133 protein-coding genes and 3 tRNA genes are annotated in these 179,079 nt (G+C 39.0%); 49 read left to right on the top strand and 87 right to left on the bottom strand.

Annotation, left to right across the window (positions count from 1 at the left end):
* Positions 1-147 precede the first annotated feature (147 nt).
* Entirely contained in the window at positions 148-963 is an 816-nt protein-coding gene (locus ACFSR8_RS10390; protein ID WP_380291735.1) for a mechanosensitive ion channel family protein, read from the top strand.
* A 91-nt stretch (positions 964-1,054) separates the two neighbouring features.
* Here the strand turns inward: ACFSR8_RS10390 and tsaB are convergent, their stop codons facing one another.
* The 30 genes from tsaB to ACFSR8_RS10240 all read right to left on the bottom strand — a co-directional run bounded on the left by tsaB (position 1,055) and on the right by ACFSR8_RS10240 (position 39,936).
* Positions 1,055-1,732, bottom strand: coding sequence for a tRNA (adenosine(37)-N6)-threonylcarbamoyltransferase complex dimerization subunit type 1 TsaB (gene tsaB / locus ACFSR8_RS10385; RefSeq protein WP_380291733.1), 678 nt, complete (start codon positions 1,730-1,732; stop codon positions 1,055-1,057).
* 4 nt (positions 1,733-1,736) lie between these two features.
* Positions 1,737-3,185 carry a TolC family protein gene (locus ACFSR8_RS10380; RefSeq protein ID WP_380291731.1) on the bottom strand — a complete coding sequence of 483 codons (1,449 nt, stop codon included), beginning with the start codon at positions 3,183-3,185 and terminating at the stop codon, positions 1,737-1,739.
* A complete protein-coding gene (locus ACFSR8_RS10375; protein ID WP_380291729.1) occupies positions 3,185-4,330 on the bottom strand; it encodes an efflux RND transporter periplasmic adaptor subunit in 1,146 nt (381 codons plus the stop codon). Before ACFSR8_RS10375 ends, ACFSR8_RS10380 begins: the two co-directional genes overlap by 1 nt.
* Positions 4,331-4,342: 12 nt before the next feature.
* The gene (locus ACFSR8_RS10370; protein ID WP_380291727.1) at positions 4,343-5,584 is read right to left on the bottom strand and encodes an ABC transporter permease; all 1,242 of its coding nucleotides are present in this window, start codon (positions 5,582-5,584) and stop codon (positions 4,343-4,345) included.
* Between the two features lie 4 nt (positions 5,585-5,588).
* Positions 5,589-6,818 (bottom strand): ABC transporter permease, encoded by a 1,230-nt coding sequence (locus ACFSR8_RS10365; protein ID WP_380291725.1) that lies wholly within the window; start codon positions 6,816-6,818, stop codon positions 5,589-5,591.
* Positions 6,811-7,512, bottom strand: a complete 702-nt coding sequence (locus ACFSR8_RS10360) for an ABC transporter ATP-binding protein (RefSeq protein ID WP_186557920.1) — start codon at positions 7,510-7,512, stop codon at positions 6,811-6,813. Before ACFSR8_RS10360 ends, ACFSR8_RS10365 begins: the two co-directional genes overlap by 8 nt.
* Before the next feature lie 132 nt (positions 7,513-7,644).
* Positions 7,645-7,863 carry a hypothetical protein gene (locus tag ACFSR8_RS10355; protein WP_380291723.1) on the bottom strand — a complete coding sequence of 73 codons (219 nt, stop codon included), beginning with the start codon at positions 7,861-7,863 and terminating at the stop codon, positions 7,645-7,647.
* Between the two features lie 88 nt (positions 7,864-7,951).
* Positions 7,952-8,485 carry a DUF420 domain-containing protein gene (locus ACFSR8_RS10350; protein WP_380291721.1) on the bottom strand — a complete coding sequence of 178 codons (534 nt, stop codon included), beginning with the start codon at positions 8,483-8,485 and terminating at the stop codon, positions 7,952-7,954.
* The gene (locus ACFSR8_RS10345; RefSeq protein WP_380291719.1) at positions 8,478-9,221 is read right to left on the bottom strand and encodes an SCO family protein; all 744 of its coding nucleotides are present in this window, start codon (positions 9,219-9,221) and stop codon (positions 8,478-8,480) included. The genes ACFSR8_RS10350 and ACFSR8_RS10345 overlap by 8 nt, the downstream gene beginning before the upstream one ends.
* On the bottom strand, positions 9,208-9,849 hold the full coding sequence (locus tag ACFSR8_RS10340) for a hypothetical protein (RefSeq protein WP_380291717.1): 642 nt from the start codon (positions 9,847-9,849) through the stop codon (positions 9,208-9,210). The genes ACFSR8_RS10345 and ACFSR8_RS10340 overlap by 14 nt, the downstream gene beginning before the upstream one ends.
* Before the next feature lie 147 nt (positions 9,850-9,996).
* On the bottom strand, positions 9,997-10,377 hold the full coding sequence (locus ACFSR8_RS10335) for a cytochrome C oxidase subunit IV family protein (RefSeq protein ID WP_380291715.1): 381 nt from the start codon (positions 10,375-10,377) through the stop codon (positions 9,997-9,999).
* Between the two features lie 51 nt (positions 10,378-10,428).
* Positions 10,429-11,409: a cytochrome c oxidase subunit 3 gene (locus ACFSR8_RS10330; protein ID WP_380291713.1), complete on the bottom strand. Its 981-nt coding sequence runs from the start codon at positions 11,407-11,409 to the stop codon at positions 10,429-10,431.
* A gap of 184 nt (positions 11,410-11,593) precedes the next feature.
* Entirely contained in the window at positions 11,594-12,175 is a 582-nt protein-coding gene (locus ACFSR8_RS10325) for a cytochrome c oxidase subunit 3 (protein ID WP_380291711.1), read from the bottom strand.
* Between the two features lie 144 nt (positions 12,176-12,319).
* Entirely contained in the window at positions 12,320-13,216 is an 897-nt protein-coding gene (cyoE, locus tag ACFSR8_RS10320) for a heme o synthase (RefSeq protein ID WP_380291709.1), read from the bottom strand.
* A gap of 149 nt (positions 13,217-13,365) precedes the next feature.
* The gene (locus ACFSR8_RS10315; RefSeq protein WP_380291707.1) at positions 13,366-14,496 is read right to left on the bottom strand and encodes a T9SS type A sorting domain-containing protein; all 1,131 of its coding nucleotides are present in this window, start codon (positions 14,494-14,496) and stop codon (positions 13,366-13,368) included.
* Complete coding sequence (locus tag ACFSR8_RS10310; RefSeq protein ID WP_380291705.1) at positions 14,447-16,516, bottom strand: hypothetical protein; 2,070 nt, start codon at positions 16,514-16,516, stop codon at positions 14,447-14,449. Before ACFSR8_RS10310 ends, ACFSR8_RS10315 begins: the two co-directional genes overlap by 50 nt.
* Positions 16,517-16,800: 284 nt before the next feature.
* Positions 16,801-17,046 carry a hypothetical protein gene (locus ACFSR8_RS10305; protein WP_380291703.1) on the bottom strand — a complete coding sequence of 82 codons (246 nt, stop codon included), beginning with the start codon at positions 17,044-17,046 and terminating at the stop codon, positions 16,801-16,803.
* A 381-nt stretch (positions 17,047-17,427) separates the two neighbouring features.
* On the bottom strand, positions 17,428-19,524 hold the full coding sequence (locus ACFSR8_RS10300; protein ID WP_380291701.1) for a gliding motility protein RemB: 2,097 nt from the start codon (positions 19,522-19,524) through the stop codon (positions 17,428-17,430).
* Between the two features lie 299 nt (positions 19,525-19,823).
* Positions 19,824-20,618, bottom strand: a complete 795-nt coding sequence (locus ACFSR8_RS10295; RefSeq protein WP_380291699.1) for an energy transducer TonB — start codon at positions 20,616-20,618, stop codon at positions 19,824-19,826.
* A 183-nt stretch (positions 20,619-20,801) separates the two neighbouring features.
* Positions 20,802-21,521 (bottom strand): energy transducer TonB, encoded by a 720-nt coding sequence (locus ACFSR8_RS10290; protein ID WP_380291697.1) that lies wholly within the window; start codon positions 21,519-21,521, stop codon positions 20,802-20,804.
* Positions 21,522-21,579: 58 nt separating this feature from the next.
* Positions 21,580-21,957 carry a VanZ family protein gene (locus tag ACFSR8_RS10285; RefSeq protein ID WP_380291695.1) on the bottom strand — a complete coding sequence of 126 codons (378 nt, stop codon included), beginning with the start codon at positions 21,955-21,957 and terminating at the stop codon, positions 21,580-21,582.
* Positions 21,950-22,330, bottom strand: a complete 381-nt coding sequence (gene gcvH, locus ACFSR8_RS10280) for a glycine cleavage system protein GcvH (protein ID WP_380291693.1) — start codon at positions 22,328-22,330, stop codon at positions 21,950-21,952. The genes ACFSR8_RS10285 and gcvH overlap by 8 nt, the downstream gene beginning before the upstream one ends.
* Positions 22,331-22,507: 177 nt before the next feature.
* Positions 22,508-29,869: a T9SS outer membrane translocon Sov/SprA gene (sov, locus tag ACFSR8_RS10275; protein ID WP_380291691.1), complete on the bottom strand. Its 7,362-nt coding sequence runs from the start codon at positions 29,867-29,869 to the stop codon at positions 22,508-22,510.
* 6 nt (positions 29,870-29,875) lie between these two features.
* On the bottom strand, positions 29,876-30,457 hold the full coding sequence (gene ruvA / locus ACFSR8_RS10270; protein ID WP_380291689.1) for a Holliday junction branch migration protein RuvA: 582 nt from the start codon (positions 30,455-30,457) through the stop codon (positions 29,876-29,878).
* Between the two features lie 55 nt (positions 30,458-30,512).
* On the bottom strand, positions 30,513-32,807 hold the full coding sequence (locus tag ACFSR8_RS10265; RefSeq protein WP_380291687.1) for an NADP-dependent malic enzyme: 2,295 nt from the start codon (positions 32,805-32,807) through the stop codon (positions 30,513-30,515).
* 154 nt (positions 32,808-32,961) lie between these two features.
* Positions 32,962-34,524: an alpha-amylase family glycosyl hydrolase gene (locus ACFSR8_RS10260; protein WP_380291685.1), complete on the bottom strand. Its 1,563-nt coding sequence runs from the start codon at positions 34,522-34,524 to the stop codon at positions 32,962-32,964.
* A gap of 9 nt (positions 34,525-34,533) precedes the next feature.
* Positions 34,534-35,472: a carbohydrate kinase family protein gene (locus tag ACFSR8_RS10255; RefSeq protein ID WP_380291683.1), complete on the bottom strand. Its 939-nt coding sequence runs from the start codon at positions 35,470-35,472 to the stop codon at positions 34,534-34,536.
* Between the two features lie 18 nt (positions 35,473-35,490).
* Positions 35,491-36,840 carry an MFS transporter gene (locus ACFSR8_RS10250; RefSeq protein WP_380291681.1) on the bottom strand — a complete coding sequence of 450 codons (1,350 nt, stop codon included), beginning with the start codon at positions 36,838-36,840 and terminating at the stop codon, positions 35,491-35,493.
* A gap of 1 nt (position 36,841) precedes the next feature.
* Entirely contained in the window at positions 36,842-37,213 is a 372-nt protein-coding gene (locus tag ACFSR8_RS10245; RefSeq protein WP_380291679.1) for a glutaredoxin family protein, read from the bottom strand.
* A 95-nt stretch (positions 37,214-37,308) separates the two neighbouring features.
* Positions 37,309-39,936 carry a TonB-dependent receptor gene (locus tag ACFSR8_RS10240; protein ID WP_380291677.1) on the bottom strand — a complete coding sequence of 876 codons (2,628 nt, stop codon included), beginning with the start codon at positions 39,934-39,936 and terminating at the stop codon, positions 37,309-37,311.
* Positions 39,937-40,105: 169 nt separating this feature from the next.
* Between ACFSR8_RS10240 and ACFSR8_RS10235 the strand changes: the two genes are divergently transcribed.
* Positions 40,106-41,143: a LacI family DNA-binding transcriptional regulator gene (locus ACFSR8_RS10235; protein ID WP_380291675.1), complete on the top strand. Its 1,038-nt coding sequence runs from the start codon at positions 40,106-40,108 to the stop codon at positions 41,141-41,143.
* Here ACFSR8_RS10235 and queG read toward each other — a convergent pair.
* From queG to ACFSR8_RS10160, 15 genes are all read right to left on the bottom strand, one after another.
* Entirely contained in the window at positions 41,140-42,036 is an 897-nt protein-coding gene (gene queG / locus ACFSR8_RS10230) for a tRNA epoxyqueuosine(34) reductase QueG (RefSeq protein ID WP_380291741.1), read from the bottom strand. The genes ACFSR8_RS10235 and queG overlap by 4 nt on opposite strands.
* A 76-nt stretch (positions 42,037-42,112) precedes the next feature.
* Positions 42,113-43,453 carry a cytochrome-c peroxidase gene (locus ACFSR8_RS10225; RefSeq protein WP_380291673.1) on the bottom strand — a complete coding sequence of 447 codons (1,341 nt, stop codon included), beginning with the start codon at positions 43,451-43,453 and terminating at the stop codon, positions 42,113-42,115.
* 130 nt (positions 43,454-43,583) lie between these two features.
* A complete protein-coding gene (locus ACFSR8_RS10220; RefSeq protein ID WP_380291671.1) occupies positions 43,584-44,933 on the bottom strand; it encodes a cytochrome P450 in 1,350 nt (449 codons plus the stop codon).
* 70 nt (positions 44,934-45,003) lie between these two features.
* Positions 45,004-46,026 (bottom strand): Holliday junction branch migration DNA helicase RuvB, encoded by a 1,023-nt coding sequence (gene ruvB, locus ACFSR8_RS10215; protein WP_380291669.1) that lies wholly within the window; start codon positions 46,024-46,026, stop codon positions 45,004-45,006.
* Between the two features lie 205 nt (positions 46,027-46,231).
* Positions 46,232-48,121 carry an OmpA family protein gene (locus ACFSR8_RS10210; RefSeq protein ID WP_380291667.1) on the bottom strand — a complete coding sequence of 630 codons (1,890 nt, stop codon included), beginning with the start codon at positions 48,119-48,121 and terminating at the stop codon, positions 46,232-46,234.
* 18 nt (positions 48,122-48,139) lie between these two features.
* On the bottom strand, positions 48,140-49,096 hold the full coding sequence (locus ACFSR8_RS10205; protein WP_380291665.1) for a PorP/SprF family type IX secretion system membrane protein: 957 nt from the start codon (positions 49,094-49,096) through the stop codon (positions 48,140-48,142).
* 29 nt (positions 49,097-49,125) lie between these two features.
* A complete protein-coding gene (locus ACFSR8_RS10200; RefSeq protein WP_380291663.1) occupies positions 49,126-54,342 on the bottom strand; it encodes an Ig-like domain-containing protein in 5,217 nt (1,738 codons plus the stop codon).
* Positions 54,343-54,571: 229 nt separating this feature from the next.
* Entirely contained in the window at positions 54,572-56,362 is a 1,791-nt protein-coding gene (locus ACFSR8_RS10195) for a cytochrome c oxidase subunit I (protein WP_380291661.1), read from the bottom strand.
* A 26-nt stretch (positions 56,363-56,388) separates the two neighbouring features.
* Positions 56,389-57,462, bottom strand: coding sequence for a cytochrome c oxidase subunit II (locus ACFSR8_RS10190; protein WP_380291659.1), 1,074 nt, complete (start codon positions 57,460-57,462; stop codon positions 56,389-56,391).
* Between the two features lie 30 nt (positions 57,463-57,492).
* Positions 57,493-58,866, bottom strand: a complete 1,374-nt coding sequence (locus tag ACFSR8_RS10185) for a quinol:cytochrome C oxidoreductase (protein ID WP_380291657.1) — start codon at positions 58,864-58,866, stop codon at positions 57,493-57,495.
* A gap of 7 nt (positions 58,867-58,873) precedes the next feature.
* A complete protein-coding gene (locus tag ACFSR8_RS10180; protein WP_380291655.1) occupies positions 58,874-59,428 on the bottom strand; it encodes a c-type cytochrome in 555 nt (184 codons plus the stop codon).
* 10 nt (positions 59,429-59,438) lie between these two features.
* Positions 59,439-59,972 carry a DUF3341 domain-containing protein gene (locus ACFSR8_RS10175; RefSeq protein WP_380291653.1) on the bottom strand — a complete coding sequence of 178 codons (534 nt, stop codon included), beginning with the start codon at positions 59,970-59,972 and terminating at the stop codon, positions 59,439-59,441.
* A gap of 9 nt (positions 59,973-59,981) precedes the next feature.
* Positions 59,982-61,727, bottom strand: a complete 1,746-nt coding sequence (gene nrfD, locus ACFSR8_RS10170) for an NrfD/PsrC family molybdoenzyme membrane anchor subunit (RefSeq protein ID WP_380291651.1) — start codon at positions 61,725-61,727, stop codon at positions 59,982-59,984.
* Positions 61,728-61,813: 86 nt separating this feature from the next.
* The gene (locus ACFSR8_RS10165; protein ID WP_380291649.1) at positions 61,814-65,071 is read right to left on the bottom strand and encodes a TAT-variant-translocated molybdopterin oxidoreductase; all 3,258 of its coding nucleotides are present in this window, start codon (positions 65,069-65,071) and stop codon (positions 61,814-61,816) included.
* 101 nt (positions 65,072-65,172) lie between these two features.
* Positions 65,173-66,465, bottom strand: a complete 1,293-nt coding sequence (locus ACFSR8_RS10160) for a cytochrome c3 family protein (RefSeq protein WP_380291739.1) — start codon at positions 66,463-66,465, stop codon at positions 65,173-65,175.
* Between the two features lie 213 nt (positions 66,466-66,678).
* On the opposite strand from ACFSR8_RS10160, the gene ACFSR8_RS10155 reads away from it, so the two are divergent.
* Positions 66,679-67,074: an SPOR domain-containing protein gene (locus tag ACFSR8_RS10155; RefSeq protein ID WP_380291647.1), complete on the top strand. Its 396-nt coding sequence runs from the start codon at positions 66,679-66,681 to the stop codon at positions 67,072-67,074.
* Between the two features lie 58 nt (positions 67,075-67,132).
* On the opposite strand, the gene infB is transcribed toward ACFSR8_RS10155, so the two are convergent.
* From infB to rimP, 3 genes are all read right to left on the bottom strand, one after another.
* Complete coding sequence (gene infB / locus ACFSR8_RS10150; protein ID WP_380291645.1) at positions 67,133-69,796, bottom strand: translation initiation factor IF-2; 2,664 nt, start codon at positions 69,794-69,796, stop codon at positions 67,133-67,135.
* A gap of 61 nt (positions 69,797-69,857) precedes the next feature.
* Positions 69,858-71,090, bottom strand: a complete 1,233-nt coding sequence (gene nusA, locus ACFSR8_RS10145; RefSeq protein WP_380291643.1) for a transcription termination factor NusA — start codon at positions 71,088-71,090, stop codon at positions 69,858-69,860.
* A 13-nt stretch (positions 71,091-71,103) separates the two neighbouring features.
* Positions 71,104-71,565: a ribosome assembly cofactor RimP gene (rimP, locus tag ACFSR8_RS10140; RefSeq protein ID WP_380291641.1), complete on the bottom strand. Its 462-nt coding sequence runs from the start codon at positions 71,563-71,565 to the stop codon at positions 71,104-71,106.
* A 181-nt stretch (positions 71,566-71,746) separates the two neighbouring features.
* On the opposite strand from rimP, the gene ACFSR8_RS10135 reads away from it, so the two are divergent.
* Positions 71,747-72,571 carry a universal stress protein gene (locus tag ACFSR8_RS10135; protein WP_380291639.1) on the top strand — a complete coding sequence of 275 codons (825 nt, stop codon included), beginning with the start codon at positions 71,747-71,749 and terminating at the stop codon, positions 72,569-72,571.
* A gap of 209 nt (positions 72,572-72,780) precedes the next feature.
* Here ACFSR8_RS10135 and ACFSR8_RS10130 read toward each other — a convergent pair.
* Positions 72,781-72,853 (bottom strand) — tRNA-Gln (locus ACFSR8_RS10130).
* 275 nt (positions 72,854-73,128) lie between these two features.
* Between ACFSR8_RS10130 and ACFSR8_RS10125 the strand changes: the two genes are divergently transcribed.
* On the top strand, positions 73,129-76,434 hold the full coding sequence (locus ACFSR8_RS10125) for a protein O-mannosyl-transferase family (RefSeq protein ID WP_380291637.1): 3,306 nt from the start codon (positions 73,129-73,131) through the stop codon (positions 76,432-76,434).
* 9 nt (positions 76,435-76,443) lie between these two features.
* On the top strand, positions 76,444-77,130 hold the full coding sequence (locus ACFSR8_RS10120) for a polysaccharide deacetylase family protein (protein ID WP_380291635.1): 687 nt from the start codon (positions 76,444-76,446) through the stop codon (positions 77,128-77,130).
* Positions 77,131-77,202: 72 nt separating this feature from the next.
* Here ACFSR8_RS10120 and ACFSR8_RS10115 read toward each other — a convergent pair whose 3' ends face one another.
* Both ACFSR8_RS10115 and ACFSR8_RS10110 read right to left on the bottom strand, forming a co-directional pair.
* Positions 77,203-77,499: a thioredoxin family protein gene (locus tag ACFSR8_RS10115; protein WP_380291633.1), complete on the bottom strand. Its 297-nt coding sequence runs from the start codon at positions 77,497-77,499 to the stop codon at positions 77,203-77,205.
* A 98-nt stretch (positions 77,500-77,597) separates the two neighbouring features.
* Positions 77,598-78,827 (bottom strand): metallophosphoesterase, encoded by a 1,230-nt coding sequence (locus ACFSR8_RS10110; RefSeq protein WP_380291631.1) that lies wholly within the window; start codon positions 78,825-78,827, stop codon positions 77,598-77,600.
* Between the two features lie 164 nt (positions 78,828-78,991).
* Here ACFSR8_RS10110 and ACFSR8_RS10105 point away from each other — a divergent pair, with 164 nt between their 5' ends.
* The 5 genes from ACFSR8_RS10105 to polA all read left to right on the top strand — a co-directional run bounded on the left by ACFSR8_RS10105 (position 78,992) and on the right by polA (position 90,525).
* A complete protein-coding gene (locus tag ACFSR8_RS10105; RefSeq protein WP_380291629.1) occupies positions 78,992-79,411 on the top strand; it encodes a hypothetical protein in 420 nt (139 codons plus the stop codon).
* 63 nt (positions 79,412-79,474) lie between these two features.
* Positions 79,475-83,494 carry a hybrid sensor histidine kinase/response regulator transcription factor gene (locus tag ACFSR8_RS10100; protein WP_380291627.1) on the top strand — a complete coding sequence of 1,340 codons (4,020 nt, stop codon included), beginning with the start codon at positions 79,475-79,477 and terminating at the stop codon, positions 83,492-83,494.
* Positions 83,495-84,054: 560 nt separating this feature from the next.
* Positions 84,055-86,208, top strand: a complete 2,154-nt coding sequence (locus ACFSR8_RS10095; RefSeq protein ID WP_380291625.1) for a T9SS type A sorting domain-containing protein — start codon at positions 84,055-84,057, stop codon at positions 86,206-86,208.
* A 39-nt stretch (positions 86,209-86,247) separates the two neighbouring features.
* On the top strand, positions 86,248-87,579 hold the full coding sequence (locus tag ACFSR8_RS10090; RefSeq protein WP_380291623.1) for a hypothetical protein: 1,332 nt from the start codon (positions 86,248-86,250) through the stop codon (positions 87,577-87,579).
* Positions 87,580-87,672: 93 nt separating this feature from the next.
* Positions 87,673-90,525 carry a DNA polymerase I gene (gene polA, locus ACFSR8_RS10085; protein ID WP_380291621.1) on the top strand — a complete coding sequence of 951 codons (2,853 nt, stop codon included), beginning with the start codon at positions 87,673-87,675 and terminating at the stop codon, positions 90,523-90,525.
* A 166-nt stretch (positions 90,526-90,691) separates the two neighbouring features.
* On the opposite strand, the gene ACFSR8_RS10080 is transcribed toward polA, so the two are convergent.
* From ACFSR8_RS10080 to ACFSR8_RS10070, 3 genes are all read right to left on the bottom strand, one after another.
* Positions 90,692-92,638, bottom strand: a complete 1,947-nt coding sequence (locus ACFSR8_RS10080) for a YgiQ family radical SAM protein (RefSeq protein WP_380291619.1) — start codon at positions 92,636-92,638, stop codon at positions 90,692-90,694.
* 73 nt (positions 92,639-92,711) lie between these two features.
* Positions 92,712-93,122, bottom strand: a complete 411-nt coding sequence (locus tag ACFSR8_RS10075; RefSeq protein ID WP_380291617.1) for a hypothetical protein — start codon at positions 93,120-93,122, stop codon at positions 92,712-92,714.
* Positions 93,123-93,134: 12 nt separating this feature from the next.
* Positions 93,135-93,701 carry a hypothetical protein gene (locus tag ACFSR8_RS10070; RefSeq protein WP_380291615.1) on the bottom strand — a complete coding sequence of 189 codons (567 nt, stop codon included), beginning with the start codon at positions 93,699-93,701 and terminating at the stop codon, positions 93,135-93,137.
* Positions 93,702-93,819: 118 nt separating this feature from the next.
* Between ACFSR8_RS10070 and ACFSR8_RS10065 the strand changes: the two genes are divergently transcribed.
* The 6 genes from ACFSR8_RS10065 to ACFSR8_RS10040 all read left to right on the top strand — a co-directional run bounded on the left by ACFSR8_RS10065 (position 93,820) and on the right by ACFSR8_RS10040 (position 100,864).
* On the top strand, positions 93,820-94,653 hold the full coding sequence (locus ACFSR8_RS10065) for a hypothetical protein (protein ID WP_380291613.1): 834 nt from the start codon (positions 93,820-93,822) through the stop codon (positions 94,651-94,653).
* Positions 94,654-94,693: 40 nt separating this feature from the next.
* Positions 94,694-96,619, top strand: coding sequence for a tetratricopeptide repeat-containing sensor histidine kinase (locus ACFSR8_RS10060; protein WP_380291611.1), 1,926 nt, complete (start codon positions 94,694-94,696; stop codon positions 96,617-96,619).
* The gene (locus ACFSR8_RS10055; RefSeq protein WP_380291609.1) at positions 96,616-97,248 is read left to right on the top strand and encodes a response regulator; all 633 of its coding nucleotides are present in this window, start codon (positions 96,616-96,618) and stop codon (positions 97,246-97,248) included. The genes ACFSR8_RS10060 and ACFSR8_RS10055 overlap by 4 nt, the downstream gene beginning before the upstream one ends.
* A gap of 469 nt (positions 97,249-97,717) precedes the next feature.
* Positions 97,718-98,704 (top strand): L-threonylcarbamoyladenylate synthase, encoded by a 987-nt coding sequence (locus ACFSR8_RS10050; protein WP_380291607.1) that lies wholly within the window; start codon positions 97,718-97,720, stop codon positions 98,702-98,704.
* Positions 98,705-98,918: 214 nt separating this feature from the next.
* The gene (locus ACFSR8_RS10045; RefSeq protein WP_380291605.1) at positions 98,919-99,782 is read left to right on the top strand and encodes a hypothetical protein; all 864 of its coding nucleotides are present in this window, start codon (positions 98,919-98,921) and stop codon (positions 99,780-99,782) included.
* Positions 99,783-99,793: 11 nt separating this feature from the next.
* Complete coding sequence (locus tag ACFSR8_RS10040; protein WP_380291603.1) at positions 99,794-100,864, top strand: DUF3179 domain-containing protein; 1,071 nt, start codon at positions 99,794-99,796, stop codon at positions 100,862-100,864.
* A gap of 240 nt (positions 100,865-101,104) precedes the next feature.
* On the opposite strand, the gene dinB is transcribed toward ACFSR8_RS10040, so the two are convergent.
* Positions 101,105-102,229 (bottom strand): DNA polymerase IV, encoded by a 1,125-nt coding sequence (gene dinB, locus ACFSR8_RS10035; protein WP_380291601.1) that lies wholly within the window; start codon positions 102,227-102,229, stop codon positions 101,105-101,107.
* An 80-nt stretch (positions 102,230-102,309) separates the two neighbouring features.
* Between dinB and ACFSR8_RS10030 the strand changes: the two genes are divergently transcribed.
* The 3 genes from ACFSR8_RS10030 (at position 102,310) to ACFSR8_RS10020 (ending at position 105,795) form a co-directional block, all read left to right on the top strand.
* A complete protein-coding gene (locus ACFSR8_RS10030; RefSeq protein WP_380291737.1) occupies positions 102,310-102,783 on the top strand; it encodes a CYTH domain-containing protein in 474 nt (157 codons plus the stop codon).
* Positions 102,780-103,337, top strand: a complete 558-nt coding sequence (locus ACFSR8_RS10025) for a YciI family protein (protein ID WP_380291599.1) — start codon at positions 102,780-102,782, stop codon at positions 103,335-103,337. Before ACFSR8_RS10030 ends, ACFSR8_RS10025 begins: the two co-directional genes overlap by 4 nt.
* 139 nt (positions 103,338-103,476) lie before the next feature.
* The gene (locus tag ACFSR8_RS10020) at positions 103,477-105,795 is read left to right on the top strand and encodes a T9SS type B sorting domain-containing protein (protein ID WP_380291597.1); all 2,319 of its coding nucleotides are present in this window, start codon (positions 103,477-103,479) and stop codon (positions 105,793-105,795) included.
* Here the strand turns inward: ACFSR8_RS10020 and pbpC are convergent.
* Positions 105,792-108,143 (bottom strand): penicillin-binding protein 1C, encoded by a 2,352-nt coding sequence (gene pbpC, locus ACFSR8_RS10015; protein ID WP_380291595.1) that lies wholly within the window; start codon positions 108,141-108,143, stop codon positions 105,792-105,794. The two genes, ACFSR8_RS10020 and pbpC, sit on opposite strands and share 4 nt — an antisense overlap.
* Before the next feature lie 355 nt (positions 108,144-108,498).
* Between pbpC and ACFSR8_RS10010 the strand changes: the two genes are divergently transcribed.
* From ACFSR8_RS10010 to ACFSR8_RS10000, 3 genes are all read left to right on the top strand, one after another.
* Positions 108,499-111,276 (top strand): T9SS type B sorting domain-containing protein, encoded by a 2,778-nt coding sequence (locus tag ACFSR8_RS10010; protein WP_380291593.1) that lies wholly within the window; start codon positions 108,499-108,501, stop codon positions 111,274-111,276.
* A 163-nt stretch (positions 111,277-111,439) separates the two neighbouring features.
* Entirely contained in the window at positions 111,440-114,805 is a 3,366-nt protein-coding gene (gene mfd / locus ACFSR8_RS10005) for a transcription-repair coupling factor (protein ID WP_380291591.1), read from the top strand.
* Positions 114,806-114,839: 34 nt separating this feature from the next.
* Positions 114,840-116,177: a TlpA family protein disulfide reductase gene (locus ACFSR8_RS10000; protein ID WP_380291589.1), complete on the top strand. Its 1,338-nt coding sequence runs from the start codon at positions 114,840-114,842 to the stop codon at positions 116,175-116,177.
* 126 nt (positions 116,178-116,303) lie between these two features.
* Here the strand turns inward: ACFSR8_RS10000 and ACFSR8_RS09995 are convergent, their stop codons facing one another.
* The 12 genes from ACFSR8_RS09995 to ACFSR8_RS09940 form a co-directional block, all read right to left on the bottom strand.
* On the bottom strand, positions 116,304-118,199 hold the full coding sequence (locus ACFSR8_RS09995) for a serine hydrolase (RefSeq protein ID WP_380291587.1): 1,896 nt from the start codon (positions 118,197-118,199) through the stop codon (positions 116,304-116,306).
* A gap of 150 nt (positions 118,200-118,349) precedes the next feature.
* On the bottom strand, positions 118,350-118,709 hold the full coding sequence (locus tag ACFSR8_RS09990) for a YraN family protein (protein WP_380291585.1): 360 nt from the start codon (positions 118,707-118,709) through the stop codon (positions 118,350-118,352).
* Positions 118,710-118,714: 5 nt separating this feature from the next.
* A complete protein-coding gene (locus ACFSR8_RS09985) occupies positions 118,715-120,679 on the bottom strand; it encodes a DUF3857 domain-containing protein (RefSeq protein ID WP_380291583.1) in 1,965 nt (654 codons plus the stop codon).
* Between the two features lie 11 nt (positions 120,680-120,690).
* The gene (locus ACFSR8_RS09980) at positions 120,691-122,607 is read right to left on the bottom strand and encodes a DUF3857 domain-containing protein (protein WP_380291581.1); all 1,917 of its coding nucleotides are present in this window, start codon (positions 122,605-122,607) and stop codon (positions 120,691-120,693) included.
* Between the two features lies 1 nt (position 122,608).
* Positions 122,609-125,905, bottom strand: a complete 3,297-nt coding sequence (locus tag ACFSR8_RS09975) for a tetratricopeptide repeat protein (protein ID WP_380291579.1) — start codon at positions 125,903-125,905, stop codon at positions 122,609-122,611.
* 34 nt (positions 125,906-125,939) lie between these two features.
* Positions 125,940-127,151 carry a hypothetical protein gene (locus ACFSR8_RS09970; RefSeq protein WP_380291577.1) on the bottom strand — a complete coding sequence of 404 codons (1,212 nt, stop codon included), beginning with the start codon at positions 127,149-127,151 and terminating at the stop codon, positions 125,940-125,942.
* Positions 127,152-127,195: 44 nt separating this feature from the next.
* Positions 127,196-128,356, bottom strand: coding sequence for a metal ABC transporter permease (locus ACFSR8_RS09965; RefSeq protein WP_380291575.1), 1,161 nt, complete (start codon positions 128,354-128,356; stop codon positions 127,196-127,198).
* Positions 128,349-129,476, bottom strand: a complete 1,128-nt coding sequence (locus ACFSR8_RS09960) for a metal ABC transporter permease (RefSeq protein ID WP_380291573.1) — start codon at positions 129,474-129,476, stop codon at positions 128,349-128,351. The genes ACFSR8_RS09965 and ACFSR8_RS09960 overlap by 8 nt, the downstream gene beginning before the upstream one ends.
* A 162-nt stretch (positions 129,477-129,638) precedes the next feature.
* The gene (locus ACFSR8_RS09955; RefSeq protein WP_380291571.1) at positions 129,639-130,373 is read right to left on the bottom strand and encodes a metal ABC transporter ATP-binding protein; all 735 of its coding nucleotides are present in this window, start codon (positions 130,371-130,373) and stop codon (positions 129,639-129,641) included.
* A gap of 87 nt (positions 130,374-130,460) precedes the next feature.
* The gene (locus ACFSR8_RS09950) at positions 130,461-130,652 is read right to left on the bottom strand and encodes a hypothetical protein (protein WP_380291569.1); all 192 of its coding nucleotides are present in this window, start codon (positions 130,650-130,652) and stop codon (positions 130,461-130,463) included.
* Positions 130,653-130,830: 178 nt separating this feature from the next.
* Positions 130,831-131,736 carry a metal ABC transporter solute-binding protein, Zn/Mn family gene (locus ACFSR8_RS09945; protein ID WP_380291567.1) on the bottom strand — a complete coding sequence of 302 codons (906 nt, stop codon included), beginning with the start codon at positions 131,734-131,736 and terminating at the stop codon, positions 130,831-130,833.
* A 26-nt stretch (positions 131,737-131,762) separates the two neighbouring features.
* Positions 131,763-134,009, bottom strand: a complete 2,247-nt coding sequence (locus tag ACFSR8_RS09940) for a TonB-dependent receptor (protein WP_380291565.1) — start codon at positions 134,007-134,009, stop codon at positions 131,763-131,765.
* Positions 134,010-134,107: 98 nt separating this feature from the next.
* On the opposite strand from ACFSR8_RS09940, the gene ACFSR8_RS09935 reads away from it, so the two are divergent.
* Positions 134,108-134,764 (top strand): metal-dependent transcriptional regulator, encoded by a 657-nt coding sequence (locus ACFSR8_RS09935; protein ID WP_380291563.1) that lies wholly within the window; start codon positions 134,108-134,110, stop codon positions 134,762-134,764.
* On the opposite strand, the gene ACFSR8_RS09930 is transcribed toward ACFSR8_RS09935, so the two are convergent.
* From ACFSR8_RS09930 to ACFSR8_RS09915, 4 genes are all read right to left on the bottom strand, one after another.
* Positions 134,765-135,652 (bottom strand): 3-keto-disaccharide hydrolase, encoded by an 888-nt coding sequence (locus ACFSR8_RS09930; RefSeq protein WP_380291561.1) that lies wholly within the window; start codon positions 135,650-135,652, stop codon positions 134,765-134,767. It lies immediately after the preceding gene.
* Between the two features lie 273 nt (positions 135,653-135,925).
* A complete protein-coding gene (gene feoB / locus ACFSR8_RS09925; RefSeq protein WP_380291559.1) occupies positions 135,926-138,025 on the bottom strand; it encodes a ferrous iron transport protein B in 2,100 nt (699 codons plus the stop codon).
* A complete protein-coding gene (locus tag ACFSR8_RS09920; protein ID WP_380291557.1) occupies positions 138,018-138,254 on the bottom strand; it encodes a FeoA family protein in 237 nt (78 codons plus the stop codon). Before ACFSR8_RS09920 ends, feoB begins: the two co-directional genes overlap by 8 nt.
* A gap of 438 nt (positions 138,255-138,692) precedes the next feature.
* Positions 138,693-139,358 (bottom strand): SCO family protein, encoded by a 666-nt coding sequence (locus tag ACFSR8_RS09915; RefSeq protein WP_380291555.1) that lies wholly within the window; start codon positions 139,356-139,358, stop codon positions 138,693-138,695.
* Positions 139,359-139,518: 160 nt separating this feature from the next.
* Here ACFSR8_RS09915 and rseP point away from each other — a divergent pair, with 160 nt between their 5' ends.
* The 3 genes from rseP to ACFSR8_RS09900 all read left to right on the top strand — a co-directional run bounded on the left by rseP (position 139,519) and on the right by ACFSR8_RS09900 (position 141,172).
* Complete coding sequence (gene rseP / locus ACFSR8_RS09910) at positions 139,519-140,838, top strand: RIP metalloprotease RseP (RefSeq protein WP_380291553.1); 1,320 nt, start codon at positions 139,519-139,521, stop codon at positions 140,836-140,838.
* 101 nt (positions 140,839-140,939) lie between these two features.
* Positions 140,940-141,013 (top strand) — tRNA-Asn (locus ACFSR8_RS09905).
* 87 nt (positions 141,014-141,100) lie between these two features.
* Positions 141,101-141,172: transfer RNA gene (locus ACFSR8_RS09900), tRNA-Arg, on the top strand.
* A gap of 69 nt (positions 141,173-141,241) precedes the next feature.
* On the opposite strand, the gene ACFSR8_RS09895 is transcribed toward ACFSR8_RS09900, so the two are convergent.
* Positions 141,242-141,592, bottom strand: a complete 351-nt coding sequence (locus tag ACFSR8_RS09895; protein ID WP_380291551.1) for an arsenate reductase family protein — start codon at positions 141,590-141,592, stop codon at positions 141,242-141,244.
* A 218-nt stretch (positions 141,593-141,810) separates the two neighbouring features.
* Between ACFSR8_RS09895 and ACFSR8_RS09890 the strand changes: the two genes are divergently transcribed.
* Entirely contained in the window at positions 141,811-142,275 is a 465-nt protein-coding gene (locus tag ACFSR8_RS09890) for a DinB family protein (RefSeq protein ID WP_380291549.1), read from the top strand.
* Here ACFSR8_RS09890 and ACFSR8_RS09885 read toward each other — a convergent pair.
* On the bottom strand, positions 142,255-142,977 hold the full coding sequence (locus ACFSR8_RS09885) for a DUF3298 and DUF4163 domain-containing protein (protein WP_380291547.1): 723 nt from the start codon (positions 142,975-142,977) through the stop codon (positions 142,255-142,257). The genes ACFSR8_RS09890 and ACFSR8_RS09885 overlap by 21 nt on opposite strands.
* Positions 142,978-143,000: 23 nt before the next feature.
* Positions 143,001-143,804: a THC0290_0291 family protein gene (locus tag ACFSR8_RS09880; RefSeq protein ID WP_380291545.1), complete on the bottom strand. Its 804-nt coding sequence runs from the start codon at positions 143,802-143,804 to the stop codon at positions 143,001-143,003.
* A gap of 198 nt (positions 143,805-144,002) precedes the next feature.
* On the opposite strand from ACFSR8_RS09880, the gene gdhA reads away from it, so the two are divergent.
* The 4 genes from gdhA to ACFSR8_RS09860 all read left to right on the top strand — a co-directional run bounded on the left by gdhA (position 144,003) and on the right by ACFSR8_RS09860 (position 150,950).
* A complete protein-coding gene (gdhA, locus tag ACFSR8_RS09875) occupies positions 144,003-145,346 on the top strand; it encodes an NADP-specific glutamate dehydrogenase (protein WP_380291543.1) in 1,344 nt (447 codons plus the stop codon).
* A gap of 115 nt (positions 145,347-145,461) precedes the next feature.
* A complete protein-coding gene (gene porZ, locus ACFSR8_RS09870) occupies positions 145,462-147,816 on the top strand; it encodes a type IX secretion system anionic LPS delivery protein PorZ (protein ID WP_380291541.1) in 2,355 nt (784 codons plus the stop codon).
* Positions 147,816-148,535, top strand: coding sequence for a DNA repair protein RecO (gene recO, locus ACFSR8_RS09865; protein ID WP_380291539.1), 720 nt, complete (start codon positions 147,816-147,818; stop codon positions 148,533-148,535). The genes porZ and recO overlap by 1 nt, the downstream gene beginning before the upstream one ends.
* Positions 148,536-148,538: 3 nt before the next feature.
* Positions 148,539-150,950, top strand: coding sequence for a TonB-dependent receptor (locus ACFSR8_RS09860; protein WP_380291537.1), 2,412 nt, complete (start codon positions 148,539-148,541; stop codon positions 150,948-150,950).
* Position 150,951: 1 nt separating this feature from the next.
* Here ACFSR8_RS09860 and ACFSR8_RS09855 read toward each other — a convergent pair whose 3' ends face one another.
* Positions 150,952-153,324 carry a hypothetical protein gene (locus tag ACFSR8_RS09855; protein WP_380291535.1) on the bottom strand — a complete coding sequence of 791 codons (2,373 nt, stop codon included), beginning with the start codon at positions 153,322-153,324 and terminating at the stop codon, positions 150,952-150,954.
* 71 nt (positions 153,325-153,395) lie between these two features.
* Here ACFSR8_RS09855 and ACFSR8_RS09850 point away from each other — a divergent pair, with 71 nt between their 5' ends.
* Positions 153,396-153,875 (top strand): regulatory protein RecX, encoded by a 480-nt coding sequence (locus ACFSR8_RS09850; protein ID WP_380291533.1) that lies wholly within the window; start codon positions 153,396-153,398, stop codon positions 153,873-153,875.
* Positions 153,876-153,936: 61 nt separating this feature from the next.
* Here the strand turns inward: ACFSR8_RS09850 and ACFSR8_RS09845 are convergent, their stop codons facing one another.
* From ACFSR8_RS09845 to bioB, 3 genes are all read right to left on the bottom strand, one after another.
* On the bottom strand, positions 153,937-154,452 hold the full coding sequence (locus ACFSR8_RS09845) for a DUF6646 family protein (RefSeq protein ID WP_380291531.1): 516 nt from the start codon (positions 154,450-154,452) through the stop codon (positions 153,937-153,939).
* Between the two features lie 62 nt (positions 154,453-154,514).
* Positions 154,515-155,369 (bottom strand): cupin-like domain-containing protein, encoded by an 855-nt coding sequence (locus tag ACFSR8_RS09840; protein ID WP_380291529.1) that lies wholly within the window; start codon positions 155,367-155,369, stop codon positions 154,515-154,517.
* A gap of 126 nt (positions 155,370-155,495) precedes the next feature.
* On the bottom strand, positions 155,496-156,590 hold the full coding sequence (bioB, locus tag ACFSR8_RS09835; protein WP_380291527.1) for a biotin synthase BioB: 1,095 nt from the start codon (positions 156,588-156,590) through the stop codon (positions 155,496-155,498).
* An 89-nt stretch (positions 156,591-156,679) separates the two neighbouring features.
* On the opposite strand from bioB, the gene ACFSR8_RS09830 reads away from it, so the two are divergent.
* Entirely contained in the window at positions 156,680-157,711 is a 1,032-nt protein-coding gene (locus tag ACFSR8_RS09830; protein ID WP_380291525.1) for a sugar-transfer associated ATP-grasp domain-containing protein, read from the top strand.
* 33 nt (positions 157,712-157,744) lie between these two features.
* Here ACFSR8_RS09830 and ACFSR8_RS09825 read toward each other — a convergent pair whose 3' ends face one another.
* From ACFSR8_RS09825 to ACFSR8_RS09810, 4 genes are all read right to left on the bottom strand, one after another.
* A complete protein-coding gene (locus ACFSR8_RS09825) occupies positions 157,745-158,899 on the bottom strand; it encodes a beta-ketoacyl synthase N-terminal-like domain-containing protein (protein WP_380291523.1) in 1,155 nt (384 codons plus the stop codon).
* A gap of 102 nt (positions 158,900-159,001) precedes the next feature.
* Positions 159,002-160,267, bottom strand: a complete 1,266-nt coding sequence (bioA, locus tag ACFSR8_RS09820; protein ID WP_380291521.1) for an adenosylmethionine--8-amino-7-oxononanoate transaminase — start codon at positions 160,265-160,267, stop codon at positions 159,002-159,004.
* Entirely contained in the window at positions 160,264-160,872 is a 609-nt protein-coding gene (gene bioD / locus ACFSR8_RS09815; protein ID WP_380291520.1) for a dethiobiotin synthase, read from the bottom strand. The genes bioA and bioD overlap by 4 nt, the downstream gene beginning before the upstream one ends.
* Complete coding sequence (locus ACFSR8_RS09810; protein ID WP_380291518.1) at positions 160,869-162,005, bottom strand: aminotransferase class I/II-fold pyridoxal phosphate-dependent enzyme; 1,137 nt, start codon at positions 162,003-162,005, stop codon at positions 160,869-160,871. Before ACFSR8_RS09810 ends, bioD begins: the two co-directional genes overlap by 4 nt.
* Before the next feature lie 119 nt (positions 162,006-162,124).
* Here ACFSR8_RS09810 and ACFSR8_RS09805 point away from each other — a divergent pair, with 119 nt between their 5' ends.
* The 4 genes from ACFSR8_RS09805 to ACFSR8_RS09790 all read left to right on the top strand — a co-directional run bounded on the left by ACFSR8_RS09805 (position 162,125) and on the right by ACFSR8_RS09790 (position 164,162).
* The gene (locus tag ACFSR8_RS09805) at positions 162,125-162,628 is read left to right on the top strand and encodes a DUF2975 domain-containing protein (protein WP_380291516.1); all 504 of its coding nucleotides are present in this window, start codon (positions 162,125-162,127) and stop codon (positions 162,626-162,628) included.
* A 3-nt stretch (positions 162,629-162,631) separates the two neighbouring features.
* Complete coding sequence (locus ACFSR8_RS09800; protein WP_380291514.1) at positions 162,632-162,862, top strand: helix-turn-helix domain-containing protein; 231 nt, start codon at positions 162,632-162,634, stop codon at positions 162,860-162,862.
* 39 nt (positions 162,863-162,901) lie between these two features.
* Positions 162,902-163,354: a DUF3157 family protein gene (locus ACFSR8_RS09795; protein WP_380291512.1), complete on the top strand. Its 453-nt coding sequence runs from the start codon at positions 162,902-162,904 to the stop codon at positions 163,352-163,354.
* A 112-nt stretch (positions 163,355-163,466) separates the two neighbouring features.
* The gene (locus ACFSR8_RS09790) at positions 163,467-164,162 is read left to right on the top strand and encodes a porin family protein (protein ID WP_380291510.1); all 696 of its coding nucleotides are present in this window, start codon (positions 163,467-163,469) and stop codon (positions 164,160-164,162) included.
* On the opposite strand, the gene ACFSR8_RS09785 is transcribed toward ACFSR8_RS09790, so the two are convergent.
* Both ACFSR8_RS09785 and rpoN read right to left on the bottom strand, forming a co-directional pair.
* Positions 164,159-164,770: a hypothetical protein gene (locus tag ACFSR8_RS09785; RefSeq protein ID WP_380291508.1), complete on the bottom strand. Its 612-nt coding sequence runs from the start codon at positions 164,768-164,770 to the stop codon at positions 164,159-164,161. The two genes, ACFSR8_RS09790 and ACFSR8_RS09785, sit on opposite strands and share 4 nt — an antisense overlap.
* Positions 164,767-166,227, bottom strand: a complete 1,461-nt coding sequence (gene rpoN, locus ACFSR8_RS09780) for an RNA polymerase factor sigma-54 (RefSeq protein ID WP_380291506.1) — start codon at positions 166,225-166,227, stop codon at positions 164,767-164,769. The genes ACFSR8_RS09785 and rpoN overlap by 4 nt, the downstream gene beginning before the upstream one ends.
* Before the next feature lie 188 nt (positions 166,228-166,415).
* Between rpoN and ACFSR8_RS09775 the strand changes: the two genes are divergently transcribed.
* Complete coding sequence (locus ACFSR8_RS09775) at positions 166,416-166,973, top strand: cupin domain-containing protein (protein WP_380291504.1); 558 nt, start codon at positions 166,416-166,418, stop codon at positions 166,971-166,973.
* A gap of 29 nt (positions 166,974-167,002) precedes the next feature.
* Here ACFSR8_RS09775 and ACFSR8_RS09770 read toward each other — a convergent pair whose 3' ends face one another.
* On the bottom strand, positions 167,003-167,437 hold the full coding sequence (locus ACFSR8_RS09770; protein ID WP_380291502.1) for a cupin domain-containing protein: 435 nt from the start codon (positions 167,435-167,437) through the stop codon (positions 167,003-167,005).
* 72 nt (positions 167,438-167,509) lie between these two features.
* Between ACFSR8_RS09770 and ACFSR8_RS09765 the strand changes: the two genes are divergently transcribed.
* The 5 genes from ACFSR8_RS09765 (at position 167,510) to tsf (ending at position 171,181) form a co-directional block, all read left to right on the top strand.
* A complete protein-coding gene (locus tag ACFSR8_RS09765; RefSeq protein ID WP_380291500.1) occupies positions 167,510-168,097 on the top strand; it encodes a TetR/AcrR family transcriptional regulator in 588 nt (195 codons plus the stop codon).
* Positions 168,098-168,281: 184 nt separating this feature from the next.
* Positions 168,282-168,737, top strand: coding sequence for a 50S ribosomal protein L13 (gene rplM / locus ACFSR8_RS09760; protein WP_380291498.1), 456 nt, complete (start codon positions 168,282-168,284; stop codon positions 168,735-168,737).
* Positions 168,737-169,123, top strand: coding sequence for a 30S ribosomal protein S9 (rpsI, locus tag ACFSR8_RS09755; protein ID WP_380291496.1), 387 nt, complete (start codon positions 168,737-168,739; stop codon positions 169,121-169,123). The genes rplM and rpsI overlap by 1 nt, the downstream gene beginning before the upstream one ends.
* Before the next feature lie 228 nt (positions 169,124-169,351).
* Positions 169,352-170,125 (top strand): 30S ribosomal protein S2, encoded by a 774-nt coding sequence (rpsB, locus tag ACFSR8_RS09750; RefSeq protein WP_186557802.1) that lies wholly within the window; start codon positions 169,352-169,354, stop codon positions 170,123-170,125.
* Between the two features lie 81 nt (positions 170,126-170,206).
* Positions 170,207-171,181, top strand: a complete 975-nt coding sequence (tsf, locus tag ACFSR8_RS09745; protein WP_380291494.1) for a translation elongation factor Ts — start codon at positions 170,207-170,209, stop codon at positions 171,179-171,181.
* Between the two features lie 113 nt (positions 171,182-171,294).
* Here the strand turns inward: tsf and ACFSR8_RS09740 are convergent, their stop codons facing one another.
* Positions 171,295-171,600 carry a GIY-YIG nuclease family protein gene (locus tag ACFSR8_RS09740; RefSeq protein WP_380291492.1) on the bottom strand — a complete coding sequence of 102 codons (306 nt, stop codon included), beginning with the start codon at positions 171,598-171,600 and terminating at the stop codon, positions 171,295-171,297.
* A 117-nt stretch (positions 171,601-171,717) separates the two neighbouring features.
* Between ACFSR8_RS09740 and pyrH the strand changes: the two genes are divergently transcribed.
* From pyrH to asnS, 5 genes are all read left to right on the top strand, one after another.
* On the top strand, positions 171,718-172,425 hold the full coding sequence (gene pyrH / locus ACFSR8_RS09735) for a UMP kinase (RefSeq protein ID WP_186557800.1): 708 nt from the start codon (positions 171,718-171,720) through the stop codon (positions 172,423-172,425).
* Between the two features lie 148 nt (positions 172,426-172,573).
* The gene (gene frr / locus ACFSR8_RS09730; RefSeq protein ID WP_380291489.1) at positions 172,574-173,131 is read left to right on the top strand and encodes a ribosome recycling factor; all 558 of its coding nucleotides are present in this window, start codon (positions 172,574-172,576) and stop codon (positions 173,129-173,131) included.
* Between the two features lie 56 nt (positions 173,132-173,187).
* Positions 173,188-174,459, top strand: coding sequence for a hypothetical protein (locus tag ACFSR8_RS09725; RefSeq protein WP_380291487.1), 1,272 nt, complete (start codon positions 173,188-173,190; stop codon positions 174,457-174,459).
* Positions 174,460-174,519: 60 nt separating this feature from the next.
* Positions 174,520-176,931: an efflux RND transporter permease subunit gene (locus tag ACFSR8_RS09720; RefSeq protein WP_380291485.1), complete on the top strand. Its 2,412-nt coding sequence runs from the start codon at positions 174,520-174,522 to the stop codon at positions 176,929-176,931.
* A gap of 116 nt (positions 176,932-177,047) precedes the next feature.
* Positions 177,048-178,481, top strand: a complete 1,434-nt coding sequence (gene asnS / locus ACFSR8_RS09715; protein ID WP_380291483.1) for an asparagine--tRNA ligase — start codon at positions 177,048-177,050, stop codon at positions 178,479-178,481.
* Positions 178,482-179,079: the final 598 nt, after the last annotated feature.

Genomic DNA, 179,079 nt, shown 5'->3' with positions numbered 1-179,079 from the left:
GGTTTGTCTTTGATAGAAATATCAACAATATTAAAACTAGCATTATTTAAAATGCACAACGGGTTTAATTAATCATTTTTTATCATTTAATCACCTAAAAAATAAAGCATTGTTTTTAATTTTGCTTTGACTGAAAAACTACACATTATGGATTTAGAAAACATTGACACAGAAAAGTGGCTGGAATTAATTACCGACTATGGCTTGAAGATCATCGGAGCCATTCTTATTTGGATTATTGGTTCGTGGATTATCAAAAAAATCATCAAGGGCACAAAAAAAGTAATGTCTAAAAGGGATTACGACGAGAGCCTTCAAAAGTTCCTGATGAATCTCTTGGGTTGGATTTTAAAGATTATCTTAATTATCACCATTTTAGGCACTCTAGGAGTTGAAACTACGTCTTTTGCAGCTATTTTGGCCGCAGCAGGTTTGGCCATTGGTATGGCACTACAAGGTTCGCTTGGGAATTTTGCTGGTGGTGTATTAATAATGATTTTTAAACCGTTTAAAATCGGAGATCTAATCGAAGCACAAGGTGAACTTGGTGTTGTCAAGGAAATCGAAATTTTTACTACCAAATTAACCGGGCTGTCCAATAGGGAAATTATTATTCCAAATGGATCTCTCTCCAATGGAAACATCATCAATTATACCACCGAAGGCACACGCCGTGTGGATTTAGTGTATGGCGTAAGCTATGATGCAGATATTAAGCAAACCAAGGAAGTCATCATGGAAGTTTTGACTTCGCATCCAAAGGTTTTAAAAGACCCTGCTCCGGCGGTTACGGTTTTGGAATTAGCAGATAGCTCGGTGAATTTTGCCGTAAGACCTTGGTGTCATACAGACCATTATTGGGACGTCTATTTTGATGTAACGGAAAACGTGAAATTGGCTCTTGATAAGGCTGGTATTGAAATACCTTACCCACATCAAGTTGAAATTCAGAAGAAAGGGTAATTCCTTCTTTTTTATAAAGCAGACTGGGCCTCACAGGTTTTTCCTCCTTCGCCAAGGCTACGGCGGACAAGGAAAACATGTGAGGTCTTTTTTATGTCCGAGGTTTGGGTTTGATAGCCACAAAATCTTTGAGATAATAGGGCTCAAAATAAGCGACATCCTCAAAATCACCAGAATGATATTTCCTATCAGCTAGTAACCCCATTTCATTTGCTGAGGGCAATTTGTTTTCAACAAAAACCGCATTAGGGTGAGATATAATTTCTTTTGTTTTTGCCACACCGTTCCCAATAAAGTAGACTTTCCCTTTTTCCAAATAGTCCGAAAAAGACTTTTCATCCAAAATCTGGGCTTGTGTTTCGCGAAGTGGATTGTAATTCCAATCGAAAATTGCGGAATACACTTCCATCCGTCGCGCATCCAACATGGGAACAATTACCCCCGATTCAGCTTCAACTTTTAGCGCCAAAGCTTCTAATGTTAGTACTGAAATCAATGGCTTATCCAAAGCAAAGGATAATCCTTTGGCTGTTGAAACCCCGATGCGTAATCCAGTATAAGACCCTGGGCCTTTGCTAATTGCGATGGCGTCCAATTCAGTTTTATCTACTTTGCCAATCTTTAATGCTTCGTCAATAAATACATGCAGTTTCTCGGCGTGAGAATACCCGTTTCGGCTATCTTCTTTTAATGCGGTAGTTTTGCCATCCTTTGAAACCGCAACTGAACAGTTTGTCGTAGCCGTTTCAACGTTAAGTAGTAGCGCCAATTTGTTAATTTATATTCGCTATTGGAATTCCGAAGTAAAACTCCAATACCTTTAGTTTAAAAATATAATCGTACTTGGTCCGCACCGCATCGCTTTGCGCCTGCTCAAACCGCGCTTGGGATTGACTAAAATCAAAGGAGTTCATCAGCCCTACATTATAGCGTTCTTTTGAATAATTAAACGCCTCCTCCCGAGCATCCAATGTTTTTAAAGCAGCCTCGTAAGCTTTTGACGCACCTTTGGCATCATTAAGTGCCTGATAAACTTCGGTTTCCAAATCCAATTTCGACTGTTCGAACTGGTTTTTGGAACGCTCCAAATTTACACTATTTCTTTTGATGTTGTTTCGCGCAGACAAGCCGTTAAAAATCGGAACCCTTAACTGCACTCCAAAAGAATGCCCGTCGTTTAAGCTAAATTGGTCGAAGAGTGCATCCGGTCCTCCGATAATTCGAGTAGTGTTGAAGTTTGGAGCAACAACTGTTTCACCAGTGCTTTCCACAAATCCTATGGGCATCGTTGTACCATCCGGTGTACTATCAAAGCCCAATACCCTGTCACTGTCGGAAGCCCTTGTATTATAATTATAAAACGCCGACAGCGTAGGTTGTAAATTGCCTTTGGCCAGCTTTAAATCATATTCTGCCAATTCAATATTGGCCTCGGCAATTTTCAAATCATATCTATTTTCTTTTGCCTTATCTAGAATGCTTTGTGGCGATTCGTCCAGTACAGTGGTTAATGGCACATTATAATCCGAATCCACTATATCAAAATTTTGATAGTCATCAATTAATAGTACCTGAGCCAAACTAATCTTCGAGAGTAAAATGGCATTTTCTGTATTTACAATCTGCTGTTCTTGAGAAGCCACGGTGGCTTTGAGTTCCAATACATCCCCCTTTGGCAAAACACCAGCATCTACCAATTCGACACCACGGTCCAACTCTTGTTTTGACACCTCGTATTGTGCTTGTTGAACTTTTAATTGTTCCTTGTTAAATAGAATCTGCAAAAACGAATTGGCTACGAAAAGCGAGATGTCATCTTTCATATCCGCCAATCGATATTGACTGGCCAAAATCGCCAAATTAGAGCGATGCAATTGATTGATATTCTGAAGCCCACTATAAAGCGTAACGTTTGAGGCTAACCCGAAAGATGTAAACTGTGTTGTTTGGTTTTCCAATAATCCAGTGGTTATGTTCTGGTTCAAACCGATATTCCATGAATGCGAGGCAGATGCATTGAACGACGGCAAAAAATTGCCTTTGGCATCCAGTTTGTTGATTTCGCCCTGCTGCAAATCTAGTGCACTTTGCTTAATGGAAATATTATTTTCCAACGCGTGATTAACGCATTCCAAAAGCGTCCATTGCTTAGGCTGTGCGGTTGCCAGAAATCCTAAAAGCAGAAAACCAGCGAGTACCTTAAATTTTTGTTTTACTTTCATTATTTCGCCTTTCTTTCCCGTTTTTTATCATCGTCTACTTCTTCTTCCTCTTCTTCTGATGCTTTATTCCATACTTTGATTTTATCGCCTTCTTCTACGCCCTCAATGATTTCAACATTTATCCCATCGGAAACGCCAAGTTTAACATTTTTACGTTTGAAATTTCCATCCTCATCCTGTATCTCTACAAATGGTTTATCGCTTTGTCTTCGATATTGTAACAATGCTTCCTTGATAGCCAAAACACTATCTTTACCTTCAATGTCAATTTCGGCATTCGCACTGTAACCTGCACGAACATTGGTAATGGTGTCCAACATCACATTGGCCTTAACTGTAAACTGAACAGCTCCATTTTCTTCCTTTCCTTTTGGGGCAACGAAAGTTAATTTCGCCGGAAACTCTTTGTCATTAATTGCTCCGAGAATGACCGTGATATCTCTACCTTCTTCCAGTTTACCAACTTCGGCCTCATCTACTTTTCCCTCAAAAATCATATTGCTCATATCCGCAAGGGTGGCTATAGTTGTACCAGCGTTAAAGTTGTTACTCTGAATAACCTGGTCACCCTCGCGCACCGGGATTTCCAGAATAGTACCTGAAATCTGGGCAATAATATTGGTGTTGGCTGTACTTCCACCAGAAAGCGATCCTCTTTTGATAATTTGATAGTCGTTCTGCGCTTGGACCAATGATTCCCTCGCCTGATTATAACTCAGTTCACTATTCTCGAAGGTTTGAATGGAGATTACGCCTTTTTCAAATATTTTCTTATCCCTTTGGTATTGCGTTTTTGCATTTTCAAAAGCCAGTTTTGCCGTTGCAATTCTACTTTGGGCGTTGGCCAAACTCTGCTCGTTCGGCACCACCCTAATTTTTGCGACTAAATCGCCCTTTTTAACCCTATCACCTTCCTCTACAACAATTTCATCCACAATTCCAGATATTTGGGGCTTCAGCTCAATTTCCTCCTCAGGGTTAAGCTTTCCAGTGGCCACGGCTTTCGAATTTATCGAAGTGTAAAATGGTTCGGCCACCGAAAATTCCTCGATGTCTTTGGAATTTGCATCCATAAAATATTTCAACACAAACATCAGCAGTATCACCACTACCAATATTAAAATAATCTTTAACGTTTTATTCATTTTTTTGATTGTTTATTCTTCTCTTAATGCATCTATAGGTTTCACACTTGTGGCTTTAAAGGCAGGAATCATTCCTATAAAGGTGCCCAAAACAACAAGTATAATTAGTGCCAAAAACACTACGCCAAGGGATACTGAGGGGTTCACTAAAGTAGCATCCTCGCCTTGCCCATAAAATTGATTGATGAACATCAGCACATAGCCCCCAAAAATAATCCCGATAAGGCTGGCGATAAGGCACAGCACTATCGCTTCCAATATTATTTGGCTTTTTATTTCGAAAGGCGTCGCCCCAATGGCGCGTCGCAAACCGATTTCTTTGGTGCGCTCCCTAACCGTAATCAACAATATATTTCCAATAGCGAACACGCCAGCTATCAAGGTAGCAATGCCCACAAACCAAGTTAAAAACTGCATTCCGGTTAAAAAGCCTGTTACCTTTCCAAATTCCTTCCCGGCATTAGCGCTACCATATGCCCTTCGGTCGTCCGGGTGGATATGGTGTACATTCTTCAGCAATAGTTTGCTATCCTGTTCAATTTGAACAATATCATATTCGGGCTTGGCAGTTACTACCATCCATCCGATGTTTCGCCCTTGGTTGTATATCTGTTGAAAGGTGGTAAACGGGATGTGCATATTAATCGGAGGGCCCATATTGATATTGGACACCTTGAATACACCGATGACCATAAAATTGATATTGTTTATCACCACATACTTCCCAATGGCTTTTTCATCCTTTTCGAAAAGTTGCTTGTAAACATCTTCAGAAATGACGGTTACTTTTTTCTTGTTTTCAATGTCATTGGAATTGATAAAGCGTCCGTTAATGAGTTTCTTTTTTTCTACCTCATCCAACATCGGATAATCCCCCGCCAATGAAAAGTTGCCAGATAAAAAATTCCTTGTGACCTGCGCCATCCTTTGATTTCTGGGAACCACAAATTCAACACCCTCAACGTTTTTTTCAATCCTTTCGGTGTCTTCCAAATATATCGGGACACGCCTTCCTTCTTGAAATCCTTTGAATGGCTTGTTGGTTCGTTGCCCCCAAATAAATACGGTGTTGGTAGCAAAATCACTGAACAATCGGTTAAAACTATTCTCCATTCCTCTGGCAGACCCCAAAAGCACCACCAATAAAAAGATCCCAAAGCCCACTCCAAAAATAGTCACGAGTGTGCGCAACTTATTTTTACGAATACTATCGTACAATTCCTGCCATGTATCTCTGTCGAATAAAAATCGCATCGCGTTAGTCGTCTCTTAGTGCTATAATTGGTTTAATTTTTGAGGCCTTATGCGCTGGCAAATATCCGGCAATCACACCAGAAAATATCAACGTAAACGTGGCTCCAATCACTATATAAATATCAATACTGGGGTTCGTTATAAAATATTGTTTTAAACTGGGTCCGACCCATTCCAACACCCCAACGCCAATCAATAATCCGAAATACCCAGCGAATGATGTGATGAGCACAGATTCTAATAAAATGATGGACACAATGGATTTTGGCGATGCGCCTAATGCCTTTCTGATGCCTATTTCCTTCGAACGCTCCTTTACTATAAATACCATGATATTGCTAATCCCCATAATGCCCGCAATTAAGGTGCCTAGACCAATGAAAAACACGATAAAGGTCAATACCCCTGTCATTTGGTTGACGGCTTTTGTCCCCTCGGCCATGTTAAATACACGAATGGCCCTTTGGTCGTCCCGAGCAACGTTAAACTTGTTCTTTAGTTTGCTGGTCAACGCATTTCCAAAATCCAAGGCCTGATTATACCCCAATTTTCTGTTGTAGGTTAAGTGCATCATGTCGATATAATCGTTATTACCATACACTCTTTGCTGAGTGGTGATAGGCACGTAAACTACACTCTCTTCGTTATCGCCCTCGTCGTCACCAAAAATCCCAACTACTTTAAACGGAATCCCATTTAAACTGATGTACTGCCCAATGGCGTCCACGCCAGCGAATAAATCCTCATCGATTACCCGACCAATGACGGCCACTTTTGTTCTTTCCGTTAAATCATTTTGATTAATATAACGTCCTTGGAGTACCTCGTTATTTTCGATGTGCATATATTCCGGATGAATTGCGCGCACCTCATACGTATTTTTTTCTCCCCTGAAAGAAGCCGATGCATTTCGATTTATTTTTGAGGTGATGAATTCCACTTTGTTACCAAATTCATCAAGAATATATTGATGGTCCTCATTTTTGAACTGGATTCGTCTGCCCGCTTGAAGTCCATTGTGCGCAATAGTGGTTCGTCCTGGATAAATAACTATAGAATTTGAAGCGTCCGTTCCGAAAGCCTCAGCAAAGGTGTTTTGGAGTCCGTTGGCGATACCAAAAAGAATGGTGAATAGCAAAATAGCAAAGGCAATAGTAAATCCCGAAAGCAGACTCCGAGTCCTATTCTTATTGATACTTTGAAATATTTCCCGCCAAAGGTCTAAATCAAACATGCTGACCTGCTCTTACTTGGGTTACTTTTTTATCTTCCATAATGACGCCGTCTCGCAAACGCACGATGCGCTTACACATGTTGGCAATATCCTCTTCGTGTGTTACCATCAAAATTGTTTTGCCTTCGTCATTTAATTGTTGAATGAACTCCATAATTTCATATGAAGTTGTAGTATCCAGTGCACCCGTAGGCTCATCGGCCAACAGCAATTTGGGATTGGCTGCCAAGGCCCGGGCTATGGCTACCCTCTGTTTTTGTCCACCTGAAAGCTCTTTTGGTAAGTGATGCGCCCAATCGGTCAAACCCACTTTTTCAAGGTGGAACATGCCCAACTCTTGACGCTTCTTTCGTTTTAAACCTTGGTAATACAATGGCAATGCCACGTTCTCCAAAGCATTTTTGTAATTGATTAAGTTGAAGGATTGAAAAATAAACCCTAAAAATTTATTGCGATAAACGGCCGCTTTTTTTTCTGTGAGATCCTTGATGGGCAGTCCATCCAAAATATATTCGCCCGAATCTGCAACATCCAACATCCCAATGATATTCAGCAAGGTCGATTTACCTGAGCCTGAAGAGCCCATTATGGCCACCATTTCGCCTTCCTCAACCGATAAATCAATACCTTTTAATACATGTAAACTGGAATCTCCAATGGTATAGGATTTGTGTAATCCGCTAATTTTTAGCATCTCTTTATGGATTAGGTGAACGCGCTTTGCAATAAGACTAACAATGCAAAGAAATGTTACAAATAATGTGTAAAAAAACTTTTATTACTTTTTTAACTTAGAAACGGTACCGACATTTTCCAGTCTAAGGATTCAAGAAGATTTCCTGTAGAATTTTCGGTAAATGAAATACCCAATGCCTGCGACAAGTATATAGGGAATCGCCATCAAGTACACAATGCCATTATTGATACCTTCAGCGGTAGTTTGCCCTTGCTCGCTTTCTAAAACCGCACGACACATGGCGCACTGGGCTTCGATGTCTAGAACAAGGAAAAAAGTACAGAGAACAAAGATGATAAAACGTTTCATTTTTAATTTTAAGCTTTAGCAACCCTTCCGACTTTCAATTCTTTTGGAATTGAAAGCCACCTTCCCTTCAAAAGGGAAGGAGTAGATTTTAATTATAATACGGCGAAATCATAATATAAACCACAACACCTGAAATGGCCACATACAACCATAACGGAAAGGTGATTTTTGCTATTTTTTTATGTTTTTCAATATTGTTTGTAATAGCCCTAACGTACGTTATTAATACAAATGGAATCACGGCAATGGACAACAAAATATGCGTAAGCAATACAAAATAATACAAATATTTGATAACGCCCTCCCCCCCAAATTTTGTGGAATCACTTGTCATATGGTAAGCCACATACATTACTAGGAATAGCACTGACAGTACTATGGCGAACTTCATCAAGCGCTCGTGCAACTTGATTTTTTTGTTTTGAATGGCTATAAAAGCGAGTACTAGTACCAACGCTGTAACTGCATTTATTGATGCATAAATCGGTGGCAGAAACACGGGCAACTCCGCTTCAATCTTAACCCCGAAAAGCAAGGCTACTACTAACGGAATCGCAATAGACAAAATAACGATTAGCGTGTTGTACTTTTTTTCGTTTATCGGTTGATTGGAATTACTCATTAAGCAATAGTTTTATATCCTTTTTTAACGCACTGATTTGCTCCTTTTCACCATTATCATCTTCCCCCTCTTCTTCCGAAGCTATGCCTCTGTAATAAATGATTGGGTTGCCAAACTCGTCCTTTCTAGAGCGAATAAAGCCGTTTTTATCAATAAGGGCAAAATTACCCGAATGCTCAAAACCGCCTTCCACATCCTTATTTTCGGCTGCATAAATGTAAAATCCTTCATTAGCCAATTTATAAATGGCATCTTTTTCTCCAGTCATTAAATGCCAATTGGGGTTGGAAATACCGTAACTTTCAGCATACCCCTTTAGCACCTCAGGGGTATCGTGGTCTGGATTTATAGAAAAGGAGGCCACCCCAAAGTTTTCAAATTCCTCAAATGTATTTTGAATCTTCACCAAGTTACGATTCATTCTAGGACAAATGGTAGGGCAGGTGGTAAAAAAGAATTCAATGACATACACTTTGCCTTCGTAATCCTTATTTGTGATTTGTTCCCCATTTTGATTGGTAAAACTAAAATCTGGCACACGTCGTTTCGCCCCATTGTTTTCAATAAAGGCTAAAGTTGCAGTTTTGCTTTTTACTTCCTTTTTTAAATCGCTTCGGCTTTCTTTCCGGGAGATATCATCATTGGTAATTCTATCCACAATTTTCGGAACAAAAAGAATTCCAAAAACCAGAATAATAAATGCAATGCCTATGTATGAATAGTTAGTTTTTTTCATCTTTGCTCTTTAAATCATCCGCCCGTCTAGTATCCGAATTAAACTGGCCTTTTCGCTTTTGTCGGTATTCGGTAAATAATACCCTTAAATCTTCCGATGCCAATTTATTCTTCAATTCTGCGACCTCAACACAATCGTAATAGTTCATTTCATAAATGGCTTTGTTTTTAGCCTTTTCATCGTCCTCCCTTGCATCATTTCGTCCTCTTTGGCTTAAATCCGTATCTACAATAAACACTTTTGAAGTTGCTAAATTTTGGTCCAGACTGAAATCATTTTTCAAACTATTAAAAGTGTTAAGAATAGCCCTTTCTTCCAAAGGCACAAAATGCCAAAACCTCAAATCTTCGTATGAGGCTATTTCCTGAAACAGTTCATCGGCCTCAACCCGAGCATCTTCGGTTACTAAGGCTACGATTTGAAACTTTTTAAACCCTTTGAATTTATCATAAATAATTTCCTTGAGGTTTAAAGCTTCCGTGGATTTTTCTTTTGGATGCCTTCCAAAAAAGGCTAACACCGTTAAATGGTCTTTCAGTTTGATACTATCTTCCTTAACCATCAAGAAATCCTTAACATCTGTTTTTACAATATCCAAAGTCTCGTAGTTTTCTGTTGAAATAGACATGATAAAAACGAAAACCACAGGCAAAAAAAACAGAATACCAAGTACAAAATTCTTCTTTATTTGCTTCTTCTTTTCCACGGTGCAAAAATAAAAAAGGTGGTTCTTAAAACCACCTTATTCCTATATATTTAACACAATCTTGTGTGCTTAAAAATCTCTTTTGATATACCCGTCATCATAAACATCAAATACATAGCCGCCTTCCTGTAACAAGATGAAGATTAAATAAAGAATCAAGAATATAGCAGTCCAAACCACAGCGCGTCTCAAACCAGCGGTTTCATCACGCATGTGCATAAAGTCCCAAGTAATATAATAAGCTTTTACGATGGTAAGGATGATGAATATCCAGTTTAACAATTTCATGCCCAAAAACTTGGCCATTAAGGATTCTGGTTTGTAAATACCTAATACTACTTCAACCGCTGTTACGATGGAAAGTAAGATTAAAACACCCCAAATCTTTTGGGTATTGGATTTAAATTTAATTAAACCTCTAAGTATTGCTAAATTATGTGCGTGTGCCATTTATAACATGCTTTTGGCCTTTAGCTATTAGCTATTGGCGAATATTATTAATTAAACTAGGTAGAAGAATGTAAATACAAATACCCAAACTAAATCTACAAAGTGCCAGTACAATCCAACTTTCTCCACCATTTCGTAACTTTTGCGTCTTTCGTAAGTTCCTAAAATTACATTGAAGAAAATGATAATATTAATGACAACTCCGGAAAATACGTGGAATCCGTGGAAACCAGTAATGAAGAAGAAAAAGTCAGCAAACAATGGCGACCCATATTCGTTCACATGAAGATTAGCACCTTCCACTACCAACTTTCCGTTTTCTTTTATTTGTCTTAGCGACTCTGCTCGGGACAATACGGTTTTTTCACCTGCTTCTGTTAGCGTTTGTGTTCTTACCAAAACGTTATCATGAGCCTCCAAGCCTTTCACCACTTCATTAACGGTGTAGGTTGGCAGAGTACCTTCAGATACAAACCATAGTCCGTTATCACGGCCATGCGATGTTCTATCTTTATGCTCGGCTACCACAAAATCGCGCAAAGCTACACGATCACCATCCGTATCCACAAATTGTAAAATATTACCACCTTTTGTTTGAACAGCACCAAAATCACCTTTAATAAACGTGGCCCACTCCCATGCCTGAGATCCAACAAAAATCAAACCTCCGATAATCGTTAAAAACATGTAAAGCGTCACTTTTGCCTTATTCAAATGATGTCCCGCATCTACGGCAAGTACCATGGTTACGGAAGACATAATCAAGACAAAAGTCATGAATGCCACGTAAATCATCGGCAATTCCTGTCCATGAAGAAACGGCACGTGGGTAAACACCTCATCCGCAATAGGCCAAGCATCAATAAATTTAAATCTAGAAAATCCGTAGGCCGCTAAAAATCCTGAAAAGGTCAAAGCATCTGAAACGATGAAAAACCACATCATCATTTTGCCATAACTTGCCTTAAGAGGTTGGTTCCCTCCGCCCCAAGTTTTGCCTTCTGTCTCAGCGTTTACAACTGTAGCACTCATAAATTCTGGTTGTTGTTAAAAGTTGCACAAAAATAATCAATTTATTCATCTAACGAAATATCACACTTAAAAAATAAGATAACGGCCCCTCCTAACCTCCCCAAAGGGGAGGAACTCCAAAGATTACGCACCACTCCGTTCCATTTGCCTTCCCTTTGGGGAGGTGTCAGGTGGGGCATTTCTTCTACCTCACAAAATACAGAAACAAAAAGAGATAAATCCAAAGAATATCAATAAAATGCCAAAACGTAGCCGCCAGCTCAAAGCCAAGCATATTTTCAGAATTATACTTTTGTTTAAAATGATTATAAATTACAACCATTAGACAAATTAACCCAACCACAACATGCGCAATATGGACCACAGCGATTAAATAAATATAGGACATCGTCACATTACTAGTTGGCCCTGTAAAATTATAGCCCATATCAATAATCTGCTGAAAACCAGAAAATTGATTCATTATAAATACCACACCTAAAATCAAAGTTACAAATAGCCACAATGAAGTAGCTTTGTAATTGCCCTGTTTTAAGGTGCGCTTGGCCAAAATAAAGGACACACTACTGATAATAATGACCACCGTACTGATGATAAATGCATCCGGCAATTGAAAATCCTTCAGCCAGTCCGGTCTCGAACTACTTACTACAAAAGCGCTGGTCCATCCAGCGAAAGACATAATCAAGGAAATAATGCCAAACCATAGCATCATTTTCTTAGCGCGTTCATTCTTTTCCTTTGGGGTACCTTGGGTTAAATCCATTTAACTTAAAATTATATTTTTTATACTGCCCATAATTTTAGTTGTCAGCCTGAGCGCAGTCGAAGGCCTTAATAAATCCTCTGTTAAAAAGCATTTCGTCCCGATAACTATCGGGAGCGCTCAATATGACATTTATATTTCTTGTCAACTGCTCAAAAATTTATCAATAACGTAAACTATTTGCACCAATGAAATATAGGACACACTAACGATCATCAACCGCCGTGCCGCCTTTTCTGTCATCTCCTTAAATAGCCGAATTGCGTAATACAAAAACCAAATGCCCAAAAGAAATACCACTATTGCGGCCACAATGGACAATTGCAATGTTCCGGTAAATCCAAAAACAGGAATTATGGAAACCGCTAAAGTCCAAATGGTGTACATTATCGTTTGCACTGCTGTACCCTTATCCTGTTTCCCAGTGGGCAACATATAAAATCCAGCCTTTTCATAATCCTTGAACAAAAACCATCCAATAGCCCAAAAATGAGGGAACTGCCAAAAGAATTGCAAAGCGAACAGCGTACCGGGCTCAATCCCAAAGTCATCCGTAGCCGCTACCCATCCCAGCATAAAAGGGATAGCTCCAGGAATAGCACCTACAAATACAGCCAACGGTGTTTTAGTTTTAAGGGGCGTATAAGCGCAAGTGTATAAAAAGATCGAAATCGCACCAAACATGGCGGTCTGCTTATTAATCGTATATAAAATAATAATGCCGAGTAAGGTAAAAATAGACGCAATAATAAAAGCCGTAGTTACCGACATACGTCCTGCGGGAATTGGGCGGTTTTTGGTACGCTCCATCAAGGCATCCAAGTCCTTTTCAATGATTTGATTGTATGCGTTTGATGCACCTACCATAAAATAGCCTCCAAGCGCTAATAAAATCAAGGTTTTGAAATCCATGGATTCCACGCCCAAAAGGTAGCCAGCCAAGGAAGAAAACACCACACTTAATGCCAAGCGCATCTTTGTGATTTCCTTAAAATCAGAGATGATAGAAGGTGATGCTGTTACCGATTTTGCTCTGCCCAAAGTTTCTGTGCTTTACCGCTTTGAAATGCGAGTGCAAAGATACTTTATAAAACTTGTTTGAGCAATGTATAACAATGTTTTAATGAAAGTGCATAGGTTTTTATTAAAATTAAGTAGAGAGCAGGTTAAAACCTGCTCTCTGTTTTGCTCTAATTTATTGCAATCAAATGACTTTCAATGGCCTCGCCAAGGTTTATCTTAAGAACATAAATCCCTTCGGGCAAACCCTTAACACTAATTGTAGTTTCAACACCATTTATAGTAAAACGCTTTTTTTTCTCGCCTTTCATATCAAGGAGTACCGCTGTCACTCTAGACTTTTTGGTCATCAAATCGGAATGCTCTTCCGTCCATAAAACAGTTAGATAATCATTAGTCGGATTAGGATAAATAGTATATTTATCTTCGTTACCTGCCGCCCTCATCAAATTACAATTAATTCCAATACCGCATTCACAATCGGTGGGGTTATAAAGCTTTATCGTCGGCACCAAAGAATGGGAGCCACAAGCATTCACAGGCCTTACCTTAACATCATATGTTAGGCCTTTTATCATGCCAAGATCTTGAGCCGTTAAGGTTGCCTCGCCGTTGATTACATTTTTTGTAACCACCGGTCCTCCAAGAATATTAAACTCAAATTGTGTGGTTTGGTCCGAAGCATTCCATGTTTCAAATTTCCAATAGGTATTGCCATCAGCACAACCCGCAGGGAGATTGAATTCATCCAGAGGCACCCCAGAACTCGTTATCAACTTTGGAAAAGAGGGCTTACCGCTCCATATCGATTTTTCGATTGTTATGAAATCATTACAATCCGTATTAATTGTTGCTTCTAGGGTTGCCACACCTAAACTGGTGGTGATCGGGACAACGGTAACACTTGTCCCCGACGCACTCAAGCTAAACTTGCTAGCTGGTGAAATACTCCAAGTTACAGAAGCACTTTGGGAAATATTGCTTATAGTATATATTTTTGATGCTGGAGGGCAAATCGTACTGGATCCACTAATTTCGAATTCTAAAACCTCCGAACAGCTAGATGCACAAGAAAAAAAGCCCTTGTCATCATCACTATCCAGTTCTTCGATAAGCCAATTTCCATTTTCCAATGTGAACTGGATATGTTGCTGGCTGGTTATATCATTGGTAAAAAAATTATCAAACGGCGTATTTTTTGGTGCCTTAGGTGGAGAAAGCGGAGAGTACACCTTTGCTAAATCCCCCACATCAATAGTTTCCTGACCCGCACTGATACAAACTACTATAGGTAGGGACAAAGTTAAATTCACGTTCCAAAACATATGCATCCATTTCTGGAGGCAAGACAACAAATGTATCTATATTGTATATCCCACCACCAGCATTATCCAAAGGCAACATATTTGATGAAGAATTAAGTGTTTCCTCATCAATTAAAGGTTCTTGCACAGTGATTAAAAACAATATTGTTTTCTCTATAAAAATTTTCCCTTTGTATATTTGTTTGGATTGCTGATTAGGCAATGCCTTTAAATTAAACTGTGCTTTAATATCGGTATCCGTAGATAACGCAGAACTTATTGTTTTAAGTGGGTTTACAGACAAACTATTTATGTTTTCCAAAAGAAAATTAGTTACAAAAAAAGGCAAGTCGACGTTTATATTCATATCCACCAAGGTATCATATGCATCAAACCCCAAGGGCGTACCGCATTCTGAGCCATTGGCTATGGCGATGTTGCGAATCCCGCCCTGTGAAGGATACCCCATATTCGATAATTCTGTTGAAAAACCGTTAAATAAAGTGTTGTTATTTACGGAAACACCATTACCTGTACCTTGTAGCTGATACACCAACATTTGTTGCGCCGCTGGCGTCTGTAACAATGCCATCCCATCTTCTAATTCTGGAATAAAATCCGATATATCTTCTATGTTGACATCAAATAAGCTAAGAAACACCGGCAGACTTATTTCCTCTCCCACCAAATGCCTTACCATAGCTTGATAAGCCAAAGGCACATTAGCTCCTTGATGCGGGGCATCATGGCTGATGTACAGTTTGGTATCGTGGTTGGTATTTGGGTCTCCATCTATCTCCATATGGCGCAGGGCGTAACGGGCTATTAAACCGCCCATACTCATGCCCAATACCACATTTTGCTCCGTACTGCTTCCCTTTAAACCGTTAATCCAATCAATAACTGCTTCTACTACATAGGCATTACGTTGTATATAATCGGTACCGTTTACAAAATCTACAAATACTAAATCGTAATCTTCATCTTCGATGGCATCATTAAGTGTATAAACAGTTGCTGTTGGATCAATATCGATATTCAATGTTCCTGGATCGCCAGTGAAACTATTTACTAAATCAAAATAATCAAAACCACCATCAGGGTCAAAACCTTCTACTACGATTAAGGGCTTAGTGACCTGGGTATGTCCTGGAGCCAATTCAACCGTAACCAAAGCCGTACCTGCTATACCTTGCCATGTATTACCTGTTATAGGCTGTCTATTAAAAATAACATCAGTACCAGTACCATTAAAACGTGCAAAAAGCCCACCCTGAGGGGCTATATAATCCACCCAAATTTTAGAATGACTGTATAAGGTTGGTCCACCGCTATATACAAACTTTACCTTAAGTTCTTTTTCGCCTCCAGAGGTGAAGCTTATAGTCTTAGCCGTATTCAAGGCGACGGTTTGGTAACCTTGTCCGTTATCAAAATCTATTTGCACTTGGCTTAAGGTCAATCCAGAATTGGTGTATACCAAACTACTCGGCAGTTTAAAGCTAAACGTATCTCCCTGCAATTGGTTTTTTAGGGGAGCTACACCAAAAATGGTCTTGATATCGTAAGGGTTTCTCCCAGACACATCATAAATACGATCGTTGCTTACCGTAACATCCCCATTGCTTACCGCATTGGCTTTGTACTGTTGGTAATTATAATATTGTGCCGCCAGCAACACATCTTCGGTACTATTGGTTTGTTGGGTTTTTAGGTTATCAAACACCACATCTGGTGCGGTCATATTTTGAGCTACCGTACCTATGCGCATGGTGTAAAGCGAACTGTACAGGGATTGCCACTGGCTTTTATCCACTAGATTATTGGAACTTATGACGCCATTATAGGCTTCTGTCTCATTAAAACGAATGCCAAATTCCTTTAAATAGCCGGTGGACACCTTGGTTTTATCAATATTACCAAAGATGTGCTGCATACGGTTGTAGTAGCTGTTGTTTTGTGTATTGCCGTAAAAAAAGGCAATACAGAGCAGTGTAAAAACGAGTCGTTTTTTCATGATAAAAATGAATTAATATGTTAATAGTTTATGTTAAGGGATGTATTTCATATCGAAACGGCCATTGGTGATCTCTATGGTTTCGCAATTATCGGTGACTGTTGAAAATTCAAAAGTGCCAGAAATAATATAGTTTACTCTATCTATTTTAGAAAACACTAGGATGCCTGCTAATGTGTCTTCAAATTGATAACTGCAACCTAATTGCGGATTGGGGTCTACTTGGTATCTTGCCCTATCAATTAATTCATATTGAGTATTAATTTCAAGTGGATCAACAATATTTATATTAACGCCCCCCCTCCAAACTGAAGTTGACCTTGCTGATAGATAGCTACTTGCTCTCTAGTATTTGTAATTGAAATGGGTGTTCCATTCACTAAGTAGCCAAAGGTATTCTCGCCGGTCTGTGTAGCCGGTGGCAGTTGGTCTATGGGGTCGGTTGAGTTGTCATCATCCTTGTTGCAACATGTGGTGGTCAGTACAAATGCGCTTAAAAGTAGGGCGGTCATTAGGGTTATTTTTTTCATAGTTTTATTTTTTTGTTTCAACTTAAAAATACTGCTTTATTTGAGAGAAGTTATAGGTTTAAATGCGCTATGGAGAGGGTTGTATAGCGGTTAAACTTTAAAGAAGGAATTTATTCCTAAATAACGTAGTAAATATACGTCAGAAAAGACATGTGTTTTTATGATAAATATCAGGTTTTTGGTAGTTTTTAAAATTTAACAGATTATTTTTGGCAATGCAACGTTGTGGCCCTCTACTCAGCTCAGTGTGACAGTTCAGCACGAATTTGCGTTATTCCAAAATGAGATCCCGATAGTCATCGGGATTCCTGCTTGCCAGCAGGCAAGAATTCAACTTACAATTTTGAGTTCGCCTAAAAGGCTTCCCAAAATTGAGTTACATTAAAAATCAAAGTACCAATTAAACAAGTCCGTTCTTATCCCGAAGTTCAACCAGAAGGTGTTGTTTTCAAATGTTGTAGCCGTGGTAGCATCGGGGTTAAAATTTCTAACCGTGATATCGGTAAAAATCTTCATATTGGATGCGGGATTAATGAGATAGCCTGCCTGTAAATTAGCGTAAAAGGTTTTCGTGTTGATGCCCTGACCAATTTCAACACCTGTATCAAAAGGCCTATCGTTGTAGTCCCTATAGATATCTTCCCCATAGCTAAAATTGTCCATGCCTTCGTTGTAATCAAAGCCTCGGGTTCCAAAAATAAATTTTGCATCCCCAAACCATCGTTTCCATCGGTAACGACCGATCAAAATGGTTTCACTAAAATTGGCACCCCATAAATGGGCCAAAGGTTGGTTGTTGTGGCCATAGTTCAGCACAATAGTATTATGCGAATACGTATAAGGGCGCACACGGTTGTATTCCAGTTGCAACATCAAATTCTTCACCTTAAAGGCATCATAATATTTGACCCCTAGCTGATAGCCGTACTTGTTTTTCCAGCTTCTTTCACCTCCCCTGATATCTCCTAGTGAAAATTCATCCAAAATAAACTGACCGTACGCATTGACATTATCGCAAAACTTGTATTTAGCCGAAGCTCCCAACAGCGCATTACCAGCACCTTGGCCCGTTTCAAACTCAATAGCGCGATAAAAAATAATAGGATTCAAATAATTAATATCGAAGCCCCTATCGTTGCTATTGGTCCACAACACAGACTCAAACAAACCTATATTTAAGCGTTTTGAAACATTCCAGCTTAAATAGTGATTGGCAACATATTTGGTTAAAAAAGCTTTATCCTGAACCACAGCATCCCGCACATCCTTCATCCACATAAAGGTATTGGTATATTTTATTTTCCAGAATTTGGTGTTGATTTTGAGGAATGGGTGCGGACTCGTCACGTCGCTCAATAACAGTGACCGATACCCATCACCAATAAAATTCTTCCCGTGCCCAAATTGTACATTCAAAAATTTTGCAGGCGAATAAGATAAATAAGCCTCTGCTACCGGGTAATCATACGAATCACTTTTAAAACGCTTTGCAATACCCCGTCCCGGAATAATGGCAGGGTCTGGTCCAAAAGCCTTTAGACTTTCTGAATAACGATTCACGTAATCCGCAAACCGCCCTTGACTTTCAAAAATGGTGGAATAAAAATTAAATTTTTTGCCCAAACCTCCTTGCACTAAAACCCCACGGGTATTATTATAAGTACTGCCCACTACAGATTCACTCCCAGACTGAAGGTCAAAAATAGGGTCAATAGTAAACCAATAGTCTTTGCCTTCCACACGCACCAAATGTTCATTCCACCACTTTCTCCCAGCAAATGTGTTGGTTTCGCGTTCCAAGGCCTCCTGTTCGGCATTAAAATCATGATATCTGGCTACGTCAGCATACAGCAATGGTTTTGAAGCCGTGTGGCTGTTGGTGCCAACAAGATTTATTGCCCTATCGAAACGGGCATAGTCGCTATGATTAAATTGAATATTTAATTGACTGGAAAGCCTTTTATTGGAAAAAGGCCTTAAGCCTTTATTGACGCTGTCAAACTCCCGTTTGGCCTCGGCTTCAATTTTTGCAATTTCGTTTTCCTCTGCCAAATCACTAGATTTTGCCAGTTTGAAATCCTCCAATGGAATTCGGATCGGCATAGCATATTGCTTGAAGGTTTTCCTGCCGCTATAAGTTGCTGGTTTTACTTTGGGAAAGGATGTAAATACACGCCGAGCTTCCTGTTTTAGTTCATCATACATGGCATCAACATAAATCACCCTAAATTGCCCAGTAGTATCAACCTCAAAAAGAACAACAACTTCTCCCTTATATTTATCCTTTGCTACATCATCGGGAACTTGAAAGTTCTTTTTGATTCGCTGAAATACGTTTATATCGAAACAGTTTTGCAAGGAATCCAAAGTTACATCTGAACATTCCGGAAAAACAGGTGGCTTTTCGTAGGTGCCATCATCCTGCGCAAATGCGAAACAATTAAGTAAGATGAGAAATAGGGCTACAAGTTGCTTCATACTACAAATATGATGAGGAAGCGAATTCAACGCTTTCTTTTGTTTAAAAAATGTTGCAAATTCACTCACTTTTCGTTCCTTTTCTCGACCGTAGCTTAGGCTATGGCTATTCAAAAAGAGCCTCAATTGAGCAAATTTTCATTCATTTTCAACTGAAAACAAAACGTTCAAACCGCTTCTCCAATTTGGGCTGAAAGATAGTACATTTTGTTAAGATTTGCTTTAGTTCAAACTGTTCCGAACAAAAAAGCCATTATCCTTTTAGGGATAACGGCTTAAAGCATGATAAATTATAATTGCTATTCAGCAATAAAAATTATGGGTAAGGTATAGCGAACGCCAACAGGTTTATCGCGTTGCTTACCAGGTTGCATATTTGGAATAACGTTAATAACTCTAAGCGCTTCTTTTTGTAGTTTGGGATACGGACTTCCAACTTGAATATCTGTTACTTTCCCGAACTTATCAATTGTAAACTGTGTATTTATCCTCTGTTTACCGCTTAAGCCTAATTCACCTGCCAATCCCGTTCTGAACTTTCTTTGAACTAATTTGGAAATCTTTTCAGACATACACTTTTTCCTATCCAAGTTTGTCTTCTTTTTTTCACACCCGGGATAAATTGGAACCTGTTCAATCCAGATGAACGGAACCGGTGCGTCTTCAGGCTTATCCAAAACGGTCACAGCTCCTGGGTCTATTGGTGGGTCAGAAGAAACATTTTGTTCTGAAGTCTCAACATTCATTGCCTTTTTTAGAATATGATCATCGTCCACTATTTTTACTTTATCCGTCAACAATACTTTTTTTTGTAATACCTCGGGTTTAACTTCGGGCTTTGGTTCCTCATAAACCCTAAAGTTTTCAATAGCGATCTCTGAGATATCTTCTGAGGGCAAGACATTATCAGTATAGTTTGGGATAGTCGTCTGAAACCGCATTTCCAACAGACCGAAGGCGGCCAGTAAACAAACGATAAGCCCTACTTGGAAATAGAGGGTAGAGTTTTTTTGTAAATTTGCATCATGCTTTTGTGGTTTTTTCACGAGGCCGTTTTGCCGAACGGAATCGTGAGTGTTCTTTGAACTGTTCATAATTATTATAGTTAAAATGTTAATATTATGATAAAAACACAATAAGCATACCAAAAAAGAAATCCCGTTACAGTTTTTGTAACGGGATTTTAATTGATTGTTCCAATGAAATTTAGTACCTAAAAAACAAGGTCCCGACGATATCGTCGGGACCTTGTTTCTATTATAAAATTATAAAACGTATTAGTCTTGTACCTGGAAAATAATCGGTAAAGAATATGGTACCGTTACAGGCTTACCACGTTGTTTACCCGGTTTCATTTTAGGCAACAAGCTAATTACGCGCTTGGCCTCTTTTTCCAATCCTGGATGTGGTGCTCTGGCACGAACTCCTGTAATACTTCCAGTTTTGTCAATCTTGAAGATCACGTTGATACGCTGTCTTCCCGACAAGCCCAATTCTGAGGCTAATTCGGTATTAAACTTTCTATTTACAAACTTTGCAATCTTTTCAGACATACAAGCTTTTTTCTTGGCATTATTTCCTTTTTCGCAACCAGGGAACACAGGCACATTTTCAATTACCGCAAATGGCACCTCGATATCCTCTTCTACTTCTTCTACTTCAATTTCTTCAACCTCAACAATTTCAGTTTCCTGATCTACCTCCGTAGATTCAATTACTGTTTCTTCTACTTCTTCTTCGTCCTCAACTATTTCAATAACCTCAGGCGCCGCAGGTGGTGGTGGTGGCGGCGGCGGTGTTTGGATCTGCTCGGTAATCGGAATTTCCTCTTCCAGTTCCTCTTCTAAATTAAGCTGACCAATATCAATTGCTGATTTTTCGTAGGTTTTATAATTAATTGAAAAATTTGCTAAAAATAGCATCAATAATAAACCAATAGCGAAGTAAAGAGAACTGTTTCTACTTACGTTGGCTTTCGGATTTTTTTTAGGTTCCATAGTGTTGTGGTTTTTCCAGATTTTAAAATAACTACTTATTTAGCAAAAATGCAAATGTTTAACCATTTTTAAGGCCTAATTTTCCTTTTAAGAGAATTATTGCGCTTGTAGTTAATGCACCTAACGAATTTGCTATTGCATCGTACGCATCCAAAGATCGCTCTTTAGTAAGGGTTCCTTGTAATACCTCAATAATTATACCAAACAAAATTGCAAAACCTGCGCCAAACAAAACTGCTTTTTTCAAAGGTTTTTGAAGGGTAAAATGAAATACCAAAACCCATAAAAAACATAAAATGGCATAGGCCAGGAAATGGAAAATTTTATCGGCATAATCTACGCCTGTATCAGGCATGTTTTTCAGGCTCATTAAACTGCCCACCATTAGGGCAATGGTATAGGGTACGGCCAAAAAAAGCGAGTAGGTTTTAAGCACCGATGATATCTTTGTAGCCCTCGGCCGACAATAAATTATCTATTTCCGATGCGTCCGAGTACTTAATTTTTATCATCCAACCCTCACCATACGGATCGGAATTTACACTTTCCGGACTATCCTCCAACCCTTCATTGAACTCCACGATTTCACCGGACAGTGGCAAAAACAAATCAGAAACGGTCTTTACAGCTTCAACAGTTCCAAATACCTCATCAGCATCTAAGGTTTCATCAAGTGTTTCAACCTCAACATAAACAATATCGCCCAATTCACTTTGCGCAAAATCGGTAATGCCTACTACCGCAATATCGCCTTCAATTTTTACCCATTCGTGGTCCTTTGTATATTTTAATTCTGATGGAATATTCATGCTGTCCGTATTAAAATTTGTTCCGCAAATGTATTCATTCAAAACTAGATTTCAAATAGGTTTGTGTTAATTGAATGTGTTATGCTACATTTTCTTGTGCTGAACTTGTTTCAGTATTTCAGCATCCCGAAAACTATGATGAGACCCTGAAACAAGTTCAGGGTGACAGACCAACGTTTAATTCCCAAAATTATACCTCAGCGTAAATCCAGAACGGATAGTTGTTTGGGGAAAAGCGGTTGAAATAGCATATTCGGCGAAAGAATAATCAAAATAGAAAATGGCCGTAAGATTTCTGCTAAAGGCATAATCCGCGGTATATTTTATACCCCAAATGGTTTGTCCAGAGGTGACCTGATTGTTTTCCAAATCCAAATATCGAATAATGGTTTTATTGTCCCTGACAGATACATCGGCCTTCATATTCAAATCGCTTACGATACGTTGACGCGGTCCAGCCAATTTAGACTTGATTCGCACATCCTTGATACGATAACCAAGCCCCAGCACATATTCGTTGCCCTGAATTTCAGTCAACAAATTATTATCAAAACTTAAAGATAGTAATCTGTCCTTCTTGATTTCAGCCAAAATCTTCATGGAATTTTTCATTTCCATATCGATTCGAATCAACGGACTGAACATTTCCGTTAGGTTAATATTGCTGAACAGAGTACCATTCTTGTAATTGCCCGACTGATCCTTTGTATCGGGATTTTGACTATCATAATCTAAACTAAAATCAGGAGCAACATAATCCAAGTTAGTTTGAAACTGGTTAATAGTATAATTGGAACGGTAGCCATGCGTCACCGAAAAACGCCTGAAACGCTTTTTAAACCAATTGAATTTCATAAACCCGGTATATTTTAAGTCCCAGTTGGGAATCGGTAAATCCCTAAATGCCCCCAGTTTTACCTTACCAGCATCCTGCCCCGTGTAGGCCGCTAAAAACGCTGGCAATAATACAGCTTGACTTGTTTTTCCAAAGCCTCTGGGATAGCCTTCGGCATCCACATCATTAACGTCGGCTCCACTTTCAGCAGCCAATCTTCGCGCCACGGTCAATCGATTATCCCTAAAGGTATTAAAGGCATCAGAAGTAGCTTCATCGCTTTTACTGAATGCTGTTTTAATCATCACCGTAGAAATATTGAAGTTGCCGAAGGTGTTTGGGGTCAAAGGATTGTATATGCCAGTATTTCGATCTACATTAAAGTTTTCAGAAAAATTCTCTAAATAGGTCCTATTCCCCACCACGTCAATCTTTAAGTCCCGCACAGGTTCCAAATTTGCAGAAATATCCAACTGCTTGGTGGTCGTTTCGGTATATTGCTGATTGAATTCCGGGAAATAGGTGAGCCATCCATTTCTGGCCGCTAAAAACCGTACATCCCTTTGGCTACCAAATGTAAATCCGAATGTTGGCTTTAATGTCCCAATAAAGCCAGGTGTTCTTGTATAACCAGGTAGAAATATCCCGTTGTTTTCGGAGTAATTAATCTGTGCGCGTTTTACACTGGTCAAAATATCTATCCCAGCGTTGAGCCATTTGGTGCCAGGTTTATTGCCGCTTTTTGGCTTTTCGGCTTTCTTTGGTTTTGCTCCCGGAGGGCCGGCTGTTCTGGTACGAGTCCTTACCGTTCGTATAGGTTTTTTAACCAAACCGATGTATTTATACAAGCGGTTCATGTCCAAACTGGTATTGATATTGTGCGTATTAGAGTTTTGAACTGTATGCCCTAAGTCGTAGGTATTGCCGTCTTCAGCAACAAAATCCCCAAACAAATCAGAGCCCTTTTGCCATTGGAAATCGCCATTATATTGATAGGTGGCATCAATAAAACTAAAAGTCGGGATTTTGTTTAATGGCAATTGATAAGTGATACCCAAACTTTGTGTTTGTCGGTTGGGGTCACCAACATCGAGGAAGCCGTCCCACACATCCAAATCAGGATCCTGTTCTCCCCTGATAAAATTGTCATCAATAAAATAATTCCGAACAATATTATTATTTGCCGCCGTAAAATTCAACTGCAGGGCATCGGTGATATTATAGTTGATGGTATATTGAAAATCAAACGTATAGTTTCGTCTAAATAATTGTTGAATGCCTATATTTTGACCAGTCAATTCTGCCTCCCTAAATTTTTGACTATTGAATTGCCTGTTGATGTCGGAGTTCACTGCAATACTTGTCGGCAACACATTAAAATTTAAATCCTTCAAAAACTTCCAGTATTTCCCTCGGAAAAGTGAATCGTTCTTTTTGAACGGCTCTACTTTCACAGGATTAAAATTGAAGGCGTAATTGGCACCAGCCCTAACAGTTTGGTCTAAGGAATTCTCAATTTCAAAATCGCGGTGTTCTACCTTATTGTAAGAGTAATTCAAAGTGAAATTTTCCACATCATAAAAACGTGGTTTCTTATCGGTAGTTCTATTTTTTCTAACACCAATAAAGTTGATGCTTTGGCGCTTGGTATAATCTTCGGAACGTTGTCTGATATCTTCTCTTTCATCTTCTGAATTGGCCGCTTCCAAACGAGAATCCAGTTCTAAATCCTTATAAAACTGATCGTATTTTGGAGTAATCAATTCTTCACTTTGTCCATAATTGAAAGGAATTTGAACACCCCACTTTTTTGGTAATAACTGCCCGACATTGATATTGGTCACCACGTCATATTGCTTAACATCCTCCAAAGCACGCTGGCTAGGACCTTGCTCTATGGTCCCAAAACCTGAGGTGCTTTGCCTTCCTGTTGCACTCACATTGGCAAAGTCGGCAATGTTGGCATCCATGCTTACTACGGCCGCCCAACCGCCTTCGTTATCCAAATCGGAAAGGCGTAATTCGTTAAACCATACTTGGGCACAAACATCACTGTTATTGGCATTTTTAACACCTACCATTAAGGTCCTCACATCCCCAAAATTGGGATTACCTTTTATCCCTATCCTTTGTTGCCCGGTAATATATCCGGTTAACGGATTGATCACGGGATCATCACCTATAGCATCATTTACAACATCATAAAAGGTTGGGTCGTCATTCGTTAATGTCCCGTCCGAAATACCTCTTGCCTTAATTTGCCCTAACAATTCAATTGGCAGATTGATTTCATTTTCTGACGGCCAAGCCGTTTCCCTATCCCTTGAACCTTTGGGCGATTTTACCAATGGCACTTCAATCTGATAATAGTTATCGTTCAGATCGTTACCCAATCTGATAAATCCAACCAAGCGTTCAGCCTCATCGTCCTCATAGCCATTTCCTTCTTCGTGGGCATGCAAAAACATTCGCAGGCGCTTGTACTGGCGCATATCGATATTAATATTTTTAAACACTGCCCGAGAATCCTCAGATTCCAAATCGCAAACGTTAAGCAACAATGCCTGTTCATTCTGCCGAATCACTGTATTGTTATTGAACAATTGCTCAGGTTCAATACCCGGTGGTCTTACATAAGTATCTTCATTTTCAATGGTACCCACAATCCCAACGGAAAATTCGGTACCGTCGTCATCCGGATCATCTTCATTAGGTTGCAAGGTTTGGGTGTAGCGTCGCCAATCACTTCGCACTAAATCTAAGGAACCAAAGCGAAGCACGGTTTGTTCTGAAAAATCCGTCAAATACATCCTCACAAATCGAATCGATCGGAAGTCCTCTATATTATTCACACGTCTTTTGTAAACCGGCGAGGCTAAAGGATCATCAAAGGTTTCATTAGGCACGTTCACTGGTATCCTTATTTGATACCAACGCACACTTGCATTCTGCCCATTGGCTAAAACACGGTTTTCAACTTTTACATCGGTAATAAACTCGTCCAATGCACTGGTACTTGTGATATCTGTGATATTGTTAACCTCAGGTAAATTGGTCCTATTAAGTTCTATTTCGTATTCATAATAACTATCGATGGTATTCATCGTGTTATCCCTGTTGATGTCCTCCACATCGGGTTGTGGGTTTGCTGCCCTTTGATTATCGTTAAACACATCTGGCGTGTTCCCTTCAACACCATTAAATTTTTTGTAGCGCTCAAAAATGCCCCCTTCGGCATCCAAGAAATAGGAGTAGTTATCTTTTGCTGGGTCTTCTCCAAAATTTGCCCCAAAAATGGTCGCCTCCTCTGTATCATCGTACCCGTCGTACCCAACATCCTGATTAACCCTCTCCTCACCAGTAGTATCAAAGGCATAAATTAAAGATTGATTGAGGGGCACTACTGTTCCCCAATCTGTGGTTGGCAATAAACTCACATTTCCATCTTCTGGCAATCCGTTTTCGTAAAGCTTTCTACCGTCCTTTATGATGTCTTCCGAAATATTTCCTAAGTTGAATACCAATTTACCTCCAGGGTTTGAAGATGAACCCTGTCCGTCTGTATTTTGAAAGGGATCTTGCAACCAGAATTCAATATATTCCACGTTGGCTTGTTCTAAGTCCGTAGTAGTCAACTGTCTTGTAATACCTGCCCAACCTTGATTTGGCGCAATGGTGCCATCAGCCGAAGATGGGTCAAAGTTATATGGCCCCCTCTCGGTGGGATAATACACCAAATCCAAAGTATTCAGTACCGAGTTTTGCCCTTGTACCAAGTCCTGTTGCGGAAACAGTTCATTAATAAATACTCTACTGGTAAATAAACTGGACAGGTCTCCATCGGAAATGCCATCCGGCCTTCTGGAACTATAAAAAATAGGGTCAATACTGTACCAGTTTAAAAATGCCCTTCCGTAGCCATTTGCAATACCTGCTCGGTCTTCAATTTCATTATCATTTCCATTTCCATCTATATCCACAGGTCTACTAGATAAAAACCACGACTGTTGCGCCCTTAAATCGATAGCATTTTGGGTGCCTTCAAAATCGTCGATATAGGATGTTGCTTCTCCATTCAGATTGGTGCCCTTTGGGGCTCCGGGTAACAGATACGCAAATTCACCTCTTAAGGAAATATTGGAGGGCACATCCGTATCTATATTAGGCAATTTGTTAACCATCCTAGTTAAAAATGGCACTTCCGTAGAATAGTTACCATTGAATCCGAAAATGGTATTATTTATTGGCTCGGAACCAAAATTGGCTTTCTGAGTTATCGGCCGTTCATTTAGATTTAAAAGTGTACCCGCAATCACAAAATTGTCATTGAATTTGTGTTCCACATTTAACCCAGTAAATCGACGGGTCTGTTGCCCAAACACGGCATTATTTTCTGTGGAAACCTGAATGGGTGTGTTTGAAGCTTTTAAGGCTTCGTCTAAAATCTGCACACGACCCAATTGATAATTCACCGTATAATCTACCCCTTCTACCAAAACACGTCCACCGGCAGTTACTCTTACGGAACCGCGAGGAACATTAAATGCCCCAATAGGAATCCCATCACCGGCCGAACCTTTATAACGTCCTTTTATTCGGAATTTGTTTTTATCTGCATCTTCCAAGGCGGCCGTTTTGGTTTGCTTATATAAAATATCGTAAACGTACTTTTCCTGATTGGCATCGGTATAAACATCTGCCTGGTAATCCACGTCATTATTGTTCGAGTTACCATCGCTGTCCAAAAGATCAAATAAATACCGTCCGAATGGCTCCACTTTTGTAAATATGATCTTACCGGTTTGGGGTTGGACCGTAATGCCCGGTACAAAATCAAAGAATCCATCCCCGTTGCCTTGGGGGTCGTTATTGAAATTCAGCTTGTCCAAATTGAAAATTCGTAAAAGTGGCGTTTCTACAATTTCCCTATCATCATTGGGATCGCCCGGCGTATGGTTATCAAAAATCGGGAAAGGCGAGCCTTCAACAGGCTTAATGAAATTCAAAGGAGACGCTTCATTGTAAAAAATATTCAACCTAAAATCTTCCTGACTCAAATTAAAGGCCCCTGTATCATAAATGTTCTTCATCATGAGGTCCCAAATCGGCTGTCTTACATTGGTAACGCTACTTTTCAGCATCTTTAGGACCAAGGCCTTATTGGTAACATTCGTGACCTGCCCCTGATTGTTCTGCTCAACTTCATTTGGGTTGATACCATCGTTTGCAAACTCCCCTACTTGATACACTTGTCCATTAACTGTATATTGGAAGGCCACCGCCAATACCTCATCGGCGTTTAGGCGTTGATTCAAAGAAATATAACCCAACTCCGGGCTAAAGGTATATTCCTGACCGTTGATTAACTTTCTTGCATTTTCGATTTTTCCATAATCCGAGCCCTCGTTAACATCGTTGGACAAAACGCCAAATCCATTTTGAGCGGTGGCAATATCACGAATGGCCTCGGTTAATATCGAAGTCGTTCCAATGGCGGTCGGGTCAAAATCGTTATTGCCGTTATCCGGAAAGGCATTCACATTATTGGAAAAATTGTCTGGCGTATTGATGAAATTTGCTGGAATTGGATCCAAAAATATGTTATCGGTATCAGGATTTCCTGGGTTGTAAAACGATTCACCCAAATCCTGAATCGCCACTACATTTCTCACATTATCCGTCCTGTTGCTTCTATTGGTAATATAAACTTCAAGTCTCGTAATCTGTAAACCTCGGTTATCCAAAAATGGATATTGTCTTAAAGCAATATCGTATTGGTCCCTAAAATAATGCGCCAGGAAAAAGTGTCTATTTTCGTCATAATCCCTAATGAAAAAATCGAATTCTTCTAGCGTACCACCTCCTTGAGCTACTACCGTATTGGCCTGAGAGCGTTGTTCTGAAAACACCCCAGTAAATGTAGTTCGTCCAAATTGTAACTGAGCCTTCACCCCAAATAAACTTTGTGCTCCTGTGATCAATGAACTGTTTAAAGGCATGTTAACGTTACCTATTTCAATTTTTTGGATGATATCATCTTCCGTGGGCGTATATTCCAGTTTTACCAAATTCTGAAAATCGAACGTGGACTGCGTATCATAGTTTGCCGTTACTTGCAAACGCGTCCCTACTTTTCCTAATAAGCTAAGGCTAATCCTTTGGTCAAAATCAAAAGTGAAATTACTTCGGTTTCGAGGTGAAAAAGTTGGGTTGTCCTGTCTAGAAAACAGAATTCCTAAATCCATTTCCACAGAACCCTGGGGCACCACCTCAATGGTGTTTCCTCCGAAAAGTGTCTCGAAAAACCCAGAGTTCACATAGAATTCTGGTAAAAGGTTTTTACGCTTCTCGTCCGAACCTTCTTTTTTACCATCAAAGGCATCAATTTTATCCTTGTAATAATTCCGAAGATTCTCTTTGGCCACTAAATCCTGATACTCCTTCGGGGTCAGGATAATTGGATAATTGATATTGAAATCGCCAATTTTTTCAGTATAGATGTAGCGGTCGGTAACTGGATCGTAGGTGTATTTAGACTCGATACTATTTGGCCGCGCGGTTTTTATTTCGCCTAAGCTAAACCCGGTTTTCGTGGAATCCTGAACAGGTTGTTGCGCCCATGCAGGCACCGACAACAGCAGTAGGGCAAAGAGGGCAACAATTTTTAGGACGGGTTGGTTATAGCTTTGGGTAGTTATAGTCAAAATCGTTTATAAATTTTTTAAGGCTTGTTTTATAATGGTTTCTACATTGGCATCCGGTTGCGAAACGATTATTTTATCCACAACACGTTCTGCCTGCTTTTTTGCAAAACCAAGAACTTCTAAAGCAGATAACGCTTCATTCTTGTTGGTATTGTCCTTTGAAACCGAAACTTCGTCTATATCATAAATCTTTAAAATCTTATCTTTTAAGTCGATAATCACGCGTTGCGCCGTTTTGGCTCCGATGCCCTTTATGGATTGGATTAAAGCTACATCACCAGAGGCAATACCTTCCCGCACCTGCTTAGGGGTCAGGGAAGACAGCATTGTACGAGCCGTACTTGCTCCAATACCGCTTACGGAAATCAACAATCTAAAAATTTCACGTTCCGCCAGAGACGAAAACCCGAATAACGTATGGGAGTCTTCTTTTATCTGAAGATGGGTGTACAATTTTAGAAATTCCTTATCGGGAATTTGAGAAAAAGTATGCACAGAAATATTTAACAGATAGCCTACGCCATTGCAGTCTATCACTACATCTGTTGGATTCTTTTCAATAAGTTTCCCTTGTATGTGCGTAATCATTTAGAAAATCCCTCTTAAACTGCCAAATGTAATGAAATTATTTACGTTTCAAAGCTTATGAAATATCTTTTTCCAACTCCCATAACTCCTTGTTTTGTGCATCGATGACGGCAATGGCGGTCATGTTTACAATTTCATCCACACTGGCGTCCAATTGAAGAATATGTACGGGTTTGCGCATGCCCATCATAATTGGCCCAATGGAATCGGCCTCATTCAATTCCTTAAGCAATTTATAGGTGATGTTTGCAGCGTCCAGATTTGGAAAAATAAGTCCGTTTACTTTTCGTCCTACTAATTTTGAAAAAGGGAATTGGTCGCGAAGCATTTCATCATTTAATGCGAAATCCGTTTGTAATTCACCATCCACAACCATATCCGGATAATGGCGGTGCAACATACTTACGGCCTCTCTTACTTTGGAAGCCTTTTCGTTACCTGATGATCCAAAATTAGAATAGGAGGTCATTGCCATTACAGGCTCAAACCCAAAATTCTCGATTACTTTTGAAGTCATAATGGCAATTTTAGCCAAATCCTTTGCATCCGGATCAATATTGATAGAGGTATCGCTTAAAAACAGTGGCCCCCTTCGTGTCATCATCACATTGGTGGTAGCCACCTTCGTAGCTCCTTTTGCCATCCCAATCAACTCCAACATAGGTTTTAAAACTACCGGGTAACTTCTAGAATACCCAGAAATCAGAGCGTCGGCATCCCCTTCGTTTACCATCATAGCGGCAAAGTAGTTCCGCTCCCGCATTAAGCGCTTCGCTGAATACAGGGTGACACCTCTTCGTTTTCTTTGTTCCCAATATATTCGACCATAGCGATCCTTGCGCTCGTTTTCCTCTTCAGTTTTCGGGTCGATAATCGTGATATCGCCTTCAAACTCAATCTCATCCATGAGTGCCCGAATGGTTTCCTTTCGACCCAATAAAATGGGGATAGCAATGCCTTCTTCGTAAGCTATTTGAGCCGCCTTTAAGACCGCTAGCTGATCGGCCTCTGCAAAAACTACACGTTTTGGGTTTAGCTTGGCACGACTTAAAAGCAGCCTCACCAATTTATTATCTGACCCTAAACGCTCCCTGAGGCTATCTTTGTACTTCTCCCAATTCTCTATTCTGCCCTGTGCTACGCCACTTTCTATGGCGGCTTTCGCCACGGCCGGTGGTACTTCGGCAATCAATCTTGGGTCAAACGGCTTTGGAATGATATAATTACGGCCAAAGGCCAAACGGGTTTGCCCATAAGCTACGTTTACCTGTTCTGGCACGGGTTCTTTGGCCAGTTTTGCCAAAGCTTTTACTGCAGCCATTTTCATTTCTTCATTGATGGCCGTAGCGCGAACATCTAATGCACCACGAAATATGAATGGAAATCCTAGTACATTATTTACTTGGTTGGGGTGATCACTTCTGCCTGTAGCCATAATAATATCATCCCTGGTATCTATAGCCAATTCATACTTTATTTCAGGGTCTGGATTTGCCATTGCGAATACAATGGGGTCCTTTGCCATCACTTTCAGCATATCTGGAGTCACAATATCCGCCATGGACAGGCCAATAAACACATCGGCATCTTTCATGGCCTCTTCCAACGTATCAATTTTTCTGTGTGTGGCAAATTCAGCTTTTTGCGAGGATAGATTTTCGCGATCGTTGCGAATGACGCCTTTACTATCCAGCATCACCATATTTTCCCGTTTGGCACCGCAGGACTGGTACAATCGAGAACAAGAAATTGCCGCAGCACCGGCACCGCTAATCACTATTTTTACGTCTTGGATTTTTTTCTTCGCAAGTTCGAGGGCATTGATTAATGCCGCTGCTGAAATAATCGCCGTACCGTGCTGGTCGTCGTGCATTACGGGAATATCCAGTTCCTCCTTTAAACGTCTTTCTATTTCAAAAGCCTCTGGTGCCTTGATATCCTCTAAGTTGATACCTCCAAAAGTGGGCGCTATGTTTTTGACTGTTTCAATGAACGAGTCAACATTTTCAGTATCTACTTCAATATCAAATACATCGATATCCGCGAAGATTTTAAACAGTAACCCTTTACCTTCCATTACAGGTTTGGAAGCCTCGGGGCCAATATTGCCCAGACCCAAAACTGCGGTTCCATTAGAGATTACGGCTACCAGATTACCTTTTGCCGTATAGCGGTAGGCGTTGTTTTTATCTTTTTCAATTTCCAAACAAGGCTCCGCTACACCCGGTGAATAGGCTAGGGACAAATCCCTTTGGCTCGAATACTTTTTTGTCGGAACAACTTTGATTTTACCGGGAACCGGCTTTGCGTGATATATCAGGGCCTCTCTACGTTTGCTCTCTTCGCTCATAATGGACTATTTTAAGAAGCCCAAAGATAACAATCCTTAGAGGTAAACGCCTAATCTTTTCGGAAATTGATACGGCCTAAAACAATTATAAGAGGTCAGCAAAAATTTTATAGTCAATTTTAGAATTCAGTAAGTAATTGTAAAAAAGCCACAATCAAAAAGTCAATATTTTTAGAACGTCGGATTCATTATAGTTTATAGTGAAACTATTAGCTTCAAGATCTGCCGTTAAATGCACAAAGTCTTGGCCATTTTTCCAAAGGATATCAATTTCTTTGATTGAAGTCGCATTAACTTTTACCTTTCCCAAGAATGCATTATGCGTATTCCTTAATCGCATCAATTCAAGTTGATTTAAAACAATGTCTGTTTTCATACCTTCGCTGATATCAGTTAAGGACAAGGTGGTCCTATTAATTTCCTTATGCCCACCATTGCCAGCTTTGTCTGCAGCTTCGTAATTGTTTTTTCCTGCAAAAATATCCAGATACCAAACCTGAGGTATGCCCGGCATAAACATTTGAATAGCCCGTGCCAACAACAATTTTTTCTCGTCCTCTCCCAAGGCACTAAAAAAAGTTGCATTAACTTGGTAGTACGATATTTTCTTACCGTCAGGCCCGTAAAGGTTCTTAACCCTACCACCTCGCTCTATAATAATGTCCATGATATCCTCAATATCACTATCGGCAAGCAATCCCTTTTGATACACTCCATCCACGTCCTTTCCTTTTAAGTCCAAAACAGGAATCCCATCATGACAGCCCAGCATATTTACCGTTTTATAACCCTTGGCAATAATTTCATTTGCCCATTTTACTAATGCGGTACTATCCTTTTTCTCAATGGTATGGATCATTAACCCAGGTAGGAAGAAGTCATATATCCTGTATCCTTTTTGAGCCACCTCGTCATGCAGAAACGAACCATATTCTGCGTGAATCTCCGGCAAAAGCGTTAAACCGTTTTTATCTGCAATTTTTTTAATGCGCTCTAAATATTGCCACGTTCCCGGTTTATTAAAGAAGTTTGATTCCCCGATGGCCTTGTGCAAATAAGCAAAAGCATCCAAGCGTAATATTTTGCACCCGTAGCTACTGACTTTTTGTAAGGTTTCCTCGTAAAAATCCCAGACCAGCTCAGACTTGGCATTGACATCCATTTGGCCCAAAAAGCTTTTGTCCTCGTTTACTTTTTGATAAAAAGTGTTCCAATAGGGTTTTTCAGTGCCGTCTGGGAAAGGCACCTTTAAAATTGGCAATCCTGCTTTACGCATGAATAATTTATCAAGAAATTCCTTTTTTGGCTTGATAATACCATCGTTCCCCATGGTACCATGGCCTTCCCAAAAGCTATTCCAATTGATAAAAAAGTCCTTGTATTTTGATTGCCCTCCGTGTTCAATCAAATCCTTAAACTGAGGAGATGCAACTGATAAATGATTTAGGACGATATCCAGCTTTAATTGAATATTCAGTGCGTCCAATGCTTTTAGGTCGTCTTTAGAAACCAGATCTTTTTTAAGATTGTAATCTATTATTGAAAACCCCCGGTCCAAATCACTATTAAAAAATGTTGGCAATATGTAAAACAATGAAAATACATCTTTAAACTCAGGCCTCTTAAGAATACTGATGGTATCGCTTAATGTGTTGCCAATACTGTCCGGATATGCATTGAGCATAACACCATTTGTAATATTAGAATTTGTTGACATGATTATTTTCTATAATAGTTCGGACAATATGCTTATGTTATCGGGCAATCTACCCACGTTTTGGAGCTTTAAAGCTGCCAATTGCAAAGCTACTTTCAGGCATTTTTCGATGGGTTTATCCTTGATATAAGCAAATAGGAACCCCGACCAAAATGCATCACCTGCGCCAGTGGTATCAATTACGTTTTCCACCTTAACTGCCGGCATTTCAATGAGTGCCTTGTTTTTTTGAGATAATTTAACCCCTTTACTGCCCAAGGTTAAACAAACAGTTTCAACACCTTCATTGTGAAAGAAATTGAATATTTCATCATGTTGTAGTTCCTTTTCAAATAGGCGCAACATATCATCCTCACTGATTTTTATTAAAGGATTGAATTTGCAATATGCCTTAATGACCTTTAAAGCCTCTTCCTGACTGCCCCAAAGCTTTTTCGAGTAATTTAAATCTACACTTAAAGCACAGCCTTGTTTAAAGGCTTCTTCTGCCTTTTTCAAAATTGCGGATTGTGCAGGGTTTTTACTCAGCGCAAAACACGTGGTGTGAAAAATTTTGGTTTTAGAAAGCATTTCTGTAGAAATTTGACTTTCTGAAATATGCTGGTCTGCCTGACGGAAAGGAATAAAATCCGGTGTGCCTTTAGACCTCGAAACTAGTATCACACTTGTACTTTTGTCTTTAAGCTTATCAATATAATCTGTATTTACACCTACCTCTGAAAGCCTTTTAAAAATGTATCTCCCCAAGCCGTCATCACCTACAGTTGACACCAAAGTCGCGTTTAAGCCCAATCTGGCCGAATTCATCGCCACATTTGTTGGAGACCCACCTAAGTATCTATGATAATCTCGTGTGTCATCTATAAGCACATCCTTTTGATGGCCTATGAAGTCCACGAGAACCTCACCTACGCAAAGTATATCTATGTCTTTATTAAAATTTTTCAAAACTAATTTCTTTTGGAATTAATGTCCAGCACCAAAACCGGAAACCACATCTTCTTCCCCATTGGACTCTGGCTGTTTTAAGCGCAAGGCCAATACACCTGCTATGACAAAAAACACGCCCCCAAACAAAATGGCGTTAACAGCGCTGTTGTCCAACAGATACTTAACAATTGGCCCAAAAGTCAACGTTTGGATACCCATAGGGATTACAATCATCATATTCAAAATTCCCATATAAACGCCTCGCCTTTCCTGCGGGACAATTTTAGACACCATGGAATATGGAATACCCATCATGGCGGCCCAACCTATACCAAATAATACCATTGGCAAAACTACCAGAAGCGGGTCTTGGATATATGGAATGCTCAGCATAGCAATTGCCGTTAAAAATAAGCTAAGCACATACACTTTTTTTCCACCAAATTTTAATGCCAAAGGCACCAGGGCCAATGCAAATACAATGGTTGAAATATTGTAGGTGGTGTTCATTTTTGCCGCCTGGCTTAAGGCCTGCGAACTGTCAAATCCCATACTTTCCTTAAACATGGGGGCAATAAACTGCCAATACACGAATAAAGCGTACCATTGAAATAGGTAAACACCTGAAAGTTTCCACATAAATTTTGGCATATCCTTTACCGCCTCCATTATTTCAATAATTGGTGCTTTTACCCTTTCTGCAAGCCCAAGAGCTCTATGCTTTTTGATGTCTTCCATCTCTTCTTCGGATGGCGGGATTTCAGGTGTTTTTAAAACTGACCAAAGAATGGTTGAAATAGACAGTACTGCCCCTATAAAAAAGGAATAGTACAGCCATTTTGGTATGGACTCCACACTATCGGCAACCTGTTCTGCACCTCCAAACCAATCCTGAAAAAGAAAAATGGATGCATTTGCCAATACGATACCAGCACCAACAAATAGACTTTGCATTTGGTAGCCAAAACTTAATTGACTATTTGGCAATTTATCGCCTACAAAAGCCCTGTAAGGCTCCATTGCCATATTGTTCCCCACATCCAGAATCCACAATAAACCAACTGCAAACCATAACGCCGGGCTGAAGGGGAAAGCAAACAAACACAAACTGCCCAATAAGGCGCCAATTAAGAAGAAAGGCTTACGTCTTCCCCAACGTGGCGACCAGGTTTTATCTGAAATTGCTCCAATAATTGGCTGTATAATCAAACCCGTTACCGGACCCGCTAAGTTCAATAAGGGCAACTGGTCGTGTTCCGCACCTAAAAAAGAGAAAATGGGGTTTACCGCCGTTTGCTGTAATCCAAAACTATATTGAATACCCAGAAAACCAACATTCATATTAAAGATTTGCCAGAAAGATAATTTTGGTTTTGCTATTTTCATCTTATTTAGTTTTTTGGCTTAAACTTTTTAAAAAGCCTTCAAAATTCGCAACATTATTCATTATGATTTCGCCTTCTTTCTCCACCACCGGTAGTGATAAATTATGTAATGGAATATTGTTTTTTCGAAGCTTTTCTAACATCTCGCGCTCTTTCGCCATGTCTTGGTCCACATCAAAATATACAAATGCTATTTTGTGCTTCTTAAGATAAGCTTTTGTGTCAATGCAATAGTGGCAAGTATCGCTCCCATAAACTATTAAAGTAGTGGGCAAACTTTCCGCGCCGTTATTCTCGGGTTTGGCAGTCTTTTGGGCATAACACAAGTTTATTGAGGCGAAAAAAAACAATACCGAAAAAACAAACCATTTCATTGCTCTTCAATTTTTAGAAAGAGAGTTGGAATTTTTATAGAATTCCAACTCTCAAATTAACAGATCAAACTAAACTAAACTAAACTTTCTCTTTATTAAAACTTGAATTGTAATCCCATCGTAATAGATCTTCCTGGTAGAGGTCTAGCTCTTAAGTAATTATCTTGACCTTCAACAATACTGCCCTCTTCAACCTCAGTTACACCGATGCTATCAAAAATATTGTTGGCCGAAATGTTTGCAGAAAGTGCATCGGTAATACCGAAATTCACAAATCCATTTATAAATAAGAATCCTGGCATTACCAATTCGTTGGAATCTTGTGCAAATGCCTTAGACTGCCCAATAAAGCTCAACCCTCCAGAGTGTTGCTTGTTTCCGCCGAAGTTGATTGAAGGGATAAGGTTGTAAATTAAATCCGGTTGTCTTCTTGGTGTATTTCCTTTGTTGTCTCCAGAGTCAATTTCAGCATCTGTCCATGTTACCGCTCCTCTTAAGCTAAAGGTATTATTAAAGTTGTAAAACCCTTCCAATTCAATACCCATGGACTTATAATCGTTTTCAATGATACTGTTGGAAGTTGCTTCAAAACCGCCTTCTTCCCTCGTTTTGGCATAAAATGCAGTGGCATAAAGCGCTCCATTATCAAAACCTCTTTTATAACCAAGTTCTGTTTGATTCATAAAGTCTAGCGCGTTTATCATATCGCCGTCCATATAGTTTAGGCCAGAGAACAAAATACGGTCAGCCTTTGCAGAAGCACCTTTACTTATTCTTGCAAACACAGATTGTCTGTCTTTAAACTTGTAGTTAAAACCTACCGAGTAAGAGAAGTAATCATAATCATAGTCAACCGCAGTAGCGTTGGCATTGTCTATGGCAGATACGCTTTGCTCTGGTGCGGAAATTACCCCGTCGTTATTAACGTCGAACTCCGTTTGTACCGCTCCTGCAAACGTACCATCAACACGACCTCTATCATACCTTATACTAGCATCGATTGTGATAGCCTCAGTAGCTTCAACGGTAACATTGGCGTAAGGCGCAGACACGTTGTACTGTGTATCATAGTTACGTTGACAACAATTACCCCAAAACGGTACGCCATAGGCATATAATCCATTATCGCTTAAAGGGCTACCTGTTCCGTCCAAAACATTGATCAATCTTGCATTGTCATCATTCACTTCTTGTAAATAAGAGTTCCATAACCAAGACATGGATATGTCCTGAATAGATTTAAAATACCCCAAGGTAATATCCACATTGCCAAAGGATTTAGATAATTTTAAATCATTCATAAAATTGTTGAAATTATTCAATTCAACATCAAACATGTGCACACGCGCAACCAAACTGTTTCCTGAAACTGAGGATCCATCCGTAAACTGCAATGAACCCCATCCATTATCGGTAGCAAAATCGCCGCCTAAAATATTAGATGCAGTTGCCACTTCAGCAGGGAAAGGAGACACAAAAGTACCGCTGTTGGAAGAATAACGTCCATTATTGGTAACTTTCCATTCGTTTCCTAAATCAAAAGACGCTTCAACACCAACCGATGCAGATACCGGGTGCATACCATCCTGAACATGGCCTCTTCTTAGCTCACCATCGGCTCCCAGACCTACAGTACGTAATAAATTAGAACTGTGCAAAGACCCTCTAGTAGCATCAAAATTGGCAGCATTGTCCCAATCGGGATCGCTGTTGGTTCCTGAAACCTTCATAGGCATAGGCAAATATGCGGCCGCTCTATCATTTAAATACTTGGCGTACACTCTTACCTTACCTTTCTCAAATTCCTTTAACAAACTAAGTTTTAATTGCCCACCATTGTTGGCTGTAAATCCTGTTTCCCTTATGCCTTCACCTGCTCTATAAAAGCCTCCTGCATGCATGTATAAATCTTCTCCAATTTGAGTTCCGTAATCGAAATCGGTGCGAAAAGTATTGTAGTCCAAACCAAAAGTAGTACCTATAGAACCGCCTTCCGTTTTTCCTGTTTTACTGATGATATTGATGATACCACCCGGTGCATTTGATGTTAAGGTAGAAGCCGAACCTCCCCTGATGGCCTCAATTCTTGCCACATTGTTATCGAATCTTGTAAAGATATCAGCAGTTCCGAATGAAATATCGCCATAGAGCAATACAGGCAAACCATCTTCCTGTAACTGTACATATTTAGAACCTCCCGAAGAAATTGGCACACCCCTTACGGCAATGTTGGCATTACCCTCACCACCAGATGATTCCGAGCGAATACCTGGTATCGTTCTAAAAATCTCTGCGGTTGACCTTGGTGCGGATTGGGAAATAGTTTTTGCACGCATACTGGTTACCGATATACTAGATTCTATCTTAGACCTAGGGTTTACCACACCAGTAACAATTACCTCATCCAAGGATTCCGCATCCTCAGCCATAACAATATTTACGACAATATCCGCGCCTTGCACCGTGACACTTTGCGTAAATTTGGTATATCCCAAATACGTAGCTACAAGTACGTAAGTACCATCCTCTACGTTGTCAATAGAATAAATACCGTCAAAATCTGTAACCGCTCCTTTAGAGGTGCCTTCTAAAATTACATTTACTCCAGGTAAAGGAATACCTGTTTCATCTTTAACGTCTCCTGAAATTGATTGTGCTACAACCGCACTTGCGGATAACAGCATCAAAGCCAATAAACATACATTTCTTCTAATTAAATTCATTTTGCCTGTTTTAGTTATTTAACAAATTATTGAGTTGTTATTGGCAAATCTATATTCAATAGCCCCGAAAATTATGATTTTCTCAACCGAAATCGTTTTCGAAAGTACCGAAAACGTTTTCGATTTGATATTTTTTATATCTTTATTTGCATATACCAAGCTCTTTTTTATGAAAATTGTTACGCTAAGGGATATTGCAGAACAGCTAAATATTTCTGTTACAACGGTATCAAAAGCACTAAAAGATTATCCCGATGTTAGCAAAAAAACCAAATTGCAGGTAAAAGCGCTTGCCGAAACGCTAAACTATAAGCCCAATGCTTTTGCGGTCAACTTACGAACCAAAGAATCTAAAACCATTGGTTTGATTATCCCTGTAATTGTGCACCATTTCTTTTCCAATGTTATTAAAGGCATTGTGTCCCAAGCTGAGAAAAAAGGATATTTGGTAATCATTCTGCAATCGGATGAATCCTATGAACTAGAAAAAAAACAAATTGAACTGCTCCTAAGCCAACGTGTTGACGGTATTATTATATCCCTAGCAAATGGAACGGCCAAGTACGATCATTTGAATACCGTAATGGCTCAGGAAAAACCTCTTGTAATGTTTGACAAAATTGCCAAAATACTACAATGCTCCAAGGTAATAATCGATGACAGAAAGGCGGCTTATACCGCAACACAACATTTAATAGATATTGGATGCAAGCGTATTGCACACTTTAGAGGAGCCTTGTTACCCCAAAACTCCATTGATAGATTTTTAGGTTATAAAAAAGCTTTGTTGGACAACGGCTTACCTTACGATCCGTCGCTAGTGTATATTTGTGAATGTGGCGATATGAGTTTTGAAGAAGGCAAAAAAAACGCAAAACAATTATTGGAAGACCATAATGATGTTGATGGCATTTTTATAAACACCGACTTAGTGGCCATAGGCGCTATGACCACATTCCAGGAAATGGGGGTGAAAATTCCAGAAGACATTAACATCGTAGGGTTTAGTAACTGGTTTATGTCGTCGGTAATATCACCAAGCCTTACAACTATTAACCAACCTGGGTTTGAAATGGGCAAAGTAGCCTTTAAACAACTCTTTAAGGAAATTAAAGCTCGCAAAAAAGACAAACCATTTGAACCCAAAACTGTTGTTTTAGAAACGGATTTAATTATAAGGGCATCAACAAAAACAGTCTGTGTTTAATCTCTTAAAAAATTGATGTTTCTTTTTAGTCCTGAAAATTTAGTGCGCTTTACGGCCGATTTCCTGAAAACCTTTTGAAACGTTTCTTCGGTAATCTCCTCCCAATCTTTTTTGGACATTGATAATAATTCCGGATGTGGATTAAATAATGGCTCATCATGCGCTTTTGAAAATCTGTTCCAAGGACATACGTCTTGACAGACATCACAGCCAAACATCCAATCATCAAATTTGCCTTTTAATTCAGAAGGAATATTGTCCTTCAATTCAATAGTGAAATAGGAAATGCATTTACTACCATCAACTACATAAGGTTCTGTAATGGCTCCTGTTGGGCAGGTATCAATGCAAGCAGTGCAGGTACCACAATGGTCGGTAACAGGTGTGTCATATTCCAATTCCAAATCGATAATGAGTTCGGCCACAAAATAGAATGAACCTACTTGTTGGGTCAATAAATTACTATGCTTCCCAATCCAGCCCAAGCCGGATTTTGCAGCCCAAGCTTTGTCCAAAACGGGGGCCGAGTCCACAAAAGCTCTCCCATGCACTTCTCCGATTTCATCTTGAATAAAATGCAACAGGGATTTGAGTTTATCTTTTATGACGAAATGATAATCCGTTCCAAAGGCGTATTTGGACAACTTGTAACTTTCCGGATTTTGCGTTTCCGAAGGAAAATAATTTAGCAACAGAGACACCACACTTTTTGAGCCTTCCACCAGTTTTGTAGGGTCGAGGCGCTTGTCAAAATGGTTTTCCATATAATGCATTTCACCATGCATATTTTGGGCCAGCCATTTTTCCAATCGGGGTGCTTCCTCTTCCAAAAATTGGGCTTTGCTAATGCCGCAAGACAAAAAACCGAGGCGTTTTGCTTCGGTTTTTATCATTTCGGAATATATTGTTTTGCTCACGTTAGGTTTAAAGCACCTAAATTACAATTTTCATTTGAATGGACTTCTTTTTCTAGATACAACCCATATCCATTGAAGATTGCGTATCCGCATTTGGGAAACAGCTTCCTGTTGGCAAACTTTCAGGTTGATAGCGCTTTAAATTGGCATCGTATAATGCGTTTTCCACAAAATATGTTATCAAGTCAATTTCGTCCTCAGTCAAATTCAATGGTTGAAATTGCGGGGATAATTTATTTGAAGGCACTTCACCGTTTTCAGCAATAGCATTATTTTTATAGCTGATGATCTCTCGGATAGATTTGAAACTACCACCATGACCATAAAACCCAGCGTCCATCAAATTATAAAGTTGAGGGGTTTTAAATTTATAGTCGTCCTCTGGATTTCCTGTGAAACCACCTCTTCCTTTTTTGGTAGCCTCATCCACCTCTGTCATAATATTATCACCTGTTAAATCCTTCATCCCCAAAGCATGAAATTCCATACCGTTAAGCCCCGGCCCTGAGTGGCAAGAGTAGCACTGCCCTTTTCCAAAAAAAAGCATCGCCCCTTCAATTTCATCCTCGCTCATAGCAGAATCATCGCCTTTCAACCAATTTTGAAACGGTGCTTCGTTGGCTAAAACTGTTCTTTCGTAAGCCGCAATGGCTAGAGCTCCATTTAATTTTGTATAGCGTTCATCTTCTGAAACATTTGGGAAAGCGGCATCGAACAACGTTTTATAATCAGAATTAATAATAAAGTCTTTTTCAATCATTAATCGGTGTACATCCAAACCTGCGATAGCCTGGGTTTCCACACCTTCAAAACCAAAAGTATTGGCCTCTTTTGGCGTACCCACAGTCCAGTTAGCTTCTGTCCCTACATTCATGCCCACAGCACCAAACTGCCCATTCCACAACATTACCTTTTGGTAAGCCGAATTAAGAACACTTGGACTCTTAATAGGTTGCACATCCAGATCGGCTTCTACATAGTTGGCCGATTTAATGCGACCTTCTCCATGGTTTCCAAAGCCAATACCACCTTCACCGATGCCCTGCTGTATGCCACTTTGGAATCCGGCCGCCGCATGATGGCAACTAGCACAGGAATAGGTATTCATACCTTCCTCCATATTTGGGTTTTTACCTAATGCCGTTTCGTGGAACAACAACTGACCAAGCACAACTTTAGCATTGGTGATGCTATTGTTTGCATCGTTGGGAATGGCACTAAAGTCATTGGAAGCTGGTAAAATCAATGCTGTTTTTGACCCAGCCGTTGCTTCAATCTGTTGTTCTAAAAGGGTTTTTGTTGGGGTTTCTACATAGTCATCGTTATCGGTAGCACATGAGCTTAAAATAAATGCAGAAGCCAATAAAATACTGAAAGTCTTTGGGGTATTCATAAGTACTAATTTGGGGTTATTTAGTACTACAAAGCTAAATCCACTGGTCAAAAACCTTACAATAATTTGTTGAACCGCCTAAAAATTAGTTGAGTAACTTAAGTTTCGACGAAGTGCTAGTTCTACTCTATCAACTCCCTTCAGATTTTCGCCTTTTTGTAAATTTCAGGTTCACATTGACTGGTTTTAAGGTAATTAGCGGGTTGGTTTCTATCCTATCAGTATCCGTTTCAATATGAAATTTGCTTAAAATGGCATTTAAAGTCAGCATCATTTCGTACATCGCAAAGTTGTTGCCAATACACAATCTTGGGCCCGCTCCAAAAGGCATATAGTACGGCAAAATGCTTTTTCGATTTTCCTCAAAAAAACGTTCAGGCATAAATTGCTCGGGATGGCTCCAGTATTTTTTATTTCGATGCAATTCGTAAATCGATGTGCCAATAATGGTGCCTTTTTTTAACCTATAACTTCCAATGTTGTCATCCTGAATGTTCATTCTATCGGTAATCCACGCCGGTGGATATAGACGTAGGCTCTCCTTTACACAGCATTTCGTATAATTAAGCTTTGACAATAGTAGAGATGATGACACATCGTTTTGGTGTACTGAATGAATTTCATCCGAAACCTGTCGCAGTTCCTTTTGATTTACTGCCAAAAGTTTTAAGGTGAAAGTCAGTGCATTTGCCGTGGTTTCATGACCAGCCACAAATAAAATTAGGATTTCGTCAATCAACTGAGCATTGGTCATTTTGGAACCGTCTTCATATTCAGCATTTAATAGCATGTCCAATAAATCGTCATGGATTGCTTTGGATTGTCTTCTCTGCTCAATAATCTCAAGAATAATGGCCCTGCTCTCCTTTACCAGTTTCATGTGGTAGCGCACTTGACCGCTCAGGATATACCAGACTTTTTGATACGGCAATCTTAACTCTTTAATTATAAACAACTGCAATTTTTCGATAATGAACTGCAATCGTTTTAATGTTTGCTTTTCAGCTGAAAAATTAAATAGCGATTTGGCCACTACCTCAAAGGCCAATTCATTCATAAGTGGATAGAGTTCCACCATTTTTCCAATTGGAATGGACGCCACTTGTTCTTCGATAGTGTCGTTAATAATACCCACTAGGTTATTGATTTTTTCCTTGTGAAAAGCGGGCTGAATTAATCGACGTTGCTTCAGCCAATAGTCCCCGCTTGAGGTCAACAATCCATAACCAACATATTTCGACAGGTACTTGGTTTGAATTTTAGACTTATGGTAAATCTTATGGTTTTTTTGAAGAATATGCTTAGCGATATCCGCATCTCTCGTTAAGATGATATGTCCATAAAAAGGGGATTTTAGGGAAAAGGTATCACCTACTTCATCAAACCATTTGCGATGGTAAGGCAATGGATTTTTGGCAATATGGGTTGATTTTAAAAGAAATTTTAAAAATGAAATCTTATTTGGATAGTAGTATTTCATTATCTATCTGATGAGACACTGAAACAGCACTTCGACTGCGCTCAGTGTGACAATTTGGGATGCCACAATGTCAAAACAACCCACCTTGAATATTCCCTTTAATCTTTCCTAGATGCTTATAAGCTTGCTCGGTAACTTCACGACCACGCGGGGTACGCATGATAAATCCCTGTTGAATTAAAAAGGGTTCGTAAACCTCTTCGATAGTTTCTGGGCTTTCGCTAACAGCCGTAGCGATGGTGGTAATGCCCACAGGACCTCCTTTAAACTTATCGATAATGGTGGATAGAATTTTATTGTCCATTTCGTCCAAGCCGTGGGTATCTACATTTAAAGCCTCTAATGCAAACTTTGCAATTTTGATGTCAATAGTACCATCTCCTTTTATTTGGGCAAAATCCCGTACGCGACGTAACAAAGCGTTAGCAATTCTAGGTGTGCCCCTGCTTCGACCTGCAATTTCGATTGCCGCTTCCATGGAAATGGGAACTTTTAAAATTGAGGCACTGCGCTGGACAATGGTAGTGAGCAAATCGGTTTTGTAATACTGTAACCTACTTTGAATCCCGAAACGAGCGCGCATGGGCGAAGTCAATAACCCCGACCGTGTGGTCGCCCCTACTAAAGTAAAAGGACTTAAATTAATTTGAACCGTACGGGCATTAGGCCCCGTTTCAATCATGATATCGATCTTGTAATCCTCCATGGCAGAGTAGAGATACTCCTCCACAATCGGACTGAGACGGTGTATTTCATCAATAAATAAAACATCTCGTTCTTCAAGATTGGTTAACAGTCCCGCTAAATCCCCAGGTTTATCCAATACTGGACCAGAGGTAACTTTGATGCCCACATCCAATTCATTAGCCAAAATATGAGCCAATGTAGTTTTACCCAGTCCCGGAGGGCCGTGAAATAGGGTATGGTCCAAAGCTTCGCTTCGTAAATTGGCCGCCTTTACAAAAATCTGCAGGTTTTCGAGCACTTGGTCCTGACCTGTGAAATCGTCGAAGGCTAAAGGCCTCAGCTTTCTTTCAACGTCCAGTTCCTCAGGGGAATAGTTATCGTTTGATGGATTTAGGTTTTCGTTCATATTTCAGACCCTTAGTCCCGATAACTATCGGGAGCGCCCAGGGTGACATTTTGGATCTTAAAAATTGATTCCTGCCTTCGCAGGAATGACAAAACTATCTCATGGAACTTCAGTACAAGCAAATATAATCAAAAAGCCTTTCAATCCCGACTCTTGTCGTTCAGAAAGGCTTTCTCAGGTTTCAGGTTGGTTTATCTTTTACAGGCTATTTCAAAATTATAAATTCACAACGTCTGTTGATGTCATATTCTTCGTCGGTACAAATGCCCTCTTTTACGCATTTATTAAGTGGTTGCATTTCGCCATAGCCAATACTTTTCAATCGGTCGCGGGCAATGCCTTGGCTAACTAAATACTCCAAAGTTGAGGCCGCCCTACGTTTGGACAGATCTAAATTGTACTGGTCTGGCCCACGGGCATCTGTATGTGCCGACACCTCCACTTCCATGGTTGGGTATTTCTTCATTAAGTCCACCAGCACGTTCAAGGTGGCTGCCGCATCTTCACGAATGTCGGACTTATCAAAATCAAAATAAATTTTGTCTAACTCTACCTTGACCTCATCGGTCTTATCATCTTTCTTTATTCGATCTTCGGCATCCGCAAAAGATTCTAAATTTAGATAAATATTATGCTGTACCTTCCCCTTACTGTCTGTAGAAAACTCAACATCCTGAGGAATGTAAGCTTTTCGAATTCCTCGTACTTTATATTTTTTATTGGGTTCTATTTTGAAAATATAATACGCATCATCTCCAACAATAGTGTCTTGAATTACGGTATCAGATTCATCAAATAAGGTTACCAAAGATCCTGCTAATAACTCCTTACTATTTAAATCTTGTACTATACCTTCAACTTGATATATGGTTAGGGGATTTATTTCTCTTTTAAAACCAAATAATCTGTCGTATCCGGTTCTATTTGATGACACAAACCCTTTGTTATCTTTTTCTCTTACCACATAGGCAAAATCATCCAAAGGACTATTAATGGTACTGCCCAAGTTGACTGGTTTATCAAATGCGTCGTTCACCAAATTACTCCTAAAGACATCCAATCCGCCATAGCCTAAATGACCGATGGACGAAAAATACAGCACATCGTATTTGCTGATATAAGGGAATTGTTCCCTATGTTTTGTATTGATAGTTCCACCTAAATTTTCAGGTTCGCCATAGGTGCCGTCTTCATTTATGGCCACTTTATAAATATCAAAACTACCAAAGGTTCCGGGCATATCACTGGCGAAATAGAGTGTTTTCTCGTCATAGCTCAAAGCGGGATGCTCGGTACTATAGGAATTTGAGGTAAATGGCAATGCGGTAACATTTGTCCATTCACCATCTATTAATTCGGCTTTATAAATTTTGATGTGGGCGATTCGGTCTGCGTCCGTTTTCTTTCGGGTCGTATTCGTTCTGTTAAAATACATGGTTTTTCCATCCTTGGTGAACACCGCATTACTTTCATGGGATTCGGTATTAATAGATTCTGAAAATGGCACCACATTTTCGAGGATATTTTGACTGTTCAACGTACCGCTGTACAAATCCAAATAGGGTAAATTATTCCACGAATAGGCTGGATTTTCTGAGTTCCTTGCGGATGCAAAAGCTACTTTATCTTCACCATAAAAAGACAGCCCAAAATCACTACTTGAATTTCGGTTTTCAATTTGTTTCAATTTAAAGGTATGCGGTGTGGTTTTATCCGTTTCTTCAATAAAACCCAAAGTATTGATTTTAGCGTTGTAATATCTGCTCAAATGTTTATCGGCTTCTTTGTATTCCTTTACACCTTTTAATGCCTGCGCAAATCTGAAGTGGTAGTCGATATCAATAGAATCGCCATATTCCACAAACAACTCCCGATAGGTTTTTATGGCCTTTTGATGGCTGGAATTGTAATAGTAACAATCGGCCAAATTCTGCAACACTTCCTGTGAGCGTTCTTTGGTTTCGTAAATCTCGGCCGCATCCTTGTAAGCCCTCATTTCGAAAAGCTTATTCACGCGTTTTAGGTTTTTCTTTTGGGCAAATGCCGTTCCGCTAACTAATAAAAGGCTTGCCAATATGTATATAACTTTTTTCATTTTTCCTTGTATTAACTGTTAGAAGAATCGAGGTGAACGGTCGTAACCGCCTTTAAATCCGAAGAGATCGACATCAAACAAAATGAATATCTCGTGCGACCCTGAATTGAAATCACCCAAATTAGTCGTTGTATAATCGTAGGCATAGCCTATTCTGAGTTCAGGAGTAATCCTAAAATTCACCAAAGCACTCACGGCATCGTCCAAACGGTATCCCAAGCCTGCCTCCAGTTTTTCATGAATAAGCACATTGGCTGTTATATCCAGGGCCAACGGTGCACCTTTTACGGCGCGTCCCATAAATGCAGGTTTTAACTTCAGGTTTTCATTGATATCGAATACGTATCCTCCTGTGAAAAAGAAGTGCATACTTTCCACGCCCGTGGCCTTGATGCCGTTTTCATTTTCTAGATGTTTGGTGGACAGCATGTTTGGTGCCGATAATCCCAAATAATAGTTATCCGTGAAAAAGAAGGCTCCGATACCCAAATTCGGGAATGCGCGATTCACATCTTCATTAAAAGCGTTATCGCCACTGGCCGGGCCTGATTGCAGTACCAATCCATCAAAATTGGCATCAAACATTCTAACTCCCGCTTTCACTCCAAAAGAGATTTTACTTTCGAGGCCAACTGGAAGCACATAAGCGACATCGGCAAATATGTTGTTTTCGTTGACAATATTTCCAATATTATCATTGGTAAATGAAATACCGGCTTCAATTCTTTCGTTGATAGGCGTATGGGCGAAAAAGGTTCCCGTTCTCGGTGCACCTTCCACACCTACCCACTGGGTACGGTACAATCCCCCCAAATTTAAAATACCTTCCTCTGCCGTGGCATAGGCCGGATTGATAACGCTCATATTGTACATATACTGCGTAAACTGAGGGTCTTGTTGTGCTGTACTTTGCAAGGATAACAATGCTATACTTAACAAAGCAAGGATGTTTTGATATAGATTAAAATGTTTCATCTTTTCTAAATTTTGCTTTATTAATTATGTTATCTGCTTAAGTATAAGCGTCCTTGTACTGGTTTTTTACTGCCATCATTGTAGCTGAAGATGTAGAAATACACTCCCACAGGCAAATCACCTTTGAGCGCTATGCGACCTTGATTAGATGTACCATCAAATCGGGGTGTATTTGCATTGCCTCGGTACACGATGTTTCCATTTCGATTATAGATTTCCATTTCGAAATTTGGATACAAAATCGCTAGGTTATCGATATCAAAGGTATCGTTCAGACCATCATCATTTGGCGAAAATCCGTCGGGTATCCTTAAATCGCCACAGGCGGTAATGTCCGGTGTCACTTCCAATCGTACCGAACTTTCGCAACCGGTATTTGGATCGACTAAAACGGCATAATATGTAGCAACTCCGAGTGGTGTATCTTCTGAAAGTAGATTACCTCCCGTTGGTGCATCGTACCATCTTAGGTTATCCGCATTTGCATCGTATTCTAAAATATTATCTGAAAGCGTTGTGATGGTCGGGCCGTCATTAACACAATAAGTTTCTGAAGTATCATTCAATGTTGGAGTTGCCGTGTCGTTGATAGTGACGTTCAATTGGACACTACTTGAAGATTCGCAATTGGTGCCATCCGTTTGGGTTCCGAAGTAATCTTCACCATCAACTAAAGTATCCGTAGCATTCAGTGGCATCGTTAAACCAGCATCATCATACCAAGTTATAGTACCTGTGGCTTGAACACTTCCCGCCAAATCCGCAACCGTCGGGTTATCCACCAAACAGAATGTTGGATTGGGATCCAAGACCGTCAACGGTGGACTATCATTTACGGCTACTGTTACCGTGGCTGAATTATCTGGGGAACACGGGGCAATTGCTGTTATCGTGTAGGTATATACACCGGGCGCATCAACAGTTGGATCAAAAACCCCTGTGCCACTGGTCAAAGCTGGCGACCATGTACCACCAGTTTGTGCATTACCCAATTCGGTAAATAAATCAATCGGGGCATCGATCATACACAAACCAACGCTGGTACTAGTGCCGGCATTTGGGGCTTGGGTTACTGTAATAGCTACTTCATTGGTAAACGTGCCACAGCTATTGGTTAAGGTATAAGTATAAGTACCGTCCGGATCAATCAAAGGATCAAAAAGACCAGTGCCACTATCTAAAGCAGGTGACCAAGTTCCACCTGTATCAGCGCCTCCCAATAAAGTGAATAAGTCTACCGCACCATTATTGCTACAAATATCCAACGTAGGGTTTATGGTTGGACCTGCATTTAAAGGTGCTTCGATAGTAATAGTTATGGTTTCGCTATCATCCACACATGGTGCATTCCCGGAAACCAAATAGGTAAATTGATATGTACCAGGAGTTACTCCAGTAGCATCCAACGAGCTTCCACTAAGATTTCCAACACCATCATCGTTTTGCCATGTGCCTCCTGCATCTTCTGTACCGTCCAAACCAGTAAATAAATCAATGGCATTGTTATCATTACAAGCTACAATTGTCGTGCTGTTCGGATCACCTGAACTTGGTGTTTGATAAATATTTACACTAATTGCTGTTCGTACAGAAGATTCGCAGTTAGTGGTCGCATCGGTTTGTGTGGCGTAATAGGTTTGACCATCCACAAGGTCAGTAGCAGGGTCCAAAGGTGTTCCGTCAACTGCAACATCATACCATTGAATGTTATTGCCTGTTGCGGATAAATCGCCAACAGTACCCGAATCACAAAAGGATTGAGGCGTTGATGCGCCGGGAGGTGGCGTATCATTAATAACTATGCTTACCGTTACATCAACGTCATCACAGCTTCCAATGGCATCCACATCATAGGTAAAATTATATGTACCTGCCATCAATCCATCAATGGTGACTTCACTTCCGGATAATGCTCCCGAAGCGTCATCATCATTCCACGAACCCGTTTGATCTTCATCAGATAACAAATCGAATAAGTCATAGGTTTGACCAGCTGTTATTTCCACTAGGCAAAATTCCACTGGGGTATTTGCAGTTCCAGATTCTGGGGCATCTTCAACTGTAATTGTTACGGTTGAACTATTTGTACAGCCATTCACATCGGTAATGGTATAGGTGAAGCTATAATTTCCAATGGTAAGTGTCGTTAAATCTACATCGCTTCCCGTTAATGCCCCGGATGCATCATCATCCGTCCAAGTTCCTCCAGAATCTTCACCGGATAATTGACCAAACAAATCCAAAGGTGAATTTGTCGCCAAATCATTTTCACAAAACGTTGGTGAATCGGGAATACCTGTATTTGGAAGCGGATTTATTACGACCTGCACAGTAACCAATGGGTCATCACAACTTCCTATGGCATCCACATCAAATGTGTAGTCATAGCTACCTGGAATAAGACTTGATAAGTCTTGAGTATTGGTAGTTATTGCGCCCGTATTATCCGTTCCAATGTACCAAGTTCCCGTTTGATCTTCGTTTTCTAATAAATCAAAAAGATTATAACTTGATGGTGCTGAACCCTCACAATATTCTGGAAAAGTCGCTACTGGACTACCTGATTCTGGGGCATCTTCCACAGTAACTGTTACTGTTGAACTGTTTGTACAGCCGTTTGTATCCGTAATGGTATAGGTAAAATTAAAACTTCCAATGTTAAGTGCCGTTAAATCGACATCGCTTCCAGTTAGGGCCCCTGATGCATCATCATCCGTCCAAGTACCTCCATTATCCTCACCGGACAATTGCCCATATAAATCTAAAGGTGAATTTGTTGCCAAATCATTTTCACAAAAAGTTGGTGAATCGGGAATACCTGTATTTGGTAGTGGATTTATTATGACCTGCACAGTAACTAATGGGTCATCACAACTTCCAATGGCATCCACATCAAAGGTGTAGTCATAGGTTCCCGGGACTAGGATTGATAAATCTTGGGTATTGGCAGTTGTTGCTCCTGTATTGTCCGTTCCAATGTACCAGGTTCCCGTTTGATCTTCGTTTTCCAATAAATCAAAAAGATTATAGCTTGATGGTGCTGAGCCTTCACAGTATTCTGGAAAAGTCGCAACAGGAGTACCAGATTCCGGGGCGTCTTCAACTGTAATTGTTACGGTTGAACTGTTTGTACAACCATTCGTATCAGTAATGGTATAAGTAAAATTAAAACTTCCAATTGTAAGTGCCGTTAAATCGACATCACTTCCCGTTAGGGCTCCAGAAGTATTATCATCTGTCCAAGTGCCTCCTGAATCTTCACCTGTCAATTGACCGAACAAATCCAATGGTGAATTTGTTGCCAAATCGTTTTCACAATATGTCGGCGAATCGGATATTCCCGTATTTGGAAGCGGGTTAATCGTGATTTGTACCGTCACCAATACGTCATCACAGCTTCCGATAGCGTCCACATCAAAAGTGTAATCATAGGTTCCGGGGATAAAACTCGATAAATCTTGGGTATTGGTAGTTGTTGCTCCTGTATTGTCCGTTCCAATGTACCATGTTCCCGTTTGATCTTCGTTTTCTAGTAAATCAAAAAGATTATAGTTTGACGGTGCTGAACCTTCACAGTATTCAGGAAAAGATGCGACTGGGTTTCCAGATTCTGGAGCATCTTCAATTGTAATTGAAATTTGCTCTGAATCTGAACAGCTTCCATTATCAATAGTATAGGTGAAAAGATACGGACTTCCAGCAACGGCAAAACTAGTAATATCAATTGAATTTGAAATGTTATTGCTTCCTGAATCGGTCCATGTGCCCGAGTTATTATCCTGTGAACCATCCAAGGCATCAAATAAATCAAAAGGGGAATTTGCACTTAAATCATTTTCACAAAAAGTTTGATTTATGGCATTTCCGGCATGAGGGTCTGGAAGTATCACCACCTGTACAGTAGTAGATTCCTCAGGACATGGGCTGGGCAATAGGTTTTGGGTATAGGTAAAATTATAAGTGTTAGCCGCAAATCCAGTTAAATCAACAGGTGAAGTTACAACGGGATCCGTACTCGAAGTGCCCTGCGTCCATTGTCCGTTAGGGTCTTCATTATCCAATAATGTGAACAAATCCAAGTTGGTTGGCACTGTAGATTCACAATATGTTGCCGGATTGGCTGAAGATGGTATTCCTGAACTTAATGTTTCATATACAGTAATCACCACATTCGCAGTGGCGTCAGGGCATGCGCCATTACCTGATACCGTATAAGTAAATGTGTAGGTACCGGCAGTAGTTAAAGTCGATATATTTACAGTACCTAAATGTCCATTTGAGGTAGTCAAAGGTCCTGACCACGAACCTGTGGCTTCAGGCGTACCACCCAATTCATTAAATAAATCAAAGTCGGAGCCAGGTAAACTATCATTACAGTATTCTAGACTTCCGGAGGACCCTGCATCTGCTGGATCATCAATATTGACAGTAACCGCCACAGGGTTACTCACACAAAAAATATCATCAATTTGGATGTAATAGGTATTGCCATCTACCAAAGGTGTTGATAAAGCTAAGGCAGGAGGAATTGGATTTCCAGAACCATCCAAATTAGCATACCAATTAAAGTTGGTAGCAGTGGTTCCCGGATCTAAATTTCCAACTAATGGGTTTGAATCAGAACAAAATTCTTGAGGCCAAGCGGGAGTTGGATCAGCTGGAGAACTAAAAACGCCTACTTGTGAAAACTCTATTTGGCTTCTACAAGTAGAACCATCAATAAAAATTATATATAGATTTGTCCCTCCAACGGAGAAAATATCTGTTGAATTAGCCTGAGTAGTTAATCCCAAATCATAATAGATCTCAACAGATGTAGCGCCTGGAGGAAAACTTGGTTGCAGTACATCATCTATGTAGTCCTGAACGGTACTATTTTCGTTGCTACAATATATTTCATCTAAATTAACCCCCGTAGCATTCACCTGAAAGTCAACTGTAATTGATGGTCGTGTAGCACAATCACCAGAATCATTGTCTGCATAATAGGTGCCTTCCGCCACGAGTTCGTTTGTGTTAAATGCACTTCCACCAGAAAGCATATCGTACCATACAATACCGTCGCCACCATCCGTAGCAAAAGCGTTTAAATCGTTAAAGGTAAAACCCGCAGCATCGCAAATGGGAGGCGGGTTAGGATTGGTAATTGTGGGGCATTGTGCATACAGAAAAGACGTTGCGCCCCATGAGAGAAAAATTAAAAATGCATAATACCATGCATTTCTTGAGGTAGATTTGGTTGTCATGATTGAAATTTTAAAAAATCACAATTAATAGCTGGAAACAATATAAATTCATGGTTTCAAATTGGCTTCACCCATCATTATATATATTTTCCGACTGCAATTTAACTGATTTTTTTGTATTTCATCGATTTTTTTGAAAAAATTTTACATTTCATCGACAATAAAATGTATTTAAACAGAAAAACCCGCTTAAAAGCGGGCTTCTGTATTGTAAGATTAATTCTAACTACTAGTGCTGTAACTCTTCCTCTCCGTCCTTTAACGGAATGTTTTGAGGCACGAAGTCCTCATCATGTCCTGGCTTACTGTAGTCGTAAGCCCAACGGTGTACATGTGGAATCTCACCTTCCCAGTTACCGTGAATATGCTTGATTGGTGCTGTCCATTCAAGAGTTGTAGATTTCCATGGGTTTTGAACTGTTTTCTTTCCAAAGAAGATACTTGCGAAGAAATTGTACAGATACAAAATTTGAACTGCACCACCTACCAAAGCAAATATGGTGATAATCACATTAACATCAGCTAAATCATCGAATAATGGAAAATTACTATTGGTGTAATAACGACGTGGCAATCCTGCCATTCCGATAAAATGCATTGGGAAGAATACGCCGTAAGCACATACTGCCGTTACCCAAAAATGAATATAACCTAAATTCTTGTTCAACATTGTACCAAACATTTTTGGATACCAGTGGTAAATCCCAGCAAACATGCCGTACAATGCTGAGATACCCATTACCAAGTGGAAGTGTGCCACCACAAAGTAAGTATCATGCACATTGATATCCAATGCTGAATCTCCAAGAATAATACCAGTTAAACCTCCAGTAATAAAAGTTGACACAAAACCAATTGAAAACAGCATTGCGGGATTCATTTGGAGATTACCCTTCCAGAGGGTAGTAATCCAGTTGAAGGCTTTTACAGCAGAAGGTATCGCAATCAATAAAGTGGTAAATGTAAATACAGAACCAAGGAATGGATTCATTCCGGAGATAAACATATGGTGCCCCCATACAATAGTGGAAAGAAATGCAATCGCCAAAATGGAAGCAATCATCGCACGGTAACCAAAAATGGGTTTACGTGAGTTGGATGCCATAATTTCAGAAACCAGACCCATCGCAGGTAATATAACTATATAAACTTCCGGATGTCCTAAGAACCAAAACAAATGTTCAAATAATACTGGAGACCCACCTTGATAGTGCAACACTTCACCTTGAATAAATATATCCGATAAGAAAAACGATGTACCGAAACTTCTATCCATAATCAACAACAAGGCCGCAGATAATAATACTGGGAATGAAATCACACCGATAACCGCTGTAATAAAAAATGCCCAAATAGTCAGTGGCAATCTGGTCATAGACATACCCTTAGTTCTCAAGTTGATTACCGTAACGATATAATTTAACGACCCTAATAACGATGATGCAATAAAGATAGCCATAGAAACCAACCATAAGGTCATACCCATTCCCGAGCCACCTTGCGCCAATTCTAGGGCACTCAATGGAGGGTAAATCGTCCAACCTGCAGCGGCCGGTCCAGCCTGTACAAATAGGGATATTACCATCACCACACTAGACAAAAAGAATAACCAATAGGAAACCATATTAAGAAATCCAGAAGCCATATCTCTTGCTCCAATCTGCAATGGAATTAAGAGGTTACTAAATGTACCACTCAAACCAGCTGTTAATACGAAGAACACCATAATGGTACCATGTATCGTAACCAAAGCCAAATAGATATCTGCATCCATAACGCCATTCGGAGCCCATTTTCCAAGCAATGCCTCAAAAATCACATTTGGCTGTTCAGGCCAGGCAATCTGCATACGAAACATGAGCGACATCATTACCCCAATAACCCCCATAATAGTACCTGTAATAAGGTACTGCTTGGCGATCATCTTATGATCTTGACTAAAAATATATTTAGTAACAAACGTTTCTTTATGATGATGTCCGTGGTCGTCGTGAGCGTGAGTATCTGCGTGTGCTGACATAATCTTATTTCGTTTTTCTTTTTGTATTAGTTAATTAAAGAGTTTTTGAATTCCTTCTGCTCCTTCATCCAAGCGTCATATTCTTCTTGTGTTTCCACCACAATTTTCATTTGCATATTGTAATGCGATTTGCCACATATCTTATTACACAACAACAAATAATCAAATTCATAACGCTCTAAAGCATCCTCGCCTTTAGCTATTAAGGCTTTGCTCTTTTCAGTCCGGATTTCATTGATATGTTGTACCTTATCCTTCATTTGCTGTGTTTCCCGCATTTGCGCCGTGGTTTTTGTAGGCGTAAACCCAAACTGGGTAATCATACCAGGCACGCAGTTCATTTGAGCTCTAAAGTGAGGCATATATGCAGAGTGTAAAACATCCTGTGAACGCATTTTGAACAGTACAGGGCGACCTACTGGTAAGTGCAATTCAGTGGTAATCACATCATCCTGAGCATTAGGATCGGATTCATCCAAACCTAAAATGTTAGCACGATCGATATCGATCAAACGCACATTTGCCTTCCCTAGGGTATTGTCTGCACCGCCGTATCGTGCTTTCCAGTTAAACTGTTGTGCATATAATTCAACTACTAATGGATCGTCACTTTCATCAACACCCATGATATTGATCCAAGTATTCAACCCGTAAATAATTAAACCAGCCAAAACGATTACAGGAATGATCGTCCAAATAAATTCCAACTTATTATTATCAGCAAAGAATAAAGCTTTCTTCCCTTTTTCACCTTTATACTTGTATGCGAAGTAATGCAATAAAAACTGAGTTACCGTCTGTACAAAGAAGATAATCACCATGGAAATAACCATCAAGTTATCTATCGTCGGTCCATGCTCAGATGCCGAATTCGACATCAAAGGTAAATCGCCATATTTTACACAACATACAATGGTAATGACATAAATAAAGGCCAAAAAGCCCATCATTAAGTAACCATTCATGGTGTTGTCCTTATCGGTAGCAACGCCAGCAGTAGTACTTTCTTGTCTAGCCTGTGCTAAATCGAAAATCTTCACCATCTGCCAAATGGCAATTAAAATAAATACTAAAACTATAATTGTTAATAAAGCAGTCATTGTTATCGGTCGTCTTTATTTATATCTTAATTAATAATGAAAATCTTCACTTTCTTTTCTAAATGGATACTGCTTTACCAGTAATGGTGCTTTTGTTAAAGCTGTAAACACCACAAAGATGAACAGACCCGCAAACAGTAATATCGAGCTGATTTCTGGGATACCAATAAACCATCTATCTCCAACAGTTGCAGGCATTATCATATTAAAAACATCAATATAGTGTCCAAATAAGATTACCAAACCAGTCATAACTACGAACCAAGGAATTCGCTTATAGTCCGCATTCATCAACATTAAAATTGGGAACACAAAGTTCAGTACCACCATACCCAAGAATGGTAATTTATAATCGTTGAATCTTGAGATGAAATAGGTAACTTCTTCCGGAATGTTAGAATACCAAATCAGCATGAATTGTGAGAACCACAGATAGGTCCAGAAAATACTCATCGCAAACATAAACTTTGCCACATCGTGTAAATGGTTTTCATTCACAAATTCTAGATATCCTCTAGATTTTAGGTAAATCGAAATCAAAGCAATCACAGTGATACCACTTACAAACATGGAAGCGAATACATACCATCCAAATAATGTTGAAAACCAGTGTGGATCAACACTCATAATCCAATCCCAAGACATCATGGATTCCGTATAGATGAAGAATACCAAGAATGCCGCTGAAATACGGAATGACTTTTTAAAGTTGCTTTTATCTTCAGCTGTATCCTGTGCAATTGAAAATTTACGTGAAAAATGACGATATAAAACCCAACCACTAATAAAGATAATAGCACGGATTATAAAGCCAGTCAAGTTTAACCATCCTGATTTTCCTTGAATCAATTTATCGTGAGCTACTACATCCGGGTCCATCCAAATAAACAAATTATAATGTCCTACTGTTCCAGAAGCTATAGCAATGAGCAATACAATTATTGCTCCAGGCAATAGATATGCAGTTATCCCTTCCATCACCCTAAACAATACAGGAGACCATCCTGCTTGCGATGCAATCTGAATGGCATAAAAGGCCAAACAGCCTAAAGCTATCATCATAAAAAAGAATGCCGCAACGTAAAGGGCCGCCCAAGGTCTATTATGAATTTGGTGCTGTACATGCTCAATATGCTTGGTATGCTCATCCACCTCTCCATGTGCATTATCACCGTGTGAATCAGTAGCATGGGCATCATCAGCATGATTGTCGTGACTTGCTACTGCATGAGCCGCCTCTTCTCCATGTCCGCCACCGTGATGTGATTCCTCAGCTAGTAAATGCTCAACTTCTTCAAAAGACTTATTGGAGGTCATAAATCCATACCCCACTCCTAACAATCCCAATACCATTAGGATGAAAGAAAATGTCCTTAATTTATTTGAAAACTTGTAATCTTGCATATCTCTATTACTTTTCTAAATCTGCTTTTAACTTTAGAACATAAGACACAACCTGCCAACGTTCTTCCTCGTTCAACTGATTTGCATAACTCCCCATAGCGTTTTTACCATAGTAAATCGTATGGTAAATACTGCCTTCGTTGATAGCTCTACCTGCATCATCATAACTTGGAATACCCAAAATCTTTTCGCGCTTTACCAACTTACCTTGGCCATCGCCTTTGTTGCCATGGCAGATGCCACAATAAATATCATACAATTCCTTTCCTCTATCCAAATCTACTTGAGTTGAGTCTAACGGACAAGTGATTGTAGCCTTGGCCAATTCATAACCTGCTGTGGAATTTTCAATATCAAACGGCACAGACCCTCTTGGCACAGTTCCTTCAACCGGGGTTCTTGAAGCCATTTCATTTTCAAACATGTCATTTTCACCATACGTTTCATAACTTACGGGTTCGTACATGTTTGGCATAAACTCATAGTTACGAGCAGTATCCGTCTTACACGACACAGCTACTAAAACAACTGCTACAAATGCTATTCTAATTAAGCTTTTCATATAAATTATATTAATGCGCTTCTTTATCAACTATATTAACTTCAACTGCACCTGTTTCGGCAAGTAAACTTTGTAACTCGCTCTCATTACCATGCACCGCAATTTCCATTAAAAAATGGTCGTCTGTAGTTCTTGGATCTGGATTCTCAGCTTTTTTAAACGGCCACATCCTACTTCTTAAATAGAAAGTGATTACCATTAAATGCGCTGCAAAGAATACCGTCAACTCAAACATAATCGGCACAAAAGCCGGCATATTTTCCAAATAGCTAAAGCTAGGCTTGCCTCCAATATTTTGAGGCCAATCCTCAATCATGATGAAGTTCATCATGGTAATGGCAACCGATAAACCAACCAACCCATACATAAACGATGTAATCGCAATTCTGGTTGGCGCCAAGCCCATTGCTTTGTCTAGCCCGTGTACCGGAAACGGTGTATATATTTCTTCGATATGATGTTTTGCTGCCTTCACCTTTTTAACGGCCGACATTAATACATCATCATCAGTATAGATAGCGTGAATAACTTTTGAAGCTTCCATTGACTATGTTTAGTTTATTAATTTTTTAGCTTGCCCGGCCCAATCGTCACGTTCTGCCCTACCCGGGAAAGAACCTGTGATACTGTCCAACAAATCATATTCTTTTTTGGTCATCTTGCTTACCTGAAGGAAAGTGTAGATACCAATACTGTTTAAAACTTGTTCCATTTTTGGACCAACACCACTGATTTTCTTCAAGTCGTCTGCCGTCTGAGTAGATGCATCAAACGCACCAATACTTGATAAAAGTGAGTCGGTCATTGCAGATTTATCTTCATCTGAAACCTCTGTTTTAGGAGCCTCAGAGGTTGGAGCCACTGTTGCTGATTTTCCTGAAGTACGTTCATCGGCACCTGTACCCACTAAACTATCACCTCTTTCCCTAATCTTTTTGTAACGCTCACCAGAAGATTTCAAGATGGTCTTCACCTCAGCCTGTGCAATTACAGGGAATGTTCTAGAATAAAGTAAGAACAACACAAAGAAGAATCCAATGGTACCGATAAATATCCCAATATCCACAAAGGTTGGCGAGAACATAGTCCATGACGATGGCAAGTAATCCCTATGCAATGAGGTTACGATAATTACAAAACGTTCAAACCACATTCCGATGTTTACCACAATCGATATAAAGAAAGAGAACATGATGCTTGTTCTTAATTTTTTGAACCACATAAATTGTGGCGAAAATACGTTACAGGTCATCATCGCCCAATAGGCCCACCAGTAAGGTCCGGTTGCTCTATTTAAGAAGGCGTATTGCTCATATTCCACACCTGAGTACCAAGCGATAAATAGCTCGGTGATGTATGCCACACCAACGATAGAACCCGTAATCATGATGACGATGTTCATCAATTCGATATGTTGTACTGTGATATAATCTTCTAAATCACACACTTTTCTCATAATAATCAAAAGCGTGTTCACCATCGCAAATCCAGAGAATACCGCTCCCGCAACGAAATACGGTGGGAAGATAGTGGTATGCCAACCTGGAATTACCGAAGTGGCAAAGTCAAAGGATACAATTGTGTGTACAGAAAGTACTAGTGGTGTTGCTAAACCAGCAAGTACCAAAGACACTTCTTCAAAACGTTGCCAGTCCTTTGCACGACCGGACCATCCGAAACTTAATAAGGAATATATTTTCTTTTGAAATGGCTTAACTGCTCTATCGCGAATCATTGCGAAATCTGGCAATAAACCTGTCCACCAGAATACTAAGGATACCGATAGATACGTTGAAATCGCAAATACGTCCCAAAGCAATGGTGAGTTGAAGTTTACCCATAGCGACCCGAATTGGTTTGGAATTGGCAATACCCAATAGCCTAACCAAGGACGCCCCATGTGAATGATCGGGAATAAACCAGCCTGTACTACCGAGAAAATGGTCATCGCTTCCGCGGAACGGTTTACGGCCATTCTCCACTTTTGACGGAAGAGCAACAATACCGCTGAAATCAGCGTTCCCGCGTGACCAATACCTACCCACCAAACGAAGTTGGTAATATCCCAGGCCCAACCTACGGTTTTATTCAAACCCCAAGTACCGATACCCGTTGATATGGTATAAATGATACATCCAATTCCCCAAAGAAAAGCGGCAAGTGAGATACCAAAAACTATCCACCAGTGCTTATTGGCTTTTCCTTCTACAGGTTTGGCCACATCCACGGTAACATCGTGGTATGATTTCTCGCCTGTAACTAAAGGTCTTCTAATAGGTGCTTCGTAATGAGACGCCATATTTAATTGTTTAATTGTTTATGTGTTTAAAAGTTTAAAGTAAAAGCACTTTTAAACTTCTCAACTTTTTACTTTGCTACTTAAAATTATGCTTCGGTTGTATTTCTCACTTTGGTCTGGTAAATCACGTTTGGTTTTGTGCCAACATGCTCTAACAAGTGATACATACGATTATCTTCCTTAAGTTTTGCAACTTTACTTTCCTTATCATTGATATCTCCAAATACCATGGCACCATTGTTACATGCTGCCGAACAAGCCGTTTGGAATTCTCCATCCTTAATCTGGCGTCCGTCACGTTTGGCATCCAAAATGGTTTTCTGTGTCTTCTGAATACACATTGAACATTTTTCCATTACACCACGTGAACGCACCACAACATCTGGATTCAACACCATACGGCCTAAATCGTCATTCATATGGTAATCGAATTCATCATTGCCGTTATATAAGAACCAGTTGAAACGACGCACTTTGTAAGGACAGTTGTTGGCACAGTATCTTGTACCTACACAACGGTTGTACGCCATATGGTTTTGACCTTGACGACCGTGAGAGGTTGCGGCTACAGGACAAACAGTTTCACAAGGCGCATGGTTACAGTGCTGACACATTACTGGCTGGAATGCTACTTCAGGGTTATCTGCTGCATTTTCCATTTCACCAAACTCACTTAATGAGCTTCCTAAACCAGAAATATTATCTTTTTTGGAATTGTCTCCTTCAAAGGACTCTTCCGAAGAATAATATCTATCGATGCGCAACCAGTGCATATCACGACTACGACGTACTTCAGTTTTCCCAACTACAGGTACGTTATTTTCAGAGTGACAAGCAATCACGCAGGCACCACATCCCGTACAGGCATTTAAATCAATAGATAGATTGAAGTGATGTCCGATAGAACGGTCAAACTCATCCCATAAATCCACTTCAGGAGAAGTTACAGGTGTTTCTTCGTGGTTCAAAGATACTTTTGGTACTTTGTTCCAACCGTGCTCGTGGTCTTCCCTATCATAGGTATTGAAGATTTCTAAAGTGGTTTCCTTTACGATATCCCCACGTCCCATCAGGGTATTGTGCAACTGTACGCAGGCAAATTCATGCTCTCCGCCAACAGCTTCAACAGTAACGCTCTGTACGTTGTTGAAATCCTGATATAATGGATAGGCATTTACACCTACTTGCATTTCTTCTTTCATGCCTTGGGTCTTGCCATACCCAAACGCCAATCCAACAGAACCTTTGGCCTGACCTGGTTGAATTATAACAGGCACGGTAACCGAAACACCATTAACAGTAACTTTTGCATAGTTACTATTCAAAGCACCGTTAGCCACGTGGGTATTTTCTAAACCTAATGCATCGGCATCAGCTTTGGAAACGGTTAAATAGTTATCCCAAGCCGTTCTTGTAATCGGATCAGGGAATTCTTGCAACCATGGGTTGTTGGCTTGTTGACCGTCACCCATACCTGTTTTGGCATATAATGTTAATTCTAAACCATCAGATTTTGAAGATTTTGCTAAGGCCCTTGCAGCACTTACTCCACTTACAATGCCTGCACTACCGTTAGCTCCTCCAGCATCTATCGTTTGGGAAGATGTTGTGGTAACAAACTCATTTTTATCCTCGTCTTTGATACCAACACCAACGGCAACATCATGGATAATGCCTCCAACAAAAGTTCTATCTTTTTTATCTTTTAGTTTAGTAGAAGTCGTTTCAACCGTGTGAGATCCACTTACTCCATTTCCAGAAGCACCGCCCGCAACGAAAATACCATCGTGCAAGGCTTGGTTGAAAGAACTACCTCCTAAAATTCCATCATTCCAGGTGGCTTTGATGTAGTCCAAATATGAACTGTCATTTCCAGTCCACTTTAACAAAGCTTCCTGAAATTGTCTTGTATCGAACAAAGGACGAATCGTTGGCTGTGTTAAACCAAAGTGTCCCTTTTTCAATTCCACATCACCCCAAGATTCTAAATAGTGAGGTGCTGCAGCGATATAATCACATGCCGTAGAAGTTTCGTCTTCTTTCAGAGAAAACGCTACGGACAATTTTGTTTTTCCTAGTCCTTCAAGGAAATCAGTCGAATTTGGCAAAGTATAAGCAGGATTCACACCACTCATGATGATAGCCCCAACCTTTCCGGCCTTCATATCAGCAACTAATTTTGCTACCGCTTTATCGTTGCCTTGACGTGTTTTAATCGGCGTGCCTGGATCGAAAGCTTTACTTCCCAAAGCCGCATTTATTTCTAAAGCTACAGTTTGGGCATTCACATCTTGAATTCCAGTCACCAAGACACCTTTGCTTCCGGCTTTCTTTAATGCTGAAGCCGCTTTTGCAACTGCCTCATTAATCGCTTCTGGCAAATCAGTTGAAACAGCTCCACCAACAACCAAACTATACAATTTAGCCAGAGCTTGTTTTTGTTGGCTTGGCGTTAATGGCACACGCTTATCCGCGTTAGCACCAGTTAACGACATATTAGATTCAAACTGAATATGACGAGACATTTTACCATGGTCCGGCACTCTGTTTTTAGAATATCCTGAATCAAAGCCACCGCCTTGCCAATCTCCAAGGAAGTCTGCACCAACTGAAACGATGGTCATCGCCTTTGAAAAATCGTAATTCGCTAGGCCTCTTTCTCCGTATTTTGCTTGGTAAGCATCCAAAGCCGCAGATTCTGAAATCGCATCATATTGAACATGGCTAACGTTACCATATTTCTCAGTAAACTCACCTACCAATTTATCTGTGGACGGACTTGCAAAAGTTTGCGTCAACAATACAATTGATTGATTTGCCGCCGCAATATCCGTTAAAGCTTTAGAAGTTTCAGCATCAAAATCATCCCAAGAAATAGATTCGCCTCCTTTCTTAGACCCCATAACCCTTAGGCTATCATACAATCCTAAAACCGAAGCATTCACTCTGGCATTGGCACCACTACCAGCCATCGTGTTGTTTTCAATCTTAATAGGACGTCCCTCACGGGTTTTTACCAAAACACTTGCAAAATCGTAACCATCTGCAATGGTAGTTGCATAATAGTTAGCAACACCAGGAATAATTTCCGTCGGCTGTACCACGTAAGGAATTGATTTCTTCACTGGCCCTTCACATGCCGCTAATGAAGCGGCCGCAGTGGTAAAACCAACATATTTTAAGAAATCACGACGTGAGGTAGAAGTAGCCTCCAAAGTTTCCTTATCACCCAAAAATTCATCGGTAGGAATCTCTTCTACAAATTCGTTGTGTTTTAGCGTCTCAACAATTGAGCTATCTTTTAGCTCTTCAACACTTTTCCAGTATTTCTTGTTTGATGACATAGTATTTATTTACGATTTTTGATTTCGGATTTACGATTCTAATTTCATGTGATGCTTCACTTCCGTCATTCGTAAATCGTCAATCGTAATTTAATTTTATTTTAATAATGACACTTACCACATTCCAAACCTCCCATTTGCGCTGCCGTTAATTGGTCAACACCATACTTTTTGGAAAGTTCTTCGTGAATCTTTTCGTAATAGCCGTTGTCTTTTACATCCACATTGGTTTCTCTGTGACAGTTGATACACCATCCCATGGTTAGAGGTGAATATTGATATAAAATCTCCATTTCCTCAACTGGACCGTGACAGGTTTGACATTCCACACCAGCAACTGTAACGTGCTGTGAGTGATTGAAGTAGGCAAAATCAGGTAAATTGTGGATACGAACCCATTTTACAGGTTGCGAGTCTCCGGTATATTTTTGCTCAGCATCATCCCATCCTGCCGCTGCGTATAATTTTTTGATTTCGCCATCGTAAAACTCCTTGGAGTATTCCACGGACGTTTCACCATTGTACTCATAAATGGATTTATGACAGTTCATACATACGTTAAGCGAAGGAATACCGGAAGTTTTGCTCACCCTAGCAGAAGAGTGGCAATACTTACAATCGATACCGTTATCGCCTGCATGAATTTTATGTGAAAAATGAATCGGTTGCACGGGCTGATACCCTTGGTCCACACCAATCTGCATAAAGTACCCGTAAGCAAAATATGCACTGGCCAACAAAAAGAAAATAGCCGTAACCAACATTAAAAATTGGTTTTGCACAAAAGCCTTCCACAATGGCGTCCTTGAAGAAGATGCCGGTAATTCGACACCCTGAGCAGTAGCAAAACGACGCAATGTTTTGTTTACCAAATACAATCCAAGTGCTAAAAGAATAAATAGAATAGCCAGAGCACCAAGAATAATTTCATTGGAAATTCCACCAGAATTACCGCCTCCTCCTTCAGGAGTTACAGCAACAGCCGCAGCTACAGGTGCTTTTTTCTCTTCAGCAGTATAAGCCAAAATGTTATTTAAATCCTCGTCTGATAATTGAGGGAAGGCCGTCATCGCAGCACCACCGTACTCATTGTAGATTTTATTGGCATAAGCGTCACCAGATTTGATAACCCCGGCACTATTTCTGATCCAGGCGTAAATCCAATCCCTGTCCAAACCTTGCTCTTCTGACAATCTGGCCTCAACATTACGCAATGCAGGGCCGGTCATCTTCTTGTCCAATTGGTGACAAGCGGCACAATTCGCATTAAATAAAGATTTTCCTTTTGCTGGGTCTCCTTCCTGAGCCGAAATCGATGTAGTAAACGCTAATAATATAATTAAGCTAAAATGAAGAAACGTGTTGCTTAATCTACGGTGAATCACCTGTTTCATATTGTTGGTTATATTAACTTCTAAACTTTGGTACGGTTTTTTCATAAAATTAATGGAAAAAACGCAGTTGTAAAATCTCAGGCAAAAGTAATATTTAAACTCGATACCCAAAATGTTAACGCTTCGTTAACTACTAATTTAGAGAGATTCTAAATAATAAATTTGCAACTAATTCAGTTATTAAGGTTTACATTTGCATAAATATAATTAAAAATGAACGCATTCCATTCAAAAACCGCTTTCATCATAAGTTTTTGCACAATTTTTATGGCAATTCATAGCTATGCGCAAGAGGGTAGTGTGACCATCAATCAGGATGAAAAAATCACAAAGTTGTTGGACATAAAAAAAGAAATGAACCGGGACGAAACGGATTCGAGACGCTATAAAATCCAAATTTATTCTGGGAACCGCTCGGGCGCTCAATCTGCGCAAACCGAATTTTCAAACACTTATAGCCAGTGGCGTCCGGTGATGCATTATGAAACCCCAAATTTTAAAGTTTGGGCCGGTAATTTTAGCACGCGCTTGGAGGCAGATAGAGCTCTTCAAAAAATAAAGCGAACCTTTTCAAGTGCTTTTATTTTTAAACCTAAGAAAAAGAAATAGCCATGACTATTGAGAAATAAAAAAAAGCGAACCCAATGGTTCGCTTTTTTTTTTATAATTACTTCAATTTTTTCTTCACCTCAACTTCATGGAAGGCCTCGACAATGTCGCCTTCTTTAATGTCATTGTAGTTTTTAATCTGCATACCGCAGTCGTAGCCTTTGGCGACTTCTTTTACATCGTCCTTAAATCGTTTTAACGATGCTAACTCACCAGTGAATACAACCACACCATCCCGAATAACGCGTACACCAGAGTTTCTAAAAATCTTACCATTAGTAACCATACATCCAGCAATACTTCCAACTTTGGATACTTTGAAAATGTTTCGGATTTCTGCCGTACCTGTAACCTCCTCCTTCAATTCAGGAGATAACATACCTTCCATGGCATCCTTCAAGTCGTTAATCGCGTCGTAAATGATGGAATAGGTTCTGATATCGATTTCTTCTTTATCGGCAATGTCCCTTGCGTTTCCAACAGGGCGTACATTAAATCCAACGATAATGGCATCCGAAGCAGAAGCCAATAGTACGTCACTTTCTGTAATTGCACCAACACCCTTATGAAGAATATTTACTTGGATTTCTTCTGTAGATAATTTCTGGAATGAATCCGTCAATGCCTCAACAGAGCCGTCCACATCACCTTTAAGGATAATATTCAACTCTTGGAAATCACCCAATGCAATACGACGACCGATTTCATCAAGAGTAATATGACGTTGGGTTCTTACGGATTGCTCACGTTGCAATTGAGAACGTTTGGCTGCGATTTGCTTAGCCTCTCTTTCGTCCTCAAAGACATGGAACTTGTCACCTGCCTGTGGCGCCCCGTCCAAACCTAAAATTGATACAGGAGTAGATGGCCCAGCCTCTTCAACATCTTTCCCTCTTTCATCGTGCATGGCTTTCACCTTACCACTGTGTTGCCCGGCAAGGACATAATCACCCACACGTAACGTTCCTGCCTGAACCAAGATAGTAGATACATAACCACGACCTTTATCCAAATATGCTTCTACTACAGTACCCAAGGCCTGTTTGTCAGGATTTGCTTTTAACTCCAATAATTCAGCTTCAAGCAATACCTTTTCCAATAATTCTTTGACTCCCGTTCCAAACTTTGCAGAGATATCATGGGATTGGATTTTACCTCCCCAATCTTCAACCAATAAATTCATATTGGCCAAACCTTCTTTAATCTTTTCCGGATTGGCATCGGGCTTATCAATTTTGTTAATTGCGAAAACGATAGGCACTCCCGCCGCTTGGGCGTGGGAAATGGCCTCCTTTGTCTGAGGCATGATATCGTCATCTGCAGCGGCAACGATAATGGCAATATCTGTAACCTGAGCACCACGGGCACGCATCGCCGTAAACGCTTCGTGACCCGGTGTATCCAAGAACGCTATTTTTTGTCCACTATCCAAAGTCACACCATAAGCACCGATATGCTGCGTAATCCCTCCGGATTCTCCAGCAATCACATTTTCCTCACGGATATAATCCAGAAGCGAGGTTTTACCATGATCTACATGTCCCATTACGGTTACGATTGGTGCACGGGGTTTTAAATCGTCAGGATTGTCTTCAACTTCTTCGATAGCTTCTTCGATATCGGCCGTAACAAACTCCACTTGATATCCGAATTCCTCCGCAACAATCGAAAGGGTTTCAGCATCCAAACGCTGGTTCATCGTCACCATCATTCCTAAGGACATACATGCCGAGATAATCTCGGTCACCCCAACATCCATCATCGTAGCCACTTCACTTGCTGTCACAAATTCAGTTACCTTAAGGGTTTTGCTTTCTTCCGCCTCAGCTTGAAGCTCTTTTTCGGTTTGATCTCTATGCTGATCCCTTTTTTCCCTACGGTATTTGGCTCCTTTGCCTTTTGTAGACTTTCCTTGAAGTTTTTCAAGTGTTTCACGCACTTGTTTTTTTACATCTTCTTCAGAAGGTTCTTCCTTTAAAATATTTCTTCGGCCTTTGCCTTTGCCTCGATCGTTGCGATTACCGCCTCTTTGACCATTATCATTACTTGGCCCAACTTTACTGATACGTCTGCGTCTCTTTTTACCTCGACCATCAGAATCACCATCGGATTTTTTGTCCTCTTTCTTCTTTTTCGGCTTATTGAATTTTGATAAATCGATCTTATCACCGGCAATCTTAGGCCCCGTTAATTTTTGGTATTGGGTTTTTACCTTTTCGTCCGGAACTGCAACTTCCTTATCAGCTGCCAACTTTTCAGAGGTCTCCTTTTCTTCAACCACGGCCTTGGCCTCAACTTTGGGTGGCTCAGCTTTTACAACTTCTTCAACAGCTGGCTTCTCTTCAACCTTCTTCTTCGGGTTTAAATCAATTTTGCCAACGGTTTTCGGGCCAGAAAGGGACGGGGACGCCTTGATGACCTCTTCCTGTTGCGCTTGCTCTGCAACTTCCTGGGCCTTCTGTTTTGCTTCCAACTCCTGCTCGCGTTTGATACGCAAATCTTCCTTTTCCTTTAGTTTTGCTTCACTGACTTTCTGAGACCTCATTTTCTTATTGGCATCCGTCTCAAATTCATCTGCAAGCACGTTATACGTGTCCTCAGAGATTTTTGTAGTCGGACGCTTTTCAATTTCAATGCCCTTGGAATCCAAGAATTCCACTGCACGGTCTAAAGAAATGTTCAGTTCGCGTAAAACTTTATTTAATCTAATTGTTTCAGCCATAAATTGCCTTTAAAATCCCAAATATATTATTTAATACCTATTTTGCTAATAATAATTGGTATTAGTCTTCGAATTCTTCTTTCAGAATTCTAACAACATCATTTATTGTTTCTTCTTCTAAATCAGTGCGCTTCACCAAATCGTTAACATCCTGCTCCAACACACTTTTTGCGGTATCGAATCCAGCCTTACTGAATTCTTCGATAATCCACTCTTCTATTTCATCAGAGAATTCACTTAACTCAACATCTTCCTCAGCACCTTCTCTAAATACATCAATTTCGTAACCCGTTAATTGACCAGCCAAACGGATATTGTGACCACCTCTACCAATGGCTTTACTTACTTCCTCGGGCTTTAAAATCACCTCGGCACGTTTGTTTTCCTCATCCAGTTTAATCGAAGTTACACGCGCAGGACTTAACGCTCTTGTGATGAACAATTGTAAGTTATTGGTGTAGTTAATCACATCGATATTCTCGTTGCCCAACTCACGAACGATGCCATGAATCCTTGAACCTTTCATACCCACGCAAGCTCCAACTGGGTCAATTCTATCATCGTAGGAATCCACCGCTACTTTTGCTTTTTCACCTGGGATTCTAACTACTTTTTTGATGGTAATCAATCCGTCAAAAACCTCTGGAATTTCTTGTTCAAACAGCTTCTCCAAAAAGACGGGGGAGCTTCTGGACATGATAATCGTCGGTTTTGCGCCTTTAAGCTCAACCGTATCAATAACACCTCTAACGTTATCGCCTTTTCTAAAGAAATCCGAGGGGATTTGTCTGTCTTTTGGCAATACAATTTCGTTGCCCTCGTCATCCAATAAAATAACAGCACGGTGACGGATATGGTGCACCTCTGCCGTATAAATTTCGCCAACTAAATCTTTAAATTGCTTGTAGATAATAGTATTGTCGTGCTCGTGAATTTTTGAAATCAGATTTTGGCGTAAAGCTAAAATAGCCCGTCTTCCCAAATCCACTAATTTTACTTCTTCGGACACATCCTCGCCAACCTCAAAATCTGGCTCAATCTTTCTTGCGTCGCTTAAAGAGATTTCTTGGTTTTCGTCTTCAACTTCACCATCAGCAACCACAATACGGTTTCTCCAAATTTCCAAATCCCCTTTGTCCGGGTTCACAATGATGTCAAAATTGTCATCATCCCCAAACTTTCTTTTTAAGGCGCTTCTAAAAACATCTTCTAAAATCGCCATTAGCGTAACACGGTCGATTAGTTTATCGTCTTTGAATTCCGAAAAAGATTCAATTAACGCAACATTCTCCATAACTCTACTTGAATTAAAATTTAATCATAACTTTTGCTTCTACAATATCCTCGTAAGCCACTTGGGCTTGTTTTTTTACAGTTACCTTTCCCTTGCCAACGGGTTTTGGCTCTCTGGCCTTCCATTCCAAAAGAATGGCTTCGTCCGTGGCTTCGGCCAAAACACCTTCCAGTTTTTCGGTAGCTGTTTTAACTTTTAAGGTTCTGTTTATATGCCTTTTATACTGTCTTTTGTTGACTAATGGAGACGAGGCTCCGGCCGACATCACTTCTAGTGAAAAATCTTGTTCTTCCCTATCCAAATTATGCTCGATGGCACGGCTCACAAACATACAGTCTTCTACCAAAACACCATTGTCGCCATCCAATATCACTTTAATGTGATTTGCAGCATTTACCTCAAAATCAATCAAGAACAAATCCTGGCGTTCTTCCAACGCGTTTCCTAACAACTCCTGTACGCTTTCCTTAAACATTTTAAGTATAAAAAGAGGGGACTTTCCGTCCCCTCATAATTAATTTCGCCTTTTCAACGGCGCAAATATAAGATATTAAATTGATTTTTAAAGAATTTATGCCTAATTTTATAAGAACTCAAAGAACTTTCTCTTTCTACATGAAATGACAAAATCGAGCGAATAGCTAAACCTCCCCATCATGAAAAAAATACTAGTCCCAACCGATTTTTCCGAACAGGCGGAAAAAGCTCTTGAAGTGGCCGCCCAATTGGCCAAACAGCACGACTGTGACATCTTTCTATTGAATGTATTGGATTTGCCACTACATGAAATTGACCCCCTAAAAGGCTATAACGATTTGCCCGAAGCCGTGTTTTTTATGAAAATGGCGCATAAAAAGTTTGAGGAATTAAAAACCAGGGATTATCTGGAAGGCCTTACGGTACATGATACCGTCGAGTTTCACGACACGTTTAAAGCCATCAATCAGGTGTGCAAAAAGTACCAAATTGACTTGGTGATTATGGGCTCGCACGGCACAAGTGGGTTTAAGGAACTGTTGATTGGCTCTAATACCGAAAAAGTGGTGCGCACCTCGGATGTACCAGTTTTGGTGGTAAAAAAACGGCATACCGAATTTAAGGTGGGTCATTTTGTGTTTGCTTCCGATTTTAAGGAAGAATCCAAAGTGCCCTTTTTGAAGGCCTTAAAATTTGCAAAATTGTTTGAAGCCGAAATGCATTTATTGATGGTGGTTACCGCCAATAAATTTGTGACTACCGCCGAGGCTAAACGCCGCATCCAAGGCTTTTTGGATACCGTTACACATGAGTTTTGTACCATTCACATTTATAATGACAAGACCATTGAAGAGGGTGTAATGAATTTTTCGCAATCTATTAATGCGGATTTGATTGGCATGAGCACTCACGGACGGCAGGGCATATCCCATTTTTTTAATGGTAGTATCAGCGAGGATTTGGTTAACCATGCAAGACGGCCTGTGATGACGTTTCGGATTTGATGTTTCTCGCAAAGTCGCTAAGGCGCAAAGTTTACAGGACAGAATGAGGCTTGGATAAACAATTTACTTAGCGGATAGGTGCGTTAGGGATTGAGCGGTATGTTTGAAATCCCCGACGCAGGAGGGATTGAGTAGTGAAAGCCCGACCCCATGCGGGTAACGCCATCAAAAAAGCCCTCTCAAAAAATGAAAGGACTTTTAAACTACAGTTGGCCTACTAGGGCTCGAACCTAGACTCTTCTGGACCAAAACCAGACGTGTTGCCAGTTACACCATAGGCCAATGCGGGTGCAAATTTAGCACAAAGTTTTATTTGAACAAGTATTTTTGGGAAAAAATTGTAGACACGAATTCCACGAATTCTCACCAATTTTAAATAACCCCTTGAGGGTTTTTATTCGGTTTTCTTTAAAAAGTCAATATAAAGCGTACGTTTAAGCATTTGTGCAAATTAGTGGAATTAGTGTCCAAATCACTTATGTTAACGCAAGTATAATATTTACGGCTGTTTCATATTTATTGTTAAATTCGCCACAGCAAACAAATACAGATATTTGATGATGGATTTTAATTTTAAAAAATGGAACACCATTCTGGGCTGGTTCTCTTTTTTAATTGCTTTGATGACCTACAGTTTAACGGTTGAGCCGACGGTAAGTTTTTGGGATGCAGGCGAGTATATTTTAACGGCGGCAAAACTGCAGGTGGGCCATCCACCGGGGGCACCATTATTCCAAATGATGGGGGCTTCTTTCTCCACGTTTACCTTTGGGAATAGCGAACTTGTTGGCCTTATGATGAACATGATGAGTGCTGTGGCCAGTGCCTTTACCATTCTGTTTATGTTTTGGACCATCACTTTATTGTTGAAAAAATTAGTTGTAAACGATAACACCATTGCCAAAGAGCAAGGCATTGCCATTTTAGGTAGTGGTTTGGTTGGAAGCCTGGCCTTTGCCTTTACGGATTCGTTTTGGTTTAATGCCGTGGAAACCGAGGTATACGCCATGGCTACTTTGATTATGTCCTGTTTATTTTATCTGGCATTGCGCTGGGAGCAGGATATGGACAAGCCACGGGGCAACCGTTGGTTGATTTTGATTGCTTTTATTCTCGGGCTGTCTTTTGGGGTGCATTTTATGGGTTTATTGACCATCCCTGTAATTGGTCTTATTTATTTCTTCAAAAATTACAAAACTGTAACTGTTACCAATTTTATTATCGCCAATGTAGTTTCGGTGGCTATTTTGCTGTTTGTATTTAAGCTATTGGCACCGAATATTTTGAAGATTTTCAGTGTTTTCGAAATCTTTTTTGTGAATAGCATTGGCTTGCCATTTAATTCTGGTTCTATCATTGCCGTACTGTTTTTAGTAGCGGTGATTTTTTATGCCTTGCGCTATACCCGACAAAAGAATTATGTGCATTTGAATACCGGTATTCTTTGCCTGACCTTTGTTATTATTGGGTTTTCTACTTGGTTGATGCTACCTATTCGGGCGAATGCGAATGTGGTGGTAAATGAAAATAATCCTTCAAGTGCTAGGGAATTATTGGCATATTATAATCTAGAGCAGTATCCTGAAACCCACTTGTTTTATGGCCCACAGTTTACCGATCAATATGCCTATCTGGATGAAAACAACCCCTACATTGACGATAAGCCAAAGTATGAAAAGGATGAAGAAAAGGGCAAGTATGTGGTAGTAAATAATTATAAGGACGCTAAGCAAAACTATAATTCAGACCACGCCTCTATTTTACCCAGAATGTGGAGTCCTGAGCATGCCGAAAACTACATGATGTTTACTGGGTATTTGAATTTTAGTTTGAAACCTGAATATCAAATGCAAAACGAACTGCGCAAACTAGTTTCTGACTTTCGAGGTGAAGTGATGCAGGGCAATGTAGATTATGAAGATTACAACAGTTTTTTAAAGCGTTATAAAAGTTACATCGATATCGAAAAGCCTGACTTGGCAAGCAATATCAAATACCTTTTTGAATACCAATTGGGCTATATGTACTGGCGCTATTTTATGTGGAACTTTGTGGGGAGACAGGACGACATCCAAGGAAAATATGACAACCACGGGAATTGGATCAGTGGTATTAAACCTATTGATGAATGGCACCTCGGTTTGTCCCAAGACAATTTACCAAGCGACGTAAAAAACAATAAAGCCCGAAATACCTATTATTTCCTCCCTTTGATTTTGGGTTTAATAGGGATGTTCTTCCTATTGAATAGTGACAAAAAACGCTTTTGGGTGATGCTGGTATTTTTCCTGTTTACCGGACTTGCCATTCAGGTGTATACCAACGTACGACCTTTCGAACCTCGTGAGCGGGACTACTCCGTTGTGGGTTCGTTCTATGTATTTGCCCTTTGGGTTGGGTTTGGGGTATATGCTATTTACAATGCCTTAAAAAACACATTGCCAAAAACATTGGCCGCACCTATTGTTTCCATTGCGTGCTTAATTTTAGTACCGGGGATTTTGGTGGCCAACAACTGGGACGACCACGACCGATCTGGCAAATACACCGCACAGGCCATGGCCCGAAAGTATTTGGATTCCTGTGCCGAAAATGCCATTCTCTTCACTATTGGTGATAATGACACTTTCGCGCTATGGTACGCACAGGAAATTGAGGGCTACCGTACCGATGTACGTATCGTGAATACCAGTTTGTTCCAAACGGATTGGTATATCGACCAAATGAAACGGAAGGCTTATGAAAGTGATCCTATCCCCTCTCAATTGACACACGATTTGTATAAATATGGCACTAATGACTATATTATTGTGGAGGAAGTTGTTCCAGACACGCTTTACTTGAAAGAGGTTTTAAATTTTATATCCAGTGATAACCCAAGGACCAAATACAAATATCTCCTACAGCAACAAGGCGTGGATATTTCAGGAATCCGAAGTCAGGATTTGAATGCAAGTTATTTGCCAACTCGCCATTTACGCCTTCCTGTCAACAAAAAAAATGCACTTAAAAGTGATATTGTAAAGCCAAAAGATGCCGATAAAATAGTGCCATATATTGACGTTGAAATTTCAGGCGGAGCACTTTACAAAAACCGATTATTGATGTTGGATGTAGTGGCCAACAATGAATGGAAACGTCCCATTTATTTTACTGGCGGTAGTTTTGGTGACGACGACTATCTGTGGATGAAGGATTATCTGCAACTGGACGGGATGTGCTACAAGTTAGTACCTATTAAAACCGAGATAGACCGTGCAAATCCTTTCGATATGGGACGCGTAGATTCTGACTTAATGTATGAAAAAGTCATTGGTTGGGACTGGGGCAATAGCGGTAGCCCGAACATTTATCACGATACCGAAACCCGAAAGAATTCCATCACATATAGAGGCAATTTAGCAAGGCTTGCTGAACAATTGATTAACGAGGGCAAACTGGACAAGGCTGAAGAAATTGCGGATATAGCCATGGAAAACATGCCTGTTGAATATTTTGGATATTACACTTTGCTCGAACCTTATGTAGGGGTTTATTATGAAGCAGGTGCTAAGGAAAAAGCAAGAACACTGTATCTGGATGTCAGCAAAAAATACCAAGAAAACCTGACGTATTACAGTAGTCTCAAAGTTGAAAACCAAGAGCGCATGTTTGAGGATATTTACACTGATATTCAACGCTACAAGGGATTGTTGGATGTACTGGTAAAATACGACGACGAGTTCGCTCAAAAAGAAGGGGAAGTTTTTAATAATTATTTAAGGTTGTTTAAATATTTCTATGGTGATGAAGACGAGGAAGTAGAGCCACGCGCGGATGCCGATTTACCAGCCGATAGCGGCAGCGTTGAACCTGCTGAATAGCTACTTGCCATGACCATAATTCCGGTTAAGACCCCAGAAGTTGTAAAATCATTATTTCCAAACTATGTTTGGAATATCGAGACTTCTGAAAAGGTCCTTTACCTGACTTTTGACGATGGCCCTACTCCTGAAATCACTGAATGGGTATTGGATGAATTGGAAATGCACAATGCCAAAGCCACATTCTTTTGCATTGGCGCTAATATTGAAAAGTATCCCGAAATTTTTCAAAAGGTTTTAAAGATCGGCCATCGAATTGGCAATCATACGCAACACCATTTAAAGGGATGGAAGTTTAACACTAAGGATTACCTTGAGGATGTTAAAATGGCTGAAGGTTTACTAAACTCCAAATTCCAAAAACTAAATCCTAAAATTCACAATAAGGCAATCGTAAATTGTAAATCTCCAATCGTAAATTTATTTCGTCCGCCTTATGGCAAAATCAAACGTAAGCAAGGGAGAAAGCTAATTGAGATGGGTTACAAGATTATTATGTGGGATGTTTTAGCTTTTGATTGGAAAAAAAGTGTCAGTCCAGAAGAATGTATGGACAATGTACTATCAAAAGCAACTAACGGTAGCATTATTGTATTTCACGATAGTGTAAAGGCTTCAAAAAATATGCAATATGCCTTGCCGAAAGTGCTCGCACATTTTAGCGCAAAAGGGTATAAATTTGAGGCTTTGGAATAGTTGCCCTCAAATCAAAAGTTGTATTATGGCTCCTGAAAAAGATTCCTGCTTCCGCAGGAATGACAGCAACCGCTAAATATATTCCTGAATAATATCAATAAGGGTATTGGCATCCTGCTCGCCACTTTGGCGCCATTTCATTTCGCCATTTTTATAAATAATCAATGTGGGCAGACCTTTAACACGAAGTGCGTCGGCCAATTCTTGATTTTTTTCGACATCAATTTTAATCACTTTGGCCTTATCGCCCAAAGCGGCAGCGACATCCCTAAGTACAGGATGCATGGCTGTAGATTGTTCGTTCCAATCCGTATAAAAGTCCAACAGAACAGGAACTTCAACGTCAATTAATTCCCCAAATTTAGACATATCTTAATCTATTCATTTAAAGCATTAATGGCAGGGGCAGTGCTATACTTAATTATAAAAATAAGCAATTTCATTATAAATATAACATTTCCATACAATTAAACGGTCTTTGCTCCTTTTTTAAGCTCGATAACAGTAATTTCTGGCCAAATCCCAACACGGCCGGGGAACCCAATGTAGCCAAAACCGCGATTCACATTGATGAATTGTCCCAATTCTTCATAAATGCCCGCCCAATATTTATAGCGCCATTTTACGGGGCTCCATTTAAACCATCCTGGGATTTCAATGCCAAATTGCATCCCGTGGGTATGCCCGCTTAAGGTTAAATGATAATGGTAGTCGTCTCCAGTCACCTGTTTTTCCCAATGGGAAGGGTCGTGGCTCAATAGTATTTTAAAGTCTTCTTTTTGAATATTGCTGACGGCCTTCTTTAAATCGCCAGCCTGCTTAAATCCCCCTGCACCCCAGTTTTCCACCCCCACCAAAGCTATTTTTTCGCCGTTTCGTTCAATATATCGGCTTTCGTTTAAAAGTAAATCGAATCCTATTTGCTTTTGAATCTGCTTTAAATCTTCGAGATTTTGTCGCTTCGCCTCATCCGATTCCCATCGGATATAATCGCCATAATCATGATTTCCCAGCACGGAATACAGCCCATCTTTAGCCTTTAGCTTACTAAAGATATCAACATAGGGTCTCATTTCCCTAGCCTCATTGTTCACCATATCGCCAGTAAACAAAATCATATCACTTTGTTGCTCGTTTATCAAATCAATGGCATAGGCCACCTTTTCCTTATTATCAAAACTTCCAGAATGGATATCGCTTATTTGGGTTAGTTTGTAGCCATCAAAAGCATCCGGTAAATCCTCAAAACTCAAAGTGTACTTCAAAACTTTGAAGTTATATTTTCCGTTATAAATCCCGTAGAGAATCGCCCCAAAGGGAATGGCGGCGATACCCAAGGCAATCTTTGATATGAAAGCGCGTCGGGAAGGCATATATTTTACGTTGGCATTTGGCCCTTCGGTAAAATAACGAAAAATGGCCTGAGGTACCCTAAAAATATCTTCGGCAAACATGATGCCCAACACAATTATTTTTGGAACCAAAAAAGCTATAACTAAGGCAAAGGCATAGGCTTGAGGGTTGCCATAATCTGCTCGGCTTAGGCCATAAAAACGATAGATAAAATTACCCAAAACCAACAGGGAAACACCCCAATACAGGGCAGTCATCCAAACCGTTTTGGAAATGGCCCTAAACGCCTGAAAGGCGTAAATATCAATAACTATGAATAGTAATAAAAATATTATCCAACGCATGCTTATTTTTTTTACCAAAGATAGATATTAGATACTCCTTTTGTCTTATGAAATTGTTAAAGCTTTTCGTTCTGAAACCTCAGGACTGGCTTGTTTTAATTAGCTATCGTTGTTTCTCATTTTACTATCTTAGACATTTTAAAAAAATCGATTAATTTTTGACTATGACCAATCAAAACAACAAATCAGCGCTTGCAACACTCGTTACTGTATTCTTCTTTTGGGGATTTATCGGGACTTCAAACGCTGTTTTTGTTCCGTTTTGCAAAACCTACTTTAATATAGGCCAATTTCAATATCAGTTGGTCGATTTTGCCTTTTCTGGGGCTTACTACTTTGGCGGATTATTTTGCTCAATTATGTGGCCTTGCATTTTTACGTTGGGTATAGCTGATTTAGGAAAATACACATCACAGGGGTCGGTATTTTTAATATTGATGATTCTTAGTGGCGCCATAATTCTTCCTTTTCAAGGAAAATTAGCTGATGTTTTTAACATACAATACACCTACTGGATTGCTGTAGCGTGTTTTACCTATTTGTTATTTTTTGCTTCTGGAATAAAAAGGGCTTTAGATAAGTAAAATGTAACTTATTAAAAAGATATGTTGAGATTAACTTTTCGTGGTGTAGATTAACAAATGTCTATGTTAAAACAAGTTTTAATTCCTTTACTCGTAATAATTTTTTATTCAAACCTACACGGTCAAGAAATGAATTTTCACCATTATGGATTAGATGATGGTATATCACAAACAACAATTAAGTGTATTTTAAAAGATTCGAATGGATTTTTATGGATTGGTACACAAGACGGCTTAAATAGATTTGATGGTACTACTTTCAAAATCTACAAAAGCGAAAAAAATAATGCTTCAAGTATTTCTGGTAATTATATAAATGCACTAGTTGAAGATGATTATGGTAATATTTGGATTGGTACTAACAATAATGGTATATCTATTTACAATCCTAATATAAATAGTTTTAAAACTACTTCTATAAATAAGGGTAAATGTAACAGTTTATCTAAAACTGCTAGCGGTATGATTATAGCCACTATCTTGAATGAGGGCATAGTTATTTTCGATAAAAACGGCACAATACACAAATCAGAAAAAATTATTAGACCAAATAAAAAATCACAATATAGTGCCTCCTTCGCCAATGGTAATGATGCGTTTATAGGTACTTTAGATGGCCGCCTATTTACTGCCGAAATAACGTTAAACCATAAACCAACTTTTAAAGAGATAGATTTAGGCAAAGCTTTAGGAAGCATAAATACTTTATTTGTAAAAAACCATACTATTTTTATAGGCACTACAAATGGTTTATTTGTTTTTAATACCATTGAGAACAAACTTTCTAAAATAGTATTAGAAAAAGAAATACAGCTGAATGAAAATCTAAATATCTCATCAATAGACGCATATAACAATACGTTTTACATAGGCACTTTTAATGGGCTTTTTATTGTTAAAGGGTTTAATGAAGAAACTGGCAAATTCAAAGATGTAGTAGTTTACAAAGCCAAACAAAAAAACACGAATTCTATTACTTCAGATCGTGTTCATGATACTTTTACAGATGGAAAAATGCTATGGGTTGGGACCCATAATCTAGATGTAACTACATCAACAGAACCTGTATTTAAAACTATTAATACAACATCAAATACTGCACTTAACAATGCATTCATTTTATCTTTTGCTAAGAGTAAAGATTATACTTTTATAGGAACTCGTAAAGGAATTAATTGTATCGATTCCAATCAAAATACTATTTACATTACAAAAGAAAACACTAATAACGCATTAGCATTTAATGTAATTAGGGGGATGGCCATAGACCATAAAAACTATTTATGGGTTGCAACATTAAAAGGACTTTCTATAATAGACCTTAACAACTTTAACCCTAAACAACCAAAAATAATAAGTTTATTTAATAATATAGAAGATAATACATCCTTGAGCAATGATGCCACAAAAGGCGTATATGTTGACCACAAAGGCAGTATATGGATTATGACATATGGTGGTGGCGTTAATAGATTTACTGGAAACATACAAGCTAAAAGCTTCACTTTTGAACATTATAAAGTTGACGCTAATTCAAACGCGATCAGTTCAAACTTCACTTATAATATGTCTCAAGATAGCGATTTAAATTATTGGATTACTTCTGAAAACGGACTTAATAAGCTACAATTTGAAGACATCAATTACAAAAAACCTAAGTTTACAAATTACTTTAACATAGATAATGATAACACAAGCCTTAGTAATAATACAACATTACATACGTGGCATGATGCAGATAAAACCTTATGGGTGGCTACCCAAGAAGGTCTTAACAAGTTTAACACTACAAGCAAAACCTTTAAACGCTATGAAAAAACACAAGGCTTAACCAATAACGTAGTGTATAACATTGCTGAAGATATAGATAGTAATTTATGGCTCACTACCAATGGTGGTCTTTTTAGGTTTAATAAATTAACCGAAGAATTCACAAACTACGACCAACACGATGGTATACAAGGCACAGAGTTTAACCTTGGTGCATATTTATACGACAAAGAGACCAACAATATTTACGTTGGAGGTGTTAAGGGATTTAATATTTTTAATCCGAAAAGAGTTTCAGAGCTAGACGTTCCAGGAAACCTTACATTTACGTCTCTTAGAATTAAGGACGAAGAGATAAATTCTTTAAGTCATCCAGAAATAACAAAGGAGAGTATTACAAAAACTAAAGAAATTGTATTAAATCATGATGATTTCCCATGTTATATTAATTTTTCAGATTTAGACCTTAGGCCCAATAAAAATAATCAATTTATATATGCATTAAATGATAACCAATGGAATGAACTAAGAAACTCTAAAGAACTCCAAATATTAAGTTTACCTAAAGGACTAAATCAATTAAAAATACAAGGGAAGTCACGTAATAAGATTTGGAACAAGTCACCTTTAGAGTTAAGAATTAAAGTTATTCCGCCATGGTATCAAAGTAATATTGCTTATGCTTTTTACATTCTAACATTTTTATTTTTGGCTTATATATTCTACAGATTAAGCTTGCAACGGCAAATTGCAAGACAAGAATCTAAACGTTTACAAGAATTAGACACCCTAAAATCTCGCTTTATTACAAATATTACTCATGAGTTTAGAACACCTCTAACCATAATAAATGGTTATTTAGATAATTTAAAAGAAGGGATTTCAAGTAAAGAGGGTATTAAAACATCATTAGAAACCATAGAACAAAACAGTAATAATTTACTGGATTTAGTAAACCAAATGCTAAATTTAGCAAAGCTCGAAAAGAAACAACTCAATACCAATCTTATTCAAAATGATATCGCAACCTATACTAATCATATTGTAGATAGCTTTCTAAACATTGCTTCTGATAAACTCATAGCGTTAAAGTTTAATCCAAAGCCAGATAAAATAATTATAGATTATGATGCCGAAAAATGGCGACAAATCGTCACTAATCTTATTTCTAATGCATTAAAGTTTTCACCTCAGCAATCAGAATTAACAATAAATCTAGAAAAATTAAATAATAAAATCCTACGATTGGAAGTGATAGACCAAGGTTGTGGAATTTCAGAACAAGCATTGCCTTTTATTTTTGATCGCTTTTACCAAGTAGAAAATGCTAATCAAAAAGTATCACAAGGCACAGGAATTGGTTTAGCACTAACTAAAGAATTGGTAGAACTGTTTAAAGGTAAGATAAAAGTGCAATCAAAATTGGGACAAGGTTCTACATTTACAATAACATTACCTATTACAAACAATGAGAAACTAAAAGATCCAATTATTAATACCAAAAAAACAACTATTGGTCCGGTAGTACCTCAAATTGATGATGTAATTGCAAACGAAGATGCTAATAGTGTACTTATTGTAGAAGACAATACCGATATGGCACGTTATATAGCCTCTTGTTTAAAACCAGATTATAAAGTTACAGTTGCAAAAGATGGCAAAAAAGGATTAGAACTTGCTACAAAACAAATCCCAGATATTATGATTACTGATGTTATGATGCCTATTATGGATGGTTTACAACTTACACAAAAACTGCAATCTAATAACAATACAAATCATATTCCTATAATAATGTTAACCTCAAAAGCCATGCAAGAGGATAAACTACAAGGAATTACCAGTGGTGCAGATGCTTATTTAACTAAACCTTTTCAAAAAGAAGAATTACGTTTGCGTATGCAAATGCTCATTACAAAACGAAAGAAATTACAAGAACGCTATACCGTTACTAAAATTGTTGAATCTTCATGTGAGAACAACCAACCCACAGATAAAAACCTCATCTTCTTAAATACTACTTTGGATGCTATTCATCTACATGTAGACGACCCAAATTTTGGAGCTAAAGAATTAGCAAAATACATGGCCATGAGCGACTCACAACTCTACCGAAAATTAAAAGCAATCTCAAATACTAGTACAGCAATTTTTATTAGGAAAGTACGTTTGGAAAAGGCAAAAAAACTGCTCAAATCTACTGAACTCTCTGTTTCAGAAATCGCATATTCTACAGGATTCAATAATCCCAACTGGTTTAGTAAAGCTTTTAAAGAGGAGTTTAACGATAGTCCATCCAATTTTCGCAACTAATTGATTATCAGAAAATAAATTATTCTATTTAAAAAGATATTACCTTTCAATTTCTTTCTTTTGACAAAATACTACCCTCTTTTGAAAAAATAGTCCACTTCAATTTTTCAATTCAAAGATAGATTTGCGTGGCTATTAATAGCAAACCTGAGTTCGATTATTAAATATTTGATAATACGCTAACGAATATGTGAACTGCAAGATTTTGAGAGCGTTGGTTGGTCTTTTAAAATCTAAAAGGAGGGTTTTAAGCCTCTTAGGGTAACCATTCTATTTAAACAAAAAATAATCGAGGTGTTTGCTTTTATCAAATTAATCGAACTCAGTTTAAAAATTCTATTTGTTATGAAAACTTCAATATTACTAATTTCTTTAGTGGTATTAAACTCTAATGTATTATGTGTTACACTCTATTAATACTTGTGTCGACACAAAAACTACAGATATTAAGAGATTATTCTAAAACACTTTAAACCCAAATCAAATATCCATCGATACGCATTTTATGAATATATGTATGAAGAACTATATCATTAATTAAAATGCAAATAATAAACATCATGAAAAAAATCTACCTCATTTTATGTTTAGCTAGTTTACAAATGACTTTTGGCCAACCTGCAAACGACGATTGTGCCAATGCTGAACTAATTACTATAGACACTTCGCTCACATCCTTTACCTTTGAAATTGTTGATGCTTCCGTCAATGACGAATTAGGATGTACTACCACTGATGATTATGTTGACGTATGGTACGAATTTACCATGCCGTTTAATGGTAATCTCTATATTAATGGTGTTACCAGTTGGAACAATTTTGCGCTATACGATGCCTGTAACGGTAATATGATTCAATGCGGAAATAACAATCAATTTATTAGTGGGTTAACCAGTGGAACTAATTACAAATTAAGAGTGTTTAGAACCGTCTCTCTAGCTGACAACGGATTTACAAGTTTCGGTATACAAGCATTCGAAGAAGTTACTAATGACACTTGCGCTACAGCGGAAACTATTACAGCTTCAACAACCCAAGAATTGTTGTACGATTTCAATATTGGTGGGGCCGAAATTCTTAACGAAGTTGGATGCAATGGCACAGCCGATTATGTAGATATCTGGTACGAATTTACCATGCCAGTAACTGGTAACCTCTACATAAATGCTGTTACTAGTTGGAACAATTTTGGACTATACGATGCCTGTAACGGTAATATGATTCAATGTGGAAATAACAATCAATTTATTAGTGGGTTAACCAGTGGAACTATTTACAAATTAAGAGTGTTTAGAACCGTCTCTCTAGCTGACAACGGATTTACAAGTTTCGGCATACAAGCATTCGACGAAGTTACTAATGACACCTGCGCGTCAGCAGAAACTATTACAGTTACAACAACCGAAGCCTTAACATACAATTTTAACATTGGCGGGGCTGAGGTACTTAACGAAGTTGGATGCGATAGTACAGCCGATTATGTAGATATCTGGTACGAATTTACCATACCAGTTAATGGTAACCTCTATATAAATGGTGTTACCAGTTGGAACAATTTTGCGCTATACGATGCCTGCAACGGTAATATGATTCAATGCGGAAATAACAATCAATTCATTAGTGGATTAACTAATGGAACCAATTACAAATTAAGAGTGTTTAGAACTGTCTCTCTGGCTGACAACGCATTTACAAGTTTCGGCATACAAGCATTCGAAGAAGTTACTAATGACACCTGTGCTTCAGCAGAAACTATTACAGTTACAACCGAAGCGTTGACATATGATTTTAACATTGGCGGGGCTGAGGTGCTTAACGAAGTTGGATGCGATAGTACAGCCGATTATGTAGACATCTGGTACGAATTTACCATACCAGTTAATGGTAACCTCTATATAAATGGTGTTACCAGTTGGAACAATTTTGCGCTATACGATGCCTGCAACGGTAATATGATTCAATGCGGAAATAACAATCAATTCATTAGTGGATTAACTAATGGAACCAATTACAAATTAAGAGTGTTTAGAACTGTCTCTCTGGCTGACAACGTATTTACAAGTTTCGGCATACAAGCATTCGAGGAAGTTACTAATGACACGTGTGCTTCAGCAGAAAACTTTACTGTAACTGAAGGCAGTATAACCACTATTAATTTTGAAATTGGTGGGGCAACAGTTAATAATGAAACAGGGTGTACAACTGGAACAAATGAAGACTATGTAGATATCTGGTACAGTTTTGAAATGCCTCTGAATGGCGATATTGAAATTGATGGCAATACTACCTGGAATAATTTTGCCATTTTCGATGACTGTATGGACAATAACAGCTTAGCGTGTTTTGAAGAATCTGGAACTGTTACCAATTTGTCAGCAAATAGTACCTATTGGATTAGAGTATTTAGAACTATTGATTTGGCAGACAACACCGCAAATACGAGTTTCAATATTTCAATTGTAAATAGCTTAAGTACTACTACTTTTACTAATGCAGATGTTAGGGTTTATCCTAATCCTACGAATGATGTTATAAATATACACTCAAACAAGTCGTTCGACACATTAGAATTATACAATATACAAGGCAAAAAAATAATATCTGTTAAAAGCCAGAATAAGCTATCAATTGGTTCTTTAGAATCTGGTATTTATATATTAAAAATTAAATCTCAACAGAATAAGCAAGTCGTCAAAAGGATTGTTATTAATTAAAAAACTCTCTATTTTTAATAAAAAACACCCCATAATCTCATGAAAATCAAATTGTTATTCACGCTTTTTTTTGTCCCATTTTCCCAATTCACTATAGCACAAGTTGGTATAAATACTACTACTCCAGATTCAGCTTTACATATATCTTCAAGTAATCAAGCTACTCCGGCTATTACTGATGGCATTTTAATTCCTAAAATTGATGAGTTTCCAGCTACCAATCCAGGTGCAAATCAAAATGGCATGCTTGTATTTGTAACTGGTAGTGGTACACCAGCAGAAGGGTTTTACTATTGGAACAATGCAACAACATCATGGATTCCATTTGTTAAACAAATAGACGACCTATCTGATGGAAAATCTGATATTGATGGATCAAATAATGGTTCATCGCTATTTTTAGGTATTGGTGCTGGTAATGCTGATGACGCTTCACATAACAGAAATATTGGTATAGGACTGAATGCCTTAAATGATGTTGTTGGAAATACAGCTAGTGAAGGCGAACAGAATATTGCTATAGGATTTCAATCTTTACAATTAAATACTTCTGGCAGTTACAACGTCGCTATAGGTTCATCTACTCTAGACGCAAACACTTCTGGAAGAAACAATACAGCTATAGGACATAATGTCCTAACTAATAACGTTGATGGCTTGAGGAATACCGCTATTGGTTTTGCCGCATTAGTTGCAAATACTTCTGGAAGAAATAATTCAGCCATTGGAGGAAATGCGCTTAACAGTAATACTACTGGTTCATCAAATGTAGCTATAGGTGCGTTTTCTTTAGGAGAAAATATATTTGGAATAAACAATTCTTCTATTGGAAACCAATCTCTTAGATTTAACATTTATGGAGATAACAATACAGCTGTAGGGGATTATGCTGGAAGATCGTTAGATGATGACAATGCATCGGATTTAAATAATGATAGAAACGTGTTTATTGGAGCTAGTTCAGGAAATTCTGATGTAAACTCATCAAATAATGTATACATAGGATTTGAAGCTGGTGGTGGTAATTATGACCCCGAAACCAATACTGGAACTGCTGAAAATAAATCGGGAAATGTTTTTATTGGTTATCAATCTGGAATGCAAGAATCTGGAAATAATAAATTATATATTGACAACTCAAATACTACAGCCCCATTAATCTATGGGGATTTTCAAACTAATAATATTGAAATCAATGGCGATTTAAAGGTAGCAGACCAAAATGTATTTAAATCTGGTAGGTTTACTGCTGCACAAGCAAGCGCATTAACCGCAGTTAATGGAGACTTTATTTATGTAACCTCTACTAATGCTACATTTACAACAATTGGTTTTTGGGGATATGAAGGTGGCACTTGGGTAAAACTTTAGTCAAATTTCATGTAAGCATAGAAACATTCAACTATAATACTTCTATTAGGCAATAACTTTTTGTAGCTTTGGTACTCTATCAAAACACACAAAATGTCAAACCAAAAACGCCTTTTTTTAGTTGATGCCTATGCCTTAATTTTCCGTGGGTATTACGCATTTATCAAAAACCCAAGAATCAATTCCAAAGGGCAAGATACCTCGGCCATTATGGGGTTTATGAATTCCCTTTTGGATGTGATAAAACGGGAGCGCCCCGACCATTTGGCTGTGTGTTTTGATAAAGGTGGCAGTACAGACCGTGTGGAAATGTACGGGGAATACAAAGCCAATAGAGACGCCACCCCTGAAGGCATCACAACCGCCATTCCCCATATTTACAATATTTTGAAAGCGATGCACATCCCAATTATGGTAAAGGAGGGGTATGAGGCTGACGACGTTATTGGCACCCTATCTCGTCAGGCGGAAAAGGAAGGTTACAAGACCTATATGGTCACACCAGATAAAGATTTTGCACAATTGGTGACAGAAAATGTGTTTATGTATCGCCCCGTTTTTGGAGGCGGTTACGAAACATGGGGTATTCCCGAAGTGAAGAAAAAGTTTGAAGTGGAAGACCCGATGCAAGTCATAGACTTTTTGGGTATGATGGGAGACAGTAGCGACAATATTCCAGGACTTCCCGGGGTAGGTGAAAAAACAGCGAAAAAATTCATAGCCCAGTTTGGAAGCATGGAAGGCCTTTTGGCCAATACCGACCAGTTAAAGGGCAAAATGAAAGAGAAAGTGGAGGCCAATGGCAAATTGGGGTTACTTTCCAAAAAACTGGCCACTATTATGCTGGATGTTCCTGTAGAATTTGACGCAAAGGATTTTGAATTGGACCATCCCGATGTTGAAAAAGTAAAAGAAATTTTTCAAGAACTGGAGTTTCGACGTTTGACCGAAAACTTTTTGAAGACTTTCGCCAACGATAGTAGTGCTTCAACCAATTCAACTCCTCAGGAAAGCAGAGAACAAAAAACAGAACAACCCACCCCAAAAGAAAAAAAATCTGCAGGTGCTGGGCAGTTTTCTTTATTCGGGACGGATCCTTCAAACGACACCAAAGCTGATTCAGAATATACTAGAAAAACTGCCGAAACAACTCCACATTTTTATCAAAGTGTAAGCACTGGTTTGGCCACCAAACTATTCCTAAAAAATTTGATGAACCAAGCTTCGGTGTGTTTTGACACCGAAACAACGGACATTAATCCAATCACTGCGGAACTGGTGGGAATTGCCTTCTCATGGGAAGTTGGCAAAGGATTTTATCTCCCCTTCCCTGAAAATAAAGACGAAGCTCAAGAGTTAATTGAGCAGTTACGCTCATTTTTTGAAAGCGAAACCATTGAAAAAATTGGTCAAAATTTAAAGTACGATATAAAAGTTTTAGCCAAATATAATGTGGAGGTGAAAGGCAAGCTTTTTGACACCATGTTGGCGCATTACCTCATCAATCCAGACATGCGCCACAATATGGATGTATTGGCCGAAACCTATTTGAACTACACCCCTATTTCCATTGAAACTCTGATTGGCAAAAAAGGAAAAAATCAATTGTCCATGCGGGAAGTACCGTTGGACAAGCAAACCGAGTACGCTGTTGAAGATGCCGACATCACTTTACAATTGAAAGAGCATTTTCAAAATGAATTAGGCGAAGCCAATACCCAAAAGTTATTTGATGATATTGAAGTGCCATTACTTCGTGTTTTAGCCGATATGGAACTGGAGGGCATCAATTTGCATAAAGGGTTTTTAAATGGTCTTTCCGAAGAATTGGATAAAGACATAAAAGCACTTGAAGAAAAAATTTATAAAGAAGCTGGGAAGGAATTCAATATCGCCTCACCAAAGCAATTGGGTGTGATTTTATTTGAAAAAATGAAGTTGGTGGATAAGCCGAAAAAAACTAAATCTGGGCAGTATTCTACAGCGGAAGATGTGCTGAGCTATTTGGCCAAAGACCACAAAATCATTCAAAATATTCTCGATTTCAGGGGGCTGTCCAAACTAAAAAGCACATATGTAGATGCGTTGCCAACACAAGTTTTGGAGCAAACAGGACGTGTGCACACCGACTACATGCAAACGGTGGCTGCAACGGGCCGATTGAGTAGCAATAACCCGAACCTGCAAAATATTCCCATCCGTACAGAACGTGGGCGACAAGTTCGAAAAGCATTTATCCCCCGAAATGAGGATTACACCCTTTTGGCGGCTGACTACTCTCAAATCGAATTGCGTATCATTGCCGCACTTAGCAAGGAGGAAACCATGATTTCAGCCTTTAAAAATGGGGAGGACATTCATGCTTCCACGGCATCAAAGGTGTTTAATGTCCCAATTGAAGAAGTGTCTCGTGAACAGCGTAGTAATGCTAAAACGGTGAATTTTGGTATCATCTACGGGGTATCTGCTTTTGGGTTGAGCAACCAGACTGATTTATCGCGAACCGAAGCCAAGGAGTTGATTGACACCTATTATGCCACCTATCCAAAACTGCGAAACTTTATTCACGATCAAGTCGATTTTGCGAGGGATAACGGTTATGTCCAAACCGTTTTAGGGCGTCGTCGTTACTTAAAGGATATCAATTCCAGAAACGCTGTGGTCCGTGGTGCGGCCGAACGTAATGCCGTAAACGCTCCCATTCAGGGAAGTGCGGCTGATATTATTAAAATTGCCATGATTAACATCCATAAAAAACTCATCGAAGGTGATTTTAAAACGAAAATGTTATTACAGGTGCATGATGAATTAGTATTTGATGTTTACAAACCCGAGTTAGAAGACATCAAAACTCTGGTAAAAACCGAAATGGAGAATGCCTATCAATTGGATGTGCCTTTGGATGTGGATTTGGATATTGGCGATAATTGGTTGGAGGCACATTAATGTTTCCAACACCCCTAAAGTCCCCTCAAGGGGACACCACTCATGCCTTTAAAAATACTTGTTCGGGTAATAAAATATTGAATGAAGTGCCCTCTGTTTGAGTCAAAAAAACGAAAACCAATGTCCCCTTGAGGGGACCACAGGGGTGTAGTTCCAAAACTACCAATCAACGCTTCTTCTTACTCCTAAACTTAGCCTTATTCTTCCTTTGATTAAAAGGCACTGCGTCATCAAAGGTATGCTTGGGTTTTCCAGGTTTGTTTTTACGCCATTGTTCACTTTTCTTGGGGAGAAGTTTTTCCAATAGATCCTGGCGCCCGAGTTTGTTTAGAGTGTTTTTAATCCAAGCTTTGTTTTCGTCTTTATACCAAAAGAAAAAACGGTGCTGTTCTTCTTTTTCCTTGGCAGTTTTTGGGGTGTTTACCTTTTGTAATGTGTATGGATGATAACCACTGTAATAAATCACCGTTGCAACGGTCATTGGGGTTGGTGTAAACCCTTGCACCTGCTCCAATTGGAAACCCATATCTTTAGTTTCGGCCGCTAAGTTGGCCATGTCTTCCGCTTCGCAAGCGGGGTGGTTTGAAATGAAATAGGGAATCAATTGCAACTTCAACTTGTTCTTGCTATTGATTTTATCGAACCTTTCCTTAAACTTGTGGAAATAGCTAAAAGAAGGTTTCCGCATTAATTTTAAAACCGGATCACTAGTATGCTCGGGTGCTACTTTTAGTCGTCCCGACACGTGCTTGGTCATCACTTCTTCGGTATAATCATCCAATTCCTTTGCGTCCGCATTTTTATTGAACTCCGGCACCAGCATATCGTGGCGAATACCACTTCCAATGAACGATTTTTTGACCTTAGGATGATTATCGACGGCTTGATACAACTGTGTCAAAGGTTTATGAGAGGTATCCAAATTGCTACAAATTACTGGAGAAATACAGGAAGGTGCCACACACTTGTCGCAAATCTCCTGAACCTTGCCCTTCATTTTATACATATTCGCACTTGGACCACCGATGTCTGACAAATAACCTTTAAAATCTGGCATATTAGCCACAGTGTCCACTTCCCGTAACACCGATTCTTGGCTTCTAGATGCAATAAATTTTCCCTGATGCGCGGAAATGGTACAAAAACTACAACCTCCAAAACACCCGCGATGTATGTTGATGGAAAACTTAATCATTTCGTAGGCCGGTATCGGCCCGCGTTTGTTGTATTTGGGATGGGGCAAACGTGTATATGGCAATTCAAAAGAAGCATCTATTTCTTCTTCCGTCATTGTTGGATAAGGCGGATTAATCATCAAGGTTTTATCCCCAACGTTTTGAAAAATTCGCCTAGCGTAAAGTTTATTACTTTCCTGCTCGATAACTTTGAAGTTGGAAGCAAACGTTTTTTTATCATTCAAGCAATCTTCATGGGAAGCAATTTCAACATCCTCCCAATTTTTGTTTTTTGGGATTTTTGCTTCAGGAGGCAATAAAACAGCTGTTTGCTTTATTGTTGTAATACTGCTGAAAGGCACACCCTTTTGCAGCAGTCTCACAATTTCCCGAAGCGGTTGCTCTCCCATGCCGTACACCAGCATATCCGCTTTGGAGCTTTCCAAAATAGAGGGCATCAACTTATCGCTCCAATAATCGTAATGGGTGACCCGTCGCAAAGAAGCCTCAATTCCGCCAATCAAAACAGGTACGTCAGGCCACTTTTCCTTTAGAATGTTGGAATACACCGTGGTGGCATAATCCGGCCTAAAACCAATATCACCATTAGGGGTATAGGCATCCTTTTTACGTTTGCGTTTACTGGCGGTGTAGTTACTCACCATTGGGTCCATACAGCCTCCCGTAATCCCAAAAAAGAGCTTAGGAGCACCAAGCTTTACAAAATCCTGAAGATTATCATTGACGTTTGGCTGTGGTACAATGGCGACTCGAAGTCCATAACTTTCCAAAATACGCCCGATCACCGCAGGCCCAAAGGAAGGGTGATCCACATAGGCATCTCCGCTAAACAAAATAACGTCTAGTGCTTCCCACCCACGGATTTTAACTTCGCGGTTTGTGGTTGGCAACCAATTGGATAGCTTTAACTCTTGCATAGCCCTGCAAAAGTAGGTAAAAATCACTGCTTTTTGCCATCTGATAGGACACCATTAATGGATATACTTTATTTTAAAACTTCACCCACAGAATTTTATCAATAACTGGACATTCCGTGTAATACACTCTCAGCCTATTAGTTTCATCCATGGAATACTGTTTGGTGTCAATATTTGCAAAAGCCAAAACCGTATTTGATGTGTCGTCAGTATTGAAAGCCGTTACCCCAATAAATTCACCTCTTCTAACGTTTAAAAATACTGATTGAGAATTACCAGAAGCTACATTATAACTCATCTGAACACCTTCTTCATCAATAAGGTATGTAATTGGAAAAGAAGCGCATACGTCAAAATTATTATTAATTAATTCAATTTCAAATTTCAGTAAATCACGACTTTCTGCAAGTATCTCATCTTCATCACACGAGACTAGAACCAACCAAAATAAGGCTGTAAAAAAAATACATTTTATCGTTTTCATAACAATTAAAGGTTAAAAGTTATCAATATCAGGTTTGATAGTAACCGTCACAGTGATAGAAACATCAGTAGTAAAACGTACCGGATTATCGGAAACGGAGCCCTCATAGAAGAACCCAATACTTCTAAATTGGGTGATAGCATTGTTCACAGGACTAAAATCACCAGCCAAATTATATGCGGTATTGTTAAAATCGGCCTGGGCTAAATTGGTTTGTACCGTACTGTAGGATTCGCCTCCTTGGCCTACTGAGAACACCATTTCACCTTGTACATGTGCGTCTTCATTGCCTGTAACATTTTTGTAAAAGTATCTCACGGAATTGATTTCAATCTTAGTAATCTCGTCTGGATCTCCCAAGTATTCAGACACATTCGGGTCTTGGGTGAAATCCCAAAATCCCAGGTTCGATTTAAAATTTACGGCCTCTTCAGGAGAGGAAGCATTAGGCACGTTTGTTTCCAATTCGGTAATAAAGGTAGTTTGTACTTCAAACTCCTCTTCTATTAATTCTTCCAATTCTTCACACGATGAGCAAAAAAATATAATTGCCATCAGAAGCAGATAATATGTTTTCATGATAATAGCTTTTACGATTTAATACAAAGTTATTTCCGGCCCCTTGTTTTTCATATACCTAATTGTAGGTATTTGAAAGGTGAACATAGGGCTCTAGTTTTATCTAAAATTTTTAATTATGAAAACACTAGTTATACTGATTATGGGAATTCTTTTCTTTGGTTTTTCTCTAAACGCACAAGTCATAAGCCTTAAAGACATCTTTCCACAGTCCTCAAAAGATTTTAGAGCCAGTGTAAAGGCCGACCAATATGGAGGCAGTATCGCATTCAATCGTCCTTACAGAACCAATTGCGTGGGTACTTATAACATCAATTGGAAATTCAGTAAAGACCTCTCCACTTTGCAGGATGGTGAACGATTTGATATAACAATTACCTGTACCAGTTGCAATACTCCATGTGGCTATAAGTGGGGTATCGCCAACGTTTACGCGGCTAATAACGTAACAGTACTCGAAAGGTATCCAAACTACGTCTATAATGGAAATATTTCTCAAGTGAGCACAACGGCAAGCTCTTCAGGAGTACATGATTGGTACCCCGGGCATACTTCCCATACCTATACTTTTGTATATAGCAAGAAAAAAAATGCGCCCTTAACGTCCTTTAGGTTTGACTTTGCAGGCCATAAAGTATTTTACGTTTTTCAAGAAGGAGCCAAAGTTGGAGGCACTGTAAATTGCCATGCGCTACTTGGACTTGGCAAATTAGTGTACGGTTTGGAACTCGGCGCTTACGAAGGCTACGGATGGGACTGGATGGATAAAACCATTGGCTATGCCTTAAACCATATTAAAGCCTCCAATTGTTTAAGTGATAGCTTTTTAAAAGATTTAAAACGAAGAATGTACCAAGCCGCTAACACAAAGGTATTTCTAAATGAAATCCGCTCCTATTCACAAAAGTTGGAAATAGAGGCCGCAGCATGCAATTGTTGCTCGGGTAATTAATTTGAAAATTGGCTATCTTCGAAGATACTAGAATTTCACCATGAAACAGTGCTTCCTTTTCCTGGCAATTTGGGCAACTTTTGTTGGCTCTGCCCAGGAATTGGCTATAGATAGTCTCAAGATAGAGCTTAAGCATACGACAGATGTTTTTTCAAAAGCAAAAATCAATCTAAAACTTGCCCATTTATTTGAACGCGTTGATTTAAACAAGAGTATCCTTCATGGCCATCAGGCTTTATCATACCGTAACAATGATTCCTTGTTGGCTGAAACCAATAATCAACTGGGGAGAACCCATTTTTTTATTGGGCAATTGGATTCCGCCACTTATTTTTTTAAAAATGCAAAAGATATCCTCAAAACACTAAATGAAAATGAACGTGCGGCTATTATCAACATTAGCATCGGAGCCATCCAACTTCGGCAAGGCGATTATAATAGTACAATTGCCACTTTAACAGAAAGTGCCAGCTTTTTTGAAAGCACCAATGACCATCTGAATGCCGCTAAATGCTACAGCAACATTGCCAGTGCCTTTGCCGAATTGGACCTGTACCCTAAAGCTATTGAATACAGCCAAAAAGCCTTGGCTATTTTTGAAGATGAAAATCAAGTGCAACTCAAGCTTATCACGCTTCCAAATCTTGCTACGCAATTCTACAAAAATGGGGATACCTTGCAAGCTATTGACGCCAATACAAAGGCCGAAAAACTCGCTTTGGAACTTGGCAATAAGCGGTCGCTGTCTATCATTTACAACAATTTGGGCGAATTATACCTGGAAAAAGATTCGAAGAAGGCAAAAACCTATCTCGAAAAAACCTTGGAAATAAAAAAAGAACTAAGTCTTAAATCAGGGATGGACATTACCCAAAACAACTTGGGCTATGCCTATTTAAAACGAAAGGAGTATAGGACGGCCATTGACTATTTCAAAAAAGCAGAAAAAACTATCAAAGGGAAACAGTTGGTATCGGTATATAATAATTTAAGCGAAGCCCATGCAAAAATAGGCCAATTGGATATGGCTCTCGATTATGCAAAAAAGTCCAATACCCTTAACGACAGTATACTTAACGAAGAAAATCAAAAAAGCTTCCTAGAGATTCAAACCAAATACGAAACGGAAAAAAAGGAGAATGAAATCCTAAAACTGGAAACTGAAAATCTTGAAGTAAACCACAGGCGGCAACAAAACTTCTATCTCTTTATCGGTGCATTGTTGGCCTTCACGCTAGCTATTCTTTCTATTTATTTCTTACAAAAAAACGCCAAGCGAAAGCGTATCATTATGCAACAAAATCTAAAAATTAAAGAACAGGATTTTGACCAAATGCTTCAGGCCAAAGAACTGGAGGGCATTGATAATATTCTGGAAGCCCAAGAAAAGGAACGCTCAAAAATGGCCGCAGAACTTCATGATAATTTAGGGAGCAAAGTCGCCACTTTAAAACTTTTTTTAGAGAGTTATGATGAGAAGGATGATTTTTCAAATTATTACAAAAAATTGAAAAGTTTAATTGGCGACACTTATAATGAAATACGGAATATTTCAAAGAACAAAAACTTCGGAGCTCAGATTAGCAGTGGGCTTATTCCTTCTACACTTGCTATCGCAGAGCAAATTTCAGACACGAAAAAGGTCAAAATCGATGTCATCAATATTGATGTAAAAAAACGAATTGAAAATAATATTGAAATTCAAATATTTCGAATCCTGCAGGAACTCATCACCAACATTATCAAACATTCGGAAGCGAGCGAGGCTACGATTCAATTTTCAGAAGATAACTGTATGCTTAACATTATAGTGGAAGACAACGGCAAAGGTTTTAACCTCAATACCCAAAAATCTGGTATAGGTTTGGTTAATATTGAAAAGCGGGTGGAAAAAATGCAAGGCGATGTGGTTATAGATACCTCAATAGGTAACGGCACCACCATAATTTTAAATATTCCAACATGACCATAAAAGTTATCATTGCCGACGATCACCAATTGTTTATTGACGGGATAAAGTCTATCCTGCAGAAAGTAATGAATGTTGAAGTTATTGGAGAGGCCAATAATGGTTTAGAAGTCTTAAAAATGCTAGAAGGCGGTGTGCAACCTGATATTATTATAACAGATATCCGTATGCCTATTTTGGATGGTGTTGGATTGACCAGGCGTCTGACCTTGGAGCATCCAAAAATTAAGGTTTTAGCATTGAGCATGTTTGACCAAACTGTTGATGTTACCGAAATGCTTGATGTTGGCGCCAAAGGTTACGTCACCAAAAATGTAGATAAAGATGAACTGGAATTAGCTATTAACACCTTGGTAAAAGGGGAATATTACTTTAGCAAAAACCTACCGGAAAGCATCAAAGATTGGTTCAATAAAGAGAAAACAACACCACAAACTGAACTCACCAAACGGGAAACAGAAATTTTGCAACTGGTGGTAAAAGGGAGAACCTCAATTGAAATTGCTAAACATTTAAAATTAAGCAAATTCACTATTGACACCCACCGTAAAAACATCCATAAAAAGTTGGGTATTAAAAGTAACACAGGTCTGGTAAACTATGCAATCAAACAGGGCTTGAAATGAAATTATGCGAACGTTAGTTCAAGTAATTTTAGAGGAGCTTAGGAGTCTGCCAACTCTGTTTTATCCAGTTGCTATATTTCCTTGATAAATTTTGTACCAGGTTACGGCTTGTGGAGTTTTGACATACAAGTATTTGAAAAATGAAAATTCATTGAGGCTGTCTGAAAAGTCAATTTTTTGTCAACCTGAACTTGTTTCAGGTTCACATAATAATTGAAAATCAACATGTTGAGATTCTGAAATAAATTCAGAATGACACGTCGACTTACTTTTAAGACAGCTTCAACCGTCTAAATTAATACATTCTGTAATCTTTGGAATTCATTCCTAATCCCATGGAATATCGCTCCTCCCTTTTAGAAAAGGGAGGAAAATTTCGATGCATCGAAATTAGGAGGGTTTCTAAAAGCCTTACAGGCCTTGAAAACTCAATAAAACACCGTACTTTTGCACCGCTTAATTCGGAATTGTGAGCATCATTTCAAAAGACATATCGAAAGCCGTTGCACTGCTTAGCAAAGAAGAAGTCGTCGCCATTCCGACGGAAACGGTGTATGGTCTAGCTGGAAATATTTACAGTGAAAAAGCCATAAACGCCATTTTTGAGACCAAAAAACGCCCTTTTTTTAACCCGCTTATTGTACATATTCCCTCGGCTGAAAATTTAGAAAGCATTGTGAGCCATGTCCCTGAAAAAGCTAAGCAGTTGGCCGATACGTTTTGGCCAGGACCATTGACGTTGGTACTTCCAAAACAAGAGTGCATCCCCGATTTGATTACCGCAGGAAAAGATACCGTTGCGGTGCGTGTGCCCAATCATCCTACAACCCTACAACTTTTAAGTCAACTCCCTTTCCCATTGGCCGCACCTAGTGCCAACCCGTTTAGTAGCATTAGCCCAACTACGGCACAACACGTGGAAAGTTATTTTCAGGATAAAATCAAAATGGTGTTAGACGGCGGGCCATGTAAAAATGGTATTGAATCTACCATCATTGGTTTTGAGAACGACATGCCGATTATCTATCGATTAGGCTCTATTGCTTTGGAGGATATAGAAGCTGTGGTTGGCAACATACCTATTAAAAATAAATCAGAAACGCCGAAGAGAAATAAAGCCAAGAGCCATCCTGAAGCGCCGGGCATGTTGGATAAACATTATGCACCCGCAACAATGACAATACTCTCTGACAACATTTCAGAAGATCTCAAAAAATATAACGGCAAACGAATAGGCGTCCTAGCCTTTCAAAATTCAATTGAAAACTCTCGCATTCTGCATCAAATCCTACTTTCCAAAACCGGAAATATGGCCGAAGCCACTTCTAAACTTTACGATGCTTTGCATCAGTTGGATAGTTTAAATCTGGATATTATTATTGCTGAAATTTTTCCGGATTATGGTTTGGGAAAATCGATAAACGATCGCTTGAAGCGGGCCGCACATGGTTCTTAGTATTCTCGAACAGACACTTGTCAATTTTTCCCTTTTTCTTTTGAAGCTGTTAAAATTAGTAAGAAAGTAGGCGGTTCAACGACCGTTTTAATGTAGTTGTTGAAGAGATATGGTTTTAAAACATTCAATCATTATCGTACTGCTGGTTTGCGGGCTTAAATTACACGCTCAAACCTGTTGCTCGGGTGGGATTCCACTATCGAACAACATAGGCATGTCTGTAGAAGAAAAGGGCACTTTTCAATTGAGTCTTAATTACGATTACAACAACCTAAACACCTTAAATTCAGGCACTGAAAGTCTTGATGATAGTTCTAGGCTACGTATTACGCATTCTGTGTTATTTAATGCAAGTTATGCCATTACCAATCATTTATCTGTTGAAGGGCTGTTCACCTGGGTAAACCAACGTCGCAACATTTCCCAATTTGGAAATGAAACTTTGGACCAAACTTCTGGGATTGGTGATGGGCTACTTTTGGTGAAGTACAATATTAAAAACACCTTGGGCAAAAACAGCAATACGGAATTCGGCCTTGGTACTAAAATTCCATTGGGATCATCCACAGAAACTAACACACAAGGTATCGTTTTAAATGCCGATTTGCAACCGGGGAGCAATGCTTGGGATGTGGTGTTCTTTCTTTCAGCTTCAAAACAAACCAGTTTCAGGCCTTCGCTTTCCATATCCGGCCGGGCAATCTATCGTAGCACGGGAACAAACGATACGTATTTGGGAAATTCTTCGTATAAATTCGGTAATGAAATTCAAGCGTTTTTGGTGTTTTCAGACCAATTCAACGTTTTAAATACTTTGGCAAACCCTAATATTTCATTTAAATATCGGGATACCGCCTTGGATGAAATTGACGGATTTGATTTGGATAATACGGGCGGAAATTGGTTATTTATCATACCAGATATTTCCATTAACATTACTCCAAACCTCATATTTTCTACCCGTGCAGAACTGCCGCTTTATAGTAATGTGGATGGCACGCAGTTAACACCTACATACCGAATTACCACAGGATTTTTAATTAAACTAAAACCGAAACCAAAATTGTTAAACCTATAAAATATTGAGCTATGAAATCAAGTGTAATATTAGTGTTGCTTTTATTAGTCTTTGCATCCTGCAGTACCCCCAATGATAGCCCACCAAACGGACAGACCATTATTACACCCCCTCCTGCTTCATCAGATTGGACCATTCCCGTAAATTTGGTAAGGGATGGTGGCCCGGGAAAGGACGGAATTCCTTCCATTGATAATCCTCAATTTATTTCTGCTTCGCAAGCTAGTTTTTTAAATAATGATGATTTGGTAGTGGGTATTGTTAAAGATAATGAAGTAAAGGCTTATCCGCATATAGTCCTAGATTGGCATGAGGTGGTGAACGACGAAATTAACGGTGCATTTTTCACCCTAAATTATTGCCCCTTGACGGGCACCGCATTCGCCTGGGAAAGCAAAACGGCCAATACCCGAACCACTTTTGGAGTGTCTGGCCTGTTGTTCAATGCCAACTTGATTATGTACGATAGAAATACAGACAGCTATTGGTCCCAACTCCGTTTGGAATGTGTCAATGGTGAACTGATCAATGATGTACCGAAACTATATGGTGTGGTAGAAACAGACTGGCTCACATGGAAAACCCTCTATCCCAACACCCAAGTACTGAGTACATCTACCGGGTTTTCAAGAAATTATGGGGTGTCGCCGTATGGCGATTACGCTACCAACAACGGCCGCTTTATTTTTAGGCCGGAGATTACCAACCCCGCCCTGCCCAATAAGGAGCGGGTATATGCTATTATTGAAGAGGGGACTTCAAAAGTCTATCAACTTTCAGATTTCGAAGGTGGCAAAGCCATAAAAGACAGCTTTAATGTAAGGGACTATTTGATTGTTGGTAACCAAAACCTGATATACGGATTTGAGCTTAACGGCGACTATTTAGACCTAAATTTTGAATACAACTTTAGTGGTTCGGAGGGATTCTTTACGGATAACGAAGGCAATATATGGTCTATTTTTGGAACCGCCATTTCTGGCCCAAGAACCGGAGAAACCCTAACCCCTGTAACCTCCGTAATGAGCTATTGGTTTGCTATTGCGGCCTTTTATCCTAATCCAGAGATTTATTCCGAATGAATAGCATTTACTATCAACTAAGAAATAACCCTCAAATTAATAAAAAGTATTGGATAGTTGATTTCTAATTTGTTCGACATAAGGAAAGAGCCCGCGCTTTCATCTATTATTTACAGAACGTTCTATTTTGAACGATTACGGTCTGGGCAGAACCCTAAAAGTTGGAATTCACTATCAACACCCATATATTCTGATATAAAGTTTATTTCCTCCAACTGTTTCAACTTTGTAAAGATTACTCTAAAACTCAAATCGCAACTGCGCACTCACATTTTGCTTTTCCTCAGATTTACTTGGGTCATTTTTAGACTCGGCTTCCTTTTTTTCAGTATTCAAATTCGAAAGGGAAATCCCGAGCAAGCGTACCGAATTATTCAATTTCTCTTGGTACAACAAATCCTTTGTAGTTTCTAAAATCACACTTTTGTCACTGATATAATAGGGTAAGGTTTTGCTCCGGGTATTCAGGGTAAAATCGCTGTATTTTATTTTTAGGGTGATTGTTTTTCCTGCTACCTTACTTTTGGTTAATCGCCTAGACACTTCTTCTGCAATATGCTCCAGTTTTTCAAGCATAAAGATTTCGGAAGATAGGTTTTCGCTAAAGGTGCGTTCGGCTGCCAAGCTTTTACGGGTGCGATGGGGTTTTACTTCACTGGTGTGAATGCCCCGAACGATGTAGTAATAATATTTCCCAGATTTCCCGAAATGCTCTTCTAAATAATCCAAGGATTTTTGTTTTAATTCCAATCCTGTAAAAATGCCTTTTTGATACATTTTTTCTGCAGTTACTTTGCCAACGCCATAAAACTTTCGAATATCTAATTGCTCCAAAAACCCCAAAACTTCTTCGGGGTTTACAGTTTTTTGTCCGTTAGGTTTATTGTAATCGCTGGCTATTTTCGCAATAAATTTATTGATAGAAATTCCGGCGGAAGCTGTTAATCCCACCTCGTTAAAAATCCTCTCTCTGATTTCAGTGGCAATCAAGGTAGCGCTGGGATTACCTTTTTTGTTTTCGGTAACATCCAAGTAGGCTTCATCCAAAGATAGAGGTTCCACTAAATCTGTATAATCGAAAAATATGTGCCGGATCTGTTTTGAAATTTCGGTATATCGTTCAAAATTCGCCCTTACAAAAATTAGTTCTGGACAAAGTTTTGAGGCAAGTGTACCTGCCATAGCACTTTTTACACCAAACTTCCGGGCCTCGTAACTTGCGGCACTTACTACCCCACGTTTGCCACCTCCGCCCACAGCAATAGGTTTCCCCATTAATTCCGGATTATCCATTTGCTCTACCGAAGCATAAAACGCATCCATATCCACATGAATAATTTTTCGTATTGGTAAATCCGATGACATCCCGTAAATTTATGAATTCCTGCGAAGGCAGGAATCTTATAAAAGTTAAAAAGTAGATGCCCATTTTCATGGGGAGTAGTATGATAGAAATAGAACGTAAATTCTTGGTGAATTCAACAGCTTATAAGAACGAAGCAAAGTCTGAAATACGATTAGTTCAAGGGTTTCTAAACACTCATAAAGAACGGACGGTAAGAGTACGCTTAAAAGGTGTCCAAGGTTTTTTAACCGTAAAGGGGAAATCCACGGATGATGGTTTAAGCCGTTTTGAATGGGAAACCGAAATTTCAAAATCCGATGCCGAGAATTTGCTTAAATTGTGTGAGCCAACTATTATTGAAAAAATACGCTATGAAGTTGAACTTGGAACGCACATATATGAAATAGATGAATTTTTAGGTGACAATGAAGGTCTAATAGTGGCCGAGATAGAATTAGATTTTGAGAATGAAACCTTTGAGAAGCCTAAATGGCTAGGTGCCGAAGTTACCGGACAAATAAAATATTACAATTCGCAATTAAGCAAAGAACCTTTTAAAACCTGGAAAAAATGAAACTATCCATTATACTTTATTTAGGACTTGTATTAGCAATATTTGCTTGCAAACAGGACAAAACTACGCCAGATTCGGAGTTACAGAAACCCGTGATAGAAAAGCCTGTTAAAGTTCACGATCATGCTGAGACCTATAGTAAAGAGGTTGCGGAAGTAGCTGCAAAAACCGCTAAGGCTTTGAAAGCCGAATTAACGGCGAAAGGTTTTAAAATTTTTGATTACGTGGATGAGGCCACCCAGGACACCATTTTGATGCAACAGTATTTTATCGCCTTTTTGAAAACCGGACCTATTCGTGGACAAAATGAAGAAGAAACGGCCGAACTACAGAACCAGCATTTGGCACATTTAACTAAAATGTATGAGATGGGCTATGCTGATATCTCTGGGCCTTTTGGGGATGATGGTGACATACGAGGCATTACCATTTACAACGTACCGACACTGAAAATGGCGGATAGCTTGGCCAAATCCGACCCGATGGTAAAGGCTGGCCGATTAAAAATTGAAGTGCACCCTTGGTGGGCCGCCAAGGGATTTTCCCTGCGGTAATCATTTTTCTTAGGAACCAACTTTGGCAGAAACATTCTGTTTTTCAGTCTTTGTATGGTATTTGTATAGTTTTAAAGCACAAGGATTATCTATGAATTGAATAACTTTTGTGTAATATAGCTTTGCACAATATTTTCTGATGTTCCACAATACTAAAGCAAAAGGCAATTCTTGTCCCGCACTATTTTTTGGGATCATTGCGGTTCTAGCATTTTCTCAAAATGCAATTGCCCAGCTGGGCTTTTGCTCTGGTAATTCAGGAGACCCTATTTTTACTGAAGACTTTAGCAAGGGTACAATTAATAATTCTCTACCGACAGGGACGACTACCTATCCGTTTGCATCGGGATACCCTGTAGACGGTTTTTATACCGTAACCAACAATACATTTGGAAACTCATTCAATTGGCATGGTATTGTGGATCATACGCCAAATGATGTGGATGGGAAATTTCTTGTGGTGAACGCAGCGGCTACTGCGGGAGAATTCTACAGAACAACAGTAACAGGGTTGTGCGAAACAACAACCTATGAATTTTCGGCTTGGGTACTAAATTTGGTAATAGCCAATACCTTTTGCTCAACCCAGCCGGGAGGGACAATTCCGATAAACGTAAGATTTGAGATTTGGGATGGAACTGACACCAATTTATTGGCAAGTGGAAATACCGGAAATATTGTGGAAACAGCCACACCGATTTGGCGGGAATATGCACTTGTCTTTCAAACATTGTCCGCACAAAACACAGTAATTCTCAAGATGATAAACAATGGGCAAGGAGGGTGCGGCAACGATTTGGCCATAGACGATATTGAATTTAAATCCTGTGGAGACACTGTTACGGTAACGGATACTTCAAATAGGAGTGCCCAGAATTTGTGTAGTACACAAGCTCCTTTTGCAACAACTTTAAATGCTTTGCCCGATTTTGCGGTCTACAGCTCACATTTTTATCAGTGGCAATCGAGTACGGATGGTGGCGCTACATGGAATGATCTGCCAGGAGAAAACAATCAAACTCTTAATATTTCTGTTTCTAGCACGGCATATTACAGGGCTAAAATAGCGGAAGTTGCAGTCAATTTATCCAATGCATTATGCGTTTCCTTTTCAAACGAATATCGGGTTACAGTGAACCAATTACCTTCAATGCCCACATTGAATTGTTGGGAAATGGCCACTATTAATGAAACCACCTGTTCGTGGGACGTTACCGGAACGCAACCCGCAAGACCAGTCTTGGAATGTTGGGAAATAGCTACTTTTAATTCCACCACCTGTAGCTGGGAAATATCGGGAACCATGCCCATACAGCCAACGATAGAGTGTTGGGAAACGTCAACTTTTGATGCTAATAGTTGTGCTTGGGAAGTATTGGGTACGCAGCCCGAACAACCTACCCTTGAATGTTGGGAAACAGCCACATTTAATACCACAAACTGTGCTTGGGATGTTACTGGTAGCCAGCCACTACAGCCCACTTTGGAATGCTGGGAAACAGCAATGTTTAATAACTCTACCTGTATTTGGGAAGTATCGGGTACCGAGCCAGAACAGCCCGTGCTGGAATGTTGGGAAACTACTATGTTTAATGTTACAACATGCTCTTGGGACCTTTTTGGAACGCAACCATCCCAACCATTTATAGAATGTTGGGAGACCGCCACTTTCAATGACACCACTTGTTCATGGAATGTTTCAGGAACTCAGCCTACTATGCCAAGCCTAGAATGTTGGGAGACGGCTACCTTTAATACGTCTTCTTGTGCCTGGGAAATTTCTGGAACACGACCCGGAACAACCGTTGAAGAGGATTTTGAGCTGTGTGAAGGAGATGAATTGACTCTACAGCCTCAAACTAGTATTTCAAACCCTACATACCTTTGGAGTACGGGCGAAACAATCAGTAATATTGATGTGGAATCCCCAGGCAGATACGAAGTTCAAATTACAGGTGGGTCGTGTACTTTTGAGACCCAGATTTTTAATGTTGAGGTTTTAGAAAAACCGGTGATTGAAAGTATTATGTCAGATGGCAACGAAATTATTGTCAAAACTTCTAATACAGGAGATTTTTTGTATTCATTAGATGGCATTTCTTTTCAGTCAAATAATACCTTTTTTAATGTTGACGGTGGATTGTATTCAGTGGAGGTGAAAAATAGCAACTGTGATGATGAAAGCGTTCTACAACATCGGCATTTTTACATTCCTACATTTTTTACACCTAACAATGATGGTTTCAACGACACTTTCGATTTATCCGGACTTCAATATTTCACTACCTCTGAGGTTTCAATTTACAACAGGTATGGGAAATTACTCAAATTTTCAAGAAACAGTCCTTTTAGTTGGAATGGCACTTTAAATGGAGAGGATTTACCAAGTAGTGATTATTGGTATGTTATTACGATAGAAAATCAAATATTTACGGGGCACTTTACCTTGAAGCGTTAGAGTGTTATTTCAAAGATTCGTTTGGCTTCATTCCCAAACTCATCTACTACGGTAATGGTATGTTTACCAGAATCTGGTTTAATACCCAATTCATGAATGTCCTTTGTAGTACCGACAAAAGTTGCATCTATATACCAAAATATTGTGCTTTCAGGTTTGGAATGTGCTATTTTTAGAATAAGGTCGTTGGTTTCGCCATCAAAATCCTTTGGAAGAAATATTTTATTATTGGCTTTCGGATAAATAAAGTCAATTGAAGACACTTGTGCCCCTGTGCAATCTTCCCTAAACTTTGGCAGTGGTTTATAAAATGGATTTTTGGCTTTAAAATAATGGGCCATTAGAGGAGGTAATACAAACCAAGGTTTATGCTTGATTTTGGAAATATCTTCACAAGAGGTATTTACTTGATATGTTTCATTTTTATCCAAATGCACCAGAACATGGTATGGGCAAGGAGGCGTTTTCAATCCACTAATTTGAATATAATTGTCTGACACTTCATCACAATTTGGAGAAGCCCTATGTCCACTTTGCTGACAAATAGAAACTTGTTGCATTTCGTCATAAGGTATATCAAACCAATCGCTGTTGGGCAATACGTCAAATACATCAAACATGATTGGGGCCGCAGTTTGAACACCAACCAGCCCCGGTCGTCCCTCACCGTCAGCATTGCCCACCCAAACACCAACCACATAATCTTTAGTTGTGCCAATGGCCCAGGCATCCCGAAACCCAAAACTAGTGCCAGTTTTCCATGCAATCTGTTTTGAGTCATCAAAAAACTCCCAGCTTTCATTACTTTCAGGACGGTTGACCTCCTTCATGCTTTCGAATGTCAAATAAATAGAACCTGCATCAAAAAGGGTTTTCTCGCCTTTCTTTTTACCAAAATCTATAGTTTCAGAATATAAATATGTGGGTTCACAAAACTCATTTGAATAATACTCGCTGGAAGTTTCTGTAAAATGATTTAAAGTAGATGATAACGCCGCATAGCTTTTGCACAAATCCCAAAGGTTGCTTTCCGCTCCCCCCAAAATCAAAGAGAGGCCGTAATGATTAGCATTGAATTTTAAATCTTTCAGTTTTAAATCTTCTAAATAATGATGAAACCTATCTAGGCCAAAATTTTGTAACATACGGACTGCCGGCACATTTAACGACCTAGACAAAGCTTTACCGGCCGAAACAGCTCCATTATAGCTTTTGTCAAAGTTTTCTGGATTATAGTTTCCAAATTGTGTTGGTACATCGGCTATTAAAGTATTGGGAAGCAAGTCGCCTGTATCCAGCATAGCCGCATATAAAAAGGGTTTCAATATACTACCTGTACTTCTTGGTTTGTCAATAATATCCACGTGGTTTTGGTGCGCCCTATCCGTTGGTGTATTGCCTACATAGGCCAGAACTTTTCTAGTATGTACATTGAGAACAAGTACGGAGGCATTATAAATTTCATTTTGACTTAATTGCCTGTAATGTGTTTTAACAATATGGTTGATTTGATTTTGAAGTTGTATATCAACTGAAGTTCGGATGCTTTTCCCGTGATGGGATTTTGCTACGTTTTGAAGCAAGTGGGGCGCAATTTGAGGTAAAGGATATGGTTTTTCAGGTAATTCCTCGGCAATAGATAATTGGTAGGTGAGCGAATCTATAATTTTGTTGTTCAACAACTTTTTCAAAAGGCGGTCTCGTTTTTTTTGTAATCGTTCGCGGTTTTTACCGGGATAAATCAAACCTGGTGCATTGGGCAAAACGGCCAATGTAGCACTCTCGCCCCATGATAGAGTTTTTGGGCCCCGATTAAAATAGCGCCATGAAGCAGCATCCAGGCCCACAACGTTGCCCCCAAAGGGTGCATTGCTGGCATAAAGAGCCAAAATATTGGATTTGCTTTCCCTCAACTCCAATCGGGTAGCTAAAACAAGTTCCTTCAACTTTTCTAAATACGTACGCTTTTGGCCTTTTCTCGACAATCGAATTACTTGTTGTGTTAAAGTACTTCCCCCTCTTTTTATGCCATCAGATTTTAAGTTTTCCCTAAATGCTTTAAAAATAGATACAGGATTAAAACCTGGGTGCTGATGGAAATATTCATCTTCAAATTGAATGATACAAGTCTTAAATTTTTGGGAAAGCGAATCATTGTGAGGAAAGCGCCATTGGCCATCCTTTGCGATCTGCGCCCCTAATAATTCATTTTTGGAACATGTAATTACTGTAGCTGTTGGATCTTCAAATAATTGATTTGGTAAACAGAAATAATATCCCACCAAAAGCACGGCTAAAACTGTCGATTTAACTTTATGTTTTTTTATGAATTGGATATGAACAGTCATTTAAAATATATACTCTTGAAGTGACCATATAGATGTAATTTAAGACAATTTTAATATTGTCCATATTCAGTTGATACATCACTATATTGACTCTACTCTCCAATATAGCAAAAGTACCTTGTTCAGTACTGATAGCATTTTAAAATATGAATTTAAAGGGCAAATTGTCGGTGTATCGAATGTTTTAGCAGTTCCTCCGATTTCATCTTTCAAAACCTTAACTTTTTGTTAATATAGCTATCCCAATAAATTTAAAACTAAAACTGAATATAGGAAAAATTACGTGCTTAGGCGATATACCAATATATTATCCCTCATTCTAATATTTCAATTACCAACCCATTTAAATGCTCAATTGGGGTTTTGCTCAGGAAGTTCGGGCGACCCAATCTATAAGGAGGATTTTGGTACAGGAGTTGACAATGCGATTTTGTCATCAGGCACTACTACATATGCTTATGCCAACGGTAGGCCTTTGGACGGGTTTTATACTTTATCAAGTTTTACAAGGTATTTTACATGGTTTGACGTCGAGGACCATACACCAAATGATGTTAATGGTCGTTCTATGCTGGTAAATGCTGATAATAAATTAGGGGAGTTTATTAGAGTCCCAGTATCGGGGTTATGTGAAAAAACCACTTACGAGTTTTCGTCATGGATGCTTAACCTCGTGCCTTTAAATGCGAGTACCAGTTTGGTCCCTATACCTGTTAACGTAACGTTTCAGGTCTGGGATGATACGGAGACGAATCTTTTAGCTTCAGGAAATACAGGTGACATACACTCAACCATTGCTCCTGTTTGGAGAGAATATGGTCTTGTTTTTCAAACGTTTCCAGGGCAAACTTCAATCGTTTTAAAGATTATTAATAATGGAGAAAAAGGTTTTGGTAATGATTTGGCTCTTGATGATATTGAGTTTAAAGCCTGTGGGGATATCACCAGTATTTCAGACGGAGTAAATAACAGAATTTCCGTTTGCAGTTCTCAAATACCCTATGCCACTATTATAAGTGCAAATTCTGATGGTTCAGTTTATAGCTCTCATTTTTATCAATGGCAGAAAAGTAATGATGGTATAAACTGGATCGATATTCCTGGAGCAAACAATCAATCAGTTAGTGTTTCTGGTATTAACTCAAGCACATTTTACAGAACCAAAGTTGCCGAGGTAGAAAGCAATTTGTCCAACGACAAATGTTACACAATTTCGGATGTTTTTGAGGTTGAGATTATTGGTGCCCCGCCAAAACCCGTTTTGGAATGTTGGGAGTCAGCTAGTTTTAATGACACAACCTGTTCGTGGGAGATAACAGGAAGTAAGCCTGAGAAACCCGCTATTGATTGTTGGCAGACTGCCACTTTTAATAGTGCCACATGTTTATGGGAGGTAACCGGATCCCAACCACCAAAGCCATTACTGCAATGTTATGAGTCCGCTAGTTTTAACTCCTCAACTTGCTCTTGGGACGTAACAGGTACTCGTCCGACCCAACCAGTAATAGATTGTTGGGAAAGTGCAACTTTCAATGCTACTACTTGTGTTTGGGAAGTCAAGGGAAGCCAACCCCCTCAGCCAGATTTGGAGTGCTGGGAATCCGCAAATTTCAATACTACTTCCTGTTCTTGGGAGGTCACAGGAAGCCAACCTGACCGACCTGTTATTGATTGTTGGGAAATAGCCTCTTTTAATAACGCAACTTGTATATGGGAGGTGACTGGAGAACAGCCCGCACAGCCAGTAATGGAATGTTGGGAGTCTGCTATTTTTAATAATTCCACGTGCTCATGGGATGTTGTGGGAACTCACCCTGACCAACCCGTCATTAACTGTTGGGAAACCACTGCGTTTAATGATACTACTTGCATTTGGGAAGTATTTGGAACACAACCTGTGCAGCCGTCACTGGAATGCTGGGAATCTGCGGTTTTTAATGACACCTCTTGTTCGTGGGATGTTTCCGGTACTAAGCCACATCAGCCCATTCTCAATTGCTGGCAGACCACTACTTTTAATGAAGCAACCTGTGTTTGGGATGTCCAAGGTGAACAGCCTGACTTACCTGACATGGAATGTTGGGAAACAGCGACCTTCAATCATACAAACTGCTCATGGGATGTTTCTGGTGATAAACCAGAACCACCCATTTTGGAATGTTGGGAAACCACTGAATTTAATAATAGCTCTTGCGAATGGGATATTTTGGGAACCAAACCCGAGGCACCAGCTTTAGAATGTTGGGAAACGGCGGCTTTTGATTCTGACCAATGCGCTTGGCAGGTTTCCGGACTTCAACCCGATAAGCCCGTGGCACAGGAATGCTGGGAAGTTATAACCTTTAATAATGTTACGTGTGAGTGGGAGATAGCTGGAACAAAACCCTTACCTCCTACTTTGGAATGCTGGCAAACAACTATTTTTGATGATGTAACGTGTAGTTGGGCCGTTTCAGGAACCAAGACCGAAGGTTTTTTTGAAGAAGATATTATTTTATGCGCCACTGACACCCCGGTTCTTTTTGCAAATACAACAATTCCAAATCCTACTTACTTGTGGAGTACTGGAGCGCAAACTGACGCGATACCAATTGACAAATCAGGCAGTTTTTTCGTAGAGGTGTCGAACAGTAAAGATTGTGTTTTTGAAACCACATTCTTTGATGTCACATTTTTGGAAGAACCAGAAATTGAAAAGGTATATTCTGACGGCAATGACATAGTAGTCTCTCCCGGAGAAAACAGCAATCTTCTGTATTCACTTGACGGCAGAAATTTTCAGACCGATAATGTGTTTTATAACGTCGAAGGAGGGCCTTATACCATTCATGTCAAAAATGAATTTTGTGATGGAACTGTCACCACAGAATGGTTGCATTTTTTCGTGCCAAAATTCTTCACTCCAAATAATGATGGCTATCATGATACCTTCAGCCTTCAGGGTATTGAAGAGTTCGGCAGTTTTCAAGTTTCTGTTTTTGATCGTTATGGAAAGTTGTTAAAAAATGTTGCAAACACGCCATTTGAATGGGATGGCACATTTAAAAACCAACTGCTTCCTACAGGTGACTACTGGTACGTAATTGTGGTTGAAGGGAGAAAAATAACAGGCCATATTACACTGAAAAGATAGTATATTTCCCCTTCTCTTATACATTTGTAAATTTATACTTACATCATAACCTTGGCTTCATCCGCAGACATACGCTTCACTAGTGCGTTTAATTTTTTCATTTATCATCTCTCAGTTTTCAAATGAAAAAATTCATGTACTTTTGCACCACAAAACACAATAGGTGAGTAAATCCCATATCTCTCAAACCTATGAACAGGCTTTGCAAACGCAAAATCTGCGAAATACTATTGCCCAAGCCCAAGCCAAAACACATCTCAAAGGGTTCGTCGGCTCTTCTTTTTCATTTGTAATTTCAAGTATTTTTAGAGAAGCTCAAAAGCCATTTCTTTTAGTATTTAACGATAAAGAAGAAGCGGCACATTACCTTAATGATTTAGAGCAACTTTTAAGTGATAAGGATGTGCTGTTCTATCCGGGGAGCTATCGAAGGCCGTACGATATCGAAGAGACAGACAATGCCAATGTCCTGTTGCGTGCCGAAGTGCTTAACCGCATCAACTCCCAAAAGAAACCAGCAATTATAGTTACTTATCCTGACGCCCTGTTTGAGCAGGTCGTCACTCGAAAGGAACTGGAGCGCAACACACTTAAGATAGGCCTAAACGACAAACTGTCTATCGATTTTGTTAATGAAGTCCTATTTGATTATAAGTTCAAAAGGGTGGATTTTGTTACCGAACCTGGTGAGTTTTCAGTGCGTGGGGGGATTGTGGATGTCTTTTCCTTTTCGCATGACGAGCCGTATCGTATTGAATTTTTTGGTGATGAAGTGGACTCTATTAGGACTTTCGATGTTGAAAGCCAACTGTCGGTAGAGCAGGTTAAAAAAATCAATATTATACCCAATGTGGCCAATAAATTGATAGAAGAAAAGCGACAAAGCTTTTTGAGGTACATCGCGCAAAAAACAGTAATTGGATTAAAAAATACAGATTTACTCTTTTCGCGAATTGATGATTTTTATGCCAAAGCCGAAGAAGCATTCAAAGCCTTATCAGAAGATATTAAACATGCTGCACCTCACGAATTGTTTTGCAATTCTGAATTATTGAAAAAGCAATTGCTTGATTTTTCAATTGTGGAATTTGGGACTCATAGTGTCTTTTGTCATCCTGAACTTGTTTCAGGATCTCATAACGAAGCGATCACCTTCAACACCACACCCCAACCCGCATTCAACAAGCAATTCAATCTGTTGATTGAAGACTTAAACGCAAATCATGATAAAGGCTACACCAACTATATCGCCTGCGTTAGCGAACAGCAAGCCAAACGTTTCCATGATATATTTGATGATGCCCAATTGGATGTGAAGGACTATCAAACGGTAATTCTTTCATTGTACCAAGGGTTTATAGATCATGATAATAAAATCGTTTGCTATACCGACCATCAGATTTTTGAACGTTACCAGAAGTTTCATCTAAAGAACGGCTATGCCAAAAAACAGGCCATCACTTTAAAGGAACTCACCAATCTGGACATTGGGGATTATGTTACCCATATCGATCATGGTGTCGGCCGCTTTGGGGGGCTTCAAAAAATAGATGTTGAGGGTAAAAAACAAGAGGCTATCAAACTGATTTATGGTGAACGGGACGTGCTTTATTTGAGCATCCATTCGCTTCATAAAATTACCAAGTTTAATGGCAAGGACGGCAAACCGCCTAAAATATATAAACTAGGGAGCAGTGCATGGAAAAAACTCAAGCAGAAAACCAAGGCACGGGTTAAGCATATTGCGTTCAATCTCATAAAGTTATATGCAAAGCGGAAAACCCAAAAAGGGTTTCAGTACAACCCCGATAGCTATATGCAACACGAGTTGGAAGCTTCATTTATTTATGAGGACACGCCAGACCAGAGTACCGCAACGGCGGATATTAAAGCCGATATGGAAAGTGAGCGCCCAATGGACAGGCTAGTGTGCGGTGATGTTGGCTTTGGGAAAACCGAAGTAGCCATTAGGGCCGCGTTCAAGGCAGTGGATAATGGCAAGCAGGTGGCCGTTTTGGTGCCGACGACCATTTTGGCCTATCAACATTCCAGGACATTCAAACAACGCCTTAAGGATTTTCCCGTTGTGGTGGACTATCTAAACCGTTTTAGAACCGCAAAGCAAAAACGTGAAACTTTGGAAGCTTTGGAGCAGGGGAAAGTGGATATCATCATAGGGACGCACCAATTGGTAAACAAAAATGTGAAGTTCAAAGATTTAGGTTTATTGATTGTAGACGAAGAACAAAAATTTGGTGTTGCCGTAAAAGAAAAGCTAAAAACTCTTAAGGAAAATGTGGATGTATTGACGCTTACAGCTACTCCCATTCCTAGAACCTTACAGTTTAGTTTAATGGCCGCCCGTGATTTATCTGTGATTACCACGCCGCCCCCAAACCGATACCCGATTGAAAGCCACGTCATTCGATTTAATGAAGAAACCATTCGTGATGCCATCAGCTATGAAATCCAGCGTGGGGGTCAAGTTTTTTTCATTCATAACCGTATTGAAAATATTAAGGAAGTAGCTGGGTTGCTACAACGTTTGGTACCGGACGCAAAAATTGGCATTGGCCACGGGCAGATGGAAGGACGTAAATTGGAGCAACTGATGTTGCAGTTTATGGACGGTGGTTTTGATGTTTTAGTAAGTACCACAATTGTGGAAAGTGGTTTGGACGTCCCCAATGCAAATACCATTTTTATTAATAACGCCAACAATTTTGGCTTGAGCGATTTGCACCAAATGCGTGGTAGGGTGGGGCGAAGCAATAAAAAAGCGTTTTGTTATTTTATAACACCTGAGTACGCTGTCATGACTGAGGATGCCCGAAAGCGAATTACTGCCTTGGAGCAATTTACTGAGCTGGGCAGCGGCTTCAATATCGCCATGAAGGATTTGGAAATCCGCGGTGCCGGCGATTTGCTGGGAGGTGAGCAAAGTGGCTTTATTAACGAAATAGGATTTGATACCTATCAAAAAATTCTAAATGAAGCTATCGAAGAATTGAAGGAAAACGAGTTTAAGGATTTGTACAAAGACGATGGTGAGGATAAGGTTTATGTAAAAGACGTCACAATCGACACGGATTTTGAACTCTTATTTCCAGATAATTATGTGAATAATATCGCAGAACGGTTAAATTTGTACACCCAGTTGAATAACATAAAAACTGAAGAAGAACTGGACAAATTTAAAGTAGAATTGATGGACCGTTTTGGGGAACTGCCATCTCAAGTGACGGATTTATTAAACAGTGTCCAAATTAAGTGGTTGGCCGTTAAAATTGGGTTTGAAAAGGTGGTAATGAAAAAAGGAAAATTAATTGGTTATTTTATCAGCGATCAGCAAAGTAGTTTTTATCAAAGCCCTAATTTTACCAAGGTGTTGCAATATGTTCAAACGCATCCCAATGTTTGTAAAATGAAAGAAAAACAAACCCGTGCTGGATTGAGATTGTTATTGACGTTTGAGCAGATTTCCACTGTAAAACATGCTTTGGAAGCTTTGCAGCCTATTGTGGCGTAATTGTTGATTTATGAATTTAAAAACACATTAATAATTGAATCGTGTAATCTTTTTATTGGCTTTGTTGCCTGCGGTGCTTTCTGGGCAACACAGTATCAAAGGCACCTTTTCCCCAGCGGGGGAATTTGAAATTGTACTGCTCTATAAGGTAGAGCCAACAGTGTCTAGTTACGTAACCAATACCAAGATTGAAGCTGATGGTCATTTTGAGTTTAAATTGGATTCAACAATTACCAAAGGAATGTATCGTTTGGTGTATGCTTTACCACAAGAAGAGTACAATTTTGATATTATTTATAACGGCAAGGAGGATATTGAATTGGCTTTCAATTCTGAAACTGGTGTAGAGTTCAGTGCTTCCCGTGAGAATAAACTATTGGAATCTTACACCAATAGTATGTTTATGATCACCAACAGTATAGGCAGCTATTACCGAGACGACAATACCGAAAAAGATTCCTTGGCGTTACTTTCGATTTTTAAAACCCAACGCGAAAACCAAAATAGCTTTGAGGAAGCGGCAAAAGGCACCATGTCTTCTCACTTCATTAAAGCCAATAGCCTTTTTATTCCTGAAAAAGTTGTGGACGCTAAAACCTACGTCCAACTTTTAAAAACCCATTATTTTGACCATGTAGATTTCAATAACGCCGTGTTGCAACGTTCAAAATTTTTAACTGAGCGGATGTTGAATTACGTGTTTGGAATGGCAGACCAAAGCAAAGAGGAACCTGACGCCTACAAAGATAATATTGTAGCCTTTGTTGAGGCAATGAAAGATGCCCCACCGGCAATCAAAAAATCCCTGTTTACCGATTTATGGGAGCAAATGGTAGATTTAAAAATGGAGTCGGTGGCCAATTTTATTTCCGAAAATTATCTAATGGATTTGGCCGTAAATTTAAACGATCAGGAATTGTTGCGGGTGTTAATATTGTACAAAGACACTTCGATTGGAAGCGACGCCCCAGATTTTTCTTTTGAGGCAAATGAAAAAGAAAAAACAGCTTCCCAAACATTGAGTGAGCTAAATGGGTCGGAGCATTACGTTTTGGTCTTTTGGAGCAGTACATGTTCGCACTGTTTAGAAGAAATCCCGCAGTTGCATGAATTTTCAAAATCCCTTGCGACTGAAAAATTGAAGGTTATTGCCATCGGTTTGGAAGACGAACCTTATGCTTGGAAAAATCTAACCTATGAGTATCCTAACTTTTTGCACGTTTACGGTGAGGGCAAATGGGATAACGAAATTGGCGATAGTTATGGCGTTACTGCTACACCGACTTATTTTATTTTAAGTTCTGATAAAAAGATTGTAGCCAAACCTATGGATTTTGAGGAGCTTAAAGCTCTTTTTGTAGATAACGATTGAAAGGGATAAAGTTACATGTCGCAACCTAGCGATTAGAGAGTTCTGTTTTTAGTCAAAATGAGTTTTCTGTAATAAAAGGCTACCAAGGGTTTCTTAGTAGCTATTGCTAAAGATGAAAACGCAATTCTATTGCTTTATAATCTTCTTTATGGTATAACCTTCCTGAGATGAAATCTTGATAAAATACATACCATCTTGCAACTTTTCAATATTTATTTGTTTTTCTTTTGGAGTTCCAGATAAATCAATTTTATTAATCAACCTGCCATTAACATTGGTGATACTTGCAGAAATTAACTGTTGTCCACTTTCATTTCTAATGGTGAAAACGTCTTTTGCAGGATTAGGGATAACCTGAACTACTTCATCCAATAAAAATTCATTTGTGCCCAAACTTTTTGTTGTTACAACAACTTCTTCGGCGTTTCCCAAAAGGTAAAGCGCATTGTTTCCGTTAGTGGTGTTTTTGGTGTATTCATAAACTCTTATGGCATAATCTGAGTCTTCGGTAAGCCCTTCTAAAGTGATTGAATTTCCTGTTCCGTTATAAATAATAAAGCTATTATCACCAAGATTGTCTCCAGAGCCATATTGCCCATCTGCGGTATAATCAGTACCGTCCAAGGGATAGGCCTCAAAATTATTGTTTGCTGTCATGTTAACTAATTCCTTTGCTACAACAACCCTAGATGTGCCGTTGCCATTTATCCAAGACAAATCCATTGCATTTGCCGTAACGTTATTGGCCTGAAGGTTACTTGCATTAGTTGTAGGGGATTCAAATAAATCATGTGTTGGAAAGTTTGTTGTTCCTGACAGGCAGTTCCACCCTATATTATCTAAACCAGCCCAAAAGGCACTAGAATTCCCATCAATTACACGTTTATTTAATAGAATTGCCCAGGTGTATTCGCTACTAGTTCTAACGAAAATAGTGGCGGTGCCGTCAATGGCACCAGTATGCCACCAATTGTCAAATTGATTGACTTGCCATCCCTTTGAATAATAACTGCCCACAGAAGAAGGTGTCGACATAGTTGTAATTGCCGATGAGCTCAAAATATCAGGTTTACTGGTAAATCCATCTACTGCAACCAGAAGTCGAGTTAAATCTCTGGCAGTTGCAATCCAGCCTCCATGACCGTCCATTGCATCTACGGCCAATCCCCCATACTCCCATGGCACATACTGACCCGAACCGTAAATATCCAAAGTAGTATATCCATTGCCTTGATACTCACCCTCTCGTTCTCTCTTGTCGGCTAATAGGTTTTCGGCAATATACATGTCATATATACCAATTGGATTTAATACCTCCTGTCTCATCCATATCTCATAGTCCATCCCAGAAATTTCTTCAATTATTTCGCTCAGCACTAAAAACCCCATGTTGGAATAGGCATAGACGGTTCCCGGTGTATGGTTAAGGTTTTTTTCTAAAACATATTGTATTAGGTGCTCTTCTTTAACAGGATTGGGCTGCCCATAGGTTTGGGCAACATGCAATGGAGCGATAATGGGATCACATCCACTAAAGTTCCATGGGTAAGGCGATGTAGGACTGGGAAAGCAATTAACGTTTCTATCCCAACCCGCCGTGTGCTCAAGCAACATCTGAACTGTAATGTCATATACGCGATTATCAATGATATTGGCATTTGAAAACACCCAATGATTTTCTAAAATTCCTCCAGTGCCAAATACCTTATCCGATAACGAAATTTGACTATTGTCAACCATTTTCATAATTCCGATGGCCGTTATTGGCTTAGAAACGCTTGCAACACGAAACATATGATAAGGCTGCGTGGGCTCATTTCCAGAAATACTTGCGTTTCCGTAGGCTCTGGAAAATACCAACTTTCCATTTTTTGACATGGCAAAAGTTGCCGAAGGAATATCGAAAGTGCTTAGGAAATTTTGAATTTGTGTATCACAATGTGTCATTTCAGGAACGGCAATTCCTGTTTGGGCAAGATTCAAGAAGGGCAAAACGAAAAATAATAGTAGCAATTGTTTCATAAGTGATGGATTTTTAGTCAATGTACTAAAACATCTGAAATTTTATAAAATGTCATCAAAAAAAGTTACCTATTTAGAAATGTGATCAAAAATGGAAAATAGTGTCTTTCTTAGAACTACCATAATTTGCCAAATCTTTAAAGAGCGGAATCAAAAATGATAAAAAGCATCCTCCAAATGCTCAATGTTGAATCCTTTGTCGCCCTTCACAATCGCAATAATATCAAAGCGTACTTCCACATCTAAATCGTTAACGGTAACGTATTCATCAACGGCCTTGACCAGATTTTTGATTTGATTTGGCTTCACAAAATCTTGGGGGTCGCCAAAGTCTGTTGTGGATCGTGTTTTTACTTCAACGATGGCCAAAATATCTCCCTTTTGAGCAATAATATCTACTTCGGCTTTTTCGAAGCGATAGTTCTGCTCAATAATGTCGTAGCCGTTATTTATTAAAAAGTCTACGGCCAGTTGTTCCCCTTTTTTACCAAGTTGATTGTGTTGTGCCATGACGGTTAAATCGGTTCAAAAATCAAAACGATTTTATTAAAGTCGGCGGCACTGTTGATGACTGTTCGGTAGTCCTCATAATTGGCCACTGCAATAATGTTTTTGCGATAGTGCTCGTCCGCTGTAATTTTAAGTTGATTGCCATCTAATTCGTAATAGGAATCAAACACCAGAATATCTTTGCCGTCTTCCAAAAAGGAATTTTTGATATTGATGTCCTCCAAGTTTGCAATCTTATAACCCTCGGGAATGGTGACATTAAGGGTTCGGAAATAGCTTCGTGTAAATTCATTTTCAACGGGAAGTACACGCTCTTTTTCTTGGTACATTTCCATTTGCCTTCCAATAAGTTCGCCTATTTTGAACAAATATTTTCTTCCGGCTTTTTCAGTAAAGGCTTCCGATTCAAAATCAAGCACAAACTCGATAGGTTTGATGCCGAAAAGTTCGGGGTCTGAGTTTCGTACTTCTTTACTGGTAATGTTGACGTCCTCATGGATTTGCTTAGCAAAACCTTCAATAAGTTCTTCTTTGTTTTCGTCTTTAATCAAATGCATTACGGGATGGAAATACATGCCATAATAGCCTTCCATAGACCGATTTAATTTCACCCTGCAATTTTCGATATTATCCTCTTCAAATGAAATATCCAATACCATTTTATCCACGGTTTTTTCCGCAGGAATGGGCTTAATATATTTTATTTTACCCAATCCAGAGGCAAAATCTCCTACCTTTACTTCCTTGATAAACAGGCCGTAATTATCTGTTAGATTCGCAGGAGGGTATCCATAACGGGACTCCAATGCAGACGGTGACATATAAGTTTTGTGCTTACTGAAATAAATCAGAAAGTCGGTTAGAAAATTATTAGCCTCAAAACTTTTGTCAAACTTAATATCCTGCCGATTGCTGGTAATTACAATTTCGTGCTTAATACCAAGATAGTTGAATAGGGCAGTATAAAGCTTCAAAACACCCGCCTCATTGGCAATTTTGTTTTTGATGACCTGTTCCAAATCCTTCAAATTGTCTGCGCCACCTTCGGTAACAAAAATGTTTCCTTTGATAAAAAATTCTAGTTTTCGTATTAGTGCTTCCCCTTCCAGTTGTTTTTTATCAGTGGCCTCATCAATAAACTTTTTCAAGTGTTTTTTAGTTTTGTCACTTACCTCTTCGTAGTAGAAATTATAGATGTTTTGGGCTACTTTGCTATAAGAAGAAATGTCCTTTACGTTACTATAAATATTTCGGTCCAACTTATACACTACCATGCCCTTGCTGGCATCATATGCTGAAACCTCCTCTTTTTTCAAACCTTCTAGTTTAGGAATTTTCAAACTCCAGTGCTTTTTTTCTTTGAGAACCGTGTCCAATTCCACCTCTGGAATACCGTTATAGGTTTTAAACTCAAAAATCAGATTTTTTGGAGCGAAGAGGTCAAATTCTACATTTTTCTTGTTGTAACTTGTTTGTAACGTTAACCTATTGCCACTATACCTCGGGTAGCGCTTGGTTACGTAATAATATTCAATTATGCTACCCTTGTTGATGCCCTCAAAGGCGAAAAATTTATAATTCCTACCCGTTTCTTCATCTTTGGAGGTCAATATTTTACTATCATCCAACTCGATGATGTGGCCTTCATTGGTTATTACTCGAGCTCTGTTGACCACCAGCTCAGAAGTGGCATTATAAGGCAGGTACACTTTGTTATAGGCTTCGATTTTCTCATCGGAGTTTAACCAAAGCACACGATGTTCAAGAAAATATTCTACCAATCCATCGTCTTCAAAATAAAACTCCGTGGCAATTTTATCCTTTAATGCGATAATGCCATCTTCAGTCTCTTCATCAACAGCATAATTTGGTTCAGTTTCCCATGAATAATCCTTAAAAAACAGCTCGTTTTGGCCAAATGCAAATGTTGAAATAAGCAAAAAAGTAAATAGTAGGTTTAAAATTTTCATGGTGCTGTATTTTATATTTTTTTAAGAACGATAACTTCTTTGTAGGCCTTTTCGATTTTTTTTACAAGGCGATTAATTTCCTTTTGTTCGGCCAATGTCAAGGTGATAAAATTGAAGGCTACGTCATGTTTATAAGTGATGGAGCCACCTTCATTGTTGTAAACAATATGACTGGTAAGGAGGTCTGTTTTAACCGAAAGGTTTTCAGGAATATAATCAATGGTATAACCCTCTGGAATATGGAATGTTGTGGTATAGCTGAATCGGTTTTTGTACTCGTATTCAAGATCATTGGTTCGGTCGTCATTCATTCTGTATGGACTCAATTCCTTATTAAGGTTGAGGTTTATGTAAATCTCGTCGCCCAGTTTTTTGGCATAACCATTAATATTGAAGGTGTAATTGACAATTAAGTTTTTGTCGTAATCGTATTTGTTGGTTTCGGTAAAGGTGTCGATTATGAATTTATTGTTTCCTTTTTGAAGTTGTTTAATGTAAAAGGTCTTTAACTTTTCATCGGTATTCATGTATTCCAATGCATCGAAGCAATCCAATTTTCTATATCCTGAAATGTCAACCTTTGAAATGCCGACAAGATTTTCACCTTCTAAGTGAGCAACTGTTTCATCAATGACAGCATTTTTTTCCGCAGGAACTATGGGTACTTTTTTGATAACAAACCCGTCTTCGCCTTGCGAAATCAGTGCTTCTTTTCCTTGGATAAAAGGTGTCGGATAATCTATAGGGATAAACCTGCCCGTGGCGTCCAAAAAGTAGGTGTCATCACCTTCAGTATAAGACAGTATCATGTGGTTGTCCACCAAAGGGGTGGGTACTTCATCATATTTATAAGGTAATCTTCTGGTGCCTATCCACGTGAGGTTGCCTTCAATACCAGCAATTTCCAACATCTTGAACAATATGCTGGAGTTGTCCTTGCAGTCGCCATATTTCTTTTGAAACACATCATTGGCCTGTCTGGGTATGAACCCTCCCAAAGCATATTCAAAGGCAATATACTTGATGTTTTTTTGTGCCCAATAATATATGGCTTTTACCTTTTCAAAATCACTGGATTTATTAGTTGTCAATTCTTCCACAACCTTTACCAAATCAGCATCGGGTTCATCTTTATTGATACCTTTTACCATGGAATAGTACCAATTATAAAGGTCGGATACCTTATTGGCCAAATCCACATTTTTGTTTTTAGTTTTGTAGGAGGTGATAATTGGAACAATGTGCGGAAATATTTTTTTATAGGTAGGTGAGTTGGATTCGTATTTAAACTTGTCCATATTTTTTAGTTCCCAAGTGTAAATAATGGCGTTTCTTTTTTCCTGTTTATTGAATTTAATATCCAAATCTTGGGTTTGAAACTCCTTGAATTTTAAATTGATATTTTTATCGGCAACGATGGTAATTTTATTATTGACAATAGGTGAAAAGTCCCCAAAGTAAAACGGACTTAAAAAACGAGGATTTTTAACATTTTCTGAATATTTTAATCGTGATTTTGAGCCTTTTTGAAGGTTTGGAAAAATAAAATTCAACGATTTTGAATCGTCGTAAAACGATTGGTCCATTTCATCTTTTTCCTTAAACTCCTTTACTTCCATTTCCCTATATTTCCCATCGGAAAACACAAAAGACGATGCCTCAACATCCTCCAATTCAAAAAAGGATGAAAAGTGTAAAGAGCGCTTGGAGTTACGGCTGGCACCTTCATCCAAATATAAATCCTCTTCGATAAATTCCTGGGTGATGTTGACGTCATCCGCATCCAAAGTAATCGTCACCTTGGTCTCTTTGTTTAGGGTAACGGCATTGGCATTGGGATATAAATCTTTATATCTTTTAAATTCTTCGGACTCTTGGCCCCAAGTAATCAAACCGATAAACATTAATATCCAAGCTGAAAAACGCATCTTAAAAGGTTTTGGATTTGTACACATCACCGTTAAAATAATATTCCTCCTTGGTCAATTTTCCATTGACATTGTAGTACTTTGTTGCCCCATTTCTGGTATTGTTTGCGTAATTGATTTCTTCCTTCAAATTTCCATTTTCATGGTATTTAGTTACTAGCCCCTGAAGCACTCCGTATTGATAATTATAGGTGCCCTTTTTGTTGCCGTTTTCATAATAGGCGGTCAAAACGCCATCAAATTCATCTGCCTGGTAAGTCATCTCGCTTTCCAACTGTCCCGAGTAGTAGTATTCTTTATAAACGCCAACCAGATCGCCATACTTATATTCCATTTCGCGTGACACTTTGCCATTATCAAAATAAGCTTTTATTTTTCCAGTTTCATTTTCAATAGGAATCATTGGCACTTCTTTGCCATTAGTGTCCAAGTAGCTGTATCCAATTAGTCTGCCATATTCATAAATACGGATAAGTTGTAATTTGCCCGAGCTATCGTAAAAGAATTTTTTCCCATGGAGCTCGCCATATTCGTAATTGGTTTCATGGGATTGTACGCCGGTTTCAAAATAGGCTACCGACTTGCCCTCTCTTTTACCCCAAACATACATATGTTTTTCATCCAGTTTTCCATTATCATGGTAGTCTAGATACTCTCCATGCAGTGTGCCATCTCTAAATTGCTTTACCAAACTTTTATTGCCATTTGCGTAGTACCAAGTCCATTCACCGTCCATTTCACCATTGTTATACTGGCCCTGCAATAAAATGTTGCCGTAGTAATCATAACTAGCATACTTTCCATGTTTTATGCCGTTGACATAATTTACGGTGATGTCGGTTTTTCCGTTTGGGAAGACATAGGTTAATGTAAAATCGTTTTCCTTTGGGCGATAATTGATTTCGCCTAAAGCATTACCCTGGTCGTCAAAATATACTTCAGAAAATAACTTTCCCATTTTGTAGATATAGGTACGTTCAAGCTTGCCATCCACCGCAAAAATCTCTTGTTTACCATGCAATTCCCCATTATGGTAAAAGTTGATTTCCTTCAAAGTCCCATCCATATAATAAATCCGCCATTCTCCCTGTGCCTGGTTCTTTTTATACCAACCTTGTTGTTCCATTTGGCCATTGGGATGATAACCTACATAATACCCCGAAAGTGAATCATTGACATATTGTTCTATGGATTTAATTTCACCATTATTGTGATAATTGATGTGCTCGCCAATGGCTTTATTGTCGTCGTATTCCCCTTTATTGGTTAATACTCCATTGTTTGAATAAAACTTCCAGAGGCCTTTTTTCCCACCTTTGATATCATAAATTCCTTCGGATAATTTAATGCCTTGCGGGGTAAAACCCGTAAACTCAAATTCACCTCCTTTTTTGCGCGCTTCTTTGATTACATTGCCTTCCTTATCGAAGTATTTATAAGCGATGACTTCACTTTTGCGATACAGATATTCATAGTGCAATTTTCCATCCCTGTCATAATATTTTGACTCACCTTCCAAGTTGCCCTTATTATAGGTCTGATCGCGTTCTAAAGTACCGTCTCTATAATAGATTTTGAAGGGGCCGTTGTAAAAATTATCCGCGCTTACGCCTTCCTTCCATAAATTACCGTTGGAATGGTATAATTTATAGGGGCCATTTAATTCGCCATTGGCATAGCTGATTTCTGAAGATGGTTTTTTATTGTAATGGAATTTCTTTTCCACGCCATGTCTTTTACCATTTTCAAAAGGGATTTCGGCATACACATCGCCGTTGGCATAATACTCGGTGGCCATTGATTCCACATCGCCTTTTTTATAAGGGATATGCCATTCTAAAAGAGATTCGCCAACCTTAAAATAGGATTTGTAAAGGCCATCCAATTCACCAACCTTAAAAAATTTCTTTTCAATTAGGGCACCCTTTTCATTATAAAGAAGATACTCGCCTTCCAACTCGTCATCTTTGAAAGTTGTGACGATATATGGTTTGCCATTTTCAAAAAAGTGAAGGTTCTCACCGTTCAATTTACCATTTTGATATACTGCGGTTTCCATAATGCCACCCTTGGGGTGGTACCAGATCCATTTTCCATCGCGTTCGCCATTTTCGTTATAACTTCCTTCGGAAGACAACTGCCCATCTTCATTATAGATGTACCATTTGCCCACTGAGGTTTCTCCATTCATTTTCCCGACAGCTTGTGTATAATTGTTAAAGTAATAATTAACAACTTCTTGGGTTTCACCCTCAAACATTTGGTGGTCAGTTTTCATTATGTCGCGCCATTTATCATAAAACTTCCCAATAAAATCTACTATACCTTTTTCATTGCTTTTGACTGTCTTGGCGTACTTTTCATTTTCTATGGGATAACAAAGTGTATAAATGAAATTTTCAAATAAATCGTTTTCTGCAATCCATTTATACAATGGGATATATTTTTGGTCCCAAAAACCACCATTGCCCTCAACCTCATCAATTTGTTGCAATAAGGCATGATTTTGTTTGGTCAATGCAATTTCAATCCTATGGCCGGTTTTATATTTCTTGTTGAGCGCTATCCTATTGTTCAGAATTAAATCCAGTTCATCAAAAGCCTCGTCATCTGGAGAAATTTCAAAATCGGGATTGGCCTCATTCTCATTTCTATCCCCCACAACATTGTTGAGCGATTGTAAAATACTAAAGGCATTGTCCTCATCAATGATCAGAAGTAAATACACATTAAAACACATCAAAGCTTGGGTCATACGCTCCTGTTTGTAGCAAATATTTCCCAGTTGCAAATGCGGACGGCCATAAGTAGGCTTTAACCGGATGGAGGCCTTGTAGTTTTTAATGGCCTTTTCCAACTCACCAGCTTTTTCATGTGCGAGGCCTTTATTGAACCATAATTCTGCATTTTTTGGGTACCTTTTTAGGGCCGTTTTATAAACTTCAACCGCCTTGGTATACTCTTCCATTAAGGTCAAGGTTAACCCTTTGTTGATGTAAAAGGAAAGGTTGACGCCGTCGCAATCCATGCCAAGGCCTTCATCAATAGTTGCAATGGCTTTGTCGTATTGCTTTGAATTTAGAAGATAATAGGATTTAGACACCAAAACATCACAATACGAAGAATCGTTCTTGCTAATTGTGTTGAGTCGTTCTACATTTTTCCTATAATCTTCGTCTTCATCACCGCTGGAAAGTTGTTCGTAAATGTCGTCTAAATCGATAAAGGGGATTTTGTCTTGTGCGATGACTTTAATTGAACATAAAAGCAGTACAGTGAGGGCTAAAAGGTATTTCATTTGGAGTATTTAACGTCAGAAAATTACGAATTTTTTAATGGATAACACTGAGATTTACACCAAACGTATTATTTTTTTGTTGAACTACATGATTGTAATGGGGAATAGAATAACTCCACACATGATACAGCGGAATTTCTAGCTTTAAAGACGTCATTTCATCTCGATTTAAATCACTCAAAGGCTTATTGAATTTACGTTTTGAAAGTGTATTTCTTTCGTTTTGATAAGCTGAATTAATGATGGCTGTCATTTCTAGAAATTTCCCAAAAGTAGATTCCAAATCGTACAAACTGAAAATGGCATTTTTCTTTTTTACCCACGAGTTAGCCAGTGTTTTTAATTCTGAAGTTGAAATGGGATTATTGTCATGAAATAAAGTGCCATTTTTTAATAGAACGAATTGCAACTCTGGTTTTTGATCACCGAAGAACGTGAAATATGGAGGTGGCGGGGGAGGTGGTGGAATGTTGGCCAAGTGTCCTGGACGATAAGTATCATTTTCATTGAAAGGAGGTAGTCTTTTATTTAATAATTCATAGTCATAATATAGTCCAAGGGAGTCTTGATAACTAATACTGATATTATTTATAAAACTGATTTTTAAGCGATTAACCCTTTTGTGTTCAAATAATATTGACTCTAGGTCTTTCATGCCTGTGGATTGGTCGATGAACAAAATACTACTTGGAAAAGGACTTTGTTCTTCATGGTAAGTGTAGTGATGTCCGATATGCAAGAATTCTGGTAAATCAGTTAATTTAGAATGATTTCCATTTAGTTGCAGACTAAAGGCGTTATTGTCCAAACGTTTCCCGTAATGCAAATAACTATTAGGTGCGGTGGAATTTATTTTATCAAATTTAAAGTATTTGGAATTTGTTTTGGGTAGTTCTATCTTAATTAATGGGTCGTCCCACCACCATTTAAAAACACTATCCTTTTCATCTTTAACATATGCTATTTTATTAACGTAAATAGTATCCTCTAACTTGTTTGCAGGTATTTCCCAACTATTGAATAATAGCTTTTTAGATTTAATTTTTAGGGGGAATTTGTGCCAATGTTCAAAATACCAATAATTGAATTTAATAGAATCATTTTCAACATAAATACTGAATGGATAATCTAATTCATTGTTTTTAAGCCTTAAGGGGTCCAGTCGCCATTTACCTTCATATTGCTTCGAATCATCGCATGAAATAACTAGAGATGCTAAAACTAGGATTAAAAAGGCGTGTTTCATCGTGGCTAGAATTTAAGAGTATAGCCACAATAAAGATACCAAAGTTACCCTCTAAACAAAAAGAAATCATCTTTCATGTGCTCAATCCTATTATCTTGATTGGAGATGATATAGTCAATGGCCAAAGCAGTGAATTCTTCCCCTTTTTCTGTTAGGGAAACAATGTTTTTATTTAGCTTGATCATGTTGTTTTTTAAAGCCAAATCCAAAACGGTTTTAGAGCGTACCTTTTGCCAATTGATGTGTTCGTTGAGGTGGTTCACGTGGCGTTCGCGCTCTTCGGTGTGATTCTTTAAATGGAGCAAAAATGTGAGCAAAGACACTTCCGTACGTTGTTGCTTCTCGCGATACATAACGGCAATAACCCCCCTATTTGGCGCGAATAAATACACGGTTAAAAATAGCAATCCCAGCATGGTGGTTATCGAACCAGCAATGGAGGCGTCCAGCCAATGCGCCACCCAATATCCGGAAATAGCACTAAGAACGCCAAAGCAAATGGCGTAAATCAGCATACGTTTTAGTTCATTGGTTAACAAATAGGCCGTAGCCGCAGGTGCAATCATCAAGGCTACAACCAAAATAGCACCAACAGCATCAAATGCCCCAACAGTGGTTACGGACGACACCGTCATTAAGCCATAATGAATGGCCACGGGTGAAAACCCCAAGGAAGCGGCTAATCCGGCATCAAATGTGCTTACTTTTAATTCTTTAAAAAAGGCAAAAAGCAATCCAATGGTGAGGACTAAAATGCAACCAATAATCCAGAGGGATTTTGGCCCAACATCTGTACCCGCAATGATAAGTCTGTCAAAAGGGGCAAAGGCCAATTCGCCTAATAAAACGGCATCCACATCCAAATGGACATCATTGGCATTTTTGGCAATCATAATCACACCGATGCTAAACAACGCCGGAAACACTAAGCCAATAGCTGTGTCTTCCTTTACTAATCCTGTTTTTTGAATGTATTCCACTAAAACTACCGTCAATATTCCTGTCAAAGCGGCAAGTAGTATCAATAGTGGTGAATTTAAATCATGTGTAATAAAAAAGCCAATCACAATCCCAGGCAAAATGGAGTGGCTAATGGCGTCGCTTATCATGGCCATTTTCCGTAGTACCAAAAACGTTCCTGGGATAGCACATGCAATGGCCACCAAACTAGCAATCAATTGTATTTCCAGTTGGGCACTACTCATTGTTGTCGTTTTGCTGATTGTACAAATTGGATGCGGCCTTAAAGCCTTCCTTGGTCAAACTCCACATATCGGCATCTAATTTCACATAATTTTTCCGCACTAATTTTTGTAGGGTACTTTTCGTGTAGCCTTGAAAGTTGTTCAAAATTTTAATGGCGTGCGGATGGGAAATGTTCTCATGCGTTTCTGCAATATGGTACATAAAAGCTAAGGTTTTATGTAATTGCAAATCACGTCGGTTTTTTAAAAATCGTATTTGTTTAAATAGTAAGCCACGGCTTGGGGAAAAAATAAAAGAAACCAAAACGAATATACTTGCTACAATAACAATGACTGGTCCGGTGGATAAATTGTTTTGACTGGCACTAATAGCGGTGCCAAACACCCCGGAAAAGGCCCCAAACAAAGCGGCCAAAAATACCATTACGCTTAAACTGTTTGTCCACTGCCGAGCGGCCGCAGCCGGCGCCAAAAGCATGGCACTCATGAGCACAACACCAACGGTTTGCAAGCCCAGAACAATGGCCAAAACTATAAAAGATGTGATAAGAATATCAATCACTTTGGTATTGAAACCAAGCGTTTTAGTGTAATCCGCATCGAACAGCAGGATTTTAAATTCCTTCCAAAATAGCAAAAGGACAAAGAGGCAAATGCCTGTAATGATAGCCATTACCCATACGTCATATTCAACAAGGGTTGCCGCTTGGCCAAAAAGATATTTATCCAATCCTGCTTGATTGGCATTGGGCTGTTTTTGAATAAATGTCAATAACAACATACCAAATCCAAAAAACAAGGATAATATCAGGCCCAAAGCCGTATCGGACTTTAGGTGCGTTTTTTTGATGATTCCGCGAATCCAAAAGGTACCGATAAGGCCACTTATCAGTGCTCCCAATAATAGAACATTGCTGTCTTTAGTGCCCGTCCATAAAAAGGCAATGGCAATACCTGGCAAGGCGGCATGTGAAATGGCATCGCCCAAAAGACTTTGCTTCCGAAGTACCGCAAAACTGCCCAACATACCGGTTACGGCTCCCAATATGGCCGTGCCTAAGGTAATAGTTCTTAGGGTATAGTCTGTGAAGACGAGTTTTATGTATTCGGTTATGTCCATAATTCCTGAGAAAGCAAGAATCTCTTCCTTTTTCGCCTTATCAAATTTCTGTCACCCTGAACTTGTTTCAGGATCTTCTTTTTTGTTTTTAGACCTACAAGGTTTTTAAAACCTTGCAGGATATTTTTGAGTTCCCCCTTTGGGGGTTAGGGGGCTTCGCTTTTACTCCTGCACGCTCACCTTATAATTAATGCCATAGGTTTTGGTGAGGTTATCATCATTAAATATGTCCTTTACGGGGCCGGTAGCAATCTTTTTCACATTTAGAAAAGTAACCCAATCGAAATATTCAGGTACGGTTTGCAAATCATGATGCACTACAATAACCGTTTTTCCTGCTTTACGCAATGCTTTTAAAATATTAATGATGGCGATTTCCGTAGAGGCATCCACGCCTTGAAACGGCTCGTCCATAAAATAAATTGAGGCATTTTGTACTAGTGCCCTTGCCAAAAAGATACGTTGTTGCTGTCCCCCGGAAAGCTGACTGATTTGCCGATTTTTAAAAGGGAGCATTCCAACTTTTTCAAGTGCCTCCAAAGCGGCCTTTTTCTGTTGCTGCCCGGGTCGTTTTATCCAGCCCAAACTGCCATAGGTGCCCATCATCACAACATCTAATGCAGTAGTTGGGAAATCCCAGTCGACACTTCCTTTTTGCGGAACATAAGCTACCAATTGTCTTTGCTTTTCGTAGGGTTGGTCGTAAATACTAACGCTTCCTGCAATGGGTTTTAATATGCCCAAAATAGCTTTGATAAGTGTAGATTTACCGGCGCCGTTGGGGCCAACAATAGCCATAAGTACCCCTTCGGGGATTTCCAAATCGATATCCCAAAGTACGGGTTTGTAGTTGTAAGCTACAGTGAGGTCATCTACTTTTACGGCTGTTTTGGTCATTCCTTTGATTCTGTTTTAGTCTGCGCTTTAGAAATAAACTATAGTCACAAAATTACCGAGCTTTGGAAGGCACTCGCGGATTTGTAACTAATAATTATTGTTTTTGATATTTTCTCTCTCTTTTTCGAAAGATTCTTTTAATGATTCCAATTCTATTTTTTTCTCAGATGTGGTCAATTTCGTGTCCCCCTTAATTTTTTCTTTCAGGGAATTGTATCTTTCCTCTAGAGTTTCCAAATGATCGTTTGAACCCAAAGCGTGTAATTTTAATTCTCTCATAGTTTTGGTTTAACTTTTTCAAAAAGGCCAATGTTTTAACCCTTCCGTCCTTCGGACACCTTCCCTTGAAAAGGGAAGGATTTGTTCTGTTTTCTTTTGAAAATTCTTTTCACACTCTAAATTTTTAAAGCAAGAGTAGGGTTCCTCCCCTTAGGGGAGGCTAGGTGGGGCTTCTTTTCTATTTTAACGCATCCACAATCGTATTCACATTATACCTAAACATACCAATATAAGTGCCCTCAATGGCCCCTGCATCGCCAAGGGCATCGGAATATAAAGTACCTCCGATCACTACTTCATGGCCTTTGGATTTTACCGAGGCTTGCAGGGCTTCAATCGTGCGTTTGGGTACCGAGCTTTCTACAAAAATGGCTTTTACCTTATTTTCAATAATAAAGGCGGACAGCTTTTGAACGTCCTGGACTCCAGCTTCTGTAGCGGTAGACAAACCTTGTAAACCTACTACTTCAAAATCGAATGCCTTCCCAAAATAGTTAAAAGCATCGTGTGCCGTTACTAAGATACGCTGTTCTTTGGGTAATACATCGATTGTATCGTAAAGTTCTTTCTTTAGCTTATTTAATTTCTCGACATAGACTTTTCTGTTTGATGCGAAAACATCTTTTTTTTCCGGAACAGCTTCTGATAGGTAATACTCTACGAAATCAGCTGCTTCTTTCCAATAATCTATATCGAACCAAATATGTGGGTCATAATTTGAAGCGAAATAATCCGAACCAATCAACGTGCTTTTATCCAAAGTACTTGATATTGCAATGGTTTTCTTGTTTTTCATTTTTTTGAAAACTTCCACCAACTTACCTTCTAAATGCAAGCCGTTGTAAAAGATAACATCAGCGTTGGCTAATTTAGTAACATCACCTTCACTAGCTTTATATAAATGTGGATCTACCCCACTACCCATCAACCCTTGTACATTAATCAGGGTATCACCAATATTTTTCACCAAATCGGTTATCATCGTAGTGGTGGTCACCACGTTGATTTTGCCGTTGTTCTTCTTTTCGCTTTTGCAACTGAAACAGATAAGAACGAGAATTAAGCTTATTACTATTTTCTTCATTATAAGAGACCTCTGAGAGGTTAAATTTAATTTAAAGTATAGCGTAATCCAAAAAACAATCGCCTGCCTTGATTTGGCGCATACACGTATGACGGATCAAAGGTTAAAGCATACGGGTTGTCGGGTGTTGGAACAACGTTGCCTTCATTGTCAAATTGCACATTTTCATCAAACGGATCATCGGAACGAGCTATTATAAAGGGGTTACCGTCATTTGGGGTCCAATCCAAAATATTTTTTACACCGGCATAGAACTGCATTTTCGCATTGCTTTCATAGGTTAACTGAATGTTTTGAATGCTCCAAGTTGGGGAATATTCGCTTCTTGGGTCCAATTCGCCCAAAAGCGGTAATCGCATGGGGCCGTAAATATTTCCGGTGTAATCGATGGTCATTTTGGTAGGGTAATGTTTGTAGGATAATGACCAAACCCCAGTAAAACGTTCTGTTAAAATCTGACGCGTCCTTACGCCATTTTCTTTTTGAGATACATCCTGAAATGTTGCGCCAATGGAGGCGTTAATGCCACTGCCCAAAACGGTATCAATATTTAAGCTTACTCCTTTGGAGGTAGAGTTGCCGTCCAAATTATCATATATGATGAGGTTGGGATCGGTATCATAATCCGGGATAATGGCATTGGTAAAATAGGTGTACCAGGCAGAAGCATCCAGCGTAATCAAAAAGCCGTTTGCCGTATAAAACTTCTTCAGGTAATTGAGATTGACATTATAGGACTGTTCGGGCTCCAAAGCTTCGGTAATCAAAACATCCCTTGCACCTGTTAGGGCCGCATGGTCCTCGGTAAATAAGTTGACAACCCGAAATCCGGTGCCAGCATTCACCCTAAAAATGTCGTTTTCGGTTGGTTTAAAGCGATAAGCTATTCGGGGTGTTAAAATTGAACCGTGGCGGTTATCATAATCATAACGCAAGCCCAATAACAAATTTTGATTTTCACCGAGTTTGATTTCATCTTGAACAAAAACCGATGGAATGATGATCTCATCAGCTTGAGTCGTAGCCGTCGTATTATCATCATAAAAATTATACCTGGTTGCCAATCCGAACAAAAGATCGTGCCTTTCCAGAGGTTTGTCCCAGATGAGTTGCCCAAAACCAATGCGCTGTTGTGCGGTGTATTCAGTATCACCGTAAAACGAATCCTGGTCATGATCTGAGTATGAAAACTGAAAATTCACCTTTTCGGAAATAGGCAATTGATAGTTCCCGATAATTTCAAAACGGGAGGTGTAAATACTTTCGCCATACACGTCTGTACCTCCCCTAAATTGTTTGTCCCATTGCATTTCGCCTCCCCAACGGTCTTCATAAAAGTATCGCCCTGCCAATGAAAATAAACGGTTGTTATTACGTTTGAAACTCCATTTTTGAAACACAGAAATTCGATCCTGAAGGGTTACGTCCGTAAAATTGTCATTATTGTCGTCTATGGCGTTGGAATACTTGTAATAATTGGCTCCCAGCAATACATCGGCCTTTGACCCAACTCTTGACTTAAAGCCTAAATCGAAATTGGCCTCACCCCAGCTGCTCACAAAGTTGTCTATGAAAAATAGAGGGGCATGTTCAGGAAGTTTGGTTATAATATTAATCAACCCACCAACGGCCTCGCTGCCGTAAAGCGATGATGCGGGGCCTTTGACCACTTCCACTTGTTCAATCAATGAATTGGGAATCCCAGACAAACCATAAACCGTAGAAAGTCCACTCACAATGGGCATCCCGTCAATCATCACCAAAGTATAAGGGCCTTCCAATCCGTTTATGTGAATATCACCGGTATTACAGACATTGCAATTCAGCTGTGGACGTACGCCGTTAACATTCTGCAAAGCCTCAAAAATATTGGGGGTTGGGTTTTTCTTAAAAAAAGTAGGCGAGTACACTTCAACGGGCACAGGACTTTCCAATCGTGATACGGCTTTTAAGGTTCCCGTAACGATGACTTCGTCCAACAACTCAGATTCTGGTAAATCGAAGTTTATCGTTATATCTTCAGAGGCAACGGCTATTCTTTTGCGCTGTGTTTGATATCCTGTAAAAGACGCTATAATGGTGTAAGTGCCCCTCTTAACATTCGTGATTTTGAAGGTGCCGTTATCCCCCGAAACAGCCCCCATATCAGTACCTTTTAAATAAATATTTACGTAGGGTAACGATTCTCCATCTGAAGTAACTACTCCAGAGATGCTCTGGGCATTAACGGAATAAACTAAAACAATACAACATAAAGCCAGAATGTTCCTCATCAATATATTTTTTGCAAATATAAAACATATTTTAGATTAGTCTAAAAATAAATTTAAAGCTATAATTATTATATATTTGTACAATCAGAAATGAAGCTATGATTACCCTTACTGAAGAGAACTATATTAAGGCTATTTACCATTTGGGAGAACAAGGAGCTCGCACTGTAAGCACCAACGCCATTGCTCAAGAAATGGAGACCAAGGCTTCCTCGGTTACCGATATGGTGAAAAAACTTTCGGAAAAAGGATACGCCAACTATACCAAATATAAAGGGGTAGATTTGACCGAAACAGGCAAAGATATTGCCCTAAACATCGTCAGAAAACATAGGCTTTGGGAGGTGTTTTTAGTGGATAAACTGAATTTTTCCTGGGACGAGGTACATGAGATTGCCGAACAATTGGAGCACATAAAATCTAAAAAACTAATTGCCCAATTAGACGCTTTTTTAGAGTACCCCACGCACGACCCTCATGGGGATCCTATTCCAGACAAAACCGGCAAGTTCAAAAAGATTGATAAAATTCTGCTATCAGAAACGAAAGTTGGCGACAAATGTATTTGTGTTGGTGTTGTGGATTCTTCTCCAGATTTTTTAAAATATTTGGACAAGCATAAAATTGCATTGGGTTCTTCTTTAAACATAATCCATAGAGAAGTGTTTGACAACTCTATTACTATTGAAGTTGATGGAAAATCACTTGTGATTTCAAGTACTATCGCCCATAACCTTTATATAAAAACAGTATAGTTATTCCGTTTTAAAACGCACCTGTCTTTTTATAAACTCAGGAAACTCAGTAATTGGGGTGATGGTCATTTCCTTGTAGTAGCATTCTGCTGCTTCTGATTGAATTTGAATTTGCCCCTCTGTCAAAGGCTTGTTGGTTTCAGGGTTAATCGCATTTTCCACTACCATTACGATTTCGCCGTTTACCACATACACAGCATCGTTACCAACAGCGTAAAGCTCTAAGTGGTTCCAATTGCCATGAGGATTCTGAGGTTCTAAAAAGGCATGTATATACCCCTTGCCTTCAAAATAAGTATCTAAATTGGGATTGTACTGTTTAGTTTTGGCACTGCCGTCTCCTCTAATTTCAACTTTTGGGGCGTCAACCTTTGGGTTGGCCCTATTACCGGATAAAGCGATGAAGTCTCCAAGGTCTGTTTCCTGTACCTGAAATTCCAAACAGGTTTTCCAAGTATTCCAAAACCTACCATAATCGCCATAACTATGGAACAAAATGCCACTGTCCTTTTTTCTTAGAAGTCTAGGCTCCCATTTTTTATTGCCCCATTTAAACAGGGTGCTAAAATGGTAATTGCCAAAGCTATCTTTTGTGGTAATACTTCCGTAGATTTCACCACTGATATTCAATATCGTTTCGCCATTAATATTGGTGGTGGTAAAGACATTTTTTATATCATTATTCAATCCTAAAGGTTCACCCTTTGTAACATCATCCGATTGATAAGTATCTTCGGGTAAGCCCACTACTGTAATATGCGGTACACCGATAAATTTATTGAAATTAGTTAGGTTGGCATCTAGTAAGTTTATACTTTTTTGGTTTTCCTGTGAAAACGAAAAAGCTGTGCCTATTAAGCAGAGAACAAAGAGTGCAGTTTTTTTCATTGGAGGGAAAGTGGTTAATTATTTATTAAAAAAAAAGTTTTATTTACACCCACAATCATCATTTCCACATGCTTTTTCAGCTTTAGGTTTTTTAAAAAAGAACTTTTTAACCAAAAACGACACTGCTAATAATACAGCTGTAAATACTAAAATATTTTGAATTAGATCATTCATGATATTGTTTTTATTCCCTCCTTGAGGAGGGTTAGGGAGGTGTTTTGGATATCAAGTTTAGTATTCAGAAATACACCCCTAAATCCCCTCAAGGGGATATTATTTCAAAAATTGGAACGCTATCAAAGCTACAAGATACGCAAAACTGCTCATAATCACCAGTTGCAAAACAGGCCATTTCCAACTGTTCGTTTCTTTTTTAACTATGGCGAGGGTACTCATACATTGCATGGCAAAGGCGTAAAACAGCAATAAAGAAATCCCTGAGGCAAAATTAAATAATGGCCCTCCCAAAATCGGGTTCACCTCTGCAGCCATTCTCGTTTTTATAGTGGCTTCGTCGTCGCTACCCACACTGTATATGGTGGCCAAAGTACCCACAAACACCTCTCGCGCGGCAAACGAACTTACAATGGCAATCCCTATTTTCCAATCGTAGCCCAACGGCTTGATGACTGGCTCAATCGCTCTCCCTGTAATTCCGATAAAGGAATGCTCCAATTTATGAGAAGCAACTTTTTGCTGTAATTCCTCATCGTTTAAATTCTGTGACGCGTACTCAGTCTTCACAATGGTTTCGGCATTGTTAAACTGTTCTCCAGGGCCATAGGACGCCAAGAACCAAAGGATAATGGATATTGCCAAAATAATTTTCCCTGCCCCAAGCACAAATGATTTGGTTTTTTCGATGACCGTTAAAGCCACATTCTTAAACATGGGCAACTTGTAATTGGGCATTTCAATCACAAAAAAGGATTTACTTCGGATTTTTAAAACCTTGTTTAAGATTTGTGCGGATAAAATAGCCGTACCAAACCCAATAAGATACAACAACATTAAGGTCAAAGCTTGATAGCTCAGTCCAAAAAAACGACCTTCAGGAATAACCAAGGAGATAATAATCAAATATACCGGTAATCGTGCAGAACAAGTAGTAAAGGGCGTAACCAAAATAGTAATCAAACGTTCCTTCCAACTTTCGATATTCCGTGTGGCCATAATGGCCGGAATGGCACAGGCTGTACCAGAAATTAAAGGCACCACACTTTTACCGCTCAGTCCAAAACGGCGCATAATGCGGTCCATCAAAAACACAACGCGACTCATATAACCACTTTCCTCCAGTACGGCAATAAAAAGAAACAAAAAGGCAATTTGAGGAATAAAAATAACAATCCCGCCCAATCCAGGAATAATACCCTCGGCAATCAAATTGGTAAAGGCTCCCTTGGGCAAAGTATTTTTCACCCATTCGCTCAAACTCGCAAATGCGCCGTCGATAAAATCCATAGGCACTTCGGCCCAATCATAAATGGCCTGAAAGATGGCCAATAAAATCACCCCAAAAACGACATAGCCCCAAACCTTATGGGTTAAAATCCTATCTAATTTAATTCGTAAATCCTTGGCTTGGCTCAAATCGATGGTCTGCCCTTTGCCCAAAGCTTCATTAATAAATTGATAGCGTTTGATCGTTTCTTTTTGCTGTAAACGTTTTAAATCTGCTTTGCTTTTCGTTTTAAAATCAGCAACGGCATCAAATTCCTTTCGGCTGGTTTTGCCGAAGTTTACATCCTGTGTAATCACTAACCACAGCTTATATAGCAACTGGTTTGGAAATGCCTTTTTTAGATTACCGAAATAAGCCGGATCAATTGTAGTAGTGTCCAAACAGGGTTTTACCGAAATCTCTTTGTGATTGGCAATCAAATCTTTAAGAGTGTCGATTCCCTCATTTTTTCGAGTACTGATTAGCGCAATTTTGGTACGGAGTTTTTCCTCCAAGTAGTCAATATCCAGCGAAATCCCTTTATATTTCATACGGTCCGCCATGTTGATGACCAACAACGTCGGGATTTCTAAATCCTTTATTTGAGTGAAAAGTAATAGGTTCCGCTTCAAGTTTTCCACATCGGTAACCACCACGGCAATATCAGGGAAATCCTTGTCATTACGGTTCAACAACAGCTCGATAACCACATTTTCATCCAGGGAAGACGCGTTGAGGCTATACGTCCCGGGTAAATCAATAATGTGCGCCTTCACCCCACGGGGCAATTTGCAGACACCCTCCTTTTTTTCAACCGTAATCCCGGGGTAGTTGCCCACCTTTTGGTTCAAGCCCGTAAGCGCATTAAAAACAGAGGTTTTCCCCGTATTTGGGTTCCCGATTAAAGCAACGTTTATCTGTTTACTCATGCGTTACTTTTTCAATTAAAATATGTGAAGCCGTTTCCTTTCTTATGGCTAAGTGCGTGCCGTTTACATTCAAATACATCGGGTCCTGAAAAGGCGCCACCTGTACCAACTCCACGGAGTTGCCCGGCAAACAGCCCATTTCCAACAATTTTAAAGGAATGTGAATCGACGAAACATCAGTAATTACTGCATGTTCACCGCGTTTTAAATGTGCCAAAGTTTGCTTCAAGCTTATTTAGATTGATTTTAAAGAAGCAAAAATAAGCCAAAAGTTTAGAACTACGAAGGTTTATTTGCAAAGAGTTAAAAGAACCTATAAATAATGATATTTTGGAATTTTTAACAAATTTAATATGCTATATTGGGTGATTTTAATCTTACGCAATCGTTTTCGGGATAATATAGCATACATACTTATCAAGATGCTTGTTTTTCACTTATTATGAGCAACTTAGTTTTGTCCCTGTAATTTAATTGAAAAAATTATGGAAAGAAGTAAGAGAAAAATAGTAGTAGAAACTAAAGTTGGTACGTTAACCAAAACCTTTAGTAATGCAAGTTCAATAGTTTGGAACTCAAGAAGGCGTTATAAATAAGTAATGCCTTAAGAAGATAGAAGCTCCTATGAATTTCATAGGAGCTTTTTTTTACCCTTAAGTTACTGCCCCTACTCTTCTTGTAAAACTGAAATATCGTTAAGTAGTCTTTTAATTTCTACCGGATTGGTCCCATCATAAAACCCTCGAATCTGTCGCTTTTTATCAATCAGCATAAAATTTTCGGTATGAATCATATCAAAGTGGCCACCGTCTCCATTGTCCTTAACGGCCAAATAGCTTTTTCGGGCCAAGGCATAAATTTCCTTTTTGTCGCCTGTCACCAAGTTCCATTTGGCATCATCAACTCCCTTTTTAATGGCATAGCGTTTTAATTGCGCCACCGAATCAATTTCAGGAGTAACAGAATGCGACAGCAATAACACGTCACTATCATCCATAATTTCCTTTTGAATCTGTGCCATGTGGTCGGTCATGATGGGGCAAATGGTTTGGCAGGTTGTAAAAAAGAAATCCGCCACATAAATTTTATCATTGTAATCATCTTGGGTAACGGTTTTTCCGTTTTGATTTATCAAACTAAAATCAGCTATTTTATGGTACTTTTTTTTGTGTTGGATGGTGCTGTCTACCAATTCCGTGCTTACCATCACTGGCTGATAAATAGGTAATGGCTGATACACATTCAGGGTGCTGTAAATAATGGAAACTATAATGATAGAAATGATTCCAAAAACGATTGCAAATACCTTATAATCCTTAAAAAATGAGAGCATAAACGGGCTAAATGAACAAATTTGTGCAAAAATACGATGAATTTTTCCGAGTACGAGGAGGGCCTCAACTTAAAATACTGTTAAAACAAAGGCTATCCGGCAAACGGCTTTTTAAACTTGGTTTAAAAGCTTACTTTTGTGCGGTTAAAAAAAGGAATTCATGACGATATTGACCCAAATTGTACAATTTATACTCATCATATCCATTCTGGTGGTACTCCACGAACTCGGGCATTACTTGACTGCCAAATGGTTCAAAACCAAGGTTGAAAAATTTTATCTATTCTTCAATCCCTGGTTTTCGTTGTTCAAAAAGAAAATCGGTGAAACCGAATATGGAATCGGGTGGTTGCCCATGGGGGGCTACGTAAAAATAGCTGGAATGATTGATGAAAGCATGGATACAGAACAAATGGAAAAAGAGCCACAGCCATGGGAATTCCGTTCAAAACCAGCTTGGCAAAGATTGATCATTATGCTAGGAGGTATTATAGTCAATGTGCTTTTGGCATGGTTTATCTACTCGGCATTGTTAATTAAAGATGGTGACACGTATATTCCCATGGAAAATTTGGAGCATGGTATTTATGTGAATGAAAATGGCGAGGCACTCGGGTTTAAAACTGGCGATAAGATAGTTTCAATCGATGGTGATACCGCTACAAGATTTGATGATTTAATGCTGAATGTGATTTTAGGCGAAGAAGTAGTTGTGGAAAGAAACGGAGCGAATAAAACCATTCCGATAACGGATGAAGCCTTGAAATCTGTATTCTCGGGATTGAAGAACGTATTTTTCTTTCCAAGGTTTGAAGCATTAATCGATTCCGTGCCATCTGACAGTGGTGCATACAAAGGAGGATTGCAAAAAGGCGATAAGATAGTAGCTATTGACGGGAAATCTTTGCAGTTTACGGACGAATTGAAAGCATATTTGGATAATGTGGATAACGATACCGTTACTGTTGCCGTAAATCGGGGCGGAAGCATTGTTGACAAAAAAGTAGCCCTAACGGATAAAAGATTAGGCGTAGTACTATCCGTTGACCCCGACAAGTTTATCAAAACTGACGACTATGGGTTTTTCGCGGCCATCCCGGCTGGACTAGCAAAAACTTACGATGTTTTGGTAAAACAGGTGAAGCAACTTAAAGTGATTTTTAAGCCCAAAACCGAAGCCTATAAGCAAGTGAAGGGGCCAATTGGTATCGTAGAAATGATGCCCCCCACTTGGGATTGGACGTTCTTTTGGAGGTTTACGGCCATGTTCTCGATATGGTTGGCATTCGTAAATATATTGCCAATTCCAGCTTTGGACGGCGGGCACGCCATGTTTTTAACCTATGAAATCATATCAGGAAGACCGCCAAGCCAAAAGGTTTTAGAAAAGGGACAAATCATTGGTTTCGTTATTATTATGGGAATAATGCTTTTAGTGTTCGGTAACGATATTTGGAATATTGTAAAGCGCTTTATTTAATTTTGAATTAGGACAAAAACTACATTAAAAATTCTTAAAAGTAGTTTTGCTTTAATTAAAAATTAGTATATATTTGCGCTCGCAAAACGCGAAACTAACCTTCCTCAGTAGCTCAGTTGGTTAGAGCATCTGACTGTTAATCAGAGGGTCGCTGGTTCGAGCCCAGCCTGAGGAGCAAAAAAGCCTTAACATCTCAAGTTAGGGCTTTTTAATTTTTGGCTCCATAGTTCAAGGGATACCTGCCTGCAAGCCGACAAAAAATGGCCTTATAGTTCAAGGGATAGAACAAGAGTTTCCTAAACTTTAGATCCAGGTTCGAGTCCTGGTAAGGTCACAAGGCAGGCAGGGAACAAAAGTTTCCTAAACTTTAGATCCAGGTTCGAGTCCTGGTGGAGTCACTTTTTTATTTTGAAGCTTCTTTTACAGCCTCCACCGTCTTTTTCGAATTCCCAATAAATATCTGGTCATCGATAATAACTACAGGTCGGCTTAAAAAGGTGTAATGCTCCAGAATATAGTGTTTAAAATCTTTTTCTGTAAGATTCTGATTTTTTAAATCCATCTTCTTGTATAGCTGAGCACGCTTGCTAAAAAGGGATTCGTAGCTTCCGGACAGCGCTTCCATTTGTTCGATTTGCTTTACGGTTATGGGTTCTGTTTTTATATCCTGTAATACAAATTCATCGGATAGATCCAATTCCTTTAAAATTCTAATGCAGGTACTGCAGGTTTTTAGGTAGTAAACTTTTTTCATAGTTTTGACGGTTTCAGAACACAAATTAAAACCATATAGCTAAATCAACATAAAATAAAATGAATCTTTTGATTAAAAAACCAAATTTCTTCGTTAAAAATTATCGTCGTAACCGAGACTATGCCTCAAATTTTTGCCTCGAACTTTAATTTTTTTCTTTAAAATCTTCTACGTCATTTTATGTTGATTTAGCTATATTTATCAAAAATTTAAATTAGATGGAATTTACATTTCAGGTTTTGAATAATACACGAGGCATATTCAAAAAAATCATAGAAAATAATTCATTAGAAGATTTAAATAATGTTCCTAAGGGCTTCAACAACAATATCATTTGGAATATTGGACATGTCGTAGTTTCGGAGCAGTTATTAGCTTATAAGCTGTCGGGATTGGAATCGACGTTATCAGATGAAATGATAAACAAATACCGAAAGGATAGTAAGCCTAATGATGATGTAAGCCAAGCAGAAGTAGATGAGATAAAAGGACTTTTACATTCAAACCTTGAAAAAACACGGGAGGACTACTACAACGATGTTTTTCAGGATTATAACGCTTATACGGTTTCAACAACAGGCAACACCTTAAACAATATTGACGAGGCCCTGCAGTTTATTGCTATCCACGAGGGCCTGCATTACGGCTATGTTTTGGCACTTTTAAAGGCCTTGAAAGGTTAGATAGTCCTTAGCGTTTTCAAAAGGAATGTTAAAGTCGATAATGCCTTTTGCATACGGTGCAATTTCGTAAGGATTGTAAAGTAGAATGATGCCTTCTTCGGTATAACCCATATTGGCTGGTAGGTCGAATGAGTCAGGTTCAAAAAGGACAGATTTATTCTCAACTGCTTTGTCAAAATAAGTTTTTGCAAGCGTTTTAAAACCATCAATATTTTTAAAAAGATTCTCGTTCGGAATGGGCTTTCCTGTTGTGAAATCAAAATTCAAAAATGAAATATTCGTGTTGCCGTGTGCCCCTCCAGTATTTAGATAGGAAGTAATTGCAATTGTAATAACTTCAGATGAGGAAAAGGCCACCTCCCCATCTATCTGTGCTTCCCATATTTGGTTGCTTTCAGGAAAATCTTTTATAAAATCTTTATAAGCCGTATTAAAAGCCTCAATTTCTGCTTCTAGTGATAAGTTATTGCTATCGATTTCAGGTTCACCAATTGTAAGCAAGCCTGCTACGAACCGCTCAATCTCATCGTTAATGTTTTTTCCTATGATATTTTCTTGAGAAGCTTCAGGAATATGGATTTGAACGATGGCATTGTTTTTCGTTGTTTTTTCAACTTCAGAAAAAGCAATGGTTTTGGGTTCATCTTTGCAGGAGATAATGAAAAAGACAAACGAAACACATAAAAATATCTTCTTCCTCACAGCAAAATTAATTTACAGAATAGTTAATCCAGATAGTAGATATAACCAAAGTTTAACCATACCAGCCAATCGTTGTGTTTATTGTATGAAAGGTTATGGTTAAGGCCGTCTATCCAGTCGCTGAAATAATATTGCCATCTTAAATCCAGCATAATATCAGCTAGGGGCGCTACTTTATACCGAAAGCCAACACTTGTAACAGTAGACCATGTTCCACCTGGGGAGGCATCTACAGAGCCCGGTGCCCATCCCGAATAGAAGTTGCTAGCGTTTGTAACATCTCCAATCAGAAGCGGGTTGGGATTATCATAAGTTGTAGAAACTTCAGGAGTATATCGCGTGTAGTGAACACCTAAACTTACAAAAGGAGCCAATCGATAACCATAAGCCTGAAACGAACGAATACTTAGGGGAAAGAACTCAAGCTGCGTACCAATATCTAAATTGTTAGCCACTCCCTTGTGTGCTCTTAACTGGTTAGCCTCTTCTGTCGTTCTACTGGGATCAACCCATTTTCCGAAGTGCTCCAACTTGGTTCTATTCCACGAAATCTCATTTCGCAGCTTAAAGTGGTCATTAAAATAAGTATCTGTAGAATAACAATTACAATCAGCTCTGTAAGAGAAGTTGATGTAGTGCACAATGCCAATACCAATGCCCGAATTTCCAAAATTCGTTTCCTCATTTTCTCGAACACCATAATCTGACCTGAATTGAACAGGTCCTGTGATAACGCCTATTTCGTGAGAGAAGCCCAATTGAGAGTACCCAGTTTGGCTAATGGCAAGTAAGCCAAAGACTAAAGCTAAACGTTTAAAGTTAAGCATAATTAGATTTTTGTTTTCGAGGGCGTTAACGCAACAAATATATAAAATGCCGATGAACTACCAAATATTTCTGATGAAGCGCACTTTGCTTTCTCCTTCTATTGCGAAAAATTAAAAAAAACTGCTATATTTTTACAGATAACGTATATTTGCACCTTAAAATTGTTTTTTTATTAAAATTTAAACATTTGTTAACCCATGAAAGAAATTATTGCCGAGTTTTTAGATATGGTAAAAGAGCGTAACGGCCATGAACCAGAATTTTTACAAGCGGTGGAAGAAGTTGCCGAAACCGTACTTCCTTATATCGTACAAAACGATATTTATTATGGTAAAAACGTATTGTTGAGGATGGTGGAACCCGAACGCTTAGTTTCATTTAGGGTATGCTGGGTGGATGATAATGGAGAAATTCAAGTGAATCGTGGCTACCGCATTCAGATGAATTCGGCTATCGGGCCTTACAAAGGCGGGTTACGTTTTCACCCTACGGTAAATGCAAGTATTTTAAAATTTTTGGCGTTTGAGCAAGTGTTTAAAAATAGCTTGACCACTTTGCCCATGGGAGGAGGAAAAGGTGGTAGCGATTTTGACCCAAAAGGGAAAAGCGATAACGAAATAATGCGATTCTGCCATGCTTTTATGAGTGAATTATTCAGGCATATTGGCCCGAATACCGATATTCCTGCCGGGGATATTGGTGTTGGCCAGCGGGAAATAGGATTCCTTTTCGGGAAGTATAGAAAATTGCGCAATGAGTTCACTGGTGTATTAACGGGAAAAGGACTGACCTGGGGAGGCTCTTTAATTCGGCCGGAGGCTACCGGATATGGAACCGTTTACTTTGCTGAAAATATGCTAAGGACGAAAAATGACAATTTTGAAGGAAAAACGGTTGTTATTTCAGGCTCTGGAAACGTGGCACAATATGCCGCCGAAAAGTGTATTGTCATAGGTGCAAAAGTGGTTACCCTTTCCGATTCTTCGGGATATATTTATGACAAAGATGGAATCGATGCAGATAAATTGAAATTTGTGATGCATCTAAAAAATGTAAAAAGAGGCAGAATCAAGGAATACGTAAAAGAATATCCGGAAGCCAAATTTGTGAAAGGCAAAACGCCCTGGAGTGAGAAATGCGATATTGCTCTGCCCTGCGCCACACAAAACGAACTAGACATAGAGGATGCAAAGACCTTGCTGGCCAATGGCTGTATGTGCGTAAGCGAAGGTGCCAATATGCCTTCTACGAACGCAGCTATAAAAGAATTCCACAAGGCAAGAATTTTATTTGCCCCCGGAAAGGCCTCAAATGCTGGAGGTGTGGCTACCTCAGGTCTAGAAATGACCCAGAATTCACTTCGTTACAAATGGACTCGGGAAGAAGTGGACAAAAAACTTCGGGAAATCATGCAGGATATTCACAATTCCTGTACGGAATATGGGCAGGAGGAAGATGGCTACATTGATTACGTAAAAGGTGCAAATATAGCAGGGTTCGTAAAAGTGGCCGATGCGATGTTGGCTCAGGGTGTTGTTTAATATTTGGTTCATTATACAGTGAAAGCTTCCTTTTGGGAAGCTTTTTTGCTTTAAGTATATTATTTTAAGCCAAAACTCGTTACTAATAAATATATTTGAGCGCAGAAAAGAATCTATGATTAAAAGAATACTTCTATTATTGGTATGCCTTGTGCCATTGTTTTTGGATGCACAAGATTTTTCCGCACTTTGGAAAGGGCATTTTTCCTATTTTAAAATTACCAAAGTAATAAATGGTGGTGAAAATCAAGTCTATGGGGCATCAGAAAATGCAGTGTTTCGTTATGACACGCAAACCAGGGAAATAGAGGAGATAACCACGGTAAATGGGTTGTCGGGAGATGAAATATCCACTATTTTTTACAGCGATATTTATGAGTTACTGTTGATAGGGTATGAAAATGGACTTATAGAAGTGGTGCTTGATAATGACGATGATGTATTATCTGTGGTTGATATACTTGATAAAACCACCATTCCGCCTTCACGAAAAAAAATAAATCATTTTAATGCGCTGGGAAATTTGGCCTATATAGCAACGGATTTTGGTATTTCTGTTTACGATATGGAACGACTGGAATTTGGAGACACCTATCTTATTGGCAATGGCGGTAGTCAAATTGGTGTAAATCAAACCACGGTTTTTGGAGAGTATATATACGCGGCTTGCTCGGAAGGGCAAGGAATAAGAAAAGGATCGATTTCTAATCCAAACTTAATTGATTTCCAAAATTGGACGACCATTATAAATGGAGATTTTTTGGCAATTGAAGCAACGGAGAATAACATTTATACTGTCCGAAGCAATAGAAGAATCTATGAATTAGTTAATGATGCCTTAGTTGAGAGAGTTTTGTATGGTAGTACGCCCGTCGAGCTTACATCAGTGGGAAACAACTATGTTGTAACCACAAATACCAATGTTTTTGTTTATGACGAAAGTCTTGATTTATTAAGCCAGGTAGATATAAGCGTGGAGTTTGATGCCAGATACCTTTCCGCAACATTGGTTTCAGAGGATTTGTTTATCGGAACACAGGAGTATGGTATTTTAAATACCCCCATATCAAACCCTACTACTTTTGAAGAAATACATCCGGATGGGCCATTGTTAAACAGTCCCTTTTCGGTAAACGCCCAGTCCAACAATGTTTGGATAACTTTTGGCGAATACTCGATTTTTTTAAACCCGTATCCATTGAATAGTCGCGGGTTTAGTCGGTTTAATGGAGACGCTTGGACCAATACGCCTTATTCCGACGTTTTGGGAGCAAGGTGTTTAAATAGCATATCTATTAATCCTTATAATAATAATCAAGTTTTTATAAGCTCTTTTTTTAACGGCCTTTTGGAGGTAAATGATGGAGTCCCCAGCTTTTTGTTTGACCAAACTAATAGCGCACTAGAATCCTTAATATCAGCTTCAAACCCTGACTATGTAGATATAAGAGTAGGTATGTCCAAGTTTGATACAGATGGATTGCTTTGGACCATAACAAGTCGAATTACAAAACCTCTGAAATCTTACGACCCGAGTAGTGGTAACTGGAATTCTTATGCATTCACAGGCGTTCTCCCCGATGACGATATTGCGGGCAATCTTGGATATAGAGATATGGCTATAGGGCCTGACGGCACAAAATGGGTAGTGTCATACAATAGGGGGATCATTGGTTTTAATGAAAACGGAGGAAATCCTAGAGTTAAGGCGCTATACAAAGAAGAGGATAATATGCCTTCGGATTTTGCAACAGCCGTGGCCGTCGATAGACGTGGCCAGGTTTGGGTGGGGACTTTTAGAGGGCTCAGAGTGATTTTTAATGCTTCAGGTTTTTTTGAGGATGATGATGCCAGGGCAAGTGAGATTATTATTGAGCAAGACGGAATTGCAAGGGAGTTATTGTTTCAGCAACTAGTTTCAAGAATAGTTGTTGATGGATCAAATAATAAATGGATTGGCACTGTGGGGTCCGGATTGTTTTACCTTTCATCAGATGGTCAAAACACTATTTTTCATTTTACAAAGGAAAATTCCCCATTGCCTTCAAACACAATTACCGATATTTCCTTGGACGATACCAATGGCACCTTATATATTGCCACAGATAAAGGATTAGTATCTTTCGCATCCGGTGGCTCCGGCACAACAGAGGATTTTTCATCGTCGCACGCCTATCCCAATCCAGTTCGACCCAATTTCAATATTGTCGACGACAAAGTAAAAATAAAGGACATTCCAGAAAATGTCAATATAAAAATTACGGATATTGAAGGGAATTTGGTCGCCGAAGCACAATCCCGAACCAATTTAAGATATAACGGCTATAATTTGGAAATTGACGGCGGTACGGCTTATTGGAATGGTAAAAACTTAGCCAATAATGTTGTGGCATCCGGAGTTTATCTTATCATGCTTGCCGACATGGACAGCTTTGAAACTAAGGTGATAAAATTAATGGTAGTGAGATAATGCTGTGCACTTCCCGAGCCATTGTTCTATCCAAATTAAAATATAGGGATAACGATTTAATTGTTAAGTGTTATACAAAACAACATGGGGTAGTTGGCTTTTTAATAAGAGGCGCGCTGAAATCCAAAAGGTCCGGAACCAAGACAGCATATTTTCAGTTGCTATCCCAACTCCAAATCACTTTTAATTATAATCCCTCTCGCTCATTGCACTCCATAAAAGAAGTCAGGCCTCATTATCTTTATGGTACTCTGCATTCCCATGTTCTCAAAAGTGCCGTAGTCCTATTTTTATCTGAAGTATTGACAACTACCTTAAGAGAAGAAGAAAACAATGAAGAATTGTATTCTTATTTGGAAACGGCCTTGCAATGGTTTGATATACACACCGAATATTCAAACTTTCATTTGCTCTTTTTGCTCAAGTTCAGCAAATATCTCGGTTTTTATCCAGAGGAAAGAGAAATGGAACTTAATTTTTTTAATTTGATGGACGGCACATTTACAAGTGAAAGCCACGATAAATACTCCGTTTCAGGAGAAAATTTAATACTTTTAAAACGTTTGTTAGGCACAACATTTGATGCCTTGGATAGTATAAAAATAAGCGCATCGCGAAGACAATCATTTTTAAGTATGATGTTGCTTTATTTTGAACTACATTTGGGCGGTTTCAAAACCCCCAAATCACTACAGGTTTTTAATCAAGTATTTAATTAGGACATGAAGTTTACCGCTTTACTTTTATTGCTTTTGCTGTGTACATACAGCTTAAAGGCCCAAGAGGTAAAAGTGGCGAATGCAATTACCCAAGAGCCAATCTCCGGCGTGGCCATATTTGATAAAAGCCAAGCCAAAAGTGCTATTACCGACTTTAAGGGCTTTGCTCAATTAGATCAATTTAACCCAAATGACACCCTTTATTTTCAGCATTTATCGCACGAAACCAAGATTTTAATTAAGTCTCATATTCCCAAATCCAACATTGTTTACCTTGATGCGAACACACAAGGCTTGAACGAAATCGTGATATCAGCATCCAAGTTTGAGCAGAATAAAAGGGATATCCCACAAAAGATTATCAGTGTCAACTCCGAAAAAATTGAGTTGATGAATCCACAAACTAGTGCTGATTTGCTTCAAAACTCAGGGATGGTTTTTGTGCAAAAAAGTCAGTTGGGAGGAGGTAGCCCTATGATTCGGGGGTTTTCTACGAATAGGTTATTGATTACAGTGGATGGGGTAAGGATGAACAACGCCATTTTTAGAGGTGGCAATTTACACAATGTGATTTCAATAGACCCCCTGTCCATTGAAAACACTGAGATTATACTAGGGCCAGGTTCGGTAATTTATGGGAGTGATGCTATTGGCGGGGTAATGGGATTCTATACACAGACCCCTAGGCTATCGGAATCCGATTCCATGAAAGTATCATCCAATATTTTAACGAGATATGCCACGGCCAGTAACGAAAAGACGGCACATTTTGATATTAATTTGGGGTATAAGAAATGGGCTTTTGTTACAAATGCCACCTTTACGGATTTTAACGATTTAAGAATGGGTAGCCATGGCCCTGAGGACTATTTGCGTTCGGAGTTTGTAAGTTCCAGTAACGGGAACGATGTGATTTTGGAAAACAGCAATCCCAAGGTGCAGAAATTTTCAGGCTATCACCAGTTCAATGCCATGCAAAAGGTCAGGTACAAACCCTACAAAGATTTAAGTTTTGACTTTGGTTTATATTATTCAAGGTCTTCGGATATTCCAAGATATGATAGGCTGATACGCTATAACGGGGACGCACTTCGTTCGGCAGAGTGGCATTATGGTCCTCAAAAATGGTTTATGTCCAACTTGCAGGTGACCAAACTAAGCAGTAACTCCAATTTATATGATAAAATTAAAGCTACATTGGCTTTTCAGAATTTTAAAGAAAGTAGGATAGACCGAAATTTTCTGTCGAACGATAGAAATATTCGTGAGGAATCCTTGAATGCCTATTCCTTTAATTTGGATTTTGAAAAACGTTTGAGTGATAAAACGAGATTTTTTTATGGCGGAGAATATGTGCATAACAAAGTGATGTCGGACGGTATGCTTGAGGATATTAGTTCCGGAACACTGTCCAATACCATTTCTCGATACCCTAATGGAGCTACTTGGAAGTCTGCAGCCATCTACTCAAGTTTAAAGTACAAACCAAATACAAGATTTGTATTTCAAACCGGTGTTCGCTTTAACCACGTGAGGTCAAAGGCAGATTTTACAGAGAATAATGCCTTTTTAAACTTGCCCTTTCAAAGTGCAAAAAATAGTGCAGGAGCATTTTCCGGAACAGCCGGCTTAACCTGGTCGCCTAATACAACGATGCAATGGAAGTTAAATGCAGCTTCGGCATTTCGGGCGCCAAATATTGATGATATTGGAAAGGTATTCGATTCGGAACCTGGCTCAGTAGTCGTGCCAAATGAAAATCTAAGGCCAGAATATGCTTATGGTGGAGAATTAGGTTTGAAATTGAATTTTGATCAAAAGCTGGTCCTGGATTTAAACACCTATTACACCTATTTGGACAATGCTCTTGTAAGAAGGGATTATACATTGAATGGTCAAAACCAAATAATGTACGACGGGGAAATGAGCAATGTGCAGGCCATACAGAATGCCTCAAAAGCATGGATTTATGGGTTTGAAGCAGGGTTAACACTTGTGGTCTCGAAATATCTTCGATTGACTTCGCAATACAGTGTTATTGGCGGTACGGAAGAAAATGATAATATAGAGGTCCCTATTAGGCACGTGGCTCCTAGTTTTGGAAATATCCATGTAATTTGGGCAGGAAAAAAACTGACCATTGATGCTTTTGCGGAATATAATGGGGAATTGTCGTTCAATCAATTGGCACCATCAGAAAAACAAAAGGACTATTTGTACACAAAAGATGCAAACGGCAATCCATATGCACCATCTTGGTATACGGTAAACCTAAGAACACAATATAAGGTAAATAAAAGTACGTATTTGACAGTCGCTCTGGAGAATATCACCGACCAGCGCTATAGACCATATTCTTCGGGGATTGCTGCCCCTGGCAGGAACCTCATTATCGCCTTAAAATATAGCTTATAAGTTATTGTTTAATAGCCTTTTTGGTTATCACTGTCCCATTTGACAATTCTATTTTAGCAATAAAAATGGAACTTTTCAAGTTGGATAATGCATAGGTTTCGGATGCGCTAGTGCCTTTTAAATCATATAGTTGTCTCCCCAAAAGATCAAAAATTGCAACAGATTTGATGGTGGATCCGCTCGTTGAAAACTGAACCTTGTCACCTTCCAATTCAACTATGCTTAGTTCATTAGACTCTGAAGAATTGTCCTCAATCGAAAGAGCACTCGCATCAAAAACAATCTCAAAGCGCTCATTAAATTCCCCAACTTCAGACGTGAACGTATAATCTGAATCGGATAGGTTATGGAGTTTGTTTTCCAGATTGTCTTTTAAATAAACAGTATTGTTCGTCAGGTAATCGCCTTGAAGGTTAGCAATTGAAAGTGTATAAATTGTGGGCACATCAATGATAGTACTAAATCCAAGTTGAATGACTTCATCTACATTGATACTATTGAAATTCCTTCCTTGAATAGCATATTTCAGATTTGAATTTTCAATTTTCGAATACAAAGCCGCGTAAGTCGTTGGAGCAACAATTTTGTGTGCATCGTAGAAGGCACCATCATCACCATTGGTAGCGCCATTTACATAGGCTATGGAAATTTGATTGAAAACACCATTGTCAGATGTCAAATCAAGCCATAATTTATTGGCATCGTTTTGTGAATCCTTTTTAGAGTTATTTCCTTTAAAAAATTGACTGTTATCTGGAAATAAGCTCAGGCTTCTCATGGCGTTGTTAAAAACAACGGTACCAGAATTGGTCGGACGACTATCCGAAAAATTCACAAAGAAACCTTGGCCCGAAGGGATGAAGTCATTTGGAGCTAAACCATCACCTCCTGCAGTAGATGAAGCTCCATTTTTAATGGCATAATCTGATGTGGTGAAGTTAAAGGCCTCTTCACCGTTAGTAGCGGCATCTAAATCTGTATTGTGAGACCAAAAGTAAATTGCGCCATCCAAAGTTCCTGAGGGGTTCGTAGTTCCATCATACATATTTTGAGTCATAAATGCGGCCACCTCAATGGCTGATGGGTAGGGGTTTCCTATGAAATTCCAATTAAAATCTGACGTGGTAGCATCATTTCGATCAACAGGTACGTTAACAATACCGTTATTGAAAGTCCCCTCAAAAGTATATCTGTAAGGCACACCCGGGAAAACATACGCGATTTCTGAATGAGTGGCGGCATAACCTACACCTGGCGTCATGGTTGAAATCCCATTTACCCACTGCCAATCATCACCTTCATCGTCAATATCGTCTTGACCTGCAACAAATACATTGTTGTTGCCTGTCTCTGCCAGGGCATCGTTGAACTGGCTGGCATTAAAAGTATATCGTCTGTCTGAATCAGAATCGGACAATGCTAAATTAACTGTTGCATTTGATACCGGTGAGCTCCAGTAAGTGTATTCATACCAATTATTTAAAGGTGCTGTATCCTTTGCTACTTGAATCGTTCCATTGTTAGTTACTGTGCCTGAATCATTATTTTGAATAAATGCACCCTCGGGCTGTACTAAAATTGTACCACCAGCATTGACATCAACATTGTTTACTACCTCCACATAATAACTGTTCTCAATGGTCAATGATCCGGTAGAGGTAACGATTAAACTACAGGCTGAAAAACTTCCGTCTGTTGCATTAGTGGTGTAAGCTCCATCTATTACAGCAACATCTGTTGCTAAAGCTGGAACGCCATTATCCCAACTAGTACCATCCCAGGTTGTAACACCAGTGCATGAACTAAAAATGCCTACAGTTCCATTCACTTCAATATCATTTCCTCCACTTTCAAATCTGCCAGAACCTCCAGTTGCTTCTGACCAACCATAAATCCTGTAAGTAACAGCAGAGGTGTTATTCAATTGCGAAACCGTAAATGAAAAACTTTGGAGATTTGTGTTGTCAAGAACTACTTTTTCAGTATCAATATTACTTGTGTAGGAATCAATGGAACTTCTTAGTGCAAGCCCTCTAACCCCTGTAGCAGAGCGATAAAAATCAATATTTATACTTGTAATGTCGAATTCATAACCTGAATTAGGTGTAACCGTAAACTCAACATAATTGTCTCCAGTTACCGCATTAGCAATATTAGTCAATGCCCAATCCTGTGAATTAAAACTATTTGCATTATTGTTTGCAGATAAACCAGAACCCCTTGTAATTGCCGAAGACGTTAATCCTGCGTCATTTGAATTTGAAATGACTGACGCTTCGTCACCAACATTTCCTGCGAAATCAAAAGTCAAAATTTGTCCATAACTCCAGCTACAAACCAACAGCAACATCAATAAATAAGTAATCTTTTTCATAATCGTTAAGTTTTTAATTTAGATTTGGTATCTATAAAATCCTTTTTCTATTTTCAATCGTTATTTTTGAAATGCGCATGCAGGCCAAAACAACATATACGGTACAAGAAGCTACTAGAAAACTAGAGCACTATTGTGCGTATCAGGAACGTTGCCATCAAGAGGTTAGGAAAAAGCTGGAATCCATGCACATGATACCTGAGGCCATCGATGTGATCATCGTCCATCTTTTAGAGCATAACTTTCTTAACGAAGAACGTTTTGCCAAAACATTTGTTCGGGGTAAGTTTAGAATAAAGGCTTGGGGCCGGCGTCGATTGACTTATGAATTAAGACAAAAAGACATCAGCAAAGTTAATATAAATCAGGCACTTGCTGAAATAGAAGAAACGGAGTATATCGAGGTTTTCAATGGTTTAGCCGAAAAAAAGGCGAATTCCATTACAGGAATTAGCAAACATAAAAAAAGGCGCAAATTAATCGACTATCTACTGTATAGGGGCTGGGAAACGCACTTGGTGTACGAAAAAGCCAAAGCCATTTTCGGGTAAAGCCATAAAAAAGCGGACGAATAACATGCCTCGTCCGCTTTTTATAAATGTTTACTGCTCTTTATAGATTAAAACTTGCGCCGAAGTTTACTGTAAATTGATTGTGCAACATTTCAGGAGCGGTTAATGCTCCAGATTTATATTTTGCTAATGGGACATTAAATTCGGTATAAACCCCAAAGCCATCTGTAAAAAAGTATCGTGCACCTAAATGTCCACCAAAATTCTTAAGTCCTAGACTCAAACCGGGGTATACGTCAAAGCTGTCGTCAACATTGATAACGCTACCCAAGTTGGCATTAAAACGGGCTCTTACATCGAAACGATTGTCGAAATCAGCATTAAAATCGTCATTAGCATTATCCTTTAAAGCACTGTTCACGCCCAAAAGATAGGTTGAAGTTAGACCAATGGAGATGTTTTCCCCAATACCAAAATCATAACTTAGGTTAATACCCGAGCCATTGTCCTGAACATTGGCTCCCACTTGAAATTTGTTGTCGTTCTTTCCCGTATAAGCTTGTGCACCAGCGAGTATCGTACACAACATTGCTATTGCTAAAACTAAATTTTTCATGATTTGAGTGTTTAATTTAGTGCGCAAAGATATTACATGTTTTAAAACATCAAAGGTTTTATTTACAAATGTTTATGGGTGCGGACAATGGCCTGCTGGTTTTTCCAATCGATCCAATCTTGACCTTTTATTCTTCGCATTAAATTATCATAATGGCGCATAAAAACAATGTTGTACAGAGCCCTGCTAAAGTTTTTAGGGTTCCTGGCAATAGCCCGCAAGCTCATCGAAAATCCTGGGGTTATGTAGCGCATGTAATGCCAATAACCTTCTGGCATGTAAAGGACTTCACCATGGTTCAATTCGGTTTTGTAGCCCTTTACCTTTTTCAGCATGGGCCATTTCTCATAATCGGGACTGTGGAAATCGATATCCTCACGAGTGATTAATGAATGTGGGATTTTATAGAGGTAATCGGTTTGGTCTGGATGGAACAAAATACATTCCTTTTTACCATCAAAATGAAAATGAAAAATGTTGGCCAGATCAATATCGTAATGCATAAAGGTGTGGGAGTCCTGTCCACCAAAAAACAGCATGGGCAGACCCTTCATCAAGCGCAACCCAAAGTCAGGAAAAGTGAAATCGTCCTGTAACTCGGGAATTTCCTTAAGGGCGTTCCATAAAAAAATCCGGTATTTGGTAGGCTCGCTTTTCAACAAGTCCACATAATCGGCTAACTTCATTGTAGCGTGTGGCTCGTTAAACCCCTCTTTGTAATCCACTGGTCTGTCGTCATAAAGTGGCACTGTCAAATCCCCGCCAATGGCCTTCATATAGTCCAAACTCCATTTACCATAGGCCGGCCAATCGTCAATAAAACGCTCAATCACAACAGGTTGCTGTGGCTTAAAATACTGCTTTAAAAAATCCGCCTTTGTAATCGTTTTTACGCGCGGTACCTCCTGTAAGTTCAACGAATAAGGTTTAGTTTGATTTGGCTTCAAAGTTAAGAAAAAATAGGCCTCCCCTGACCCCTACAATGGAGGGGAAATACGGCGTGGTATTGTATGTACAGTGAGTTTTCCTTCCCTTTGGGGAGGCTAGGAGGGGCTTTTTGCTTTTTCCTTGGCCGCCTCGTTACGTTCAATAGTATGTTCCGGGCGAGACCATTTTGGTTTTTCGCCTAAAGCTTCAAATTGCGAATCTTCGGCTTCCACAGTTTGCGGCTGTACTTTTTTGGTGAATGCCTTTTGTGGATTTAACCCTAATTGCTTAAACATTTCCATATCCTCATTCACATCCGGGTTTGGGGTCGTTAATAATTTATCCCCAGCAAAAATGGAATTAGCCCCGGCAAAAAAGCACATTGCCTGTCCCTCCCTGGTCATTTGGGTACGCCCTGCACTTAAGCGCACCTGCGTTTCAGGGAGTACAATACGTGTGGTTGCCACCATCCGCACCATATCCCAGATGGAAACAGGTTTTTGGTCTTCCAAAGGTGTGCCTTCCACAGCGACCAGTGCGTTGATAGGTGTGGATTCCGGTTGTGGATTTAAAGTGGATAAGGCTACGAGCATTCCTGCCCTATCCTCAATACTTTCACCCATGCCGATGATACCTCCACTACAAACAGTCACGTTTGTTTTCCTGACATTATCAATAGTTTCCAATCGGTCTTCAAAACCGCGGGTAGAAATCACTTCTTTATAATATTCTTCCGAAGAATCTAAATTATGGTTGTAGGCATACAGTCCTGCTTCAGCCAAACGTTGCGCCTGATTTTCTGTAAGCATCCCCAAGGTACAGCACACTTCCATATCCAACTTATTGATGGTACGTACCATTTCCAAAACCTGATCAAACTCTTCGCCATCCTTGACATTTCGCCAAGCCGCTCCCATACAAACGCGTGAACTGCCCCCCGCCTTAGCGCGTAAGGCTTGGGCTTTTACGTGTTGTACGCTCATTAAATCATTACCTTCAATATCTGTATGATAGCGTGCGGCCTGCGGGCAATACCCACAATCTTCCGGGCACCCTCCTGTTTTTATTGAAAGCAAAGTAGATACTTGTACGGTATTCGGGTCGTGACTTTTACGATGAATCGTGGCTGCTTCGTAAAGCAGTTCCATGAGGGGTTTATTATATATATCTAAAATTTCCTGTTTGGTCCAGTTGTGTTTAGTCTCACTCATAAATCGTCAGTTAGTTAATTCAAAAATACTAATTTAAAATTAAGGGGTAAACTTTAATCTTATATCTTTAAAGTGGAAAAATTAGAAAAGTGGCCCAAAATAGATTAAAGGTTTTTTTAAAGAGTCCGCACAAAAAGCATCCGCTCAAAATCATCAAGGAAGTATTAACATTGATGGTGGTGAAGCGCGAAATACCCTATTACTATTTCAAATATCTCTACCGTAGGGATGTGCCTAACTATTTGGATTACATGGGGCTCAAGGAACGCATGACTTTTAGATTTCACAAATCCATGCATAACATTGATTATGAAAATTTGATTGATGATAAACTGTATTTTGCATTGTTTTCGGAAAGGGCAAATATGAGAACACCCAAGTTACTGAGCTACAATTTCAGGAACTCCTTTTTTTACAAAAATAAAATTTGGAAAATCAATGATTTAGATAGTGTGCATGATTTTTTTCAGAATATTTTGGCAAAAGAAAATATAGCTGGAGTATTTTTTAGACCGATATCAGATTGGGGAGGAAAAGGATGTTTTAGGGTTACAAAAGGCAACAGTAGGCAGGTCCTGGAAGAAAACTATGAGAAGTTGATAAAAGGTAATTTTGTGCACAACGAGGTACTGCAGCAGCACGAGGCGATAAATGAAATCCATAGTAATTCCATAAATACTTTGAGAATTGTTACCTTGATTGTTGATGATGGGAGCATTGAGATTATTGTGGCCGTTATGCGTTTTGGCATTGGAGACAATATTGTTGATAACGCATCTTCTGGTGGTTTTTTTGTTGGGATAGATATTGAAAAGGGAATATTGAATAAACACGGCTATTACCTAGCCAAGTTTGGAGGAGAAAAAATAACCGAACACCCGGACAGCCATTACGAATTTAATGGTTTCAAGGTGCCGTTTTACGGTGAGGTGCTTTCCTTAGTTAAAGAAACAGTTCGTTTAATACCTAATAAATTGATTGGTTTTGACATCGCAATTACCCCGTCAGGACCTGTAATCATTGAGGCCAATGCAACTCCCGCTATGGACATTTCCGATGTTGCACATGGCGGTTTACTTAAAAATAAGCATGTTAAAAAAGTTTTGAAAGATTTAATGTAAAAACCTAGTTTAAGCTTTTAATCGGTTAATATATTATTTTGAAAGCAAAATGGACACAGCATTCCCCCCAAAACCAACAGCATTGACCAATATGTTTTCAATCTTTTGAGGTGCTTTTTGATTTTCTAAATATGGAATACCAATAAATTTCTGGTGTTGCAACATCAAAACAGCCAATTCAATATTTAGTGCCCCCGATGCCCCAAACGTATGCCCGATTTTCCATTTGTTTGAAGTTACCGCTGGTACGTTATCTTTAAAAATGGCTTTAATGGCTTTATATTCTGAAATGTCGCCTTTTACAGTTCCTGGGGCATGCATTACCACAACATCAATATCGCTCGCTGACATATCTCCCAAGGCCATTGCCATTGACTTTTGAAAGCATTTTGCATCACTTGAGATTGAAACATAATGTTTAAGGATTTCGGTGGCATACCCATAACCTTTAACTGTGGCTAGAGCTTTTTGTTTTTCTCCGGCCTCTAAACAAATCATGGAAGCGCCTTCTCCCAAAACCATAGTGTTTTTTGATTTTTCAAGGTCTAAGGCCTTGCATGGAAAGTCACCTTTTTCTTTGGAGTAAATTTTTAAGGCTTGCATTTGGGCAATGGTAAATGGTGTCAATGGTGCTTCACTGCCTCCTACCAAAAATTTGTTGCACATACCTGAGTTTATCCAAGCAATACCGTTTAGCATGCTGTGCAAAGCCGTTGAGCAGGTAATGGAGTGGCTGATTTCGGGACCCCCAGTTTGCAAATCATGGGCCACCCAAGAGGAAATATTGCCCAAAGTGGTTGTTGGTGAACTTAGGGTATCTGACTTATTGGTCCTTAAAAATGACTCGTGATATTTTTCAAAAAGTGCTGTGGCTCCCCGGGAGGAACCAATATTAATCCCAAAATTATCGGAATGTTTCCAACCTGCATTTTTTGTGGCTTGCCTTGATGCATAAATGGCAAACAATACTGTTTCGTCCAATGTATCATATTTCGAATCCGATTGTCTTAATGCTTCAATCTCCTTTTTCGCTTCAACAGGGATTTTTGAAACGAACACATTTTTACCCAGAAATTCCTTTTCTGTGATACAATGTGAATTGATTTTGTAATTTTCCCAAGCCTCTATGGAGGATTTTCCAAGAGGAGAGATGGATGAAATTGCCGTTATTGATATGGGTTTGTGCATATTTTGTGATGCTGTTCCGAAAACTCCAAATAGTTATCGGGACGGGATTAATTCAGCACCTTTAAAGAAGTTTATTTGTTAGTTAAAGTTTAGTAGGCAAATTTATACTATTTCCAAAGCATCTTCAATAACCTGGTACACTTTTTCCAATTCTTTCGTCGTGATGATATATGGTACTTGAATATAGATGGTATTTCCTAACGGACGAAGAAACACGCCTCGGTCCATAAAAAATTTTAACAACTTATCTCGTAAACTGCCGTAGCGTTGCATTTTGACATTGAGGTCGAGGGCAAAAATAACGCCCAAACTACGAGATGCACCAACTTTTGGATGGTTTTTAATACGCAGTTCAAAATTTTGGTGGGCTTTGGTGATCCGTCTAATATTGGATTGCATCCTTTCGGAAGTCAGCAATTCTATTCCTGCAATTGCGGCCTCACAAGCTACCGGATTAGCCGAATAGGTATGGCAATGGAAAAAGCCTTTAGCCATTTCATCACTTAAAAAACCGTCGTAAATATCTTGTGTGCAAGAGGTAATGGCCATAGGCAACAACCCTGCTGTTAATGCTTTGCTTAGGCATATAATATCTGGTTTGGTATCCATGTAATCTGAGGCGAAATACCGTCCTGTTTTGCCAAACCCCGTCATCACCTCATCGGCAATAGTTAAGATATTTTGGGATTTGCAATAATCCAAAATGGAACTCAAACCACCAACGTCATGGATTTTCATGCCGGCCGCACCTTGAACCAATGGCTCATAAATGAATCCAGCGATTTTATTGTTTAAATTGAAATCCTTTAATTGCTCTAGAATTTGCCCATGATTTGTGCCATTGGGGGTTGGAATCCGTTTTACGTCAATTAAAAAATCTTCAAAAGGCCCATTATATACCGATAGCCCTGAAACGCTCATGGCTCCAAAGGTATCTCCATGAAATCCATTTTCAAAAGCAATAAAAGTCGAACGCTTTTCACCTTTGTTGAAATAGTATTGCAAAGCCATTTTTATAGCCGCTTCAACAGCAGTGGAGCCATTGTCATTAAAGTAAATTTTATTTTGATTCTCAGGTAATATTTTAATCAGTTCCTCAGAAAGTTTAACCGCTGGTTCATGTGTAAAATCACTGAACATCACATGGTCCAACTGTTGCATTTGGAGAGCTACTTTTTCGGTAATGTAGTCATTGCAATGGCCATACATACAGGTGTACCAAGAGGCAATAGCATCAATATACTCATTACCATCCTCGTCGGTCAATGTGCACCCTTTTGCTTTTACAATAGCCATACTTTCTGGTTGTAACTGGTGCTGTTTAAGTGGATGCCACAGGTGTTTTTTATCGCGCTCTTTTAAGGTCATAGCTTATCTCTAAACAGTTCAGCATATTCCTTAACCACATTTTTATCAAAATACGGCTCTTCATTAATTCTTCCGATAACTGGAACTTGCGTCATTTTTTTGATGATATCTTCTGTTGAAGCATGCTCATCACCACTAAAAATAATGGACACAGGAAAACCTTTATCTTTTAAAGTGTTCACCGTTAAAAGTGTATGGTTGATACTTCCCAAATAGTGTCTGGACACTACGATGACTTTATAGTTGGGCCTTATTAAATCAAAAACCGTATCAATATCATTCAACGGCACCAATAAACCGCCAGCGCCTTCGATAACCAAACTGTTTTTAGTTTCTGGAACTTGAATTTTATCCAATTCGATGGTGATGCCGTCAATATCTGCCGCCCCATGCGGACTCATCGGTGTTTTAAGGGCATAGGCATTGGGATGAAATTTAGATTTTGAATTTGAAACCAAACGTTTTACTTTTTTGGTGTCGCAGTTATCAAGTTCTCCTGCTTGTACAGGTTTCCAATAATCGGCCTCCAAAGCTTCTGTAACGATAGCTGAAGCAACGGTTTTGCCTACATCGGTGGATATGCCCGTAATGAAATATCTTGTCATATTGCAAAAGTAGCAAGTAGATGCAACACTTTGGAAATTTCTTCGGGGGAATTATAGGAATGTAAACAAAAACGCAGGCGTTCTTGGCCTTTTGGGACGGTTGGAGATAAAATTGCTTTAACATCAAAACCTTGTTCCTGCAATCGTTTTGCAATAGATTTTACCTTGTCGTTTCCAGAAATGACACAACAATGAATTGCTGAATTGGATTCAATAAAGATATCCTGAAGGTTGTTTTGAACTAGTTCCGATTTAAAATAGGCAATATTTTTATGAAGCGCTTGAATTTTTTTGGTTTCGAACAAATTATTATATGCCGAGTGAATTGTGGCCAAACTATGTGGGGGCAATGCCGTGGTGTAAATAAAACTTCTGGAAAAATTCAAAAGGTATTGCCTTAATGTTTCACTTCCTAAAATCGCAGCACCGTGGCATCCCATAGCTTTTCCAAAAGTTACGATGCGAGCAAAAACGGCAGTTTCCAGATTTAAGTGTTGAACCATTCCGACACCCGAAGTACCAAAGACGCCAACGGCATGGGCTTCGTCAACTACCAAAAAGGCATTGTGAGATTTGCAGAGGTCAGCCATTGCGATTAAATCGGGGGAGTCACCGTCCATAGAGAATACGGATTCGGTAACAACGTAGGCGTTGTCATGCTGAACTCGTTTCAGCATCTCATCAAGATGGTGTATGTCATTATGCTTGAACTTATAAGACTTGGCATAACTCATCCCGATGCCGTCTCGAATTGAAGCATGGATAAATTCATCGTATAAAATCACATCGCCACGTTGGGGCACACATGAAAAGAACCCAATATTGGCATCATAGCCCGAATTAAAAATTAAAGAGGCTTCGCAGTTATGAAATGCGCATAGCTGTTCTTCAACAATTTTGAAAAGTTTATGATTTCCAGAAAGTAAGCGCGAGCCTGTTGCCCCATTTTGTTTGACGCTCTGCTCGATTAAGAATTGATGTGCTTTATTAAAAATGATTTCATTTTTAGAAAAACCGAGATAATCGTTGGACGAAAAATCCACCAATTTGCAAGGTTCCCTCAACTGCCTTAGGGCGTTATTGGCAGTCCGGTCGACTAATTTTTGTTCCAGTTTTTTAGGGAAGCTTTTCATCTAAAAACAAATATAGATAATGCTTTTGGTTTTATGGGGAAATTTAAAATTTTCAAAATAATTATTGTTTTTCAATAATTTTATATAGTTTTGTTATTGTTAAACAATAATTAATCATTATGAAAACTATTCAAGTTTTAAAAAAATTGATAAACATTTATTATTATTTATTGCTAATTGCCTTTGTTGCCATATTAGTTTTTGTTCCAATTGCAGTTCAACAGGGCGATACTTCCGATCTAAGAATTATTGAAGGGTACGACGCATCAAATATTAGTATTCAGAAACTAATTCCTTTAATGATTATTACGGCTATTATTTATCTTCTTTTTGTTAGAGCCGTATATTTGCTTAAATGCACGTTAAAGGACTTATCCGAAGGCAATTATTTTTCTGAATTGATCATTAGTAATTTTAAAAAGATCGGTTTGCTAATTTTAGTCTGCGGTGTTTCTTATGCGGTCTTTAAGTTCTTTACAAGACTGATGCTCTTGAGTGACGTAAGACTTGGGATAGATTTTTCTTTGATCACGCCCATCATTATTGGCTTATTTTTCATGTTTTTAAGTGAAGTTTTTGCACAAGCACGCTACACCAAACAAGAGAACGATTTAACCATATAGCTCATGCCGATCATCGTAAACCTAGACATAGTGCTTTCCAAACGCAACATGAAAAGCAAGGAGCTGGCCGAAATTATTGGCATCACCGAGGCGAATCTTTCCATTTTAAAATCTGGAAAGGCCAAAGCCATTCGCTTTTCAACTTTGGAAGCCATCTGTAAAGCCTTGGATTGTCAACCAGCCGATATTTTGGAATATGTGAATGCTGAACCTGATGGAGATATTGAGGAATAAAATCGTATTTTTGAATTCATCTTAAAAGATTTTTCTGCTATGAAGCATTGCCTTTATATTCTTTTGTTTTTGTTGTCTGTTACGGCTATTTCCCAAAATAACTATATCGTAAAAACCGAAGATGGCCGGCGTGTTTTGCTAAAGGCCGACTACACTTGGGAATATATCGATATGCAACCGATGACGCTTGTAGATAGCACTGAAATGAAAGACATCAAGCCCCTAAAACCAAATGCCTGTGGTGTAGCGGAAGATTTTGAAGAACCTCAGTTAAATTCAAAAATTCAGAGACAGCTTAAAAAAGGACGCGCCACGATTGAGCATATTAAAAAGAAAGTAGCCAAAGATTACGAGTGCGATGAAAATGACGTTTTACTATTAACGGCTAAGGAAAAAAAATCATACGGTAATTACTCTTTCTGCGCTAATGGAAAGAAGGTGTTTTATAAGCGCAATGGGAATAAAATTATTGAAAAAGGGAAGCTTCTTTAGTTGCTAAATAGCCTCCAGCATTTAGTTTCACTTTTATATTTGTGATATTGCTTCCTTCAGACTACAATCCGTGTAAAATGTTAGCTATATTTGTTTTGGAGAGAAATTTCAAATGAAGCACCTTTTAATACTTTTAGTTTTAACTCTTTTTTCGGTAAACCTTTTTTCCCAAGACATCACCAGCAAGGTTAAGGATTCATTATACAAAGAAGACCAATTTTATCTTGGCATCACCTATAATGTTTTGGGCAATCAACCCAGTGGACTAAAACAGCGGAGCTTTTCTCTCGGGTTCCATTTGGGCTACATCAAGGATATGCCCATAAATAAAAGACGCAATAAAGCTATTGGCATCGGTTTAGGATATTCAACAAACTCTTACATTCAAAATATCCTCATCCAAAAGGATAATTCAGGAAATTTTAATTACAGCATTATTGATGGAAGCACAATAAGTTTCACGAAAAATAAGTTTTCCGAACACGTCTTGGAATTACCGATTGAATACCGCTGGCGTACCTCCACGATTTCCGATTACAAATTTTGGCGCATTTATGCTGGCGTAAAATTTGGATATGCCTTTACAAACCGAAGCAAGTTTGAAGGCAGTTTGGGGAAATTGAAATACAGCAACAACGGCGATTTTAATAATTTTCAATACGGGCTTACACTAAGCGTGGGCTATAATACCTGGAACCTTTATGCCTATTACGGCCTCAATCCTATTTTTTCAGATAGCACCACAATTAATGGCGAAACCTTGGATATGAATGCCGTAAAGCTCGGATTAATGTTCTACATCCTTTAAAGCCAATAATTCACCAAAATCAATTGGGGAAACATCCCAATAAAAACACCCATAGTCAATTCGCCATATGTATGAGCATTCATATGCAACCGCGATGTAGCTACTGCCCCGGTTATTACACTCATTAAAGCTAAAGTGCCATTAATATTAATGCTAAAATGGATACCTAAGGCAATAAAAAACATAAAAATCCCCGAGACCGCTACCATATGTAAGCTGGCCTTTACCGTAAAAAACGCCAAGGCCAAACAAGAAATATTGGATATCAAAATCCCAACGAAAAAGTAGTACAGCTCCACAGTTTGGCTGGGTTTTATAATGCGTTTAATCACCAAAATAATAACAATAGCATTCAAAATAAGTGGAATGATACGTTCCTGCGTGGTGGCAAGATGAATAGATTTTACCTTACCGATTGTTTTTAATAGAAAATACAAGAGGATAGGGAGAAAAATCGTCAGAATAGTAAGGGATACCAAATGAGCTTTGATGATTTCTTCTGGAATAAACCTAGGCGATTTGGCGAAATAAAAAATAACACCAGCAATCGGCATGATTAACGGATGAAAGATTGCCGATATACTCCTAAGAATATGATGGCCTATCATATCTTTTTCCTTAAACGGGCCACTGGAATATCCAGTTGTTCCCTGTATTTTGCAACGGTACGTCGCGCGATGGGGTAGCCTTTCTCTTTTAACATTTTCGCCAAGGCTTCATCGGTAAGCGGTTTCCTTTTGTTTTCTTCTTCTATTACTGTTTCTAGGATTTTTTTGATTTCCCGAGTGGATACATCCTCTCCCTGGTCGTTCTTCATGGATTCCGAGAAGAATTCCTTAATTAACTTTGTACCATAAGGCGTGTCCACATATTTACTATTTGCTACTCTTGATACAGTAGAAACATCCATATCAATTTCATCAGCAATATCCTTAAGGATCATCGGTTTCAATTGGCGCTCATCACCCGTTAAAAAATAATCTTTTTGATAGTGCATAATAGCGCTCATGGTCACAAATAAAGTCTGTTGGCGTTGCTTAATCGCTTCTATAAACCATTTGGCGGCGTCCAGCTTTTGTTTGATAAAAAGTACGGCATCCTTCTGGGATTTACTCTTATCCTTAGCATCCTTATAGCCCTTTAGCATATTGTTGTACTCACGGGACACGTGCAATTCTGGTGCATTTCTGCCGTTAAGAGTTAACTCCAATTCGCCATCTACAATTTTTATGGCGAAATCCGGCACCACATGCTCCACAATACGATTGTTGCCCGAATAGGAGCCACCCGGTTTTGGGTTTAAATGTTCAATTTCAGAAATGGCATCTTTAAGCTGTGCCTCCGTAATATCAAATTTGCTCAAAAGTTTTTTGTAATGCTTTTTGGTAAAGGCATCAAAAGCTCCATCGATAATTTGAATAGCCAAATCCGTATCCGCATTTTTCTCTTTTCTATGCAGTTGAATGCTCAAGCATTCCTGCAAATTTCGAGCTCCCACCCCGGCAGGGTCCAATTGATGCACAATTTTCAGTACTTTTCCAATACTATCTTCGGTAGTGTAAACATTCTGTGTAAACGCCAAATCATCCACAATATCGGAAAGTGAACGCCGGATATAACCGCTCTCGTCCACGCTACCCACTAAAAACTCTGCAATATCCCGTTCATCATCCGTTAATCGGTATGTGTTCAACTGATTGATTAAATGTTGCGTAAATGAGGTGCCGGCAGCGTAGGGAATGGTTTTCTCATCATCGTCCCCGCTGTAATTATTGGCCTGGGTGCGGTAATCTGGAATTTCGTCGTCACTCAAATACTCGTCAACGTTAATATCCTCGGCATTTATGGAGTCGCTGTCTCCATAGTCGTCTGCATCATTATTTAAATCAGCATCCAGATCGTTATCTGCACTTTCCTTGCCCTTTTCCAAGGCAGGATTTTCCTCCAGTTCCTGTTTCAAACGTTGCTCAAACGCCTGGGTAGGCAATTGGATGAGCTTCATCAACTGAATCTGCTGAGGTGAAAGTTTCTGCGATAATTTAAACTGTAATTGCTGCTTTAACATGGTTGTTTGATGTTAATCAAAGATAAAAAAAGCAATACGTAAACCAAAGGTCGTACCAAACTATTCCAATTTAAAAGTTTTATAAAAAAAATACAAAAGGCCAGTACCAGTGTAAATCATAAAGATGTCCCCAATACGATTCCTGAGTTTTTGTTATATTTCTATCTTAATCCATAAATCCAACCAATATGCCAACCAAAGGACAAAAAGTAGTCGATCAGTTTAGCGGAGATACTATCGAATTTTTAGAAACCTCGGCCGACACCAATGGCGAACGCGTTACAATGAAAGTTACCTTAAAAAGCAAAGGTCAAACCGTTGATGACCACATCCATATTCTACAAGAAGAAACCTTTAAAATCCTATCGGGTAGAATGACTTATTTTCTTGATGGGCAACAACACTATCTCAATGCCGGGGAGGAAGTTACATTGCCAAAAAACGAGGCGCACAACCATTATAATACCGATGATGCTCCCGTAGAGTACATTCAAACCATTACCCCCGGGATAGACGTGGATCTATTTATTGAAAATTTGTTCGGGATGATTAATGACCGAAAGGTAAAAGAAGGCAAACTGCCCTTTTTGCAAGCTATGGTAACGGGAAAATACCTAGAAAGCCCTTCCAGATTGGCAACTATCCCTCTGGGCATTCAAAATATTTTAATGAACACTGTTGGGCCTTTGGCTAGGTTATTAGGGTATAGAGCTATCTATAAAAAATACACTGGTGTAGAAAAATAGCTCAAACCTAAATCGAAAAGAGCTAAAGTCTACACTTTGATAATCATATCAAAATCTGCCGCAGAAGCCATCACATTTTGAATAATTTCCGGAGCAATGGATTTTTCTGGTGCGCCTTCCAAATCGGCAGGGATTCCCATTTTTTCAAAGAAACTCCTAAAACCTTTCGGACTATGGATATTGACCCATTTGCAAGGCATATCACTTTTGTTGCCAAATGTATGTAGGGTATTTGGCGGTACATCCACAGACTCTCCTGCCCGTACCACTTTGACTTCACCATTAATAAAGAATTCCATTTCACCTTCAACAATTAAAAAGGATTCTTTAAAAGATTTGTGCAAGTGCGGTGGAGGTCCTGGTACATTGGCAGGCGTTTCTGCCAGCATTAAATCATAATCTCCGGTAGTATCAAATACAGTTACTTTATGGCCTAAGACCCATTTTGAATTGGTTGGTTTCATTTTATAAGACATTTGTCTCACAAACATATTAATAATTTTTGAAATATCAAAAACTTATAAGATATTTGTCTCATGAATGAAGATTACATTAATACGGGAAGAAGCAATCAGAAACAGAGTACCAGAGACAAGATTCTTAAAAGCACCCACGATTTTTTAAAAGGCGGGTTGGATTTTAGCCTTGAAGATGTGGCCTTCAAAGCTGGAGTTTCTAGGGCTACTATTTACAGATATTATTCCAATGTGGATGTTTTGGCTTCCGAAGCCAGTTTGGACATCAATACCTTAAGCCCAGAAGAACTCATAGAAACGCTAAAAGGCCAAAGTTTGAAAGACACGATTCTCGGTATTCAAGATTACTTTAACCTGCTAGCTATCGAAAACGAAAATGCCTTCAGAAAATACCTCAGCTTTAATTTAGCCTCGACGTCTTCTGAATCTACCCGGGGTGCCCGACGTGAAAAAGCGCTACAACTCGCTTTCAAAAACACCGATTTTGCCACTAAAGAAAAAAACGAAATGAGTCATATTTTTACGCTATTAATGGGTATTGAGCCCATAATTATCTCAAAGGATGTTTCCGGACTTTCAAATCATGAGGCACTAGGTCAACTTAAAAAAGGGCTGTTGCTCATGCTAGAAAATTTTGGCATCAAATAATGGGCAGATTTATTCAAATTTCTTTAACCTAAATTTGGGATAACACCCCATTTTTCAAGTAGTTTTTTCCACTAAAAATACTTCCTAAAAAAGCCAACCCGCTATTTGGTAATCAAATATTTAATCGTAGATTTGCAAACTCTTTTTCAGAAAGAGAAATGTTTAATCAGAAAAATAAGTAAGTGTGGACACATTAAGCTACAAAACGATTTCGGCCAACAAAGCTACTGTTGATAAGCAGTGGGTAGTTGTTGATGCTGAAAATCAAACGCTTGGTCGTTTAGCTTCTAAAGTTGCAAAACTTTTAAGAGGTAAGCACAAGCCAAACTTCACGCCACACGTTGATTGCGGAGATAACGTAATTGTTATCAATGCTGAAAAAATCAACTTATCTGGAAACAAGTGGAACGATAAAACGTATATCCGTCACACAGGTTACCCAGGTGGGCAAAGAAGTTTAACTGCTAACGAGTTGTTTGGAAAAAGCCCAGCACGCTTAGTAGAAAAATCAGTAAAAGGAATGCTACCTAAAAACAAACTAGGTTCAGCTTTATTCCGTAACCTAACGGTTGTAGTTGGTTCTGAGCACAAACACGAGGCTCAAAAACCAAAAACAATCAATTTAAACGAATTTAATTAATGGATGTAATTCACAAAATCGGCCGTAGAAAGACGGCTGTTGCTCGTGTGTATGTTGCCGAAGGAAAAGGTAACATCACGGTGAACAAAAAAGACTTAGCGAGTTACTTTACCACTGCTACATTGCAGTACAAGGTAAAGCAACCATTGGCTTTGACTAACAATGATGGCAACTTTGATATTACAGTAAATGTATATGGCGGTGGTATCACTGGTCAGGCAGAAGCTGTGCGTTTAGCCATCTCCCGAGCACTTTGCGAGGTAGATGCCGAAAACAGAGGTATCCTTAAGCCAGAAGGTTTGTTAACAAGAGATCCAAGAATGGTGGAGCGTAAGAAATTCGGTCAGAAGAAAGCGCGTAAGAAATTCCAGTTCTCTAAACGTTAATATTCCAAAACTCTTAATTCAGAATCTGATCCTTCAGATTCTGAATTACTTTATTTTATTGAAAACGCTTATCCCGATAGCTATCGGGACAGCAAAATTGAAAACCAGTTATTGTTGTCTATTTCGCGAAAGCGGAAAGATTTAGTTTAGCATCTAAATGGTGAAGGCGATTTGAAAAATGACCACTTTACCATTGCTAATTCAACAGAACGTAAACTATTACAAAAAATGGCAGTAGAAGTAAAAGAACTACTAGAAGCAGGTGTACACTTTGGACACCTTACACGTAAGTGGGACCCAAACATGGCACCTTACGTTTATATGGAGCGCAACGGCATCCATATTATCAACCTTTACAAAACGGCAGCTAAGATTGATGAAGCTGGAGCGGCATTGGCAAAAATTGCAGCTTCAGGACGTAAAATCTTGTTCGTAGCTACTAAAAAGCAAGCGAAGGACATCGTTGCTGAAAAAGCAAGTGCCATTAACATGCCTTACATCACTGAAAGATGGCCAGGTGGGATGTTGACCAACTTTGTTACTATCAGAAAAGCGGTTAAGAAAATGGCCTCTATCGATAGAATGAAGAAGGATGGCACGTTCAACACGTTATCTAAAAAGGAGCGTTTACAAGTAGACCGTTTAAGAGCGAAGCTAGAAAAGAACTTAGGTTCTATCAGTGACATGACGCGTTTACCAGGTGCTTTATTTGTTGTAGACATCAAGCGTGAGCACATTGCGATTAAAGAAGCACAGAAATTAAACATTCCAATCTTTGCAATGGTGGATACCAATTCAGACCCACGCCAAGTGGATTATGTGATCCCTGCAAACGACGATGCTTCTAAATCAATCAACAAGATTTTAACCCACGTTACTGATGCTGTAGCTGGTGGTTTGGCAGAACGTAAAGCTGAAAAAGAAGCTGGAGCAGCTGAAAAAGACGCACCGAAAGCTGAAGCCAAAAAAGCTGAAGCAGTTGTAGCCGAGGAAGAAGAATAAATAACACAAATACAACATTGAAGTCGTTTAGTTATTTTCTCTTCGAAATAAATTAAACGGCTTTTTTAAATTAAAAATATCATGAGTACTATAGTAAAAATTACAGCCCAAGAGGTTAATAAATTAAGACAAGCTACAGGCGCAGGTATGATGGACTGCAAAAAAGCCTTAGTTGAAGCTGAAGGTGATTTTGATAAAGCGATTGAAATCCTTCGTAAAAAAGGACAAAAAGTAGCCGCTAAGAGAGCAGACAGAGAATCTACTGAAGGTGCAGCCGTTGCAAAAGTTAACGCTGACAATACTGTTGGTGTTGCCCTTGTTTTAGGTTGTGAAACTGACTTTGTTGGTAAAAACGAAAACTTCTTAGCATTGGCCAGCCAACTTGGTGAGATTGCATTAGGCACTTCTTCTAAAGAAGAGTTTTTGGCTGCCGATTTTGACGGTATGACCGTTGCTGACAAATTAGTTGAGCAAACTGGTGTTATCGGGGAAAAACTGGACATTAAAGCTTTTGAAAAAGTTGAGGCTGCTTATGTTGGTTCATACGTTCACATCAACAAGATTGCTGCTATCGTTGGGTTTTCTAGCGTTGTAGCTAATATTGAAACTTTGGCTAAAGATGTAGCGATGCAAATCGCTTCTATGGGTGCTACTACCCTATCTTACAAAGATTTTGACCCAGCTTATGTAGCATCTGAAACTGAAGCTAGAATTGCGGCTATCGAAAAAGACAACGAAGAATTGGCACGTTTAGGCAAAACATTGAAAAATGTACCAAAATTCATTTCTCAGTTACAATTAACTCCTGAAGTTATTGCTCAAGCAGAGGAAGATGCCAAAGCTGAATTGAAAGCTGAAGGTAAGCCTGAGCAAATCTGGGACAGAATTTTACCAGGTAAAATGCAACGTTTCATCTCAGATAATACTACTTTGGATCAAGAACAGTGTTTGTTGAACCAAAACTTCATTAAAGACGAGAAGAAAACTGTTGAAGCTTACGTTTCTTCTTATGGCGAAGTAGAAATCACTGGGTTCAAGCGTGTTACTTTGGGATAAACCAATTTCCTTAAACACAGGTACCTTTAACATAAAAAACCACGATTCGATTAAGAATCGTGGTTTTTTATGTTCTTGTCATTCAGAGGGAGGCACGACCGATGAATCTCATTTTAAATCTTGTCGTTCAAGAACTTCCAGTGAGGATTAAAATCTGAAATTATTAACTCCTTTTTCATTCTGCTTTTTCCTTTGATCTGTTTTTCTCTCCTAATGGCATCCTCTATATCGAAAAAATGCTCGTAGTAAATTAAATAAAAACATCTATACTTAGCAGTAAAAGCTTTTGAAAATGGCAAGGGATTATTATGAAAATGTAATCGCTCTTTCAAGTTATTTGTAACACCAGTATATAGTACCGTCTTTTTCTTATTGGTCAAAATATAAACGTAATAGTTATGATTACCTATTGTTTTCATGGTTTGAAATATAGTAAAATACGAAGATTCTTCGCTACGCTCTGAATGACAAATTGACCCGATTATAAATTCGTTAAACAAAAAAATTATGTAGTTTTGCTAAACTTCAAAAGTCAAATGAAATACAAAAGAATTCTCCTCAAACTATCAGGCGAGGCCTTAATGGGAAAACGCCAATACGGCATCGATCCTGACCGCTTGGCGGAATACGCCAACGACATCAAAACGATAACTGACAAAGGTGTTGAAGTCGCCATTGTTATCGGCGGAGGCAATATTTTCCGTGGTGTGGCAGGTGCCAGTAATGGCATGGACCGTGTGCAAGGCGATCATATGGGCATGCTTGCTACCGTCATTAATGGTTTAGCGTTGCAAAGCGCTCTTGAGAATGCTGGGGTCCCTACAAGGTTACAAACAGCAATTAAAATTAATGAGGTAGCTGAGCCATTTATTCGCAGAAAAGCAATGCGCCATTTGGAAAAAGGACGTGTGGTAATTTTTGGTGGTGGCACGGGAAATCCTTATTTTACAACAGATTCCGCGGCCGTGTTACGGGCCATTGAGATAGAGGCAGATGTAATTTTAAAGGGTACGCGGGTAGATGGTATTTATAATACCGACCCTGAAAAGGACAGTTCAGCCACAAAGTTCAACACGATATCATTTGAAGATGTATTAAAGCGAGGGCTAAAAGTTATGGATACCACAGCATTTACACTGAGCCAAGAGAATGAATTGCCTATAATCGTGTTTGACATGAATAAAAAAGGAAACCTACTTAAAGTGGTTTCCGGGGAAAGCATTGGGACTGTGGTCAATATTTAATTGAAAAGTGTCTCGTCGCTTAGCGACGAATTCCTTTAAATCTGTCATTCCCGTGACGCCGATAGCTATCGGAACGGGAATCTAAAATAAAAATGTTTTATTTTGGCGTAATTTTTGAATCTTTTGTAAGCAATTAAATTTTTAAAAGATGAACGAAGACATACAATTTATAATTGATACGGCCAAGGAAGCCATGGATGCGGCTATGAAGCACCTCGAAAAACAATTGGTCAATATTAGAGCAGGCAAAGCATCTCCTGCTATGTTGGGCAGTGTGATGGTAGATTACTACGGTTCTCAAACGCCGTTGAACCAGGTAGCCAATGTAAATACTCCAGACGGACGGACTATCACCGTTCAACCGTGGGAAAAAAGTATGCTACAAGAAATTGAGCGCGGCATCATGATTGCCAATCTAGGATTTAACCCAATGAACAATGGCGAAAGCATTATTATTAATGTGCCACCACTAACCGAGGAACGCAGAAAGACCCTTGCAAAACAAGCCAAGGCCGAAGCAGAGGATGCTAAGATTGGCGTTAGAAATGCGAGAAAAGATGCCAATAACGATATTAAGAAGCTGGATGATGTTTCGGAAGATCTTCAAAAGAATGCCGAAATTGACATACAAGAAATGACCGATACCTACGTTAAGAAAATAGATGATATCTTTGACCATAAGGAAAAAGAAATCATGACAGTATAAAGGAAGCGACAGGAAAGTCGCTTTTTTTCTTAAAACCCAGTTTCGTTTATTAACTAATGATAAAATTTTGTGCTTCCCTTCTTTGTCTTTGCCTTTGTTATCTGGCGCAAGCACAAAATTCAATTGAACAGTCCTTTGAAATCCAAAAAGACTCCACAGACAAAGATTTTCTATTAAAACAGTTGGGTAACGGATATTTACCAACAAAATATTTCGATTTTGATCTCCGCTATCTTGTAAAATACAATCAGTACGAGGGTTTACGTACAGGGCTAGGCGGGGTTACCAATGAAAATTTCTCAAATAAGTTCAGAATCAATTCCTATCTGGTTTACGGATTTGCCGATCAACGATTTAAATATAGTGTTGGTGGTGGGGTACGACTTGCTCCCCAAACCAACACATGGCTGAACTATTCCTATACCGACGATCTTCAGGAAACCGGTAGTTCAAAGTTTTTAACTGACACAAGATTTTTCCAGTTTTTTGAACCCCGTTTGTTGAATATCGATTTGTTCCATAAACATATCACACATGCGATTTCTTTGGAGCACCAATTGCACCCCAAATTATCTTCTGAATTACAATTTGCTATTAGTAATGTAGAACCGACTTACAGCTATCAGTACGCCTTAGATGGAGATACATGGAGTAAATTTAATTTTAGTACCGCCACCGTATCATTGGCCTGGAGTCCTTTCAATAAATTTAAGGACACCGAAGATATGCTGCCCGAAATGAAAGAAGGCTTTCCAAAATTCACAATGCAGTTGACAAAAAGTTATAAGGGTGTATTTGATGGCGATTTCAATTTTGTCAAATTAGACCTCAAAACCATTCATCGCATTGAGCATAAAAATGAAAATATTTCGGAATTCACTTTCGTGTCGGGCATTGCAAGGGGAAATACACCTCTTACTCATCTATATCATGCTTATCCCAACAATATCAATAAGGAAACAGTGATGCAACGTTTTTCGGTAGCAGGACTGACCAGCTTTGAAACCATGTACTTTAACGAGTTTTTTTCGGACAAATTCACCACCGCCCAGCTTAAACATTATTTAAAACCCTTCAATATTTCGCAACGTTACAAGCCGCAATTGGTCTTGATCACCCGCTACGCCATTGGAGACATGAAAAATCCGGAACGTCATCAAAATATCACCTTCGGTTCACTAAAAAAAGGCTATACGGAATCAGGGTTTGAACTGAACAAATTGCTCTTTGGTTTTGGTTTGAGCTTTACTTATCGCTACGGGGCTTATCACCTTCCGTCTATTGCTGATAATGTGGCCTTTAAATTTACTTTTAACGTAACATTATAGGGGTTTTAACCACACTTACTACATTGTTTTTTCTACCTTTGCCCATCGTTATAAAAACGCATGTTTAAATTATTGACAAAAGACTTTTGGGACCTGACCGCTAGGATTATTCTTCGGAATAAAATAGTAATTCTTGTTGGGATAATTATTGCAACCTATCTGTTCAGCACCCAATGGGACAATATGCGTTTTAGCAATACCGAGGCGAACCTGCTTCCCGACCACCACGAAGCCAATATCAGCTACAGCAACTTTTTGGACACCTTTGGAGAAGAAGGCAATTTGATCGTCATCGGCGTGAAAGATACGGCCGTATTTGATGTAAAACTCCTCAATGCCTGGAACAGGTTTTGTGGGGAATTTAAAAGCTATGATGCCATTGAAGCCGTTATTTCAATAAAAGATCTTCAAAAGCTTGTAAAAAATTCTGAAGAAGAGCGCTTCGTTTTAGAGCCGTTTATCAAGGACTCGATAACAAGTGTTGCGCAAATTGAAACCCTGCAAAACGAGCTATTCAATAAGTACCCTTTTTACGATAATTTTCTGTTTAACAGCGAAACCAAAACGATTCGTACCGCTCTATATTTTGAAAAATCACTAGTAAACACTTCCACTAGAAAGGAGTTCGTACTCAATATTTTAGAACCAAAAATAGAGGCTTTTGAAAAGGATTACGGACTGGACGTTCGCGTTTCAGGTATGCCATATATCCGCACCAAAAATGCAGAAAACATTATTGGCGAAATCGGCAAATTTGTCTTGGCCGCCATGTTGGTTACTTCATTGATCTTCTTTTTCTTTTTCAGGTCGTTTCGAGCCACTTTTATTTCACTTATTGTGGTATGCATAGGGGTCATGTGGACCTTGGGCATTATCGGTTTGCTCAAATATGAAATCACCGTATTAACGGCACTTATTCCACCTTTGATCATCGTTATTGGCATACCCAACTGTATTTTCCTTATCAACAAATATCAGCATGAGGTGAAATTGCACGGGAATAAGGTGAAATCCTTGCAACGAGTTATTACCAAAATAGGTAATGCTACCTTGATGACCAATGTTACTACTGCCTCGGGTTTTGCAACTTTTATTCTTACGGAAAGCACCCTTTTAAAAGAATTCGGTATTGTTGCCTCCTTGAGTATTCTGGCCATATTTATTCTTTGTCTTCTAATTATTCCAATCATTTATACCTTTCTTCCATTCCCGAAGGACCGCCATTTGGAGCATTTAAACAAGCGTTGGATAGGCGGGTTTGTAGACTGGATGGAACGTATGGTAAGGCAACGGCGCATTGCAATTTATGCCATATCTGTTTTGCTGGTGATTGTGAGTATGATTGGCATGTATCAAATAAAGATTTCGGGGAGTTTGATTGAAGATATGCCGCAAGAATCGCCATTTGTAAATGATATTCGGTTTTTTGAAGCCGAATTTGACGGTATTTTGCCGGTTGAAATTATGGTTGACACCAAACGTAAAAAAGGTGTGATGAAACTGTCCACCTTAAAGCGAATGGACCAGATTGAAGCTTATATTGAGGAAACCCCCGAACTTTCAAAACCCATTTCGGTAGTCGGGCTGGTAAAATATTCAAAACAGGCCTATTACAATGGCAATCCTAAATATTACCAGCTCCCCACCTCACAGGAAAACAGCTTTATTTTATCTTACGCAAAAAACTCATCTTCGGATGTAGATTTACTGAAAAATTTTGTGGATAGCACGGGACAATATGCCCGCATTACCACCTTTATGAAGGATATCGGCACCGATAAAATGGAGCGAATCCAAGAAAACCTCCAAGAAAAAATCGACAAGGTTTTTCCAGCCGAACGATATGATGTCACCTTAACAGGAAAGGCCCTCGTATTCCAAAAAGGGACAAAATATTTGATTAAAAATCTAGCCATATCCTTGTCTTTAGCCATTTTGTTGATTTCATTATTCATGGCCTATATGTTCCGATCCGGCAGAATGATTATTGTATCTTTAATCCCCAACCTGTTGCCACTTTTGGTTACCGCAGGCTTAATGGGCTACATTGGGGTCCCTATAAAACCATCAACTATTTTGGTGTTTAGTATTGCCTTCGGTATTTCGGTAGACGACACAATTCACTTTTTAGCCAAATACCGTCAGGAACTCCAAGCCAACAAATGGAAAATTAAACCGTCCGTCTACGGTGCGCTCCGTGAAACCGGGGTCAGTATGTTTTATACTTCTATCGTCCTGTTTTTTGGATTTTCGGTATTTACAATTTCCAGTTTTGGGGGTACCGTAGCTTTGGGGGCTTTGGTTTCAGCAACACTTTTGTTCGCCATGCTGTCCAATTTATTGCTATTGCCTTCGCTATTATTATCCTTAGAAAGAAGTATAGCCAACAAAGAAGTGTTAAGAAAACCGCCTATCAATATTATTCCTGAGGAAGATGACAAGGAGGAGGAAGCTGCTGTAAATGAAGACTGATTACACTTTAAAACCTGATTTTAAATAATTAATCCAAATTTTATCTAATTTTTAGATTTTAGAATTTGATTTTTCAAGTTTGAAACCATTATATTTACTGTTCAAAACCCTTATGTATGCAGTTGTATTCTGTCTCTCAGTTATTAAAGCAAGAAAATAAGCTACCAGAAGTAGAAGTAAAAGGCTGGGTTAGAACCTTTAGGGCGAATCGATTTATAGCTTTAAACGATGGCTCTACTCTGAATAATATCCAATGTGTAGTGGATTTTGAAACTATGGAAGAGGCTGTTTTAAAACGCATTACCACTGGGGCCGCACTGCACATAAAGGGTGAATTGGTAGAAAGCCAAGGCAAAGGACAGGCTGTAGAAATTATAGTGAGCGAATTGGAAGTTTTGGGCGATTCCGACCCAGAAGCCTATCCTATTCAACCCAAAAAACATTCCTTCGAATTTTTGCGCGAACATGCCCATTTAAGGACGCGCACAAATACGTTTAGTGCCGTGATGCGATTGCGTTCTGCGCTGTCCTACGCCGTTCATAAATATTTTAATGACCATGGGTTTTACTACATGCACACCCCGATTATCACAGGCAGTGATGCCGAGGGAGCCGGGGAAATGTTCAAAGTGACGAAACTAGATGTTAAAAACCCACCGATAAACGGCAATGGCAAGGTGGACTATTCCAAGGACTTCTTCGGAAAGGAAACCAACCTGACCGTTTCGGGACAGTTAGAGGCCGAAACTTATGCCATGTCTTTGGGAAAAGTGTATACCTTCGGCCCCACATTTCGAGCTGAAAACTCCAATACATCGAGGCATTTATCAGAGTTTTGGATGATTGAGCCCGAAGTGGCTTTTATGGACCTGCCAGGCAACATGGATTTGGCCGAGGATTTTATGAAATATGTGCTGAATTACGTTTTGGAGCATAATCGTGATGATTTGGATTTTCTGGAGCAACGCCTTTTAAATGAGGAAAAAACTAAACCGCAAGCGGAACGCAGCGACATGAGCTTGATTGAAAAATTGAAATTCGTAATTGATAATAACTTCAAGCGAGTCAGTTACACTGAAGCAATTGATATTTTGCGCAACTGCAAACCTAATAAAAAGAAAAAATTCAAGTTCCCGATTGAGGAATGGGGCACGGATTTACAAAGTGAACACGAGCGTTATTTGGTGGAAAAACACTTCAAATGCCCAGTTATCCTTTTTGATTATCCTGCCAATATCAAAGCCTTTTATATGCGCTTAAATGAGGACGGTAAAACTGTTCGAGCCATGGATATTTTGTTTCCCGGCATTGGGGAAATCGTTGGTGGCTCGCAACGTGAGGAACGTTTGGAAGTGCTAAAGGAAAAAATGGCCGCTCTAGACATTCCTGAAGAAGAATTGTGGTGGTATTTGGACTTGAGAAAGTATGGTACTGCAGTACACTCCGGATTTGGGCTTGGTTTTGAGCGTTTAGTAATGTTCGTTACCGGAATGGGCAATATTAGGGACGTGATTCCTTATCCGCGGACGCCTCAGAATGCGGAGTTTTAGTAAGCCTGTTTTGAAGTTAAACTAAAGTCCTTACGAGTCCCTTTTTGCATTTTGTTGAAAAATGTTGCATTGCAGACATAAGCAAGATAACGGTTACTCTATAACACCAAGCAAAAGTTTTGATAGTGTTAGCGGGAATTAACACTTCATATAAGACGATCTATTATATCTACCTAATTTTTCTTCTTTAAACAATCTTGTATCTTCAGGACGGGAGACCTACTTGCCTATAGAACACATACTTTTTTAAGATTAGAGGATTGCAAACGCATTTGTGGAGATCAAATTCTATATAAAAAAGGAGGTGAATGGAACTAAATAAATCATTGTTAAATATCTAATAATAACGTGAGTTAGATGTATTACTATTTGATAATCAATTTTTTAGAGATGTTTATTGTTATAAGTATGTCATTCCGAATGAGGAACGAGGAGGAATCTCATCATTATGAGATATCTCGTCACTCATCCTTCGCTCTGTCGATATGACAAAGCGCGGTTTTCAATATTTTAATAATAATTTATTTGTTGATAACCCGTTGTGCATTTTAAATAATGCTAGTTTTAATATTGTTGATATTTCTATCAAAGACAAACC

Origin of the sequence: Hyunsoonleella rubra, assembly GCF_042684665.1 — a bacterium.
Classification (GTDB): Bacteria; Bacteroidota; Bacteroidia; order Flavobacteriales; family Flavobacteriaceae; genus Jejuia; species Jejuia rubra.
This window is presented reverse-complemented; position numbering and strand designations above follow the sequence as displayed.

Coding starts and splice junctions, on each gene's coding strand:
- ACFSR8_RS10390 (WP_380291735.1), top strand. CDS start 148: ATGGATTTAGAAAACATTGACACAGAAAAGTGGCTGGAATTAATTACC.
- ACFSR8_RS10380 (WP_380291731.1), bottom strand. CDS start 3,185: ATGAAAGTAAAACAAAAATTTAAGGTACTCGCTGGTTTTCTGCTTTTA.
- ACFSR8_RS10375 (WP_380291729.1), bottom strand. CDS start 4,330: ATGAATAAAACGTTAAAGATTATTTTAATATTGGTAGTGGTGATACTG.
- ACFSR8_RS10370 (WP_380291727.1), bottom strand. CDS start 5,584: ATGCGATTTTTATTCGACAGAGATACATGGCAGGAATTGTACGATAGT.
- ACFSR8_RS10365 (WP_380291725.1), bottom strand. CDS start 6,818: ATGTTTGATTTAGACCTTTGGCGGGAAATATTTCAAAGTATCAATAAG.
- ACFSR8_RS10360 (WP_186557920.1), bottom strand. CDS start 7,512: ATGCTAAAAATTAGCGGATTACACAAATCCTATACCATTGGAGATTCC.
- ACFSR8_RS10355 (WP_380291723.1), bottom strand. CDS start 7,863: ATGAAACGTTTTATCATCTTTGTTCTCTGTACTTTTTTCCTTGTTCTA.
- ACFSR8_RS10350 (WP_380291721.1), bottom strand. CDS start 8,485: ATGAGTAATTCCAATCAACCGATAAACGAAAAAAAGTACAACACGCTA.
- ACFSR8_RS10345 (WP_380291719.1), bottom strand. CDS start 9,221: ATGAAAAAAACTAACTATTCATACATAGGCATTGCATTTATTATTCTG.
- ACFSR8_RS10340 (WP_380291717.1), bottom strand. CDS start 9,849: ATGTCTATTTCAACAGAAAACTACGAGACTTTGGATATTGTAAAAACA.
- ACFSR8_RS10335 (WP_380291715.1), bottom strand. CDS start 10,377: ATGGCACACGCACATAATTTAGCAATACTTAGAGGTTTAATTAAATTT.
- ACFSR8_RS10330 (WP_380291713.1), bottom strand. CDS start 11,409: ATGAGTGCTACAGTTGTAAACGCTGAGACAGAAGGCAAAACTTGGGGC.
- ACFSR8_RS10325 (WP_380291711.1), bottom strand. CDS start 12,175: ATGGATTTAACCCAAGGTACCCCAAAGGAAAAGAATGAACGCGCTAAG.
- ACFSR8_RS10310 (WP_380291705.1), bottom strand. CDS start 16,516: ATGAAAAAACGACTCGTTTTTACACTGCTCTGTATTGCCTTTTTTTAC.
- ACFSR8_RS10305 (WP_380291703.1), bottom strand. CDS start 17,046: ATGAAAAAAATAACCCTAATGACCGCCCTACTTTTAAGCGCATTTGTA.
- ACFSR8_RS10300 (WP_380291701.1), bottom strand. CDS start 19,524: ATGAAGCAACTTGTAGCCCTATTTCTCATCTTACTTAATTGTTTCGCA.
- ACFSR8_RS10295 (WP_380291699.1), bottom strand. CDS start 20,618: ATGAACAGTTCAAAGAACACTCACGATTCCGTTCGGCAAAACGGCCTC.
- ACFSR8_RS10290 (WP_380291697.1), bottom strand. CDS start 21,521: ATGGAACCTAAAAAAAATCCGAAAGCCAACGTAAGTAGAAACAGTTCT.
- gcvH (WP_380291693.1), bottom strand. CDS start 22,330: ATGAATATTCCATCAGAATTAAAATATACAAAGGACCACGAATGGGTA.
- ruvA (WP_380291689.1), bottom strand. CDS start 30,457: ATGATTACGCACATACAAGGGAAACTTATTGAAAAGAATCCAACAGAT.
- ACFSR8_RS10265 (WP_380291687.1), bottom strand. CDS start 32,807: ATGAGCGAAGAGAGCAAACGTAGAGAGGCCCTGATATATCACGCAAAG.
- ACFSR8_RS10260 (WP_380291685.1), bottom strand. CDS start 34,524: ATGTCAACAAATTCTAATATTACAAATGGTGTTATGCTCAATGCATAT.
- ACFSR8_RS10250 (WP_380291681.1), bottom strand. CDS start 36,840: ATGAAAATAGCAAAACCAAAATTATCTTTCTGGCAAATCTTTAATATG.
- ACFSR8_RS10245 (WP_380291679.1), bottom strand. CDS start 37,213: ATGAAATGGTTTGTTTTTTCGGTATTGTTTTTTTTCGCCTCAATAAAC.
- ACFSR8_RS10240 (WP_380291677.1), bottom strand. CDS start 39,936: ATGAATTTAATTAGAAGAAATGTATGTTTATTGGCTTTGATGCTGTTA.
- ACFSR8_RS10235 (WP_380291675.1), top strand. CDS start 40,106: ATGAAAATTGTTACGCTAAGGGATATTGCAGAACAGCTAAATATTTCT.
- queG (WP_380291741.1), bottom strand. CDS start 42,036: ATGATAAAAACCGAAGCAAAACGCCTCGGTTTTTTGTCTTGCGGCATT.
- ACFSR8_RS10225 (WP_380291673.1), bottom strand. CDS start 43,453: ATGAATACCCCAAAGACTTTCAGTATTTTATTGGCTTCTGCATTTATT.
- ACFSR8_RS10220 (WP_380291671.1), bottom strand. CDS start 44,933: ATGAAATACTACTATCCAAATAAGATTTCATTTTTAAAATTTCTTTTA.
- ruvB (WP_380291669.1), bottom strand. CDS start 46,026: ATGAACGAAAACCTAAATCCATCAAACGATAACTATTCCCCTGAGGAA.
- ACFSR8_RS10210 (WP_380291667.1), bottom strand. CDS start 48,121: ATGAAAAAAGTTATATACATATTGGCAAGCCTTTTATTAGTTAGCGGA.
- ACFSR8_RS10205 (WP_380291665.1), bottom strand. CDS start 49,096: ATGAAACATTTTAATCTATATCAAAACATCCTTGCTTTGTTAAGTATA.
- ACFSR8_RS10200 (WP_380291663.1), bottom strand. CDS start 54,342: ATGACAACCAAATCTACCTCAAGAAATGCATGGTATTATGCATTTTTA.
- ACFSR8_RS10195 (WP_380291661.1), bottom strand. CDS start 56,362: ATGTCAGCACACGCAGATACTCACGCTCACGACGACCACGGACATCAT.
- ACFSR8_RS10190 (WP_380291659.1), bottom strand. CDS start 57,462: ATGACTGCTTTATTAACAATTATAGTTTTAGTATTTATTTTAATTGCC.
- ACFSR8_RS10185 (WP_380291657.1), bottom strand. CDS start 58,866: ATGCAAGATTACAAGTTTTCAAATAAATTAAGGACATTTTCTTTCATC.
- ACFSR8_RS10180 (WP_380291655.1), bottom strand. CDS start 59,428: ATGAAAAGCTTAATTAGAATAGCATTTGTAGCAGTTGTTTTAGTAGCT.
- ACFSR8_RS10175 (WP_380291653.1), bottom strand. CDS start 59,972: ATGGAAGCTTCAAAAGTTATTCACGCTATCTATACTGATGATGATGTA.
- nrfD (WP_380291651.1), bottom strand. CDS start 61,727: ATGGCGTCTCATTACGAAGCACCTATTAGAAGACCTTTAGTTACAGGC.
- ACFSR8_RS10165 (WP_380291649.1), bottom strand. CDS start 65,071: ATGTCATCAAACAAGAAATACTGGAAAAGTGTTGAAGAGCTAAAAGAT.
- ACFSR8_RS10160 (WP_380291739.1), bottom strand. CDS start 66,465: ATGAAACAGGTGATTCACCGTAGATTAAGCAACACGTTTCTTCATTTT.
- ACFSR8_RS10155 (WP_380291647.1), top strand. CDS start 66,679: ATGAACGCATTCCATTCAAAAACCGCTTTCATCATAAGTTTTTGCACA.
- infB (WP_380291645.1), bottom strand. CDS start 69,796: ATGGCTGAAACAATTAGATTAAATAAAGTTTTACGCGAACTGAACATT.
- nusA (WP_380291643.1), bottom strand. CDS start 71,090: ATGGAGAATGTTGCGTTAATTGAATCTTTTTCGGAATTCAAAGACGAT.
- rimP (WP_380291641.1), bottom strand. CDS start 71,565: ATGTTTAAGGAAAGCGTACAGGAGTTGTTAGGAAACGCGTTGGAAGAA.
- ACFSR8_RS10135 (WP_380291639.1), top strand. CDS start 71,747: ATGAAAAAAATACTAGTCCCAACCGATTTTTCCGAACAGGCGGAAAAA.
- ACFSR8_RS10125 (WP_380291637.1), top strand. CDS start 73,129: ATGATGGATTTTAATTTTAAAAAATGGAACACCATTCTGGGCTGGTTC.
- ACFSR8_RS10120 (WP_380291635.1), top strand. CDS start 76,444: ATGACCATAATTCCGGTTAAGACCCCAGAAGTTGTAAAATCATTATTT.
- ACFSR8_RS10115 (WP_380291633.1), bottom strand. CDS start 77,499: ATGTCTAAATTTGGGGAATTAATTGACGTTGAAGTTCCTGTTCTGTTG.
- ACFSR8_RS10110 (WP_380291631.1), bottom strand. CDS start 78,827: ATGCGTTGGATAATATTTTTATTACTATTCATAGTTATTGATATTTAC.
- ACFSR8_RS10105 (WP_380291629.1), top strand. CDS start 78,992: ATGACCAATCAAAACAACAAATCAGCGCTTGCAACACTCGTTACTGTA.
- ACFSR8_RS10100 (WP_380291627.1), top strand. CDS start 79,475: ATGTTAAAACAAGTTTTAATTCCTTTACTCGTAATAATTTTTTATTCA.
- ACFSR8_RS10095 (WP_380291625.1), top strand. CDS start 84,055: ATGAAAAAAATCTACCTCATTTTATGTTTAGCTAGTTTACAAATGACT.
- ACFSR8_RS10090 (WP_380291623.1), top strand. CDS start 86,248: ATGAAAATCAAATTGTTATTCACGCTTTTTTTTGTCCCATTTTCCCAA.
- polA (WP_380291621.1), top strand. CDS start 87,673: ATGTCAAACCAAAAACGCCTTTTTTTAGTTGATGCCTATGCCTTAATT.
- ACFSR8_RS10080 (WP_380291619.1), bottom strand. CDS start 92,638: ATGCAAGAGTTAAAGCTATCCAATTGGTTGCCAACCACAAACCGCGAA.
- ACFSR8_RS10075 (WP_380291617.1), bottom strand. CDS start 93,122: ATGAAAACGATAAAATGTATTTTTTTTACAGCCTTATTTTGGTTGGTT.
- ACFSR8_RS10070 (WP_380291615.1), bottom strand. CDS start 93,701: ATGAAAACATATTATCTGCTTCTGATGGCAATTATATTTTTTTGCTCA.
- ACFSR8_RS10065 (WP_380291613.1), top strand. CDS start 93,820: ATGAAAACACTAGTTATACTGATTATGGGAATTCTTTTCTTTGGTTTT.
- ACFSR8_RS10060 (WP_380291611.1), top strand. CDS start 94,694: ATGAAACAGTGCTTCCTTTTCCTGGCAATTTGGGCAACTTTTGTTGGC.
- ACFSR8_RS10055 (WP_380291609.1), top strand. CDS start 96,616: ATGACCATAAAAGTTATCATTGCCGACGATCACCAATTGTTTATTGAC.
- ACFSR8_RS10045 (WP_380291605.1), top strand. CDS start 98,919: ATGTCTGTAGAAGAAAAGGGCACTTTTCAATTGAGTCTTAATTACGAT.
- ACFSR8_RS10040 (WP_380291603.1), top strand. CDS start 99,794: ATGAAATCAAGTGTAATATTAGTGTTGCTTTTATTAGTCTTTGCATCC.
- dinB (WP_380291601.1), bottom strand. CDS start 102,229: ATGTCATCGGATTTACCAATACGAAAAATTATTCATGTGGATATGGAT.
- ACFSR8_RS10030 (WP_380291737.1), top strand. CDS start 102,310: ATGATAGAAATAGAACGTAAATTCTTGGTGAATTCAACAGCTTATAAG.
- ACFSR8_RS10025 (WP_380291599.1), top strand. CDS start 102,780: ATGAAACTATCCATTATACTTTATTTAGGACTTGTATTAGCAATATTT.
- ACFSR8_RS10020 (WP_380291597.1), top strand. CDS start 103,477: ATGTTCCACAATACTAAAGCAAAAGGCAATTCTTGTCCCGCACTATTT.
- pbpC (WP_380291595.1), bottom strand. CDS start 108,143: ATGACTGTTCATATCCAATTCATAAAAAAACATAAAGTTAAATCGACA.
- ACFSR8_RS09995 (WP_380291587.1), bottom strand. CDS start 118,199: ATGAAACAATTGCTACTATTATTTTTCGTTTTGCCCTTCTTGAATCTT.
- ACFSR8_RS09990 (WP_380291585.1), bottom strand. CDS start 118,709: ATGGCACAACACAATCAACTTGGTAAAAAAGGGGAACAACTGGCCGTA.
- ACFSR8_RS09985 (WP_380291583.1), bottom strand. CDS start 120,679: ATGAAAATTTTAAACCTACTATTTACTTTTTTGCTTATTTCAACATTT.
- ACFSR8_RS09980 (WP_380291581.1), bottom strand. CDS start 122,607: ATGCGTTTTTCAGCTTGGATATTAATGTTTATCGGTTTGATTACTTGG.
- ACFSR8_RS09975 (WP_380291579.1), bottom strand. CDS start 125,905: ATGAAATACCTTTTAGCCCTCACTGTACTGCTTTTATGTTCAATTAAA.
- ACFSR8_RS09970 (WP_380291577.1), bottom strand. CDS start 127,151: ATGAAACACGCCTTTTTAATCCTAGTTTTAGCATCTCTAGTTATTTCA.
- ACFSR8_RS09965 (WP_380291575.1), bottom strand. CDS start 128,356: ATGAGTAGTGCCCAACTGGAAATACAATTGATTGCTAGTTTGGTGGCC.
- ACFSR8_RS09960 (WP_380291573.1), bottom strand. CDS start 129,476: ATGGACATAACCGAATACATAAAACTCGTCTTCACAGACTATACCCTA.
- ACFSR8_RS09955 (WP_380291571.1), bottom strand. CDS start 130,373: ATGACCAAAACAGCCGTAAAAGTAGATGACCTCACTGTAGCTTACAAC.
- ACFSR8_RS09950 (WP_380291569.1), bottom strand. CDS start 130,652: ATGAGAGAATTAAAATTACACGCTTTGGGTTCAAACGATCATTTGGAA.
- ACFSR8_RS09945 (WP_380291567.1), bottom strand. CDS start 131,736: ATGAAGAAAATAGTAATAAGCTTAATTCTCGTTCTTATCTGTTTCAGT.
- ACFSR8_RS09940 (WP_380291565.1), bottom strand. CDS start 134,009: ATGAGGAACATTCTGGCTTTATGTTGTATTGTTTTAGTTTATTCCGTT.
- ACFSR8_RS09935 (WP_380291563.1), top strand. CDS start 134,108: ATGATTACCCTTACTGAAGAGAACTATATTAAGGCTATTTACCATTTG.
- ACFSR8_RS09930 (WP_380291561.1), bottom strand. CDS start 135,652: ATGAAAAAAACTGCACTCTTTGTTCTCTGCTTAATAGGCACAGCTTTT.
- feoB (WP_380291559.1), bottom strand. CDS start 138,025: ATGAGTAAACAGATAAACGTTGCTTTAATCGGGAACCCAAATACGGGG.
- ACFSR8_RS09915 (WP_380291555.1), bottom strand. CDS start 139,358: ATGCTCTCATTTTTTAAGGATTATAAGGTATTTGCAATCGTTTTTGGA.
- rseP (WP_380291553.1), top strand. CDS start 139,519: ATGACGATATTGACCCAAATTGTACAATTTATACTCATCATATCCATT.
- ACFSR8_RS09895 (WP_380291551.1), bottom strand. CDS start 141,592: ATGAAAAAAGTTTACTACCTAAAAACCTGCAGTACCTGCATTAGAATT.
- ACFSR8_RS09890 (WP_380291549.1), top strand. CDS start 141,811: ATGGAATTTACATTTCAGGTTTTGAATAATACACGAGGCATATTCAAA.
- ACFSR8_RS09880 (WP_380291545.1), bottom strand. CDS start 143,804: ATGCTTAACTTTAAACGTTTAGCTTTAGTCTTTGGCTTACTTGCCATT.
- gdhA (WP_380291543.1), top strand. CDS start 144,003: ATGAAAGAAATTATTGCCGAGTTTTTAGATATGGTAAAAGAGCGTAAC.
- porZ (WP_380291541.1), top strand. CDS start 145,462: ATGATTAAAAGAATACTTCTATTATTGGTATGCCTTGTGCCATTGTTT.
- recO (WP_380291539.1), top strand. CDS start 147,816: ATGCTGTGCACTTCCCGAGCCATTGTTCTATCCAAATTAAAATATAGG.
- ACFSR8_RS09860 (WP_380291537.1), top strand. CDS start 148,539: ATGAAGTTTACCGCTTTACTTTTATTGCTTTTGCTGTGTACATACAGC.
- ACFSR8_RS09855 (WP_380291535.1), bottom strand. CDS start 153,324: ATGAAAAAGATTACTTATTTATTGATGTTGCTGTTGGTTTGTAGCTGG.
- ACFSR8_RS09850 (WP_380291533.1), top strand. CDS start 153,396: ATGCGCATGCAGGCCAAAACAACATATACGGTACAAGAAGCTACTAGA.
- ACFSR8_RS09845 (WP_380291531.1), bottom strand. CDS start 154,452: ATGAAAAATTTAGTTTTAGCAATAGCAATGTTGTGTACGATACTCGCT.
- bioB (WP_380291527.1), bottom strand. CDS start 156,590: ATGAGTGAGACTAAACACAACTGGACCAAACAGGAAATTTTAGATATA.
- ACFSR8_RS09825 (WP_380291523.1), bottom strand. CDS start 158,899: ATGCACAAACCCATATCAATAACGGCAATTTCATCCATCTCTCCTCTT.
- bioA (WP_380291521.1), bottom strand. CDS start 160,267: ATGACCTTAAAAGAGCGCGATAAAAAACACCTGTGGCATCCACTTAAA.
- bioD (WP_380291520.1), bottom strand. CDS start 160,872: ATGACAAGATATTTCATTACGGGCATATCCACCGATGTAGGCAAAACC.
- ACFSR8_RS09810 (WP_380291518.1), bottom strand. CDS start 162,005: ATGAAAAGCTTCCCTAAAAAACTGGAACAAAAATTAGTCGACCGGACT.
- ACFSR8_RS09805 (WP_380291516.1), top strand. CDS start 162,125: ATGAAAACTATTCAAGTTTTAAAAAAATTGATAAACATTTATTATTAT.
- ACFSR8_RS09800 (WP_380291514.1), top strand. CDS start 162,632: ATGCCGATCATCGTAAACCTAGACATAGTGCTTTCCAAACGCAACATG.
- ACFSR8_RS09795 (WP_380291512.1), top strand. CDS start 162,902: ATGAAGCATTGCCTTTATATTCTTTTGTTTTTGTTGTCTGTTACGGCT.
- ACFSR8_RS09790 (WP_380291510.1), top strand. CDS start 163,467: ATGAAGCACCTTTTAATACTTTTAGTTTTAACTCTTTTTTCGGTAAAC.
- ACFSR8_RS09785 (WP_380291508.1), bottom strand. CDS start 164,770: ATGATAGGCCATCATATTCTTAGGAGTATATCGGCAATCTTTCATCCG.
- rpoN (WP_380291506.1), bottom strand. CDS start 166,227: ATGTTAAAGCAGCAATTACAGTTTAAATTATCGCAGAAACTTTCACCT.
- ACFSR8_RS09775 (WP_380291504.1), top strand. CDS start 166,416: ATGCCAACCAAAGGACAAAAAGTAGTCGATCAGTTTAGCGGAGATACT.
- ACFSR8_RS09770 (WP_380291502.1), bottom strand. CDS start 167,437: ATGAAACCAACCAATTCAAAATGGGTCTTAGGCCATAAAGTAACTGTA.
- ACFSR8_RS09765 (WP_380291500.1), top strand. CDS start 167,510: ATGAATGAAGATTACATTAATACGGGAAGAAGCAATCAGAAACAGAGT.
- rpsI (WP_380291496.1), top strand. CDS start 168,737: ATGGATGTAATTCACAAAATCGGCCGTAGAAAGACGGCTGTTGCTCGT.
- rpsB (WP_186557802.1), top strand. CDS start 169,352: ATGGCAGTAGAAGTAAAAGAACTACTAGAAGCAGGTGTACACTTTGGA.
- tsf (WP_380291494.1), top strand. CDS start 170,207: ATGAGTACTATAGTAAAAATTACAGCCCAAGAGGTTAATAAATTAAGA.
- ACFSR8_RS09740 (WP_380291492.1), bottom strand. CDS start 171,600: ATGAAAACAATAGGTAATCATAACTATTACGTTTATATTTTGACCAAT.
- pyrH (WP_186557800.1), top strand. CDS start 171,718: ATGAAATACAAAAGAATTCTCCTCAAACTATCAGGCGAGGCCTTAATG.
- frr (WP_380291489.1), top strand. CDS start 172,574: ATGAACGAAGACATACAATTTATAATTGATACGGCCAAGGAAGCCATG.
- ACFSR8_RS09725 (WP_380291487.1), top strand. CDS start 173,188: ATGATAAAATTTTGTGCTTCCCTTCTTTGTCTTTGCCTTTGTTATCTG.
- ACFSR8_RS09720 (WP_380291485.1), top strand. CDS start 174,520: ATGTTTAAATTATTGACAAAAGACTTTTGGGACCTGACCGCTAGGATT.
- asnS (WP_380291483.1), top strand. CDS start 177,048: ATGCAGTTGTATTCTGTCTCTCAGTTATTAAAGCAAGAAAATAAGCTA.